Here is a 230,686-nt window from a genome sequence, read left to right on the forward strand (position 1 = left end):
CACCCCCATGACCTAACCTTTACCCGACCACATAAATGGTGCAATGACCAATCATGAAGGTATCATAAACGTTGATTTACGTCTATGCTACGTTCATGATACGTTCATGCTACGTTCATGAGGTTAGGAAAAGGTTAAGAATAGGCTGCCCAACCATAAAATAAGTATAGATATTCCGTATCTCTCATTTTTGTGTTACTTTTGTAAAAAATGCAACCGATGTCCAATTAATGAACAAAGAATATGTGCGGAATAGCCGGAATATTTGAACGCGACAAGGATAACAAAGAATTGATGTCGGAAATGCTGACCGCCATAAAACACCGCGGTCCGGATGACCAAGCCGTCTATGTCCACCGGGATTTTACTCTCGGGCATCGGCGCTTGTCCATTATCGACGTGACAACTTGCGGGAATCAACCCATATTCAACGAGGATAAAACGGTTTGCGTTATTTTCAACGGGGAAATATACAATTACGAGGAGATACGGGAAGAATTAAAAAATAAAGGACACGTGTTTTACACGGCTACCGACACGGAGGTGCTGGTTCACTTGTACGAGGAACACGGTACCGGGTTCTTCAACAAACTGAACGGTATTTTCGCTTTTGCCCTGCTGGACATGAAGAACGAGCGCTTGATTCTCGCACGGGATCATTTCGGGGTGAAACCGCTTCACTATTTTTTGAAAGACGGCGTACTGGTATTCGGCTCGGAGCAAAAATCCATTATCCTTCATCCCAAGTACGAGCGACAACTCAACCTGAAGGCCTTACACGTTCACTTGAACTTGCGGTACACGCAAGGCAACGAAACCCTGTTCGAGGGAATCAAACGTATCCCGCCGGCACATTATGCCGTGTTCGAGAAAGGGTTGTTCACGGTAAAACGTTACTGGCAATTGTCTGTCGATGTCGATCGCTCCATCACGGAAGACGAAGCAAAGGAGCGGATGAACGCGTTGATCAAACAGGCCGTGAAACGCCAGCTGGTGAGTGACGTCCCCGTGGGAGTATATCTTTCGGGAGGGTTGGATTCTTCCGCTATCGTGCAAAAGATGCATGAATTGGGAGTACCGGAAATCAACACGTTTACCATGGGATTCAACGAACCCACGGACGAGTTTCCCGACGCACAACAGCTAGCGGATTACTTTCACACGAATCATCACACGCTGAGTCTGTCGATGAACCCGATGCGACAAATGCCGCAAGTTATATGGCACGCGGAAGAACCGAAAATCAATTTGTTGCAGGGATTCAACATGTCGGCGTTCGTCCACCCCACGGTGAAAGTTGTACTGGGGGGATTAGGCGGGGACGAGCTATTTGCCGGGTACGATATTCACAAGTTCGTTTACCCGTTCAACCAATGGCACCGCCATATGCCGCGATGGATGCAACGCTTCGGACGTTGGAAGTCGGATTTTATTTTCAAACTACAAAATAATTCCAAGTCTTTGCGGTATGACGAGTACCGACGGGGAGTGCAAATGCTTCTCTCGATTGGGGACGTGGAGCGCTTTTATCTTATCCTCCGTAACGCGTGGGACTACGACACGCCATTCTACAAGAATATTTACTCGGAGAAGTTTTTGCATCAACACCAAGCGGAACTTATTCCGGTTCACAAGGAGTTCGATAAAATTTTCAACGACGTGAAGAACGAGAACGCACTAAATCAAGTGCTATACACGGAATTCCAGTCCAAAATGGTGAATGATTACCTGCTCACGGACGACCGGATGTCAATGGCTCATTCCGTGGAAGAACGGGTGCCTTTCCTCGACCGGGAGCTGGTGGATTTCGGGTTCTCTCTGCCCGTGGAACTTAAAATCAAGAATAACCAGACGAAGTATCTGTTCCGGGAAGCCATGAAACCCTATCTGCCGCCCAAGATCATCACCAAGAAGAAATGGGGATTCACGGTGAACCCGTATCTCCAGTTCAAGAAGGATTTGAAAGATACCGCCGAAAAGATTCTGACGAAGGAATACATCGAAAAACAAGGCATATTCAATTACGAATATATCCGGTATATCTTGGATTATCCGGCTCACCCGAAACTCCGGTGGCACTATAATTTCATTTGGATTATCCTAGGACTCGCGATTTGGGAACAGCAATTTATCTATAAACGGGTAGAAGATAATATTGAGGCTTATTATTAAAGGGAAAATGTATGAAATATTCTATTATCATAGCCGTTTACAACCGATTGGATGAAGTGAAAGAACTTCTCGATAGTGCCGAAAGAATAGAAGGTGATCGGGAACTTTTTGAATTTCTTTTCGTGGATGACGGTTCGAAAGACGGTTTTCGGGAATTTATAGAGCAATACCGTTCAGCAAGCGGTTTGCAGATTCGTGCCGTCTACCAAAAGAATCAAGGCCCGGGAGCCGCGAGAAATCACGGGATGCGGGAAGCCAAAGGAGATTATTTTATCTTCGTGGATTCGGATTGCATGTTTCCCCCGCATTGGCTACGTGAAATAGAGAAAGTACAAAACGAACACCATTACGACGCTTTCGGCGGACCCGACACGTGTCATCCCTCTTTCTCCCCTCTGTTAAAAGCGATCAATTATTCCATGACTTCTTTTATCGGCACGGGCGGCACGCGAGGAAATAAAAAACATGTCGGACGTTTCTATCCCCGGAGTTTTAACATGGGCATATCCCGCGAAGTCCATGACACGATTGGAGAGATGGGAGGTCTTCGCCACGGGCAAGACATGGATTACTCGATGCGTATATACAATGCCGGATTCAAAGTAGGACTTATTCCTGATGCTTACGTTTACCACAAGCGACGGACAAGCATCCCGAAATTCTTCCGCCAGATATTCAACTGGGGAGTGGCACGTATCAACCTCTCCCGTCGTCACCCGCACACGTTGAAAGTGGTGCATTTGTTACCCGCAATCCTTATCCTCGGTCTGTTCGGGTTAGCCATTGTGACCTGTTTCACGGGGCTAATATTCCCGATGCGTGTCCTGTGGAGCATTGTCGGTTGCGGACTGCTGGCGGTTTGCCTGCTGGCTTTCCTTCAATCTTTGGGAAAGTATCACAGTCTCGCGGTTGCCTTCTTGTCAATCATCACGCTGTTGATTCAAGTGTTCGCATACGGATTCGGGCTTCTGTGGGGAGGGTGGAATGCCTTGTTGGGCAAAGAAGTGAGGGGATTTTCAAAGAATTATTACGGAAATAAAAAATAAGACATGAAAATAGGTGTCATATTAGATAAAGAGATCACGAGAGATCAACGGGTACTGAACGAGATCAAGGTTTTGGAAAATCACGGACACGAGATACACGTTCTCTGCCCGGATTTGCTGAATATCGGACTATCGGGGACTATCGGTAAAACTAAAATCACACGCTTCAAGATGTCAAACAGGCAAAGAGAAATCCTGTTCGGAATCGTGAACCGTTTCCCGCTATACAACTGGATATGGCAAAAACAAATCCGCCGTTTCATAAAAAATACCGGGGTAGAAGCCTTACACACGCATGATTTGTACATGGCAAAACCCGTGTACACGGGCAGCCGCGAATACCGGCTCCCGATCACTCTCGACTTGCACGAGAACTTCCCGGCAGCGATACAATCCTACACGTGGGCAACGACTTTCCCGAAGAGTTTGCTCGTGGTTCCCAAACGCTGGGAAAAACTGGAAAAAAGATACCTTGAATATGCCGACAACATCGTCGTGTTGTGTCATAGCTTTCAAGAAGAGTTAAAACAAAAATACCCGTCACTCGCGAGAAAACGCTTCGTTATTTATCCCAACGTGCCGGACACGGAGGAACTTTTAAAACACGATACCGCTCCCGAAACAGTTGCCAAACAAGATTTTATCATGTTCTATTTCGGGGCTATCGGTGTACGCCGCGGATTGATTACCTGTTTTAAAGCGTTAAAGGAACTTGCCCCGAAATACCCGGATATAAAACTATTGCTTATCGGCCCTATTGACAAAGGGGATAAAGAAGTATTCAAGACCTATATGAATGATCCTCAAATAAAAGAGCAAATCATTTACCACAAATGGAAGGATCTGTCCGAGTTTCCCGTTTTTGCCCGCCAATCCGCTATCGGGTTATCCCCTTTAATCAAGAATCCGCAACATGATTCCGGTATTGCCAACAAGGTTTACCAATACATGCTGTTTGAAACTCCCGTACTGGTGTCGGATTGTACCCCCCAGTTGGAATTAATCGAAGAAACCGGAGGCGGAATGGTATTCCGGAACGAGGACGTGGGCGACCTCACGGAAAAAATCATCTATCTCTATCAACACCCGGAAGAACGGAAACGCATGGGAGAGAACGGGAAGAAAGCCGTGTTGGAAAAATACAACTCGGTAGTGGCAGGCAACACGTTGAATACGATATACTAACGATCTAAGAAAGACAACCAAAGTTTGCGCACATTCGAGAGAAAATGATGATTCCAATGCTCAGGGTGAGTCAATAACAGGATCACGGAATCACCTTGCTCGATAGCCTCGACAGGGGATTTACCGTATCGCCAGACAGAAGCGTCGGTCACCGAGGCATCCGATATGTAGGTCGTGATTCTTTCCCTCAAAGCTTCGTCGTAAGCCTCGAAAAGGATATCATGTTCTTTTTTGAACGTATCGTCCACGAGAATATGATTCGGGACACCCAGTTTCCTGTTCCAAGCCGCACCGTGGGAACAGAGAGAGGTCATGGAACCGAAACTCTTTCTAAATTCTTGGATTTCCCCGGCTAATTGTTGTTGACAGGAGAGAAGGATTTCGGAAGAAATCTCTTTTTTGTCTTTCAATTGCAAGTATCTCATCTTCAAGGCTAAGGTTTCGTAATGCAGTCCGACCTCGAATCCTTCACGAAGCATTCGTTTCACGAGAGAGGATTTCATGGTTAAATGCCGGAAATAATAAGAGGCATGAACTCCTAAACGCCTTTCCACCTCGAACATCCTTTCCGCCCCGCGGGAATCTATATCCACATCGTGACGAAGCAAGAGAACATGCCCCGACGGATAATCTTCCCGCACCCATTCAAGTAACGACATTACCCGATAGCCGTTCTCCAAAGCCCGTTTCAAAAGAGCTTCATACTCCCCTATCCGGTCTTTCTGCCGAAATAACTTGCGATATATTCTTTTCCAGCGGTTCATCGGTTTATCCATGTCACTTTAGTCGGTTCAAAATGGAAACGTTTTTTAAATAAAGCTAACCCTCGGGAATTTCCCCAATAAGAGTCATAAATGATATACCTTACATCGTCCCGCTCAAAGCAACGCTGCACGACTTCCAAAAGCAAGAAATACACAACCCCTGCTTTCAGATAAGCGCCATGCCCCAATATATTATTTATAAATATCGTTTCGCCCAAATGCAATGTACGGATATACCCGACCAGTTTATCATCCATAAACACCCCGTACACGTCCATCCCCTCGCCCCGGGTAATATTTCCCCGCTGCAAATATTCTTGTTTTATCTCTTTTCCCTGCCGTACTTCCAATGAAGTGTTCACTTCAAAAATCTCATTCTCGAATAACTCCGGTTCAATAGACCGAAATTCAGCCCCTTTCTTGTGCGCCTGCTGATGAAAATACTTGACCGAGTTCTTGCCTTTCACCGTTTCGTAATACGCGGCGAAATCGTTATGATATTTACTTTTATCCAACAAGGCTATAGCTATTCTCTTACGAGGCACTAAAAATAAAAATTTAGCCTTTCGTTTACTAAATTCCCTACTCAATCGCCCGGCAACAACAGTCTTTCCCAGATTAACTGTTTTACGGGGCATAGAGGTCAAAGAAGACCAATAATATCCCAACATCAATTTCCAATTATCCCACATCCCCGTGATTCTTTGAAGTTCCACGTCATCGTAAAATTTCCATGCATAGAGCATAAAAGGATACGCGACCAACAACCCGATCTTGATAATGAAAGCAATCCATATATTCAACGGAGCCGTCAAAACGCTCAGAAGATAGATTGCCGTACCAACCGCAAGAACTTTTCCCAACTTACCCAACTCGTAGGGTATCGGATAAGCCTTTTGCGCGAAATAGTAGGGTATGCCCCAAGAAATTATTTGCGCCACCAAGGTTGCCAATGCAGCCCCGTACATTCCCATCGCGGGGATCAAAAGTATATTCAATCCCAGATTTATAAACGTGATCAAGATGATCGAGGAACTGATAATTTTTGTCCGTTTCGTGATTTGTAAACCGATAACGGAAGCATCCCGCAACATACCGAAGAATATCCCGAAAGTGATAAAAGGAACGATATACACGGAAGCATAATACGCAGGATTAGACGCCACCAAGGCAATCAATTCTCTGGATAATAAACTTAACCCCAAAACACAATACATTCCTCCGAAAGAGAGATAAGTAAATATCTTTGAATAAAAACGTCGATTGTTCGGGTCGTTTATTTTTTTCATCATCAAGGGCGTCAGTGCCAATTGAACGGAAGCAACGATGAATATTTTCAACGTGTTACCGATTTTATAACCGAATGCATAAAAGGCAACATCATCCATCCCTTTCATGTAATTCAGCATATATTTATCGAAAACGGTCAATAAACCGCCCACGATAGCGGGGAACATCAACGGGTAGCTATACGAAAGAATTTGCTTAATAGCCGCAAATTCCAATTTCAAGGCTGAATTTTTTATAATAAAAGGCAACAGGAGTAATATTTGGAATATAGCCCCGATCACTTGCGCCTCGTACACCCCGGTAATTCCCTTTTGCCGCCCCACGATAAAATAAACAGTTACACCCAAGGTAACGACCAATTTCAAAATATTGACTACCGAGAACTGCACGGAACGGCTTTTCAACCGCAACAGATCCAACACCGGTGCCACTATCGCGGATAAAACGGAATACACCAACAGCAAATTGAACACGTAAGGCAATTGTTCAAACGACTCCATTTTCTCCCCTGCCAACAACAACCCCTCTATAGAATCCCGGAATCCCCACAGGATCATACCCATCCCCACAGCTGCCACCGTGGTCATCAGCATTATCGTGAAGAACAGACTTTTCTGACGTTCCGCATACTCCTTATCCCAATACCAACGCACGAGCCCGGCATAAAAAGCCAATCCCATGGCGGCAACCAATACTTGGGACGTTACGTCCAGAAGGCTCAGCATCCCGTAATCGGCGGGAGAAAAGAATTTTTCGTTCGTGTACAACGGAATCAGAATAAAACCGACCAACTTGGAAGCAAAGTTTCCAACGCCATACACGACGGTATGCTTCATGGTCTGTTTTATATCTCCGAACATCTTTTACGCTAAAATATAAACTTATCTATACACGAAATATTTCTCAAACGGGAACAAAGATACTCATACCTGCTGATATAAAGCAATCATGGTGTCAACATTTTTCTGCCAATCATACATTTTCTCCACTCGTTCCCGACCGCTTGTTCCTAAAGCAAGTCGCAACCTGTCGTCCAGAAAAAGACGTTCCATGGCTTCCGCTGCAGCGGCGACATTCTCCCTAGGCACAATCAACCCGTTTATTCCGTCTTCCACAATTTCCACGAATCCCGGGGCATCGGACACGAGCACGGGACATTGGCATGCCATGGCTTCCACTATCGCGACTCCAAAACTCTCACTTCTCGAAAGAGCTACAAATACATCAAAATCATTCAATATCGCCGGCAATTCATGATTCGGTACACGCCCCTCAAAAATGATATCATCTCCTACTCCCGAATCTTCTGCCTGTTTTTCAAGTTTTCCTCTCAAACTTCCATCCCCGACAACACGCAACTTCATGCTTGTTTTAGCATATTTCTTCCGGAACAAAGCGAAAGCATCGATAAGTACATCAATCCCGTAACCATACTCCAACGTCTTCACAATCCCCACGGTGAATACCCCGTCGGGCTTTTTCTCCAACTGCCGGAATAAACTGACGTCCACTCCAAAAGGAGTGATCTCTATCTTCCGGGATGTATATTTCCGGGTTTCTTTTGCCATCACGTGACTCGTTGACAAAATGTGATCCGTCCGTTTCAATATAAAACGGATTATTCGTTTCCGAATATCGCTTTTCGAGGGGTAGACAAAAATATCCGTTCCCCAAACAGACACCAAGAGAGGATGAAATCCGGACAAAACCCCGAACAAACCGTTATCACTGATGCAATGGGAATGTACCAAATCCGGTTTGTAAGCACGAATCTGTCGCTTGATATCCCAAACCAAAGGGATATAGTACCAGAATAGCTTAAACAAGAAAAACGATTTTATCCCCCGTGCATTTCTTTCCTTGGTAAAGCCACGCACCTCCGCGTTCTCCATGTTTTTATAAAACCCCTCTTCCTTGTAAGGCCTAAAACTATATAGCAATATATTTATTCCTCTCTCGGATAACGACTTCACCCATTTTTGGGTATGCACGGCAACCGGATTAGCCAACATAAAAACTTTCATAACTCTCTTGCATTTTTAGAGAAAAAATAAAAATCTAAAAATACAAATAATTTGTCTACCGCCTAATCCAAGGCATACATTTTTCAAGAAATACGAATGCCATCGTCCCACCAAGACCATCCCCTTCTCACAATTTTTAAATACATTCCTCTATTTTGATAATTATATTTTTTACTTTCGCGAGAAATCGAATACATTAAAACACAAAAACATGAAGATGCCGAAGCTCAAATCGTTTTATCCTTATCTTGTAGCTTTTATCCTATTTGTCGTTATTGCCTACGCTTACTTTCCGGCTTTATTCGAGGGCAAAATAGTAATGCAATCGGATATTTCCTCGTGGCGAGGGGCGGCGAACGAGATTATACAGTTTCGGGAACAAACAGGAGAAGAGCCATTGTGGACAAACTCCATGTTCAGCGGAATGCCAACCACAATGATCTCCACGGAATATAAAGGCAATTACTTGAAAAACGTGTATGACGGTCTGTTCGTGGGACCTCGCCCTGCCAGCTATCTGATTTTAGGGCTTGTCAGTTTCTACCTGTTATTACTGGCTTTCGGGGTAAACCCGTGGTTATCTATCGTGGGTGCTCTCGCTTTTGGTTTCTGCTCGTACAATTTCCAGATTCTTCAAGTAGGACATAACGCAAAGATGGTGGCAATATCATTAATGCCAATGGTCTTGGCTTCTGTCGTTTTCGCCTTCCGCAAGAATCGGTGGCTGGGGGCGGTATTCTTCGGGATAACGCTTGCTTTCCAAATCATGGCGAATCACCCGCAAATCACGTATTATCTCGCTTTTATCGTTTTATTCTACGGAATAGCACAATTATACAAAGCCGTCAAGGCAAAAGCACTTCCCGCCTTTTTTAAAACTGCCACGTTACTCGTGGTAGCGGTTCTATTCGCGGCAGCCACAAATATAAATCACTTGTGGCCGACGTGGGAATATAGCAAGTACACGATGCGAGGCGGGTCGGAATTGACCTTGAACCAAAATAGCCAAACCAAAGGCGGGTTGGATAAAGAATACGCCACCGCGTGGAGTTACGGGATTGACGAAACCCTCAATCTGATGATACCGAACTTCAAGGGTGGAGCCTCCGGCGGAGCGTTAGACAAAAATTCGGAAACATACAAATTCCTGAATAGCCAAGGAGCGTCGAATGCCGATCAAATCATTCAACAATTACCCTTGTACTGGGGCGAACAGGCATTCACGGCGGGACCTATGTACATGGGAGCTATCGCCATTTTCCTTTTCGTGTTGGGACTCGTGTTAATCAAAGGACCCATGAAGTGGTGGATAGTGGGAATTTCTTTACTGGCTCTATTCTTGGGCTGGGGACGAAATTTTATGTTCCTGTCGAGTTTCTTCTATGATTACATCCCGCTATACAACAAATTCCGGGTGCCGTCCATGATATTGATCGTGTTACAGTTGACCATTCCTTTGCTAGGGATATATACCCTGAACAAAATTCTTAACGGGGAATACGAGAAAAAGACTCTGCTCAAAGGATTGAAAATAGCCGTAGGAGTTACCGGTGGTATTTGCGCCTTGTTCGCGTTATTACCCGGTTTAGCCGGAAGTTTCGTTTCACCGGCAGACAGTCAATACCCGGATTGGCTCAGACAATATTTACCCCAAGACCGGGAATCCCTGCTTCGCTCGGACGCATTCCGTTCTTTGGTATTTATCTTATTGGCGGGCATCGTTATTTGGGCATGGATGATTCAGAAAATCAAAAGTACACATGTCGTGATCGTCATGGGACTATTGATTCTTGCCGATATGTGGACCGTGGATAAACGTTACCTCAATAACGACCACTTTGTAAAACAACGGGAGTTTAACAATCAATACCAACCTCGTCCCGTGGATCAAGCCATCCTCGCAGATAAAGACCCGAATTATCGGGTACTGGATATATCCGTGAACACGTTCAATGATTCGCATACCAGTTATCATCACAAGACGATCGGGGGATACAGTGCCGCCAAGTTACAGCGTTACCAAGATATTATTGATTATTTCATCTATCCCGAGATGCAAAGTATCGGTAAAACGCTGGAAAGTTCTCCAACACTCTCTGCCATGGAAGAAAGTCTTTCCAAACAAACCGTGTTGAATATGTTGAACACGAAATATGTCATCGTGCATGCCAATTCCGCCCCCGTCAACAACAAATACGCTTACGGAAACGCGTGGTTTGTCAAGGATTATGAACTCGTGAACACGCCGGATGAAGAATTACTCGGGCTGAAACAAATAGACCCGAGAGAATCTGCCGTCATCAGCAAAGAGTTTGAATCCGTCATTCAAGATAAAGGTTTCAATTTTGACGAGAACGCCACAATACAATTGACCTCTTATGCCCCGAACAAATTGGAATACAAGACTTCCGCAGCAAACGAACAATTGGCCGTATTCAGTGAAATATATTATCCCAAAGGCTGGAATGTTTATATTGACGGTAACAAAACCGATCTTCTCAGGGCTGATTATATCTTACGTGCCGTCATAGTCCCCGCGGGAGAACATACCGTTACATTCGAATACAAACCGGAGTCTTATTACATGGGAGCCCGAATTTCGGCTATAAGTTCAAGTCTTCTTTTGTTAGCTTTGTTGGGTGGTATTGTATTCTATATCATGCGGTATATGAAGAAAAAAGAATAACGCAAGAGCATATCAATCATGGACCATCTTCAATTAATACAGAGTAAGATATACGAAATCCGAGGACAGAAAGTGATGTTGGATTTCGATTTGGCGGAATTGTATCAAGTGGAAACAAAACGTTTGAAAGAACAAGTAAAACGTAATATTGAACGTTTTCCCGAAGATTTTATGTTTGTTTTATCCACTCAAGAATGGAAAGAACTGGTCGCAAATTGCGACCAGTTGCCCGCAACAATGAAACACAGCTATGTCGCACCTTTTGCTTTTACCCAAGAAGGTGTTGCTATGTTATCTGGAATATTACGTTCCGGAATCGCTGTCCAAGTAAATATATCTATCATGAGAGCATTTGTAAAAATGCGTCAAATAGTATTAGAGGCACCTTTAGATAAAATTAGTCTTTTGCAAAAAGAAATGAGAAATTTGAAAGACTATATCGAAGATATTTTTGCAGACCAAAATACTATTAATGAAGATACAAGTATACAGCTCGAATTGATAAATCAAACACTGGCAGAATTACAAGCCCAAAATCGACAACCCAAAGAAAGAAGACGCATAGGATACGAATTACCGGGAAATAATAACGATAAATAATAAACAAATAAGTACCAAACCAATAACTTTGTACCCTCATTTCCGTATTTATACGGATGGCATAAAAATTGCTGAGTATTACGAAAATTAAATTTATATGAGAAAATATTACGGGATTCTTTTACTAGCACTTGGATTATTCAGTTCATGTGAGAAAGTAAGCAAGTTAAGTGACGATGCGGAGATTGTTTCTTTCTCAATTACTGATCAAACAGAAGGGATCGTATTAAATAAAGAAGGCATTACCGTTAGTAATAACGTGGTAAGTATTCCATTGGATTACGGAAGGAAATTATTTCCACTCACGATAAAGGCTAATATCAAATTTTCTTCAACTACAGATAAGGCCATTAGCGTGGATGAAAATCCATTAAACCTTAAAGAGCTTACATTCAAGGATGTATATACTCCACAATCTTTTTACCTTATTTCAGAGAGCGGTGTACCCCACTTGGGGCAAATCGTATTAAAGGATAAGCCTAACGCAGACATTACTAACTTTCATATTACGAATCATGCTGAAAAGGATGTAAATGTTTCCATTCATGATAATAATATCCGAATTAACTTCAAGAAAGATTTCAGCTGGCCAGTAACTATTGAGGCTGACATTACTCATAACGGAGAAATCAAAGCCGGTTCTGCAATATCTCCTTTCACGTTTTCCGGTCCCTACGATAAAAAACAAATCATTTTAATCGCAAAAGACAATCAAGACGAACGTGTTTGGAATATACAAGTTGTTCCGACAATTGAAAATTCCAATTTTGAATTATGGATTAACGAAAATACTTCTAAAGTAAACATAGATCCGACACCGGGCAAGGGGCTTGGATGGGCAACGGCAAATAATTCATTCGTACAAGGGACTACTCCGGTTCCTTATCAAAACGGGTACGCCGCTCAACTCCAGACAGGCATCCAAAATTTAAGCGGTTTGGGTATCGGAGAGTTAATAACGGCCGGAACAATATTTACCGGGTACTTCCAAATAAATATTTCTGCTTTAAGCAATCCCCCGTTAATGACCTATTTCGGAATACCATTTATCATGCGTCCGGAATCCATTTCTGTTGATGCCAAATACGAAGCTGGTGTAAAATTCCAACGCTCAGAAAAAGTGGGACTAAATTCTTACAAATTAAAAGATACGACAGGAGTTGACCAAGGACGTATCTGGGTTGAACTACTTCGCTGGGAAGGTAACGGAGAATTAGAATATCACGGGGATCCCGTTGACGGCCTAAAGGTTTTAGGAAAAGGGGAAATCATTTTTGATGGAGCGAATACAGCATTACGCAACTGGAACAATTACACGATCCCGATTAAATACGATAGCAAGTACAAAGATCTGGAACCGACACATATATCTATTGTAATGACTTCCAGTAGACAAGGAGATCTGTTTATCGGAGCTAAAGGTAGTACCTTAACCGTTGATAACGTTGTTGTAAACTTTTAACCTGAAAAGAAAATGAAACTGATATACCTTTTACTTGCACCATTATTTTGTACTTTAAATACCGTTGCCCAAGACAACAATCAATCAAAGCCTAACACGACTTCAGTAGATACTGATGATCAAGTAGAATATCGATTCGCTCTTGGAGTTCAGCTGGGAACTGATATTGGCGGGGCTATCCCGTTTCCGTTCAGTAATGTTCCGGACGTGTTCAACCCCTATCCTAAACTTTCGCCATCATTGGGAGCAAAACTAACTTTCCCTGTAACAAAGAAATGGACATTAGGCGCAGAACTCACGTACAAAAAAGTGGCTATTGATGCTGACGCCCGTATTGATGACCAGAGATTTCATGACGATAAAAACAATATTATTTCCCGTTTTTGCGGCTCTGCCGAAATGTCAATGGATTTTACCATGCTGGAAGTTCCTCTTTATTTCAAATACACGTTTAGCAATCAAAAAGACCGTATTCTGGTTGGACTCTACGGGGCATGGATCATTAATGCCAAATTTCGAAATACGGTGACCAAAGGATACATGATGACCGATGATAAAGTCTATAACGGTTCTATTGACCCGAGTAATCCTTTGCATATTAACTTTAGCAATATTTTGGATAGCTGGGATATGGGGTTCATTGCCGGATACGAACGCCAACTATTTCCCCGTATCGAACTCGGGTTACGGTTTAGTTGCGGATTCAAAGATATATTCAAACCCAGCAATCAATATTTCGATTATAAAATGCTGCACATGAGAGGAAGTTTGGTCTTGAGTTACAATCTATTTAACATCAAGCCACCCAAATTGAATCCATTCAAATAACCATAAAATAAAAGGCCGCAACTCATCATTGCAGCCTTTTGTTTTATAAATTATCCACCAACTTATACAGTTTATCCGAACGCCTTAATTTCATCTCGCAAGGCATAGAGAATACGGCGCCTTTCTCTACCCGCTCCACGGGATCTAATTCAAGACGAAGTTCCGGAACGGTCATTTGTACCACTCCCGTACTTGGACCGACAATCATCACCTCATCACCTACTTTCAAGTCGTATGATTCCAGTTTAAATTCTCCGACCTGCAATTTCGTGAAATAGTTCGTGACTTTACCGATACATATTTTTTTCTTGGTGGCTTTCGAACCATATACTTCACTCCATTCTCCCAAACGTTGTCCAAGATAATAGCCATCCCAAAAACCGCGGTTAAACACCGAAGCCAGCCGTTCTTTCCACGCGGCTATCTTCTTCGCATCGTAACTTCCGTCCGTGTAGGCATCCAATGCTTCGCTATAGCACTCGCAAACCGTCTTCACGTACTCGGCAGAACGGGCACGTCCTTCAATTTTAAACACCCGCACACCCGCGTCAATCATCTTATTCACGAACCCGATAGTACATAAATCTTTCGGGGACATGATATACTTGCCATCCACCTCCAACTCGATATCGCTTTCGGTATCTTTCACCGTGTAGGAACGCCGGCAAATCTGGTAACAAGCCCCCCGGTTGGCGGAGGCGTTCATTTCATGAAGACTCAAGTAACATTTCCCGGAAACAGCCATACACAAGGCTCCATGAGCGAACATCTCGATTTGGATTAATTCTCCCTTGGGACCCCGCAAATCATTCTGCACGATTTGACGATGAATCGTCATCACTTGATCCATGTCCAACTCCCTAGCCAGCACGACAACATCGGCGAACTGCGCATAAAACTTCACCGCCTCGTAATTCGTGATATTACATTGCGTGCTGATATGCACCTCTACCCCGACAGAACGAGCGTACAGAATAGCCGCTATATCCGACGCGATAATGGCAGTTAATCCCGCCTCTTTCACGCAATCGATAATACGGTGCATCTTATCCAGTTCATTATTATATATAATCGTGTTCACCGTGAGATAAGTCTTCACCCCTCTCTCGCTACAACGTTCCGCTATATTTCGCAAATCATCCAACGTGAAGTTAGCCGACGAACGGGAACGCATATTCAATCCCTCGACGCCGAAATAGACGGAATCAGCCCCCGCCTGTAATGCAGCTTCCAGTGATTCGTAGGAACCAACCGGTGCCATCACCTCAAAATCTTTCCTTTTCATATCGTTTCTTTAAGAAGACAAAAGTAATCCGCTTCATCGAGAATCTACCCATTTTAGATTTAAAATTTACAAAACACTTAATATTCATTGCAAATACCAAAAATTCACTCTATATTTAGCTGTGAGAAAAGAAAGTAATCTATCACGCTAAGACACGAACCATGATATTCAAGCCATACACCCTTAATCGACAACTTGTCACCAAGTTACAAGTATTATTCGCGAGTATGTTCCTTCTGGCAGGAACGCTTCCGACCATCGCGCAACACCATCACGAACAGACTAAAGACAGTACCGAAGATAATAAAGTCTACATGTTCGTCGAAGAAATGCCCGTTTTTCCCGGTAATCTGAATGCTTGGATATATAGCCACGTGCAATACCCGGAAGCCGCTAAAACCAAAGGTATAGAAGGCAAAGTGTACGTTCGTTTCATTATAGAGAAAGACGGAACGGTGAATGACGTGAAAATCATCCGGGGCGTATCCACCGAACTGGATAACGAGGCAAAAGAAGTGATTGCTTCCATGCCGAAATGGTATCCCGGCAAACAAAACAACACGCCCGTCCGAGTATATTATACCGTACCCGTCTATTTCGCCTTGAAAAGTACCGCTCCTAACGTGGAAAGACGCACTTTCGACAGGTATCTGAAAGCCCTTGAGGCAAACGAGGCGAAATTAAAACAAGGCACGGACACGGTGGCTTCCTCCTCCGCCGAAATGTACCGCCTGTACTTGAAAAAGCGTTACGGTTCGGACAAAGCCGCCTACAAAGGATTGGTTACTTCTGCCCGGGAACAACAACAATCTTCGGAAATCATGCTGAGCATCGTGATGCCTTCCCTCGCGCTGCCCGCGGAAGATAAAAACATGATTCTGAAATATTACAAGGAAGAGTGGGACGAGCAAATCAGACTGATAGACAGCCTCCCCGAGGAGAATTTTATCACACGATACGTGAATATCACCCCTCGTTTCCAAGAAAACAAAGTCATCCGGGAAATCAAAATACGGGATTACTTGGGATTAAAGAAATTCAAAAAGTACGTGGAAGAATGTATCTTCAGCCCCGGCAAGTTATTCCGAACGATTGTGGCTAACCCGCTTGCCGGCAAATGGGAAAAAATATCCGAGAATGGAGTTGAAGTTAAACACCCGATACAGAAGGAGTTCTATGACGATTTCTCGTTCCTGACGTCCGACGGCACAAAAGGCACCTACAAGATTACGGCAGGGCAACTCATTGAATCCTCCCAATCCGTGAAGGTAAAAGATATCATAGAATATACCGCCACGTACCAGTTCGAGGCAAACAACCAGATTCTCGTACTCACGGGAGAAGCGAAATTAAAATTGGCAAACGGAACGTTGAAAAACGTACAGGTAAAGGAAACGTGGCGTAGGATAGAGTAAAAATACAGATTTTTTTATACCTTTGCTTGGTTCGTAATGAATATTAAATCAAACTAAAAAATATATGAACGAGGAAGTACAATTTTATCTCGACGAAGCAAAAGAGAGAATGGAATCCGCTCTGAATCACCTTGAATCCGAACTCAGTAAAATCAGAGCGGGAAGAGCCAACCCCAAAATCCTACAAGACGTGCTGGTTGACTATTATGGTAGTCCTACCCCGTTATCACAAGTAGCCAATATTTCGGCTCCCGACCCGAGAACCATTGCCGTTCAACCGTGGGAGAAAAGCATGATAGCCCCGATTGAAAAAGCTATTATGACCGCTAACCTCGGATTAAACCCGGATAACAACGGAGAAATGATCCGCATCAATATCCCGCAACTTACCGAGGAACGCAGACGCGACCTCGTGAAACAAAGCAAAGGTGAAGCCGAAACTGCCAAAGTAAGCGTTCGTAACGCCCGCCGGGACGTGATTGAGCAAGTAAAGAAAATGGTAAAAGACGGGCTTCCCGAAGATATGTCCAAAGATGCCGAAGCCATGGCTCAAAAGATGACCGATGAATACGGCAAAAAAATCGATGAATATCTCGCCAAGAAAGAGAAAGACATTATGACAATTTGATGCTGGCATCAAAGATAAAAGTTAAAAGCTAAAAGTTTGATATACGAATCGTAACTTTTAGCTTTTAATTTATATTTTTTCCAAGTCTTCTGGAGTATCTATCCCGACCGATTCATGATCGGTAATACTTATTGCTATCGTGTACCCGTTCTCCAACCAACGCAATTGTTCCAACGACTCCGCTTGTTCAAGAACTCCTTGGGGGATAGAAGTTATCGCCTTCAAAATCTCCGGACGATAAGCATACATTCCGACATGCTTGTAATAAGGAGTCCGGGCAAGCCACCCGTCCCGTTCCACACCCCGGCAATAAGGAATCGGGTTCCGGCTAAAATAAAGAGCCGTATTCTTCACGGAGAACACCACCTTTACTTTATTCGGGTCAAAAACATCATCATTCCGTTCAAAAGGCTTCGCCAGAGTAGCAATCTGCACCGCCGGCTCTTCAAAACGGGAAATCAAAGACTCTATCTGTCGCGGGATAATAAACGGTTCATCCCCCTGCACGTTGACAACAACCCCGAAATTCCGGTTCAAAGCCTCATGCACCTTCACGTATGCCTCGTAACACCGGTCTGTTCCGCTACGATGCTCGGTAGAAGTCATCACCGCGCGTCCCCCGAAGGCCGTCACGGCATCATAAATCCGTGCATCATCAGTCGCCACGTAAACATAGTCGGATACCGCTGCCGCTTTCTCGTAAACATGCTGCACCATGGGCTTTCCGGCAATCTCAACCAACGGCTTCCCCGGGAAACGGGTAGAAGCGTAACGAGCCGGAATCAATATCAATGAGTTTTCTCGAACATTCATAATCTAATCTATAAACATTATCGTTCACGTTCCTCCGCGTGAAGGCGTCGTAAATGGTCTGAATTGGATAATATCTTTAATTTCAAATTCTTCGGGTAATTCGGGTGCTTTTCCAAGAAAGCATTCACCATAGAATACGCGTTCTTGCTGGTATGCCCGGAGAGTCCCGCGCTCAACCATGCCGACGGGAAAAATATATCGCCTGTTTCTTGAACTTCTTTCAATTTATCCAGCATTCGCGGAATGTATTCTTCTGCCTCCATTCTCCGGCGGGGATGATTCAACCAACGCAAACTCTCCTCCACCCAAACCTCGTTCACCCGGTTTTCATTCTTCAACAAAGCACTGAACACACTGTCCCGCACTTGTTTGTTACCGGAAACCGAGGGCAACACGTAAGCGAAATGATTCAACAAATCCTTATTCTTTATCGCCCCGTTAATATGCTTCTCCATTCCCCCGTAAAGATTGGAATCCCGCAACACGAGATTAAACGCTATCTTGATTTTATCGTCATCACTGACCGTCAAACCTGCCAACTCCCTCTCACCATTTAATACCTCTTTAAAAAACTCCCCGATCTTGGGTGAGGAATAAAGCGTCAGTAAAGTATTGAAATAGGATTTTTTATTCCCCGCACCATTATCAATCATGTTCACGCAGAAACGTTCCAACTCCTCCTGCAACAACTGTCTTCCCCCCTCATCCAGATAAGTCGAATAAACAGTCCTCAAGAAACTTAAGGTTCGATTCACTAGCAGATTATTCTTTTCATGAGGCAAATGTTTCATACAAAGTTTCACGAAGAACTCTCCTTTCACCTTCTTGTTCAACACGCCCTCGTACAACAACTGCCAAGCGACTGCACGATAAAGCGGATTTCCTATCTGGTTCAACTCTTTAGAGAGAAATTGTACACTGTACTCCGTCGGCAGGAAACAACCGTATCCCGACACATCGCAATCCGGCAATATCACGCCCGGGTTCCTGAAAGGAGTCAACGTATCCTTCAACACCCGCGCTTGACGATACAGCCGCCCTCCGGCACTCATCCAATAAATCGAAATCGCTTGCGGCCAAACCCGTTTTTTGCCACTTTCATCTATCATGGCAATAGCATCCTTGCCAAACTCAATCACGGGAGCACCGCTCTCCTTTATCCAGATTTCATTCCACGTTTCCAGATCACGTCCCGTTGAACTCGCCAGCAGATGAATCAAATCATCCCAATCCGCGTTGGAATACGACCAGCGACGCAAGTACTTCCGTAAACCCATTTGCAGCTGATACTCGGAAATCTCCCGCTCCAGCATACGCATCACGATAGGAGCCTTGTGATAAATAATATCCCCGTATAATGTGCCTGCATCCTTCAAGTTATTCAATTCCTGCAAGATCGGATGTGTCCCTCTCGTGCGGTCTGTCCGTAATGCCGGTTCATAATGATTCAAGAAAAAGTTCAACTGATGATTCACCTCCGGGTACAACTGTGCGATAATCTTGTCTGCCATGAATCCGGCAAACACCTCTTTGAGCCACACGTCGTTAAACCACTTCATCGTGACGTAATCACCGAACCACATGTGTGCCGTCTCATGCGCAATCAATTCACTCCGTTTCATCTGTGCCGTCAAATCCGCATCCCGGTCAAGGAAAAGAGTCGATGACTTGTAAAAAGTCGCTCCCGGGTGTTCCATACCCCCGTACTGGAAAGCCGGAATCGCCACCACATTGTACACCTCAAACGGGTAGCGGATTCCCGTGTAGCGTTCCATCCATTCCAGCGAATGGCTCACTTGCCTCGCAATCTCCGGAATACTGGCATTGATTTTCGCCGTATCCATTTCCCGGTGATAAATCCCGATCCAACGGTTATCCATGAATCGTTCCGTGTACGAGAACCGCCCTACCGAGAATGCAAATAAATACGTGCTCAAAGGTTTCGTTTCCCCGAACTCGTAAAGTTTATAATCATTAAAATATTCCACCCGAATACGTTCCCCGTTCGCTATTGCCTGCCACCCGGCGGGAATTTTAAGCGTCAACTTGAAACGCGCTTTTATATCCGGCTGGTCGAAACAAGGCATTAATGTCCGGCAACGATCCGGCACCAGCAAGGTGTACATCAAATCCTCGCTTCTGTTCAGAGAGGACTCTCCCGCTATAAACTGGATATTCAACTCGTTCCGTCCCTCTTTCAAATGTTCCGGCTGAATAATGATATGTTCGTTCTTGAACGTGTAAGGAACCCTCTTTCCCCCGGAAGTAACAGCCAGAATTTTATCTTCCGTTTCCTTGAAATCAAGAACAACCGGGGTTAATTCCGACAACTCGAAGAAGATTTCCGACTCTGCCATGATAGGCTCCTCACTCTCCTTGGGAACAGAGAAATATAACCGGTAAGATACGCCCCCGATATTGGATTTACGTTCCTTCGCCAGTTCAAGGGAAACACCCTTGTCTACCTTTTCCTGTGCCTTCTCACAAGCGACCAGCGATAGCAGTATAGACACTACAACGGATACACGACACGCCACGTTATTAATTATTTCTGTTTTACATCACGTTGGATATGGCATTCACCATTAAATACAGCACCCGACTCGATAGCGATATAAGCCGCTTTAATCGTTCCCGTGAACACGGATTTTGCTCTCAATGAAACCGAACCGTCCGAAACGATACTCCCCTCCATCGTACCCAGAATATCCACGCTCGGGGAAGTCACTTCGCCCTCTACCCTCGCCGTCTGCCCGATAATCAGACGTCCCGTCGTGATAATCTTTCCTTTTATAGTACCGTCGACACGTATATCATTCGTTGCATGAAGATCTCCGGTTATTTGAGTTCCTTCACTTAATAAATTTAACGCTACTTGTTGTTGTACTTCTTTTCCCATGATTTTGCATTTACTTTATTTTCTTACCAGACGTAACCACTTCATATCATATATCTCCCCCTCGATCCGCAACTTTCCCGTTTCCACTTTCCCACGCAAAACTGCGTTCTCGCCTATTATCAAAGAATGAGTATCCACGTCACCTTCAAGCACTCCCTCCACGTATAACTCCCGGCAAAGCACCTTGCCCGTCACGAGCGCTCCTTTTCTCACTTCCACTCGTCCCCCCGCTGTAATATTACCCAAAATTTTACCGAATAAGCATAAATCCCCGGGCAGACTCATATCTCCCCCCACCACGGAATCTTCCAAAACAACCGTTTGTCTTTTTCCTTGACAGTCCGGATTCACACTTTTTTCCATCTTAGTTGAGTAATAAACGACCAAATATACAACAAGTAATTTAAAATCGAAAATATTTTTTCCAGTCTATAAAATACTAAATTACAAGCATCTTATTCTAAAAGAGATAAATCAAATCTAAAACAGCCCAAACACTATAAATTCTATTTCTATAAAAATACATCAAATTCGAGGAGATTACAAATATTTACCAAAAATGACTCCAGTAGCATTTTTCTATTTATAATAAAAACAAATTACATTTTGCCAATTATTTATTTGTATGTATTAATCAATATTAATCACATACATCCTTTAATCCAAATATTATAACACACCAAAGGTTTAGTATACTTGTTTTATATAAAATAATTACACTTCGCAAATTGGAATCAATTTCACAACAACAAGAAACATAATAAATATATATATAATCAAATAATTCATCTATGCAGCTAAAAAAAACTTCATATCCATTCTGTTTAATTTTTTTATTCAAATTTTAATTGCTACCTTTGGTTTAGTATCAATATACATAAATCATCAATATTATGAAAACAGAAATTATTTTTACTTCCATTCTTATTATTCTTATTGGGCTAGCAGCCTGTCAAGATAAAGATTTATCCACGGAGCAAATGCCACCTATTATTGACAATACTTTACAATTATCACGATCGATACTAGAAAGAAGAATCGTACTAGATTCTATATCTGTGAATACCGAAGGCACCTTGGTTTTTGATACAGAAACAGCTTATTTGGCAATAACTGATACATTATTACATTTTACAGACGACGAACTAGATCGCTGGGAAGAATCTATAGGTTTTAATTCCTTAAGGAAAAAACTCAACGAAATTTATAACCAAGTTTATGCCATAAATAATATAGATTCATTCCCAAATTTAGTGAAAAAAAATGCTGACTATATTGAGTTAGAACACGGATTTATAACCCCTATTGTAAAAGCAAAATTTTACAGGAATATCCTCAATGAGAAAAATTATTTTTACATTGGCAATGATAAATATGAAGTTTTAGATGGAACTTCTGTTCGAATTACTACAATTGAAGGAAAAAACTCAAACATTCCACAACCTATTACTTTTTCCTATTGCAAACCAAACAGATCGTCTAATGTATCTACTTTATCATCTTCTAAATTCCCTCGTCCTCCTTATTATTATCCAGAGGGACTTGAATCGGATTACGAAGCCACAGGCAATAAAGGAGCTGCAATGTGTAGTTATGGCTCTGTCCAGTATCATCTAGCTCCATATTGGCTAGACAACTATCTTATTATAAAGTATAACGTAACAAGAAACATAACAAAAAAAGAAGAGCATCTTTGGGTAATTTGCTATTATCTTGATCTCGACATGTTTTCATACTGTATCCGTGATGACAAATGGATGTATTATATAAACAAAGATCAGCACCTAGAATGTAAAGAAATAAATGCACTCCTTGTACAAAATCCAGGAGGAATGGTTGGTTTGAGATGTGGATATGAAATTAGGAATGAAAGTGGTTACGCATGGGGAAGTCCAAATACCGAATATCATTTTTCACATTCGTATCCTTTCATATATTATAGCTCAACCTCTCATATTGATTGGTGTTCATATCCAAGTATTCCTCCTCTACATAGCATGACTAATTTCTCAATGAAAGGAAGAATATACCCCAATACTTATTGTATTGCATTCGGGTATAACACAACTATGCCAAGTACTACTTATTGAGGTTTAAATTTTCAAACATAACTGTACTAACATGAAATTCACTATATTTATCATTTTTATTACCATTATTTTTTCTTGTGGTAAAAATGAGAATAACTCCGATTGCTTCAAAAGTAAAGATGTAAATATCAAGATAAACACAATTCCTTTTTTCACAGCCTATATTGGAGAGAAATGTCTAATTATAGGAGAGGTAAATAAACCTCTAACTATGCAAATATTTGTCGATTCTATAAAAATCGGAAAAATATTCCAAAAAGACACACTTACATGGATTCCAGAAGAAAATAAATTTAAACTTGGAGAAGAACATTATATTCATGCATTAGTTTATGTCTGCGCTCACGACAAAAAGGGAGAAACAGAAATGATACATACTCAACAAATTACCATTTCAAAACGCAATGAGAATTGAAAAAATTAATTAATTGTTACTAGAAAAGTTTATAGTCGGGATATTTATCCTAGCCATAAACTTTTCTTCCCCTTTTGATTCTCCCTCACTAGTATCCCCACTTCACGAGCATAGCTCCCCACGTGAACCCGGCACCGAAAGCGGCTAGAATTAGATTATCTCCTTTTTTCAACTGGTCTTCCCACTCGTACAGGCACAACGGGATTGTCGCGGATGTCGTGTTACCGTATTTATGGATATTTACCATCACCTTGGAAGCATCCAATCCCATTCTCTCGCCGGTAGCCTTGATAATTCGCAGGTTCGCCTGATGCGGCACCAACCAAGCAACATCTTCCGATGTGAGATTATTGCGTTTCATGATCTCGACAGAAACGTCCGCCATATTCGATACGGCATGCTTGAACACGGGTTGCCCCTCCTGATAAATATAATGTTCTCTTGCCGTCACGGTTTCAATGGATGGCGGCTTCAAAGAACCACCCGCTTTCATGTGCAGGTGAACCCGCCCCATACCGTCGGAACGAAGAATATGATCGATCACCCCCACGTCCTCGTGCGTCGGTTCAAGCAGTATCGCGGCGGCGGCATCACCGAAAATCGGACAAGTCGCCCGATCCGTGTAGTCCGTGATTGCCGACATCTTCTCGGCTCCCACGACAACGACTTTTTTATAACGCCCACTTTCCACGTACTGCGTGGCAGTCGTCAAACCATATAGAAATCCGGAACACCCGGCATTCAAATCAAAACTAAACGCGTTCTTGATTCCCACCATATCGGAAATCACATTCCCGTTTGCCGGGAAATGCATATCTGCCGTTACCGTGCAGCAGATCAAGAGGTCGACTTCTTCCGGTTTCAACCCTGTTTTACGAAACAGATCCTCTACCGCTTTGGCTCCGAGGTAAGCACTGCCTTTATCCGTATCCCGTAATATACGCCGCTCTTTGATCCCGATACGTGTCATGATCCACTCGTCCGTGGTATCCACCATCCGGCTCAACTCCTCGTTGTCTAAAATGTAATCGGGATAAAACGCTCCTACCCCGGTGATTACCGCTCTTGGCCTTTCCATAAAAATATCTTTTCAAAATTAAACAGAGAACCGCCACCTATAAACAATCATAGCCCCCTTTTTACAGGGGGCTCTGTATTATTCAAGGCAATTCCCGTCATTGCACAAAATTATGCAACGACAGCTTTCTCGATAGCTAATTTACCCCTGTAATACCCGCACTCAGGGCATACAGTATGATACTGTACCGCAGCACCACAATTTGAACACTTTGCTATTGCAGGAACAGTTGCCTTATCGTGAGTTCTTCTCTTATTCCTTCTCTGTTTAGAGACCCGGTGTTTAGGATGTGCCATTTCTCTCTAGTTTTATTTAGTTATTATTAATTAATTTCTTCAATTCATCCCAACGGGGATCAATCTCATCACTCTCTTCCACTGTCATATCCTCAAGCACTCGCTCCATCTCCTCGTTACATTCGCCCTCGGGATGAACCACTCGAATAGGATAATTCAGCATATATATTTCGTATAGCGGCTCACTCAAATCCAGATAATCCTCATCTTGCGCCAAGATAATAAAATCATCATCATTCCCCTCTTCCCTTCCCCCGTACGTCGCGTACAAGTTCAGTTCTCCGCTAATTGATAAATCCATCTCCTCCAAGCAGCGATCACAAATAGCTTTCACCGCCCCGTCGATCTTCATCCGAACCTCCATCAGCAAGGATGATTTCACGATCTCCACTCTCGCGTTTACTTTCCCTTTCGTCCCTTTTGTCGCATCAAAACAATCGAAAAAATTGTCATCCATGACAAACTCGAAAGAGTGAACGCCCTCCCCTAAGCCCCTGTAGGCTATCTTATATTCTTTCAATCTGTCCACGATTCTTCAAGTAAAACGGCGCAAATGTACAAAAAAAATAATACGTTACACCATATACTATGTTTTTTCTCGGGAAAAACGCTTAGCCTTTTGAGTTAAAAGTTTATAAAATTTAAATATTCCTGTTAACTGTCTCTGGAAAAGAATATATTTACTTGGCTCGTCATATATAAAATCATTTACTGTAAACCTGCCCATATCCAGCATATTGAATTTATTCTCATCTAAGAGCCTGTTTAAATTTTCTGTATTAATAATTTTATATCGGCAATTTTTACCATATCGAATGTAAGTTCATAATTTCGGGATAGTCTTCTATCGTGATCAAACCACACGAATGTTCTTTCCACGATCCATCTTTTGTGTATAGGTCTGAATCCTTGTTGCTTGTATGCACTAATGACGATCTAGGATACCCAATATTTACACCCCCTAACGAAATTTAAACAGGCTCTTAATTAGCTTAATTTTTATCCCAAATCTTACAATCCCTTTGATAAAAACACCTCCGCCTTCACCTCATACACCTTCCCCTCCACATCCCGAACCGTCACAGTCTTCACCCCACGCTCATGGAGCAATTCGTCAATATTGGGAGTATCCAATGTCACTTTCTCCAGCGGTTTGCCATCCAAAGCAACTACCGTCCATTGCGGAGCCAATTTCTTTCTTGCCTCTTTTCCCCACACGGCAGCAATCTTCAATTCCCCATTATCAGCCCCCGTCATCACGGGACGACGATCTCCTTCCCACACCCCAGCATCTGCGTAAGGTTCAAAATGATAACGCCCGTTAGGATAGTCAAGAACGAATTTGCCCAAATCCGTCGTCTGAAAACAAAGCAACAAATACCCTATTCCCCCGGTAATAATCGGCACCTTCTCGAAAACAGCATCTCCCAAATGAAGACCCGTCATCCGTCCCCGGTAAAGCTTATCGGTCTTCACCATACCGCCCACCATCGTTCCTATAAAACCGTTCCCTTCCTCCACGTCGCCAATAATCCCAGCTTGCGTCCATTGTTCAAACCCTTCTACAGAAGGTAATCCAATAGCACCCGTTCCATTTCCCGTGTCGAACAATGCCGGTACATCATGAACCCCGCCTTTCCCCCTTACCTTGATAGAAAGTAATGGTACATTATTCCAAAGCCTCAATGTATCCCAACGAGAAGCAGAAGCATCCGCCTGATCTGAAAAAGTGATTATCTTCGCACGAGAGTCAACAGTCACCACGTAATCATTGATAATATTCGCTCCAATCGTTCCGTCTACACCCAAATGTTGAAAAACAAGATTATGCACACTCATTACTACCGCCTGTTTATTCTTCACCGCCAATTCTCCTAACAATAATTCTGGAATTTCAGCCATAACAACTTGCCCGTCAATTCCCTGCATGGAATTACCTGTCTGTTGATAAGCCAACTTCTCTGCATTTACCAATTTATCGGATACGCAAGTAATTCCAGCACACGTGTCAAACAGGAAGTAATACGTATGCCCGTTGATCACCACCTTCACCACCGGAACTCCTTGACGGAACTCGTAATTCAACGTTACGCCACGCTCCAACCGAATATTATTTCCGGAAGCCACTGCCGTCGCGGGCATTCCTCCTTGCGCCGGGGTTTGTATTCTAGCCATCTCTTTCAGTAAATTGACATACTTTTCCATCTCCTCCTGCGCCTTCTTCACTTCACCGGAATCAGCATAACAATCCACGAAAAGCAATTTCCTTTCGTCCAACGCCTTCTCCACGGTCTTCTTCCACGAACGGGCAGATTCAAACAAAATCCCTTTTGATTGACTTCCTCCATTTTCTTGCTGTGCCTGAATTCCAGCAGAAAGCAAAATACCAACTAACAATACAAATAATGATTTCATGATTCTATTTTTTAATTTGTCATTATGATAGAAATAACTATGGATATAATCGCTTTATAAGGCTATATTCTGCCCACGGGGTATAAACGGCATAATCATACTTTCTAAAATTAGCAGCTAAAAAGTCAAGTTCAGCTTTAATACTAACAGTATTCCCCTGCAATGTATTATTAATCGCATTGATATACCTTTCTTTCTCTTCCTGAGTATAAATTACAGGATTATTCAGATCATATTTCAAATACAATAACACTTGTTCTGCTCCTAAATCCGCGTATCGATGAGCATACTGTATCATTGCAACATCCAACAAAAAAGTCACTTCGAATTCAAAGTTTTTTTCATATTGTGCTTGCATATAACTTTCACCGAACAACAAATACTGCCAATGGTGCATCAATTCATGAATCAATGTGGCCAATTCAGTACCTTGTATCCCTCCTATTACACCAACCTGTAAATCCCTAAATATAATTGTTTTCGTCCCTTGATCATAACGAGCCCAAAGCCTAGGATCAGCTTGCAATTTCGAATCTTTTTCATCAAGCTTTATAAAAGCCTTACTTTCTCTCTTCCCTCCAACAGTTTGGTATATTTCATACATGATCCGTCGATAACAAGGATTATTTAAAAGAAAGGATTCAAGTTCTTTTGCTAATAACCGAATTTTGTCCTCTCGAAAACTTAAAGTCCCTCTAAATAAATCTTGTAACTGATTCATGGTAAGACAATATCGATCTGGAGCATCCCAAATATAATCACAAACCACTATATCGCCATCGTCCATGTTCGCCATCATAGTACCAATTTCATTTTCTTGTAAACAACCGGAAAAACTTATTACAAACAAAATAACAGAAATAAATAATATTAATTTCTTCATATCTTATTTCCTTCTTTTCTCCAACGTATCAAAATGTTTCAACACTTTAGCCCACGATTTTGGATTGTACTCTTGACATTCCTTTGCCCATCGTAAATCAGAATTAGGACATAGCACTAACACGTATGTTGCTGCCGGCGCAAATTCTTTTGCCTCCACACCTTCATGCGGCAAACGATAAATACCTTCAATCATGCGGCAATATTTCACAATCCCACTGCAAATTACTTTCAATTGCTCCTCGGTTACAGACTCGTATAAATCCAAATTACGAAAAGCAAAATCAACTTGAACTATTCTCCCGCCTCTATCAAAACAAACCATGATTTCGAATTCACGATTAACAAATATGTAACTAGCCTCTCTATCTTCATCTCCTTTTTTGCAAGAAAGATCTAATTTACGTTTCACCTCTTCAGGTATAATTCGAGTACATAACCATGCCTCCCATGCTTCAGAAGTATGAGTTTTAGGATTATTCTTGGGGTCTCTATCTTTATAGTAATTTTCATCATCTCCATCTTTCATATCCCAATAAGCTGACGGACTGAGCTCCCCCGCTTGCTTTCCGAAATAGGATAAATTAAAATTATAAGGAAGTTCTTCCCTCACGATAGTCACACTATCACTTTGACCATTTTCAAATTTAAATCTTACCGTATGGTAATTCCTCGTGTATCGTTGTCCGTAAAGTTGAACAATCGTACAAGCGCACGTCAATAATAGAATCCATTTTTTCATCATATCTATTTTTAATCGGTAAAAAAGCCCTCCAGGGGGCTGGGCGGTTAACCCGGCCTCCCAAAAGAGGGCTGTATAACAAAGATCTATGAAGTTCGTTTAATTGCCTTCGATCACCATGAAAGAAGATAATACAACAGTATAGAAATCCACGTAAGCATAAGAGGCGTTATATCCTTTCTTATGGAATTTATCGGCAACCGTTACGCGAATCTTTTGTGCCGTTTTCACGCTATGAGATTTATCCAAATAGATAATCGTGGTCTCACCCTTACCAGTGCCGACCGTCACGCTCCTGCTAAATGCCGCCGACTCCCAAGCTCCGGAGCCTGTTTCAAACTCAATATCCAACACATCGGGAGTTTGTACATCAGCCGGGGGTGTCATGGCCTGACCGACTTTGAAGCCAAGAATACGCTTGCTCTCCTTCATATCAATCTCGATAATATGTTTTCGGAGAATCTCACTCGCTTGGGGACTCCAGTATGCGTCACTTTCCTGCAACAAATTCGCCAAACCGGAATTATATCCCATGGCATCCATCGGATTGACCGTGATATCCCATCCCACTGTGTTCAATAATGAAAATTCCGGCAACTCGGCCACCTGATTCTTTGCGGTGAAGAAATCAGGAACCGTGTTGAAATAATGGTTCCCGTAATGATAAATCTTCACGCCCAATTCACCGGCAATAACCTCCAAAGCAGCCACACTCTCCTCTTGATTTGTCAACACGGACTTCACCGCATTTTCCGTTCCGGCAGCCAGCAAACGATTGCGTCCCAAGTGAAGCTCCTTCAAGTTCGGGAAATGCAACACGTCGACCAACGACAATTGATCGTAGTCGATATCCAACACCTCCACATCATTGATATCGCTTTGCTTAATCTCTCCTATCAAATCCAAACGACTTCTCACCTCGGCAGCAAAAGCCGCATCAAACATCGGTGTCTCGAAATACAACGGCACGGGTTGCAGCTCCAACTCCATGTTATCGATAGAAGCGATTCTCCCCTTACGATAGACGTTAATCGGCTTCGTGAAATCGACATTCTCTCCGATCATCGCGTACACCTTCCCGTCCGGCAAATTATTCACTTTTTCCACTGTCCAGAATTTTTCCGTGGCATTCCCTTTCTCGAAATACCCCACCTGGAAAGAAATCAAATTATCCGCCCAAGGCTCAAACAATACAAACAATTTCTTGCCTGCCACTTGATACGCCTTTCTCACCACTTGCGAGAACAGCGTCAATTCTTCCGAAGCATACGTGAAAGGACGCACGTACACCGGATCTCCGATCGACTTGCCGATAACCTCACCGTCTTTTTGCTCGATAGCTTTCACGCTACACGCGTACTCGTAGTTTTTCAAACCCGTAATCATGAAGTCCCTCGCGTCTTTATCGATCACCTGGGAATAGGTCGTCGAATCATCCGTCCATTCCACCAAGATCGCCGTCCGCCCCGGGTCTAGTTTCAACTCCCAAGTCAACAACACGCTCAACCATTTTGGCTCTCCTTGCAGGTCATAAATCTTGGTCAGGTACTGCACCGGTCCATCACCGGTATAATCTGAATAGGTATCCTCCAAATCCTCGCAAGCCGGCAACAATCCAAGTACGGCCACAAACACCCATACATATTTCAAAAAACTTGTTCTCATACCTCTCGTTATTTTTGACCGTAAACCTCCAATTCTTGGACAGTCACGTTATTGTTATTATTATGGTTATACGAATAATTCTTGTTTACATCCAAGAATGTCTCGTTAAACTGTATCTTGAAGAAACGGCACTCCCGCTCTTCAAAAGGGAACGGTATAGACAAATACACCGGCTTGCGCGCCTCGACATCTGCTTTAGTTCCTTGCCATGGTAACGGATTCAAAAGTGCTTCATTGTACCACCGGTCGACATTTTCAGCCGTCTGTTCCTGTTTGAAGCGACCTACCTCTTCCCAATCCTCTGCCGTTCCTGGATTCGTATCCTTATTATAATCACCTTCTCCTACCCAAGCAAAGACCTGCATATCGCAAGGCAATTTAGTATAATAATCATTATCGAAATCTTTATTTGCTGCATACCCATCAACATATTTCATATAAAACCGCATCTCTCCGACAATCATCGGTTTCTGCAAATCCAACACGAAATAGACATCATTGTCCGGACGCCATAAAGCATTAGGACCTGCCAAGAACGCAAATGGCGGAGTAGCTTTCCCCGATTTATAATATTCCGCCCCCGTCGTTCCTTTTGTATCGCCATCGAAAAGATAAGCCTTACCCAACGCACCCGGATTATAGTTATTTGATGAATTATACTCCATTTCTTTCGACTTATTGAACGGATCGATTAACTCGAAATCTTTACTCGGAATCAACAAGCGATCCACGCCTTCCACTCCGTTCCATACTTGTTTTCGGACAATCCGCTGCCGATCATCCTCTGTAGTAATCACCACAGTATAAGCATCCTGTAATTGCGAATCATCAATGGAATAAGCCTTCACGTTACGTCCCTCTTCCAACAGGAAGTTTTCCAAAAAGAGCGTATCCTGCACTTTCGTCGTCGGATTAATTCCCACGAAAAATACGGACGCCGATCCTTCCGTTCTTCCCTTTAAATCATAGATCACCTGGAAGCCATTCCAGTAAGAATTCACCTTCACTACATCAAAAAAAGTATAAAGATTGGAAGCCCGAGTATTAAACGCAAAGTGTAACACGTCGGATTCCTTTTCATTTTTATCCAGGAATGAAACCCGAACCGGCACATCCTCGTGTACCTGGTTGAATCCATTCAACACGATGGAATCCACGGCATAATCCGCGGTTTTATACACTTTCAACCCGTACTCGTCCGTGTATTCCACTTTCACTTTATTCACCCGCCGGTCAGTCAGTTTGTAGTGCATCACGGCACCACCCTCCACCGGGGTAAAAGAAAACATATCCTCGCTGATGGCCGTACCGAATGCTCCCTCCTTATCATCGGAACAAGCAACCCAGCAAAAACACCCTAAAAGGAGTAGACATACAAATATCTTTTTCATATTCAGTCGATTTTAGTCATTACCATCCCGGATTTTGCACGATACCGGAAATCATCACTTCTTCACTCTTGATAGGGAACAGGTAATCCCGTGCCGGGATAAACTGCGCCTGATCCCACACCACCATCGGACCTTGCCCGTTATTATAAAAGGCTTGCCAATTCTTTCCAAGTACATTCCAGCCCATCGGTTTGTCGTTCCAGCCTTCAGTAATTGCAGTTCCCCAACGACGTACATCCCAGAAACGATGTCCCTCGAACATCAACTCGATTGTCCGTTCGCGTTGGATAATACTCCGTAATCCCGCCTGCTCGTTAAATTTATTCGCATTCACGCCATATCTTCCCCAGCTATCCTGCACGGTCGGGATACCTGCCCGCTCGCGCACGGCATTCAAACGATCGAAAATCTGATCCCGATGCGCTCCATTCGGACCTTCATACTCGTTCCAGGCTTCTGCCACTGCCAAATAAAGCTCTGCCAATCGCATCGTCACGGAAACATTCACGGCGAAAGACATGATATCTTGCGAGTAAGTTTTCAAATTAAAATCACTACGCGTACCTTTCTTCACGAAATAGCCGGTAATATTTTGCGCGTAATTGGGATAAAGCCGATCTTGCTTTAATCCGAACAAACCGCCTTGATAAGAATCCACGATCAAATTATAGTTCACGGACTTCCCAAGCTGCCAGTACAGCCCAGGAGCAGCAATCATTGCGTAAAAACGAGGTTCTCGCTTCAAGTGCAATGCCAACACATCCGTTCCCATCGGCACCACGCTCGTGTACATGACATCCCGCTCTTGCGCCATACCGTAGCCATCTCCATACGTCCACGTCCGATCCTCCTCGATGGGCAATCCGTTCGCCGTGTAGAATTTCCGTACCATCCGGATATTCGTACCGATACTACCATCTAACACGGAACTATAGTGTGGATCCGTAGTTTTAGTTCCCAATTGCGGCAGAATTCTCTGGAATAGATCCGAGAATCCACTCACCATCATCACCGCCTCCGTGGAATTTTGGAAATTCGGTGCCCACAGCGAACACTCCAAATCCCGCATGGTATTCAACAATGGGGTGGATTTCTCTTGGGTACCGGCAATCAATTTATAACCGTGTCCCTCCAAAAACTGGATAGTTTCATCCAAATATTCAGCCGCCACGCGCCACTTCTCTTTATCCTCCACGGGGAAAAGTAACTCGCCATTCTTATTCTTCAGATCTTTGTACACACTTATGCCCCCGTTAAACAACGGAGAAGCGGCATAGAGCAATACGCGGCATTTCAAACCCATCGCTCCCTCTTTCGAGAAAAACATTCGACGAGTGGCATCTTTTTCGGCAAATACCTGCAAATAAGGGATTGCCTCATCCAACAACTGATTGATCGCTTTAAAACAACTATCCAGCGGACTTCTCGGTTGACGTTGTTCCTCCATCGGGGCATACACGTCGATGTTCTGAGGCACCAACACGATTGGACCATAGCGTTTAACCAACTCAAAATAGTAAAAAGCTTTCAACGCTTTGATCTCTGCCGTCCAAGTTTCCAGCTCGCCTTCATTCAGATTATAGACATCACCGATATGCTTCAAGAAAGTATTGCAATACCGAATATAATAATAGACACCATTATAGGTCCACATATCATTAATCGGTGCTAAAGCCGTCTGCAAGCCATCGGCGATCAAGAAAGAGGTCATTCCGCGATTCTCCCGCGCATAACGGTTGGAAATGTATTCGTCCGCACCACAAAAAGCCGGATTCGTGGTCGTATACACTTGCAAAGGAACAAATCCCTGGTTTGCATCAATCATCCATTGTTCCGCTCCGGTGCGTGTCTCAAATATTTTGGGAATCGTCAGAATATCATCCTCGGGAACTAAATTGAGGTACTCGTTACACCCCGTCCATAACCAGGCGGAACAAATCAAAATGAATATACTTTTAAATTTCATATACATGATTTTTAGAAACTAAAATTAACACCTACTGAATATGTCCTTTGGATCGGATAATTAAATCCATTGCTTCCCAATTCCACATCCCATAAATCAAAATCACTGATCAAAAACGGATTGTTCACCCGGATATAAGGTTTGATCCGTTGCATACCGAGCTTCTCTGCCCATTGGATCGGCAAATTCCAAGCCAACTCTAACGACTGGCAACGCAAAAATTTCACCTCCCGCATAAAATAAGTGGAAGCGCGCAAAGTTTCTTGACCCAACAAAGCCTCCTCCATATTGTGAGCCGTGATACTCTTGGTAGACAAACGCGGCCACAGGGGTCTGCTTTTCATATTCTCGGGAGTCCAGTGGTCTTTCCAAATAGCACTCAACAAGGCACGGTCGCCCACGAACGGCGTAACGGCACTCGGGTTGATAAAGAGTGAACGTTGACCTGCTCCCTGGAATGCGAAATTAAATTCCACGCGCTTGTAGCTGATCGTTCCATTGAAACCGTATACCAAACGAGGCTCCGTGGGAAATCCGATATGTACAGCGTCATCAATGCTGATCTTGCCGTCGCCATTCACGTCACGATAGCGAATATCTCCCGGCATCACGTCGCCCGATTGTTTCGGCGAACGGTCGATCTCCTCCTGACTCTGAAACAATCCTTCTGCCACGTAACCCACCACTTGCGAAATATCATGCCCCACTTTTCCTTGCCAAGACGGTTTGTCGGCAGCCTCTTCGATGGATTTGTACACCGATTTGTTGTAGGTGGCAGTCCCGTTCAAGATAAACCACAAATCATTGGAAAATGCATGTTGTACTTTAACAGCCAAATCGAAACCGCGAGAACGCACCTTGCCCACGTTATCATACGGGTATAGCCCCAATCCCATGCTGGCGGGCACAATCGTGCGTTGAGCCAAAATATTATGACGGATCTCCTCGTATACATCCAATGTAAAATCGAGCAACCCTTTCCACAAAGTCATCTCCAAACCAAAGTTGGTCATTTCTGCAATCTCCCACTGAATCGTCGGGTTGGCATAAGAATGAACCAGATAATGGTCCTGGGAATCCTGTCCCATGTTTTCCAAATAAATGTATCTGCCGGTATTGCCATAAGCGGAAGACCCGGTACCGATGCCGTCATTACCCACTTTCCCGTAAGAAGCACGAATCTTCATAAAAGTTAACCAGTTGTTAAAACGTTGCATAAACGGCTCTTTCGAAATCACGTAAGAGATCCCGGCCGCGGGAAAAAAACCGAAACGATTATGTTCCGCGAAACGTTCGGAACCATTGTACCCGAAACTACCCTCCAAATAGAAACGTTCCTTGAAACCGTATGAAAGACGCATGGAAAGTCCCATATTCCGGTTCTTGATGGCAGAAAACAAATCCCGTCCTGCAGAAGAGGTCACCTGCGACATATTCACCAGTCCCGTGTAACTGACCGTATGATCGCCCCAGAACTGGTTGTAATACACCCGGAACTCTCCGGTCAACTGCGTTTCTCCCTCTGCTACTTTAGAGTTAGGATCCACTTTCAGCGTCTTATCTCCCTCTGCCAATTGTTCCAACACATGTTTACCCGTTTGGTGATTATAGTCAGCCAACCGATATTTATAAAGTTCCGTCAGAAACGGCGTACTGTAATAAGCCTGCTTGTATAGCGACACGTTGGTTCGGATTTCCAAACCTCTTAAGAACGCAGATAAGTTCTGAATATATTCCACCCGATTGGAGGTAGCGAAACGACTCCGTTCCACGTATCCCTGTTGAATGGAAGCATAAGGGTTCTGGGAAGTTATCGTTTCATAACCGAAACGAAGGTGCGGAAATTTATAGGTATCATCCGCCGGATAGACCGCCGCGTAATCCACCGGACTCGCGTTAAACGCCATACCATAAGCGGTAGTCACGTTAGCCAAAGGACCATGATAACTGTCCAACGAAGAGGTGGAGGTCAATAACAATTTCGCAGTGGGAGTCATATCAATATTCAAATTGATACGCAAAGAGGTAGTATTATTCCGAATATTAACATTAAACGAATTCAACTTATCCGTTTTCAACATACCTTCATCGAAATTGTGACTGACGGAGGCATAATACTGCATAATCTTGGTTCCGCCTCGCACGCTCAATCCCAAGTGATGATTGAAAGACATATCCTTAAACAACAATTTATACCAATCGTTGGCAGGGTATACCCAAGAGGGAAAACGGTCGCTGCCCGTGTTAGCAATCCGTTCTGCCGTGTATTTCGGTTGTGCCAACGGGTCGCGTGTCTGTAACGCCTCGTTATAAGCCTTCATGTAGGTGATCGGATCTACCACGTCGATTTTCCGCGTCGGTTGTGAAGCAATTGCCTCGTAGCGGAAAGAAGTGTACACCGAACCCTCGACTCCCTTTTTCGTCGACACGAGAATCACACCGTTTGCCCCACGAGCTCCATACATGGCGGTAGCCGAAGCATCTTTCAACACGCTGAATGAATCAATATCCTCCGGGTCAATACGCGACAAGTCCAACACGCTAACCTCTACCCCGTCCAACAAAATCAAGGGAGCCGTGTTCGCGTTGTTACCGAAAGACGTGATACCGCGCACCGTGAACTGCGTGTTCATTTCGGCCTCGGTCAAGGCTCCCGGTTTACCACCCTTCAAATAACCGATCATACCTGGAATACGTCCCACGAAACTGGCAGTAAGGTCGCTATTAGAAGATTTCAACGAACTGACATTTACCACAGAAATAGAACCGGTCACGGATTCGCGTTTTTGTTCCCCGTATGCGACCACTGTAACCTCTTCCAACGCCTCTTCCGTGGGCTTTAGTGATACATTCAACTCATCTTTCCCTTCTATCGGTACCGTTTGGTCTTTGTACCCGATAAACGAGAACTTCAACACGTCGTCTGCCCGTACCAAAATATCATATTTCCCGTCTTTATCAGTAGCCACTCCCCGTGAGGTCTGATTGATAACGACACTTACCCCCGGCATGGGATTTCCCTTCTCGTCCGTCACGCGTCCCTTGACCGTGATAATGTTCCGTACCTCAGGTTCTTTGGTTTTCGGTTTTTTCTTGACAACGATCACTTTACCCTCGATCGAATAATCATAACCATGAGCCACGAGCACCTTTCCCAGCACCTCGTCCAGCGTCGCATTCGTGAAAGTCTCCGTGATTTTCACCTCATTGGATATATCATTTTGCTTGTAAACAAAAGTATATCCCGTCTTTGCTTTCAAATCCTCAAGTACTTCCAAGATGGTATTATTGCGGTACTTGACAGTTATTCTCTGTTGCCGCAAAGTATCATCCTGCGCATACACGGAGGCACACGACAACAGAGTCAAAATAAAATTAACCAAAACGATCTTACTCCATTTTCGAATTTCCACCCGAAAAATGGTGTGACTAGATTTTTTTTTCATACATTTGTTTTTGAATTAATAAGATATCGTCTGCCACCAACAGACGTTACACACCGTAAGCGGGAGAATTCCTTGAATTCTCTCTCTTTTTTTACTTTAACTTTTGAACTTCTATTTTTCCATCGGCATTTATTTTAAATTTCACATCTGCCACTTTACTCAACACGGCAAGAAACACCTCCAGCGTCTCGTCACTCGAAATACTTCCCTGCAGGATAATGTCTTCCCCGGGCAAAGATTCCGTCACGAAATCCACGTCGTAAGCACGCGAAACGACTTTCAGGATTTCGCTCAACGCCATATTCTCGATACTGATCATTCCGTCTTTCCACGACACCACGTCACTCACTTTCACCTGGCATACACGCAAGCTATCGACACCAACGCCCAGGACAGACTGCTCCCCCGGGGAAAGTACCACCGCCTCCGCCCCGTGGACAGGAATCACTTTCACCTTCCCGGAGGCAAGCGTCGTCAACTCCGGCTCTGACGGATAGGCAGACACGTTAAACTTCGTCCCCAGCACCGTCACCAACTGGCGCACGGTTTCCACGACAAACGGTCGCACCGTATCCCGTGTCACGTCAAAAAACGCCTCTCCCGTGACACGCACCCTCCGTTCCCCCTTCGCGAACTTTTCCGGGTATTCCAGCCTGCTGTCCGAATTCAGCCACACCACGCTACCGTCATTAAGCGAGATCCGGTACAACCCAGCTCCCCGGGGAATCGTGATCTTGTTATAAACAAGCACATCTTCTTTTTCTTCCTCCGCATACTCCTCCAATTTTTTATCGTACACGACCTTACCGTTGCTGATCGCCACTTGTGCTCCATCCCGCTCCTCAAACTTGATCCCACTGCCCCCCAAGTAATGTTGTCCGCCATCAGCCATCTCCAGTATCGCCTTACGAGCGGGCGGACCGATATAAGCCATCGTTCTACTCTCGTCAACGGAAGAAGCATCCCGCCATAACACGACCGAAGAAATAACCGCAACAACCACCGCGGCTGCCGCCACCCCGTACCACAACTTGAATGTCCGACGCCTCCTCCCCCCGATACGCCCGCGTATCGAAGAATAGTCCCCCTTGATCAACCGTGCACGCACAACCTCCCGCATAACGAGATTCTGCTTTCGCACCGTATCAAACAACTTACGGTTCTCGTCACAGGCTTCTTTCCATTCCAGAATCTCCCTTTCTTCCCCGGTAGAAAGTTTGCCATTAAAGAAGTCCAATAACTCGGATTCGGTAATTTGAGATTTTCTTTCCATTCTATCATATCAATTTCTTGCCCCATAGACCGGAAAAATGATAAAACGGTTGATTCAAATCAGGAAAAAAATCGGGGAAAATTAGAAAAAACTTTTCGAAGTCGTTTTAAAGCATTTACCAACAATGTTTTAACTGTTGCTATAGAAATAACAAATTTTTCAGCCGTCTCCCGGTAACTCAACCCGTCAATATACACCGCCCTCAAAACCTCTCTCATGCGCGGGGGTAACTTCTCGATCTCTGCCTCTACCGCCTGCAAAATCTCCTCCGTGAGCCAATCCGTATCACTCTCGTCCACCAACACGGGCAACACTCCACCTGCTTCCCGCAAGACATCCCGCTTCTCCAGTAACTTCAACGCCCGATTCCTCACTGCCGCGAAAAGGTATCCCCGGATACTACCCGACGTGATCCTCTCGTAAGCCCGCTTCTCCCAGAAATCCACGAGAAAATCCTGCACCACGTCCTCCGCCGCCGGAATATCACTCAAAAACGTGTCTGCCCACAGCACCAACGGTCGATAATAGTATTCGAACAAGACCTCCATTCCCCGGTGATCATGTTCTCCCAAAAAACGACATATCAACTTATCATCAACCTGCATAAATTCAAAAGCTCACACGCGTGTATAAATTATTGACTTCTCAAAGTTACACAAAAGCTTCTAATTTTATACTGGCATAACAAAAAAATACAAAAGAATATCTTCCGAATCACTTGTACCCCATCTCAAAATAGTAAAACATTTCCAAGGAAAACAATAAGAAAACCTACCTGAATTCATGTGAAATCCCGTATCACTTCCGGTTCAATTCCGTGTAAAACGCTATTAGTTCCCTATTAAAACGCTATTAAAACCCTATACTATAATAGCGTTTTAATAGCTTACTAAAAGGATACAAATAATGTTTCAAGTACTACTGCACCGGAATTGATACGGGATTCATCTTGAATTCAGGTAGGTTTTCACCTTATTTACGGTACTTCTCCTCCCCTTCCTCGAACATGCTCGTGTAACTGAAATAACGGCTTTCGCTGATTTCCCCGTCCTCTACCGCCTGAATAACAGCGCATCCCGGCTCATGAATATGAGTACAATTGTAGAAACGGCAATCTTTTGCCCGCTTGAATATCTCCGGAAAATAGTGTGATATCTCCGCTTTCTCCATGTGTATCAGCCCGAACGCCCGGATGCCGGGAGTATCCACGATATACCCCCCGAAACTCAACGGGAACATCTCCGCGAAGGTGGTCGTGTGCTTGCCCGTGTCGTGGGACTCGGAGATTTCGGCAACTTTCAATTGCAAACCCGGCTCCACCCGGTTGATCAAAGAAGATTTCCCCACGCCCGACAAACCGGAAAACACGGTCACTTTATCTTTCAACGCCGCCACGACATCCTCTATCCCTTCCCCTGTCAATGAAGACACATGCAAACACTCGTACCCGATCTCCATATATATTTGTGTCAGGGCACCCAACAGCATCAAATCATCCTCGTCATATAAATCGATTTTATTGAATACAAGTATGGCGGGAATCCGGTATGCCTCCACGGAAGCTAAAAAACGATCGATAAAAACCGTTGAGGTCACGGGATGATTCACCGTTACGACCAGCATCGCCTGATCGACATTCGCGGCTATGATATGCGCTTCTTTCGAGAGATTCGTTGATTTTCGAATAATATAATTTTTCCGTTCCTCTATCCGGTGAATCACCGCACCATCGGGATTTATCTCTACTTCCACGACATCACCGACCGCCACGGGATTCGTGGTCTTAATCCCTTTCATCCTGAATTTTCCCTTTATCCGGCATTCCAAGACTTCACCCGATTCCATCCGTACCGCGTACCAGCTACCGGTAGATTTTACGACAATTCCTCTCATTGTTCTTTGATTTACAATTCATGCTTCATACCCGACCTTGTTCCATAATAAACACTGTCGAAACACGTTAAGCGGGTACAAATATAGCGTTTCGCGTTTGCAAAGACAATCTATTTCGTTAATTTCGCGATACACGAATTTTGATAGATTATGAAATTAGTTTTCGCGACCAACAACACGCACAAGTTGGGAGAAATCAAGGAAATGCTGGACGGTCGGCATGAGATCGTTTCCCTGAAAGACATCGGATGCCACGAGGATATTCCCGAGGAACAGGACACGCTGGAGGGGAATGCCCTGCAGAAAGCGAGGTATATACACGAGAAGTTCGGCTACGATTGTTTCGCGGATGATACCGGACTGGAAATAGAAGCACTTGATAATGCTCCGGGAGTCTATTCCGCCCGTTACGCCGGAACTGCCCACGACTCGGAAGCGAACATGCGGAAAGTGCTTCGGGAGATGGAGGGTGTCAGTAATCGTAAAGCACGGTTCAGAACGGTGATCGCCCTTATCCTCGGTGATCGGGAGTATCTTTTCGAGGGTATCGTGAACGGGGAGATTCTCACGGGGAAACACGGGCACGAGGGTTTCGGTTACGACCCGATATTCCGCCCCGACGGTTACGCGGAAAGTTTCGCGGAGATGCCCCTGCACGCTAAAAACGAGATCAGCCACCGGGGGCGAGCCGTACGGAAACTGTACGAGTTTCTAAATGCCCGGTAACACGCTTCCATGCAGACGATCAAAGGCATCATATTGAAAAGTCTACCCTATTCCGAGCAGCAGCAAATCATGCACGTGTACTCGGCAGAACGGGGGTACATGCAATTTATCACCCCCATGACGCTTTATAAACGGAAGAACAACCACGCCGTGCAATGTATGCAGATCGTCGAACTCGAATATTATCCCAATGAACGAGGGGGGCTTCACAAGTTAAAATCCGTGTCTTCACTGGTGAACACGTCATCTATTTATTTCGACGTGTACAAGATGAATATCGCCTTGTTATGGGGGGAGCTTCTGGACTTGGTACTACGACATTCTGACCCGAACGAGAACATGTACGAGTATATCAGGTACTCCGTGGAATATCTCAACACGAGCCGGGAGGATATCGCGAACTTCAACTTGCTGTTCCTGTTCCGGCTTAGCAAGCTCATGGGATTCGGCATTGACGACAGCACCTATCACCCGGATTATGTTTTTAACATTAACGACGGGTGTTTCTATCCCGCGGGCGCTCCCGAGAATTATTGCACGGGACCGCGTTCCGCCCGAATCATACACCAACTCTGTTCCTGCCCGATGGAATCGCTCAAAGACATCCCTCTCAATCAACAAAGCCGGAAAATCCTTCTCGATATCGCCCTGCTCTTTCTCGGTTTTCATTTAAACGTGGACTTCAACACGAAAAGCATCCGGGTAATCCGGGAAATATTCTCTTAGGCAAGTTTTAAAATCAAGACATATTTTTACCCGAAATAGCGCAAACAGGGCATAAGGAGAGGTTTTTGTTAATGTTTTGTTAAAAAAATAAACCTTTTTAAGCGAAACAGGTCTTATATAGACAATCAGTTTTCACATTTTATTAACATACATTTCTACTTATTATGCATAGATTTATACCAACCTAAAATACCAATGTTATGCGTATCAAAATTGTAAATCTAAACAAAGTTTACCCGGGAGGTAAAAAAGCCTTAAAAGACTTGAATCTTGAAATCGAACCGGGAATGTTTGGTCTGTTGGGACCGAATGGAGCAGGAAAAACCACCTTGATGCGAATCATGACTCTCTTGCAGAGCTGCACATCCGGAACGATCTACTTCGATGACTATGACATCGCGAAAGACAGGAAGGCTATTCGCTCCATGTTGGGCTACCTGCCGCAGGACTTCCGCTTTTTCGAGAAGTTGAAAACGTGGGAATTCCTTGATTACGGGGCAGGTCTTGCCGGAATCAAGGGCAAACAGCACCGGGGCGAAGTGGTAGACGAGATGCTGCGTAAAGTTGGATTATTTGAAGTCCGTGACCGCTGGGCAAATAAATTATCCGGTGGTATGAAAAGAAGGTTGGGTATAGCACAAGCCATTATCGGCAATCCTAAAGTAATCATTGTCGACGAGCCGACGACAGGACTCGACCCGGAAGAAAGAATCCGGTTCCGCAATATCCTGTCGGACATCAGTGACAAAGATTCCATCATCATCCTTTCCACCCATATCGTGGGAGATATTTCCAGTACCTGTAAGAAGCTGGCTCTCCTGAACCGGGGCGAATTGAAATTCGAAGGCTCTCCGGATGAAATGGTCAATCTGGCAAGAGGGAAAGTATGGGAGATTTTCGTGACCGATCAGGAATACGAGGAGATCAAGGAAAAATACCCGATTATCTCGACAATTCCTACAGACGGGGGACTCGAGATTCAAGTCGTGGCGGAGAACATCGAGGAATACTCGCATAAAGCCATTGAACCGAATCTGGAACATGCCTACGTTTACTACATGGACTACTTGCTGAAAGATAAAATGAACATGCAGGTGGAAGCCATTCAAGAAAACGAATTGTTCAAGTAAACCTATACTAAAATCAGCGATGAATATTCACAATATCAATACAATATCAAGATACGAAACCAAGTTATTACGCCGGAGCTGGTTATTCCGGATATTCGCCGTTTTATCCCTTTTAATCATTGTCTTTTTCCAGATCAGCCTTCAATCAAATATTTTCGGCTGGTACCGTTGGGGCATGGTAGCCATGCCTTCGTCTATCCCGTTTGTCAACATTTATCTTTTCAATATCGCTCAATCTATCATAGCCATATTTCTGGCGGGCAATTTTTTGAAGAGAGATAAGAAACTGGACACGGCGGAGGTGATCTATGTACGCCCGATGAGCAACGCCGATTATATTGTTGGCAAGACATGGGGGATTATCAAGGCTTTCGTGTCGTTGAACATTATTGCATTAATCATCGCTGGTTTTATACACGTTTTCGCGAGCGATTCCCCGTTCGCGTTCCTCCCTTATATTTTTTATTTACTTACCCTGTCTATCCCGTCACTGGTATTCGTGCTCGGTCTTTCATTCGTGGTCATGAGCTTTGTCCGCAACCAAGCGGTGACATTTATCATCATGCTGGGATTCATAAGCGGTACATTGTTGTACTTGGGCGGAGTGGAGCAAGGAACGTTTGACTTTTTCGCGCTTACCGTCCCGAACATGTTTTCCGAAGTGCTGGGACACACGAATCTCGTTCCCTATCTGACACAACGCTTCACGTTCCTGTTCTTGGGTATGGGATTACTTTCTTTCACTATCGCGCTGGTAAACCGTCTTCCTTTGCATCCCAAGAAAAATATCTTACTCAACTTTATCGGTTGCGTTATCATGATTCTGGGATTAGGTTGCGGGTACTCTTACTATTCCACCTACCATCACATCGATAATCAACGCCACCTGTATTCCGAGAAATACCAAAAATACAACATCGCGGATAAAGTTAATTTATTGAGTCAGGATATCACTTATTCACAAAACAAAAAAGAAATCTCGGTTACGGCAAACCTGCAAGTACAGAACCGGAATCACAAAACGATCAATAACGTATTACTATATTTGAACCCGTCGTTGAAGGTCGAGAAATTAACCGCCAAGGGACAGGATATTCCTTTCGAGAGGGACGCTCAAGTTGTTGTGGCGGATTACAAACTCCGTCCTTATGAAACGGCTGAACTTCAAATCAGTTACCAAGGTACGATAGACGAGAATATTTGCTATCTGGATATCACGGACGAGGAATATTATGACACTCAAAACGGGAATAGCATTCTCCGATTCGGGAAGAACTACGCTTACGTGCAGGACAAATTTACCCTGTTAACCCCGGAATGTCTCTGGTACCCGACCACGTTGCCTCCTGTAAACCCAGAAGCACCTTATAATATAAGGAAGAATTTCGCCACGTTCTCTTTAAAAGTGTATAACCCGACGGAACGCGTGGTTTTATCTCAAGGTACTTCCTCCCGAAGCGGCGACACGACGTTATTCACCAATGCAGCTCCCTTACTGGGGGTAAGTCTGGCAATCGGGGATTACGAGAAAAAAAGCGTTACGGTAGATTCCGTGGAAATCGAACTATACAATTTTAAAGGTCACGATTACTTCTCGAAAGAATTTCCGAACATGGCGGATACCCTAGCCGGTTTCCTTTCAGATGTCAAAACGGAATACGAGATGCGCAAGGGACGCAAATACCCGTTCCCCAAGCTGGTCTTGGCGGAAACGCCCATCTCTTATGCCGGATACGTGCGCAACTGGAAAGGCAATAGCGAACAGATGCAACCGGAAATGGTGTTCTTGCCCGAACTGGCAGCCACTCTGCCGCGCAGCGATTTCAAAGCCTCCAAGAAAAGGATGAAAATGTGGGCTCAAAATGATCCGCGGGGAGGTTCATCGGAAGATATTGATCTTGAAATGAACACGATACGTGATTTTATCCGCAGCGTGTTCCAATCGGAAGAAACCTATCAAGAAGAGGGTAATTCTTTTGTCAATATGTTTACCAGCGGTTGGTCCGGTACATCCAAATTAAATAAATACGACATCTCGTCCATGTACTTTAACTACGCGACATCTATCTATTCGCAGGACTTCCCGATTATTGACATCGTGATGAACACCATGTTGAAGCAGGAAGAATCAAATCCCGGAAGAAGGTGGTTCCGTATGTTCTCGGGCATGGGGGACAGTCAACGGGCTTCGGCCTATTTGAACGGCAAGAGTTTTGAACAAGCCGTTCTAGACAACACGCTTTCCACGGAAGTGTTCTACGAGATGATGAAATTAAAAGGGATATACCTGCGAAATTATATCACTTCACGAGTTCCCTCTGAAGACTTCAAGAAATTCATGACCGACTTCTCTCAGAAATATAAATTCCAAGAAGTCAACTTCACACGTTTGAATAATGAATTTATCCGTAAATTCCATTTCAACTTGATGGATTTCATTCCCGGGTGGTACTCGATAAACGCCACGCCATTATTTATTGTAAAAGGGATAGACGCGGACGAGGTTGCCATAGGTGAATACACGAAATACATGGTACACTTCCAAGTTTATAACCCGACAAATATTGACGGAATCATCTCTGTCAGTGTTGAACAGGGCGGTTTCATGCGAGGTGGTCCCGGCAGACGGGGAAGAGCAGCCCAAATGGAAGAGAATCCGCCAAAAAATTTTATTATCGACGCGAGAAGTTATAAAGAGATTAGAATCCTTTGCGACGATCGCCCCAGCAACTTGACGATCAACACGAATATTGCCCAGAATCTTCCGAGCGATATCATGCACAATTTCGCGAAAGTGACCACAACCTCGACCGACACGGTAAGCGGTATCTTCGCGGGTAATCCTACCGTTTTCGCCTTTAACCCGAAAGAAATCACGGTCGACAACGAGGACAAAGGTTTCCGTGTAATCGAGTCGAACCAGAAGAATACGTTACAATCTCTTTTCAAAAAGGAGGAAGAAGACAAGTATAAAAACTTGAATTTCTGGATGCCCCCAAGTAAATGGACGGCAACCGTCGGTATAAATTATTACGGTGACTATATTAATAGTGCCATGTACAAGAAATCAGGAAGCGGGAACAATCAAGCGGAATGGAACACGCGAATCCAAATCCCCGGTTTCTATGAAGTTTTCGTTTACAGCTCGCCCGGCATGGACAGGATGATGTGGGGCCGTGGAGAACAACCCAAAAGATACCAATATTATACAGTAAAACATGACGACGGCGAAGAGGAAGTGTCTGTCGAAACGGGAGGCAGGAATACCACCGGTTGGGTTTCCCTCGGAAGTTTCTATTTCTCGGAGGGTAACGCCAAAGTTACCTTGAGCGACAGAGGTTCCGAACCGGGACAAATCATCATTGCCGACGCGGTAAAATGGGTTTACACGAGTAATAATAAATAATAACAATAACAGTTTATGAAAACACGTACGTCATTATCGTTGATCATTTCCGGGCTACTGATCATATTCTCCCCGGGAACAACGTCCGCTCAAGAGATTTTGACGCTAGAAAAGGCTTTGGAGATCGCTTATCAACAAAGCCCGTCGTTAATACAAAGTAAAATGTCACTTGAACAGAGTGAACTGTCTTTACTTCAACGAAAAGCATCCTTAAAATCTTTATTCCAATTCGATTTGAGCCCTTTTAACTATTCCAGAAGCAGTAGTTTCGAGGAAATAAGTTCAACATGGAATACCTACCGTACCATGAGTGCCGGAGGTAATTTCAGTATCACTCAACCTTTGAAATGGACCGACGGTACATTGACGCTAAGTAATGATTTCAACTGGCAAGATGCACAGAATCAATCCAACAATCTAACAAACACTTCTTTTTCCAATCGCCTGTCATTACGATTGAATCAACCTATTTTTACCTATAATCGAACCAAAATCGATTTGAAACAATTGGAATTCGATTTGGAAAATGCCAAGATAAGCTACGCAATGGCACAACTAAACATTGAAAAGACGGTAACTTCAGGATTTTACAATGTTTACCAAAGTTTCAAAAGCCTGACAGACGCACGGGAAGCATTCGAAAGTGCAAAGCAAAACTATGAAATAACCAAGAATAAGGTTGAACAAGGCCTACTTCCAAAAGAAGAGTTATTCCAATCGGAAGTAACTCTGGCAAATAATGAAACAAGCCTGTATAGTGCTGAAACAAATTACGAGTCTACCAAAGACCAATTCAAGCAAACCTTGGGTTTACCTTTGGAAATGGACATCAGTGTACTCACGAATACAGATATTACACCGGTAGAGGTTGACCAAAACTTGGCTATCAAATATGCTTTGGAACAAAGAATGGAGATCCGGCAAAAACAGATCAGTGTCGAGCAAGGTCTCTTTGATTTGATCGCGGCAAAAGCAACAAATGAATTCAAGGGAAATATTTCCGCCCAAGTCGGTTTATTCGGTAATGGAGATAAGGTAAAAGGTGCTTTCACCAAACCGGAAGATAACGAATCCGTGGGAGTCACTCTTACCATCCCGGTTTGGGATTGGGGGACTCGCAAAGCTGCTATACGCAAGGCACAGATTGCAAATGAAAATAAAGATATCGATTTAGCCGAATACAAAAAAAGCGTTGTACTCGAAATTCGCCAAATATGCCGGGAACTTCCCAGCCTCGTTAAAAAAATAGAGATCGCACGCAAAAACGTGGAAAACGCCGAACGCACGTATGATATCAGCGTGGAAAAATACCGCAGCGGTTCTCTATCGGGTTTAGATTTAAAGAATCAACAAGATCAGCTAACCAGTGCCAAAACTGAATACACGAACACGATCATCAGCTATAAACTGAAATTACTTGATCTGAAAATCCAGACATTGTGGGATTTCCAAACGAACACTTCTTATTTACCCGTGGACTTGCTAAAATAAAAACAACAAAATATAACAACTATGGCTACAAATAAATCAATAAAATATATCGGGTTCATTCTACTCGCATTTTCTCTGAACGCCTGTAACGAGCAACGTTCGAGCTCTTCTTCCGAAACAACAACTCCCGTCTGGCTCACGGAAGTCGGCAAACGGAATATTCGTGAATTGACCACCACCACGGGTACGGCAAAAGCCTCCAAAACCGCCGAGATAAAATCAGAGATTACCGGTAAATACGAACTGATGAATAATCCCAAAACCGGACGCCCTTATAAATTAGGTGACATCGTGGAAGCGGGAGCCGTCATTGTGAAACTGAACAATAAGGAACACGAGAACAGCGTATCGCTGCAAACCAAGAAAATGCAAGTTGATATCGCCAAAAAAGAATGGGACGGGCAAAAGGTCGTGTATGATAAAGGAGGGGCAACCGAAAAAGACGTGTTGAACGCCGAGAGCAGTTATATCCAAGCACAAACCGCACTGGAAACGGCAAATACCGAGTTGGAAAAAATAAATATCAGAGCCCCGTTTAAAGGGGTAATCGTCACTTTACCCTATTTCACTCCGGGAATAGACGTTGCTTCCGGCGAAATCATCGTGGGTATGATGGACTACAGCCAGATGTACATGGAAATCGCACTTCCGGAAAATGCCATCGAAAAAGTGAAAGTGGGACAAAAAGTATTAGTTACCAACTATAATATAAAATCAGATACTTTATCCGGAACCGTATCCCAGTTATCCCCGGCAATTAACGAGGAAACCCGTACATTCTCCGGATACATCGCTATTAACAACCCGGAATTGAAATTACGTCCCGGAATGTTCGCCAAAGGCGAGATTATTACTTTGCAAAGAGACTCCGTGTTATTTATCCCGAAAGAAATCGTCAATGCCCGCCGGGGAATGCGTAACGTATTCACGGTGGAACAGAATCGTGCCGTGGAGAAATACATCAAAACAGGCATCAGCGACGACCGCTACACGGAAGTCACGGAAGGCTTGAACGAGGGTGACAAGATCGTTATCAAAGGTTACGAGTTCTTGAGAAACAGAGGCAAAGTAAAAATCATGAAATAAAACGATATGAACAGTATCACCAAATTTGCAGTAAAATACCCGGTGAGCGTGCTTATGCTCACGCTGGCGGTATGTTTACTGGGTACGATATCTTATAATAAACTGGGAACAGACCTTTTCCCCGACTTGAAAAATCCCGCCCTTTACGTGGAAGTAAAAAGCGGACAAAGACCACCGGAAGAGGTTGAAAGACAAATCACTCAAAAAGTCGAGGGTACTGCCGCACGACAGGAAGGTGTACAAAGCGTTTACAGCATCAGCAGGGTAGGATATTCCAAAATCACGGTTGAATACGGCTGGGATCAGGATATGGATGCCGCTTTTTTAGATCTGCAACGTGCAGTTTCCACCTATGCCCAACAGGACAACGTGGACGAGATTAACGTCACCCGTTATGACGCGAACGCCAGTCCGATTATGACTATCGCACTCACGCACAACGAGATCAAAGACATGAACGAGTTACGTAAGGTCGCGGAGAATTATATGCGCAACGAACTTGTCCGCGTGGGTGGAATAGCAGATATTCAATTAAGCGGTCAGGAGCAAGCTATCGTGGAAATCTCCACGGACGCCTACATGCTGGAAGCTTTCGGGTTGACGGCAAACACTATCGCTTCCCAGATTACCGGCATGAGTCAGAACGTGTCCGGGGGAACGATCACCGACAACGACATCCGGTACATGGTAAAGGGGGCGAATCTGATCAATACCATTGAAGATATTGAAAACATCATTGTCGCTTTCAAGGAAAATACCTCTTCCACCTCCAACGCATCATCACAAGCGTCAACAGGATCGAGTAAACCGAAAGCCCCAATCTACTTGAAAGATGTCGCCACGGTAAGTATCCGCAATCAAGAACCCGAGAATATCGCCCGTTACAACGGTGAACGTTGCTTGGGTATCAGTATATACAAGGAGAACAAGTACAACACGGTAAATGCCGTCGATAACCTGCTCGTGAAACTCGATGAATTCCAAAAAAGTTTACCGGGATACGAGTTCCACGTGATCAGCAACCAAGGTGATTTTATCGGAAGTTCTATCAATGAAGTGAAGGACTCCGCTTTGATAGGTATTCTGCTCGCGGTTATCATTCTTTATTTATTCCTGCGACGGGTGAACATGACGCTTATCGTGAGTGTATCCATTCCGATATCTATTATCGCCACGTTCAACCTGATGTATTTCAACGGGCTATCCATCAATATCATGACATTGGGGGGACTTGCCTTAGGGGCGGGTATGCTCGTGGACAACGCTATCGTGGTCATGGAGAATATCTTCCGAAACATGGAAGAGAATCACCTCTCTCCCACCGAAGCAGCGGTGCGAGGCACATCGGAAGTGGCAGGAGCAATCACGGCATCCACCTTAACCACCATTGTCGTGTTCCTCCCGATTGTTTACCTGCAAGGTGCGGCAGGTGAACTGTTTAAAGAACAGGCATGGACGGTCAGCTTCTCGCTGCTATCCTCTCTGTTCGTGTCCATCTTGTTCATTCCCATGCTCGTGTCAAAATTTCTGGGTAAAAAAGACGGAAGAAAAGGTCATGCCATCACGATAAAAGGTTTCGGTAACTTCGTGGGACGCGTATTAAAAGTAAAATATGCCGTTATTCTGGCGGCTCTCGTCCTGATGGTAATATCTTACTTGATGCTGCCTTTTATCGGGATGGAGTTCATGCCGAAAGCGGAATCCAAAGAGCTTGCCATACTCATCAATATGGAACCCGGTACCCGACTGCAAAACACGGACAATGCCGTGGCGACCATTGAAGATGCCGCACGCACACTGGGCGGCGATGATATCGAATGGATATACACGCAAGTCGGTCCCTCCAATCTGGAAAGCACAAGCGGCGGCAAACTGGAAGAAGACAACCAAGCACAAGTAACCGTGAAAATTAAAAAAGATTCCAAACTGGACGCTGATTATTTTATCACGAATATAAACGCGAACTACCAACTCCCCGAAGGTGTTGAAATCTCCTACGAAAAAGGAGAGTCCGCCTTACAAAGTATTCTCGGCACGGAAGGAGCTCCTCTCGTGATCGAAGTGAAGGGAGAAGAGCTGGATATATTAAACGAATTGTGTTCCTCCATAAAAGAAAAGATATCGGGCATCCCCGGACTCTATGATATCAAGACCTCTATGGAACAGGGCGCTCCCGAGGTAAACATCAAGATCGACCGGTTGAAAAGCGGTATCTACGGAATCAATGTCAAAGAAGTAAGTGATCAGGTAAGTGAAAAACTGAACGGTAAAGAAGCGGGTTCCTTCGAGAACAAGGGCGAAACTATCGATATCAGTATCAAAGTACCCGAAGTTTCTCTTTCAGAGATGGAACAAATCGAAATCACGCAAGGGGACAAAAAATATCGCCTCGCTGAAATAGCGGATATCGAAATCACTTCCGCTCCGCGGGAAATCGGCAGAGTAAACCAAAGCCGCACGGGTACGGTTACAGCGATGATCGACAAAGGATACACGTTAAGCCACATCACTCCTTCCATACGCGAAAAACTATCGGAAGTAGAGTTCCCGGCAAAATACACGGCAAAGATTACCGGAGAGGAAGAAAAAAGACAAGAATCATTCGGCGGACTGGGCTTCGCCTTAGGTCTGTCCATACTGTTAGTGTATATGGTTATGGCTGCTCAATTCGAATCTTTACGCCACCCGTTCACTATTCTGCTGACTATCCCGTTAGCCGGGGTAGGTTGCGTGTGGGCATTCCTGATTACCGGACAAACACTCAACATGATGGCATTTATCGGTATCATCATGCTTGCCGGTATTGCCGTGAACAGTTCTATTATACTCGTGGATGCAATCAACCGCCTGAAAGCGGACGGTCACCCGTTGGACGATGCTATCAAAATGGCTGCCCAACACCGCGTACGCCCGATCATCATGACCAGTGCCACCACTATTCTGGCATTGCTCCCCATGTGTTTCGGTTTCGGGGAAGGAGCTTCGCTCCGATCTCCCATGGCATTAGCGGTTATCGGAGGGCTTCTGACCTCTACCGTCATGACCTTGATCGTCATTCCATGTGTGTATTACGTTATTGATAAAAAGAAGTCATGAAGACCATTATAAAAAGACGAGTTCTCATCTCGATGTTATTCATCGGGTTGGTACTTATGGGAATCTTTTCCCAGAAGCACCTGCCCATGGAAATATTTCCCAATGCCGAATTACCGGTATTGAGTGTCAACATCAGAGCCACTTCGAATTTGGAACTCGACCCCACGTACGTTGAAAATCACGCCGCTATCCCGGTAGAAGGCGCTATCAGTTCGCTCGACGGAGTGGAAAAAATAGAAACGTACATCAGTTCGTCAGGTGTTTCAATCCGAGTTGCATTGAAACAAAATGTAGACTTGAAATACGCGTTCCTGCAACTGGAACAAAATATAAAGAGCATATCCAAGAACATTCCCGAAGAATTTACTTGTACTGTCAACAAATCCTCTGCCGGTTCGGCAAGTGACAACTTCATGCAGTTGCAAATCCTCGGGGAAGACGATATCGACTATGTCCGCAACATCGTGGATAAAGATATCACCCCCTATCTCGAAAGCGTGGACGGTATCGCAGAAGTCCGAATCGTGGGTGGCCGACAAAAAAGTATCGAAGTCATTATCGATTTGGAACGATGCAAAGCACTAAATCTCACGCCATCTATCATCAGTAGCAAGATATCTGCAAATCTGGCGGAAAAAACATTTGCCGGCTCCGTGTACGAGAACAATAAACGTTATTTCGTCAACGTGACGGCAGAATACCTTGCCACCGAAGACCTTGGAAGTATCGTTGTAGCCGAAGGACCAATTCTGCTAAAAGATATCGCGGAAATCCACTTCGGGGTGAAGGAAGAAGACTCCTATTCCCGTGTAAACGGTAAGGAGGTCGTAACCTGTAGATTATACAAATCCCCTTTGACCAACGTGATTGATTTGTCTGAAAAAGTACGGGCAGAAATCGACCGACTGAATGAAGAGATAGCCTCCAAAGGGATCAGTATCGACATTCAGGAAGATCAGGCTGAAATCATGAGTGATAATATCAACGAAATTATCAACCTTGCCATATCGGGAGCTTTTCTAGCTATTTTCGTCCTCTTCCTATTCTTGCGCAAAATACATATCGTGTCTATTGTCGCTTTCGCTATACCGATATCCGTGTTCTCGTCCTTCTACTTCTTCTACTTGTTCGGCATCTCGATCAACACGCTTACCCTCACCGGTATTGCGCTCGCGGTGGGAATGTTACTGGACAATTCCATCGTGGTCATGGAAAATATCTATCGCCTGAAGGCCACAGGTATGCCCACGGATGAAGCCTGCGTGCAAGGAACCGAGGAAGTATGGAAAGCAGTCCTTGCCGCCACGATCACCACGATTATGGTATTCCTGCCTTTCCTTTTTGCCGACCGTTACGAGATTAAACTTATCGGAGAACATATCGGGGTGTCCATCGTCGCCACGCTGACCATATCGCTGGTCGTGGCGTTACTGCTGATACCCATGGCAGTCAATGCTATTTTGAAGAGGAAACCGAACGACGTTAATTTCAGCAAATTGTCACTGCACAACCGCCTCGTGCAAATCTACATGGCAATACTGAAAATGTCCCTCCGCCGCCCGGCACAGGTTATCATCTCCGCACTCGTGGTGCTTCTCGTCACGGTAGTGCTATCCACTTCCCTGACGCTAAATACTCTTAGAGAAATTCAAACAAACACGTTCAACGTGTACATTACTCCGCCAACCGGATACACGTTACAAAAGACTGACGATATGATTCGCCTGTTCGAGGATGAATTGCTCGAGGTCAAAGAGATCAAAACATTTACGTCCGACATCAGCGAAGATAACGTGGATATTACCATCCGACTGAAAGACGATTTTGAAAAAATCAACAATAAATCTATCCCACAGTTGAAAGACGAAGTACTGAAACTGGCAGATAAAGTAAACATATCCCAAATCAGCCTTCAAGCAACAGAAACCGCCGAGAGAGGTGGCGGCGGCATGTTGGGCAACGCCTCACTGCTTCGCCTGATGAATATCGGGAGCCAAAGCGAGAAAGTCGTTATCAAAGGACAGGATTTCGAGGCTATGACAAATTTTGCCGAATACTTGAAATACCAATTCGAAGACCTTGACAATATTTCTTATTCCAATGTCAGCAGTCAATCGGGTAGTTCTGTGGCAAAAATGTTCTTTGACCAGTACTTGATGGGAGTCAACGACATCACTCCCGGCAACGTGGCAAATGAACTCAATAATTTCGGTCCTGAAAGCACGGCATCCACAAAATACAAAGCGGGTGACGAAGAATATGATATCATTATCCGGGACGCCACGTATGACGAAAAAGACAAGACTACACAAACCCGTACGCTTGAGGATCTGCGCAATATGCAGGTGACGAACTCCAAAAACGGACTGGTAGAATTACGTGATTTCGCCCGCATCAACCTCGGACGGGACAAAGGAAGCATCATTCGTATTAACCAAGAGAAGGAAGTCACTCTCTATTACGCTTTCAACTCGGATATCAACGAATCGAAACCTCTGCTTGAAGCGGCACGGGAAGAGATTGACGAGCTAGTGCAAGGCTTGGATGTCCCTGCCGGAATCGCCGTACAAGTCGTTCACGAGGAAAATGAAATGGATGATTTCACTTTCCTTATACTGGCCGCATTCGTCCTTATTTACATGATACTCGCTTCCGTGTTCGAATCGATATCAGCCCCTATCGTGCTGATGTTCACGATCCCGTTGGCAGCAATCGGCTCGTTATTGGCATTATTGTTCACGAGCAACCCGTTGATGAATGCCAATGTCTTTATCGGCTTTATCATCCTGATCGGTATCGTGGTAAACAACAGTATCATCCTTATAGATTATACCTCATTGCTACGCCGCACGGGCAACCGGAAGCAACGCGCTATCATAACCTCCGGCCTATCCCGCCTGCGACCTATCCTGATCACGGCAATCACGACCATCGTGGCTATGGTTCCGCTGGCTCTCGGCACGGGAGAATACGTGTCCGGACTAGGCGCCCCGTTCGCGATCACTGTAATAGGCGGATTGACTATGAGTACATTGTTGACTCTAGTTATTATCCCCACGCTCTACTCCGGTATGGAAGACGCCCTTGCCCGCCTGCACTCGCAAAGCTGGGTGATGAAAATCATACAAATCGCGGCATTCATCGTGGCACTCACTTGTGTCTATTTCTGGACATATACAGTGCTCGACCGAATACTTTACGTCATTCTGACCGTTATACTGGTACCGGGCATCACGTGGTTCCTTGAGGACAGTCTTCGCCGTGCCCAAAGCAACATCATCCCTGCCGACGAAGAACTGGAAATCAAAGTATGCAATCTCGTGAAGATATATGGTCGCCCCTCCCGTTTCGAGCGGGAATGGACTTCCGGGCTGAAAATCAGGGAACGTCTGGGCTTGAAAGAGCAATACCGGGAGTGGAAAGACCTGCAACCCCTGCTATGGTCGCTACCCATCCTCGGCTTCATGTATTACTTCACGTTCAGTTATCAAGTATTATTCTTGTGGGCGGTCATCTTCGCTTTCATCACGTGGATCATGACCCTCGGCACCATGAATATCTTCCGGGAATTTTGTGAAAACCGGAACGGTAAGATGATTGCCAAAATCTTGCGCGTCATCGCTATCGCCATCTATTACGCGGGACCTTTCGTTATCCTCTACTGGTCGAGCAACAAGTTCGACAATAGCGGGGGAGCTATTTTCCTCGGTATGTTCTGGTATATCGGTATCGCGGCAAGATACTTGTCCAACAAGATTAACAAGGAGAACATTAATATTGATCTGATTGACGGTCGCTTCCGTATGTTGAAGAAAACCATATTCCGTATGGCTTCCAAGGCTCCGTTCATCGGCGTGAAGAAAAAACCGTTCAAGGCGTTAAGTTCCGTTTCCATGGAAATCCATACCGGAATGTTCGGACTCCTCGGTCCCAACGGAGCGGGTAAAACCACGCTGATGCGTATCATCTGCGGTATTTTCGAGCAAAGCTACGGCAAGATATTTATCAACGGTATCGACACCCAGAAGAAACGGGAAGAGTTGCAAGGCCTAATCGGTTACCTGCCGCAGGAATTCGGAACCTACGAGAACCTCACGGCTTGGGAATTTCTCGAATATCAGGCTCTGTTGAAAGGCATCTACAACAAGCGTGTACGCCAGAACCGGATCGCAGAAGTACTTTCCGCCGTTCACATGTACGAGAACAAGGATAAGAAAATCGGGGGATTCTCCGGTGGTATGAAACAGCGTATAGGTATTGCCCAGACGTTGCTCAACCTGCCGCGCATCCTCGTGGTAGATGAACCCACGGCGGGACTCGACCCGCGGGAAAGAATCCGCTTCCGGAACCTGCTTGTGGAATTGTCGCGTAACCGGATCGTGATTTTCTCCACCCACATTATCGAGGATATCGCCAGCTCCTGTAATCAAGTGGGCGTTATCAACAAAGGAGAACTGAAATATCACGGTACTCCTTCCGATATGGCCAACATAGCCAAGGATGTCACGTGGACATTCGAAGTACCGGTACGGGATTTTGCCAAACTCCCGTCCGACCTGCTCGTCGTTCACCACATCCGCCAAGGCGATATGATCAAAGTACGTTGCCTCAGCGAGCGCAAGCCCGCCGAGAACGCCGAACGGATACTCCCCGCGCTGGAAGACTCCTACTTGTGGCTGTTGAGAACCGTCAAAATAGAGAACAAAGAACAAATTATAACCCAATAAAACGCACCCCCAATTATGCTTCAATTTTGGATAGCGATACAGAAACTGGTACAATACAACATCAAGATCATCTTCGGGAACAAATTCCTGTACTTCATGTTGAGTGCCCTCGTGTTCTTTATCATCACCGTGGTGGTGTACCTGCTGGGTGATGACGAGATCACCCAAGCAACCGCCTACTCGATGCTGATGCTGCCGAGCATCCTGCTCGTCTTCTACCCCATGTGCTTCGGGTTACAAAATGACCAAGATGCCAAAATCGTCGAAATCATCTTCGGGATCCCTAACTACAGCTACAAAGTTTGGTTATTCCGGCTCTTGATCTCGTATGTCATCTGCTTCGTCATCACGTTGATCCTTGCATTGCTCACGGATCTCGCCATCGTGTCCATTCCCCCGATGAACCTCGCCCTGCAAGCTATGGTACCCGCCCTCTTTATCGGTACGCTCTCCTTCATGCTGAGCACCACCATCAAGAACGGCAACGGAACCTCCGTGGTCATTATCATCATCGGGTTGATCCTCTTTATGATGAAAGAAAGCCTCGGTGCCAGCCAATGGAACATCTTCCTCAATCCATACGATGTTCCCCTCGATAAAAACCCGCAGATATTCTTCAACGCCGTTTTCCATTGCCGGATAAACATGTTGATCGCTTCTGCCCTCTTTATCATCATCGGTCTGAACAACACCCGCCACCGGGAAAAATTCATATAATAGTAATGCCGCCTCATGGGCGGCATTACTATTATTACATATCCTCCATCGAGAGTCCCCTCAATTGAATCGTGTAACCCTCCAATTCCTTACCGACAACCCTACGGAACTGCACGCTCTTTTCATTCAATTGGTTCATGTTAATTTTGGTCGCGTTACGCTTTATCTCGATAATCTCTGCTGTATTCTCCAATTCATTGACCGCCACCAGATCAATCTCGTTTTCCCCCTTCCTGTCCCAATATCCACCTATTCGGGTAAACCTTTTCTGTTCAACCAACTTTGTCCGAAAATAACGTTCCAAAATCTTTCCGCTAAACACGGGATAATCCCGCTCGATCACCTCCCTCAACTGACCATAAGCACCGATTTCTATCATATAACTGTATTTATACACGAACCGGAACCAAAATGTCAAAAAGTTATCCTCCAGCGTATAGCGCACATTCTTGGTTTCCACTTTAGAAAAAATAGGAGTAACCTTAGATATCAACCCGTAATCCCCTTCCAACTTCGTCAAATATCCTCCCACCTCGCGGTTCACCACCGCTTCTATCTTCGCTCTCGTGTTTTCCCCTCTCGCAATAGCCGAAAGAATAGTAAAATAATTCGTGTACTCTTTCCCAAACTCCTCCACGAGCATATTTTTCCCTTCGGGTATAAAAGTCGAATCCTCCCTCACGATGTAATCAAGCATCGCCTCCATGGTACACGCACCGGCATCCATCAACAATTGCACATACTTCGCCACTCCACCCGTGAACGCGTACAAAGCCAATAAATCCTCCGCCGTGTACTCCGGATTATGTTCCGCGAGAATTTCCTTCAACACGGAAGTTTCAAAAGGACGCACCATCAACATCCCGGTAGAACGCCCGAAAAGAGGCTCTTTCGAATTCTCGAATATCTTATGCATCAAGGAATACACCGATCCACTCAATAACAAATTTATCTTGCTCTCGTCCTTATTCAAATCCCAATGCCGTTGCATATCACTATAAACCGAAGGGGCAATATTATAGAACTCTTGAAACTCATCAATGATAAGATTAAACGCCCGTTCCTTCGATAACTCCATCAGAAAACCGAACAACTTCCCAAAACTACTTATTTCCCCCAAAAGCGGAATCCCCAATTTGTCCTTAATTTCCTGTTGAAAATCCTGACACAAGTAATTCTCTGCCTTACGTGCCACGAAAAAATACAATGTCGGTTGCCCTTCCGTCGCCCTCAACAACAATTGTGTCTTACCGATACGCCTACGCCCCATAACTACCGTCATCCGCGCGTTCCGGGTTGAACGTTCCCGTATATCCCGCAATCTCTCGATCTCTTTTTCTCTATTATAGAATCTCATTTCAATTCGTGTTTAATTCGAAACCTTCAGTTCCGAAACAGCCATTTCGGAAACAGCCATTTCTATAATGCGAATATAGCATAAAAAACACTTCTCTCCAAAAATTGGAAAACACGTCCAAAATTTTTATATTTGCTTAAACACAAAACAGCGTTTGTTATGCGAGAATTTCGTCAACCCTTTTGGCAATCCGACACTTCAAGAACCATGCTCAAACCTTATATTTATATATCCATAGGTTTAGTAGGCCTTATCACGCATCAAGTTTACAGTGATTCTTTTGAATTCAATCCCCTCGTGTTAATCCCGATCTTCTTGTGGCTCTCTATATATCCGGCAATCTTCACCCAGTATTTCTACCTCACCTTCACGGACGACCAATTCCTCCTCCGAAACAGCATCTACACCCGCTGGCAGCGCATATACAACTACAACGACATCATCAAAGTCAAACTCTTCGGAGGTCGAGGTTATAACTGTGGTCCCTACATCCAAGTCTTCACGAAAAACAACCCCAACCATGCCTGGAGCTACGTCATCGAACTCGTAGCGGCAAAAGACTTTCCCGATCTACTCGACACCTTCAAAGAAAAGAATATCCCCGTGGAAACCGACCAAGGTTTCGATTACCTCGTGGACAGAAACTTCACCCGGTTCTAATCCATTTCTCCCAAATATTGCACAACAAATCTGCAAAATTCCCATAATTTTCAATACAAAATCAACGGATAGTTTTAATGGAAAACTAACCTCATCCAAATGGGGAAAGATTACTAAATGTTCTCCCGATACCGCATTGCGTGATATACAAGATTTGATAAATAAAAATGTATTACGCAAAACGGATGAAGGGGGACGAAGCACGAACTATGAACTCGTGTTATAATTTTAAAGTTGCTCGCGAGGCTTCATTACCATGGTGCGGAGATTAAACACCATATTTGCCGCAATATATGCGGCAAATATCTTTACAAATTGTGTATTCCCCGAATATGTACAATAACAAACGTAACTCGCAACCTTCACGCAACCTTTTTTCTCGAAATATTACCCTACAATTATTTACTTTGCGGTAAAACGATTTATACCATGAAACTAAAATATATCTACATCATTTTTCTAGCCACTCTCTCTTGCCAAACCCGCAACGAGGCATTAGAAACAGCCTTACAACTAGCAGGCGAAAATAGAAGCGAACTCGAGAAAGTCCTTGACCACTATTCACAAAAACCCGCTGACTCCTTGAAACTAAAAGCCGCCGAATTCCTCATCGCCAACATGCCCGGGCACTACACGCTGCAAGGTGACCTCATCAACGCATACCGGGCAAAGATAGACGCTGACACCATAGGATGCTACCTTCATCATAAATTGCTAGACATATCATTCAGTGAAATCAATTGGCTTAGAAAAAATTCCTACCACGAAGAAGACGTGGAACATATCAAGGCAGATTTCCTCATCCGCCACATCGACTTATCTTTCGAGAAATTACACCAGTACAGCTGGTTAAAAGACATCCCTTTTGACATATTCCTAGAATACATTCTTCCTTACCGCTTCGCAAATGAACGTCTCGATTTATGGCGTGATTCCTTGGATATCGCACCACAAGCATTAGAAGACCTATTTTTCCTAGACAATACAAAATACATCATGCCAAAAATCATTAATGACATTCCTTTATCAAAACCGATAACAAAGATCAACCCCCAAATACTCTCTGAACTACACCTTCAAAACATTTTAAGGGAATGTACTCATTGCGCCATAGCAGACAATCTTACACACCGTATTGCAAGCATTCCTTCCTGTATCGAATTCATCCCCCGCTATGCCAATCGCAACGGTTTTCACCAGTGGTGCAAAATAGTATCTTCCGAATCAAAAAACACGGCAGTCATGGGAGTAAACAACCAAGCAGCCAAAGTATATCAAAAAACCTATTCACGCGACCGAGTTGTCACCCCTGCGAAAGGCGAATACATCCCCGACTTCTTTCTTAATCCTTTCTATAAAGATGTTAGCGACCACTACGTGTACACTGCCGATGTCATTACCTCCGCGCAGAAAAAACTACCCGCATCCTCACGACACGCCTACCTGTGTGTCTTCAACAACCTCGAGTGGCAACCCGTTGACATCACGACCCATCAGCAATCAGCCGTCAAATTCAAGAATATCGGCAAAAACCACCTTTACCTGGTAACGTATTATCAAAAGAAAAAAATGCGCCCCATGCACTTTCCTTTCATCTTAAACTTGAAAGGAGAAATCAAGTATCTTGTACCGAACACTTGCACCCGACAAAAAATAACAATCAAAAGAAAATATCCTTTTAACGACTTGCTACACGCATTCAACAAATACCTACAACATCTCGTGATAGAAGCTTCCAACGATCCGAACTTCCTCACCCCCGACACGATAATATCCCAGTTTGACACCTCCCCTGTAACCTATGCACAAGGATATAACAAAACAGACAAGCGATTCAGATATTGGCGAGTATCGAATACCACCACTCACCCTGTATACATGGCAGAACTATCCTTTCTTGACAAAGCAGGCAAGCCATTAAAGGGAAAAACCTCCCCCTCGGATTCTTTGATTCTTGACAATGACCCTCTAACTAATATCACTCTCGACCCCATGAAAAAAATCATTATCGATTTTGACACTTCAGTCCATGCTGCAAAAATCGTGTGCCTTCCTAGAAGTGACGGCAACGGAATTTACCCGGGAAACGACTACGAGCTGTTCTATCATGACTTGAACGGTTGGCAATCACTAGGACGACAAATAGCCCCCGATTATTACCTCGAGTATCACGATGTCCCCCGGGGGGCTTTACTTTGGCTTCATAACCACACGACAGGCATTGAAGAAAGAATATTCACCCACGAAAACAAAGAAATTCGATTTTGGTAAACAAGGAAGTGAACAGCAAATACCGTACCCGATTTCTTGAAAGGACGACGAAATGTTTTCATAACCCAACTTCTATTTTACCCACTCATCAAGATGGACTGTTTCAACCAAAATTCCCTTACCCCGAACTATATTTACAATCTCTTGATAATCACTCGGGGCTACTAAATCGATAAAATAACGCCTAGATTTCCCTTTTTCCGTGAAAACCTGAATGTAATGATTTGACATCCCACCCAACCACACGAGCGTTACTTTCACAATATCTTCATAAAAATACTCGCCTTTCCAAAAAAAGAAGACTCCATTTTGAACAACTAGCCTATCATCATATAATATCACGTAAAAAAAAGAGTATGGATGAAAGCACAATAAAAATATCAACACGAAAATAACACCCATGTACATTTCCCATGGATAACCCATTGAACAAAAAATAGGAAAACCTAATAACAAAACAAAAACAAAACCCCATTTCGATGCTCGAATTTCTTCCGATTTCCAAAAAGAACGACGAAATATTTTCATACGACAAATTCTTTTCAAGATAAATACGCTTCAAGCCCTTCCGTTTCTACGGCAATCCCTTTAGCTTTAATCATCTCCACAAGTTCTCTGTAATCTTTAGGTGCAACAACATCTATACAATATCGTTTCACTTTTACCTCGTCCTTCTTAGTGAAAACTTGCATGTATATATTATTACCCCGTTTTATTTTGACCCGTGCAATATCCCCGTACAAGTATCCCTTTTGCATGAAAGAGTACACCCCGTTCTTGATAATCAATTTATCCGCTGATAATATCACGTAAAAATGTAGGGTAAAATAAATCGGGAATAACAAGTAAAAAAAACAAATACTTCCCAAACACGCCCAAACCGATTGCGTGGTAATAAAAACAAATGGAGCAAGGATCATTGTCACTATAAAAGTGAGCATAAAATTTACTTTAAATAAACTCGTGTTCCACAAAGATTGACGAAATGTTTTCATAATTCAATTTTTATCATTTAGATTTATCTTCATCATTAAAAATACTGGCATAGACATCTATTCCTTCGGTTTCCACCGTGACACCTTTAGCCTCGATATCCTTTACTATAGCCTCGTAATCTTGAGGATCAACGAGATCTATCGTGTAACGCCATGATATCCCGGAAGACTTTCTCGTGATTATTTTCATGTATGGATACGTTCGATCTTGCCACCACTTTATTTTCACTTTTACAATATCGACATATCGTACCTCTTTCTTCCAGAATGAATAAACTCCATTTTGCACTATCAACTTATCATCCCGCAAGACAACATAGTAAAGCCTTGAGATATAAAGTTGTACTAATATAAACACGAATACAATCGAGGCTAATATACCTCGAACATTAAATTCAACAGCACAAGCTGCAAATCCCCACAACAAAACAAATGTTATCAAGGCAAATTTAACATCAAATGCTGTACCCGATTTCTTGAAGGGACGACGAAATATCTTCATACTTAAAATGCATCTATACCTTTTGTCCTAACATCTATATCTTTTTCTCTCAAAAAAGCAACTAACTCTGGTAAATCTTTACGACTTACACGATCCAAATAATAACGCCAAGCCAGTTTGGCTTTACTGGTTATGATTTGTATATAAGGTATTGAATTTCCTCCATGATCAACAATATTTACTCTCGTTATATCCTTGAAATACACTTTCTTCTTCCAAAATGGGAAAATAGTATTTTTCACAAACAAAACATCATCAAGTAAAATAACATAGAATTCTAAAAACAAAACCATGCAAAAAGGAAATAAATAGACTATAAATAATATTTTCACCATTTCCAAATATGAAAGACCTTCTACAATACCTGACGAAACAACTAATAATGTTAAAAAAAACAATCCTATAACAACAGGAAGTCCAAAAGCAGTTTTCCAAAAAGAACAACGAAATTTTTCATAACAATTCATTCCTCATTTAGATTTATCTTCATCTTTAAAAATACGGGCATAGACATCTATCCCTTGGGTTTCCACCGTAATACCTTTTGCCTCGACATCCTTTACTATAGCCTCGTAATCTTGAGGATCAACGAGGTCTATCGTGTAGCGCCATGATATCCCAGAAGGCTTTCTTGTGATTATTTTCATGTATGGATACGATTTATCCCCGTGCCACTTTATTCTTACTTTTGCAATATCTATATATCGTACTTCTTTCCTCCAGAATAAATAAACTCTATTTTGAATAATTAATGTCGTATCGGTTAAAATAATATAGTATAATTGTGATATAAAAATATGCATCACGCAAAAGCAAACTACAACTAAAAACAGAAAGCCTAGTATTGTAAATTCAGTATTAGGCAGAACAACTAGTCCCAATAAAACAAAAATTACAGTAAAAAATTTAACTTCAAAAACGGTATTAGATTTGCTAAATGGACGACGAAATGTTTTCATGGTTCCGCAATATTAAAATAACCTCATATTTCACAGGTTTTTAGTTTACTTTTTTATTTACATTTTTAAACAAATTGATGTAATCTGTAAGTCCTTTGGTTTCAACAACTACACCTTCCGCTTTAATCGCCTCGATTAAAGCAGAATAACTTTGAAAATTGATTAAATTAATCACATAACGCCATGAACCCGTTTTATTCTTCTTGGTTACAATCTGCATATAAGGATATGATAGTTTCCCTGCATAAACAATCTTAACTTTTTTTATATCATTAAAAAAAACTTCTTTTTTCCAAAATGTATAAACACCATTTTTTATAATTAATTTCTCAGGTGTCAAAACAACATAAAAACATTGTACTATCAATAAATGCAAACAAACTATTATAAATACGAGCAAAAACCAAAAAGCAGGAGAGTTAAATTCACCTCCAAGAAGAGCTGGAACCATGAATATTATAAAGAATATTATGAAATACCTAAACTCACTTGCCGTAAGAGTTTTTCTAAATGGACTTCGAAATATTTTCATACGACAAATTCTTTTCAAGATAAATACGCTTCAAGCCCTTCCGTTTCTACGGCAATCCCTTTAGCTTTAATCATCTCCACAAGTTCTCTGTAATCTTTAGGTGCAACAACATCTATACAATATCGTTTCACTTTTACCTCGTCCTTCTTAGTGAAAACTTGCATGTATATATTATTACCCCGTTTTATTTTGACCCGTGCAATATCTCCATACAAGTATTCCTTTTGCATAGAAGAGTATACACCGTTCTTGATAATCAATTTGTCCGCTGATAATATCACGTAAAAATGTCGGGTAAAATAAATCGGGAATAACAAGTAAAACACCCAAATACTTCCCAAACACGCCCAAACCGATTGCGTGATAACAAGAACAAATGGAGCGAGTAATATCGTTATTATAACTGTACATGTAAGATTCTTTCTGATTAAACTCGTGTTCCACAAAGATTGACGAAATTTTTTCACATCTACATCTAGAACATTACATGTTTCTTCTATTTTATATTGATTCCTATTAGGATAAACTGTATCAAAACCAGCAGTTTCAACTACAATCCCTTTGGCTCTAATCATCTCTACAAGTTCATCAAAATCTTTAGGATCGACTAAATCTATAACATAATCCCACACGAATGTTTTTCGATCCTTTGTCAAAACTTTCATATAAAAATTAAGACTTGGCTTAATTTCAACCTTTTCTATCTCTTGGTAAAGATATATCTTCTGCCAAAAAGTATAAACACCATTTTTAAGTATCAATTGATCATCTGTTAAGGTCACGTAAAAATACTGCGTAAAAAATGCAGGAAAACACATTATACTCCATATTGATAGCATTAATAAACAACACCATAAAGAATTAGTTGCCCAATACATTAAAAGAACAAAAAATATCCCTGCTATTATAGCCATTCTTATAAAAACTCTAGAAGTATTTGCTTGCCAAAAAGGACGACGAAATATTTTCATAAAAAATCAGATTAATATTTAGATAAAACAAAAGTAACTTTTTAAACAATATCTCGAATAGAAATTAAAATATAACCTCTCTCGAGATATTGTATTTTAACACTTTAAGCTATAGATGGCATGCTCGCTGAAAAGTAAACATAAACATTACCTCCATTCTTCAAAGGTACTTGAATTAACGATGCATGACTATAATATTTCATACCAGAAACAATGCCTACAATAGAACTCAACACACCAATACCTGTCATAATTGGCATTAAACATGGAACAAAAGAACAGAAAAAACATGCAACCCCAACTGCTGTATTTATAACCTCCCAAACATCTGGATCAGGCACATCTGGATCAGCAAAAGCCACAATAGTTTGAAACGCCGAAATCCCTGCAGCTAATCCTCCCATTACTTTACCAAAATTTTTTGCATATAATTTCACATCGGGCTGATTCAGAAAACCCACCCAAGAGGTTAGCACCGAGGCAGTATTAATTCCAATAGAAAAACCGCTTGTTGCGTCATATATTGGCGTACTTCCCCGCCTTTTTACATATGTTGCTTCTATATTCCCTCTCTCTATATTTTCTGTCATTTCTTGAAAATATTGCTGTCCTAATTCATAATCTGGATCATACCCAGAACCTCCGCCACTAGTTCCTCCTCCAGTAGAACCGCCACCAGTTCCCCCACCACCAATGGAACCGCCACCAGTTCCTCCACCGCCCCAACCGGGATACCATCCGCCTCCACCACTTTCACTATTCGAATACGTTGCAGAACGTGAAGTTTGTCCCTCTTGAAAGGTTAAAGTAGAATAATCTAAAGGTGCCCCTTTTCGCGTATAAACAGCAAAACTAAGAGCCTTTCCTATCAACAAAGGTTCCTGCATCTGCCCCTCTTTATACCCAACAGCTTTCCTAAAATCCCCGTTCAATTCCGAGTAAAACACTCGCCCGGTAAAAGGAGTTCCCTCTCCACCCACAAAATCATCATCAGGAACCAATGTTGCAACAAACATATCGGTTTCTTCCGAATCTTTTTGGCGAGCAATTACTAAACGACGCTGACAAAGTATCTTTTTTTCACAAAGGAATTCAGCGTCTTTAATTACACGCTCCACACATATTGCATTGGACTGCGAGTGAAGAGGAACTTCCGTGATAAAATAATCCTCGTTTTCGGACTCTATTGCCTCATCCCACTCCGGAATCAACTCCGGCACAACAAAACTAGAAGCTCTCGAGAGAGGATTCTTGAAAGTAAGCGGGGCCAAATCCGTGGCGTTCTTCTCGAAATAAGCTCGTGCTTCCGACACGTCAATACCTTGAGGCGCTTGCTCCTTGACTCCGAAATCATCTGAACAGGAATAAATCAAAGCCAAGATTATTCCCAAAATCCAAAACTTCATTTTTCTCATAATCATTTTTTTTAATAGTTTCTAAACAAGTTAAAACTCTCTTTTATTTAGCGTCATGACTGCTCTCCATTTTCCTCCAAAAATGCTCTCGCTTCTCCTCGTGCCCGTATCACGGAGGAATTCACCACTTTCACGGGAATCGTCAACATCTGCCTCGCTTCCCGCCCTGCTTCCTCCGGCATCCCCTTCAATTGATACAACTTGAACAAGAGATGATGAGGCACTATATAATTAGGTATCATATTCGCCGCGAGACGGTATTTCTGCTCCGCCTCCTTCCATCGCCCCTGATAGAAATAACATTTCCCCAAATCACTCGCCAGTTCAGACGTGGGACGTAAGCTCAATCCCTTCTCAAGTACGGGCTGCGCGTTAAGCAAATCCCCTCTCGTGTACAAAGTCCTCCCGTAACGTAAAACAAAATCGGGATTACCCCCCAAGCGCTCGTAACACACCTTCAGTTCACTCGTCTTCATCCGGGAAGAAACCTCCCGGGCTTCTGTCAAAAGAATATCCGCTTTCTTCTCGTGATAATACTCGATAGACAAGACAAACAAGAATAAAACAACCGCTATTCTCAATATAAAAGCAAAACTCGTGTCCAAGTCAACAACCCATTCCCTGGCGTGACGGGCATCACGGGCAACAATTGCCAGCGAAATAATGGCAACAACACTCACGAGCTCGACAGAGAGAGGATAACTGAACAGCCCGAATCCCAAAATCACAACCAAAACACCCCCGGCAAAACGAGAAACCCGATTCCCTTTCGCGGCGAAATACAACCCCATCACGACCACCCCCACGAAAAGCAACAACCCCACGATCCCCGTTTCACAAACCACCCGCAAAAATTCATTAAAAGCGTACTCGTTGTTTCCCGCCACTGACACGAACGGGGAATCGGGACGCATCTCGAACCACGCTCCCTGCGCGGGCATGTAGGCGGCAGAAAAAGAACCGCAACCAAACCAAGGTGCATCACGAAATATCGTACCGGCAACCCGCCAAATCAAGAAACGCCCTTGCACCGACACCGGATGCACCAGATAAAGAACATATATTATACTCACGGGAACAACAATCGCGAGCAGCAAGAAAATATATTTCCCGATACGATACTTTTCACGGATATTTCCAAAGAACCGAGCAACACCCCATTCTCTCCCCGTCAACACGATCCATAAAATTCCAATACCCAATCCTACCCACGCCGCACGGGAACCCAAGAATCCCAAGGTAATCAATAGTAACACGATCCCTATTCCCCGCAAACAGCGCAAATAAAACTTTTCCCTTCGATAAAAACCGACCAAACCGGCTAAACAAGCGATTGCAAGAAAAACAGCCAATATAGCGGGATTCATAAACCCTCCCGTTCCCGGGTACAAATAATGATACGACGGCAGCCAGCCTCGCAATTGAGTCCAAAACCACATCGCCTGAAAAATTCCGGCAACAAACAACACGTCAAAATAATACACCCTCACTCCCGTGTTTCGAACATAAACATACAACATGATCGCCGCACCACCTAACAGCAACTTCCAGGCAAATATAGAAGAGCCAATCCCAACCGTTCGCCCCGTGTACCACGTCACGAACAACAAGAAAAACAAATCTAACAAATTGAAACGACACCTCCTGCTCCCGGGAAACACGACCAAACAGACGAGCAACAACAACATACCCGCGAACCCTGCAGTAATACCCGGCAAAGAACGGTCCACGTGGAATAGCACGGGAGCAAGTAGCAAGATAAAGTATAACGGTACATTTTTAAGCGCGAACATACATCCTCATTTTAGCGTTCAACAAACATTTCACAAACGATTTGTAACAAAAATATTACTTCCTGTCTATCAAAACGAAAAAAAAGGTTGCTTGAAGGTTGCGAGTTGCCTCCAGGTAATTTTTCTGTTTCCAGACTATTCCCCTTTCCCGTTTCGCGTGTTATAGTATTAAACTTGGATCACATGAACAAAAAAATAATATTTGGTATTTTCATTGCCACGGTAGCATTTTCATCCTGCCGCAATAACTTCAACACCACTACTAGCAACGAAAACGAGATCTATACATTTCCAAACGTATGCCTAGACACGCTTTATCCTAAAGGCATTATCCCCAAATGGCTCAAGGATACGTTATCTGAAGAACAATACAATTTCATTTACAAGCTTAGTCAAAAATACGAGATGAGTTATTATCCTATTTCTCCTAACAACCATGCTCTTCACGAAAAATCTAACCTCAAAGAAAAAATCGAAATAGGTGGAAATATCATAACCGGAGGCGGACACATAATTGAAGGTGGAAATTTGGGATATCAAAACAGCATCAAATTATACTGTCAAACTCACACAATTTATGAAACGCAATGGGACTCGAGCATGCTACTTGTAAATATGAACGTGATATACGAGCACCACCCCTCGCGAGAAATAGCGACTATCAGAACAATAAACGTAAACACCAAATGTCATAACTCAAATTTTAATGCCTATTGGCAAACACGTTCTCGTGAAGAAAAAATTGTCAATAATGGCAAGACCTTGGATTTACACATCAATGGTTACCTTAAAACCTCCCTCGAAATTGAAGGACTTATTGGTATTGATTTAATAATAACATCCATAAATAAAACATTCAACCTTCCCGTGGAACTAAAGTTTAACGATGACTAACGCAACACCTGTCGCGCCATATCTTTTATTCTATCCACCCGCATACCAACAAGCAACGCAACACCTAAAACCCCAGCTGTAACATGACGACTGATGAAACAACTTGGGATACAAAAAACACCCGCTACAAACAAGAAACAATAGAATACCTTCTCGAGTGAAGCACCTGTCAAATTTTTACGGGATATCACGTTCATTAACCGCATACACTCTATTTAAAGCGTAAAAAGCTTGTTTCAACTCTGCAAATACCGGGGAAAGTCCCTCGTTCAAAAGCCTAAAATCACAAAATATACTCGTGTCCGGTTCCGGTTCTTTAAGAGCCTCGATAAAACAAGGAGGTATCGGGGAATTTTCATCCAAAAACCGCTTTAACTCATTATATTCCTTTTCAAATCCCAAACTTTTAGCTTCCTTTTCCGAGAGCGTCAGCACGTATCTGTCGCCTTGGACTTTCACGCTAGACATCAAAACTCGTTTTTTAATCGTATTTGCCCGTATCAACCCCAAGGTCATGAACCTTAACCGCTCGGGCATTTCTTTCAAGCGAGCATTCATCAATTTCACGAAATCTCGCACGTACGCCGTGTAAATCGCCGGGCATTCTTCAACATTCATCGGCATCATCAAAGAATCGTTTTCCACCCGAGGACATAACATCTCCGCGTATTTTACCCGCACTTTTTGCTGGGAGAATGACACGCTCTTCACTGTATCTCGGATAACAAACAAATCTACCGGGTTATACACTTCATCCGTACATCGGCAAAATAAAAACAAAAAAAATAACAACAATACTTTCATACTTTTAAAATATAATCTAACACACCATTAGCGAATCTTAAATTGTGGCTTATCATACAAGAACTCAATGGGCACTATTGTAAAAAAGAAATCCTCTATAACCCTATTAGTTTCCCCATCTATAAAAACAAACAAGCGATATTTCTTCTTTATCCCTATGCTCCACGAATAAATTATAAACTTTTGTTCCGTAACGAATTTTTGTAGAAAACACCTCTTTTTTTAACGCATTCAATTCTGCCAAAGTACGAATCGCATTCTTACTTAAATTTTTCCTCTCACCGCCACGAAGCCATACACTACAATAACTATCCTTTTTATCTGAAGCTGTTTGCCTAAACAGCTGCGAAAAAGGATAACCTATTGCTTGCACCGAATCCAAAAACGCCAGCATTTGTGATTCTTTGAAAATTACCTGATTAAACTCGTAATTCAAAAGTTTAAATTCATCCGCGTTTTTCACGTTCTGGACATTCCAATTATGAAATAAATTCTCGAAATTATCTTCACTCGTCCGAATGGTCTTACCGACCTCATAAATAGACGTCGGCCACGAATATTGAGTTACCGATGTGTCACTTAAAATCAACGAAAAATACAATAACAAAAACATAGTTTAAATTATTAATGCGAATCAATAGTTGAAATATCAACTCTGATTCATGTTACAAAATATTACAATATATTTCTTTAGCAAACTAACTTCTTTCCTGTTATTAAATTCTTAATTTGCCTATAAGGCATGTAACAAATTATCTCATCATCATTCTCTACAATGATTCGAACATCTTTCCTGTCCTTAAACGAAAAACACGGGGCTGTATCAACTTTAGAAAAAGAAACCTTATATATATTCCAAAAATTCACCACAACAAAAGAACATATTAAAACAAAATGATGCCAATAAAAAATCCCATCACATACAGCATATGCCCATAACACCCAAACAATGAACGATAAAAATATTTTAATCAATAATATAACATAGAAATACATCCACTCGAAAACAAAAATATATTTACGCACACCACGAATCGCATCTTCTTTTACGAGAGAACGTATAAAATATACTCCTATTATACCTGATACTAAACTCATCGCAAAACCATAACGAATCCAATAAAGCATATTAATACCACTCAACCAAAAAACGAACATATAAACTAATGCATAAACACAAGTCGACTTCGCAAAAAGAACCATCATAATTAATAAATTATATTTAGAATATCCATTTTGTATTACAACATATAAATGGATATATCAAAATACCAGAATAATCAACAAAAAAACTCTATGTTTCAAAAATACATTCAAAAAATTTTTCATAAAACCTACTTATTAATTATTTCTATTTTTATTCCATTTTTCTCTCATTCCATCATTGCTTTATTCACATTTACATATTCACATCTCCTATCTTTTATATTACACATTCAAATTATAACATCACAAAAATCCAACTTTTTTCGAGAAAAAACGACGAAAAAGGTTGCGTAAAGGTTGCGAATTGTCTATTTTCGCAAATAAATGACGAAACCATGGATAAAAATCCAAAATTTATATTATACATTATTCCGAACATCATTTGCTTACTCCTGTGCAATCAAGCGTTTCATTTACATCATCTCTACCAACAAGAAAAACTACAATACCAATACTCACGAAACAAAGCTATCTCCAGTTGTATTTCTATATTCAATATAAAAATGCATAGCGACCATGCTAGATATTATTTTAACGCGAACACGAATGAACTAAAATTTTTCATCAACAATCAACATTTCTCTTACAACTTAGATTCAAAAAAAATCATTCAAGACATTACAATACAAGTTGATTATGATATTCGCGCTCCAAAACTCTGGACATTAAAAAACTTGTACTACTACTTCAAAGAAAACAACAATTCGTCCTCGGACACAACAAAATCCCTACAATTCGTTCTCACCGATAGCACGGGCAAAATCAAAGACACTTACCCACATCCCACGAGCGAAATTCCCTCCTCCCCCGAATACATCGACACACTGGGTTTCCTTACCCGTGACATACTATACGCCACGTACGACTACCCGCTAACCGCTTTCGTTCAAATAGCCGCTTGGCCCATCGCCACCACCCTCTTCATCTCCCTCCTGCTGGCATTCTGCGTCATTCATCTCTACATCAACTATCGTAACGAGAAACGGCAACGGGAAAACCAGAAAGAATACATCGACAGCATCGTCCACGATTTGAAACACCCCGTGGAGAACCAAAAACACCTGTGCTACCTGTTACCCCACCTGTCCAAAGAAGAGCAAATCGAACAAGCGGAAAAAAATCGGCAAGACCTGAACAACATGCTACACTCCATCGACCGGATGCTACTTCAATCCACCGATGCCCACGGCATCGTGCTAACCCCGAAAACGTTCAATTTACAAGAGATGCTCGCGCTCATCACCGCCCCCGACCGCTGGAACACACGTGAAGGCAAATCGTTCCACATTCGCCTCCGTTTCGAGGCTCCCGACCCGATGATTTCCGGCGACCCGCACTTCCTGCAAGCCGTGTTCCAGAACCTCATTGACAACGCGCTCAAGTACTCGGGCGAAGAAGTGGAAATAGACATCACCTGTACCGCCCCGAACAACAAACAAATGCTAATAACAATACAAGACAACGGACAAGGGATACCTCCCCGTGCACTACGACACGTTTTCGAGCGCTACCACAGGGCACACCATCAAGGCGACAAAAAGACCAAGGGCCACGGGTTGGGACTCTACCACTCCCGCCAGGTCATCCTCGCCCACGGGGGCAAAATCAATATAGACAGCAGCCCCGGCAACGGGACCACCTTCACCATCACCCTACCGAGAATTGCCAAAAAACAAAAATACTAACGCCATGGAAAACCAACCGAAAAACCATACCCGCGTACTTTACGCCGAAGACAACAAACGAACCGCCGAGCTACTTCAAAAAATACTCGAACTGCACGGCTACTCCGTCGAAATCGCCCCCGACGGGATAACCGCATGGAACGCATACCGTCGGGAACGCCCGAACATCCTGCTCTTGGACCTTGAACTACCCGAAATCGATGGAGTGGAACTCACCTGCCGCATACGGGAAAAAGATCACGCGACACACATCATCATCTACACCTCGCACGGCGAACGGGAACACGAGCTCGATGCCCTTGACGCGGGTGCCGACGAATTTTTCAGCAAAGACAAAGACGCCGAATTGCTGGCACACCATCTGAACAACCTCCGCACCCGCATCACCAAAGGGATAAAACGTCCTCACGTCTACCGGCTTTCGCCCATCACCTCTTACAACAGCGCCTCCCGCGTATTGACTATCGGGGAAAAAGAAATACAACTGGCAACAATCGACGCTCGCTTCCTGCAATTGCTCTGTGCCAAGAACAACGAAATCGCCTCCCGCGATTACCTCATCCAAGGCATCTGGGACAAAGCCTCCCTCCACAAGGAACCCGAACTGAAAAAATACGCCTGCCGGGTACGCAAAGCCCTCGAACCCGATCCCACCCTGCAAATCAAATCCCAAGACGGAGGATACATTCTCCTCCACTTGGAACGGTGATACATTCTATTTCCAAAACATTAGTGACTCGTGTTAAAATCAATATCACGAGAAAATAAGGTGTATAACTATCCCAGACATACACGAATTCAAATATACAAGCATATCACTTCCGGTATAATATCGTATAAAAAGTTATAGATTCGCTGTAAGTTCGCTGTTGCAACGCTGTACTATAACAGCGAATCTACAGCGAACTTACAGCGAATCTATAATATTTGCAACGGGAATAATACAGAAATCATTCGGAATTAAACCATGATTGATTATAGTAATCAGTAGATACTCTCCATTACGTCAAAGGGAAAACGACATCTACCCGTGTGATTATTATCCACGACAAGCACAAGCTAGAGTACTGACAATTAGTGGATACCCGTGCGCCCGAGTTTCTCGTTCAACTTGCGGCGAATGGTGTTGATGGCATTTTTGCGGCGGAGAAGTTCCATGATCTGTTGGGGATCGGGGTTATTTTGCGATTCGAGGATACGATTGTCGATGTCACGGGAGAGCATTTCCACTCGACGCATCTTGTAGTTATCCAGAATTTTCGGGAGAAGCTCGGCAAGCTTCATTTGCTCGGTTTCGACGTAATTATCCATCTTGTACCAGATTTTGCTCAACTCGTAGGGCTCGCTTAAAATGTTGGCAGCGACGGTGCTAATCTTGATATCCGGGTGGGCGATGAAATAGCGAGCCGGAATAAAGGAAGGCGACTCGTATTGCTGCTGGTACTCGGTCTGAATGACACGAAACAGGGGATTCAATAGTTCCAGATCATCTTCAGCCAACTCACGGACGATAAATTCTCCCACGGAAACACTACGCATGAAACCGTTGTGTTCCTCCTCGTATAATTCGTTGTTACCGAACAACAGCAAGTAACGCACGAGTACACTTTCTTCCAAATCACAAGGAGTGGCACCCCGCACGGGAGTAGTCGTAATCTGTATCTCGGGGACAGCTGAAGCGGAGTTTTTAACAGGTTGTTCCTCGTTTTTTAAACGTACTTTGGCGATCTCCGTGTAAAGCACCCGTTCCTCGACGTCCAACTGGTGGGCGGTTTCCCGCACGTAGACCGAACGCACGATGTTATCGGGTATCTTGGCAATACTTCGCACGATGTCGGTAATCAACCGTGCCCGCTCCACGGGATCGTCCCCGGCAGAACCTAAAAGCAGCTTCGTTTTGAAGTTGATAAAGTCCGTTTCGTTGTTAGCGATAAAATCCGCCAAGTCACGCGGCGTGTGACTCCGGGCAAATGAATCGGGGTCTTCGCCATCCGGGAGTAACAACACCCGCACGTTCAACCCTTCCTCGAGCACGAGGTCGATACCCCGGAGAGATGCCTTGATTCCGGCAGCATCCCCGTCGTAAATGATCGTGACGTTGGGTGTCAGACGGCGAATCAGACGTATCTGCTCGATCGTGAGCGAGGTACCGGAAGAAGCCACCACGTTCTCGATACCCTTGGCATGAAAGGAGATGACGTCAGTGTATCCCTCCACCAGAATACAACGGTCTTGTTGCACGATCGACTTCTTCGCGAAAAAGATACCGTAGAGGGTTTTACTCTTGTGGTATATCTCGGATTCGGGGGAATTGAGGTATTTCGATATCTTCTTGTCGGTGGTCATGGTACGCCCGCCGAAAGCGATAACCTTCCCCGCAAGGTCCTGCACGGGGAACATCACGCGGGCACGGAAACGGTCGAAAAGTCCCCGGTCGTTCTCGATAGTGAGCCCCGTTTTCACGAGAAATTCCTGCTTGTATCCTTTTTCCTGTGCCGCTTTGGTGAAAGCCCCCCACGCCTCGGGATTATACCCCAAACCGAATTTACGGATCATCTCGTCGCTGATACCCCGCTGGCGGAGATAACCCAAGCCGACGGAACGCCCCTCGTCGGTGTTCCAAAGCTGATACTGGAAATACTCGTTGGCATAAGCAGACACGATAAGCATACTTTCGCGCTCGGTCTGTTCCCGCCGCTGTTCGGGGGTAAGCTCTTTTTCCTCGACGGGAATATGATATTTCTCGGCCAAATATTTCAACGCCTCGACGTAAGACATCTGCTCGTGCTCCATGATGAAATTCACGGCATTCCCCCCTTTCCCGCAACCGAAGCATTTGTATATGCCTTTTGCCGGGGAAACGGTGAACGAACCCGTCTTCTCGTTGTGGAACGGACATAATCCCAAGTAATTGACTCCCCGCTTTTTCAAGCTCACGAAGTCGGAAACCACCTCGTATATATCCGCCGCGTCAAAGATTTTCTGTATTGTAGCCTGATCTATCATACGACAAAGATAGGTATTATGGAATTGAAAATTGAAAATTGAAAATTGAAAATGATGTATTAGTATTAAAATCTCTGAAAAGTTACGCCACTCAAGCGTTTTAACAATACTTTAACATGTTTGTAGTATTAGTGGAACGATATTTGTATACTTTTGCATGCGGAAACGTTTTGAGGTTATATCGTTTCCGCGTGCAACAATTAAATAGATCACCTATGGATGAAAATATGAATCAGAAAGAGGAGCTTTTAGCCGCCATCTCGGATCTTTTCCTAAGATTCGGGCTGAGAAGTACCTCCATGGATGATATAGCGAACCATTTGAAAATTTCGAAGAAGACGCTCTATCAACAATTTGCCAATAAAGACGACGTGGTGGAGCAAGTGATGCTATACAGAAGACGGGAAAGAATGAAATGTGTTGAGATAAAAGAGTTAGATCACTTGAACCCGATTGAAGTAATCTGCCGCATACGGGACTTCATCGAGAGTGACTTGGGTAGCCGATTGCCCGCCAATTATTTCGACATGAGAAAATATCACCCTGCCGTGTATCAAAGAATAGGGGAGCAGGAAGAAAACCTGACGAAACAATTTCTGGTTTCCCTGCTGGAGGACGGAATGAAAAAGAAATATCTCAGGGAGGATATAGACAAGGAGTTGCAATTGTATTTGCTGGGCAAACAGTTACACTTTTTGAGAGACCCGGATATTGTCGGCAAACTCGAATACCCTCTTTCGGTAATCATCACGACGATTTTTATCAATTTTGTTTACGCTATATCCACGGAAAAAGGTATAAAAGAGTATGAACGATTAAAAAATGAGTCAAAACAAGTGAAAGAGAAGTAAATTTATCATACCGAAGTTTTTTTGGTATGAGATTTGTATTGAGAGAAAAAACGCGTGAGAATTTCCCGGAAAATATAAATAATTTAATACTATAATCTATGAAAAAAGGAATGACACTCTTCCTACTAATGCTTATCGTGCCTTGGATGCTTCACGCACAAGAAGCCCCGCAAACGATCTCGCTGCAACAAGCAGTAGAGTTTGCCATCAAGCACAACAAAGAATTACAGGCCTCGCAGATGAACATCGAGCTGTACCGCCAAAAGGTTCGGGAGTCCGTATCAGCGGGATTGCCCCAGATTAACGGTACAATGACGTACACGACGAATTTCGGGTACAAGATGAACTTCGGCGGACAAACCATCAAAATGAAAGACCAGTCGAATGTCGGAGTCGGCCTGCAACAATTGTTGTTCAGTGGTGAATGGATACTGGGAATGCAGACCAGTAAGATTGCCGTGAGAATGACGGAACAAGAAGTTGAATCGTCGGAACTGGATATCGTCGAGAATATCTATAATTCGTATTACACGGTACTCGTGACGGAACGGATGTTGGAAATCCTGCGCCAGAACCTGGAGAATATGAACGAGATTTACAAGCACACGGAAAACATGTATAACGCCGGAACGGTTGAAATCACCGATGTAGACCAAATCCGTATCAACGTGGGACAACTGAAAAACAGCATGCTGTCGATGGAAAGAACGGTAGCGGTGAACTACAACCTGTTGCGCCTGCAACTCGGGTTGGAAGCCGGGGCCCCGGTTAAACTTTCGGACGGGTTGGAAGTGTTCCTCGATAACGACAAATCCAGCCGCCTGTACTTGGAAAAATTCGACATCAACAACAACGTGAGCTATCAATTGATGAACACGCAAACCGAGTTGAACAAGAAGTTGCTGGGCATCGAGAAATGGAGTTACGCTCCCACGATCTCCGGTTCGTACAATTTCAATTACAAGATTTTGAAACCGGCATTAGACATGAGCCCGAAGCACACGGCAGGCCTGACCATGAATATCCCGGTATTCTCGGGTATGAAACGCGACTCCAAAGTGAAACAGGCTAAAATCACGCTGGAGCAAACTTACTTGCAGAAGAGCCTGTTGGAAGACCAGTTGAACGTGCAGGACGAGCAATTGAAATTCAACTTGAAAAATGCCATGGAGAATTACAGTTTGCAAAAAGAGAATATCGACGTTGCCACGCGGGTACTGGATAACTACCGGAGGAAATACGAGTTGGGCGCCGTTTCCAGCTTGGATTTGACTCAGGCAAACAACAATTACCTACAGGCGGAAACAAATTACACGGAGGCCGTTCTCACGTTGTTGCAAGCACAGGTAAGCCTTGAAAAATTGTATAACCAACTCCCGCGATAAACAACTTTGAATAATAAAAACAAACAAAAAAATACAATGGTAAAGAATCTTATTCTATCGACAATAGCGTTAGCTATGCTTGCCGGTTGTTCCGGTAACAAAGATAAAGCGTCACAAAAAGACGTTGACGAAGCTATTCCCGTGAAGGTGCAAAAACTGGAAAGAACGGATATAGCCAAAACCTTGGATTACGCCGCCAACTTGGAAGCCGACAAACAGGTTTTCTATGCCCCGGCAGCCACGGGAAGAATTGAAAAGATTTACGTTGAAGTAGGCGACCGGATCAAGAAAGGACAACTGTTGGTCGAAATGGATAAAACAAACCTTATCCAAGCCGAAACTCAATTGAAAAACTTGGAAACGGAATACAATCGTGCCGTTCAGTTGAATAAAACGGGAAGTATTTCCAAACAGGCTTATGATGCAGCCGTAACCCAATACGAGGTGGCAAAATCAAACGTGGCATTCTTGAAAGAGAACACGCGCATGGAGGCTCCTTTTGACGGTATCGTTACCGGGAAATATTTCGAGGACAAGGAACTTTACACCGGCGGTTCGTTCGGTGGAGCGACGAAGCCTTCTGTCATCGCTATCGAGAAGATCAACCCGGTAAAGGCATACGTGAATTTGTCCGAGCAATATTACCTGACCGTGAAACCCGGAACGAAAGTTCAATTGAAGAGCAATATTTATCCCGACCGTGTATTCGAGGGTACGGTAAGCATTGTTTACCCGAGCATCGACCCGGCTTCCAGAACATTTACCGTTGAGGTCAAAATACCGAATAGTGACGAAGCGTTAAGACCGGGTATGTACGGAACGATCAATTTCTTCATCGGTAACACGGAAACCGTGGTTGCCCCGGCTATCGCCGTGTTGAAACTACAAGGTTCTAACGACCGCTACGTGTTCTTGAACAAGGACGGTAAGGCAAAACGCGTGGCTGTGAAACTCGGCAGACGTTTCGAGGATCAGGTAGAATTGATCAGTAACGACATTCACGAGGGTGACGAACTTGTTGTTGTCGGACAAGGTAGATTGGTGGACGGTTCTCCGATTTCTATCACGAAATAAATCATTTGGATCGCGGATTTACCCTCGATCTAAAATTTAAAATCTAAAATTTAAAATTCGAAATATGAGTATATACAATACAGCGGTCAATAAACCCATTTCTACCTTAATGGTTTTCCTTGCCATCATGGTATTGGGTATTGCCTCTTATATACAATTGCCGGTGGACCAGTACCCCAAAATGGACCCGCCTTACATCACGGTAATGGCTACCTACCCGGGTGCTAATGCCGCGGATATTGAAGAGAACGTTGCCAAAATCCTCGAGGACCAGTTGAACTCGGTGGACGACTTGAAAGAAATGACTTCCACTTCCTACGATAACCTGGCCGTTGTGTCACTGGAGTTCGAATGGGAAGTAAACCTTGACGAAGCATCTAATGACGTGCGGGATGCCGTGGATAAAGCGATGAACAACCTTCCGGATGACATCGACCGCCCCACGATCATGCGTTTCAACACGTCGATGATGCCTATTTTGATTTACGCGGTAACGGCAGAAGAGTCCTATCCCGGTATTGACAAGATATTGGACGATAAGTTAATCACCCGGTTGAACCGCGTGGACGGAGTAGCATCCGTTATCGTTGCCGGAGCCCCGGAACGTGTGGTTTACGTGGATCTTGACCCAAACAAACTGGACGCTTATAACTTGACGCTGGAACAGATCGGTAGTAAGATTCTCGCGGAGAACAAGGACATTTCTTCCGGTAACGTGAAGATGGGGGACATGGACTATACCCTACGCGTGGAAGGAGAATTCGAGGAAAGTGACCAGATCAAGAATATTGTACTGGGAACCCGAAACAACAAGATTATTTACTTGCGCGACGTGGCAAACGTTCGTGATACCTTGAAAGATATTACCCTTGAACAATCCATCAACAGAGGTCGGGGTGGTGTATTGATGGTAACAAAACAAACGGACGCGAATGCCGTTGCCGTGGCAAAACAAGCTAAAAAAGAGATCGAGCAAACCTTGAAAGAATTGCCGTCAGATATCAAATTCCAGATTATCTCGGACAACTCGGACTTTATCGTTAAGTCCATCAACAACTTGCAGGACTCTTTAATGTACGCTTTGATTTTCGTGGTTTTGGTCGTGTTCCTGTTCTTGGGACGCTGGCGTGCTACTTTTATCATCGCGCTGACAATCCCGATTTCTTTGATCGTTGCCTTTATCTACTTGTTCGCGACAGGAGAATCATTGAATATCATCTCTCTGTCATCCCTCTCTATTGCAATCGGTATGGTGGTGGACGACGCCATCGTGGTACTGGAAAACGTCACGAAACATATCGACCGCGGTAGCCGTCCGCGTGAAGCGGCAAAATACGGTACGAACGAGGTTTGGTTGTCTGTAATCGTGACCACGCTGGTGACCGTAGCCGTGTTCTTCCCGTTGACACTGGTAAGCGGTATGACAGGTATCCTGTTCAAGCAATTGGGTTGGATCGTTTGTATCACGGTATGTACTTCAACCGTAACAGCTATCTCGTTAACCCCGATGCTTTGTTCTCAATTGATGAAGATCCAGGAAAAGACGGACGGCAAGAAATTCAGTTTCTATCATTTCGTTTCCCGGATGCTGGAGAAATTAGATAACGTGTACGAACGTTTGATCCGTTGGGTACTTGTTCACAAATCGGTAACTATCATATCTATGTTCTTGTTATTCGGAGCCTCCCTGTTCCTGATGAAATTTATCAAGACGGACTTTATGCCCCAGAATGACCAAAATTACATGAACGTGTATGTAAAAATGCAATCCGGTCAACGCGTAGAGATAACGAAAAAAGTGGCGTTGGATATAGACTCGGTGATTCGCAATAGCATCCCGGAAGTCACGTTGATCAACCTTTCATACGGTAGCGAAGAGGAAGCTTCTTTCGCTTCGATGATGAACAGCACGGGTAATAACATCTTGAACATGCGTATTAGAACGGTAGATATCAAAGAACGTAAACGCAGCGTGTTCGAGATTGCCGACCAAGTACGCGGTATCTTGAAACAATTCCCTGACATCTTGCAATACACTGTAACCACATCAAGCGGCGGGTCGATGAGTAGCAACTCTGTCGATATCGAAATCATGGGACATGATTTTAACACGACGACCAATCTGGCTCACAAAATTGCCACTGAAGCCCGCTCCATCCCCGGTGCAGAAGATATCAAGGTCAGCCGCGACGAGGATAAATCGGAACTCCGCGTAGTACTGGATCAAGATAAACTGGCCCGCCACGGGTTGACAACTTCCGAGGTCGGTTCGTACTTGCGTAACCGCATCTACGGGTACCGGAATAGCAAATACAAAGAAAACGGTGAGGAATATGATATTATTGTACGTTTCGACGAAAAATATCGTTCAACCTTGTCCGAGATCGAGAATATCATTATTATTGACGGTAAAGGAGAAAAGGTTCGTTTACAAGAACTCGGAACGATTGAGGAGTTTTTCTCTCCACCAAACATCGAGCGCAAGAGTAAACAACGTATCCTGAAAGTATCTATCACCCCGGCAGCAGGAGTAGCATTGGGAGATATAGCGCAAGCGGCACAAACGCTTATCAATAACTTGGAAGACGTTCCGCAAGACGTAACCTTGTACATCGGAGGTAGTTTCGAGGACCAACAGGAATCGTTCGGCTCTTTGGTTATGTTGTTGTTACTGTCGTTGATGTTGGTATACATCGTGATGGCAGCACAGTTCGAGTCATTCAAGATGCCGTTTATCATCATGTTGGCTATCCCGTTCGCGTTTACCGGTGTGATCCTCGCCTTGTTGCTCACGAACACGACATTGAGTATCGTTGCCGCCTTGGGAGCCGTTATGTTGGTGGGTATCGTGACGAAGAACGGTATCGTGCTGATCGACTTTATCAACTTGATGCGTGAACGCGGCATCCGCTTGTACGATGCTATCGCCCAAGCTTGTCGTTCTCGTTTGCGTCCGGTATTGATGACGTCGTTGACGACTATTCTGGGTATGGTGCCGATGGCATTGAGCGTGGGTGAAGGTTCTGAAACATGGCGCCCGATGGGTGTTGCCGTGATCGGTGGTATGGTGTTCTCCACGATTATCACCATGATTATCGTGCCCGCCGTGTACGCCGCCATGGACAAGAGCGGAAGCCGTGACAAACAGAAAAACCTCAGGAAACAATTTAAGTTCATGAGTGATTTCGACGCGGAAAGAGATCTCCCGAAGAAAAAATAAATCACATTTATGATTTTAGATTTACGATTAGCAACCGGACGGGTCTTTTCAAAATCGTAAATCTAAAATCAAAAATTATAAACATAGTCAATATGAAAAAAGCAGTATTTATCACATATAATCAAGCCTTGACAGAGCGTGTCGCTTATATCCTTGACCAATTGCAAGTGCGGGGATTCACGCAATGGCCGTTAGTCAACGGGGCAGGGACCACGGATGGCGAGCCCAGAATGGGTAGCCATACATGGCCGGAAATGAACTCCGCCACTTTAACTATTGTTGAAGAAGAGATGGTTCCCTTGATTTTGAAATACGTCAAGAATCTGGACGAGGTAAACAAAGAAAACGGAATCCGGGCTTTCGTCTGGGATATCACGGATATGTATTAAAAAAAGAGCCTTTCGGCTCTTTTTTTTTAATCTGCATCTAACGATTTGAATCCTTTCCCCAATATCTCTTTAGAATCTATCACGTTGATAAAGGCTTCCGGATCGATTTCACGAATCTTGTGACGCAAAACCATCATCTCCCGGCGAGTCAGAATAGTGTAAATAACATCCCTTTGTTCACCCTTGTAAGCCCCGATGGCTGGTAATAAAGTCGCCCCCCGGTTGATGTCGTTCAAGATAACATTCTTCACGTTTTCGACTTCTTTCGTCACGATCATCAATGTCTTGTGAACGGAAGCTCCTTCCACTATCAAATCGATTACCTTACCCTCGATAAAGACAATAATCCAAGAGTACATCGGCAATCGCCAATCACCGAAAGCAACGACGGTTGAAAGCGTGATAGTACAATCCACGATGATAACCAAAGTACCCAAAGAAATATGGGTATACTTGTTCAAGATCATCGAGATAATATCCGATCCCCCGGACGTGGCTCGAGCCTTGAAAATCATACCGATACCGACACCATAAACAATACCCCCGAAAATGGCAGAAAGCAATTGCTCGTTCAGCATCGTACGATCCGCGATGCCCGGTTCCAAAAGAGCGTCATACCCGTAAACGTAGTGTATCAGACGCATGAATGCCGGAATGGCAAAGGTGCAAATGATGGTTTTTACCCCGAACATTCCTCCCAAGAAATAAATCCCCAAAAGCAACAAGGGTACATCCATGCATAAGGCCGCAATCTCGGTTTCCCATCCCCACAAGTGATGGAATACCATTGACAAACCGTAAGTTCCTCCCGGAGCAAAACCATAAGGCTCGGCAAACATCACCGCCCCTAACGCAAATACAAAACAACCACCTAACAACCAACCGTAGGTGATAAAGAAATCTTTAGAGAATAATTTCTCCTTAGTTACAAATCCCATACTAAATTTATTTATTATTCGACGTATTAATCGCACTCGTTAACGGCACAAAAGTACAACTTGTTTTCGACTTTTTACAACGTTTTCGTGGCTTGCAAAATTACCGTATCACACTATATATCAATGCAATAAAAATTAAACAACTCGCATAATTATACAATCCGCTTCATAATTATACAAAAACCAAAAAAAGTCCTTCAGAAATAATTTTCAATTCTCCATTTTCAATTTTCAATTATTTTCCCTACGTTTGTGAATGTATTGGAGAGTTAATGTTAGTCGTAACATTAGAAGGGAATCCCGTGAGAGTCGGGAACTGTACCCGCAGCTGTAAGCTTCATAACTTTAGTCTCTACTGCCACTGTCTGTACATAGATGGGAAGGCGACGAAAAGGAAGCAAGTCAGAAAACCTGCCAAGACGTAACTGTTTATGTGGCTTTCGGGAATTGAAGCTGGCAAGAGTTTTATTTCCAACAAGCATTGTTCTGTGAATAAGTGAGCCATGTAATTGGATGTAAAATATCTCTGCCAATTTGTTTTACGTTGAATTTACAAGCTCACTTATTTTTATAGACTACCCGTAAAATTCTTTCACCAGCGACAAAATCGCATCCGGAACCAAGCCAGTAATATCTTTCTTTTGAATAATCATTTCCCGGATTTCTGTCGCGGACAAGGGAAACAAAGGAGCATCTATCATCCGCATTCCCGGGAATTGCCCGACAGTCACGTCTATTCCTAACCGAGGATACACGAAAATAGGGCAATGTTGCACGATCCAACGATAGTCTTTCCACTTCGTAAAATTCTCGACATTATCCCCACCAATGACCAAAACGAATTCCCGCCCCGGGTATTTCTCGAACAATAAATGCAGTGTATCCACCGTGTAAGAGGGTTTAGGCATGGTGAACTCAATGTCACAGGCTCGTATCCGGGGATCGTCGGCAATAGCTGCCTCAACAATTCGCAGACGGTCTGCCTCCGGCAAAAGGAACCGATTGATTTTAAAAGGATTGCAGGGACTGATAACAAACCATACCTCGTCGCACAATTTATTATCCAATAAATAGCGGGCAATTCCCACGTGACCGTTATGGATCGGGTTGAACGAACCGAAAAAAAGAGCCGTCACGGGCTGCCTGTATCCCTTTTCATCCTGCACCGCCATAACTATTTCAAAAAATCTCTTACCGCTTTTTCCGCCTGCTCCAGAGCACTTTCCAGCTTATCGTTCACTACCACGATATCAAATTTATCGGCAAAGGTCATTTCATATTCCGCTTTCGCCACCCGCTCTTCGATCTTCTCCGCAGAATCGGTACCCCGGGACTCCAATCGCTGACGTAAAACCTCCACGGATGGCGCTTGCACAAAAATAGAAAGAGCCCGTTCCCCGAATATCTTCTTGATATTCACGCCCCCGACAACATCCACGTCGAATACGACCGTGTGCCCCTTCGCCCAAATCCTTTCCAACTCGCTCTTCAATGTCCCGTAATAACAACCCGGATAAACCTGTTCCCACTCCAAAAAATCATCCTTATCGATCTTCTGTCTAAATTCATCCGTCGAAAAGAAATAATATTCCTTCCCATGCCGCTCTTCCCCTCTCGGCGATCTGCACGTCGCTGAAATCGAAAATTCCAATCCCAAACCCCGGGAGAGCAGATAATTCACAATAGTACTTTTCCCTGAACCACTGGGAGCTGAGAAAATAATCACTTTACCCATCATTTAGTTTATAAAGTTTATAAGGTTTATAAAGTTCATAAAGTCACAGTTTCTTTATAAAGTTCGATAACATTTTAGATATAACTTCTGTTTCTGTCAAAAATTCAGAAAACATGTTTTCATCCAATAATAATATATCTTTAGCCAAATAAAGCATCGAACGTACTTCCCCGCACGATCCTTTAGCGATATAAAGAAATTGTTTGAATTCAAGATTAGACTTTCGTTCAAATCCTTCCGCAATATTATTCATAATCGACACAACAGCCCGTTGTATCTGATCTCTAAAACCGTAATCTTTACAATTGCCAAATTGACCATAAATCTTTTTTGCCAAATCACGAGCCTTCTGCCAAGCGAGAATATCTTCAAATCGTTCTACCTTCATTACTTTATGAACTTTATAAACCTTATGAACTTTATAAACTTATAACACATTAAGGCTCTGTTCTTTTATCTTTTCAAGTTCATCTTTCATGCGGACGACGAGCTTTTGAATGTCGTGATCGTTAGCCTTGGAACCCATGGTGTTGATTTCACGACCGATTTCTTGGGCTATAAATCCGAGTTTACGACCGGGAGCAACTTCTTTCTCGACAGTTTCGATAAAGTATTTACAATGGTTGGCAAGACGAACTTTCTCTTCCGTGATATCAAGTTTCTCAAGATAATAGATGATTTCCTGCTCTAAACGGTTCTCGTCGATATTTTTGATTTCGCCCCACTCTTTCATTTTGTCCTGCAAACGCTGTTTAATCGTCACCACGCGTTGTTTCTCGAAGCGGGGGACTTCGGCAGATAGACTCTTGATTAAATCTACACGTTTCAATATATCGGCAATCAATACCTTTCCCTCCTGTACGCGGAATTGATCCACGTCGGACAAGGCTTTCTCGATAGCACTTCTCAAAGCATTCCAAGCTTCCTCATCCAATTCATCCATCTTCACCTGCATGGTATCCGGGAAACGCATCACGGTTTGTAGTAATTCCCCTTTATCTATCTCAATACCCAAAGACGAAGCCACCTCGTTCATCTGGTTGTAATATTGTTTCACCACCGCCTGATTCACCGCGACTCCTTTTTCTTCCTCCGCGTTATCAAAATAGATATACATATCCACCTTACCGCGTTCCAACACATTTTTAATCATATTCCGGATCTCGATATCTTTCTCCTTGTAAAGACTCGGGGTTCTAAGATTAATATCCAATTGCTTTGAATTCAAGCTTTTTACTTCGACAATTACTTTCTTCGTTCCGTAGTCTGCTGTTGCTTTACCGAAACCGGTCATTGATTTTATCATACGTTCTTGTTTTTTATACAAACATTTAAGCACAAAAGTAAGGCTTTTTTTGAAAACCGACGTCGAATATTTACCTTTGTTGAGTTTTAAACACTACATAATGGAAACAAATCGTCTCTCTACCTTCCAAAAAGGAGTTGTCGGCGTACAATTTCTTTTCGTCGCTTTCGGTTCTACCGTACTCGTTCCTCTACTTGTCGGGCTTGACCCGTCCACCGCGCTTCTCACAGCAGGAATCGGGACATTGCTTTTCCACCTTGTGACCAAAGGTATCGTACCTATCTTCCTCGGCAGTAGTTTCGCTTTTATCGCTCCCATCATAAAAGCCGCGGAATTGTACGGCATGGCAGGAGCTCTCTCCGGCATGGTTGCCGTGGGTGCGGTATATGGAGTCATGAGTCTGCTCGTCAAATGGCGAGGCACGGACTTTATAAAAAGACTGTTTCCCCCGATTGTTATCGGTCCGGTCATTATTCTGATCGGGTTATCTCTCGCCGGAGCCGGCGTGAAAATGGCTAGCGAGAATTGGATTCTTGCCCTAACCGCTCTCGTCACCGCTGTCGTTGTTTCTTTGAAAGGAAGAGGACTTTTAAAACTAATCCCTATTTTTTGCGGGATTATCGTGGGCTATCTCGTGGCATTTTTCTTTTATGGCATAAACACGACTCCCGTAAAGGAAGCCCCGTGGTTTTCCTTGCCTCAATTTATAACCCCGGATTTCTCGTGGGAAGCCATTCTGTTTATGATACCCGTGGCCATCGCTCCCGTCATCGAGCATATCGGGGATGTCTACGCCGTGAATAGCGTCACGGGCAAAGATTTTATCAAGAATCCCGGGTTACACCGCACCTTGCTGGGTGACGGTATTGCCTGTGTATTTGCCGGACTCATCGGCGGTCCCCCGGTAACAACTTACTCGGAAGTAACAGGCGCCGTTTCCTTGACGAAAGTAACCAGCCCGGCAGTCATCCGGATTGCCGCTGTTACAGGTATTATTTTCTCTATTTTCGGTAAAATAAGCGCTTTCTTGAAATCCATCCCCGCCCCCGTGCTGGGTGGTATCATGTTACTCCTTTTCGGCACTATCGCTTCACTGGGCATGAGCAACCTGATCCAAAACAAAGTGGATCTCTCGAAAACCAGAAATATGATTGTCGTTTCCCTCATCCTGACTTTCGGTATCGGCGGTGCCGCCTTCCAATGGGGCAACTTTTCCATGTCGGGAATCGGACTTGCCGCTTTACTCGGAGTCGTACTTAACTTGATTTTACCACAAGAAACCACGAAATAGAGTTTATAAAGTTCATAAGGTTTGTAAAGTTCATAAAGTTACGGGAGTCCTTCGGACAATATTTATCGGTAGCTTATGCTGCCGTAGATAAAGCGCCCGCAGTGTCTATATACTTTATAAACCTTATGAACTTTATAAACCGATCTATTCTTAACAATTAAGTATCTGTGCTGTAACAAAAGATTCACAATATCAGCGGAAATTGCGGTCGTAAAAAGATAGAAAACAGATTACTTAAATGAATAGAAAATGAAAAACTTATTTCTAACAACAATTTTAATGTTAGCTGTTATTTTCAACAGCAACGCGACGAATGGGGAAACCACTCCCAACAAAAAAGTATCTATCTCGGGAGCCGGGGCTACCTTCCCTCTTCCGTTCTACAACCTAGCATTCAAGACCTATCAGGACAAAACCGGGAATTCCGTCACTTACGGGGGAATCGGCAGCGGTGGAGGTATCCGCAGCCTGAAAGATAAAATCGTGGATTTCGGAGGTTCGGATGCTTACCTTTCAGACAAAGAAATGAGCGAAATGCCCGCCGCGGTGATCCACATCCCGACTTGTATGGGAGCCGTGGTGTTAGCCTACAATCTTCCGGGAGTAGATAATCTGAAATTAACCGGAGAGATAGTGGCAGACATTTACATGGGTAAAATCACCAAATGGAACGACAGCCGCATTGCCGCTATCAACCCCGGAGTAAATTTACCCGACAAAGACATGAGTCCCGTGTATCGCTCAGACGGTAGTGGAACCACTTTCGTGTTCAGTGACTATATGACCAAAATCAGCCCGGAATGGGCAGAAAAAATCGGTACCGGAAAATCATTGAAATGGCCGGCAGGAATGGCAGCTAAAGGCAATCCGGGTGTTGCCGGGGTAATCAGCCAGACCGTGGGTTCTATCGGTTACGTGGGTTCCGAGTACGCCTTTGCCATGAAAATCCAATTCGCGCAAATGAAAAATGCAGCCGGAAAGTTCATCAACCCGAACACGGAAAGTATCTCCGCCGCCGCCAAAGGAGACATGCCCGCCGACACCCGCACGATGATTACCAATTCCACCGCACCGGATGCTTACCCGATCAGCTGCTTTACATGGATTCTCCTGTACAAGGAACAAGCCTATGCCAACAGGAGTCTGGCACAAGCAGAAGAAACGCTAAAACTTTTAGATTGGATGTTGGATTCGGAAGCACAATCCATGACCACGAAAGTAAACTACTCCCCGCTTCCTGCCAAAGCCGTGAAAAACGCGAAAGCATTACTGAAGTCGGTTACCTATAATGGAAAACCGATTTTATAATAAATCCACACGATACCATATCACAAAGAGAGTATCTCTGTCATCGAGATACTCTCTTTTTTTATAACAAGAAAATCACTATCTTTGCACCCTAATTTAGAGTTTTACACCCGAATGAAGAACATTAGAAATTTCTGTATCATAGCGCATATTGATCATGGCAAGAGTACTCTTGCCGACCGTTTGTTGGAAACGACAGGGACTGTCGTGGGGAAAGATTTGCAAGCACAAGTGCTTGACGATATGGACTTGGAGCGAGAACGGGGAATTACCATCAAGAGCCATGCTATACAGATGGACTACAATTATAAAGGCGAAAAATACGTCCTTAACTTGATTGATACCCCGGGACACGTGGACTTCTCGTACGAGGTTTCACGCTCGATAGCCGCTTGCGAAGGAGCTTTGCTGATCGTGGATGCCACTCAGGGGATTCAAGCACAGACGATATCGAACCTCTATCTCGCCATCGACAATAACCTGGAGATTATCCCGGTACTCAATAAAATGGATATGCCGAACGCCATGCCCGAAGAGGTAAAGGACCAGATCGAGGAATTGCTCGGTTGCGACCGGGAAGATATCCTTGAGGCTAGCGGAAAAACGGGATTGGGTGTGGACAAAATTCTGGAAGCCGTGGTCGAACGGATTCCGGCTCCCACGGGAGATCCGGACGCTCCCCTTCAAGCTCTGGTTTTCGACTCGGAATTCAATTCATTCCGGGGGATTATTACCTATTGCCGGATCATGAACGGCAGCTTGAAGAAAGGTGATAAAGTGAAATTTGTCAGTACAGCCAAAGAGTACGATGCTGACGAGATTGGAGTATTGCGTCTGGAACAGGAACCCCGTAACGAATTATGCACCGGGGACGTGGGATATATTATCTCGGGAATTAAAACTTCGTCCGAAGTAAAAGTCGGTGATACCATCACCCATGTCAGTCGCCCGTGTGAAACCGCGATCGAGGGATTCGAAGAGGTGAAACCCATGGTTTTTGCCGGAATTTATCCCATTGATTCGGAAGATTATGAAGACTTGCGTACTTCTATCGAGAAATTGCAATTAAACGATGCCTCGTTAACCTTTGAGCCGGAATCTTCTGCCGCCTTGGGCTTCGGGTTCCGTTGCGGATTCTTGGGCATGTTGCACATGGAAATCGTGCAGGAACGCCTCGACCGCGAGTTCGACATGAACGTTATCACCACGGTTCCCAACGTAATGTATATCGCCCACACCACAAAAGGCGAATCCTTCGAGATGCACAACCCCTCGGATATGCCGTCACCTACCGTACTGGATTATATCGAGGAACCTTATATCAAGGCACAAATCATCACCCCCACGGATTATATCGGACAAATCATGACGCTTTGTCTCGGTAAACGCGGGATACTGATAAAGCAACATTACCTGACCGGAAACCGTATCGAGTTGAATTACGAGATGCCACTGGCTGAAATCGTCTTCGACTTCTACGACAAACTGAAAAGTATCACGAAAGGATACGCCTCTTTCGACTATTTCCAGATCGGTTATCGCCGGGCAAATCTGGTGAAACTGGATATCCTGCTTAACGGAGAATCCGTGGACGCCCTGTCCGCCCTTATCCATTTCGACAATGCTTACTCCTTCGGGAAGCGCATTTGCGAGAAATTGAAAGAACTGATTCCCCGCCAACAATTCGATATCGCCATACAGGCTGCCATTGGAGCGAAGATCATATCTCGCGAAACAATCAAGGCTGTTCGCAAGGACGTGACGGCAAAATGCTACGGTGGTGATATCTCCCGTAAACGTAAACTATTGGAAAAACAGAAAAAAGGAAAGAAGCGAATGAAACAAATCGGTAACGTCGAAGTGCCGCAGAAAGCATTCCTTGCCGTACTGAAACTGGATTAGAAAATAAGAGGTGTGTTTGGACACACCTCTAGTCTGTAATGTCCATAAAGTCGAGCCTCCGGCTCCTAAAGTCCATAAAGTCCACAATTCAATAACAAAATGATATACAATATCATAAATTAGGACTCTCAATACATTTGACCTTACAACAATTATGGACTTTCAGACCTTATGGACGCAAGGGCGTGTTTTGACACGACCTCCTTTTATTTTCTAAACCAACCCTTTAGCATCCCGATAGCCCGGTGTTTCGTGTTATACACGGTACGAATACTCATCCGTAACTTCTCGGCTATCTCTTCCGCCTCGAAACCCGACAGATAAAGTTTCATCACTTTCCCCCCGGGATCAGGAATCCGCTCGACATATTCCAACAATGAAGCCCCCAGTTCACTTTCCACGATATCATTCTCAAAACCGCCATTCAATTCTGCCACATTTTTATATTTCCGCTCCACTTCCAAATGATTCACGTAATTCCTGTAACCATTTTTGATCGCAACAAACAGGAAAGCCTTTATTTTCAAAAAACTGTCAAAAGTAATATCCGTCCGCTCCCAGAGATTACAGAACACATCCTGCACCACATCATCCGGTTCCATTGAAGTAGTCGCGTAAAGACGCCTAGCGTAAGTATGAAGTTCCGTGAAATATTTCATATACACGGAAGTAAAAGCCGAAGTATCACGTCGATTAAAACGTGTTAACAAAACCGTAAGCTCATCATCATTCCTGCAAGGATCCATACACGACACTTTGATATTTTCCTCCTCAAAGTTAGAAAAAAATTACAAATCTCATAGTATCTATACAAGTTATTCCAAAATTATACTATTCTCGTTTCTTCCATCGTCGCTTCACCCAAGCCACTGCTATCGAACTCACGATTCCTCCCACGATACTAACCATGCCGGCAAACAAGTGATCTGCCACCTGCGACAACACCGAGTTAAAACTCAACGTTGTAAACATTCCTATCACAAAATAATCCATACAATTGAAAATTGAAAGTTAAAAACAAAAAGGCTCCAGCCGCCCCAAAACGAAGCCCCGTGCGGCTGGAATCACCCAATCTAAAATCAGAAATCAAGAAATCAGTAAGCTGTCCGACGCCCTTCTCCCGTTTTTCAACGTGGCAAAACAATACACCTTCACGTTCGTGTTGTCCCACTCTTCCGGGAGCGCACAACTCGTGCTGCCACTCTCGCCACGCTCTCTCAACGCCACTAATCTCGCCCGTCCCCGTGTCGTCTCGTACAATACACCATACACCTTGTCCTCCGCGGAAGCGTACCCGTCCTCCTCTTCCTGTACTTCCTGCGTGAACTGGTACTTCTTACTCTCCTCGTCGTACGTTACCGTTACCTTCGGCGGATTCACCAACCCGGTAGCTACCAGCAATTTCTCAAAATCTACTGTCGCCACGTTCTTCTCGTCCACCGTTACGGCTTTCTGATTCGACGCCACGAACGCATTCGACGTCGTCCCCTTCCCGATCCCCACGAAGCCTTTCTGCACGATCGGCAATAGACTCTGGGATAGCTGTACTAACGTTTTCATCCTCGCCCGCTGTGCCAAAGCCTCTGGCGTCGGGTTATCCTTCCGGGAGAATATCTTCGCCTTCGCGATGTTCTTCTTCCTCGTGTAACACAACGTGATGTTACCTACTGATTTTCTCGCTTTACCTAACAAATAAGAATTAAATTCTGCCATAAAATAATTGAAAATTGAAAGTTGAAAATTGAAAATGAACTCCTCCCTCAACTTCACGAACCAAATAATATAAGGTAATTCAGCTCTCCCTCTGTTTATAGAGGGAGTACGGCGAAGCCGGGAGGGAGTTCAATCTAAAATTTAAAATCTAAAATCATAAATCATTCCCTCAGCGCGGATTCCAACGCCGGTCCCGGGTCGATTTTCCTTGTCGTGATAGCCGAATGTCCCACCACGTCTTTGATCGGGTAATATTCTTCCAGCACTTCGCATACCTTCATCAATGCTTGTACCTGTACCCTCGTGTAACGATGCCAGTAAGTTAATTTCCCGTTCGAGTCATGGGTGTAAACCTCCTCCGGCGGAACACTCCGTCCACACTCGGCAATAAACAACCCTTCACGTAACCGCAATAACCCGAGATTATCCAGTTCGATCCCTATGGAATAACGATTCAGTCCCGAACGCCCCGCGTACCAACTCCGTCCGGCATGCCACGCCTCCGTGTCAAACGGCACCAGTTGAATAATCTTACCCTCCCGCCCGATCACCAGATGTGCCGAAGCGTTCACGTCAGGCCTTGTCAGATAGATTGCGGCAGCCTCGCTACCCGCCGCAGCCGTGTAATGCAATACAATCATATCCGGCCCTACAAGTTTACGCGTGTTTTTGGCGCACACCAGATGACTCACCCCGTCTCCCACCAAACGGTGGTTGACAATTGAAAATGGAGAATTGAAAATTGAAAATGAACTCATAAATCGTAAATCTAAAATCAAAAATTAGAAGCGTTTTTTTCCCGTGAAGGCTTGCACGATTTTCTCCCCGCTTCTCCCCATCACGTAGCCGCCTAACCCGATCTCCAACAAATCCCAGAATCGGGAGGTGTCATCAAGTATCGGCAAACTCACGAATGTTCCCACCAGCACGATCACCGCGAACGTTAACATCACCATCGGGCGCCACGATCGTTGCAACCACGTACCCCGGGCTTCCTCTACCAGAACTGCCGACCGGGCTTCCATCACCCGTTGTTCCCACTCCACGAAAACACGCGTCAAATCCGTTTCCAGTTGTTTCTTCTCCCTTGCCGGGAGTGTCAGGCGGTCGACCACCTCGCCAACCGCACTGACCACACCCTTTACTCCTTCCACCACCTGAATCCCGCGAGAATACTATTCTTTACCTCTGCCTCGAAGTAAAACTTCTTGTTTCCCATTCTCCGCACGGGGATAGCAAACAATTTCTCGTAACGGCGCAAAGTATTAGCAGAGATACCCATCGCCTTGCAAACTTCCGCCGCGGTCATCAACCTGTGCGACACGTTCGCCGCCGTTTCTATCGCCAACCGAACCTCTTGCCGGTACTCTTTCAGTTGCCGCAGCAACAATAGGGACATTTCTCCCCCTTTTTCATTTTTGTTAACTACTCTTGCCATGTTAATTGAAAATTGAAAGTTGAAAATTGAAAATGTAAATCACTAAATCAGAAATTACTGAATCAATAAATCATAAATCTTAAATTCGAATGTATTGGCTCGTCGAATACGCCTTCCCCTCTTTCTCCCGGAAAAAGCAATACACGTGTGCTGCCGTACCCCGTTTCCTTTCCAGCCGGAATGTTGCTTTCCCGTCACCTCTCGTTGCCCCGTCGATTTCAACAAACACGGGCGTGAAAGAACGATTCCCGTACAGCACGACCACCACCAGACTATCATCCACCCGTGCCGAGGGCAAGTTAGGACCATTCTCCCATGTCAACGTCACGGTATCATCATCCCCGACCATCGCCGACAAATGATCCACCTTTTGCATCATACCCACGGCCAATTGCAAGCGGGAGAAATCGCCAATCTTGCCATCCGGACGGAAAACCATCATGTTTACCTTCATAAAAAAATTGAAACCGTTCACTCCCGATTCTCCCACCGCCACTTTCCACGCATCCCGGAGGACAGTTTCCACCAAACATTGATAAAAACGGGTCGCCACTCTCAGACGAGAACGATTTTCCTGCTGTTGCAAAGTGTTCGCGTCAAGATACCCCGCGGGCATACTTCTCACCCGGCTCGTCCGCCCAACCCGATAAAAAATAGCGTTTCCCACTTTCCCTTGAATTGTACTGTTCGTTATTGCCATATTCGTTTATTTTTCATTTAACGATACAAAAATAACTCGCCATACAAGCGTCAACAACTCTATTTTCCCTTTGAACGAAACGTTCTTCCCCTTGTCACGAAACTTCTTCCCTTTTGATTACCTCGTGCCCACCGCCACACGAATAAAATAACACATTCTCATGAAATACCCTCCAACTAACACCGCAATCCCCTTTCACGCCCGCTTCACTCCCGGTACAAAGACGCCCGTGAGCGGCTTTGCACCGACTTTGTACCGGCTTTAAAGCGTCAATATTCCCTTTTCTCCACGGGATTTTTCCCCATTTACAACGGAATTCCCTATAATGAATATTTACTCTATCACCTTCCAATCATCCACGGTCCCCGTTTCGGAAGAGAAGCTAACCCCGACACGATGCAATAGACGACAGTCATTCAAGTAAGGCAAAGCGTATCCCTTCTCCTCTATCTGGTGCAAAGCTTCATCCGCCGTTCCATCCAACTTGAACTCGAAGATATAAACGTGAGCGTCCGTCTCCACGATGCAATCCACTCGCCCCTCGCTCTGCTGCTTCTCCGTGTACACCGTGTAGACACTCACTAAACGCATCAACAAATAGAAAGTATAATGAAAATAACGCTCCCGTTCCCGCTCGTTCTCCTTGCGGCGCATCGTGTAAGGAATGTCGCTCAAGAACGAGGTCAACAGCACCCGAAATTGTTCCGTGTCGCCTGCCTCCAGCGCATCCACCACGTTCAGTACCCAGTTGTTCACGCGCACTTTCGGTTTCAAGTAATCCGAGGCTATCATTGTCAGAAAACCACTTTTCACCTCGTTGTTCGGGAAGTCAAGCAAAAACGTGTTGCGACGCACGTTGTAATCCTTTATCGTGAGATAACCGCTTTGGTAGATCATCGGTAATGGCTTCTCCACGTCTGCCTTGTAATCCACGAACTCCCGCGGATCGTAATATTGACCAGTCAACTCATCAAGATTCTCTCGCGCATGATTCAACAAGCGAATCAAGTAAGTCGGCGTACCGCTCTGGAACCAGTAATCCTGTATTCTCATCGAATCGAAAGCGTTCAGCAAACTGAACGGGTTATAGACATCCACCAACTCTTCGCCAAAATGATAACCGTCATACTGACGTTTTAACAATTGTTTAATCTCCTCGACACCATACTTCCTTTTCGCTGCCATAGCAACGATCGCCTCCGCGAAATAGCTTTCCAACTCCTCTTGCGTGATCCCGCAAAGCGTTTCGTAACGCCCGTCCATGCTGATGTCTTTCGGTTGATTAAAACCGCTGAACACGCTTACTTGGGAAAATTTCGTCACCCCTGTCAAGAAAACAAATTGCAAGTGCTCATCGGCTGCCTTGAATACAGAGTAAAAACCTTTCAGGATTCCCCGGTTACGGTCTTCTAACAACATCCGGTTCCCGTCGACCTCCGTTTCTAACCGGGTATCAAGCACATCAAGGATCGGCTTGTCATACTCATCGATAAGCACCACCGCACGACGTCCCGTTCGCTCGTGTACTTCCGCCAACACTCGAATGAAACGTCGTCCTCTGTCGAGGGAATTGTCCGGCACTATCTCTAAATCACGCTCCCAACCAGAAATATATCCTTCAATCACATTTTCCAACGCACCTCCCTCAGTGAAATCACTTCCGTTAAAATCAATATGAAATACCGGATAAGTGAACCAATCTTTCTCCAGTTCGTCGATCGCCAACCCCTTGAAAAGTTCCTTTCGACCAAGAAAATAATTCTTCAAGGTCGATACCAACAAACTCTTCCCGAAACGACGGGGACGGCTCAAAAAATAAATTTTTCCCCCTTTCACGAGAGAATATATCATCTCTGTCTTATCCACGTAGACATAACCGTCCTCTATGATCTGGTCAAAGCTCTGCATTCCTATCGGGTACTTCATAGCCAAACTACTTTTAAGGTTATTATCACAAAGATAGTACAATATTTTCCTCGTCCCAACTCCTCAAAATATTTTAATCTTTGGTTGTAATCCACGACCGGGGTTCCCCGCCAGTGGACTCATTCCCCGGGCGGGTTTATACTAATAATTAAAAATTACTCTTTATCCTCTTTTTTATCCAATCGTTTGGACGTGTCCTCCAAAATATTAAACACTTCAGTCAACTCTTTCCGATAGGGTTTACTGACGGGTATCAGTTTTCCACCGACACGGACTACCGAAGTGCCGAAAAAAGCGTCAACGTGAAGCAAGTTTACAAGATAGCTCTGGTGTACCCGGGCGAAAAATTGCCACGGTAATTTACGTTCCAACGCTAACAAGGGACTTGTTACCGTGAGCCGGGTACCGTCTTTCAAATAAACATGACAATAACTCCTCGATGCCTCCACCAAAAGGATGTCGACATAAAGGTATCTCTGGCGACACTCGCCATTCAATATAAAAAGCCCGTTATTGATTCTACGGGCTGGCCTTACAGGTGCCGATACACCTCGTGCATTCTTTTCCATATATATAGATTTATGCCTTCGGAAAGAAGCACCGGCGGGTACCCGACTATCTTTTGTCCAATTTACCACTTTAGTTCACGCCACTCGTCTCGATTTTCTGGACGGATAAACGCTACTATTCACCAACTTGCCCAGTATTTGTTCCGGCTTATCCGTCAAATAATCTTATCACACGCTTATTATGTCATTCACTCCACTGTTTAAAAATGATGAACGAGGCCACCAATTCCAACTACCACGATCATTTATTTAAACTTAATCCTAGGGATCCTTTATCGGGTATTTTTCCCAAACTTCTTGCCCCCTGATCTTCCTGAAAAAAAAACTCTAACGGAAATACTAATACCACTATTTGCTTCGTCGGAGAGAGAAATATATACCCTCCCGGTTGAAAACTATTTTAGATACTTTTTTCAAGCTCTCACGACCGACAATCTACCCGATCACGAGCCAGTAATAAATCTCTTTCTTCTTCTCGTTGATCACTATTCCCCCGGGAATAACCATGTCCCCATTCCGGGGGTAATTCCCCTTTCTTGTTATATAGGTAACAGTCTTCTGCATACTTACTTGCACCGGCTACCAACACGTACAATTTCATGCCTTTATCCCAACCCGTGTAAGTTACATCTCCCCAAAATGGAATAATAGTGTTAACCACTAGTATTGGGTAATGACCTCGCTTGTTAAAAAAAATTCATAATAGAGTTATAATCTATCATCAAATCAATCCCTTCCGTTAGCATTCCTTCCGAAGGAGTTGGAACAAGTACAAACAAACTCGTGTCTTGCACATCACAAATCTCTATCGCATTTTGCTTAGCGAAATTCAAAAGCGTGTCATAAACACTTTCTGCTCCCATTTCTTTTGAGATAAAAAGATTATACGTGAAATCATCCTCATCATTTACTCTTGATGAATCATAAATCACTCTTTTATGCCCCGAGTCGAGAAATGGCTTACTACTTTCACCCATATAAAAATGGGAAAAAAGCGAATCATTCAATTTTACTCGAAGTTCTTCTGTCACCTTTATTCTTTCTTGCCCGTGATTAATACCTGTATATAAAAAATCCACATCAAATGATGAACGAAGCAATCTCTTCCTATTACCTCGATCATTTATTTAAAACACTTCCGAGGGGGATCTGTAGCCAGGCTTTATCTTGGTAGTGAACGTACCACATGGAGGATATATTCTCTTTGGCTTCGTTGGTTTTTCTATCAGTTCTTTTTGATCTCTGATTTTTCCGAGGAAAAAGTCTTTGACGGAAAATTTCATTCTCGCAAGTGCATCAGGCTTGGCAGAAGAGGTTTCCCAAATTTCAGTTATATTAATCTTTTCTTTCATCAAGAAATTGAATGTTTCTTTCACCCATTTTTCCGGCAACAGGTTATAGATATGTTTTTCAATCTCGAAAGTAACAGTAAAAACTTTCCCCTCCTTATCAAAATAAACATATATCCAAAATCTTTTATCAGCAAAAATGCTCGTGTCTTTCAAGCTGTGCTTAAGTTCCCTCGTGAGCACTTCATTTTTAATTTGCTTCAACCATTTCTTTCGAAACTCCTCGTGTTTAGAAAATAGCTTACCATCATCAGAAGACAAATACCGAAAAAGTAAAGTACGATCTTCTCTCATATTTCGATTCGAAATGTACATAATAACGGTAGAATCACTATACCCCCCTAGAGATTCTATTAAAAACTCTTGCGCTTGCATGATAAAGCCAAAACAGCAAAAGCTTATAAGTAATATTATTTTTTTCATAATTCAAAATATTTATAGTGAGTCTCCTACAAAAGATTTCAAAAAGCTTGGATTAAAGTCAGGATAAAAAGGAAGATTATAACGCTCATAAAGAGGATCATTCCATTTTTGTACGTACTCATTAAATTTTGGAACACCTAAAAAAAACAAGTTCCCGCAACTAAGACTAACAAGCCATGCATTATATTCTCCAAATTTTTCAAAAGCTCGAGGATACCATGTTGGTGAATGTTCTCTTTGAGCACGTCGTAATTCCCAAATATCCCGTAGAACTCGAGCTTCGAATTCTATGTTCTTTGTCGCATATCTCATCACCTCGTAACCGTAATTAATATCCTGTGCGACGTGCAGAATTTCTTCCAGTACCAGTTCATCTTCGATGAAGATATCACTTTGAAATTCAATACTAGAAAAATCATATGCAGCGTAACTACTTAATTTTGAATTCATTTTAAACATTAAAGCTCCCCTATTCTGCATAATATTTGATATAACAGCATCTAATTCAGGGTATTTCATTTCCAAACTATACAAACATTCTAATAAATATTGCTTTTGCATAGGTGTCAGTGGTGACGTGGGAGCGATAATGGCATAATATTTTGTACCCGATGGGCGAAGCAGATTTAACTCACTCTCCGTTGATACCTCCGATATAGAATCCTCTAATAGTGATTCCTGGCAACTTGTAAACCACAAAATGACCAAGAAAATTAATAGTATTCTTTTCATAAGCATTTCAATATTTTATTTCTCTTTAGCCGTATTTCATTGAATCTACATAACCATTAATTCATTTCCCTACCGCTCGTTTCATCAAATCAAAGCCGTCGACGGCGTAAGTTCGTTGGTTATTGAAATCGTAACAAGAGGGATCAAACTTTTCATTCATCGCCATGTTATACAATTCTTTCAATATTTTGGCGGGCAGTTTCACGTAAACCGTGGAGGACGCTACAAACTGCACGGTCAACACGTTGCCATTTGCATCGATGTAAAACGTTACCCACAGCCCGCCGCCTTCCGTCTCTCCAACTTCTTTCAGTATTTCTTTCAATTTATCCGTCATCAATCTTTTCGCGCACTTGTTACGCCATTCGGCACGTTGCTCGGTCTTCTTTTTTTCCTTCGACAACGAGGCTAGTTTCTCGGGTTCAAACATCTCCCCGAACAACTTGTTAAAGTTTTTAATCCTTATTTCAAACGAGTCCCCGTCGTCAATCGGTTTTGATTCAAACCGCTGGGCATACACTCCCGTGATACAGAAACAAATTCCCAGCAATAACATAATTTTCTTCATAGTCTTAAAATTTAAAGGATTATTGGAGCACGAAAGAGGGTGAATCCACCCTCTTCGTTTGCTCTCTTTAATTTATCACTTCCGTGTTAATAAAGACTTATTTCCGCGATCCCCGAGTAATAGAATTCCATGTAAGATCCCGCGCTAACTGTTAATCGTACATACCGGTATTCGGAGTCTTTCACTTCTTTCGAGAACGGGACATAATTGATCTCCCCGTTACTCCTTCCCAGCGGATTTTCCTCCACGTACGTGGCATTCACCCAATGAACTTTGTCTTTAGAAAGCTTAATGATGATCTTCTCTGGGGCAACGGAATTCTCTCCCGTCCGGGAAAATTCTCTCTGCACCAAACGAAGTCCATTTAACTTTTCCAACTTATTCAAATCAAGCGTAAATTCATACGTCGTGAACTGGGACAAATAAATAGGATTCCAACTCGTGGCATAATCACCGTCCGTCAAATTTTCCAATTCGGAAGAAAATCCCTCCTTATCTTCAGGAACCAGGGTAATCTTCAATCCGGTCAAATCGAGAGGGGTTACCTCCGGCTGGACATTCGTGTTTTCTTTCTCCACAATATAACTCTTGCTAACGGTACGGTAATGCTTATTGTACCGGTCCACGGTCAAACCATTTAACTCATGCAATACATCTAATGCAAATTTCGAAGCCGCTGCTTCAGCGACAGTACTTTGCCCGTACTTCACATTGGTCACGGCTTCGGGCAAAAGATAACGCCGACTTCCTAGTACCAACTTTTCCAAATTCGGCAAGTTCAAAATATCATCGAACGAACGAATTGACCAATCCAAATAGAGCGTTTTCACGGTATCTGCCCATTCCTCCGGAATCTCGTCATCAAAACCGTACTGGCGTTTCATTTCCTGTTTGAAGTCCGCCTCAAATATTCTAGCAGAAGAATATTCATACGGTTCAAAGTCAATCACGTCTTCGCAACCCGGCAACTTTCCCCTGCGAGTCAAAATGATTGGTTTCGAAGGATCAATCTCGTCCGGCAACAACAAATAAAGTTTATTGACAATTTGCTTGGTCAATTCAAAGTTTCCCAACGAACCGTCCTTTTTCGTGTAGCTCAATCCCGCCTTTTCCATATTACTCTGCCACTGGAGAAAATAAAGAATCAAACGATTTTTTATCACGTACGACTTGGAAATCACACGATTGAACCCTAATACCTCTTCATGGGCATACGTGTAAGGACGAGCGAAAAGGGAAGTCACGATAGAGGAATTGCCATTCACGTCCACCCCGCTCACGGAAACTTCATAATTACCATCTTCCAATTCTTTCCCGTTTATACTCCCAATACTATATTCCGTGGTCCCGCGCTCCAACAACACGGAGTCCGTCACTCCCCCTTGCGCCCATTTCACCTTTATATTCCGAATAATAGGATCAATATTATTCGCCCACGTTACAATCAAGCGTTTCCAACCCGGTTTTACCAGAAGATCAGTACATTTACCTATATAACGGATCTCCCCGTTGCCCGAATAATCCTTGTACGTGTCTTCCAAACTTTCATTCTGGCAGGCGGACACGCATACAAGTATTCCGAGTAAAATTCCTATATATCTATTTATTTTCATAATCAATTCGTCTTGTTTGTGTAAACTTCTAATTCATGAAATTGAACATAGTTGTCAACATTCTCATATTTCGCAAAACTAGTAGCATCGGCAGTAGCGAATACATCGTTAACAACAATCTTCAGATAGCGATATCCATTCTCTCCTTGAACGTACATCGGGACTAAAATTTCCATGAATTCCGCCTCCGCAGCTAATAATGCTTTTTCATCGAGTTCCTGATACTGCATCGTATTCCAACTATAATTACACCATCTATCAGTATATGGATACAATCTTTTTTCTTGCTTGAACGTTCCCAACTCTTCCCATCCTTCCAAGCGATTCATCTCTTCGTATGAAGCCGGTGCTTTACCGTCATCCTTTATCCCGTAAAGTGTTACTTCACAAGGCAATTCATTTTCATTGTAAACATTACAGAGACCTCCCATCCCGCCATTACCCGAATCATACCACGTCGGTCCCGCCACATTTTTGAGCATGGAGTAAAAACGGGTAGAAGCCACTATCATGTTCTGTTTCAAATCCAGATACATGGGGTGCGCATATTCTCCCGCTCCATAAGGTCCTGCCAAGAACGAACAACATTTATTCCGGTTCCCGGGTTGAAAGCAAACCAACCCTTTCGTGTCCCCGTCGAATAAATACTCCACGCCCAATTTATCTATCGGGTCTTCAATGGAATTGTCGCAATAGAAAGAAAAATCCTGGGGCATTAGTTTAGTCATCTCGTATTTTTCCACGTCCGTCCACGTCCGCTCGTCCACCATGGAACCGCGGAAATCTTCCACCCGGAGAATCACCGTGTACGTATCCACGTCCTGTTTAATCTGGTAATTAACCTCCTCAACTCCGGTCGTCTCTTGCAACAAGAAACTGGTCATCAAAATCGTATCGGGCAAATTCGTCACCGGGTCGTAACCGAGATAGAACACGTGAGCCATACCCGTGGTTTCCGGCGGATTATTGTACCGCAACGTGAAACCTCCCCAGTTCGAAAGCACTTTCACGTTTTTTATAAACGTCACGGGACCGGAATCAGCAGTACTGAACGTCACGTCAAACGGCTGGGATTCCCGATCGTCATAATAACAAAAACTTACCTGGGCGGGAATATTGCTTGTCGCTTTATTAAAACCGACCAGTTTCACGGAATCGCAAGTACTGCTGGCAGCCCGAAGCATATCTTTCCCGTATTCATCCTTGTAACGCACCCTAATCCCGACAATACCCGGATCCTCAGGAAGGATATAGTGCATGACGGCTCCCCCGGACATCGGTTTGAACGAGAAAGCGTTATCCGGCAATTCGGCAACAACAAATCCCGACTTATCATCATCACAAGCCCAAAGCCCTATAATCAACAACAATAATAATATATTTCTCATAATTGCCTGTTTATAAAATTTACAATTTAATATAGCAAATCCTACATTATCCGTTACCACCCCGGGTTTTGCACGATATCGGATATCTGAATGTCCTCCGAACGTATCGGTGTGAAATAATCCTTGGGAGCTTCAAATTTACGCTTCTTCCACACGATCATCGGTTGGTCGTAATCGCAATAAAAACCTCTCTCCGTGGAAGACAACACGTTCCACCCGTACTGCGGGGCGTTTAACTCCTCCGGGGCAGTCATCCAGCGGCGCAAGTTCCAGTAGCGGCGTCCCTCGAAAGCGAACTCGATATTCCACTCCTGTTGGATAATTTCGCGCATACCGGCTTTCGTGGTCACTTTATCGGGATTCTTCGCATAAGCCTGCCAGGCTTCGCGCACCTCAAGAATTCCTGCGCGGGTGCGCACCTTGTCCAACGGATCATAAACCCGGTCATCCGGCACGTCCAGGTATTCATTCCACGCCTCGGCGGCAGCCAGATAAAGTTCCGCCAAACGGAATATATATCTCGGATTTTTAAGACTGTTTTTCAAAGCTGTATGGTAATTTCTGAATGGTATGTCCGAACTCAACCATTTCTTGATCCAGTAACCAGTAATATTCTGGGGCGTAGATTCGTCATACCGTTTCAGTTTCGTACCCAACACCTCGTTCTGCCTTACCTTGATATCCACTCCCTTGTACGTCACCTCACCTCCGGTAGTGTAAGCACGATACCATTGCGAGCGATCCGCGGCAATCATGGCGTAGAAACGAGGTTCGCGGCGACGATGCAAGCTCAACACGTCAACACCTAAAGGCAACACGTCACGGTATTTCTCGTCCGCCTCTTTACTCATGCTATACTTGGAAGCTACCCATTGTTTATCCTCGGTAATGGGAACCCCGTGTTCGGTGTAAAACATCTCCACCATTTTCATCGGGGCTCCCAAACACCCGTAACTAGCCGCATCATAATACCCATCAGATTGGGAAGGCGAGTACACCAGCGTCATACTCGTCAGGTAATCATAGCTATCCGAGTTATTAACGGTAAGGATTGATTCTTTACTGGAATAACCGTCACCGATCCACGTGCGTTCGATATCCATCAGCTTGTTGAGCAACGGAGAGGGAGCGCTACCCGTCCCGGAGATTAACTCCTTGCCGGCAGCTTTACAAATAAGAAGTGCCGTATCGCACGCCAAGGCAGCCCTTTTCCATTTCTCCTTGTCGTAAGCCGGGAAAAGCTTTTCCCCGTTTCTATTCACGAAATTTTGCAGGGAAGCATTACCGTTAAACAAGGGAGAGGCCGCATAGAGCAACGTCAGGGCTTTCAGCGTGACAACAGCCTCCTTGTTGAAGTAAAGCGAATGATCTGTCGGTTTGGCACTCATATAAGGTAACTCGCCCATAGCCTCGTCACACAATTTCACGATGGCATCCACGCACTCGTCTATCGGGCGGCGGGATTGTATCATTTCCTCCATACTCACGTTAGCATCGATATTCTTATCCACCAGAACGATCGGACCGTAACGGCGCATCAGGTCAAAATAATAAAACGCCTTCACGGCTTTCACCTCAGCTTTCCACAAGGCTTTCTCATCGGCTTCCATATTATATACCCCATCGATATGTTCTAGGAAGATATTGCAATAACGAATAGCCGCGAAATACTGGTTCTTATGCCAGACATTACAATAGGGTGATTGTGCCATTTGTAAACCGTCACCGATAAACAAAGCAGGAACCAAGCCTGCATTCTTCGTCCTGACATACTCTGCCCCACAATACTCGTCCGCCCCCAAGTATGCCGGATTTCCCGCTGATTCCGCCACGTTTACAGTTAGAAAAACATAGCAGGATTTGAGCCACACTTCAGCGTTTTCACGTTTTTCAAAATCAGTTTCGATCGTTTCGATATCATTATCCGGAACAACATCAAGGAACCCGCTGCATCCGGTCAGAAAAACGAAACACGCGAACAATACATTATACCATAATTTTTTCATCATCATATCTGTTTTCAGTTTAGAAACTAACATTCAAACCCACTGAATAAGTTTTTTGAATCGGGTAATTGAACCCATTTTTCCCCAACTCCACGTCCCAGATTTTAAAATCCGTGATGCAGAACGGGTTGTTCGTGCTAATCGCCAATTTCACGTTCTGGAGTTTCAACTTGTCCAACCATCTCCTGGGTAAACTGTAAGCTAACGTGATCGCCGTGCAACGCAAGAATGAACATTCCCGCATGAAATAGGTACTCTTTCGAACCTCCACGTCACTGTCATTCCATCTTTCCTGGGGGTTATGCGCACTTATCGCTTGATTGGAAAGACGCGGCCAGAAAGGCTTCTTCGCCATATTATCGTCCGACCAGTGGTCGTCGGCAATCTCTTTGAGCATGGCGTGATTATTCACGAACGGGCTGAGAGCCATCGGGTCCATGAAGAACGTGCGCTTGCCCGATCCCTGGAACGAGAACGAGAACTCGATATTCTTGTAAGTCAAGTATCCGCTAAAACCGTAAATCAAACGAGGTTCTTCCGGGTAGCCGATAAACGTGACATCATTTATATCAATCTTGTTATCCCCGTTCAAATCCCGGTAACGGATATCACCCGGTTTCACGTCACCTTCCTGGCTGGGAGAATTATCAATTTCTGCCTGATCGCGGAAAAGCCCCTCGGCAATATACCCTATAGCCTGACTGATCTCGCGCCCCTTTTTACGTTGCCACGGCTGTGTACCGATAGCTTCTTCTATATCTCTATAAATAACTTTATTATACGTCAGGGTTCCGTTCAGGATAAACCCGAAATCCTTGTCGAACATATACTGGAGTTTCCCTGAAAAATCGACTCCACGGGAGCGGGTTGATCCGATATTATCCAGTTGCGGCACTTCAATACCCATGGATGCCGGAACGATCACACGCTGCGAAATGATATTATGGCGTATTTCCTGGTAGATATCCGCTTGAATTTCAATTAAATCCCGGAAGAATTTAGTTTCGATACCGAAGTTCATCGATTCTGCCACCTCCCATTGAATGTTATCATTGGCATACGTAACCACGGCTTTGCGTGAAAATCTTTGTGACGAATAGGGAGGCAAATCTATACGTTCCTGATTCATCGCTACCGCTGACATCCCTTTTGACTGGATCGTTCCCAGTTTCGGGATATACACGTAACGAGGCTCGTCGATAACCCCGTCATTCCCCACTTTACCGTAAGAGAAACGGAATTTCAAATAAGAAAGCACCTTCGCGACAGGTTCCATCCATTTTTCACTGGAAGCTACCCAGGCTCCGCCGACAGCGGGGAAGAACCCCATACGGTTCCCTTTGGCAAAACGTTCCGACCCGTTGTAAGCGCCACTGGCTTCAATAAAATATCGATTCTTGTATCCGTAGGAAGCACGAGCCGAATAATTCAAATTACGTTGCGGCATCCCGTTCAGCACTTCAGTAATCGGGTTGAACGTGCGCTCGTACAGCTGGCATACTCCCGTCAACGAGGTTTGGTGGTCACCCCACGCGGCAGTATGGTAAAGACGTCCCTCGAACGTCAACCTCGTATCGGTAGAAGAACCCGACGACCCGACACTCAACGTTCTCGAGGAACCCGCATTACGACCATCTGCTACCAGCGTATGTTCCCCCGTCTCGAAGTCATAATTTCCCTCGGGCAAAGAATAGTAATAAGGTGCTGTTGTATACCCCTGGTCGTACAAACCGCTTTGTACCAAAGAAGCACTTAAACGCAACTCCAAGCCTTTCACCAGCACAGACAGATTCTGTATATACTCGGCTTTGTTAATTGTCGAATACCGGATACGCTTTTTATACCCTTGTTGCAAAAGAGCGTACGGGTTTACATCTACCGTCGGACCGGCAGAGGTCGTACCGAAACGAAGATGCGGCCACCCGTATTTCATGTCTCCCGGGTAAGTCGGGGCAAAATCTACCGGCGAAGCGTTGAACGCCAAAGAATACGCGGATTGGGTATCGATCAACGGACCATTATACCTATCCAAGGTGGCTGAAGAATTGATCACGAGTTTGATTCCTGCATGAAGATCAATATTCAAATTGGTTCGAAAAGCAATCTGGTGATTCCGGATATTACAGTTGAACTGGTTCAACCGGTCGGTCTTCAACATACCCTGATCGTAATTGTAAGCAAGAGAAGAGTAATACTGCACCACCCGGGAGCCACCGCGGATAGTCGCCCCGGCATAGTGGTTCACGCTGAAATCTTTAAACAGGATATCATACCAATCGTTGGCAGGATAAACCCAAGAAGGATATTTGCCGGAAGCGGTACGATTAATCCGCTCCACGCTATATTTCGGGGTAGCCGAATTGGAACGACCGATCAATGCCTGGTTGTAATACCGCATATATTCTATCGGGTCTGCCACCTCTATTTCTTTCGTGGGTTGGGTCACTACCATCTCGTAACGAGCGGTAGTGTACACGCTGCCTTCCGCACCTTTCTTGGTGGTAACCAAAATGACACCGTTCGCCCCGCGGGCTCCGTACATCGCCGTGGCAGAAGCATCCTTCATCACGCTGAAACTTTCCATATCTTCCGGTGCGATACGGGACAAATCCAACATGGAACATTCCACCCCGTCCAACAAAATCAACGGGCTGGAATTAGCCCCTCTCTGGAAAGACGTGATCCCGCGAATGACAATCTTGTTATTTAGTTCCTCTTCCGTCAAAGCTACCGGTAAACCGCTTTGTTTATAACCGATCAGTCCTGAAACCCTCCCGACAAGCCCGGCGGTGAAGTCACTGCTGGAAGTCTTCAGATCCATCGGTCGCACGGTGGTGATCGACCCCACGACACTCTCCTTCTTCTGTTCCCCGAAAGCCACGACGGTTACCTCTTCCAGGTTTTCCTCCGTGGGATTCATCGTGATATTCGCCCTCGATCTTCCTTTAACGGGAAACACCTCATCCTCGTAACCGATAAAAGTAATTTTCAACACGTCATCCGGCTTCACGTTCAAGGTAAACCGCCCGTTTTCATCCGAAGCGGTACCCCGCGTGGTACCAAGAATAAGAACCGTCGCCCCGGCTATAGGATTTCCTTTCTCGTCAACGACCGCACCTTTTATACTGATCGTGCTTTGCTGATCGCTCTCGGTTTGTGATTTCTTGATCCCGATCAAGATTAATTCTCCCTCGATCTGGTAAGAATACTTTGATCCATTCAACAACACGGTCAACGCGGAATCCACGCTCACGTTTTTCACCTGGATCGAGAAATGTTCGTTTGAAATCGCATTCCGGTCATCCCGGAAGCCATAGGCAAATCCCGTTTGTCTTTTAATTTCCGACAGGATACTTACTAACGTCTTATCCTTCACGTTCAGAGTAACTTTCTTATCATTTTGCTGTTGCACCTCCGGAAAACCGGAAGCAAAGAGTTGTTTCGGGCAATATAGAATCGGCATAATCAACAAAAATATGCCTATAGCAATTTTATTCACCCCTGTTTTAATCGTTTCTACTTTCTTTTTCATAAATTTGTAAGAAATTATAGATATAACGTTCTACTTACGTTTTCTGTAATGACACCACCAAAGGTTTCAGACCTTCGAAATCGAACCTTGTGGTTATTTTTTCAAGGGAATCTTCTCTAAGAAGATTCTCTTTTTTGGTAAATACAATCTACTTTATATAATAGACACCTCCTTCTTTTTTTACCGGTTTGTTAATAATCAGTCCTAAAGCACGCACCACCCAGTCTATCGTCGACGATTTGTCAAACTCCAGGCTGAAAGTTTCTTTTTCCAATCCCGGGGCAAGGCGAATCTCCACCCCGTACCATTGGGATATATCAAATATTATTTTATCCAATCTCGCCCGGTTGTATTTAAAACTATTCCCCAACCACGCGGTATAATCTGCCGGATCTACTTTTTCCACCCGCACGGCACTATCTATCATCGAGTAACATACCCGCTGGTTGGGTAAAATCATGGTTTCCTTGCCTCCCGCCGTCATACCTATACTCCCTTTCACGAGTACCGCCTCGGCAAGAGCGAGTTTTTCACTGCTGAACAAGTTAAACTCCGTACCATACACCTTCACTTGTGTTTCTCCGGCTTTCACGACAAAAGGAATATCGGATTTCTCCACGCTAAAATAGCCTTCCCCCTTTAGTTCCACCCGCCGGACTGAATCACAGAACTCCTCCGGGAATCTTAATTCACTGCCGGCATTCAACATAACAGTGGAACCGTCTGCTAGTTGCACACTGTAGGTATATCCGGCAGGAATTACAACCCGAACGATTCGGACATTTTTTTTAACAGGGGTGAGATTCTTCTCAGATAATTCTTCTTGTTTCTTTTTCCCCACGACATAGACATTCCCTTTTTCTTTTACTTCCAGCGTATCTAATGAAAGGATCACATCGTTTTTCTCGGTAGTGATTAAGGTCGGCACTTTTATCTCGGCCATTTTTATCACGGGAGTTCTTTCTATCACTTGTTCCCTTTCAGGCAACATCGTTGTTACCATGAAAAACAACACGATCGCTGCCGCCACGGAACTCCCCGCATACAACCAATGACGGGATGCTCTTTTCTTCCGCTCCAGTCCCCGCAATCTTGCCTGCAATTTTTCCCCCATCTTCTCCTTGTCCATCCGTGCTATCTGATGTATCTCCTCTACCATCCGTTCCACGACATCCGTCCCCGTTTGCCTCCCTTCCTCTTCTTCGGTAAACTCCATCTCACGCAAGAGAATCTCCTTTTTCATCGACTCCGCCCGCTCGATCGCCTTCCCGGCAATTTCCAAATCTTTTCTCTCTTTATTATCCAATTTCTTCATATATTTTTGCCATGCTTTTATTATAAAACAGTTTTCTCCGCTCATTTTTACCTGAGGTGAGTTGTATTTAATATAGTTTAACATCTTGTGTAAAAAAGGTATGTTTGTTAAACGAAGGAATTCTCGCAAATTGCTCATTTATTGAGCAATTTTTCACAAAAAAACGATATAGAATTTGCATCCGGCAATATCATACCGCTCTGGCATTTCAGGTTCAATTATTAGACTTGCCTCCGATTTGAAACAAAAATAAGGATGACTTGCCTCCGATTTGAAACATTTTCGTATATTTGCAACTGATAATCAACACCAAAGCAATTATCACTTTAAAATAACAACCTCATTAATTTACCTCGTGGGACAATTACCAAATATCATTGAAAAAGAATCTCTTTCACAAAAATAAAACACCATGAAAAACACCATCATATTCAACGCCCGCATCCTCACCATGAACGAGAACATGGAGGTAATTAAAAACGGCTCTATTCTGATAGAAAAAAATTGTATCAAAGAAATTCGTGACGGTAAAATCGAGATGCCCGATGCCGAATATTTCGACGCGGAAGGCATGATCGTAATGCCCGGATTCGTGAACACGCACACGCACGTGCCGATGACCATGTTACGCGGGTACGCCGACGACCTTCCCCTTCACACGTGGCTAAACGACCATATCTTCCCGGCAGAGGCCCGTATGGTGACACCGGAGAATGTTGCCGTGGCTACCCGGCTGGCCTTTATTGAAATGATCAAATCGGGTACGACCTGTTTCAACGACATGTACTTCTTCGAGGATATTATCGCCGCAGAAGCCAAGAAAGCCGGAATCCGTGCCGTTATCGGCGAATCGCTCATAGACTTCCCGACTCCCAGTTTTCACACGCTCGACGAGGGTATTGCCCGCTGTGAATCCCTCGTGCAGCAATGGTACGGGAACGACCTGATCCACCCGACGGTTTGCGCCCACTCGCCATACACCTGTTCGAAACAAACCCTGAGAAAAGCAAAAGATATAACGGAAAAATACAATATTCCCCTTCACATCCATGTTGCTGAAACCCGCAAAGAAGTAGAGGACGTCACGGCACAAACAGGAGCCTCCCCTGCTGAGTATCTCTACTCGATCGGCTTACTTGACCGAAACGTGATTGCCGCTCATTCCGTTTGGCTCAACCCGAAAGAAATCGAATTATATGCCCGGACACACACCTCCGTGGCGCATTGCCCGAAAAGCAATCTAAAACTCGCCAGCGGAATCGCCGACACGGACACCTACCTGAAAGCGGGGGTAAACGTGAGCATCGGGACCGACGGCACGGCAAGCAACAACACGCTGGACATGGTCGAAGAAACACGCTTCGCCGCCCTTCTCCCCAAGGGAACACGTTACAACCCGGAAGCCGTCAGCGCCCGCACCGCCCTTCGCATGGCAACCATCAACGGGGCTAGAGCCTTGGGATTAGGTCATTTGACCGGAAGCCTCGAAACAGGTAAACGGGCAGACCTCATCGTGATTCACGCCGACGCCAGCAACATGATTCCCGTGTACGACGAGTACTCTGCTATCGTGTACGCGGCGAACAGCAAGAACATCCGTTCCTCCATGGTCAACGGCAAATGGATCATGCGAAACCGGGAAGTTCTGAACATCGACAAAGAAGCCACCATGCACGCCATGCAACACCTTGTGAATGAATCGAGAAAATGTAATCAATAATTTTCAATCTTCAACTTTCAATTTTCAATTAAATACGTTAGTTTTGCAGACCTTTTTATAAAGAAAGGAGTTTATAAACACTATAAACCCAAATAGATATGGAGAATAAAAATTATGGAGGACTCGACAGCGAGTTTACGGCATACGAAACAGCCGAGATTGTAGTATTACCAGTACCTTACGACGGGACAAGCACGTGGTTGAAGGGAGCGGACAAAGGTCCCGATGCGATTCTTGAAGCATCGGCAAACATGGAACTCTACGATATCGAAACGGATTCCGAAGTTTACACCCGCGGCATCGCGACATTAGACCCGGTAACGGAAGCCTCTTCTCCCGAAGCCATGTCTCAAGAAGTGGAAAAACAAGTTGATAAAATTCTGACAGATAAAAAATTCCCCGTGATACTGGGAGGGGAGCACTCCGTGAGTATCGGGGCATTCCGGGCTTTTGCAAAACACTATGACAAATTTTCTGTCCTGCAATTGGATGCACACTCCGATATGCGCAGCGAATACGAGGGTTCCACCCACAACCACGCCTGCGTGATGGCCCGTGCCAAAGAATTGGCTACCGTTGCACAAGTAGGCATCAGAAGTTCCGCTATCGAGGAAAAGGAAAACATCATGCCCGACCGTATTTTTTACGCTCACGACCTGCATGATGCCAAAGAGGGCAACAACTGGATGTACATGGTATCCCAGAAATTGCATGACAACGTTTATATCACGATCGACTTGGACGTTTTCGATCCCGCTATTCTTCCGGCCACGGGAACCCCGGAACCGGACGGATTGTATTACCGGGAAGTATTGAATTTCCTGAAACTGATTAACGAGCGCCACAACATCATCGGTTTGGACGTGGTAGAACTTTGCCCCAACGAAATCAATAAATCATCCGATTTCCTTGCAAGCAAACTGATCTACCAGATATTGAGCATGAGGTTTCAAAACCAATAATACAATTTTAGATTTATGACTTACGATTTATGATTCAAAAAAGCGTAAGCCTTGTGCGGTTGGAATCCAAAATCTAAAATCATAAATCACAAATAAAGAAATTGAGTCAATAAGGTCCTCATAATTGTACCTTATATTTTTAAATAAATAAAATGGAAAAGAAAGATTTATTAAAAGACACTATCAAACACATCGACATCAAATCGTATGACTCAACCCAATTGATCGACGCGATGCGCGATATGTCCTTCACCTCTCGCGATACTGCCAGAGCAACTGATATCCTGATGATGATGGTTGGAGAGAAAGAGTGTACTAATATTCTTACCATTGCCGGAAGTACAAGTGCTGCCGGATGTATGCAGGTATATGTGGATATGGTTCGCAACAAAATGGTTGACGTGGTAGTTTCTACCGGGGCATCTATCATCGACATGGACTTGTTCGAGGCTCTGGGTTTCAAACACTACAAGGGACACCAGGACGTGCCTGACATGCAATTGAGAGAACTTTACATTGACCGTATTTACGATACGTTCATCGACGAGGAGGAATTACAAGCTTGCGACCACACGACTTACGAGATCGCCAACAACTTGGAACCCCGTCCTTATTCATCACGTGAATTTATCTGGGAAATCGGGAAATGGTTACACGAGGGACACGCCGTGAAAAAAGACAGCTTGATCCAAACTTGCTATGAATGTGGTGTACCCATCTTCTGCCCGGCATTCTCAGACTGTAGCGCGGGATTCGGTATCGGTAAACACCAATGGGAACACCCCGACAAACACCTGTCGATTGACTCGGTAAAGGACTTCGTTGAACTGACCCAAATCAAGATCAAGGCTGGTACTACCGGACTGTTCATGGTCGGTGGCGGAACCCCGAAGAACTTCGCACAAGACACCGTAGTCTGTGCTGAAATCTTAGGTTTCGACGTGCCTATGCACAAATACGCCATCCAAATCACCGTGGCTGACGTTCGCGACGGAGCATGCTCTTCTTCAACCTTGAAAGAAGCCTGCTCTTGGGGTAAAGTCGACGTTACCTACGAGCAAATGGTTTACGCCGAAGGTACAACCGTTATTCCCGCTATCGCAAGTTACGTTTATCACAACGGACCTTGGAAAGAAAGAGAATATAAAAATTGGAATAAATTATTCCTGAAATAATGAAGAAAGAAAAGGCTGTCTATTTACTTTTTAGACAGCCTCTTCATTTATAACGCATTTTTGCGGAAAATCTCTACACCGTCAAGGGGTAAAATTCCCCACCCATTCTTCCGGGTATATTCTTTCAACTATCCAAGAAATTGCCTATATTTACTTTTCGAAAACGGGAGATGGAAAACAAGAAAATCATTCATATTGATATGGACGCGTTCTATGCTTCCATAGAGCAACGGGATCACCCGGAATACCGGGGAAAGCCTCTTGCCGTGGGAAGAGCGGAGAAAAGGGGAGTCGTGGCAGCTGCCAGTTATGAGGCTCGACGTTATGGCGTACGCTCTGCCATGTCGTCCATGAAAGCCAAACAACTTTGCCCGGATTTGATCTTTGTCTCTTCCGGCATGGAACATTATAAATCCGTTTCCCACCAAATACATGAAATATTCCGGGAATATACCGATATCATCGAACCGCTGGCGCTTGACGAGGCATTTCTCGATGTCACGGAGAACAAAAAAGGCATCACCCTTGCCGTGGATGTCGCCCGGGAAATAAAGCGGGAAATAAAAGAAAAGCTCGGTTTGATAGCCTCCGCGGGAGTATCCTACAATAAATTCCTTGCCAAGATCGCCTCCGATTACCGTAAGCCAGACGGGTTATACACGATACATCCCGAACGGGCTGCCGATTTTATAGCGAAATTACCCATAGAAGCTTTTTGGGGTATCGGGAAAGTTACCGCCCGAAAAATGCATTCGCTAGGAATACACACGGGGGCAGACCTTCGCAAATGTTCTGCGGCTTTTCTCGCTCGCAATTTCGGGAAAAACGGGGCTCTATACCACGATTTCGCGCATGGAATAGACCCTCGAATTGTTTCCCCCGAACGTATCCGCAAATCAGTGGGTTGCGAAAGTACCTTCGACAACGACTTGACAAACTATATCGCCGTTATCATCGAGTTGTACCACGTGGCAGTTGAACTTATACACAGGCTAGAAACATCCGGTTTCAAGGGACATACCCTCACGCTAAAAATAAAATTCCACGACTTTTCTCAAAAAACACGTAGTGCCAGCGTGGCATATGAACTGAAAACTTTAAAAGAAATTCTCCCTCTGGCAAAAAAATTACTCCGGGAATTAGAACTTACTCAATTTAGGATTAGACTCATAGGACTCTCTGTATCAAATCCTTTCGAGGCGACATCTATTGAAGGACCATTACAATTAAGGTTTGATTTTGATTAATTATGAAACCTTTACGTTTAATTGACGTATATAGGCATACAATTTGAATAAATTATCATGTAACCGAAACTTAACGGAAACGTCACTCGGTTACGATGAAAACCTGATACCTTTGTATCAGTATTCAAAGAGAGACTTCGATTTTTTTTCATAAATTTGTTATTGGTATTTTGGGTCCCCGCTGAGACAGCGCGGACCATTTTTATTTTACCCTGTACACATCCAAAGTACACGGGAGCGTTTTTTTTCCTAGGCAAACCGGGACTGTATTAACACCTAATTCCAACCGTATTCAAACTCTATTAATAAGGTAATAATTCACCTTTTCCAGAGCCCGCCCAGAACTCAAACAGACCAACCATACTCCGGGATAGCTGTGCCACGGCGAAGCAACAGTTCGGCTACGGCAGAATAGCAGGTTCTTCCCGAGAATACAATTGATTTTTTTAAGGGATTATTTCAGTACATAGTGAAACCTTTCGTCGAGAAATACGTTTACTACTATAGATTTCAATGATTAATCTATATAATGGAAATTTAACTATAAGAATTTTCATATATAAAGAAAAGCCGATACCTTTGTATCGGATTTCAAAAGAGACTTCGATTTTTTTTCATAAATTTGTTATTGGTTGCCTCCTGCTGTGACAGCACGAGGCTTTTTTTCTTTCACCGTTGCTAAACTATAAAATCTTTTTTTACCTACAAACGTTTGCACCACTTTTAATAGTGTTAAATATCAGAATAGCCACAACAATCTAGTTATCAATAGTGTTGTTTTTCGCTTTAACACTTCCAGAATTGCGTTTTCACAAAAAAAAAGATCGTGTCAACATCTACAATGAGATAACTAACACGACCTTCTATATTTCGAAAATTATATTCTGCTTATTCCAAATAGGTATACCCGTACAATCCGGAACGGTAATTTGACAAGAACTCACGTCCTTCTTCTGCCGAGATAATTCCTTTCTTCACGGAACTCGTTACCCATACCTCGACGGTTCTAGCCATTTTCTTCGGCATAAACTGCACGTATTCCAATACATCCGCGACGGTTTCCCCTTCGATTACCTTATCAATCACGTACTCATCACCTTTCACCTTAATATGAACGGCATTCGTGTCCCCGAACAAGTTGTGCAAATCTCCCAGAATCTCCTGGTAAGCCCCAACGAGGAATACCCCCAAATAATAAGGTTCCTTCCCGTTCAAGTCATGCACCGGAAGGTGGTACGAGAAATTACGCGTAGAGATAAAATTATCTATCTTCCCGTCGGAGTCGCAAGTGATATCCTGCAAAGTTGCCGATTTCGTCGGCTGTTCATTTAAACGGGAAATCGGTATAATCGGGAAAATCTGGTCTATCGCCCATGAATCAGGCAACGACTGGAACAACGAGAAATTACAGAAATATTTATCCGGCAATAACTTGGAGATTTTCTTTAATTCGTCCGGTGAATGTTTCGTGTTCACCGCCATATCATATACATCACGGGCTACCGACCAGAACAAACGTTCGATTTGGGCACGGGTATGCAAATCAATCAACCCGAGATTGAACAATCCCAAGCCATCCTCACGTATCTGCATGGCATCATGCCACGTTTCGATTAAGCGGGGCTGGTTCAAGTTCTCCCAAAGGTCATACAATTCTTTCACCAGTTCATGGGCATCCTCGGCAATCTCCTCGTTCTCGTCAAAAGCCGGCAGGCTCGTGCTTGCCAATGCCTCGAAAATCAACACGGAGTGATGCGCCGTCAAGGAGCGTCCCGACTCGGTAATGATATTCGGCTGTTCCAATTCATTCTTCTCGCAAGCATCCACCAGAGCGGAAACGGCATCGTTCACGTACTCCTGAATCGAGTAGTTCATGCTATTGCCACTTGTAGCGGAACGGGTCCCGTCATAATCGACACCCAGTCCGCCCCCGATGTCGACGAAACGTATATTGTACCCCATGTTTTTTAATTGCACGTAGAATTGGGATGCCTCTTTCAATGCCGTTTTGATACGGCGGATGTTCGTCACCTGACTTCCGATATGGAAATGAATCAGTTTCAAGCAATCGGTCATCTTGTTCTTTTGCAGGACATCGAGCGCTTCCAACAATTCACTAGAATTCAAACCGAACTTGCTGACGTCACCCCCGGACTCTTCCCACTTTCCGCTACCGGAACTTGCCAATTTAATCCGGATGCCGATGTTCGGGCGAATTTTCAGGCGCTTAGATATAGCGGCTATATTCCTCAACTCGTTCAACTTCTCAACCACGAGGTAGATATTCCGCCCCATCTTCTGTGCCAACAAGGCCAGCTCGATGTAGTTCTCGTCCTTGTACCCGTTACAGATAATCATGGCATCATCGTCAATATCGATGGATAGCACGGCGTGCAGTTCCGGTTTGGAACCAGCCTCAAGACCGATATTATATTTCGTCCCATGACTTACAATCTCCTCCACGACCGGACGCATCTGGTTCACCTTGATCGGGTAAATTATAAAATTTTTCCCCGTGTAACCATATTCCGTGGCAGCCGCCTGGAAACAACTTGAGATTTTTTCGATCCGGTTATCCAGAATATCCGGGAACCGTAATAACACGGGAGCGGACACATCTCTCACCTGAAGTTCCTCCATCAATTCTTTGATGTCAATCCTTGGTCCTCCTACTTTCGGTGTTACCGTCACGTGTCCTTTCTCGTTAATCGAAAAATAGTTCAGCCCCCAACCGTTGATATTGTACAGTTCTGCTGAATCGTCAATGCTCCATTTTCTCATTTCTATTCTAAAGATCTTTAAGGTTGATTGTCCCGCAAAGCTACAATATATTTTTATATATGAGTTTATAAAGTTCATAAAGTTTGTAAGGTTTATAAAGTAACGGGTGTCCTTCGGACTATACCTATCGGCAGCCATGCTGTCGTGGATAATAAACTTTATAAACTGATTGCTTCCTACAAGTTTTGAATTTCCCGTATCCCATCACGGGTAATCATCAGACGGAAACGCCTGTAATCGACGTTTCCCTCGTGTCGCAATTGAATCAGGAAATTGACGTAGTAAATTTTCTCTCCCTTGATTGCCGTGTAACCCGAATCCCCCTCCGGAACATAAAGTTCATAAGCGTGCTCATCCATCTTCCGGGCAAAATTTCCCAAATCAAAGCGGATAATCTCGTTTACTCCCGAAATGTCATATTGACTATATTCACCTAAAATTTCCGCATCCAACTGTATCCACTTGCGGTAGAGAATAATCTTCTCACCCGCGTACCGGTTGTCGGCAGCCAAGAGATCAGTACGTGCCCGTCGGTTAATAATTTCTTCCGGCACCTTATTTTCCGATATAAAATCTACCCCGTCTTTGATCTGACCGACCACCTTATCCCCCATACTGATCTTCGTTTTCCGGTCAAAATAATTCTTCCCCAAGCGGTGGGCAAAATAGAATCGCATCAATTCCTTGATCCTGTCTTTCAGCATATAACTCACGACCAAAGCCACGAACAAGGGCATGGTAAAATTGCCGTACTTCTTTTGAAAGGAGAACGCGATTACCGTGGCAAATATCATCGAGAGCCCGGCTGCCAGACTATAATATATCTGCTCGACCAATACCCCGTCCCGTTTTTTCGATGCCTTCAAGAAAAGATCACTTTCCGCGTATTTCTTCAATATCCCCCGCCGATAAATCACCGTCCGGTTCTGATCCCGACTATCTTTCTCCGCTACCAGATAACCATGCTTCTTCTTGTAGGCTATCTCTTCATGCACCAGTTCCAGCAATTTCTCCTTCTCTTGCTCGTAACACTTCACGTCAAACTCTTTCAACCCGTCCAATAAACGAAACGTGTGAAACTCGATCAAGTTGGAAAGATACTCGTCCCCGAAAGAAAAATAGTTCAACGCTTCTTTCGGCAAACCCTGTACATGAACAATCTTTTTCAACTCCCGATAACGACGGGCAATAATCCGAACACAAGCCACATAGTGCCCTACCATCAATTCCCGTTCATTCACTTCCACCTCGTGATGAATCGCCTTATTCACGCTCCCCCGCAAGGCGCTTTTGAATATCGAGGTGAACATCTTGATTTGGTATTCGTAAGTTTCGATAGACTCCCTCGTGCGTTCCTCTACCAGATGTTGAAACGCATCCTCCAGAAACACGAAAGGGGTCCACTCTCCCTCCGCGATTTCCTCCAACGAATAAATCGGGGTAATTAGCCTCACGTTAGAACGCACGTCCTTGTAAAAATCATCTTTCGAGTAAGTCGATGCACTGATACCAAGACTATGAGGCACGAAAAACCACGTGTCCATTCTGAACTCGTTCTCCTCCCGATCACGATCTACCACGTAACCGACCTTAAACTCCACGGAGTACCTGTCATGTAACTTTACCCGAATATCAATCATAACGAATCTACATCCTAAAATCGTTATGCAATGTACGTATTATTTTCGAGAATATAAAAAACAGAAAGAACGCCTTCACAAGCGTTCTTTCCTATTTGGTCGAGATGACTGGACTTGAACCAGCGGCCTCCACGTCCCGAACGTGGCGCGCTACCAACTGCGCTACATCTCGTTTCCGTTTTGCGAGGGCAAAGATAATAAAAGTATCAATTATAATCACTATATTTGTGGAAATTTTTTTAGCAAACAATTTTTTTCTTGATATGGATACTATAAGACAAAATAAAGTAGGGCGTTTGATACAACGAGATTTAAGCGAAATGTTTCAGAAAGAGTGTAAAGAATACACCGGAGGTGCAATGTTATCCGTTACTGCCGTGCGAGTTAGCCCTGACATGTCGTATGCCCGGGTATACTTGAGTATTTTCCCGTCCGAACTCGCGGAGAAAGTATTAGGTATTCTGGACGAGAAAAATAAAAACATCCGTTTTATCCTCGGGAAAAAAATCGGAAAGCAAACGCGTATCATCCCGGAATTACGTTTCTTCGTGGATGACAGTCTGGACTACATAGACAAAATAGACAATCTATTGAAGCAATAGAAGACCGCCACGATGAAACTGTCGATATTCATTGCCCGGAGGTACCTGTTCTCTAAAAAGAAACAGAACGCCATAAACATTATTTCTATCATCAGCATGATAGGAGTTATGATAGGCACGACCGCATTGATTGTCGTACTTTCCGTGTTCAATGGCATCGACACGTTACTCACCACGGTAACAGACAGCTTCACTCCCGACTTGACGGTTACTCCCGCGCAAGGAAAATTCGTCGCCACCGACTCCCTGCTGCTGGAACAGTTGAAAAAGATGCCCGGTATCGCGTCTTTCGATGCCGTCGTGGAAGAAAATTCACTGGTAAAATTCGGTGATAAACTTGTCCCCGTGATAGTGAAAGGAGTCGAGGAAGATTACGCCCGCCACGCGGGAATTGCCCCCACCATCATTAGTGGGAAATTCAGTCTTGAAGAAGAAGACAAACCGACCGTGGTACTCGGGTACGGTATTGCCGCCGCCTTGCGCACCCGCCTTGGCATGCAATCACCGGTAACATTCTATTACCCGGACAAAACCGCATCATCGGCATCCATGTCGGCATTAAACAGTCAAAGGATATACCCGATTGGAATATTCTCCGCGCAACAGGATATTGACGGGAAATACGTGATTACCGGAATAGAAACCGCAAGAAAATTATTCGGGGTTCCGGGTGAAATATCCAAAATAGAGATTAAACTGAAAAACCCTGACAACCTCGCGTCTTTTAAAACATCACTCGCGACGGAAGTGGGAACAAAATACAAGGTACTCGACAAGTATGACCTCAACCGTTCGTTTTATGCCATGATGAAATCCGAGAAACTCGCGGTATTCCTAATCTTGTTGTTTATCCTACTGATTGCCTCATTCAATATCGTGGGCTCCGTTTCAATGTTGATTATAGACAAGAAAGAAGATATTGGCGTCTATCAAGCCCTGGGAATGACAAAAGAGAAACTCGTTTCAATCTTTAAACTGGAGGGGAACCTAATCACGGGAGTCGGGGCTTTCGCCGGACTTATCATCGGAACCGGACTTTGCCTGCTGCAAGAATATTACGGTTTCATCACCCTCGGCAACGGCAGTTACATCATCAACGCTTACCCCGTGAAAGTCGTTGCCTCGGATATCTTGATTATCATGCTCACGGTCATTGCCATCGGGTACATCGCCTCGCATTTCCCGGTACGATACCTCGTGAATAAAATTGTCAAATCGTAAATGATATATATATGTATAAACTTCTGATACTCTCGTTCACGCTTGCCCTTTTCACGCTTCCATCCACGGGACAGGAAAAAGAGCGTATCGTGTTGATAGAAACCAGCATGGGCAATCTCAAAGCCAAATTATACAACGATACCCCGATTCACCGGGATAACTTTATCGAATTGGCGAAATCCGGTCAGTATGACGGGACACTATTTTACCGGGTAATCAAAGACTTCATCATACAAGGCGGTTCCGCAGACAGCCGTAACGCGGTTGCCGGTCAGGAACTAGGATACGGTAGAGAAATCACGATAGACGCCGAAATCAAACCGCACCACTACCATAAAAAAGGAGCTTTGGCTGCCCCCCGGCAACCGGACGAAACAAACCCGCTCAAGAAGTCGGATATCTCGCAATTCTATTTCACCGTCGGGAGAAAATACCCGCCGGAAGAACTGGAGCATATCGAAAAATCGGTAAACGTGCCCATCAAAAGGGCTATCCAGAATAAATACTATACCCCGAAGAAAAAAGCGATTCTGGATTCTTTAAAAGCACAGAAGAACGTACCGGAATTCCGGAAAATAGCCAACAAAATCAAGGCGGACATCGCCCGTGACTGGGAAAACAACACGGAAAAACTTTTCATGGACGAGGCTAAAAAACAAGCATACACGACAGAGGGCGGCGCACACAGCCTGGACGGCGAATACACGGTGTTCGGGGAATTGATTGAAGGTTTTGACATTCTTGACAAAATCGCCGCTTTGCAAACAGATAAAAAGAACCGTCCGTTAAAAGACGTGAGAATAATCCGAGTAAAAATAATTGAATAATGATAGCACACAAACACGTATTACTATGGTGTAATCTTCTATGGGCAGGCGTTATCTTTTTCTTATGCGCCATTCCCTCGAGTTCCATACCGGACCCCAAATTGAATATCCCACATTTGGACAAGGTCGTCCATTTCGGCATGTTCTTCATCATGTCCGTATTCCTGTGCGATGCCTTACGCCATAAACTATCCTCGCGTGCCTGCTACTTGATTGCCATCGGGTTCAGTTTCGCATATGGCGGCTTGATAGAGATACTTCAATACAAATATTTCCATCGAGGGGGTGACTGGTGGGATTTGCTCGCCGATGTACTCGGCGGAATCGCGGGATGTTTATTATATCCCACGGCAAAAAAAATAATGGACAAACTTGTAGCCCGTTTCTGCAAAAATACTCGAGATAAAAATTGAAGTTCTCGAATAATTGAAATGTATCAGACTTTTTTATTACATTTGCGGACCAAGGATTTCAAATTTTCGAGAAAATGTTAGATAAGATTAAACAACTCCGTGATGAAATAGCAAACTTCCAAGCCGGTAGCTTGGAAGAAGTAGAGCAATTTAGAATCAAGCATTTAAGCAAGAAAGGTTCTATCGCCGCTCTTTTTGACGATTTCAAAAGCGTTCCCGTGGACCAGAAAAAGGCTGTCGGACAGGAGTTGAACGTGTTGAAGAATACGGCTTTAGCGAAAGTAAACGAACTGAAAGAATTGTTGAGTAACGCCGAAGAGGGACTCAGCGGGATGGATTTAACCATGCCGGGCAATCCCATGAAACTCGGGACTCGCCATCCTCTGTCTATCGTTAAAAACGAAATTCTAGCCATCTTCAACAGACTTGGTTTTACCGTGTCCGAGGGACCCGAAATAGAAGACGACTGGCATAATTTCTCCGCGTTGAACTTCCCGGAAGAACATCCGGCACGCGATATGCAAGACACGTTCTTCATCCAGAAGAATCCCGATATCGTGCTTCACACGCATACCTCATCCGTGCAGGTACGCGACATGGAAGCGCATCAACCGCCCATTCGTTTGGTTACCCCGGGACGGGTGTTCCGCAACGAGGCGATTTCGGCACGGGCACACTGTATTTTCCACCAGATTGAGGCACTTTATATCGACGAGAACGTTTCCTTCGCCGACTTGAAGCAAACCCTCACCTACTTCGCGAAAGAACTGTTCGGTGCAGACACACAAATCCGTCTGCGTCCCTCGTTCTTCCCGTTCACCGAACCGTCGGCAGAAATGGACGTATCCTGTACATTGTGCCACGGGAAAGGCTGCAACGTGTGCAAAGGCACGGGCTGGTTAGAAATCTTAGGTTGTGGAATGGTTGACCCCAACGTACTCGAACTAAACGGTATCGACAAAGAAAAATATACCGGATTCGCGTTGGGAATGGGAATCGAACGTATCGCAATGTTGAAATACGGCATCAAAGACATACGCCTTTTCTTCGAGAACGACATCCGCTTCCTTGAACAATTTTCGGCCGCAGGCAAATAATATATAAACACAACACAAGAGAGATGAGGATGCCGTTCACGCGGCTCCTCATTTTTTATTCATCCAAAACGCTTTATATGAAAAAAACGATTCTCGCACTACTCGTCGCCCTTTTCCCGTTTATTTCGGGATGTAAAGCACAATCTCCCGTGTCGGAAGAAGATAAAGCAATCCTCTCCCGGTTTTTCGAGTATGCCTCGGAAAAAGAATTACATCGGCTTCCCGTGAACGAACGAATCGTTGCTATCGGTCAATTCTTTATCAATACCCCTTACAAAGGCGGCACCCTCGAAATCAACCCGAAAGAACAACTCGTCGTGAACCTGCGGGAATTCGACTGTGTAACATTCACGGATAACGTGCTTGCCTTGGCTCTATTGAAAGAATATACCCCTCGACAGACAGAGGTCTACTTGAAGTATTTACAAAAGATTCGCTACCGGGACGGCGAAATCACCGACTACACTGCCCGGCTTCATTACTCCACCGATTGGTTGCACGAGATGAGCCTGGACAGCATTGTAAAAGACGTCACCTTGGAAAACGGGGGCATCCCCTTCCCCAACAAAGTGGGTTTCATTTCCCGAAACTGGCAGAAATATCCTGCTCTCAAACAAGATTCCCTTCTCGCAAGAAAAATGCTCCGGATAGAAAACAACATAAATCTCCGGAAATACCATTATATCCCCAAGAACAAAGTATCCGCTGCGACCAGGCAAATCCAACCGGGGGATATCCTGCTCATCACGACAGACAAAAAAGGGCTCGACACCGCCCACGTGGGAATAGCCATAGAACAAAACGGGCAGATTCACCTGCTCCACGCGTCACTTTCCGCCAAGAAAGTGGTCATTTCAGAAGTACCTCTCCCCGAATACTTGCAAGGCATTCGCTCTCATTCCGGAATAATAATTGCCCGTCCCTATCAATTTTAAATGTAATTAACATCCAAAACGCCATCTAACACGTATATTTGGTCAAATAATTGTAACAAAATTTGATATTAACCGTGGAATTTGAATATAAACCTAAAATCAAAAGAATATGAGAAAAGTATTTATCGGAACACTTGTCGTGTTAACCATAGCGATATTAAACGGATGCGGTAGCCGGAAAATAGCACGGGTAGACCCTAGCGAAACAATAGACCTCAGCGGACGCTGGAATGATAGCGACTCCCGTATGGTATCGGACGAGATGATTGGCGACCTACTGACATCCGCGTGGATACCCCGCTACCTGAAAGCAAATGATAAACGCCCGGTAGTCGTGGTCGGATTAGTCGAAAACAAGAGCCACGAACACATCAACTCGGAAACCTTCATCAAGGATGTCGAGAAAGCCATTATCCGTGACGGCAACATCCGTCTGGTCGTGGCGGGAGAGAAACGAAACGAGCTACGAAAAGAACGTGCCGAACAACAAGACTACGCCTCCCCCGAAACCACCAAGAAATGGGGTAAAGAACTGGGCGCCGACTTTATCCTGCAAGGCACCATCAACAGCATCGTGGACTCGTACAAAAAGCAAAAAGTGGTAACCTATCAAATCGACTTGCAACTCACCAACATCGAAACCAATGAAGTGGTATGGATGGGCGACAAGAAGATAAAGAAACATATCACGGATAGAGTATTCTAATTAGTTCGTAAAGTTTATAAGGTTCATAAAGTTTATAAAGTAGTCCCATAATGATACACATTCATCATTCATGCTTCTGTAGAAATACAATAAGGATTCATAAACCTTATGAACCTTATAAACTTTATAAACCTTACAAACTCTTTGGACTCATTATCATCCTCTTCCTCTTTTCCGGGTGTGCCACGTGGTACCAACGCACGGCTGAATTCCAATCGGCCGTGACTGCCGGAAACTTCGAAAAGGCAAACAAGCTACTGGATAAAGATAAAAAACAAGCCACCGGGAAAAACCGGATTCTTTATTACTTGAACAAGGGATACGTGGAGTTCATGCTCGGGCAACCCGAGAATAGTAACAAGTACTTTGAAACCGCCGAAAACTTGATTGACGAGCAACACCGCAATCTCGGGGCAGAAGCGGCAGCCTTGGTAACGAATCCCGAAATGCGTCCCTACCAACCGGAAGACTTCGAGGTCATCATGATTAATTTCTACAAGGCATTGAATTACCTTGACCTGAATGACATGGAAGGTGCACTGGTAGAAGTCAGGAAAATAAACATTAAACTCAATCAACTGAACGACAAGTATCCCGACCACAAAAATCGTTATCAGCGGGACGCTTTCGCCCACTTGCTTATGGGATTGATTTACGATGCATCGGGCGACGCCAACAACGCTTTCATCGCCTACCGTAACGCTTACGAGGTATATCAATCCGACTACGTGAAGAACTTCGGCGTACAAGCCCCGGAACAATTAAAACAAGACTTGATGCGTTCCGCGTACAATTGCGGCTTCACGGCAGAATTGAAGCAATACGAGAAAGAGTTCAACACCACTTACAAACATACCCCATCCCCCGCAAACGGGCAACTCGTCTTCTTCTGGCTGAACGGGATGGGACCCGTGAAAGCGGAGTGGAGTATCAATTTCGCCAAACAGAAAAGAGGCGACGGGGCTATCGTGTTCCACAACGACGAATTCGGATTCGCCTTCCCTTTCTTTTTCGACTCCCGCGACTCGGATTCTGACCGCCAAAGCATTGCCGACCTGCAAATGTTAAGAGTCGCCTTCCCCAAATACATGGAACGTCCGCCCTTGTATGCCAAAGGCTCTCTCGTGCTTGATGCCAAAACCTACCCCCTCGAAATTGCCGAAAACATCAACGAGATTGCATTCAAAACCCTACGTGACCGTATGGTACGCGAATTTTCCACGTCACTCTTGCGTGTCGCAGCAAAAAAGGGACTCGAATACACGGCTCGAAAGCAAAACGAATGGCTCGGATTCGCCGTCGGCATCGCCAACTCTCTGACAGAAAAAGCGGATACCCGCAACTGGCAGACTCTCCCCTATTCCATCTCTTACACGCGTGTCCCCCTCGACGCCGGAACAAACAACATCTCCCTGCAACTCACCACCCGCAACGGCTCCCGCAACACGGACCAAATCACCATCGAGGGTGGCGGCAAGAAAACCCGCTTCCATGTATTCCAAACCATGGATTCCCGCCAATTCTAACCCGCCTGCGCGATATACCCGAGCAAATACCATTCCCTATATCTTGGGTGGGATTACGATAGGTCTTCAGTAGCAATAAGTCGGCTTTATTCAACGTTCGCAAGCCGAATACAGCAGGAATACTTACAGAATACTGCTTCACTTCGTGTTCAAATTGACTAATCGCAATCCCGTTGGACGTTTCGTCAATTCAAAAAAAGGGACTTGCGACAAAATTAAAACCACCCCGGAAGAAGCCCTACCCGCATAATTTTGATTAATATCATCTCTCGTCACGTACCCCTCTTTCAATATTTTATTTACCGCATATTTAAAAATTTCAATCCTGATTTTCCCTTCATTTCCGTTAGAAGTAATTCTTTTCACCTCTCCCCAATTTACCTCGAGTATTTTATTTTCCTCCCCGTTCTCCCGCTTCAACGTCTTACCACCCAAAGGGATAATGTATTCGCTCCAAATCGAATCGAAATCAAGCCCCCGAGAATCAATACTCTCGCCACGCTCGACCGGAGAGCACTTATTTTCCTCTTCTCCTAAATAAATAATCTTGATTCCCAATTTTTTAGCGACTTTTTCGGCATCATCCATCACGCTACCACTTGTTACCATTATCGCCCTCGTGCAATCAAAATATTCTTTCGCACCACATAACTCCATAACCATTTGTCGATTGATTTTTCTCGTCCCTCCCCCGTAATTCTTCACTTGAATGGCTATTTTCTCATCCCCTTCCCAAGCAAAAATATCGACTCCCCAATCTCCCGTTTCCGGGGTGATTTCAACTCTATATCCTTGCTGACGAAAATAATCGCCAACAAACAATTCATATTCTCTAGGTTTCATTAATCTCTCAAATTAGCAAAAGGTCGTTTACCAAAATATTCTTTCTTAAATGACTGTATCAATTCTCGTTCCATTTCTTCCGGCTCCTCTACCGGCTTCCAACATATTAACAAATCCCCGGCATTCTCTATTTGCCAAATAAATCGACCTCCCCAATGACCGATATTTTTTCCCTGCCCAAACTTCAAATATTGCGACAAACGGGAATGTAACGTTGCACTTCGCCCTCCCGCTTTCCCGATATAAATCACGGGAGTACCAACTACCCAGTTTTCATTCAATTCATGTAACGAAACATTAGGATTTTTCTCTTTAAAAAATCCCCCGCTTCCCTTTTCCAAGAAAGTCGGTTTCCCCTCCTTCACGTGTAACACGAGATAAACACCCTTCTCTTTAGAAATACAAGAAGCATCTTGCCATAACTCGTTTATTGACACAAAACCAATAAACCCTTCTCTTTTCAATTCTTCGATAGATTTAAATTTCATTCTATTAAACTATATCATTTCATTCTATTAAACTATATCTCGAAATCACTCAAATTTATTTACAAATCTATTAATATAATAAATTATCTAACACTCACTACATTTCCATGTTTATCTAAATAAAAAGTATGTGTTTCTACTACATATCCACCAAAACTATTTTTAGCTCTATACGTGTGAGTTACTTTAAAACCACTATCATATTCAGACACGCTTGACCAAGTAACCGACTCATAACTCTTAGGATCTTTCAAAAGATTATCTTTCAAATAATAAACGACATAATCTTTCACCTCCCATTCTTCGATTTCTCCTGAAGAAAAGAAACTACTTATTACTCCCACAAAAAAAAGAATAACAATTATCCCTGTCGCAATTGAACCTGTTTTCTTATTATCCATCATTAATTTTTATTAATACATTAAAACCTTTCCTCCCATTTCACCATATTATCGACGAGTAAACTCTCCTTGTTTTAATAATTCTAACGTACGAATAGCCCATTCATCTTGCAAATTTACCGCTTTCTGCAACCAATATTCAGCCTTCTTTAGATTCTCTTTCGTTGTATTCCATTTTTCAATTGTTCCATCCCCCAAACACTTATTATTCAAATATAGCGACACTAACCAACGTATCGCTTCGACATTTCCTTGTTCCGCACTTTTTTCTCCCCAATATATAGCATTCTTAATGTCAACATCTACAACGTCACCCCATCCATAATACATCAAACACAAATTAAATTGCGATGAAGAATGTCCACTTTTAGCTCCTTTTTCAAAATACTCCCGCGCTATTGAAAGATTTCTTTCCACTCCACAACCTGTCATATATAATCTCCCCAATAAATATTGTGAATCCAATTCTCCTTGAGACGCCGCTAACTTTGCCCAATAAAGTACCTTTTCATAATCTTGTTTTACACATTGTCCAAATAAATAGATATGGGCAAGAGCATTTTGAGCTCCGGCATGCTGTTGCAATGCGGCTTTCTGAAACCAACAAAGCGCCTTATCAAAATTGGCTTCTATTCCTTTGCCATCAAAATAACAAATAGCAAGCCAATATTGAGCCTCTACATTCTCTCTATTTGCAGCCCGCTCAAACCATAAAAAAGCTTGTTGATAATCTTGTTTTACTCCTTTCCCCAACCAATAAAAGTATCCAAGATTATATTGTCCAATACAATCTCCTCGCTCCGCAGCCTTTTGTACCCAACTAAAAGCCTGTTGATTATTTTTTTCACATCCTAAACCATTGGAATATAAATATCCTAATTGAACCTGTGCATCTGTACAATTCTGAATTGCAGCTTTTTCGTACCAATAAAAAGCTTCTTCATAATTTTTTCTGACACCTGTTCCTTCTTGATAGCACCGTCCTAAAACACACTGTGCAACAGAATCATTCAACAATGCTGCTTCTTGCCAACATTCCAAAGCTCTCAAAGTATCAAGTTTAAGGAAAAGACTATCTCCTTGTTTACGCCATTCAATACCACTTTTCGCATTTTCACTTGTAGCTTTTTTATCATCTTTTCTTATTCCAGTACATCCAATCACAAAAATTGAAATTACGCATATCACTATTTTCATAAATGTCTATTTTATAAATACCGCTTCACTTCGTGTTCTCTAGGTTTCATTAATCTCTCAAATTAGCAAAAGGTCATTTACCAAAATATTCTTTCTTAAATGACTGTATCAACTCTCGTTCCATTTCTTCCGGCTCCCCTACCAGCTTCTAACACATCAATATTTCATTCTAACGGAATTAATGCAAAATCTAAAAATATGCATATCCGACATAGCATCATATTCCTCGACCAAATTATCAAAATCACGTTTTAAGTCTTCAACAAAACTGTTGTATGAAAACCCCTCTTTTTCTTCTAAATCATATTTCTCCCAATATTCCCTGATTGTCATCGCATAGCAATGCTTATCTTTTCATATCATCTCTATCTAATATCTTTAACAATCTCTTTTCAACCTCATCAGCAACTAACATCACGAACTCTTGCATTCTTTCTTGTTGCCTTTCTTCCAATTGCTCAAAAAGTTCTTCTCCTGGAGTGATACCAACCTCTAATTCATCCTCGTCTTCCCAAGCTGGTTTTTGATATTTATATTGAAATACTTTATCATTATCCATCTTTTTAATTTCTTCTATATAAGGACTTTCTTTATATTTCGGACATACAACATCAATTACTTGAAATTTATTTTTATACGCCTCTATCAATTTATCTCTATCTACACGAAAATTATTTTCAGATATATCAAGCAACGCTTCACTCCCACAATGCCTAAACCAACATTCTGGCTCATCCTTACTATCGTATACTGGAATTTTCCCATTCAATCCTAAGGCTTTTATTATTCCTTTCCACCAATCATCACCTTGCACTAATTTACAATTTCCCCGACAATTTCTTTTGCATAAAAGAACTTCCTTTAGCAACCAAAAATCTTTTATTTCAATTTTTAACCCATTTATCTCGAATTCCGTACGCCTCCAATATATCACCAAATGCAGTAACTCTTGAACCTCTTTAGAAAATTCTTTACAATTCACAACCATAAAAGTCCCTTCTTGTTGTCCTTTCAGTTTCTCCGCAATCCGTATCGCATCAGGAACTCTCTCAGACCTCCCCCGCATATTAAAACTTATTTTTATTTCCATATCATCTCAATTTTATATATCCACCTTTCTTCTCAAACATAGCAACATAAGTTTTATTCCCCACCCTCGCTGAAACCTGACTAGCGGGAAGCGGTAATTTATCCCCACGTTCGTACAACCCTTGCTGATTAATCTTCTCTGCGATTTCTGTCGCTGTCATCGGCTTTTTTTCGTCTTTCAAGACTTTCTCGATAGCTTCATGTAACTTCATCATTTTTTCTCATTTTTATTCCTTCCGCCAGTCCCCGATGCGGAAAAATACATACACGAAAAAAGCGTGGGTACTGTATGCTTATCCGGTAAAGTGGCTCTGGTAAACCATTGGTACAAATAAACAACAACCCACGCTCAACCGGTATATATGAAATACATATACGGCAAGCATGAACGTCATTCGTTTGTGTTCCTGTACCTTGAAAATTTACCAGACTTTCTTTACCAAGAATCAAACAAAACGCTTCAATATAAAATATGTCCACCACGTGACATCTCCATGCCCGTGATGCAACAAATTTACAATTTTATCACGAAATAAACAACGTTCGTGGGTTGTTGCAAGAACTTTAATTTATGACAAAGAAAAACGGGAACAGGGACAGAATATGGCACGCACTCGAAAAAAATATTATCTTTAAACCGTTTTACACGACATATTATGGCAAAAAGCGACTACACCAAGCGATATTTATACATCATCCGCAATGTACAGGAACACCCTTACATCTCCGGTAAAGAATTAATCGAACACGTGTCACGGCAACTCGTTCTACACGACTCGGAAGCCACCTCCTTCTCTACCCGCACCCTGAAACGGGATTTACAAGAAATACGTGACAAACTCGGTTTTGCCATAGAATGGGACAACCGAAGAAAAGGATATTACATCCCTGACAATGACGAGGCAAACGACCCGGAGGGAATCGCCCGCTTCTTGGAGTCTTTCGAGATTCTAAACTCCCTGAACGCGGACAACGGGCTGTCCCGCTTTGTTTTCCCGGAACACCATCACCCTTCCGGTACACAACACCTCTACCCCCTTGTTCAAGCGATGAAAGAAAATCGGCTTATCACTTTCAATTACTACAAATTCCGGGAACAATTAATGACCTCCCGCAAAGTAGAACCATACGCCGTGAAAGAATGCAGGGGACGCTGGTACCTAATCGGGAAAGAATCCGGTTCGAACATATTTAAAACATTCAGCTTAAACTACATCACGAACTTAAATATCACCCCACGCGCTTTCAAGAGAAATAACACTATCGACATCAACCTCTCCTTCCGGGATTCTTTCGGGATTATAAACGACGAGAAATTTCCCGTCGAGGACATCACCCTATCGTTTGACGCCCTTGACGGGCAATACATAAAAACGAAACCCTTCCACCACTCGCAACAAATCATAAAGGACACTCCCGACGAGTTCTCCATCACCCTTCGCTTGCGCATCACGAACGATTTTGTCATGGAACTCCTTTCCAGAAGCCGCTCCCTGCGAGTTATTCAACCATTAAATCTCAAGGCAAGAATCAACGAAATCTATCGGCAAGCCTTACTACGCAACTCCTGAAAGCCCCTAGAAATTCACGACCTTTTACCTTGGATTATTGGAATCACCAAACAACCATACATCACGAACACATTAAATATAAAAGACAAAAAAATCGCCAAATCCGTTACTTGGGTTTGGCGATTTTCTTGTTAAATTAAAGTGCCTTACTTCTTCATCATCTCCCCGAAATACTTGTAGAATAACGGGATAGTCGTGATTCCGTTGTAGAACTGCTCCAACGGGTAGTTCTCGTTCGGCGAGTGGATAGCGTCAGAGCCTAAACCGAAGCCCATCAGCACAGACTTGATGTCTAACACTTCTTCGAAAGTGGCGATGATTGGGATACTTCCGCCGGAACGTACCGGAACGGGTTGCTTTCCGTACACTTCCTCGTATGCTTTTTCGGCAGCCGCGTAAGCCGGAAGGTCAATCGGGCACACGTAAGAAGGTCCCCCATGCAGGTATTCCACTTTTACCTTCACGTAATCGGGAGCGATAGACTCGAAATATTCCTTGAATAATTTCGCAATTTTCTCGTGCTTCTGGTTCGGAACCAAGCGGCAGCTAATCTTGGCGTAAGCTTTTGACGGCAAAACGGTTTTTGCACCTTCTCCAGTGTAACCGCCCCAGATACCGCAAACGTCAAACGTCGGGCGAATACCCGTGCGCTCGTTAGTGGTGAACCCTTCTTCGCCTTTTACTTCTTTGATATCGAGAGATTTCTTGTAATCTTCCAAATTAAACGGAGCCTTTGCCATTTTAGCACGTTCCTCGGCACTTACTTCCAGCACATCGTCGTAAAAACCGGGTATCGTGATATGTCCTTTCTCGTCCTGCATCTCGGCAATCATCTTGCACAGCACGTTGATCGGGTTTGCCACCGCACCACCGAAAATACCGGAATGCAAGTCAGCGTTCGGTCCGGTCACTTCTACCTGCCAGTACGCCAAACCTCTCAACCCGGTCGTGATAGAAGGTACATCGGGAGCAATCATACTCGTGTCGGAAACCAGAATCACGTCAGCTTTCAGCATATCTTTATGCTCTTTGCAGAACTTCGGCAGGTTAGGAGAACCAATCTCTTCCTCTCCCTCGATCATGAATTTCACGTTGCAATTCAACTTGCCGGACTTCACGAGATACTCGAAAGCCTTGGCATGCATGAAAGCCTGTCCCTTGTCATCGTCAGCCCCACGAGCCCAAATCCTACCGTCCTTGATAACGGGTTCGAAAGGCTTCGTATTCCACAAGTCGATCGGGTCAACCGGCATCACGTCCATGTGCCCGTAAACCAACACGGTCGGGAGAGCGGGATCTACGATCTTTTCCCCGTACGCCACGGGATTTCCGTCTGTTTCATACACTTCTGCCCGGTCAGCCCCGGCGGCTAACATGATCTTGGTCCATTGCTCGGCACAACGGTACATATCCGGCTTATACTCGGACAATGAAGAGATTGAAGGAATCCGGATTAACTCGAACAACTCGTTCAGGAAACGCTCCTTGTTCTCTTCCACGTACTTTTTGATTTCTTCCATTTACTTGAATATATATTGATTAATAAATAATAAACACGCTTTCGCCGTGTAAATATAATATATTCGTGTGAAGGAATCAAACGGTACGCGTAAAAACGCTGCCGTTTAATTCCTTCACCCGGTTGCAAGTTACAGGTTTACAAGTTATAAGTTCAATACCCGAAACCTGCAACTTGCTAAGTTGTAACTTGTAACTGTTTTGACAAACGTATTTATCGAAACTTTTCAACATTTCAACATGCTATCTAAGATTAATTTTCTATTTTTGCCAAGTGTTTCAACTAATGATTTAGATATGTCAAATTTGCCCGAAATTAAAGTTTTCGCCGGAGAAAACAGTCGATACATTGCGGAAAGCATCGCTAGTTCTCTTGGGCTTGAGCTCGGTAAAAAAACGTTTACAAGATTCAGTGACGGAGAATTCGTCACCTCTTTCGACGAAACGGTGAGAGGGGAACATGTGTTTATCGTTCAATCAACCTTCCCGCCAAGTGATAATCTCATGGAGTTACTCTTGATGATTGACGCGGCTAAAAGAGCGTCAGCCTATAAGGTAATCGCGGTAATTCCCTACTTCGGGTTTGCCCGTCAAGACCGGAAAGACAAGCCGCGTGTTGCCATCGGGGCAAAACTTGTAGCCAATATGTTGCAAGCTGCCGGGGTAGACCGTGTAATGACGATGGACTTGCATGCCGATCAAATCCAAGGATTTTTCGATATTCCGGTAGATCACTTGTACGGTTCCACGATATTGATTCCTTACATCAAATCGTTGGGATTAAAAGATTTCGCCATAGCTTCTCCCGACATCGGTGGTGCCAAGCGAGCCAATTCGTGGGCAAAATACTTCGATTCGGGCTTAATCATTTGCCACAAAACCCGTATCAGAGCCAACGAAGTAGCCGACATGAAAGTAATCGGAGATGTTGAAGGCAAAAACATTATCATCGTGGATGATATGATTGATACCGCGGGAACAATTTGCAAGGCTGCCGATATGCTCGTTGAGGCGGGAGCAGCCAGTGTACGTGCCGTGGCTACTCATGCCGTTCTCTCGGGCAAAGCATACGAGAACATCGAGAATTCAAAACTCACGGAAGTGATCTTCACGGATTCCATTCCGCAAAAACAAGAATGCTCGAAAATCAAGGTATTGCCTATCGCCCCGATGTTTGCAGACACTATCCGCAACATTTACGAGCACAAGTCCATTAGCGACCATTTCCTTATGTAACTTTTCTTCCTATTATAAAAGTTCAAAATCACAAGAGGCTGTCCAACACAAATGGATAGCCTCTTCGTCTTCACGAGAAAGATACCCCAACTTTTACACGCCGCTCACGTATAACATTTATACAACAAAAAAAATAAAGGTTATGAAAACAATATTACATAGAGCTGAAAGCCGGGGATTTTTCGACCACGGATGGTTAAAAACCCACCATACATTCAGTTTCGCGGATTACTACAACACGCAACGTATTAATTTCGGGGCTTTACGAGTTCTCAACGACGACCGGATTGAAGGCGGCACGGGATTTGACCTGCACCCGCACCAGAACATGGAAGTGATTTCCATCCCGTTAAAAGGGGATTTGGAACATCAAGACAGCCTCGGCCACAAGGATACCATTCAAGAGGGTGAAATACAAGTAATGAGTGCCGGAACGGGTATCATGCACAGCGAGTACAACCGGAACGACGACCGTCCCACCGAGTTCTTGCAGATATGGGTATTCCCGAACAAGAAAAACGTTCCGCCCCGATACGAGAACGCCGTTATTTCCGATCTGGTACAACGCAACGAGATCAGTGAAATTGTATCTCCCTACCCCGGGAACGCCAAAGGACTATGGATATATCAACAGGCTTGGTTCTCCATCGGCGATTTGGACAAAAACGTACTGCAAAGCTACAAGATGAAATCAAAAGACAGCCTTGGCGTCTACATTTTCATCATCGAGGGCGGCATCACGATAAAGGAGCTGGAATTGAAACGCCGTGACGGTGTAGGCGTGTATGACACGGAAGAAGTCGAATTCAAAGCCACAGAAAAATCACGGGTATTATTTATAGAAGTTCCACCCTATCAATAATATATAACACACGTGAAAAAACCGTATCCCCAAAGATACGGTTTTTTTCATGTCAACCCTGTATCAAGTTAACCTCCTCTAAAAAAAGAGGACTTTTACAAACCAAAACAAATCTATCCCGTAAGGAAAAACCAGTATTATCATTTTTCAAACAAAGAACACAAATGACACCGGAAGATATAAAACAACTTGTTGCCTTTCAAGTAAATGAAATCACGGAAAGTAAAATTTACAGCCGACTGGCAAACATACAAAAGGACACGCACAACAGCGAAGTATTGAAGGAGTTATCCGCCGAGGAACTCAAACACTACCATATCCTAAAAAAATACACGGGCAAAAGCCCTTCTCCCAAGCACTGGAAAATCACACTCTACGTGTTGATTGCCCGTTTTTTCGGTCTTACTTTCGGGATAAAGCTCATGGAGAAAGGAGAAGTTCACGCGCAAGACTCTTATCGTAAATGGGCAGACGAGAAAGATTTGCAGACCATGGCAGACGAGGAAGAAGTACACGAGAACAAACTCATCGGACTGCTTGATGAAGAAGGGCTCAATTACATGGGAGCAGTGGTACTGGGACTGAACGACGCTCTGGTAGAATTCACGGGAGCCTTGGCAGGTTACACTTTCGCCCTGCAAAATCCCAAACTGATAGCCTTGACCGGAAGTATCACGGGTATTGCCGCCGCCCTCTCCATGGCGGCTTCCGAATATCTTTCCTCCCGTGCGGACAATGACGGGAAGAACGCGATAAAAGCGGCAATATACACCGGGATAGCTTATATCATCACGGTAGTCGTGCTCATCATGCCTTTCGTTGTCATGTCGAACCCGTACTGGGCATTGGTCGTTTGCCTTACCGGGGTAATCACGATCATCGCAATATTCAACTATTACTATTCCATCGTGAAAGATGAAAGCTTCAGAAAACGCTTTCTCGAAATGGCGGCGATCAGCCTTGGCATAGCGGCAATCAGTTTCGGTATCGGTTACGCTTTAAGAGTCGTCACGGGCATAGACTTATGACGCTTTTCCCGGATAAGCAACAGTCCGAGGTAGCACAGCAACCCGTTGAGCAAAAGAATCTCGAAACCGAACTTATACCCGAAAAGCAGTTCTTCCGAGTAACAATTCACCACGTAAGACAGCACCGGGGAAATCAAGCACACGAGAGGAATATACTTTTCCCGCACTTGGCAGCGGGTAGTCAACCCGAAGGCAAAAAGCCCCAGCAACGGACCGTACGTGTACCCCACCGCTTTAAAAAGAGCCGAAATCACGCTCGAATTATTCAACTCCCGGAAAAGTACCACGACAAAAATCATCAACAAAGAGAAAACGACATGCACCCCCATACGCTTTCTCTTATCCCGCTTATTCCGAGGATCTATTTTCAAAAAATCAATACAGAAAGAGGTTGTCAACGAGGTCAGCGAAGAATCGACAGAAGAATAAGCCGCTGCCGTGATTCCCAGCAAAAAGAATATTCCCGCTACCGTACCGAAATAATTTAACGATAAAAACGGGAACACATCGTCCGACTTTCCCGGCAACACGATCCCCTCCCGTTCGGCATACATGTACAATAAGGCTCCCAGCATAAGAAACAACAAATTCGTCACCAGAAAGAGAAACGAAAACGTGAACATATTCGTCTTACAATCCCGCAGGGAACGGCAAGTCAGATTCTTCTGCATCATATTCTGATCCAACCCGTTCAAACTGACCGTGATCGCTATTCCCGCCAAGAACTGCTTCACCGTGTTCTGCCCCGAACGCCAGTCAAAATCGAACACTCGCGAGAGAGGACTCTCTTTCACCGCCGCCACTGCCGATGAAAAATCGAGATCCAACGCTTTATTCACCACGGCAATCGTCAGACCGACCGACACCAGAATACATATCGTCTGCAAGGCATCCGTCCACACGATCGTTTTTATACCTCCCCGCACGGTATAAATCCACACGAAAGCAATCGTGACAAACACCGTCACGGGAAACGGAATCCCCACCGCATCAAAAAAAGCCAACTGTAACACCCCCACGACCAAGAACAAGCGGAAGGAAGCCCCCACCAACTGCGACACGATAAAGAAAAAAGAACCCGTCAACCGGGCTTTCTCCCCGAATCGGGAACCCAGCCACGAGTAAATGGAAACCAGATTCTGTTTATAATACAAGGGCAAAAGCACGAGGGCAATCACGATATACCCCACGCAATTACCCGCAACCACTGCCAGATACGTCCAATGTGTATTGCCGACCTCCCCGGGAATGGAAATAAAAGTCACCCCGGAAAGCGTAGTCCCGATCATCCCGAAAGCCACCAGATACCAAGGCGAATTTCGGTTTGCGGTAAAAAACATCTCGCTATTCGCCTTTCTGGTTGTCACGAAGCCAACCAGAATCAACAACAGAAAATAAGACAGCAATATCGCTAAAACTACACTCGTGGACACAGACAATTGTTTTAAATTCCACGACAAATATAGTCACTTTACGCTCCTTTTCTATTCCGGGACATAAATAATTTCACCATTCTCAAGTTCATAGGCAATCCCCACCTTCTTTCCCCGCTTACCCGATTTGTCTTGATTTTCCGAGGGAGTGTAACGATTGATCTTCTCACCTTCCTTGGTAATGATCTCCATATTTTCCTTTCCCGGGTTCTTCACCATGGTGAAATCCTCTGTCGAAAGCATTTCCGTCATATTATAGCGAGTCACCAGCGCAACCATTAACGCCACGGCAAACACCATTGCCACGTCGAAAAGATTGGATACCGCACTAATCGGATCATTATCCTCCTCCTTCTTCAACAAATTGCGTTTCATTTTCGTTCATTCTTTTCGTTCAACACCTCGACCAGACATTCCAGATTAGTCATATCCTGCAAATACCAACGTTGTTTCACTTGCTGCGTCAGGAAACCGATAGCTCCCGCCACCAGACCGATCACCGTCGTGGCAAAAGCCACCTGCATATTATAAGCCATAGAAGCGATATCACCCGTCGACAACCCTACCAACGCCGGTCCCATGGGAATCAAGGTTCCCATCAACCCGAGAATGGGTCCCAGTTTCGTCAACGTCTTGGAAGTTGCCAAATCCTTATCGGCGGCAATCTCGAAATTCGCCAACAACCGCTGCACTTGGGCTTTATTTCCCTGTTCCGCCAATATCCGTTTCATAAACATCACCACCAATGAACTACTCTTCTCCGGCAACTTGGAACCGAAATGATCGATATTATCCACATACAGCGTTTCCATCTGCTCCCGGATCAACTTGTCCGTCTTGCGAATAGAAACATACTGACCGAAGAAACTGCCCACCAGCAAAAGGGAGCGGAAAAACAATAAAATCAACAATACAATAACAGGCACCAACAATCCTGTTGATATCCAAAACATGATATCAGAAATCGCGTTCATTATCTTTTCAATTTAAAAGTTAGTTTTCTTTTTATTACATACACGATCCACCCCACGACAGCCCCCACCGCGAAAAGTCCGATACAACCGGACATTGCCGACCAATCGACTCGCATCGTCCCGTCCACGGCAGTACGCCCGTTCACGGTAGCGATAATCCCCAGAATGGCCGCCAAAGCATTGGTCAGGAAAAACAATTCCAACCGCAATTCCGCCTCCGGCAACAACCACTTGATAAACCAACGTCCCAAGGGAACAACTACTGCGATAAACAAGGCAAACAACCAAGCGATTAATTCAAACGACACACCCGGGAATGTAAATATCGTTTGCGTGAGCCCGAAAAACAATACCGGCAATATCAACACCCCCGGGAACCGGTACAACACCCGGTAAGCCCACATCATACGCCGCTTCACGGGAGAGAAATTCGCCACGTGAACCGACAACAGGCAAAAAGCCATTTGCAGGGACAATTCCAGTGTCAGAATCACCGATGTATCCAGCATCAACTGATTGTCGGACAGCCAATCCGCGATCTGCGTCTTCGATTGCTCGATAGCGTAAGGCCATACCAGCAACACGAAAACCGCGGCAATACCGGTAGCGACAAGCGTCGCTACCGGTTTCCAAAAGGTCTGCTTCAACAAAAAATTAAATGCCGTCAATAGAATCAGAATCCAAACTATCGTATCCATGATTACATACTGCTTTTACGTCTTTTCCTCATCAAGACCGCCAAACCGATCAACACCACAATCACCCCTGCCGCTATCCACGGCGTACTCACCCGATTCGTGCGCTTCTGTGTTTCCGAGGCTATCTCGTCTTTCTTCATCACCACCCCTTTGGACCGGTCTGCCGCAACCTCCCTCACCTGCTGAATACTGTTCCGGTACTCTTTCGCCGCTTCGGGAGTCGCTTTGGAAGCGATAAAATCACGCAATTTGGCATTATCACACACAAATCCGGAACATGCCGGTTTATACTTCTTAATCAAATCCGTGTGTAACTCCGACAAATCCGCCAACTGCTGCCCGGTAGCCTTCCACATCCCCTTACGCGCGGTTTCCATCATAATGGCAGTGATCTCCTGCAACGCGGCAGGACTCACTTTCTCGAAGAAATCCTGCACCCCGAGGTCAAATTTATCCTTCACGTACACGTCATAAATCTCGTCCCACATCTCGTTGTCAATCACCGAAGGTTTCATCACGTTCCACCCGTAAGTATTACGGATAATTTCAGTAAAACCGGACGCAGAGGTTGCCTCTCCTTTCATTTTTTCTTTAATATACGAGGGATTGAATATCGTCGTTCTGGATTCCACCCCGATCGCCTCCTTCACCTCCTGCATCTTGTTATTATTCCGGTTCCGGTAATCACTCAGGTAAGCATCCGGGTCTTTCCCCGTCACGTTACGCACGGCAAGATTCATTCCGCCCATGAACTCGTACACGTGATCAAGGCTCAACGCTCCCCACGTGTTACTCTGCCGGGGTTGTACCACCACGTCCGTGCGGGTTAGCGCTGCCTCGAAAGCGAATTGCCTGAATTTCTCCCAATTCTTCTCGCTACCGTAGTAAGCCCCCATGTTATTCAAGTAAGTCGCCGCGATTTCCGATTCACTCTCCCAGCGATCTCCCGCCTCTACCATCCCCGTGATTCCGGTTCCGTAACCGCCATTCGCACCCCCGAACACCCGGAATGTCGAAATCTCACGGGCATCCTTCGGGGAAATCCCCTTATCAATCAATGTCCTCTCCGCTTCCAGCACTCCGGCAGCCACTTGATTCTCGTATTTATCATCTTTGGCAGCCGCTGCCATTTCCACGGCTCTATTCACGAGGAAAAGACAGGAAGCCGCAATATCCCGCAACTGCCCGGAAGTCTGTACCACCACGTCTACCCGGGGACGTCCCAACTCGGCAGAAGGAATCAGCTTCAAATCGCTCACCCGCCCGAAAGCATCCCGCACGGGCTCCACGCCGAGCATATACAACACTTGGGCTATCGTGGCTCCTCCCGTTTCGATAAACTCGCCGGACCAAAGCGTGTAGCTCACCTTCTTCGGGAACTCCCCGTCATGCCGTTTCCGGTACATCTCGATAGTACTCTTTGCCAACTGCATCCCTTTCTCCCAAGCGGACTCCGTGGGAGTTTCCTCCGCGTTAATGGCAAAAAGATTGCGCCCCGTCGGCAAGGTGTTCGGGTTCACGATAGGATCTCCGCCGGGCGAAGGAGCCGTGTACCCGCCATTCAAAGCGTTCATCAACGACTCCAATTCGACTGCCGGACTTTCCGCCAATGCCCGTTTATAATTATTCACGTTCTTCAATGTCCGCTCCACTTCCATGATCGCCAAAGCCTTGTTCACCTCCTCTTTCGAGTACTCTTTCGCTTTCTTGCCCATCATCGCTTTCATCATGGCACTCATATCGGGCTTATCCTCTTTCGGCTTCGTCATTGCCGCCTTCATCTTCTCCATCGCCTCTTTCGGCGCTCCCATCTTCTCCGCCATAGCCAATCGATCCTCGGGCGTCTTGCCCTTGCCCGTCTGTTTCATCATCTCCTTCATCATCCCGGACATCCCCTCTTCCTTCTTTTCATCTTTCACGGTCGGTTGCTTTGCCGCCGCCGCCATCATCATCGCCATCATCCCCTTGGGCGCATTCCGGTCCGCGTCAATCTCCCGGGCTTGAGTCAACTCCCCGCTCGTGATTCCTGCCACGCGGCAAATAAAGTCGTCGTTCACGTTCTCTCTCCCGTTCAACAACCTCCCGACCAACTTCTTCGCCGGCTCCAGATAACGTTCGGTAAAAATAGCCTTCCGCTTCAATACTCCGGCATCCGCCTTTCCCCGCAACTTATCCAACGCGTACAACCCGTAAGCAATCGGGTCGGTCGCCATAGAATAAACGGAAGACTCTATCCGGGCAGCCTCGTAAGGCACTCCCATAGAGTACAACTGTCCGGTCACCTTCTCCGCCGCCAGTTCATCCGCGAAGTTTTCAATCTTCAAAACCTCTTCCTCGGTATAGGGAACCGTCAACACGCTATCCAACCCCAACTCCCGGTGCATACCCAAGGAAACCACCAACTCTTTCACCGCCAAGGAAGCCTGCTCCACGTCCTTCGCGTTGGCGATACCCTTCTCCGGGTACAATTTCTGGTTGTATATCTTTATCTTTTCCGTCAGACTCCGGTAAATACCCCGCACGTTACTCTCCATAAACGGGGGAGTCAGATAGGATTGCAACACCCCGTATCCCCGACGTTTGGCAATCATCCCCTCGCCCACGTCGCCAATGGAATAAATATACAAGTGAGGCACACTGCCCACGAGTCTGTCCGGCCAATCCAAATCGCACAGGGCTGCCTGCTTCTTGGGCGTAAACTCCAGACTGCCATGCGTCCCGAAATGTACCATGGCATCCGCCTTGAACCCGTATTGCATCCACAAGTAAGCCGCAATATAAGAATGAGGGGGAGCCGCATCCGTCCCATGCACGATCTGGAAAGCGTTATCCCCGCCCCCGGCAGCGGGTTGCGGCATTATCACCACGTTCCCGAACTGTATCCGGGATATTCCCAGTATCCCGTCAGCGGGACTCATGTATTCCCCGGGAAATTCCCCGAAAGCGGCAACCACCTCGGCATATTTCTCCGGGCGCAGGGCTTGTTTCACCCAACTCTCGTACTCCTCCCTCGAAATCAACAAAGGGTGACTCTCTTTCAAGAAACGATCTACCACGCCGTCGGCATAAGTCCCGAACACGGCACCTTCCGCCATGATCATTTTCTCCAGTTCCTTGTGATTTGCCGGAAGGCCGTCCACCCAGTAGCCCTCCTCTCTCATCTTCTTCAAAAGATTGTACAACGAGGGAACCACTTCCATTCCCGCCGCGCTCATGGCACTCTGTCCCGGTCCTTTATAGTAATAAATCACCACCCGTTTCTCGCTATTCGGCTTATCCCTCAAGGCTAGCGTTTTCTGTATATTCTCCACGTATGTTCTCAAACGGGAAGGCTCCGCATAGGAATGGCGTAATCCCTCCTTGTCCTTATACTGGGCGAACAAAGCCGACGTGCGGATAGCCCCGTCTATTTCGGGCGTAACAATACTCTGGGACATAAACCCGCCGGACATTCCCATGGGATCGCGTTCCCATTCCTCCACCAGATTATTCACCGTCAGCGGCGCGAACAACAGAATATTACGTTCTTTCAAATAATGTACCATGTCATCGCCCAAACGGCCGTGTGCCATATTGATTATCGCGTCCGGGGCAATCTCCCGGATAAAATCAAGCAAACGCCGCAACGACAACACCGGGTAAACATTATACCCGACCCGTTCCAGCGTGTCGATTAACCCCGTGGCATCGGCCATCTGTCCCGTCACCACGATTTTTTTCGCCCCATCCCTGTATAATTTCTTATCTTTCAAATATTTCTCGTACTCCCCGACAGACAGAAAGTCCAGTTCCTCCCCCGGCTTGTCCAAATCCGCATGGTACAGGATATCCGATGCCCGCTCGATCGGCTCCCCCGGTTCCTCGACAGCAATCATCACCTTCCTGTCAATATTCTTCCGCACGTAATTCAGCAAATTCTTGTAATTCCGCCTGCCCCCGCTACCGAGATAAGCCCGCAAGGCAGCCTGATCGACCGAATCTATCGTGCATATATTATTCGCCGGGTTCGTCGCCATCGTCGTGAACACCGGTACACCCTTGTCCGCCGCGTTTTGTATCTGCTGCCGCTGTTCTTCCACGACACGCAACCCCATCCCGTTCACGAACACCATATCGAAGCCGGACAAACGCCCCAACTCCTCGACGGGAACCTCCTGCAATTGAATAAATGAATTGTCATTCGCCTTCGCGATACTCCCCATCGTCATCGTCTGGAAATTCACGAAAGCAATCCTCGTGGTCCCGAACCATACACGATACCCCCACACTCCCAACAAGATCACGACCAAAAGACATCCCCATTTAAGCCATTTCTTTTTCATCCGTTTTCTTTTTATCTGATTATAATTTAAACAAATCCGCCAAATTCACGGACAACGTCCCGAGCACCCCTATTCCTCGTTGCGGGGTAACCGATTGATCGGCAGTCACGTTTTTATCCTTGAAATTAAACAGGTTATCCAGTCCCGCCGTAAAACGGAACCCTCGCGGGAAACGCCCGCTAAGATTCAACGCGCAAAACGTCCGGCTGTCATATTCATTCTGCACGTAACCGCCCGCGCTATTCTTGTACCACGTTTCCACCGAGGACATCCAACGCCCGTTCAGTGCCACCGACAGCGTCACCTTCCCGAACGTCTTGGAATAATTCGCCGTGAACGTCACGCTATGCGGACGATCACTCGCCATATTATACCCGTCAACCTCGGAATGTGCGTCAATATAGGCGTACGCGCCGCGCAACGTCAACCCGTTCCTGAAACGGAATTGCGCCATCACATCCACCCCCGTCCTTGTCGCGTTATCCGCGTTATAATATTGCTGGTTCTTCCCGTCCGAAGACAACCCCAAACCGATCTCGTCGAAATACCTCGTGTAGTACCCGGATACCGAACCGTTAAAAATCCCCCTCGTCACCTCCGCCGACAACGTCCCTTGGTGACTGATCTCCGGTTCCAAATCCTCGTTACCGTAAATCATAAAGAAACCTTGTCCGCCCATATCATACTCGCTGTGCAACTCTTTCAACGAAGGTATACGGAATCCCATCCCGTAACCGCCACGCAAAGCCAACACCCCGTACCTGTACATCAACGATATTTTCGGACTCGCGTGGAAACCGTATTCCGAATGGCAATCCGACCGCACACCCGCCAGAATACTAAACGAATCACTCACTTTCCAATCCTCCTGCAAATACAACACGTAAGTCTGCACGTCAAACTTTTTTCCCGACCCGTTATCAAACCAGTAATGCTGCAACCGCTGCGTGTTCATCTCGATCCCCGCAGTCAGCGTGTGTCTGTCATGGAGATATCCCGTGTAATTCAACCGCATGTTATGGGTCATATCCCCAAGCCTCTTTTCCGCAGGAGATTTTTTATACTCTATTTTCTTCTCGTAATTCTCGAACACGTACGACAAATCCAGAATATGCCTATCATTTATCGCGTAAAACATCTTCGGGTTGAGCTTGTAAGTCGAAAACACATCCTGTTCCTTTTCCTGTATATATTCCAGAATATGATTGTTATAATACGTTCCGTCCAACGATACACGGAAGCGATCGTTAAACGTGAAACTCAATTTCTGGTTCACTTGCCAAATCTCGAACCCCTTAACGCTCGTCATCCCTTTGGTCGAAGTATCCGCGACGACCGAATCCCGGTCATACATATCCTTGTAGTGCGTGTATTGAATTTGCCCGACCTCGTCTTTCAGCGCGTAAGCATCCCGCGTGCGATAAGAAAGCGACGTCAACGCGGAGAATCGCCCTTGCTTCGTACCCAATGACAGCGAATACTTACTCTCGTCGTTATTACCGTAACGGACGGAAGCGTTTCCCGTGAAGGGACGATCGGCATCCTTCGTGATAATATTCACCACGCCCCCCATCGCCTGCGAACCGTACAACGTCGACATAGGTCCTTTCACCACCTCTATCCGCTCGATATTATCAACATCAATCAAACTATAATCTATATTATTACTGGAACCTTCCCCCGATACGCGTTCCCCGTCAATCAAGAACAACACGTATCCCCCCGCCGAGCCTTGGAATTTCAATTCCGGCAAACCCGAACCGTGAGCCAACCCGAACTGCAATCCCGGCATCTCGTACTCCAACAGACTCTGCAAATCCAAAGGATTGATTTGTGCTATATCCTCTCGTGAGATGACACGGGTCAGCACGGGTACATCCTTCAACGGTTTCATCGTGCGGGTTCCCGTGATCACCACCTCGTTCAGCGCGTTATCACCCGGAGCCAGCGCGAAGTGAAACAAACTATCCAGACCGGGAACTACTTCCCGTTCCTTCGGGGCATAACCCGTGAAACTAACTCTTAACACACATTTCTCCCTCGACGTCAGTTTTACCGTGAACTCCCCCTTCGCGTTCGTTCCCGCACCGACAACAGTCCCTTTCACCCACACGGAAGCCCCTGCCAGCGGTTCCCCTTTCTCGTCCACGACTACTCCTTTTACCTTAAAAGAGGGAGCCTCATTCTCGTGTTCATCCGCCATTAAACACGGGGACAAAAATATCAAAAACAATATCAACAATCCGTTTCTCATCTGCTTCTCCATTGAACCAAGCACGGCTTCCGCGCGTTACTTTAGAGGATATTCGTAATCAAACGCGGCATATACCTTCTCGTTCTTATCATTGGAATAATCCGTGAATCTTATTTTAGCATACTCCCCGGCTGCCGTTTTCAACACGAATACATTCTTATTGATCTCGTAAGTATAAGGCGGCATCGAACCTGTCGGGGTTGCCGTCACCCAACCACACAATACTTCATTCAATTTCGTGGACTGATACCCCACGAAACCTTCCATCATGTTCGTCATATCCACCATTACTTGGTGATCGTCCGTGTCAGCCGTGAAATTCTCCCCGGTTACGGAAGACAAGGTTACCGCATCAAGGTCGAACGTGTTCAATTTCACCGCACCCCCGCCGTTCGTCTTGACATCATACTTGTGGAAAGCAATATCCCAGTCAAAAGAGGTTTCGTCCCCATTCAACATATAGACCTTGTTATCCCTCTCTTTCACGGTATAAGTCCCAGTGATCGCCATAGGCATAGCGCCCGGCTTAAAAGTCACCTTTATACTTGCCGCACTTCCGGCTGCCGCACCTATTCTTCCGCTGAAAGTTACTTCCTTGTACACCGTGGTTGTTTCTCCGTTGACCACATCGACACTTGTCGGTACTCCCGTCAACACCCACTCTTCCCCGTCCCGCGCTATTGCCGCTTTCGCCGATAAAGAATAAGGCTCCACATCACCACTCATGCTGAGCATCAAACTATCCAGAGAAAGCAATACCGAATCCTCGGCAATTGTAGAAATAATCAACTTCACGCCCTCTTGATTCCCGTAAGAACTCCCCATAACGGAGATATCTAAATCACCCTTGTATATCCCGGTGATACCACCTTCTTGGGATTTCACGCTAAGCGTCTTCACGGTACCCGTCTTAAAATCAAAATACGTCCACGCGTCATAATCGGCGGCAGCAACCACGGTGGATTCACCATCCCAACCACTACCGTTATCGTCATCAGAACAAGCTGTAAAACAGGCAACACACAACATCAGCCCCCACGCAATAAACTGATTCATCTTTTTCATTATATAAAAATTTTAATTTAACAGACTATTTATCGCTACAAAAGTATATCCCCGAACATCCCCTCACAATCCCCAAAAATGAGGAAAAACAGACTCCATTTCATCTATATTAGGGATTCTTCCTTAAATTTCACCACGGTACAAATAAGATATCACGTCAGTCACTAAACATCTGGATTACAATAATAAAATACATATCAATTCCATATAAATTCCGCATCACTTCCGTGTAAAACGCTATTAGTTCCCTATTAAAACCCTATTAAAACCCTATATAGTAATAGCGTTTTAATAGCTTACTAAAAGCTTAGTAAAAACTTTATAAGCGGAATTGAACCGGAAATCATACGGAATTCATACCGGATTTATATAGGAAAAGAGTACATCCTCTTACAATATTAGGTAATCACCCCTATGACATAAAATAATAAAAGAGTTTCCGACTTCTGTATTTTTATTACCTTTGTCATTCATTACGAGAACTAAAAAAAGAATAACATGGAATACAATTTCAAGGAAGTCGAGAAAAAGTGGCAAAGCTACTGGCAAGAGAACAAAACTTACCGGGTTGAAATGGATCCTTCCAAACCCAAATATTACGTGCTGGACATGTTCCCTTATCCCTCCGGGGCAGGGCTACACGTCGGACACCCGCTAGGCTACATCGCTTCCGATATCTATTCCCGTTACAAGCATTTGAAAGGTTTTAACGTGTTGCATCCCATGGGGTATGATGCCTACGGACTACCGGCAGAGCAATACGCCATCCAGACAGGGCAACACCCGGCTATCACGACGGAGAAAAATATCAACCGCTACCGGGAACAAATGGACAAGATCGGCTTCTCGTACGATTGGGACAGAGAAATCCGTACCTGCGACCCGGGATATTACAAATGGACACAATGGACTTTCATCCGGATGTTCAACAGCTATTTCTGTTACGACGAGCAAAAAGCCATGCCGATCAGCGATCTGGTAAAAGCTTTTGAAACGGTGGGTACGGAAGGACTGAACGCGGCATGCGGCGAAGAATTGCATTTCACTGCCGAAGAATGGAAAGCCAAATCGGAGAAGGAAAAACAAGAGATATTATTGAATTACCGTATCGCTTACCTTGCCGACACGATGGTGAACTGGTGCCCGGAACTGGGAACCGTGCTTGCCAACGACGAGGTGAAAGACGGGCTGTCCGAACGAGGCGGTTATCCCGTGGTACAAAAGAAAATGCGCCAATGGTCGCTCCGCGTATCCGCATATGCCCAACGGTTACTGGACGGGTTGGATAAAGTGGAATGGTCGGATTCGCTGAAGGATATTCAACGCAACTGGATAGGTCGCTCGCAAGGTGCCGACGTGATTTTCGACGTGAAAGATTCGGACGTGAAACTGGAAATCTTCACCACCCGCCCGGACACGATATTCGGGGTGTCATTCATGGTGCTGGCTCCCGAATCGGATTACGTGAAACAGCTGACCACCCCGGAACAGGCGGACGCCGTTGCCGAGTACTTGGACTACGTGTCGAAACGCACGGAACGGGAGCGCCAGACGGAAGTGAAAAAAGTGACCGGAGTATTTACCGGTTCATATGCTATTAACCCATTCACGAACGAGGCGATACCCGTGTGGATCAGCGAATACGTGCTTTCCGGCTACGGAACCGGAGCAATCATGGCAGTACCGGGACACGACAGCCGCGACTACGCTTTCGCGCGTCATTTCAATCTCCCGATCGTTCCCGTGATTGACGACGGGGAAGGACACGATATGTCCGAAGGATCATACGACACGAAAGTCGGCAAGATGATTAACAGCGGTATTATCAACGGCATGGAAGTGAAAGATGCCATCGCGTATATCTCGCAAGAAGTCGAGAAAAGAGGAATCGGTAAAAGCAAGATCAATTACCGCCTGCGGGATGCCATTTTTAGTCGTCAACGATACTGGGGCGAACCGTTCCCGGTGTATTACAAAGACGGTATGCCATATATGCTCGACGAGTCAAAATTGCCGCTGGAGTTGCCGGAGGTAGATAAATACTTGCCGACAGAAACAGGAGAACCGCCTCTAGGTCGTGTACAAGACTGGAAAACGGAAGAGGGTTATCCTCTGGAATTAAACACGATGCCCGGCTTCGCGGGTTCCTCGGCGTATTTTTTACGCTACATGGACCCGCACAATGACAAGGCTCTGGTAGATAAGGACGTCTGCAATTACTGGAAAAACGTGGATCTTTACTTGGGCGGGACAGAACACGCCACGGGACATTTGATTTATTCCCGTTTCTGGAACATGTTCTTGCATGATATCGGTGTTGCCACCGAAGAAGAGCCTTTCAAGAAACTAATCAACCAAGGTATGATTCAAGGACGTTCGAATTTCGTGTACCGGATACAAGGCACGAATACGTTTGTTTCCCTCGGGTTGAAGGATCAGCATAAGACCACGGAGTTACACGTGGACGTGAATATCGTGAAGAATGACGTGTTAGACGTGGACGCGTTCCGTGCATGGCGACCGGAATTCGCCAATGCCGAGTTTATCCTCGAAAACGGGAAATACATCTGTGGCTGGGCTATCGAGAAGATGTCCAAGTCCATGTTCAACGTGGTGAACCCCGACACGATTATCGAAGAATACGGGGCTGACACGTTGCGCCTGTACGAGATGTTCCTCGGACCACTGGAATTCAGCAAACCGTGGGACACGCAAGGTATCGACGGGGTGTACAAATTCCTGCGTAAATTCTGGCGCCTGTTCCAAAACGGCGAAGAATTCAGCGTGAGCGACGAGATGCCGACCAAAGAAGAATTGAAAGTACTGCATAAAACGATCAAGAAGGTGGAATACGATATCGAGAATTTCTCGTTCAACACGTCCATTCCCGCTTTCATGATCTGCACGAACGAACTGACAGCCTTGAAATGCAATAAACGGGCTATCCTCGAACCTCTCGTGATCACCCTCGCTCCTTTTGCCCCACACATGGCGGAAGAACTGTGGAGCCTGCTAGGCCACACGAGAAACATCACGAAAGAAGCCTTCCCGAAATGGGAAGAAAAATACCTCGTGGAAGACGAGTTCGAATACCCGGTTTCCTTCAACGGCAAGATACGTTTCAAACTCGCCATGCCCACGACAGCAACCAACGCGGAGATTGAAACAGCCGTAAAAGCCACTCCGGACTTCACGAAATGGATGGACGGGAAGGAAATCAAGAAAATGATTATCGTACCGAAAAAAATCGTGAACGTGGTGATAGGATAATAATAAAAGAGAGCGTCGCTCTCTTTTATTTCTTTTTGGGATTCGGTACGATAAACAGCACGCTGCATGTCCCAACCACACCCAATATCAATAATAATATCCTCACATGCAAATTCTCGATAATCCCGAAAGCGGAAATACTGATCATCGTCCACATACAAATAATGGATACCGCTTTTGTCTTCCAACCCACTCCTTTTTTCTCTTGAAAACGCCGGATATAAGGCCCCAACCACTTGGAACGATGCAAGGCATCATGCAATCGCTTGGAACTATTGTAAAAAAGCCATGAACTCAATAAAAGAAAAGGTGTCGTCGGCAAACCGGGCACGAAAATACCGATTATACCCAACACCACGGAAATACAGCCTATAATGATATATATCGCTTTCTTCATCCGCAATCACCCTTCTTCCTGTCCCGGCACGAAGGCACGCGCAAGCGCTTCGTTATACTGGGATAGTTTGTTACTCTTGTGAATCTTCTTCAATATTTTCCGGTCGGTCATCGGCATGAAATATTCCCAGAAAGTTTTCATTTTCATCACTAATTGATGCTCACCCTGCAAACGTTCGGCATAAGCGGCCAGAAGTTCGGCATGAAAGAGTTTGAATTTCCTGTACTTCTCCTCCGAGGTCAATTCTTTACCATCCAAGTATTCCATTGCCAACGCGGGGTTCGCTAACAATCCCCGGCCGATCATGACGCCTTCCAAACGGGGAAAGCGTGCCGTCACCCGTTGAATATCCTCTAGGGTCAACACATCCCCGTTGTAATACAAGGGATGTTTACATTGATTATAAAATGCCTCAAACGCATCCGGGTTAACCTCTCCCTTGTATTCCTGCGTACCGACACGAGCGTGCAGGATAACGGCAGCTAAAGGAGTGTCATTCAAAACAGGAAGCAATGACAGACATTCTTCAGGATTCTCCCATCCCAAACGCATTTTCACGGAACACTGCATCCCCGGGTATTCCTTCACAACTTCCATCAGCTCCCGTACCCGCTTCGGGTCGGACAATACGCCCGCTCCTTTCCCCCGCCTCGCAATCATCGGGAAAGGACATCCCATGTTGATATCCACCCCCGTGAAGCCTCTCTCTTCCAACATCTCCAGAGATACATCCAATTCCATCGGGTCGCCCCCCAACACCTGCGGGATCAATCTCTGCACGGTATTTAATTCGGGATCACAATCCTTCATATCTCTCGACCGGAAACTATCCCCTTTTTCAACCCGGATAAACGGGGTATAATAGGCGTCCACTCCCCCGAAGTATTTCTCGTGCAAGTTCCGGTATGTCCAATCGGTATGCCCCTGCACAGGTGCAAAATGTATTTTATATTTCTTCTGTTCTTCCATATCAAAACCCACTAACTACTATCATCTTGTTGCGACAAATATACAGTCTTTCTTCCCGTATATGAAAAGAATCTGATAAAAGTAACAATTTTTCCCTCGTACCCCGTACAACTATCGATAATAATCAGTAACTATGTCTCAAATTTTAGAATATGCGATTTTTACTTTGTCCACAATGCGGCATACGCCGTTTTCACGTGAAAGACGCACAAGGCAATCCATGTCTGGTGCAAGTGACAACCGATTACGAGGTTGTTCCGGTAAATGAAAATGACTCTCTGGAGGGATTCGACACGACAATTCTCTATTGCTTGGGATGCTCGTGGAGCGGTAGCCCGAAAAGTCTGAAACGATATTAATCAAACATGATCCAATATGAAACACCTGACTCTAATTTTATTATTATTCATGACCTGCGCTTGGGTTCAAGCCCCGGAAGACGATAGAGGATACATCGTGAAAGTAGGCGACAAAGCACCTGATATCGAATTAATCTTTCCTGACGGCACAAAGAAACAATTGAAAGACCTGAAAGGGAAAATTGTTATGCTTCAATTCACTGCCAGCTGGTGTGGCGTATGCCGAAAAGAAATGCCCTTTATCGAAAAAGATATTTGGCTGAAACACAAGGATAATCCCGACTTCGTTTTATACGGCATTGATCTTAAGGAATCGAAAGAAGTGGTCAAAAAATTTGCCAAAGAAACAGGTATCACTTACCCTCTCCTGCTCGATCCGGAAGGTAAAGCCTTTTATTCTTTTGCCGCGAAAGGCGCAGGCGTTACCCGGAACGTTATCATAGACAAAGAGGGGAAGATTGTCTATCTCACCCGCCTGTACGAACCGAAAGAGTTCGAGGAAATGACAAAAGTGATTGATGATTTATTGAAAAAGAAATAAGCCCGAAAGGCTTATTTCTTTTTCTTGAGAGGTTTCTTGGCTTTTTTCTTTTTCTTCTTTTTCCCACCCCGGTGTTTGATCAGGAAATACACGAGCAAGAACAAGAGCACGGCTCCCGCCACGGCGATAATTTGTTCTTTCCGGGTCGGGGGATATGATTTACCGGGTTGCTTGGGCATATGTTCCAGATGCGAAAGGGTATCCGCTTCCAACAACTTTTCCAGATCATCCGGTAGTTGCGGGAAGAAATCAATACCGGTCATTTTCTCCACTTTCGACACGGGTACCGCAAAACTGTTTATCGGGCGCCGACTCTCCTCGTTCGGCAACACGTAAGCTATCATCTGCTGCTTCGACGGGGAGTAAAATAATTTGTAATAGTAACCGGGAACGGTCACTTTTCCTTTGCCTATCTTCCCCTTGTTACTCTTGAAAATCGGTCCGGTTACCACGTACAGTTTTTCCCGCTTTGCCCGTTCCCGAACGTGTTCCTCCAACTTCTTCCAGATACCCCGGTTAAACATCGGTACTTGCGGCGACATATTCGACATGTAAAACGTTTCGCTCATCGCTTTCGCGTTAAACGACATATCAGCGGCAGGACACAAATGCCCCCGATCATACCCGCTTCCCTTGTAATCGGCTAACGTGGCACTCCATGTATCTAGTTTCGGGTCTACCCGAAAATTATCTTTCCGGCTCGCCTTCCCCGTGAGATTCTTGGCTTCCAACTCGTAATACACCCAATTCGCCTGTTTATGCTCTTTGTCAAAACCCAAACAATAATAGGTATATTCAACCAACATTCCCTCCCCCGAGGGAATATAACGGTTTTGCGCAAAACCACCCAGCGTGCAAAACAGAAACAGGAGGCCTATCAGCCTCCCGTGTAAAATATTCATCATTGTCTATTGTTTAATCGCTTCCTGTAAGGTATTATCAATCTGACCGATTATCGGGTAGAAACCGATATCATCCAAAGCGTGACGACCGATATAAGCCTCTATCCGTGTTCTCAAAATCTGGTAAGACTCTTTTATCTCCTTGTCATTCCGCTTCAATCCGCGGCGGGCAGCATAATTCGCCATTTCGTTTACCAGATCGAACTGCTTCAAGTATCGCTGGATAGCCTTGTAATCTTTTAAATCCTTCATCTCATTCCGGTGTCTATCCATGAAATCAAAAGTATAATCATACAAGAACTGAGTTCTCGTCACCGCTGCCAGATAACGGGTAGCCCCGGTCGTGTCAGCCGGCACAAAGACATCCGGCATAATTCCGCCACCGCCATACACGGTACGTCCGCCAACAGTCTGATATTTCAAATTCTCGTCAAACGTGATGCTATCCCTTTGAGAAAACTCCCCGTGCATCATACGGTTGTAAATATCGCTGTAATATTTCTCTTTCCCTTGGTCATAAGGTTTCTGAATAGAACGTCCCGAAGGCGTATAATAACGGGCTACCGTCAACCGTACGGCAGAACCGTCGGATAGCGGGCGTTGTTCCTGTACCAATCCCTTGCCGAAAGAACGACGTCCGATAATTAATCCCCGGTCGTTATCCTGTATTGCACCCGCGAAAATCTCACTGGCGGACGCACTAAACTCACTAATCAATACATCCACACGGATATCCTTGTAACGTCCCTGACCGTTGGACGTGAAATCCATACGGGCTCTGGCGTTTCCCTGCGTGTACAAAATCAGCTTGTCCGCATCCAGAAATTCATTTATCATCTTGATTGCCGTTTCCAGCACACCGCCCTCGTTCTCCCGCAAGTCGATGATTATCTTTTTCATCCCCGCCTGCTTCAAGCTCTCCATGGCATTCATAAACTCCATATAGGTAACCATACCGAATGTATTGGTTTTCAAATAACCCGTTGTATCATTGAGCATATACGCCACATCAACACTTTTTACCGGGATACTGCCGCGGGTAACCGTCTTCTTGATCGGCTTCGGTTCACCCCTTCTCACGATGGTCAAATCTACTTTCGAACCGAACTCTCCCCTCATCATTGCCATAATCTGGTCGGTGTTCTTGTTTACCCCGGCTACCACAGAATCGCCTACCCGGATAATCCGGTCACCATCCAATATCCCCGCTTTCTCGGAAGGTCCGCCGGGAACGACTTTCACGACCGTAACCGTGTCCAGATATTTATAGAACTGCACGCCTACACCCCCGAAATTACCGATAATTCCTTCATTTGCCCGCTGCATATCTTTCGCGGGAATATATATCGTGTGAGGATCCAAATCATTCAATATGATCGGGATTGAATTCTCTATCAACTCTGTCATGTTCACCGTATCCACGTACGAGTGTTGTATCATTCCCAAAATCACATCCAATTTATTGCCCATCTGCGGGTACACTCCCGCGGCAACAGACATTTGTCCGCGATCCGGCAAAAACCTGTTTATCATCATACCGAGCACGATAGCCAAAGCCAACACGATCGGTGTCAATAACGCTCTTAAATTACTCTTGTTCATATTTAATCTTTTATCTCTTTATCATCCGCAAACCCTATATACTCCACTTCTATTCCCGCTTTTTGCAGTAATTCGATTCCATCCGCGCTCCTGTAATGTTCCGAATATACCACCCGTCGGATGCCCGCCTGAATAATCAGCTTCGAGCATTCGATACAAGGAGAAGCCGTCACGTACAACGTTGCCCCGAAACTACTGTTATTCGATTTCGCCACTTTCGTGATAGCGTTCGCCTCGGCATGCAACACGTAGGGCTTTGTTTTATTGTCCTCGTCTTCACAGATATTCTCGAACCCGGAAGGAGTCCCGTTATACCCATCCGAAATAATGGCATCGCCCCTCACGATCAGGGCTCCAACCTGACGACGTATGCAATACGAATTTTCCGCCCATATCCGGGCCATTCTCAAATAACGCTCGTCTAACAATCGCTGTTTAGATTTCTCCATTTAATGCACTATTTTATTTCTTCCGACTTCCAATCTCGTCCAACATCTCGTAGAAATCGACTTTTCGTTCTGCCGGAACTTCAATCTTATCCAATATCTCCCGACTCTTTTCCAAATATTTATCTATTGCCGCGAAAGCGACTTCTTTTATCCCTAAACGATCATATATCCGTGTAACGGCTTCCACTTTCTCCTTGTGATCAAAATCCTTCTTCTCTATCCATCCCCACAACTCCTCCTTTGTCGCCGGATCAGCCAACTCCAACGCCTTGATAAGCATATAAGTTTTCTTGTTTGCCACGATATCTCCACCTATGTTTTTCCCGAATTCGGCAACATCCCCGTACACGTCAAGGTAATCATCCTGTAACTGGAAAGCTAACCCAAGATATCCCCCGAAATCATACAACGCTTTGTACTCGTGTTCCGGAGCCCCGGCAAGCAACGCCCCGTGCCGCAAACTACCGGCAAGCAAAACGGCTGTCTTCAAATAAATCATGTGGATATATTCTTCCTCGGTCACGTCATTTCTCGTTTCGAACACCATATCATACTGCTGTCCCTTGCACACGTCCAGCGCCACCTGATTGAAAAAGTCAATTGCCCGACGCAAGTATTTATCCTCGCAATGCTCTATACTCTTGTAAGCCATAATAGCAGCCGCATCACCACTTAATATCGCCACGTTACTGTTCCACTTCTTGTGAACCGTCGGACGTCCTCTTCTCAATTCGGCATCATCCATCACGTCATCGTGCAAAAGCGTGTAATTGTGAAAGATTTCTATCCCGATAGCGGATTTCAACACCTTCTCGATGTCCTCCCGGTAGAGATTATAAGCCATTAAAGTAAGCATCGGACGTAACCGTTTTCCACCGTCTTCCAGTATATACTGTATCGGCTCAAACAACGAATACGGCTCTTGCATATACTCTTTTTTCTCTAACTCTTTCGTTATAATCTCCCTTAAGTCATTTAGTGTGTACATCTCTTTCACGTTTTACAAATTTGTTCCGCTAAAGTATAAAAAAAGAGCAAACAACGCATCATTAACAAGCAGAAATATCTTTTTAACAGAAATATCCCGGCTTCCGACAAGGAAAACCGGGATACACGAAAAACGATTTCGAGAGCATCTTCTTAATGTCCGCCGCCTTCCAATTGCATTAATTGCTGGGCAACAAACATAATCATTGTCGCGTCCATTTCCATGAATAACCGACGCACGAATTTCGCCGCACGCTTTTTCACGACCTCATCCCCGTTCACAAACAAAGCCGCAAAATTATACATGATATACGCTTTATAGTCATCATTCAACTGAGCATACTCCTTCTCACACAGAGTCATAAAAGCATTCAAATCACCTTTCCCGTGGCATTCTATGAAACGAAATGCTTCCGTGTAATAATTATCCTTATTCAATCCCAAATCAATAATCTCCCTTTTCACTACATCATATTGCTGTTGTTCAAAAGGTATTTGAGCTATCAGATATTTTTGCATTTCCACTTTATACAAATTCCCGATTTGTTCCGAGATTTTATCCTTCACGGCAGGAGCAAATTTATCCCGACAAGTTATCATATAGCGGGCGATTGCATCCATAGGACTTTCGGTAAAAGAAATATACACAAACAAGTTTTCATCGGCCAGCTTTTGTTTATCATTCAACCCGCTAAAATAATCTTGCACGATTTTAAAAGCCTCTTCTTTTTTAGACATATCCGGACGACGATTCCGGTATACTTGTTCCAATTTCATTCCCGCGTAGGCAGAAATCAACTCGGCTGTACGCTCGCCGCTTTCATAACGTTGTTGCATTCGTTCGGGAGTTTTATCGGGGTCTATTTGACGGTCAATACTCGTGATAAAAGCAGTTCCATCCACCGAACCTCCCTCTTTAATCATTAATACTCTCTCAACCACATCTATGGCTACAAAAGTAGGATACGCTTTTACCTTGTACTTTTTTGCCAATTCCGGTCCCTCTCCTTTTTCAGCATCAATCTTAATACACACGAACTTATCATTCAAATAATCCCCGACCTCTTTCAACGGGAAGATATTTTTCATCATCATTTTACACGGACCACACCAAGAGGTATAAAAATCAATAAATACCAGTTTTTTCTCGTCTTTCGCGGCAGCGAGGGCTTCTTTATAAGTAATATCCCGGAAATTCGTTTGCGCCGTTGCAGAAATGACCAACAAAGAAACAAACAACAACAAAACAATCTTTTTCATTATATTCGTCTTTTTATTTACACGTTATTATCAATAAGGGAAACATGGACCAAATCCATACATAGGTCCCAGCATGGCAGTCATATCCACAGCCGCCTGACAAACATACCGCACACTTCTCAGTTTGCCTTCGCCGGAGAAAACTGTTATAGGTCCCCCGTAAGGTTGTCCTCCGCGTATATTATACAAATACACGGTATAATTATCACCTTCCTGTGTCCCGACCACTATGTTGTCAAAATTCAACGATGTATCCCCGAATAACCCCATGTTCCAATATTGATTGGAGAAATAAGAAATTGTAGCTCCTTCCGGGATGCCGGTTATCGGAATCTCCATTTCACTCTCGGCATCAAAATTATAACCGTATAATTTATTATCATGCACACAATAAATCAATGTTCCCGTCAAACCGTTGCCCGCAATAATATCCCCTTGAGCCAAATGCAAATTAGATTTTAAAGACCTAATCTCCACGATATTTCCCCCGGAAAGCAAATACAAATACCGGACTCCCGAAGTTTTATCCTGACACAGGAAATAGATCATCTCACTTCCTCCCACGTAATTAAGTCCACTCGACAGGCATTCCAAATTATCTTGATTCACTTCCGTATTGAACTCAACTTCCGATACACCGGAACAATTATAATCCACCGTCATGACACGATGTTTACTATTATTCCAGTATACATGACCTCCGAATCCCCCGTTCACTATTTGCACATGCTTACTGCTTTCACTATCCAAGGGGAAGCCCATTTTACCGCTATTTTCATCGGTAGAAGCAGAACGGATGCCTTTACTGGAAAAATAAAATATTCTCGAAAGACTTCTAACCATACAATAAGGGGACTCATCGGCCTCCATTTCCTCGAAAAGTAAATTCGAATTATCAAAAACTTTCAACATATCCACCGTACGGAAACAGGCAAATTTATTCTGTTCCGTGGTAACACATACCGTGTTGCCCGTTGCCATTACGTTCTCTTCCGTATCAATAAAAGCCTGCCCGAAACACACGGACAAATTACGAGGAGCCCCAATCAACGGTTCCCCTTGCGAGTTCGTCAAAAGATCTGAAACAAGACCGTCTTGTGTATATACGTCCAATTCCGAGTTCCCTTCCGCCGTTTCTTTCAAGATGTAAAAACCTTGAGAAAAAGTCGTGGAAACAGCTAATTTCATCTCTTCCGCAACTGAATAACCGTTCTCTTTAGCCGTCACTTCAAACACAACCGTGTAATTCCCGGCCGCCAAATTTATCTCGTACGATAAATTCTTCACGGAATCGATTTTATTCGTCCGGAATCCCTCTTGTTGATCCTCTTTATAAATATACCACGCGTAAGCTAACTGCTTTTCCGAATATTTCGTCTCGATTTTCGGTTCCCGTTCCAATTTATTTCCACTATAAGAGATAATTGAAGCATCTTTCAATGTATCAATCGCAATATCGCCAATCTCTCTGGTTGCCAAACTACTATCATCATCGTAACAGGCAACTAGCCCGAACAATGTAAACAATACGGCTAATAAAATATATTTTTTCATACTATCATCCATTAAATTATCAATTCCAAGATTTCGGTTCAAAACTTACCGGGGTACCGTCTTCTTCTTTGTAAGGTTCCTTATTTTCCGCTATCCTTTTGGCATTCTCTTCCTCTAACTTCCGAGCAAACCATCCTGCCAGATAATCGACATAAGCACTGTCACCCTCCATCAGTTCCTTGATATACTCGTCATCCCATTTCTTGTCTGTCCATTCTATCATCAAACGATGTTTTTCTGTTCCGTAAAGGCCAAATGAATAATCACAATAATATTCCTCCCATACCGAAGGTTTCGTCAATTTTGCAGAGATTGACAGCACACGGACAGTCAATCCCGCATATCCCGGTTTAAAATAACCGTTATCCTTGAATGTAAATTGTAACGTGACATCTCCATTCTCCAATGAAGGATCCTTTTTTACAACCACCGGAATTTCCGTTATCGTTTTACGAGCAGGGATGATGTAGTATTTCGCTTTCAACTCTTCATTCGTGAAGGCGACATAATGTACATCCGCTTTCGCATCATTCTGCCCGGTAAGAACCTGCTCCAACTCCAACGGTCGATCTTCATCCGACACGAAACCCATCGTTGATATTTTGAACCAAACCGTATCAACGTCCACATCTTCCCCGGCATACACGAATGAATACGAGGCGTATCTCATCTCGTCCGTAACCTTTTCCGTTTCCACGATAGTTCCGTCATAATTGTAATAAACGAAATTTAACCAGCAATCCGACGTACTATACACCGGCAAATCTTTTTCGCAAGAACTCATCCCCAAAAGTAGGATACAACCGATCATTATATTTATCAACTGTTTCATAATCATTTACTTTATTTGAGAATTAGGATTATATTCGGTTTCCGGCAAAGGAAGAATATATACTTTCTCGTCAGCCGTCCCATTACCCCAAAGCATACTTGCCGTTCCGGTTCTCTTGTAGGTATAGAACATCTGCCCCTCTCCATAAAACTCCCGGCGATACTCGTTCACGAGCTCCTTGGGAACATCGTTCAAGGAAGAAAATCCCGCTTCATTCAACACCACGTTATGAGCCAACATGTAATCCGTATACCACCCGTTTATCTCATCCAAATCGGAAGATGTTTCCATAGCAATCAAATAAACTTCGGACATACGCAACATCGGAATAATCTGATAATACAGCATTTGATTTTCAGCATCATCCGCGAAATAATACTTCGTGATCGCCGCATATAGGCTAGCCGACGCATCTTTCACGTTCCGGTTCCAGCAATTCAAATATCTATTATGCGAACCTGTATTCTGTCCCGCGTACAAATCTGTCAACATCGAATGGGAGACAACCAAATGTCCCGAACCAACCTGCACGTCTGTCTGATTTCCAAGCAAAAATTCCGTCGAGTAGGTTTTCACGTTATATTTACTGAGATACAACAGGCATTCGGACGGACAAGTCTTATACCCTTTTGCGATATCCGTTTCGCCACTCATTGTCATGACAGGTTTTCCATCCACACCTTTGGCGTCTATAATTCCTTTCGCCAACGCGTAAGCCTTTTCTTTTTTTCCCAAATAAAGGTACATTCTGGCTTGAATTGCTTTCACCGCCCAATAGTTCATTCTAGCTTGACGATAATACATATAACTGTTATTCAATTCATTCCCGCTTACAGAATTCAAGTTGGAGAAAGTATATTGAAACACCGGATCACTATCTTTCAAGAAAGATTCCGCTTTAACCAAATCGCTTTCTAGTTTTGCCACGTAAGCATCGAAACCATAGTAAGCAGGCATTTCGTCAATAGAGGTAGTTTCAGAATAGGGTAATTCAACTTGTTGGCTTGCTCCTTGCGGCATCTGCCCGAACAAGCGAAGCACATCCAACTGACAAAAAGCACGGATGGCGTAAGCCTCTCCCGTAATCACGGCACGAGCCGCCGGATCTTCGATGACATCACCATTTTTCTCAGCGTACTTAATAATCATATTAGCCTGAGCAATCACGTTAAACAACCCGGCATATATCGTTTTGATCGCGGCCTTAGAATAATCACTCGTGTAATTATGTTCCATCAAATCATTATCCTCGTAACGAGTCGAATTACGGAATTGATACCAAAGATTTGCCAATGATTCGATATTAGACATTGTCAATCTCTCCCCGTAAATATCTTGACCGGCTAAACTCATGTAACAACCCGTGAGAGCATCCTGAAATCCCTTGTACGTGGTAAACAAGTCTTTGTCTTTCTGTTCCGTGTCCGGCCGCACATCCAACCAATCATTACAGGAAACGGAAAACAAAGCCATGACTACCGTTATGATATATAATCTTTTCATAAATACAGTTTTTAATATTACATGTTAGAATAAGAACTTAATATATCCTTGAATATTACGAGCATACGGGTAACTGGTTCCGCGCTCCATTTTAATGGATGACAAATGCAGAATATCAGACATATTCACGCCAAAAGTGATAGAACCGGCACGAGTATATTTCTGAACCCAAGGAGAATCCCAACGATATTGTATCCCGACAGAAGATATCTCGAACACGTTATCATTCATCACGAAACGGGATGTCGCACGAGTTTGGGTATTACTCAGTTGCTTGAAGAACGTCACGTCACCCGCTTGAAACCACCGGGCTTTTAGCACACGGGCGTCCACATTTTGGCTAGTCAAGGTATTTTTTGTCACCTCCACCTTGTTCAACAAAGTTTCATTATACGCTTTACCTCCCCAGTAATAAGAACAGGCAACATTCACCGTCAACCCTTTCCACATAAACAGGATACTACCGTTCCCCCGGTATTTCTGCTCTTTCGCACCCAAATACACCTTATCCGACGGCTTCCAAGTATCCGTGATATTTCCGTCCTTATCAAGAAAAATCTCGTTACCCGTACTTGGGTCAATCCCCAAAGAACGAACAGCATAAATAGCGTTTTGCGGGCGTCCCTCGTAGAACAAGTTGCTCACGTCCACGTCCTCTTGTAAATACAATTCATTCTGCGCCTTAATCGCCTCCGAAAGTTTCGTGATACGATTCTTATTATATACCAATTGCCCGCTAAACATCAAAGTAACCTCCCGCTCATAATCACGAATAGCATACCCGCTCAAAGCCAACTCCCAACCATTATTCTTCACCTCCCCGACATTCGCGATATAAGAAGAGTAACCCATGGACAATGGCAAATCCATACTGGAAAGAAGATTTGCAGTCTTTTTCGTGTACACGTTCAATTCACCTTTCAAACGCCCTGCCCACAAACCAACTTCCATGCCTACATTCAACTCGTTCGTTTTTTGCCACGTTAACCTCGGATTTCCCCATCCTTGCAGAATCGCCCCGTTCCAATTCATATACTTGTTATCCGTGGAATACTTGTAAGTTGTCGATGCCCCGGTAGATGACCCCTGCTGCGAACCTGTTTCACCGTAAGACCCCTTCAACCTCAGCATGGTTATTACCGGATGACCTTGCAAGAAAGACTCGTTATGCAAATTCCATCCGATACCGGAACTCCAGAACGGGGCATACTTCTTGTCACTCCCGAACGTGGAACTACCGTCAACCCGGTAAGCCAAATCCACGTAATAACGACCGTCATAAATATAATTCACGTTCCCGGTCAACCCGAAACGGCGGGTACTTGTTTTCAATCCGTTAGGAATCCCGTCTTTCATATATTGTCGGGCATTCCCCAGAAAACTCATATCTTCACTCGAGAATCCTTCCAACTCAAAACTATACGAACGAGATTGAGTCTCCGCCAATGACCAATCAATACCCACGGACAAAAGATGTTTTTCCGCAAAAGTTCTATTATACGTCATCGTGACATTTCCGCTGTAACTATACTCTTTCCCGGTTCCGTAGCGATATAACCCTCTACGAAAAAAACCTTCATCCGTGGCATATTCCGCTTTTTTATCCCCGGTTGTGAAATAAGAATGCTCTGCCGGTAAGAAATAATCACTACTATTATCCGTGCTGGAAATACCTAATTGCCCCCTCAGCATCAATCCTTCCATAATATTCCACTCGATCGAGAAATTATTAGTCAATGATTGATATCCCGTTTTATCAAAAGAATTTAACGAGGCATCATACAACGGATTCTGCCTATCCAGATCACTATAACGAAAACCGTCAAAATAACGCACGAGATTACCGTTCTCATCATACGGCGCATCATACGGCTGTTGTTCTGCATAAGTACTGAACGAACCATACCTGCTTTCGCATCCCCGATTCATCCCGTAAGACGTGTAATTCTTGAAAATCAAATTATCAATCGTATACATCAACGTGATCGAACCGTTGAAATTACGCCGGGAAGAACCTTTCATCGCCCCGACTACATTTTTATACGCCAAAGAACCGCTCCACCGAAATTGTTCACTTCCCCCTTCCATTCGCAAATTATAATGAGATCCCACGCCCGTGTGTAAAGGCTTACTCAACCAATCCGTGTCAACCCCTGCAAGTACAGCCTTCAAACGCTTGTTATATCTTTCCGTGTATCTCACGTCATTTCCCGGTAAAGAAGACTCGTACAACCCGGACATCTTTTCCAACTGAAGCTTCTCTGCAGCATTTAACAGGTCATAAGAACTCAAATCCGGCGCCTCGATATCCATCCCAATCTCCGCGTTAATCCTCAATTTACCTGCCTCCGGTTGTTTGGTAATTACCACTATCACACCGTTCGATCCCCTTGAACCGTAAATAGCCGTGGCCGCCGCATCCTTCAATATGTTGATCGATTCAATCTCATCATCATTATAGTCCATCAATTTCTCCAGCGTGATCTCGAAACCATCCATGATAATCAAGGGAGTATTAACAGCATTAGATGCACTCTCGTTATACTCCTGCACGCTCATGGGCAATGAAGAATTACCCCGGATATTGATTTGAGGAATAGCGTTCGGGTTACTTCCGACCGCATTATTCACCATAAAATTCAACGATGCATCAATATTTTTCAATGTCTGCAACACGTTTTGTCCCTTGTACATTTTCAATTGCTCTGAAGTAATGCTTGAAACTGCCCCCGTATAACTTTCTTTCGCTTTCTTGAAGATACCGGTAACCACGACCTCATCAATCTCTGAGGTCTCATCTTCCAATGTCACGTTAATTACATCCTTGTCTGCATATACGACCTCTTTCGAAGTCATGCCGACAAACGAAAAGACCAGCACCGGTTTCTCCTGTCCGGCCGTCAACGTGATAGAATAATTTCCATCAACATCCGTGGCAACACCCAACGTCGTACCCTTGATACGCACGGTCACTCCCGGAAGCGGATTATTCTGCACGTCGACCACCTTCCCGGTAATCGTCAACTTCTTCACCTCTTCTTTTTTCGTTTCTCGTTTTATAACATAAACTCCGTCAAGCACCTCGCAAAAGAAACCCTTCCCTTTCAACACAGCATCAATAGCCTCTTTTACCGAAACATCTTTCAATGACACAGGACCGCACATCACTTTTTCCAATTGATTCTCGTTAAAAATAATCTGTACTCCCGTCGCATCCTTAATATAAATCAGAACATCACTCAGCGGTTCCGATTTCACGTTCAACGTTACTGTTTTCGATTGCGCCAAAATGGCACTCGAAACAGTAAACGTTAATAACAGAATGAAAACAACGCGTAATTTCATGCCCGAAAACATTTTTCTTAAATTAACAGGAATACCTTGCCTGTCAAACCGATTTTTTTTCATACTTTTGATTGTTTACATGTTAACATTAATGTGAAACTTGTTAGAGGTACGAGTTTAGGTCGCCAAACTTACGACTCGTACTTTTTTATCTTTTCATAACCACAATACTCCGGCCTTTTATCTCAAACTTAATATCACACCCTTCTTCAAAAAAGCGTAATAAAGTTTCAATTTTGGCATAACGATTCAATGTCCCCGTGAAATACAACTTTTTCAACGTCTCATCACTAAACGAGATATCCACGTTGTACCAACGCATGACATCATTCATGATCTCATTCAAAGGACAACGTTCGAAACGGAATTGTTTACTTTTCCAAGCAATCTCGTTATCAACCTTCACTTCCTGAACAACCGGATTCCCGCCATTTTCATAACTGATCTGGAACCCCGGTTTGATTTTTATATAATTCTCCTTGTCGTCTTTCTTGCAAAATCCCACGCTTCCCTCCACCAAAGTAGTTTTTATCTCCTTCTCCCCCATGTACCTCTTCACATTGAATTCCGTCCCGTAAACCCTTACATTTCCCAAATCTGTTTCCACCACAAACGGACGTTCCGTATCATGCGCCACCTTAAAATACGCTTCTCCCGAAAGAATCACCCGACGTTCCCGTCCCTTAAGACTCACGGGGAATTTTAATTCCGAATCCGCATTCAGCCAAATCTCACTCTTGTCACTCAATACCACATGATACTCACCCCCCTTGGGAATAATAACCGTGTTGTACGCCAACTCACCTGCCTCCCCATCCCCCGTGAAAGTGATTTTTCCCTCGTTTCGTATAATTTCCGCCACCCCTATCGCCAATCGAGCCGTGTCTGTCGTTTTATCCAAGTTTACATTCGTCCCGTCAGCCAGTACTAGAATTGCTTTGCTCTCCCCCGGGGTAATCTCTGCAACCGTTACATTTTCCTCCTCTATTGCCCGATTCTCTATCATAAATATTCCCCCGATACCCAGTAATAACACAGCCGCGGCACTCCAACCCAACCATTTCCGACGTAAAGTCAAACGCCGTTGTCGTTTCTGCTCTTTCAACATGCTATCCAATCGCAACATGACTCTCGGCATATTCGTTTCGTGTACCACATCCTCATTCCATTCGGCAACCATCCGTTCATAATACTCCCGATGCTTCCAGTCTGTCATCCATTCTTCAAAAGATGCTTTTTCCTCTTCTGACAGCTCCCCGTTCATGCTCCGCACGAGTAAACTCCAATCTATGTATTCATCCTGTTTCATATATCCGTGTTTCAATTTTCAAGTATAATATCCACACAACTCCAAAACGGGGGACAATATTTTTATCTTTTTTGTCAAAGAATCGAGAATATAAATAAATTTGTAATCAAAATCCATTTCACATGAACGAAGAAATAAATATCAATGAACTTGGAAAAAGAATCAAAAGGCGAGATGAAGAAGCCTTTCGTGTCATGTACTTGGAATATTTCTCAAAATTCCAACATTACGCCATGCGTTACCTTTACGACTGGGATGAAGCGGAAAATCTTGTACAGGAAGCCTTCTTCACGTTATGGTGCAACTTGGACAAATACAATGAAAACCGTAATATCATCGCTTACTTGCTCACGATTGTCAAAAACGCTTGTCTGAAATATATCCGTGATCTTAAAATTCACGACAATAACCAAGACAAGATGATCGAAGCCATTCTCTTTTCTAACCTCCCGGACGAAGAACCGGACGAAAATCTGCATCGCCGTTTGAATCAAATCCTCACCCAATTACCGGAAAAACAAAAAGAGGTGCTATTAAAACACGCAGTAGAACACAAGACTCTCCCTTCTATCGCCAAAGAGCTGGATATCGCCGAATCAACCGCAAAAACACATTATAAACGGGCTATCGCAATCCTGCGCAAAAACTTACAATTTATCATCTTTGGATTTTAAAAAGAAAGACTTGACAGCAAAACACCATCAAGTCTAACCGTACCCCCGGGCAGAATCGAACTGCCATTTAAAGTTTAGGAAACTTCCGTTCTATCCGTTGAACTACAGGGGCGCTCGTTTGAACTGCAAAACTAATCGAAAAAAACGTTAGTTCCAAATAATATTTTTCAATTCACAAATCCGCAGATTCAACTCTCCAATACAACTTTTCAAGTCATTTTTTTCGAAAAGCCTCAAATACATATATAAATCCGTTCAAGTATAAAAAAAGCTACCAGCCAAATTGCCGATAGCTTTGCTATGAAAAAAGATCCTCACCAAGTTCTCCATCATCGTGTAATCATTTTCCGACAAATCTCCCCTAATTCTGCCGTCCGTTGTTCAATACACCGGAATCATCTTCTATCACGTACACTCCCAGTTCATTAGCATTAAAAGCACCTTCCGGACAAATCTCTCGTCCGTTTTCATAAATCTTCCCGTCAAATTCACCCTTCCCGTTCATCCATTCCCAAATTTCGGGATACACGTCTTTTATATGTTTCATCTCTTGCGGGTAATTAAACCAATCTTTACCACACACTTGATTGTTTTTGTCTTTATATTGCATTCCCGTTTCGGTAATCACCAAACCGTAAGGCAATTTATCCTTATCCAAAGATTCTTTCAAGTGATTCACGGATAAAGCGTATATTCGAGTCCCACCGTCCACTTCAATAAACCATTCTACTCTCATAGCCCCTTCCCCGTTAATCTTGGATATATCCCAACTTCTTATCGTGGAACCGAGAAAGGTTCTATTCCGGTCAAAATTTACTTCATTGAACATGACATTGAGAAACCCCTCATACTCTTTGTCATCCTGCTCTTTCCCGTAATTGAACATTTGTTTTCGGCAAGTCTTGTCTTTCGTGATCAGGCCACTGAAGATTTGCTTACTTCCTTTATAAACGTCACATCCCAACTTTATCTCTTTTGTAGAACCTAACGCAACCGGTTGTACCCCGAAGCCAAAGATGTTTCCCGATTGCTGGTATTTCACGTGAATCACGAGATCATTATAATCATAGTCACCCACCCAAGAATCCTCGAAACAAATCACTTGAAACAATCGGAATTGATTTTCTCCTACAATATTCGGGAATTTATCATCAAAACCTCTGGACAAACTTCTTCCCCCAAGATCTTCATTCTTATCCGCGTAAGAAACTTTTGCCTGCACGCCTTTAGGAACAAGTATCGGAAACTCCGAATACCCAATGGCTACCGTATCTTCTCCCACGGTTACTATAGTTACTTTCCCGTCCTTCACCGGAACATTAAATTCTTCCGTTGTAATAAAACGAGAAACATCCTCCTTTGTAAGGTCACTTTTTAAGCCGTCGGAACAGGCTCCGAACATTACTCCGGCTACCAAAACAGATAAAACTTTTCTCATACACACCTTTTTAATTAATTACCTGAGACAAAGGTATGAATTTTATTTCTTTACCGGAGTCACTTTTAAGATATAATTGTCGAAAAGTATACTATTTTGTTACATCTTAAAACACACAACTGACACAAATAACCTTTATTCCCGTGTGTATCACTCGTTATCTCCGCTTGTCTAAAAATTAAATTATTACTAAAACAGCCTTAAAACATCGAAATTGAAAGTTTTGCAATCGATTTTATTAAAAAATTGATATGAAAAATTTTATTTCAAAAACTTATTATTAACTTCGCAACACAAATACATAACAGCGTATATTCACTTTAAAACAGATAAACATGGTTAGCGACTACAAAGAAATTCTATCAGACAGCGCCAAAGGAATGAAGCGCTCTGCTATCAGGGAGTTATTAAAGTTAACTCAAAAACCGGAAATCATTTCTTTCGCCGGGGGACTTCCCGCCAAAGAATCTTTCCCGTTAGAACAATTACAGGAGATTTCCGCGGAAGTAATCGCCACGGATGGTGCTGCCGCTTGTCAATACGGTTCAACCGAAGGTGTTCCGGAATTATTGGAAATTCTGGCTCAACGTTATCGTGACCAAGGATTAAGTTTCGTTACCAAAGAAAATATCACGATGACCACTTCTTCTCAACAAGGATTGGACTCTGTTGGTAAACTTTTCTTGAATCGCGGAGATAAATATATTTGCGAATTGCCCTCTTATCTTGGTGCTTTAGGTGCATTCAACTCTTACGGCGGCGTTGGCGTAGGAATCCCTCAAGATGAACAAGGTATGAGTGCCGTGGAATTGGAAAAAACTTTGGCTGAAATGAAGGCTAAAGGTGAAAAACCGAAATTTATTTATCTGATTCCGGACTTCCAGAATCCCGCCGGTATGACTATGCCGGAGGCCAGAAGAATGGAAATCCTGAGCATTGCCAAGAAATACGACATCTTGATTATCGAGGATAGCCCTTACCGCGAATTACGCTTCACGGGTAAACCGCAACGTATGTTGTATGATCTGGACAAGGGTGAAGGTAACGTGATCACGTTGGGAACTTTCTCTAAAATTTTCTTACCGGGATTCCGTATGGGTTGGGTTCTCGCTCACCCGATGGTAATCGACAACTTCGTGAAAGCAAAACAAAATACAGACCTTTGTACTTCCGCGTTCTTGCAAAAAATCACGGTGAAATTCTTCCAGAAGAACTACTTCGATGCCAACGTGAAGAATATCGTTGAAATGTATCGCAAGAAACTGGAGGCCATGTTAGGTGCTTTCGAAAAATACATGCCGGAAGGTGTTACATGGACTCGTCCGGAAGGTGGTTTGTTCTTGTTCTTGAACTTGCCGGAAGGATACGACGCAGAAGAATTGTTCCAGATCGCCATCGAGAAAAACGTGGCATTCGTTCTCGGAACCGTGTTCTTCGTGAACGGTAAAGGCAAAAACACCATGCGTATCAACTTCTCGTACATGAGCGAGGAAATGAACATCGAAGGTGTGAGAAGACTTGCCGAATCTATCAAAGAATTGTACGCAAGACATAAATAATTTAGAATTTAAAATTTAAAGTTTAGAGTGGAGTATATGAACAAAATTCATATATTTCACTCTAAATTTTAAAACTCAAATTTAAATGAAAATAGTTATTCAAAGAGTTACACGTGCCAGCGTCACGATCGAGCAACAATTGTTTTCTTCCATAGGAAAAGGGATGCTTATATTGGTGGGCATTCAAGCTGACGACACGGATGAAGACATCGCGTGGCTCTCTTCCAAAATAGTGAACCTTCGTATTTTCGATGACGAAAACGGAGTAATGAACAAATCCATCTTAGAAACGAGTGGTGAAATCCTTGCCGTCAGCCAATTCACACTGATGGCTCGCACGAAAAAAGGCAATCGTCCATCGTATATTGACGCCGCTCCACCGGCAATCTCGATTCCCTTGTACGAAAAATTTGTCTCCGTATTAAGCCAAGAACTTCATAAACCGGTGCAAACCGGTCAATTCGGTGCAGATATGAAAGTAGAACTCGTCAATGATGGCCCGGTGACTATTATTATTGATAGTAAAACCAAGATTTAAAAATGAAATGACTATTTTTGGGACTTTCAAATTAATTCACTTTTAAAATTATAACACTTTGGATATCGCGGAATTACAAACAGCAATAGACGCATGGATCAAGACGCATGGAGTCAGATACTTCAGCGAGTTGACAAACATGACGATTCTCGTGGAAGAAGTCGGGGAATTAGCCCGGGTGATAGCAAGGAAGTACGGGGAACAATCCTATAAAGAAGGAGAAGTAGATAATTTGGCCGAAGAACTAAGCGATGTATTGTGGGTTTTGGTGTGTTTGGCAAATCAAACAGGGGTGGATTTGAACGAGGCCATAAACAATAATTTTGCAAAAAAAACGGCAAGAGATGCTAATCGGCACAAAAAAAATCCCAAACTCTTTAAAGATTAACCACATTTATCCTACTTTTGCCTGTGAATGCGTAATCAATAAAAAATATCATGTGGACTAAGATAGCAGGGATTCTTCTTCGTAACCGGATTGCCTTTATTACAGGGATCTTGATCATAACCATCTTCATGGGATTCCAAATTCCAAAAGTGGAAATGTCGTACGAATATGCCAACTTGTTACCAGCCACAGATAGCGCCTATCTGGATTACGTTGATTTTCACGAGAAATTCGGTCAAGAAGGCAATGTTATGGTTTTTGCCGTTCAAGATTCGAACTTCTACCAGTTGGATAAGTTGAATGACTGGATTGCCATGTGTGATAGTTTAAAGGCTTTGCATGGAGTCATTGCCCTCGTGGATATCACGCATTCATATAACTTGCAAAAGGACACTCTCAACAAAAAATTCGAGATTCATCCCATTTTTCCGAATCGTATCAAAGATCAGAAAGAACTGGACAGCCTTGTCAATATTATTGAAAACTTACCCTTCTACGACGGGACGCTTTTTAACAAGGCGAAAGATATTTACGGGATGATGATTTCAGTTTCCGCCGATGTGATGAATTCTCCGGCACGGGTAGGACTGGTAAAGGATGTGTTGGAAATCACGGAAGAGTATTCAAAGAAATATAACATACAGATGCATTATTCGGGGATGCCTTACATCCGGGTAATCAATGCCGAGAATATCAAGGGGGAAATGTACATGTTCATTTTCTTGTCTTTGCTGATTACCACGTGTATCTTGTACCTGTTTTTCCGTTCTTTCCGAATTATTGGCTTCTGCTTGTTGATTGTTCTGATTTGCGTGAGTTGGACGGTCGGCGTCATGGCTATGCTGGGGATTAAAATCACTCTGTTGACCGCCATGCTCCCGCCTTTATTGATAGTGATTTGTATACCGAATCTAGTGTTCATGATTAACAAATTCCACGCGGAATACGACCGACACGGCAACAAAATTAAGGCGTTGCAACGCATGATTCAAAGAATCGGGAACGCTTCTTTCTTGAGTAACTTGACAACGGCTGCCGGATTTGCCACGTTTATCGTGACTTCCAGCCAAATTCTGGTAGAGTTCGGAATCACGGCATCTATCGGTATCGCCTTTGTTTACTTCGTGTGCCTCATCATGATTCCCTGTGGATTCAGTTTTATGCCTGACCCGGATAGCAAACAAATCAAACATCTGCATAACAAACTAGTAAATAATACAATAGATCATGTCATCCAGCTTATTCTAAATCGCCGGAATGTAGTTTACGCCATAGCTATCGTGATAGTCATTCTAGGTGGAATAGGGATATCCATGATAAAATCTACCGGCTATATGGTGGATGATTTGAAAGAAACAGATCCTATTCGTCAAGACCTTTCCTTTTTTGAAAAGAATTTTGACGGACTGATGCCGTTGGAAGTAACTGTCGATTTCAAAAAACCAAAGCAGGTTTTAAATTTACCTAATCTCGAAAAACTGGATAGACTCTCCAAAGAATTAGCCGAAGATGAAGATGTATCCAAGCCTATTTCTATCGTGGAAGTAATCAAGTTTGCCAATCAAGCCTTTTATAACGGCAAACCGACTTACTACAAGCTTCCGACCAATATGACGAAGAATTTCATCCTGAAATACGCTTCACAATCCACGGGAGAACTTGGTAACCAAGCCAATTCATTTATTGACTCCACTCTCCAGCGAACGCGGTTAAGTTTCCGGATTAAAGACATCGGCACCAAGAAAATGCAGGAAAAAGAAATTAAACTGTATGAAATCGCAGAGAAGTATTTTCCAAGTGATCGTTACACGGTGAAAGTGACAGGTTCAAGTATCATTTTCTTTAAAGGAACCCAATATCTTGTATTCAACCTTTTTACCTCACTTGCCTTGGCCATTCTTCTGATTGCCCTCTTTATGGCGTGGATGTTCAAGAGCAAACGTATGGTACTCGTGGCATTGCTCCCCAATATTATCCCGCAAATCATCACGGCTGCCATCATGGGGTATTTCGGAATCCCCATCAAAGCATCCACGATACTGGTATTCAGTATTGCCTTTGGAATCTCGGTAGACGGAACCATTCACTATCTGGCCAAATACCGTCAGGAATTGCAGGGAACGAACTGGAGTATCCGTTCCTCCGCAGTGTTGGCCTTGAAAGAAGCGGGACAAAGTATGATATACAACGCAATCATCCTGTTCTTCGGCTTCGGTATCTTCGCCCTTTCCGATTTCGGGGGAACCGTCGCACTGGGAATCCTAGTATCGATCACCTTGCTCGCCGCCATGCTTTCCAACTTGATCCTCCTCCCGTCACTCTTGCTGACGCTGGATAAACACACCACGAACAAAACATTCCAAGACCCCAAAATTGATATCTTCTCGGAAGAGGAAACGAAAGAAAAATAGAGAACGCGGAAGCATCATATCAGCTTCCGCTCCTTCAAATCCAAATAACTATTGATACTGTTCACGGTGAGGGCTTCCGGTTTGGAAAGGATCACCCGGATACCCATTTGGCTCAATTCCCGCACCATTTGTCGTTTCTCCATGGCAAATCCGGCGGCAATGGTTTCGAAATAGACATCTTTGACACCACGTACAGGACGTTCCAAAGCTTTATTCAGCTCCGAGTTTTCAAATAAAACAATCAATACCAAATGTCGGCTCGCCAGTCGTCGCAAAGCCGAAAGATGACGCTGCATTCCGGTTACGGTGTCGAAATTGGTAAAAAGGATTAACAGACTACGTGTCGGGATTTGTCGGACAACCGAAATATATAATTTCTCGAAATCCGACTCTTGATAATGTGTTTCCAACCGATAGAGGAATTCACTGATTCTATTCAATTGTCCCACCCGATTATCCGCTTTCACACAATTCCGGGAAGTATTGGAAAACGTGATTAATCCTGCCCGATCACCTTTTTTCAATATCACGTTGGACAATGTCAGTATGGTATTGATTGCATGATCCAGCATCGTCATCCCGTTAAAGGGGGATTGCATGGTACGACCTTTATCCACGAGGCAATAAATCTGTTGCGAGCGTTCCTCCGTGTAAGTATTTACCATTAAATGGTTATGCTTTGCCGTGGCTTTCCAGTTCACGGTACGGGGATCATCCCCCACCACGTAAGGCTTGATCTGTTCGAACGCCATATTCCCCCCCAACGCACGGGTACGCATTGCACCGTTCTCCGGGTGATAATTCCCGTAAGCCATTAACTCGTACCGGTGCATCATCATAAACGACGGGTAAACGGCAACCTCCCGTTCCAAATCAAAAGAGTAACGCCTTTCCACCAGCGACAAACGGGTAGATATAAATGCCCGAACCTTGCCGAACCCGTATGCTCCCCGTTTGGTTGGGCGCAAAGTATAATTTATTCTCTGCTGTTCGCCGGGCATCATATTTAAAGAGAAAGAAATATGCCGATTCTGGAACTCCACAGGAATCTCGTCTATCAAACGGCAATGCACCCCCACGGGATAACGATTCCGAACCTCGACACGAACGGGATTTTCCTCCCCGTTGGAAAGCTTGTCCGAAACAACACGGGAAGCCTCGAATCCTTGTTTATAACGGTACAAGGCTATCAACTCCAATAACACCATCACCGCATACATGAGCAAAGCCCCCGCCACCCATATCAATAGTAAAGGAAAGACATAAGCCATCACGAGGGCAAAAATGCCCAACAGCAAACAGGTGAAAAAACGCCCGGTCAGATATGTATCTTTAAATACTCGCACTATCTTGGTACTTCTATTTTAGAAACGATTTGTTGTATAACCTGATCGACTGTCACACCTTCCAACTCTTTCTCGGAAGACAGCTGCACCCTGTGCCGCAACACGGGAGCCACCAGTTGCAACACGTCATCCGGGGTCACAAAATCTCTTCCTTGGATGGCCGCGAAAGCCTTTGCTCCATTCATCAAAGCAATAGAAGCACGCGGAGAAGCCCCCAAATACAACCAGCCACTCTTGCGGGTAGCGTAAACGATATTCACGATAAACGTTTTGATCTTCGGATCAACCACCACTTGAGACACGGATTCCCTCAACTCCCGCAACATATTGACATTCAGCACGGGTTCCAACGTGTTCCAATCCTTGATTGCTCCACGGTCATGCAATTCAAGCACCTCAACCTCTTCCTCCGCAGACGGGTAAGTCACGTTTATCTTGAACAGGAAACGGTCTAATTGTGCTTCCGGCAACCGATAGGTCCCCTCGTGCTCGATCGGATTCTGGGTACCGACCACGATAAACGGGTAGTCCATCTTGTATTCTACCCCGTCATTCGTGATCTGCCGCTCTTCCATCACCTCGAACAAAGCCGCTTGAGTCTTTGCCGGGGCACGGTTAATCTCGTCCACGAGAACAAGATTGGTAAATATCGGTCCTTTCCGGTACTCGAAACGTCCTGTCGCGGGAATAAATACCGAGGTCCCCAAAATATCGCTCGGCATCAAATCCGGCGTAAACTGTATCCGGTTAAACTTCACGTCCAGCATCCGGGACATGACCTTCGCCATGAATGTTTTGGCGATACCGGGTACCCCCTCGATCAGAATATGTCCGTCAGCCAACATCGCCGTCAACAACAAATCCGCCACTTCCCGCTGTCCGACAATCACTTTGCCCATTTGTTCCCGAATCCGGGCAACCTTCTCGTGCAGACTCGTGAAGTCAATTCTGGACTCAAAATTTATCTGGTCTTCCATGCTTCTATCTTTTAGTTTTAAACAACTCTATATATTTCACTAATTCTCGTAACTTCTCTTCGTTCACGTGTTCTGTCTTCCGGATCAACAGAATCAAGTTCACCAACTTCTCCGTTTCCTCTTTCGGTACTCCCGAACGTTCCGCCAATAATACCGCAAACTCGGCGTTTAATTCATCTGTCCGTAACTTATAGTAATACCGGATTTCTTCCAAGAAACAATCTATCCGTTTATTAGCTATCGCCACGTGATCCCGATGTTTATAATACAGGGAACTCACCACCCCGACAAATTCCAACGTTCTGTTCTCCGGGGGACGAATGACAGGAATGTACCGTTGCTCCCGTTTTGAACGGAACAACACGTACAAAATGCCACCCAGCAACAATAATATATACGCCCATTTCAATGCCGGATACTGAAGAAGTACCCGGAAAGGAGTAGCCTGTCCCTTGCGCTCGTTTTTCTGGTACTCGTCCCAAACCGCGTTCAGATCGGCAGGGAGAAAAGACAGTGCCTTCTGGTAATAATCGCCCGCCAAAGAATCCAACAAATAAAAATTCGTGAAAGCGATCGGATTCGTGTGCAGGTAAAGAACCCCTTCACCGTAAGGCAGACGGATAAAATTCGGCATCGTTACCGTATCCACGTATCCCAGTATTTCCCCGGCAAATGATTTTTCCAATTTAAAATACCGGTGTTTTACCCGGAAAGGATATGCCTTTCCAAACCCGCGGATATAATCATTCCCTTCCCGAAAATCCTGTACTTCTTTTACTCCCGCAACAGATAACAACGTGTCCGGTATATATTCTGCCGAAAGAAAAAGCGTGTTTCCCCCTCCCACGTAATCCAACAGGATATCAGCCTCTCCATTCGCGTTTTTAAAATATCGGTTCACGAAGAAATATACTTCCGGTTCATCACTATCTTTCAGACGCAATCTCTCTCGCGGGGAAACCCGTGAAACCGTTGTCTTTCCTTCTGGGAACATATACGGCAAAGCGTCTTTCATGATATAAGTCCCGAAAGGTCCTTTCTTATCCACCGAGAAATTCATACTCCAATCCACGGGTTGCGGCTTATTTGCCTCGTAAATCGTGTAGATCGTCATTAGCGCTACCACGAGAAGGATGATCCACAAATTCTGCCCACGCTTCATTTCTCCACCTCCTTTCTGAAGTCTATAAAATATTGCCGGATATTCCGGTATGCCTCTTCGTCGACCGGAAATTCCCCGTAACAAACGTGATCGAATATACGGCTTAGATCTTCAAAAGTCCGGCTCCATTCCCGGTCACGTATCTCGTAAACATAGTCCCGATTGGTTTTGGAAGCTTCCCAACGAATCACCTGCTTCTCATCTAAAATTTGAAGCAACCCGGAATAACTTACCCGGACAGCGAGCGTGTAATCTTTTTCCTGCTCTGCCTTTACCAACATCCGGGAAAAAGTATCCCCGTCCTGCTCCCCGTTATAATCTCCCGTATCCGCGGCAAAAAGTCCCTCTCCCCTCTTTCTGAAAACCAAACTCTTCCGATATTTTATAAGTAAAATGATCAAACCGCCCGCCAAAAGAATCAAGATAATATATAACACGATATCCATGACCTGTGAAGAAGAATCAGACCATTTCATCCGGAACAACCGTTCCAAAATCCAACGTTTAATCCAATCCCACAACCCGGGAGCGGCAGACATATCCCTCTCGTAATCGAAATTAGCGTCATTTCTATATTTTTCCAGAAAATCGGCACCGGGGGAACGCGTCACCTCTTCCGCCAACATCGTTCCCCGGCAGCAAACCAGTACAAACAGAATAATATATCTAGTCAGCCATCTCATCCGTTTTATTTTCAGGTCGAGTTCCCAATTCATCTATCCGGCTCAACAATGTCGTGTGTTCCATCTCTTCCGACCGGGAGAAGAAGAACATCCCCAGCCCGATAAACACAATCGTGTGTAGCGTGTATTTTCCCAAGTAAGAAAGTAACAGCGTGAACGTCACCTCGTAAATTCCCGGCATTTCCCCCGTAAACGCTGAAGTTACGGTCAATGCCATATAAGGTATACTGAATACATAAGCAACAACTCCCACCAATAACTGCAAAACCACGGCATAACCGACAGTTCGCCACCAGTTCCCCTTCGTGATCGCCATAGCCCTAGACATCAAGGCATCAAAGCCGTTGTCCTTGATAATAATCAAATAAGTCCCGAAAGTCAAAGCCACCCCAAAATAAATCCCCGGTACAATCAGAAAAAGACATCCCACAACCACGATAATCATATAAAAAAGCGACCATACGATAAAGATTCCTAGTTTTCTCATCATCATGGCAAATACCTCGCTAATCGTGATCCGTTCCTCCACCCCTCCCCGGTAATGATCCCAATATACCCGAAGATAACAAATGGAGAACAGCTGCACCCACGCCACCATAATCATGGCAAAAAGTCCCGTCATCATGGAATTAATCATCACATTCCCGAAAGCATCCGTCGTTCCCAGATATTGTTGCGGGTTATAAGTCATATCAAGCGCACCCAATAACAAATCCTTCATTAAAAACACAACCAACAGAATTACCGGAAACCCGATCACCGCGAAAGCCCGAATAAAAGGCACGAACTCCTGTTTCATAAAATTTATAGTTGCTGTTATCAAGTCCGAAAAAGAACGTTCCACGCTCAAATTAATCTTTTCCATACAATTCGTTTTTATGTAAGTAATAAGGATAAACAATAAAATAACCGATCACGCCACCCAGCGAAAGGATAATCGCCGCGGCTCCCACGACAGGATAACTATCGGCATATCTCGTGATAAAACTTTCAATCCATCCGGCAATCACGAAGAAAGGAATCAATCCCGTGACAATCTTTATACCCCGCAACGCACCCTCTTTAAATGAATACATCCGGCGGTAAGTGCCCGGAAACAAGAAACTATTCCCCATAACCAACCCGGCTCCCCCGGCTATAATAATAGAGGTGATTTCGAATGTCCCGTGTGCCCAGACCGAAAGAACCGAATGTAACAGCAATCCCTGTTGGAAGAAAAAATACTGGAAAGCCCCGACCATCAAACCATTCGTGAAAAGAATCCACAAAGTCCCCGCCGAGAAAAGAATACCGAAAACAAAGGCGACAAACGACACTTTTATATTGTTCGTGGTAATCATCACGAACATATCCAACTCGTCCCCGGAAGCATAAATACCCATTGGCGTCCCGTTCTCAATATTACTGATCGTTCTTTCCACGTAAGCATCCCCCAGAATAGAACGCACGAAACTCTCGTCATGTGCCGTGGAAAACACCCCGATTAATGCCGAGAACAAGAAGAGAAGCAACGCGAACAATAAAGTCCGTCGTTCCCGGTAAAGCAACAAGGGAAACTCGTGTCCCCAGAATGTCAACATCCCTCTCCTCTCGGACTGCTCACCCTTGCCGTATATATTAATCTGGTAAACAGATATTAACTGATTCAGATACTTCTCCACGTCGCTTCCCGGGTAAAAAGTTTTGGCATAAGAAAGATCATCAGACAAAATCACGTAATTAGAGGCAAGCGTATCCGTGTTCAAACGTCCCACGTTCTCCATTTCCGCCCATTTTGATTTATTCCTATTTACAAACCGCGATTCTTTCATAATCCGTTTTCCACACGTTTTTTACTGTGCTAAAATTAATGCATTTCGAGAGAAAAACTGTATTTTTGTGAAAATATTTCCATAAAACATGAACATCTCTATCAATACCGCCCATAATGTAGCTATCAATTACACTCCCGCGGGAGTTATAGACCGTGTTTTAGCCACCATTATAGACTTTGCATTCCTATTCGGGTTGCTATTCATGAGCGCTATCGTGTTAGGCGCATTGAGTACTTTCATAGACATGGACTGGTTAATGTTCATTCTTGTATTTCTATTATCTCTCTATCATTTAATTTGTGAATACGCGTTCAACGGGCGTAGCCTCGGAAAATTTACCATGCGTCTTCAAGTAGTCAAACTAAACGGTAAAAAACTCACATTCTGGGATTGTATGCTCCGTTGGATATTCCGTTTGATTGACATCACCATTTCCAGCGGAGCCGTTGCCCTTATATCCATCATTGTTTCCAAACACACGCAACGTCTTGGAGATCTGGCAGCGGGGACAACCGTAATCCGTCACGAGAGAAGCGTCACGTTAAAACAGATGAGCCAGTACGATGCCCCGGAAGAATACGAGGTCGTGTTTCAACAAGCCGCTCTCCTTTCCGACAAAGATATCAAAATCATCAAAGACGTACTCCGTGAAGTAAACAGAAACAAAAATTACAACCTACTTGCCCCTTTGGCAAAAAAAATTAAAGAGGTAACAGGTATTGAAACCGATATGGTACCTCTCGACTTTGTAAAAACCATTTTAAAAGATTACACGCGCTTGGCAAATGGCAATGACTAAAGACTCGCATCTTTAGCCGCTACCGTCTTTATCTCTTTCAGTACGTCTTCCAATAATTGTGACGTTCCTATTCTGAAATACTTCGGACTAATCCATGCTTCACCCAGCACGTGTTTCACGATTGTCAAATAACGAATAGCGTTTTGCACTTTCGTGATACCCCCGGCTACCTTTATTCCGACCATTTTCCCTGTTTGAACATGGAATTGGCGCAAAGCCTCACAGATCACGTAAACCGCCTCCGGGGTAGCATTCATGGGCACCTTTCCCGTTGACGTCTTGATAAAATCCGCCCCGGCGTATGCCCCGAGCAGAGAAGCATTGAATATACTTTCTATCGTCTTTAATTCTCCTGTTTCGAGAATCACTTTCAGCACGACTCCGGCACACGCTTCCCGAATAGCAACCAGCTCTTTATAAACTTGTTCGTAATTGCGTTCCAACACTTCCCCCACGGAAATAACCACGTCAATCTCGTCTGCCCCGGCGGCAATAGCCTCCTTACATTCGGCCAACTTCACATCGAGAAATGTCTGTGCGGCAGGAAAACAAGCCCCTACCACGGTCGTTTTGATCGGCGTACCCGCCAACCCTGCTTTCACGACTGGAGCGAAACGGGGAAAAACGCAAACAGAAGCCACGTCCGGCAACGTATTCTTCTTGATTTTCTTTAAAAGTTCTGTCACAAAAGCAGTCACGGACTTTTCGGAGTCAGTCACTTTCAACGTCGTGTAATCCATACAAGAAACGCACAATTCGAAATTCTCGTTGCAATAAGCCGGAGCGATTTCTTTTTCAATCACGCCGTCCAACTCAAATTCGATACGATCTTCCAAATTTGAATACCCGTAAGCCGCCAATGTTTCCACTATATTCTCCATATACTTTAATTTATTACTTAGGCTCCTCCCCCCATCTCTGTCTTCCTTCATACGAAAAAAATCACCACCGGGTTATGGCAATAACCCTTGTTCGTTTCCTTAAGCCAAGGCAAATTTACACAATGTTTGTGAGGTTTTAAAGTAAATCTCGCCCAAAATAATTAATTTTGGAAGGTGAAATTCAACCGAAATCTATAAGCTAAAGATAATAAAATATATGGCAAGCAAAACAGAAGAACAAACGACCCCGTTAATGCAGCAATATTATTCGGCAAAGGCAAAATATCCCGACGCGATCCTGTTATATCGTATGGGTGACTTTTACGAAACCTTCGGCGAAGACGCCAAGCTCACCGCTAAAATTCTAGGCATCACCCTGACGAAACGTTCCCACGGCTCTCCCGGTGACGTCGAACTGGCAGGCTTCCCGTATCACGCCATAGACAACTACCTCCCGAAACTCGTGCGTGCGGGGCAACGTGTAGCCATTTGCGAACAATTGGAAGATCCCAAGAAAACCAAGAAACTCGTGAAAAGAGGCGTTATCGAATTGGTAACACCCGGTGTTTCCTACAACGAGAACACCATTGACAACAAAAATAACGTTTTTCTCGCTGCCGTTTATTTTACCAAGACCAAAGCCGGCCTCTCCCTTCTGGATCTTTCCACGGGAGAATTTCTCACGACGGAAGGCACCCCGGCAACCATGGACAAGATACTAAACAGTTTCCAGCCCAAGGAAGTTCTTTACCCCAAAGGCTCGGAAGCCCGTTTCAACGAAATCTTCGGTTCTAAATATTACACGTACCCCATAGAAGAATGGTTCTTTGAAACCGAATCTTCAGCCGACCGATTGAAAAAACATTTCGAGGTCACCACCCTGAAAGGATTCGGGATCGACAAAATGGATTGCGGTATCTCTGCCGCCGGAGCCGTACTTTACTATCTTGATGCAACCAAACACGAACTTGTCGGACATATCACCTCGATCTCCCGTATCGACGAATCGACCTGCGTATTGCTCGACCGGTTCACGTTGCGCAATCTCGAAATTCTGGACACGCTTCACGAGGGCGGACGCTCCTTGGCAGACATTATCGACAGAACCATCACCCCCATGGGCGGACGTACATTACGCCGCTGGCTCTGTATGCCCTTGAAAAATCCGGCAGAGATCAACGAACGTCTTGACATCGTGGAATGTTTCGTGAACCACGAGAACGAACGCTTGGAACTGGAACAAATACTTCGCACCATCGGCGATCTGGAACGTCTTGCTTCTAAAATTGCCGTCGGACGTATCTCCCCCCGGGAAATAGTTCAACTAAAAGTTGCATTACAAGCGATTAAACCGTTAAAAGGACAAGCCTTGGCTACGGGCAACGAGATTCTATGCAAATGGGTGGAACGACTCGATGACTGCGAAGAATTATACCAAAGAATAGAAAAAGACATCCGGGAAGACGCCCCCGCTTTGCTTAGCAAAGGCAACGTGATCGCCGAAGGCGTGAACGCGGAACTGGACGAATTGCGGAATATCTCTTCCCACGGGAAAGAACTCTTGTTGAAAATGCAGCAACGGGAAATCGAAAATACCGGAATCCCCACGCTGAAAATCAGCTTCAACAACGTGTTCGGGTACTATATCGAGGTCACCAGAATCCACACGCACAAAGTTCCCGAAACATGGATCCGCAAACAGACGCTCGTCAATGCCGAACGTTACATCACCCCGGAATTAAAAGAATACGAGGAAAAGATACTGGGCGCCGAAGAACGGATTCAAACACTGGAAAGCGACATCTACAACGAACTCATGGCAAAGGCAACGACATATATCCGCCCTATCCAACAGGATGCCCGGATCATATCGCATATCGATGCTTTAATCTCGTTTGCCAACGTTGCCATAACCAACGACTACCATCGCCCGGAAATCAACGAATCATTCGTTATCGACATCAAAGCCGGACGCCACCCCGTGATCGAGAAACAATTGCCCCCGGGAGAAAATTACATCGACAACGATCTTTATCTGGATAACGAGAAACAACAAATCATTATCATCACCGGACCCAACATGGCAGGTAAATCCGCCCTCTTGCGGCAAACGGCACTCATCGTCATCATGGCACAAGCCGGATGTTTCGTCCCCGCCGCATCTGCCAAAATCGGGTATGTCGACAAGATTTTCACCCGTGTAGGAGCCTCTGACAATATTTCCCTCGGGGAATCCACCTTCATGGTCGAGATGAACGAGGCGGCAAACATACTAAACAACATCTCCGACCGCAGTCTTGTCCTCTTCGACGAGCTGGGACGGGGTACCTCTACTTACGACGGAATTTCCATCGCTTGGGCTATCGTGGAATTCCTGCACGAGAATCCCAAAAATAGAGCTAAAACACTATTTGCCACCCACTATCACGAACTGAACGAAATGGAAAGTTCCTTCCCCAAGATCAAGAACTTCAACGTGTCGGTGAAAGAAATCAGCAACAAGATCGTATTTCTCCGCAAGTTAGTCAAGGGCGGCTCCAACCACTCCTTCGGAATCCAAGTCGGTAAAATGGCAGGACTGCCCCAATCCGTCATCAAACGCTCGTCCGAGATACTGAAACAACTTGAAAATGACCGTAATTCCAACGGAAACATACAAAAAAATGTAGCCAACATCGGCAACGAACGGGAAGGTATTCAATTAAGTTTCTTCCAGTTGGAAGACCCGGTGTTACTCCAAATCCGTGACGAAATCGCGGGACTCGACATCAACAGCTTAACCCCCTTGGAAGCCTTGAACAAACTGAACGAAATCAAAAAAATTACGGGTATCTAAGAGATAAAAGCCCTAAAAGTCAAATGCTTTTAGGGCTTCTTTATATTATTTTACCTTTACCCATTTCACGGCATCGGCTACTACCATTTGAAAATACGTACTACGATATTTCTTAACCTCAATGGGAGCTACTCCCCGGTCGTCCAACACGACACGGGATTCCCCTTCCGGTAGAGTAAATCTGCCCAATGATACCCAAGCTTCTTCTTCCGGTAGGGTAAATTTGGTCGGCAACCAATCTCCTTCTTGAACTTCGAGAACAATTTCCTCTTTTCCTTCTGCTGTATAGACGGTATAGTAGTTTTTCATCCCGGGGTGATCCGTTGCATAAATCTGTCCCTCAACGACTTCACTAAGATGAGGTCTATAGATAAATATCTCATATTTTCCTGCTTCCGGAAGATTTGCCACCCATTCCGCTTTAAACTTTCCCGAGCCGGCTTTTTTTACAAAAGCACCGCGAATATGATCACCGCAAAATTCTTGTGTTATAGCAAGACTCCACTCGTTAGCTTTAACAGAACTGAAGCGCAAATATTCCCTCTCGTCCCCTTTTTTGAGCAGATCGGTCAATCGTTTTCGATTATCCGCCGAGTCAATCAAATGAAAATTTTCGTCCCCGTTATCAACAATGATCTCTCCCGGGCGGTAAAATTGATTTCTCTCGAGCAAGGTGACTTCTTCACTGGGTACAGATCCTGACAATGGAGAGTCTCCATGATTAAATGAAATATCTTTTGGGAAATTCCCCGAAAAATTAGTGCTCAATCGCAACTCATCTTCTATATCTTCATGCATGATAATTCGCTTGCATTCCCTAGGTTTAATCAGGTAACTTCTACGGTAGCAGATTGTTGCACCACCGATTCGACTTTCACGGGTAATGAGCGAAACAACACCATCCGTTTCTCCGAAATTACCCACTTTAAAATCAATGATTTGCGTATCTTCCGTCGTTTTGCGGGTTTCATCCTTTATCGTCAACAATGGAATCCGGCGCCCCGTGTACCACTCGTCCATGTATGCTTTAATATTCTGACCGAAACGCTGTTCAAAGCCTTCGATAAACGAATCGAAATTGACTTCCCGGAAACGAGTACTTGCATTAAATTCCTGCATGAACCGGGTTAAAGAATCCCATGTGGTTATTGTTGTAAGATAGCCTAATAAATAAGAAACCTTTAAAGAAATAACGGAACTTTGTTCCCTGCTGTATCCTTCCGTGATAATTCCTTCTAATCCCTTCTCGGCAATACGATTTATCATTTTCGGAGTCACGTCACCTCTAATTTCTTTTGGATTCATCATTTGCCTGAATATTTGGTCTATACCCTGATACGTGTCAGACGTGAGGCTGCTACTATAATCCGAAAAAATATGTCCTATGCCTATCCGGTCTAAAATGAAAGGTATCTTATAGGTCAACAGGAAATCTTGCACGCTTATGCCTCTGTCTGGCTGACCGGTAAAAGTACTGAGACACGTGGTCTCAACCTTGTATAATCTTTCACCGAAAAGTGCTATTTCCGGTTGAACATTATCTCTGAATGAATATGAGCCTGAAAGGTACAAGGATGCAGGAACTTCGACCAATTTCAAATACTTAAAGGGGTAAGGATTGGGTTTGCCCTCCTCGATAATATCCTTGCATTGCTTTGATATTTCCGTTAACTTTTTCTCTCGGTTCGGATTATCTTTTTTCAGTGCTTCCCACTCATCGAAATAATTCATGTAGAAATCATTTCCCGGGTACGTGTAAAACTCCACGGCAATCGAATCGATGGCGATCGCCCTTTTCTCGTATTTCCCCATGCAAAGAGTCAACTCGGTCAAATCTTGTAAATTATTGAACGTAACGTTATCTCCTTCTTTCATGGGTTCTCCTTGTGATAAAACGGTCATTCCTCCCGAATTCTCAACATGAAGGGTGTAACTTGTGAAATTAATCTCTTTAGACGCTTGAAATTCGACGGGAGGAACTGTCGTCGGGTACCACATCACTTCCGGTACAAGTAACGTGAATCCGTTGGAAACAAAAGCCCTGCGTTTGCCATAATTTTCATGGTATGAATAAGGAATGTCGAAAGAGAAGAAATTCTCGTCGGAAACATTTATCTGGTAAACATCCTCATCAATGCCTCCCTCGTAGTCCATCGCTAATTCGATACATTCACCGGGAACCAAGGGACGTTCGATGATAATGATCTGGTGCTCCCTGCGAAAAGGAATATTTTGTCCGTCGGATTCAATCTTGTTAATTTTCAGTCCCGGGTTCAAAAAGAGTAAAAACTGATCCATTTTTACTTTTTTCTGGTTTTGGATACTCATCCGGCTTGTTACCGAGAACTGATCTCCCCCGGGACGATACACGAGGTCATGCGTGAGCACGCGTGCCGTGGGATATTCGTTGTATGCAAGAAACGCTTCGCGATACGCGATTCTGTTGTTCAAGCGGGTTTGAAACTTATTAATATAAATATACCCTAACCCGAAGGAAAACACCAAAAGCAGAGTCGCGGAAATGATAAAATAAGGTTTCCGACGAGGGGCTTCGGGCAACCTCTTCATAAGAGAAACGGAGAAATAAAACAAACTGATTCCCAATAGTAAAAAAGCGCCTCGCTGGAGCAAGTAATCCCCTGTACCCGTGAACCCGATCATGGTGGAAAAAACATCCGTCTGCAAACTCCCCCGGAAATCCAGCACCCCGTGAAGAGGGGTTATCAAAAAACTGTACGAGAAATAGAGAAAACCGATTAGGATAAACCAACTGATAAACGAGAGTTTGACCAACCTGTTTACAAACAAAGATAATCCGGTGATAAAAACGAGCGAGGGTAACACGCGCGTGAGGAGATAAAAAAGATATACCCAGAGATTAACAGGCGAGTCGGGAATGGCTATATTGATAAGTACACAAGCAATCATGAAAATCACATCTACAACCAAAAACGGTATAAGAACACCTAAAAATCCCCCGAGAAGAGATTGTTCATTACCGATAGGTCGAGCAGAAAGTACCTCCCGGGTTTCCGCTTTCCTTTGCTTCCTTGTGATATCACAGATAATAAAAGTAACGATTAATGATTGAAATAGATTCAAAAAGTAAATTCCACGTAAAGGCATAGAAGATGCAAATACAACGTCCTTCCACAAAAGCCAATCCCGTTCCCACGGGACGAGAATACCTAATATACACAAAACCCCGAGAATGAAGAAATAAAATAACCAATTTCTTCTTACCAGCTTGCTCTCGTAAGAGATAGCTGCTTTTAAAGCTGTTGTTTCCATTATTGTAAGATTTATTTTTAGTACGAAACAAATATATAAACAAAATAGTGTTATACAACAGATAATAGTGTAAAAAACGAAGAACCCACCCCATAAATTAAGCCCCACAAGTTTCATGAAACTTGTGGGGCTTAATCCATTATATTATATAATCTATTCTTACTCCTTCCTCACGCTATAAATCACCACATCTTTCTCCGGGCGATCGGCACTTCCCGTTTTCACGGCTGCAATTTTATCTACCACGTCCAATCCCTCGATCACCTCCCCGAAAACCGTGTATTGCCCGTCCAAATGCGGCGTACCGCCAACCGTCGTGTAAGCCTTTTTCTGTTCTTCGGACAATACCAATTCCTCGTCGGCAAACAGACTGTCACACTCTTGCGTCAATTTCTCCGACAAGGTAGCAAGACCGGCAGTGTCGTTCGCTTCCTGCAAACGCTCCAATTCGCTTACATATTTCATCTTTAATTGGTTATACAATGCCAGTTTACGTCTTCCGTTAATACTTTGCACCATGGTTTCCAACTCTTCCGGTTCATAAACCCGCCCTTGAACGATATAGAATTGTGCCCCGCTGGAACCGCGTTCCGGGTTTACTTGATCGCCTTCACGAGCCGCGGCAAGCGCTCCCTTCTTGTGAAAATATTCCGGCACACGGAATTCCGCGTCCACCCGATAGCCGACATCCCCCTCGCCCAACATCACGTCCGGCGCTGCATTCTTGGACGTGGGGTCACCACCTTGAATCATAAAGTGGTTTATCACCCTGTGAAACAACAAACTGTCATAGAAATTCTCTTTCACCAACTTCAAAAAATTATCCCGGTGTTTGGGAGTATTCTCGTACAAACGAATCCGGATATCACCATAATTCGTGGAAATTTTCACGACAGGTTCAGCCTCCTCCTTACAGGAAGAAACCATCACCAAAAGCAACAAAACGCCAATAATCTTATTCATAATCGGTAGTTAAATTAGAAATTCTTACTTTCCACGCAAAAATAGAGGAAAATACTTTATTAACAATAAATTTGTTCGTATCTTGGCATGATAAATTATAAATTTCACGAAGTATGAAAGCGTATTTATTTCTCACGATTGCTGTTCTAGCCGCTTTTTTCTCCTCATGCACGGAGAAAACCACTAAAAAAGAAACCGTTCAGACTGTTCAGAAAGAAACGGTTATCATCCGGGACACTGTTTACATAAACAAGGAAGAGCCAAAAACGACCTCCGTAAAAGAAGCTCCCGCTTATTTCCTTATTGCCGGATGTTTTGAATACAAAAGCAACGCGGACCGCCTACGCGAGAAACTTCAAAAAGAAGGATACCCAAACGCATTAGTCATGCCCTATTTTGAAAACCTGTATCTGGTCGCTTACGAGGGATACGCCACTCACAAAGAGGCCGTTGCCGCTGCCCGGCAACTCCACAAGATTCCCGGCAATGAAGAAGCATGGATACATCCTGTCAAATAATTGAACGACTATGAAATTCGTGTTATTCCTGTCATTTATCGCGTTGCTCACCCTCGTCGGTTGTCAACGCGATAAAATGAATCCTAAAAACCTGACAACCGTTAATGTCAAGCGAGAACTGAGCGTGACTCCCGCCAAGGCAACAGCCGCCGCCAAGAGTACGGAAGAAACACCCGTGCCGCCGACGGAAGCACAACCTTCCGCGACACCTCAAACGACAACAACGGAAAAACCTGCAACACCGACAAAAAGCTACCACATCATCGTGGCAAGCCATCCCCGCGAAAGCCTCGCGCAGGAAGATGTCGCACGGTTAAAAGCACAGGGATACACCGACGTGCGAATCATCACGAAAGACCAACGCTACCGGGTAAGTATAGCGAACAATCCCGACAAACAGGAAGCCACAAGGCAAAGGGACGAACTGGCTCGCCGCTTGAAACAGGATGATATCTGGATTACCCTTTATTAAACAGTACGCTCACCACGATTACGCCATAAAAGAACCCGGCATAAATCTGGGCGGGAGTGTGTCGTTTCAAGTACAGCCTTGAAAAAGCCAGAACCCCGGCAATCAGAATCAGAAAAGGCAACAGGTTTACCACCTCCCCGAAATACTTCGTCCCCAACGTAAAGACAAAAGCACACAAAGCCCCTATCGCGGTCATATGCATACTCATCTTCCAGCGCATCGTCACGATCATAAACCCGGAAAGCAGAATCACCATAATCAAGTACAACTCCCGCACGATATTGGAAAACGGCAGATTCCGGGACAGATAAAACACCAAAAAAGCCCCCACGACAGTAGCCAGCACGGGAAACACCCTGTCTTGCTTATGTATTAACCGATAATTACCTATTAACCCAAGCCATTTCAACAACGGAAGGCTCAACAACGGCAGCATCGTCACTCCCAGTAAAGTCAACATATAAGACATACGTTGCGTGTAAACCGGAATCCCCGAGAAAATCGTGTCCGAATTAAACGTGATAAATAACATATACATCGGCAACAACAACGGGTGAAAAAGTACCGACACACACCATGCAAAAATTCTCATATTAAAAAAACATTCATTTTAAACTTCTCGACGAAGTCGAGCAACCGGAATATCCAGCAATTGGCGGTACTTGGCGATCGTCCTCCGGGCGATCTGGTATCCCTTGTCTTTCATCATATCCACCAATTCGTCATCCGTGTACGGCTTACGCTTATCCTCACTTTCTACAATATCCTTAAGCACATTTTTAATTTCCCCTGTACTCACTTCCTCTCCGCTACTCGTCGGCATACTCCCTGAAAAGAACTGTTTCAAAGAATATATACCGAACCATGTCTGTATATATTTTGAATTGGAAACACGCGATATCGTCGAAACATCCAATCCCGTGATATCAGCAATATCCCGCAAGATCATCGGTTTCAACTTACTCTCGTCCCCCGTCATGAAAAATTGTTTCTGGAACTGCACGATAGCCGTCATCGTCAGCATCAACGTGTTATTCCGCTGCTGCACGGCATCGATAAACGAACGGGCTGAACTCAACTTGTATTTCACGAAAGAAACCACATCTTTTTTCTCCCGTGAATTGGAATGCTTCTGGTAATCCTCCAGCATATTAACGTAAGACTTATTCAACCGCAACTCGGGAATATCTCCCGTGTTCAAACTAAGTTGTAACTCCCCGTCCACGATATCCAGATTAAAATCCGGTATAATCTTTTCCGCACCCGGCACGGACGAATCGGAAATCTGTCCACCCGGTTTCGGGTTCAATTTCAATATCTCGTCCACCGCCTCTTTCAACTCGGCATCCGAAATCTTCATCCGCTTGGAAATCTTCTCGTAATGCTTCTTGGAAAATTCCTCGAAATAATCCTCTAGAATAATACGGGCATCCACCAACGCGGGGGAAGCCCCTTCCGACAAACGACGTTTCACCTGCAACAACAGACACTCGCGCAAATCCCTCGCCCCTACACCCGGCGGGTCAAATTGCTGCACGACCTTCAACAGGGATTCGATCTTCGCGTCGTCCACCTCGATACCCGCGCCGAAAGCCAAATCATCCACGATATTCTCCACGTCCCGGCGCAAATAACCGTCGTCGTCAATATTACCGATAATATACTCGCAAATTTTTCGATCCAGCTCACGCAAATGCTGCGTGCCCAACTGTTGCACCAGATTCTCGCGGAACGAAATCCCACCCGAAAGCACGAACTCGCGGGCATCATCATCCTTGGATGCATTCGAGGAACTCAGCCTGTAATCCGGAATATCATCATCGTCACTAATATAATCATCCAAAGAAAATTCATCATCCGCGGAATTATATTCCTCTTCTTCATGCGCATTCTCTTCGTAATCCACCTCATCATCCCCCTCTTTGAAATCCACCTCCGGTTCCGGCTTCTCTTCTCCCTCTTCCAAAAGAGGATTCGACTCCAACTCCTCCTTTATCCGTTGTTCCAATTGATACGTGGGAAGCTCAAGCAGCTTTATCAGCTGGATTTGCAACGGATTGATTTTCAACCCCAACTTCTGTTGTAAACTCTGCTTGAGCATCCCTTTATCCTAAAAATTAAAATTCAGCATTCTTCGGCGCACGCGGGAACGGGATCACGTCACGGATATTTCCCATTCCGGTCACGAACAGCAACAATCGCTCGAATCCAAGCCCGAAACCACTATGCTCCGCCGAACCGAAACGTCTTGTATCCAAATACCACCACATGCTGGACACCGGAATCCCGACTTCCTGCATACGGGTAACCAACTTATCGTAATTCTCCTCGCGTTGCGACCCACCGATAATCTCCCCAATCTGCGGGAAAAGCACGTCCATCGCCGCCACGGTCTTGCCGTCCGGGTTTTGCTTCATGTAGAAAGCCTTGATCTCCTTCGGGTATCCCGTCAAAATCACCGGCTTCTTGAAGTGCTTCTCCACCAGATAGCGCTCGTGCTCACTTTGCAAATCCACGCCCCAGCCCGTCACCGGATACTGGAACTTACCGTTCTTATTCGGCTTGCTGTTCATCAATATATCGATAGCTTCCGTGTAGGTCACCCGCTCGAAATCATGAGTCAGCACGAATTGCAACTTCTCTATCAACTCCATGGAACGCTCTTCCGCTTTCTTGTCCTTCTCTTCCTCTTGCAAACGCTTGCTCAAGAATTGCAGGTCATCCATACAGTTATCCAAAGCGTAACGGATCAAGTATTTCAAGAAATCCTCCGCCAAATCCATGTTATCGTTAATATCATAGAAAGCCACTTCCGGCTCGATCATCCAGAACTCCGACAAATGCCGCGTAGTATTGGAATTTTCAGCCCGGAAAGTAGGTCCGAACGTGTAAATACGTCCCAAGGACATAGCCCCCAACTCCCCTTCCAACTGTCCGCTCACTGTCAAGTTCGTGGCTTTCCCGAAGAAATCCTGCTTAAAATCAACACTCCCGTCTTCCATCAATGGCGGGTTAACCGGATCAAGCGTTGTTACCCGGAACATCTCTCCCGCCCCCTCGCAATCGGAAGCCGTGATCAACGGCGTATGCAAATAATAAAAACCATGATCGTTAAAATACTTGTGGATAGCGTAAGCCATCGCGTGGCGGATACGGAACACCGCACCGAAAATATTCGTGCGGAAACGCAAATGCGCCACCTCCCGCAAGAACTCCAAGCTATGCTTTTTCGGTTGAATCGGGTACTTATCTGGATCGGCCTCTCCCATCACGATCACCTCCGAAGCCTGAATCTCACGAGCCTGTCCACTTCCGGCACTCTCCACGAGCAACCCCTTCACGTGAACAGCCGCACCCGTTGTCACCTTCTTCATCACCTCTTCCGGGGTCTTCTCCATGTCAACCACCACCTGTATATTATTTATCGTAGAGCCGTCATTCAACGCGATAAAATTCACTTGTTTATTACCGCGTTTGGTTCTTACCCATCCTTTAACCTCAACCTCAATACCGCAATCCGTTGATTGCAACAGTTCTTTGACTGACATTCTACTTGTTTTCATCTGAAAAACATTTAAATATTAAACTTACACTGCAAAAATAGTATTTTTTCCACTACGGCACAGTCAAAACCCTTAAAAAATAACTTATAGACCCTTTCGGTGCTGTACAAATTGCTTGCCAAACTTAGAATTCTCTCTTAGATTCTTCCATCACAGAACCCGAAATCTCCCGTTCGCCCCATCACTAGGCTATAAACAAATCACTCAAAATAGCATCCGATATCACCCAACCGGATTCCGTAATCCGGATTTTCCCATCCCGCTCTACCAAATCGCCGGAGTCCAAATACTTTTGTAACGACATCCCGACTTCCCTCCAAAACTTCCCGAACTTCTTATCCGCATCCAACTTATCTATCCCCCACATCGTCCGCAAATTCGTCATCACGTACTCGTTATACAAATCAACATCCGTTAATTCCTCTTTTTCAAAAGATAACAATCCATTATTTAAACTCTCTATATAGGTTTTCAAATTCGCCGTGTTCCATTGTCTGGAATGCAAATCATACGAGTGAGCCGAAGGACCGAAACCGATATAAGGCTTTTGCTGCCAATAGGACGTGTTATGAATCGAATATCTCCCCTCCCGTGCGAAATTAGATATTTCATAATGCTCGAAACCAATACTTTTCAAACGCTTGCACACCCTGTCATAACGACAAGCCATCACCTCCTCATCCTCCGGCTTAAACTTCCCCTGCCTCACCATCACCTCGAAAACAGTATTTGAATCAACACTTAACATGTAAACCGACAAATGCTTTACAGGCAAACTATTTACAATATCAACATCATGCATCAACTCCTCGTCCGTCTGTCCGGGCAACCCGATAATTAAATCCACACTGATATTATCAAACCCCAAAGATGCCGCCAATCGCACCCCCTCGATTGCCTGCCGCCCCGTGTGCGTCCGGTTTATTCGCTTCAAATGAACGTCAGAAAACGACTGTACACCAATGCTTAAACGATTAAAACCCATCTCCCGGATACCCGCCAACCGCTCCCTTGTCAAATCCTCCGGGTTCAACTCGATAGTCCGTTCCGCTCCCGGCAAAATATCATAATGCATTTCCAACGCATCCACTATCCGTTGCAACTCCCCCCGCTCCAGATAGGACGGAGTTCCCCCGCCGAAATAAACCGTACTCACATCCTTACCCGGCAAATACCCCCGCCGCAACGCTATCTCCCGCTCAATCGCGTCCAGATAAGCCTCTTTCAATTTCAGAGAAGCCACCGAATAAAAACCGCAATAAAAACACTTACTCCGGCAAAAAGGCACGTGTACATATATTCCCATGACATGAGTTTTACTGTTAATCTGCAAAATAACAACATTTATTCACACGCTCAACCATGATCCTGTTAATTTGTTTACTACATTTGTAATGTTTCGGAAATACAAATGGTTGCATGTATGGCTAGATGGTTCATTATCCTGTTCACCCTTATCTCTTTTTCCCTTGACGCGCAAACGCTTGTCATGGGAAAAGTCATCGCGAACTCGGGAGAACCCGTGAGTGGGGTAAATATCTATTGCATGGAGAATAAAAACGGCACCACCACCGACTCGCTAGGCTTTTTCCAACTGGAATGCACGATCCCCTGTACCTTGGAATTTTCGCATGTCAACTACAAGAGCGAAACTTACAAACTAACGAAAAGCGATGCCCCTTTCGTCGTCACGTTACGAAACAAACAAAACAACCTGAAAGAAGTAGTGGTAAGAGCCGTACCGGCAAGCGGGCGTATCCTCTCGTCCATAAAAAATATTGAACGGATACCCGCGATACTGGGAGAACAGGACGTTTTGAAATACCTTGCCACGATGCCGGGCATCGTGACCACCAACGCACTGAACTCCGGCATTTACGTCCGCGGGGGAAACAGTAACGAGAACGGCTTTTTAATCAACAACATGGTGATAGCCTACCCGGATCACCTTACCGGGGTACTTTCCACTTTCGACCCTTACATTCTGGGAAATTCCACCCTTTTCAAAAGCGGCTTCCCCGCCCGCTACAACAGCTTTCTCTCCTCTTATATAAACATGCGTCCCGATCCGGGCAACAAATACAAACACGAGGAGGAAGTCACCATAGGACTCGTGTCATCCGCTCTTAAAGCCAAAGGACCGATCATAAAGAATCACACCTCGTTTGCCGTTTCCGCCCGTACCTCTTATTTGCAGCATATCTCCAAACTCTACAACCGGTCAATGGACAACGAACAAAATCCTAACTATATGCCGGAGTACTCTTTCAGTGATATTACCGCGAGTATAGATTCACGTCTTTCGGACAAGTGGAAAGCCTCCGCTTTCGGGCTCTTCTCCATCGACCACATGAAAATGAAGATCAGCGAACACGTGCAATACATATTCGACTGGCACACGTTTTCCGGCAACATCAACGCTTCCTATACCCCCACTTCCAAAGAACAATGGGATTTCCAATTCGGTGGTAAAAACACGTACAGCGAGGGCGACGCCTTCGGCAGCATCCCCATGGGCGGCGGCAACCGCCATTACGCTTTACTGGGACAAATTTCCTACAACCGTAAACTCTCCGACAAAATAAATATAAACACAGGGAGCAAATTCGAGTATTCGCGTTTTGAAACGGCGAACAAATCAAACGAACGTGAAAACCTTCTGATAAAAAGTTCCGACAGGGATTTTAATCTATACGAGATTTACATGGATATAAACTACCGGTTAAATCACAACTTCACGTTAAATATCGGGGGCAATTACCAGTATTACCACGGGGATACCCGAGCTCACACGTTCTCCCCCCGGGCAAAGATCAGCTATACAAATAACAAAACCACCCTGTGGGCTGACTACGCGAAAACGGTGCAGTATCTGAGCCTGTACCCTTATTTCACGGTAAAAACCCCTATCGACATCTGGTACCCGCTGGCAAAAAACACGAAACCCGCGATCTGCCACCAGTACTCGATCGGCGTAAACCAAGAGATCGGGCAAACTCTTTCTTTTTATGCCGGACTGTTTTACAAAGACATGCGTAACGTGAAAGACTTCGCCTCGGATATTCAGACGGAATACTCCGCCTTGACCGACAACCTGATTCAAGGCAAGGGATATGCCAAAGGCATGGAGTTTGACCTCACGTTAAACCACCATGCCCTGTATGCACGTGCCAACTACACGCTCTCGGAATCCAAACGCAAGTTTGCCGAAATCAACAACGGGCGATCCTTTTTTCCCCCGTATGACGTGAAACACAACGTCGTACTGAACCTGTCTTATGAAATTTCACCCCGTTTCCTGCTGAACACACTATGGACATTCTCGTCGGGCGTGTACACGACATTCCCGAAAGGGATGGTCGTGGCACAAAACATCACGGAAATCCAGACAGGGGAAAATCCGGTTCTGATTCCCGTGTACACGGACCGTTATAATTACAAATTACCGGACAACCACAGGCTGGACGCCAGTCTGGATTACAAATTCAGCGGCAAGAAAACCTTTTACAAATTAAGCATCGGGGCATACAACGTGTACAACCAATCCAACCCCTCGTTTGTTTATTTTCAAGCGGAAACCACCCGTAACTTAACAAAAATTATCCCGAAATCCAAGGTAATGTTACCATTTATTCCTTATCTTTCACTGCGCATTAATTGGTAAAAACGAATGAGGAAAATCATCTCCATATTCATATTGACAGGTCTGTTCTCCTGTATGCCCGAAGAGGAACTCCCGATCAAAGACATGGGAGCCATCTCCGGATATTTTATCGAATGTTATTGCATTCCCGGAGAACCTTATATTCTAAACGCAGCAAAGATTTTACCTCTTACCGAAATGATTGACCCGGGAGCCGTCGTCGACTTGGATGTATCTATCAAAGCCGACAGCGTCATTCAACTGGTGCCCGTGCCGGGAGCCCCTTCCTTTCTAGGCAATTACCAACACATGACCCGCATGGAGAATTACGGGATAGACTCTCTCTTCCTGAGCATCCTTACACCCGAGAACGAACACATTACAGCTAAAACAGCCGTTCCTGAGGCTATTGAAATTTCTTCTTACACGGTTTCCCAAACAACCAATTCCGTGTCAATTACGTTCCCGACATCCCGGAACCCGAGGCAAAACTACTATATTTTCAGTATGCAAGCCCGAAAGAGCGATCAGGATGACCCGATATTGAAAAAAGAAACCATCTACATGGATCTGTCCGACCATACCCCGGGAACATCCATCGAAAAAACGATAAAATGCCCGCAGATAGAGCAAGCCGATGCTGTTTTTATCACGTTGATGCGCATCACCGAGGCATGCTATAATTACCAGATTTCCCTTTACGAGGCGAACAGCGCCAACCAAGGAAGTATCACCACTCCCGTTCCCCTCGTCGGTAACATACAAGGAGCTTTGGGCATCTTCACGTGCTACACGAAATCCAACAAATACATTCCAAAAGAGAAATTCAATTAACGACTGAAGACTTCAGTACCAATAAGACTGATAAACAGTAATAAATCCTACCCGAATACTGTATCATTCCCGTATGAATTCCGGTTCACTCCCATGTAAAACGCTATTAGTTCCCTATTAAAACGCTATTAAAACCCTATACTATAATAGCGTTTTAATAGCTTACTAAAAGCTTAGTAAAAACTTTATAACCAGAATTGAACCGGAATTGATACGGGATTCAAACCGAATTTATATAGTTTTTGGGGAGAACCTCATCCCGTTCTCGACATAAAGTACTTCTCCGGATTCCCTTCCCGCCCTATGATATTACATCCAAAATTTTCAAAATGTTTGGATTACTCTCTATTCATCATCTGTTGAAAAAATCAAATTTCAACTTGACATATTCTAAAATATTTTTCATATTCAACAGAAAAATCACACAACAAAGGGATATATTCAAAGAAATATTATTTATCTTTGCCAAGAGTTCTTAAAAATAAATTGTCATAAAAATATAGCAATTTATTAATATCATAGGAAAGAGGTTCTTTTATCTTAGATAAAGATTAAAAGGGAATACCGTGTAATTCGGTAACTGTTCCCGCAGCTGTAAGTCCTAACTTCAATTTGAAGTTGACTTCCTAGAACTACGTCACTGTTCATTCATGAATGGGAAGACTCTAGGAAAGGATAAGTCAGAAGACCTGCCTCCAACAATATAGATTTATCTCCTGCGGAGAACGGGGTGGTACAATAAGTTTTTATCTTATTGATAAAGCATCAAGATTTCCTAGAAATAAAGTTTATATTGTTAAACACAAACGACACTGTCGTATTACCTACCTATATATTAATAAGTTATACTTTATTATGGCTAAATAAAAGTAAGTTTAATAAAGAAAAGACGTTGCCAAACACCCCTCGAAATGGCATAGGCAACGTCCGCTCTTTCTAAGATAAGAAAGGAGGCACGAATGTAAAAAGAAATACTTAAAGTTTATTTGTGAAAAACAATCATTATTATAAATAAACAAGTCGTACAATATAAAAACTAATGATATGAAATCTATAAATATTTTATTGGCATCCATTACGATGCTTACTTTCATAATTTCTTGTTCAAAAGACGATAAGCTTATTTTAGAAAAGAAAAAAAATACTCATGCACTAATAAAATATCCACAAACCCCTATCGACATAGTGGCGGGTAATACAGACCAATACAACTCAAACTCAAGGGCATTATCCTTCCTTAAAGATAGTTTATGGCCTGAAGCAACTGGCCATACTTTAATATATGAAACAGATGAAATCACATCACTACAAGGGTTAGAAAGATATATTTATTTAGGAGCACTATTAAAAGGAGAGTCTTTAGAAACCCAAAAGTATCAGGCATTAACCAATAAAGTGGAACCTATTACTATTTCATACTCGTTTCCAGCTAAATTTGTAATTGATGAGATAGAAAGACCTTCTCTTTCTGCAATGAGACAATCTATTGTTAACACTATGAATAATAATGGTATGTCCGGGAAACAAATAGTGTCTTTCAGTTATGATATGAATCAATTCACCTATTACGACGAATTGAAGTTAAATTTTGCATCTAATATTAATGTTGCCAGCATTCTCAATATAACTGTAGATGCGGCAAAAGGGAAAATATCTCAAAGAACAGGCTTAATTGCTAAATTTATTCAGAAAAATTTCACAATGGACATGGATATTCCATACGATGGAAATTTACTTTTGAACAACGATGATATAAATTCTCTAACAGGCTATTCCCCTGTTTATATTAGTTCGATAACTTATGGGCGAATGGGAATTATAACTATGGAATCAAATTATAGTTATAATGAAGTTAGGTTAGCAGTAAAAGCTGCATTTGATGCCAAAATAATTAATGGAGATATTAGTATTTCCAGTAATTATAAAAAAATCATAGATGAATCTAATATAAAAATTTATATGGTTGGAGGAGATGGAAGTGGTGTTGCAGAATCTGTTGAAGGATTCGCCGCTTTTAAGAAATATATAATTAATGGAGGTTATTATTCTCCTGAGGTTCCAGGCGTTCCTATTGCTTTTACCGCAAGTTATTTAATTGATAATTCTCCTGTTTACACAAAATTTAGGATTAATATTCCAAAATAGAATTTTCAAGAATGAATTTATACACAAAATCGAAAAGATATGAAAAATATACTATTTATATCCATTATATCACTATTATTTTTTAGTGCTTGTGAAAAACACTCGTTGGAGATTAATGATAATAATCCTGCATTTAATCTTCCTAAATTCCCCGAGGAAATAATTAATGTTAATACTCATAACTATATGCCAGAAATGGCAATAGAAAAGTGGGAAAATGGTAATATAAAACCCTTTGGACAAAATAATCTTTCTCGTGCAACAGAGATTCTCAAAGATAGCTTGTGGAAAAATGACTTCGGAAGGACTATTTATGCTCAAGCAGACGAATCAATAATCTTGCCAAATCTTCAAAGATATATTTTCCCGGGTTCTTTGTTAAAGGGGAATACAATTTCTGATTGTAACTACACTCCAATTAGCACAACGATTAATCCAATAACTGTCTCTGTGTCATTTCCTGCTAAAAAAGTTGTGGGAACTATTGAAAAACCCTCACTATCTGCTACGAGAAGTTTTGTAAATGATGTTTTGCAACAAGAAGGAATTGGCTCCCAGAATTCATCACTAAATTTTAATATCGATCAATTTACTTCTTACGACGAGTTAAGGATGGCATTTGGCTCCAATGCAAAAACTAGTGCATTATTTTTTAGCAACACTTCATCTTCTTCAGAGAAAGTACAAAAGATATCTAAAAAAACAGGTTTATATGTAAGATTTGTTCAGCGCAATTTTACTATAGACATGGATATTCCGTCATCAGGAAGTTTAATTAACGGTCATTTAACTTCGGAGCAGACAGGTGGGTATTCTCCCGTGTATGCGGCATCTATTACTTATGGGAGAATGGGGATATTGGCAATAGAAACGGATTATACATATACAGAAGCACACAAGATTATCGAGCAAGCCTTTAAAACAATTTTCTACAAGAAATCAAGTACATTAACGGACGAAGCGAAGCGCATGTTGAGTTCAGCTACTATGCGAGTTTATCTAATAGGAGGGGACGGACAATCAGGCGCACAGACAGTAAACGGATATCAAGATTTTATTCGCCATATATCCGAAGGAGGTACATTTAATTCTATGACTCCAGGAGTTCCGATTTATTGTAGCTTTGCTTATTTAAGTGATAACGCACCTGTAAAGATTAAATTTAAAATTAATGTTTCGTCTGATCCTGTTTATGCAAGGATCGAGTACCGAAACATGGATGGAAAACCTTGGAGTAATTATAGACAAGGTTGGAAAAATGGAGATGTATATATTGCTTTCTATTCAGATTTAGCAGCAACAACTCGAACCGAACCCGCTTCTTTTATTAAATTTAAATACAGACAAGTTTATCGCTACCAACGTTGTCAAGATGCTAAATGGGATGATCTAATTGATGATGAATTTAAAGTTGAAGAAGAAGGTTTTATACAAAATACATATAAAGAGAATTCCATATTATTATTCAAACAAATGTGTTTACAACTTGAAGAAAACTATGACCCAGATGTTCTATTTGGTCAATATACTTGGTTCAAAGAATGGGGATGTCAATTAACTGAAGGGGATTATTACAAAATATTAAAACCTATCGCTTTGGATTCAAGATACAAATATGATGTTTGGCCAGAAGAAAACTATTAGTAATTAAATTTGTTCAATGAAAAGCTGTTTCCCATAATGGAAACAGCTTCTTAAACTAAAAGATATGAATAGATTATTCTTTGTTATAATTTTAATAAAAATAGGACTAAGCGCTTGTCACAACAATCTTGAGCACGAAGACCCTATAATAAAGATTGACTCCACGAATTTATCTGAAATAGTTTGGAGTGATTATCTTCCCTCCTCGCTGCTGCTAATGCACGATAGCCTTTGGCCAGATCAAAAAGGACATAGTTTTTTTGTACAAAGTGAAAAATTATTTGTAATCCCAAATAACGAAGTAAATATCTATATCGGAGCAATTATTGATAGCAATTTAAAACAATTTCCAAATGTGAAAGTAGTGGATAATGTAGATTGCAATTCAATTTCTTTATCATTTAGTACCAACAAAAAATGCTATCATTACTCTCAAATACCATCAAAAGAAAACATGAACTTGATAATAAAGGATTATCAACGAGAAAATGATAGTCAACAAATTGTATCATTCAAATATGATAATGGTTTTAGATATAATTCTTATAAAGAACTTTTTTTGCAATTTTCCTATTTGGGAATACACCTAGATAGTATATTAACAGGAGAAAGGTACGATAAAATTTCCATGAGCAAAAAGAATGGGATCGCCATCGTTTTAGAACGCAAATTGTTTAGTCTTGACATGGACATCCCTTCAACTCCTTTGAATTTTGCAGAAGAGAACAAGGATGAACATGTATATATATCATCAATAATGTTTGGAGATCTTAAAATAATGTTGATTGAAGCTGATTTATCTCTTAGTGAGATGAACACTTTTATTGGTTCAATAAAAAATAAAAACAATTTAACTGTTAAGGAACAGAATGTTATAAAAGATTGGAATATATCCATAATAGATATAAATTCAAAGGAAATAAAAAAAACAGGAGATCTGAATAATCCAATATATTGGTTTTATAATAAACTTTTAAATACGAATATTCACGCAGTCCCTATTTATGCAACTTTTGCTAATTGTAATGATCATAGCCCTTGCAATGTATCTTTTAGCATAGCATTGCCATAAATTCACTAGAATAACAAGATAAAAGGCAAAAACTTTATTCATTATTGGAGACTTAATTTACTTATTGATCAAGATATCTTTTCTTTGTAGAATATAAAAAATGGATTAAATCTTCCCGCTCTCGAATTTTCACGGAATGTTTTGGAGTTCAAAGTTTTTTGTGTAATTTTGCCCCTCATTTTGGAGTGGAATGCTCGAAAATTCGCGAGGAATACCTTAGCCATGCTCCCCGTGAAGCTTCGGATTCCGTTGAAAACTAAAAGTTTGCCCGATAAACCTCGTTATTTTCAACCGGAAAAAAGAACGCCAGAGCGTCCATGAAGAAATACAAACAGAAGTTTAATTAATAATTTAAAAAGAAGTGGATCAGATTAGTTACAAAACAACTTTCGTCAACAAAGCCACCGCGCAAAAAGAGTGGATTGTGATTGACGCTGAGAATCAAGTTGTGGGTCGTCTTGCCGCTAAAGTTGCGAAACTATTGAGAGGCAAATACAAACCCAGCTACACCCCGCACGTGGATTGCGGTGACAATGTTATCATTGTAAACGTGGAGAAAGTAATCTTCACCGGAAAGAAAATGACCGATAAAGAATATCGGAGACACACGCAGTATCCCGGAGGACAACGTATTTCAACTCCCGCACAAGAGATGGTTCGTTTCCCCGAGAGAATACTCGAGCATGCGGTAAGAGGTATGCTCCCCAAAAACCGCCTTGGTAGAGCTGTATTCAAGAACATGCACCTGTTCGTGGGACCGGAGCACAATCATGAGTCACAACAGCCTAAAGTAATTGATATAAATACACTTAAATAACAAGGTATGGAAGTAGTAAATGCAGTAGGTAGAAGAAAAACAGCGGTAGCCCGCGTCTATCTTAACGAAGGAAAAGGCAATATTACAATCAACAAAAAGAGCTTGGAAGAGTATTTCACGTTGCCTACCCTCCAGTATGTAGTGAAACAACCGCTTGAATTATTAGGCGTTGCCGGACAATACGATATCAAAGTAAACCTTGTTGGAGGCGGTTTTAACGGACAGGCAGAAGCTTTACGCTTGGGTATTGCCAGAGCATTGGTGAAAATCAACGCGGAAGACAAATCCAAATTGAGAGCGGCAGGCTTCATGACCAGAGACCCGCGCGAAGTTGAGCGTAAGAAACCGGGACGTCCGGGCGCACGTAAGAGATTCCAGTTCTCTAAACGTTAATCAGAGTTTAGTATCTAAATTGGCGGGACTTCTCGAGAGAACTACCCGGCGATTGATAAAATTTAAGAATGTAAACTTTAAAAATGACACAAATGTCAAATACGAATTTCGACGAATTATTAAATGCAGGTTGTCACTTCGGACACCTTACCCGTAAATGGAATCCTAAAATGGCTCCGTATATCTTCATGGAGCGTAATGATATCCACATTATTGACCTGAACAAAACCGCTATCATGTTGGACAAGGCAAGTGCAGCCTTGAAACAAATAGCCAAGTCAGGCAGAAGAATTCTGTTTGTTGCAACAAAGAAACAGGCTAAGGACATTGTTGCTGAAAAAATTTCAAATATCAATATGCCGTTCGTGACTGAAAGATGGCCGGGCGGAATGTTGACCAACTTCCCGACTATCCGTAAGGCAGTGAAGAAAATGACCACCATTGACAAAATGGAAAAAGACGGTACTTTCTCTCACCTTTCAAAACGGGAAAGACTCCAGATATCTCGTCAAAGAGCAAAATTGGAAAAGAACTTGGGCAGCATCGCTGACCTGACCCGTCTTCCGGCCGCTCTTTTCGTGGTTGACGTGATGAAGGAATATATCGCAGTAAAAGAAGCCAACACGCTTGGTATTCCGGTATTCGCTATCGTGGACACGAACTCAAGCCCCGAGGGAATTGATTTCGTAATCCCGGCAAATGACGACGCTTCTACTTCTATCTCTTTGATTATCGACAAAGTAGCGGGAGCCATCAAAGAAGGCTTGAGCGAAAGAAAAGCGGAGCGAGAGAAAGAAGGTGACAAGAAAGGCGCCGACAGAGCGGAAGCTCAAGAGGAAGTGGTAGAGGAAAAGGCCGCTACTGAAGAATAAATTAATTTTAGATTTTAGATTTTGGATTTTAGATTGAAATCATTCCAAGTTTTTGATTCAAACTCCATAATCTAAAATCTTCAACGAACAATTGAAATTTATAAGAATATGGAAATAAAAGCAGCAGACGTGATGAAGTTGCGTAAAGCAACAAATGCCGGAATGATGGACTGCAAGCACGCGCTCCAAGAGGCCGAAGGTGATTTCGACAAAGCCGTTGATATCATCCGCAAGAAAGGTCTTGTTGTGGCAAGCAAACGTGCAGACAGAGATGCAAAAGAAGGTTGCGTTTTAGCCAAAACCGACGGGAAGAATGCAGTTATGGTTTCATTAAACTGCGAAACCGACTTCGTTGCCAAAAATGAAGGATTTATCGGTTTCACGACTCGCATCCTTGACGCCGCTTTAGCCAATATGCCCGCCACTACCGAGGACTTGTTAGCTATCCAACTGGACGGTAGAAGCATCGCTGACCAGATTGCTGAACAAACCGGAGTTATCGGCGAGAAACTGGAATTAAGCTACTACGGTTGCTTGAAAGCAGAAGATTGCGTTGTTTACATTCACCCGGGAAACATGTTGGCTACCGTTGTCGGTTTCAACAAAACGGCTGACGCCCAAGTGATGAAAAACATCGCCATGCAAGTAGCGGCTATGGCTCCTGTTGCTGTAGACAAAGACGGTATCCCACAGAATATCATTGACCATGAATTCGAAATCGGTCGCGAGAAAGCTCGTGAAGAGGGTAAACCGGAAAACATGTTGGAGAAAATCGCTCAAGGTCGCTTGAACAAATTCTTCCAAGAGTCTACTTTGCTGAACCAAGTTTTCGAGCAAGACGGTAAAATGTCTGTAAGAGATTACTTGAAGAGTGTTGACAAAGATTTGACCGTTACTTCATTCTTGCGTTACACGCTGAATGTTTGATAAGCGACAAATCACTCGAAATAGGAAACAGGCTTAGCGATAGGCCTGTTTTTTTATCCTTAACGCGACTGATATGCTGAAAGAATACAAGTATATACTTTTAGACCTTGACGGAACGGTTACCGATTCCATGGAAGGTATTACCAAATCCATTCAATACGCCCTGAAGTATTTCGATATCGAGGTGAAAGACTTGAACCAACTCCGGAAATTTGTAGGTCCCCCCTTGAAGGAATCGCTCATGGAATTCTACCACTTCAGCGAAACGCAAGCCGAAGCAGGAATCAATAAATACAGGGAAAGATTCGCCGAAACCGGTATATACGAGAATGCCGTTTATCCCGGGATAGAGCCTCTCTTGCGACAATTGAACGCGGCAGGCAAAGAAGTGATGCTGGCTACCGGAAAACCTGCCTATTATGCCCAAAAGATATTGGATTATTTTCATCTGAGCCCTTATTTCAAGTTTGTCGGCGGCAGCGGACTCGACGGTTCGTTATCCCACAAGGATGAAGTCATCCAGCACGTGCTGGAAAACAACAACATTCAAGACTTGAGCCAAGTCGTTATGGTCGGTGACCGGAAACATGACATCAAAGGGGCTCAAAAAGTAGGAATCGACAATATCGGTGTCCTTTACGGTTACGGGGACGAAGAAGAATTAACCCGTGCCGGAGCCGACCGTATCGTGGCATCGGTGGAGGAGTTAGGACAAATACTACTAGTCTAATCCGCTTTCTTTTCCAGAATCGTCACGTAGCGCACGAATTTCGGGGAATAACGTTTCTTGTCCGATTTGGGGCGGGTGTTGTTGTCGTACATGTCGATAAAATGCAGGTTTACCCGTTCTGCCATGCCGGGAGGTAATATTTCCGCGGCGGGTTTGCCGGAAACCAACACGATAGGGAGAGAGTCCAGCAGGGTGGTGTCGTTCTCGATGTCCCAAGGTAAGATGCGACGTCCCGCCTCGTACACCAATTCAATCCGTAATTCCTCGTCCGACGGGTAATAAAAAGGGATATGATTCACTTCCTCGATTTCCCGCACTGCCGAGATGCTCTTGATTTCGGTGTTATTGAACATATTGGCGACACGAGGCATAAGCAGTGTTTCCACTAAAATCAGCAATAAGACGACTCCCGTGAAGACTTTCATCGATTTCATCCTTACCCCTCCCGCAAAAATAGAATAAGCGGCAACAAGGAAAAGGAGGGTAACAATGATAAAGAGTGCCAGTCCCATCTGCCCTTTGACGTAAAACAAAAAGTATATCGCCACGGGCATCCCGAGGGCTATCAATGCCGGAAGGAACGCGTTTACCCGGAAGACAACACGGTCGCCGGCGGTAAGCTTTTTCTCTTTCGTGGCTACAAATATATACACCACGTAATGCGCCACGACCATGGAGGCAGGGATAAGTATCGGCAGGAGATAACGGGTTTTCTTCTCCGGGAAAAGGGAGAGCAATACCAAGGTCACTAAGGTCCATACCACGGCAAAGGCGTATTCCTTTTTCATTGTCACTTTCCGTTTCAGCCAAGGCCAACACAATCCGGTCAACAGGAATAACGACCATATACCGGATTCCGCGAAGAATTGCCAATAATAATACCACGAGCGGACATTTCTCTCCATCCACGCCGTCGATTCTTTTGCCCACACGAACATGGTCATGTCCTTGTGGAATATAATCAGATACAAGTACCACCAGAAGCTAACCGCGACAAAGACCAGCAGCATGACCACTATCGGCAATCCCTTTCTCTTGAACGACGGACGGTACACGGCAATATAACTGAGCAGGAAAGGAAGCAATAAGGCGTAAAAGGCTACCGGACCTTTCCCGAGGAAGGACAACCCGAGAAATGTTCCCGCCCATATAAACATACCCCAGCTTGTTCGCCGACTGACAATTCCTTTATAAAAGAAGAGTATCGCTCCCAGCATAAAACTATGGCAATAGATGTCCCATGTCGCCACGCGTCCCGCCATGATGACATTGAAGCACGTCGCCAATACCACCGCAGAGAGTAATCCCAACATCCGATTGCCGCTTAACGCGGAAGCGAAGAAATAAAGGAAAAATACCATCAAAGTTGCCATGATTCCGGCAGCAGCACGTTGCATAGAGATGTTGTCCGGCTGAAGATATTCTATTCCCGCGGCCACCCAAGTGGGCAGAGGCGGTTTCTCTAAACGCAATTCCCCGTTCATGGTGGGTACCAACCAATTGTCGTACTCTATCATCTCGTGAGCCGTAACCAAGTTACGGGACTCCATAATATCTTCATAAACAGCCCCATTATTCACGAAAAAAGCGAAACAACAAACGATAAGAATAAAGAGGTAATGTATATAGTTTCTCTGCATAATCTTTTTGAATTACACTTGCGTTTAAGACGCAAATTTATAACAATAAAATTATTTTATATTGTATCCTACCTAAATTATCAAACAAAGGGGGCAAAACGCTTTTTGCACAGATAATTCAAAATCTAATATTGCTTTTACGATAAAGTTGATTTATCTTTGCCGCCTAAAATCAATTTAGTTTATGAAAAAAATATTTGTATTCTTTTTACTCTCTGTATCAGGTATATTGAGTGTGTGTGCTCAAGAAAAAAACACGATTAATTTATCGGGAGAAGCACGAGTTGATTATCACCATAACTTGGGTTCCGCCCCTGCATCCGAGAACGGTTTCCGGGGAAGTATGGTTAATTTGAAAATAAACGGCTCGTTCGGCGAGGGATTTTCCTACGCTTACCGCCAACGATTGAACAAGGCTAACACGGAAAGTTCTTTTTTTAATTCTATCGATTACGTTTATCTCAATTACGCGATTAATAAAAACTGGAGTCTTTCCGCGGGAAAACAAATCGTGGGTATCGGCGGATACGAGTATGACCTTGCCCCTATCGATATTTATACTTTATCCGAGTTCTGTAACAATATTTCCTGTTATCAATTCGGGGCGAGTGCATCCTACGCGCTTGACAATAACAAGGATTTGTTCACGCTTCAATTGTGCCAATCTCCATTCCAGATTGAAGGGAACCGGGATATTTACGCTTTAAATTTCGTGTGGTACGGGAACCGGGATTGCTGGAACACGATTTATTCCGCGAACTTGGTCGAGTATTTACCCCACAAGTTTATCGGTTATCTCGCTCTAGGAAACCAATTCAAATCGGGCAAAACCACTTTCAATATCGATTTGATGGGTCGCACCACGGGCGCACAAGTGAAAGACGGTGATTTATTCAAGGATTTCTCTATTATAGGGAGTATCACGCAAGAGATTGGGGAACACGTGATTTTACGGGTAAATGCCTCTCACGATGTGAACAAGAACAAGAGTGCAGGTGATTTGTGCGTGCTTCCCGGTACGGAAATCACGAACGTGGGCGGCGGTATCGAGGTATTTCCCGCACGTACCCGCGATGTACGGTTGCACGCTTATTATTCCTATTACGCGGGCCGTAACGCTTCCGGGACTTTACAACCCGATGACATGCAGCTTAGCGTGGGTTTAACTTGGAGAATTAATTTCATTAAAAAATAACTCAACCCTCTATTTATTAATCCTGTAAAAACATGAAGAAATTTATTCCCACCGGGATTCCATGCCTAATTATCGTGGTTGGAATTTTTTATTACATCGCGTCCGTGATGGAAATCCCGCACATGCTCAACACAATCATGAATACCGCTCATGATTTATTATTGAATACGGTCTTCTATTTAATGGGAATCTGTGTCATCACGGGTGCCCTAGGACGTATTTTCGTGGAGTTCGGTGTCGTGAAACTTTTGGAAAAAATCTTGCGTCCTTTGATGAAGCCTTTGTTCAATTTACCGGGAACTGCCTCATTGGGAGCCGTGTTGACATTCTTGTCGGATAATCCCGCTATTATTTCTCTGGCGAAAGATGTTCGTTTCGGCAGTTATTTCAAGAAATACCAATTGATATCTCTTACCAATTTCGGAACCGCTTTCGGCATGGGATTGCTTGTTATCGTTTTCATGATTGGTCAAGGGTATTACTCCGCACCTTTCATCGGTTTGTTCGGGGCGTTTTGCGGCTGTATCGTTTCCACCCGCCTTATGCAACGTTTCATCCTGAAATCGCATCCCCATTTCAAAGATGAAAGCGCGATAACTGAAATCGTGGAAGTGGAAGAAAATACGGATAATTCGAATAAAACTCTTTTCTTGCGTATTTTGGACGCCTTGCTTGACGGGGGACGCTCGGGAGTAGATATCGGTATCGCCATCATCCCGGGGGTATTGGTTATCTCCACGTTCGTGATGATATTAACTTTCGGACCGTCCGCAGAAGGATACACCGGAGCCGCTTATCAAGGAACGGAACTTCTTCCCTATCTGGCGGGTAAAGTAAATATTCTTTTCGAGTGGCTTTTCGGTTTCGAGGACCCCCACCTTGTAGCATTCCCCATTACAGCCCTTGGAGCGGTGGGCGCAGCCCTAGGTCTTGTACCTAATTTCGCGGCTCAAGGTTGGATTGACGGTAACGCTATTGCCGTGTTTACCGCTATCGGTATGTGCTGGAGCGGTTATTTAAGTACCCATACCGCTATGCTGGATTCTCTGGGATTCCGCCAGCTAACATCAAAGGCCATCGTCGCACACACTGTCGGCGGACTTGTTGCCGGTGTTATCGCGCATTGGGTTTATGTACTTTTCCAATTATTGTAATATGAAAAGCTAACGAAAAGGTTGTGAGAACCTTTTCGTTAGCTTTCCCGTAACACGTATATTACTTACGCGAACAGACATGAAAAATATAAAGCCGTATCCATATTTTTTGTTATTCGCCTTGGTTTTACCCGTGTTGTTGTTTCGGGATTTTACGCCCAACAACGAGTTAAAATACTTGAGCATCGCGGACGAGGCTTTACGAGAGGGGCATTTCTTCACTTTCTATAACCAAGGAGAAGTATACGCGGATAAACCACCCTTGTATTTCTGGTTTATCATGCTGTGTAAATGGATTTTCGGCGAATATCACATGCTAGTGCTTTCCCTGTTTTCAATCATCCCGGCACTGGTTTCCATTCACGTGATGAACAAATGGGTGGAAGAGGATACCACTCCCCGGTCAAGGTGGAACGCTTCATTGATGCTTTACACGAGCGCATTCTTTATCGGCTCCGGGCTTGTGTTGCGCATGGATATGCTGATGTGCATGTTTATCCTGCTGGCTTTGTACACGTTCTATAAACAATATTCCGGCAAAGGACGACCACTTGACCGTTTTTTGCTACCAGTTTATATCTTCTTGGCTATTTTCTCGAAAGGACCTGTCGGTTTTATCGTTCCTGTCGTTTCAATCACGGTATTCCTAATCGTGAAAAAAGAAATCCGGCAGTTCGGGCGTTATCTGGGATGGAGCGCGTGGGGTATTCTTCTGGGGTTATGTGCCATATGGTTCGGGTGCGTGTATATAGAAGGCGGAAACGCCTATCTCAATAACCTGCTTTTTAACCAGACCGTCAACCGGGCTATTGATTCATTCCACCATAAAGAGGCATTTTGGTATTACGGAATCACCATTTGGTACTCCATTGCCCCTTGGTCACTTTTATATATAGCGACCATCATTATTGCCCTCCGTAAAAAACTGCTCACCACGGACAAGGAGAAGTTTTTCCTGACCGTAATCGTTTCGTCTTTCGTGCTTTTATCCATGTTCAGCGCGAAGCTCGATATTTATATGTTACCCCTGTTCCCGTTTTTCACTTATCTGACTGTATTGTTGCTCCCTAAAATAAAAGAAAAACGGATTGCTTTCGCGGTATATATCCCGGTCGTCGCATTCATGATTGCCCCCGTTGTCGCTTTGGCAATCCATAACAAGTTTGAGTACCCGCACTCCATATTTATTTTCATGGCGATAGGTGTACTGTTCGTCTTCAGTCTATTCGCTTTCTCGCTGCTACTGAAGAAAAAATTATACCAAGCGATAAACACTGCCGCCTTAGGGATATTGGGAACATTGTTTGTCGGGGGCTTTGCCCTGCCGCGGCTCAATTCAAATATAGGATTATCCGAAATGGCTGAAAAAGCTCATGAAATTTGCGAAGAGGAAGATATCGACCACTATTATTACTACCGTTTCCGTAGCGGGGAAAACATGGATGTTTATCTACATGAAGACCCGATAAAGATATCGGACGAGGATTCTTTGTTCAAGGTGTACGAGCAAGGGGATTGCATGATTTTCCTAAAAGAACGGGATGTGGCTCGTTCAGAAGCTATAATGACATGGCTTGAAACCGTACATTACGAGAAAATAGGAATCTTTTATCTGGTACACCCGTCACAAGGCGAACAATTAGCAACTACCCTTGCGGGAGAGCCAAATGTTGCGACCGTAAGCCAGTAAACCCGTGGATTGCCCAAGTATCAAGACCGGGTCGTGCCGATAAATGGCGTATGAAACAATAATCAATGAACCGAATAAGCTGATTACCCAGAAACCAAGCGGGAGAAGGGATTCGTCTTTGCGCTTGGAATAAATCCACTGGTAAACGAAACGGAGGGTAAATATAATCTGCCCCATCGAACCGTAGATCAATAACCACAAAGGAATTTTCTCGTTCCGGAAGAACTGGTCGACAAACGCGCTTGCGTCTTCTATCATGTAAATGATTGCCGCAACGGGCGTAAGCAAAAGCACGGTACGCAAAACCAAAGGCAACCATTTCCACTGGTGCTTTTTGTTCAGGTTCCAGATATAAATATAATAGGATATGATCTGTCCGAAAATAATAGCGAAGTCATCCCTCAACCAACCATAAATGAATAACAGGTAGGATCCCAATATGCTCAATTGCCAGAATATCGCCGGGGAGATTACTTTTTTAGCTCGCTCGGACAATATCCATTGCAGTAATATCCGGGCGGAAAAGAAAATCTGAGCGAGAAATCCGATAACGTAAATCATAGATTGTTTTCAGCCACTTGATAGTTAATATAACGTTTCCTCATCCAACGGTAAGCAAAACAATCTTTGAAAGGACCGACCAAGCGGTTAGCCAAGTTATATTTTGATTTTCCGGCGATACGCGGAAAATGGCGCACGGGAACTTGTTTTACCCGCCCATGCTGCAACTGTATCAATGCCGGCAGGAAACGATGCATCCCGGTAAAGAAAGGAATCCGTTTCGCGTAATCGGTGCGCAACACTTTCAACGGGCATCCGGTATCCTCCACCCCGTCATGCGTCATCATTCGGCGGAACCCGTTGGCGATACGGGAAGACATATTTTTGACGAAACTGTCTTTCCGTCCGGTACGGATGCCCATCACCATCTCGAACTCGTCCGCGTGTTCCAACAGGCTATTAAAATCCTCGGGTGTCGTTTGCAAATCGGCATCGATGTATCCCACCCACTTGGAAAAAGAATTGTCTATCCCCGCTTTCATGGCAGCACTTAATCCCCCGTTTTTAGCGAGATTCAAAAAGAAAAATCCCTCGTTTCTACCGCAAACCTCCCGGATAAGGCGTTCACTATCATCTTTCGAGCCATCGTTTACAAACAATACGCAAGAAGTAACCTTGGCTGTCTTTAAAAACTCCCCCAACTCTTTCTCTAATCTTAGGATGTTCCCCTCCTCGTTATACACTGGCACTATGACTGTTAGATCGTAATTAGCGGTTCTGTTCATCTGCGGTGAAATTTATATTCTCAAATTAAATTATAGTTATAACAAAAATTCATTAGTTTTGTTGTTGCGTTTTAGCGAAGAAACTAAGTTTTTTGTTATAAAATTTAAACAAACAAAGATATGCAATATAACCGAATTTTGTTAAAACTCAGCGGAGAATCTTTAATGGGCGGTCAAAAATATGGTATCGACACCACGTGTTTGGAGAGTTACGCCCGTCAAATACATGAAATTGCAAAAATGGGAGTCCAAGTGGGGATTGTTATCGGTGGCGGCAATATTTTCAGGGGACTGAGTGGTACAAATAAGGGGTTCGACCGGGTAAAAGGCGACAGCATGGGTATGTTGGCAACCGTTATCAACAGTCTGGCTTTAAGTTCGGCTTTAGACAACGAAGGATGTAAAAACAAAGTACTCACGGCTATCCGCATGGAACCTATCGGGGAATTCTACTCGAAAGCAAAAGCCATGGAATATTTGAAAGAAGGGTATGTCACTATCATGAGTGCCGGAACGGGTAACCCGTATTTCACGACCGACACGGCGAGCAGCCTGCGTGCCATCGAGATAGAGGCGGATGCCATGTTCAAAGGTACCCGCGTGGACGGTATTTATACTGCCGACCCGGAGAAAGACCCGACAGCAACCAAATTCGATAAAATTACCTATGACGAGATATACAACCGGGGACTAAAGGTGATGGACCTGACGGCAACGACCATGTGCAAAGAAAATCATTTACCGATTATCGTTTTCAACATGGACCAACCGGGTAACTTGAAAAAAGTCATTTCAGGGGAAAATATCGGAACAATCGTGTATTAATAATTGAAAATTGAAAATTGAAAAATTGGAAATGAAGGGAGAAAACCTTCAGACTTTTTTCAATGGTTAATTATGAACGAAGAAAAAAGAATATTAGATACGATAAACTCTCCCGATGATTTGAAGAAGGTGCCGGAAGACGACCTGATTCAATTGTGTCGGGAATTACGCGAGAAAATCATTGACGAGTGTTCGGAACACCCCGGACATTTCGGGGCCGGATTGGGGGTTGTCGAGCTTACCGTGGCATTGCACTACGTGTTCGATACCCCGTACGATAATATCGTGTGGGACGTGGGACATCAAGCTTACCCCCACAAGATACTTACCGGGCGAAGGGACAACTTCTGCACGAACCGGCAGTACAAGGGACTCAGCGGGTTTCCCAAAAGAAGCGAAAGCGAATATGACGCTTTCGGGACGGGACACTCCTCGACCTCGATTTCCGCCGCGCTGGGAATGGCCGTGGCGGCAAAAATGAACGGGGAGGAAGACCGCCTATCGGTGGCAATTATCGGGGACGGGGCGATGACCGGGGGACTGGCTTTCGAGGGATTGAATAACGCGGGTATTAATAATGCCAACCTGTTGGTTATCCTCAACGACAACAACATGGCAATTGACCCCAACGTGGGCGGAATGAATGAATACCTTCTCGATATCACGACTTCCAAAACATATAACAAACTGAAAGAAGATATCTGGAATATTCTCGGGCGCATCAATAAAATCAGCCCGGGAGCCCGAAACTTCATCCAGAAAATAGATAATAGCGTCAAATCATTGATGCTACGCCAGAGCAACTTGTTCGAGGCTCTGGGATTCCGGTATTTCGGCCCCGTGGACGGGCATGATGTCAACCACTTGGTCAAGGTTCTCCGTGATCTGAAACAAATCAAAGGCCCTAAACTTCTCCACTGTATCACAGTCAAGGGGAAAGGGTTCAAACAAGCCGAGATAGACCAAACGACTTGGCACGCACCGGGGAAATTCAATAAAGAAACCGGGGAAATCATCAAAGAATGCAAGGAAAATACCCCGCCCAAATTTCAGGATGTTTTCGGTCATACCATACTGGAATTGGCTCATACCAATCCCAAAATCGTGGGAATTACTCCCGCCATGCCATCGGGTTGCTCGTTAAATATCATGATGAAAGAGATGCCCGATCGCTGTTTTGATGTCGGCATCGCCGAACAACACGCCGTTACGTTCTCGGCAGGATTGGCGGCACAGGGGTACGTGCCTTTCTGTAATATCTATTCTTCTTTCATGCAACGAGCATACGATCAAGTAATACACGACGTGGCATTGCAAAAACTCAACGTCGTTTTCTGTCTTGACCGGGGAGGATTGGTCGGGGCTGACGGGGCTACACACCACGGCGTTTTTGACCTTGCCAGCTTCCGTTGCATCCCGAACCTGACAATAGCCTCTCCCCTCAACGAGGAAGAATTACGCGATATGATGTACACGGCTCAATTGCCGGACAAAGGACCTTTCTCCATTCGCTACCCGCGAGGTAACGGGACAATGGTCAAGTGGCGTACCCCGTTCAAGGAATTGCCTATCGGGCAAGGACGTTGTATTATTGAAGGCGAGGATGTTGCCATCGTATCCATCGGAGCTATCGGGAACGAGGCTCTCAAAGCTATTGAAAAGGGAACGGGGCGTTCGGTTGCCTTCTATGATATGCGATTCCTCAAACCTCTGGATGAAAAATTACTCCATTCAATATTTCATAAATTCAAAAAAATCATTACCTTAGAGGACGGAACAATCATGGGCGGACTGGGTAGTGCCGTGCTTGAATTTATGTCTGATCACGGGTATTCCGCCAAGGTTGTGCGCTTGGGTGTTCCGGATCAGTTCGTGGAACACGGTACACAACAACAGTTATACCGTGAATGTGGTTATGATTGCGAATCTATATTCCGGGCAATTTGTTCGATATAAAAGGAAAGCATGAAAGAAGAGGCTCCAATACCAAAATTATCGGAATGTATTAGCAAATTCAAGCTAACATTTAAAGGTGTGCCTGACGAGTACCTCGAAACATTATTCACGGATGACACGGTAAAATTCTATAAAAAAGGCGAATACATCTATAAAGAAGGTTCTCGCATTAAAGGATGTTATTTTCTTTTTTCAGGTGTCGTGAAAATCTTCCAAACCGGAATTACCGGAAAAGAGCAAATTATTCGTTTCGGGAAAGAGAGCGAAATGTTCGGATTTCGTTCTGTCATCCGTAATGAATTAGCTTGTACCTCGGTGGAAACTTTATCCGACTGTATATTGTGTTATATCTCTTATACATCGTTGACACACATGATGAAACACAGTTCGGATTTCGCTTATGAAATGATGCAAATCGCCTGCAAGGAACTGGAAGAAGCCAATCGTCATATCCGTGATATCGCTCAAAAATCGGTAAAAGCCCGGCTGGCAGAAATACTCTTGCTTATTGCTTCCGATTTCGGTGTTGAAGAAGACGGGACTTTGCGACTGAATATCACCCGCGAAGACTTGAGTAATTTCGTGGGAACCGCTACCGAAACACTGATCCGACTGCTCTCCGATTTGAAGAACGAGGGACTGGTAGAAGCTAAAGGAAGGAAAATAAAATTATTAGATCATGATAAATTAAAAAGATTGGCTGATTGATTTAAAATCATTCAATATGTCTATCTTTGTGCAAGATAAATTTAAACTCGAATAACTTATGCCACAGATTTCAGAAAAAGGGATGGCGATGCCTTCTTCGCCGATTCGCAAATTGGTTCCGTTCGCGGATAAAGCAAAAGAAAGAGGGATTAAAGTGTACCACTTGAACATCGGACAACCGGATATTCAAACCCCGGAGGTCGCTTTGGAAGCTTTAAAACACTGTAACGAGAAGGTGATTGAATATACCCATTCTGCCGGAAATCTTTCCTACAGAAAAAAATTAGCCAAATATTACCAGAATATTGGTATCAATATCGACGAAACGAATATCATGATAACTACCGGAGGTTCCGAAGCTATCACGATAGCTTTCATGTCCACGTTGAACCCGGGTGACGAGGTGATTATCCCCGAACCGTTCTACGCCAATTATAACGCTTTTGCTCTTATGTGCGGCGTAAAGGTGAAGACGGTTACCTCTTCTATCGAAACAAACTTCGCTTTGCCCCCGATTGCAGAGATCGAGAAAGTAATTACTCCCCGCACGAAAGGTATCGTGATAGTGAACCCGAATAACCCGACGGGATACTTGTATTCCAAGGAAGAACTGGAACAACTTGCTACCATCGTGAAGAAACATGATCTTTACCTGTACGCTGACGAGGTGTATCGTGAATTCTGCTATGACGGATACAAACATTTCTCCACGATGCAATTGCAAGGCATCGAACAGAACGTGATCCTGTTGGATTCTGTTTCCAAGAGATACAGCGAGTGCGGTCTTCGCGTGGGTGCTTTGGTTACCCGCAACAAAGAGGTTATGACGGCTGCCTTGAAATTCGGTATGGCTCGTTTGTGCGCCCCGGCAATCGGTCAGATTGTTGCCGAAGCATCACTTGATACCCCCGCCGAATATTTTGAAAGCGTGTATAACGAATACATCGAAAGACGTGATTTCATGGTTGAAGCCCTCAATAAAATGCCGGGAGTTATTTGCCCGAAACCGAGAGGAGCTTTCTATGCCGTGGTAAAATTACCCGTTGACGATGCAGACAAATTCGCACAATGGTTGCTCGAGGATTTCGAGTACAACAAGCAAACCGTTATGGTAGCTCCCGCAAGCGGATTCTACTCTACCCCGGGACTCGGTAAAGACGAGGTAAGAATTGCTTACGTGTTGAAGATTGAAGACCTCAAGGGTGCCATGGAAACATTGGCAAAGGCTCTTGAAGTTTATCCCGGTAGAAAATAAGCAAGGCGTGCTTTGGCACACCTTCTAGTTCATAAGGTCTGTAAAGTCTATAAAGTCAAAGGTCCTTAGACCCTTGTTCTGTGACCTTACAGACCTTATAGACTTTATGGACCTTACAGACTTCATAAACTGCATCCGGCAAAACGACTTTAAAGACTCATTTTTCGACCATAACTTTACAGAAAATAAGGCGTTTCACTCATTTAGACCGAATATAAGCTTATCAGACACACTTTTATAAAACATTTTATCTATATTTGCCACGTGATTTCTAATTTTAAAATTACGACATGACATCGGATTCCCAATTTAATAGTATCAGACCCTACATGGGGGAAGAGATTCCAGCCGCCGTGGAGCGACTGAGCCAAGCAGAAGAGTTTTTGGCACTTTTTTCCCAAATGACAAGGATTGATAAGACTAAAATACAAGAGCAACTGAAAGGTATCACTACCAGAAAAGAGTTTCAGGAACGTTTTTTCGGTCCCACGATGAAGCGTTTGATAGCAGGAACGACCGACGGGGTGACAGCAACGGGGTTAGAATATATCGAACCGGGTAAAAGTTATCTCTTCGTTTCAAATCATCGGGATATTATCCTCGACTCGGCAATACTCAACGTGTTGCTATCAGAGCGGGGGTGCCACTATTGCGAAGCGGCTATCGGCAGCAACTTGTTAATCAACAAATGGGTGACCGATCTCGTGAAGCTGGATGCCTGCTTTATCATAGAGCGGGGACTTCCCGTGCGTGACATGATTACCAGTGCGAATATGCGTTCTCATTATTTGCGTGACGTCATTCACGAGAATGAGGATTCCGTGTGGATTGCTCAAAAAGAAGGAAGAACCAAAAACGGGGATGACCGCACGCAACACAGTTTGCTGAAAATGTTCCGCATGAGTGGTCCGAAAGGTTTCGTGGAGAATTTCCGTGAATTACGGGTTGTGCCTGTATCCATCTCCTACGAGTGGGAACCTTGTGATGATCTGAAAACCGACGAATTATATCAAAAGACTGTCGGTGAATATATCAAGACTCCTGCCGCGGATATGAGAAGTATGCAACAAGGTCTGTCCGGATACAAGGGACGGGTGCATTTTGCCATCACCCCCCCGATTGACCATGAACTGGAAGAAATTGACGCCAAGGACAATAACGGCGACCGTATCGCTGAACTGGCAACGCTTATTGATTCCAGAATACAAGGTAACTTCAAATTGTGGGAGAATAATTACGTCGCTTACGACTTACTTCACGGCACGAACAAGTTCACCTCCAAATACAGCGAGAAGGAAAAAGATAATTTCATCCGCGTGATGACTGAAAAGTTGGATAAACTCGAGGGAAACCGTTCCGTGCTGAACAACATTTTCCTTGAAATCTACGCTAACCCGGTTAAAAACGCTTTAGAAAGACATATATGCGAATAGCCAGATATTTGCTGATACTAGCAGCATTCCTTATTATGATATCCAGTACGATTAGTCTTTTTGCCCCGCAAAATAGTCGTACTGCCGTGTACGTGAACGTGGGCGCCATGGCAGCACTCGCTGTTGCCGTCGGAGTCATCAATTTCAAGAATACCCCGAGAAATAACATGTAATGTACAAGTTCAAACGCAATATACATCTCAAAGACCGCTCGGTGGAAATGTGGTTCGGGTTGACCAGTAAAAGCCGCAATCAACATAGTAATTTTACTCTTTACGTTCTCACGGAAGGTCCTGATAAGCCTTTTAGCTATGCAGAGCCTATCAAGAGCGGCATCCCATCCAAAAAGGAAGCCGAACGTTACGCGATTACCTATGCCAAAAACCTTCTGACACAACTCATCGAACGGGAAAAAGAAGAAAAAAAAGAACAAGAAGGAGAAAACGAGCTATTATAATATTAAAGATATGATTTCCGATAGAAAAGTCAGAGTAAGATTTGCTCCCAGCCCCACCGGAGCCCTTCACTTGGGTGGTGTAAGAACAGCCCTCTTTAATTACCTTTTTGCCCGCCATAACGGGGGTGATTTCCTGTTAAGAATCGAGGATACTGACCAAACCCGCTACGTACCGGGAGCCGAAGAATACATCATCGAATCATTGAAATGGTGCGGATTGACCGTGGACGAGGGTGTAGGTGCAGGGGGAGAATATGGACCTTATCGCCAAAGCGAGCGTAAACCGCTTTACAAACAATATGCCCTCCAACTCGTGGAGTCGGGCAACGCATACTATTCGTTCGACAGTGCCGACGAGTTGAACGCGCAACGTGCAGCACATGAGGCAAAAGGGGAAACATTCATGTATAATGCCGCCACCCGCAAGCACATGAAGAATTCACTCAACATGAGCGCGGACGAAGTAAAAACCCTTTTGGATAGCGGTGCAAATTACGTGATTCGCTTCAAGATGCCGGAAAACGAAGATTTGCTATTACACGATATTATCCGGGGAGAAGTACATTTCAATACCTCTCTTCTGGACGACAAAGTACTGTTTAAAGCAGACGGAATGCCCACGTACCATTTGGCAAACATCGTGGACGATCATCTGATGAAGATTTCGCACGTGATCCGCGGTGAAGAATGGTTACCCTCCCTCCCGCTACACGTACTCCTGTACCGGGCTTTCGGTTGGGAAGATACCATGCCGGAGTTTGCGCATCTGCCGTTGATACTGAAACCCGTCGGCAACGGGAAACTCAGCAAACGTGACGGTAACAAAATGGGCTTCCCTGTGTTCCCCATGGAATTTACCGATCCGGAAACCGGTGAAAAATGGCACGGCTACAAGGAAGACGGTTATCTGCCCGATGCCTTTATCAATATGCTTGCCCTATTGGGCTGGAATCCCGGCACGGAGCAAGAGATATTTTCTCTGTCCGAATTGTGCGAGCAGTTCACGCTGGAACGCGTAAATAAATCAGGCGCCCGCTTCAACCCGGATAAGGCAAAATGGTTTAATCACAAGTACCTCGTGGAAAAGAGCGATGCCGATTTGGCTGTCATATTAAATGAATTACTTGCAAAGGACGGTATTTCTTACGATATGAAGAAACTGGAGAAGATTTGCCATTTACTGAAAGAAAGAGCAAACTTCGTGGCAGATATTTACAATTCGTCACAGTATTTCTACAAAGCCCCGCAAAGTTATGACGAAAAAGGGGTGAAAAAATTCTGGAAAGAAGGAACACCCGCGCTGATGCAAGAGCTAGTCGGAGTACTGGAAAACGTACAAGACTTTACCTCCCCCAACACGGAAGAAGCCGTGAGGGAATGGGTTACGGCAAAAGAAATGGGTTTCGGTAAGGTTATGAGTCCGTTCCGATTGGCTATTATCGGTGCCGCTGATGGTCCTCATTTATTTGACATTATTGAAATTTTAGGGAAAGAAGAAACTTTAACACGACTTCACCGTATTATAGATATATTGCGATAACTCTATTAAACAAAAACCAAAAACTAAAAGTTGGAAAAGATCACACTGACCCTTTCTAACTTTTAGTTTTTAATACCGAAACGCATGGATATCTCTTGGAATAACGTGTTGCTGGCTTTCACGCTAACTTTATTTGCCGGACTATCGACCGGAATTGGTAGTGCCATTGCTTTTCTGACGAAAAAAACGAACAAAAAATTCCTGTCCCTCTCGCTGGGATTCAGCGCAGGAGTGATGATATACGTCTCTTTCGTGGAGTTGTTTCCTACCGCTAAAGAATCCATCGAGGAAGTGTACGACGGCAAGATTGCCGATATTATCACGGCTATCGCTTTCTTTTGCGGCATGGGACTTATTGCCGTTATCGACAAATTGATTCCTTCCTACGAGAACCCGCACGAGGTAAAATCCGTCGAGAGCATGGCGCAACAACCTCATGACAAGAAATTAATGCGCATGGGGATATTCTCGGCTCTCGCCATCAGTATCCACAACTTCCCGGAAGGTCTGGCTACTTTTATTGCCGGACTGTCTAACCCGGAAATAGCATACCCGATCGCATTCGCTATCGCCATTCACAATATCCCGGAAGGGATTGCCGTATCGGTTCCCATATTCTTTGCCACGGGCAACCGAAAAAAAGCATTCAAACTGTCTTTTCTTTCCGGCTTGTCCGAGCCCCTCGGAGCTATTATCGGCTTCGTTCTAATCTATTTCTTCATCGGGATTAATGCCGTTGTCCTTGGCGTTCTGTTTGCCCTTGTAGCAGGCATCATGGTATTCATCTCTCTTGACGAACTTCTCCCTACCGCCAAAGAATACGGCGCACATCATTTGTCTATTTACGGACTCGTTGCCGGAATGGGGCTTATGGCTTTTAGCCTGTTACTGTTCTAAAGATAAAGGCTCGATTTAACCGAGCCTTTATCTTTAGAATTTATTCCGATGAATTTTACTTTCATCGTATTTATCTTTCGCTTTTTGCAGACCATCGGGATAACCGACAGGAATGATACAAAGCGGCACAAATTGTTCGGGCATAGCCGTGTATTTCCGGACAACCCCGATGCGATCCTCGTAAGGATAAGCCGCCGTCCATACGGCTCCCAACCCGAGAGCCTCAGCAGCCAAGAGAATATTCTGCGTTACAGCCGAACAGTCCACGTACCAATAAGAAGAACGGGTAGAATCACCACAAACGACAATAGCCATCGGTGCTTGTGCCAACATTTTGGCATAAGGCAGACTTGCAGCCATCGAATCAAGCGCTGCCCGATCGGTTACCACGACAAATTCCCACGGACGTCTGTCCATCCCGGAAGGTGCAGCCATTCCCGCCTTCAACATAGCGGTAATCTTCTCTTCCTCTACTTCTTTCTTTAAATACTTGCGTACACTCTTGCGTGCCGCGATATTTTCCAAAACAGCCTTGGTCTTCAAAACCGGATCATCTTGTTGTTTCGCATCTCCCATACATGATGTTTTTAAAAATACAATCACCAATACTACGGCAAGCAGAACGTAAAAGGTATTAAATTTCTTCATTTTTTTCTTCATTTATTTTTTCAATAACGCTTCTATCCGCTGACGATAAGCCTTTGCACCTTCTTTCACGTTCCCGGCTCCGGCAGGTGTCGCCACGCCATAAACCACGTGAGGCGTTTGCCAGACCATACCCGAATGATTAGCCGTCAACTGGTAAGGACGCAATAACTCGTCCATCGTAAAATGATTCCTGCCTCCGGAACGATACGCCTCGTATTCCGAACCCGTTGTCGTGGCCACCATTAACGGTTTCCCTTTCACCACCTCGGTTTGTGCCAAGGGCGTGAAAATCTCATCCAACCACTTTTTCAACTGTGAAGGCGCACTCGCCCAATAAAACGGGAATTGAAACACAACCGCTTTCGCCTCCGATAAAATTTTCTTGTGCGCCTCGGCGTCAAAAGGCTTGGCGTACAAATCCAGAATTACCACTCCCGGAATATCTTTCACGGCATCAATCAATGCCTTATTCGCCTGTGACTCCTTGAAATTCGGGTGAGCCAACAAGATCACTACATTTCCTGAATTCTTTGCTTTTTCCATTTTCTCTGCATTTAAAGCACCCGCGGAAAAAATAACCGCAAGTATTAATACAATTGTTTTCATAAGCTTAATTTTCAGTTTGCAACTTCGAATATACGAAAAAAACGGTTTCCCCCCTTAAACTTCTTACAAAATAAAAGATACTTGCAAATCCATATTTAAATTCAATATCGGGAATGTTTCCGGTTAAACGACTATTCATTTTTATAAATGTAACCGAATTTTAAAAATTACGTAAGAAATATAGCATTTATTGTCACAACAAATGAAAAACATATAATATTACATTATCATGAAGACAGCGAAATACGTACTTGCACTAGACCAAGGGACAACCTCCTCCCGCGCCGTGCTTTTCAACCATGACGGAAATATTGTTGCCATGTCACAGAAACCAATCGAACAACACTTCCCTCACCCGGGTTGGGTGGAACACGATCCTAGCGAAATCTGGTACACGCAATCCTCCGTGGCCGCCGAAGTTATCGCCAAAGCAGACCTCACGGGACTGGACGTGGCTTGTATAGGTATCACAAACCAACGTGAAACCACGATCATTTGGGACAGGGAAACCTCTATGCCCGTCTATCGCGCCATCGTATGGCAAGACAGGCGTACTGCCGATATCTGCCGGGAATTGCAAGAAAACGGATATACTGAAATGATCCGGGAGAAAACGGGATTACTGATTGATGCTTATTTCTCCGCCACAAAAATCAAATGGATTCTCGATAATGTCGAAGGTGTACGTGAACGGGCTGAAAAAGGAAAGTTGTGTTTCGGTACGGTAGACAGTTGGCTCGTGTGGAAGTTCACGCACGGACGGGTACACGTGACGGATGTCAGCAATGCTTCCCGCACGATGCTGTTCAATATTCACACGTTGCAATGGGATAAAGAGTTACTGGAACTTTTCGACATTCCCGAAGCTATACTTCCGGAAGTAAAAAGCAGCAGCGAAGTCTATTCGGAAACCAGTACAACTTTGTTCTCGACGAAAATCCCGATCTCCGGAATAGCCGGCGACCAACAGTCCGCCCTCTTCGGGCAACTCTGCCTTGAACCGGGAATGACGAAAACGACATACGGTACCGGATGTTTTATGGTCATGAATACCGGAAGCGAAGTCGTAAAATCGGAAAACAATCTGTTAAGCACCATCGCGTGGAAAATCGGTGACTCCGTTACTTACGCCTTGGAAGGAAGTGTATTCGTGGGGGGAGCAGCCATCCAATGGCTACGGGACGGGATGCAACTGCTCAGGACTGCCTCGGAAAGTGAGGCTCTCGCAACATCCGTTCAAGATAACGGGGGAGTTTATTTTGTTCCCGCTCTCACGGGAATGGGTGCCCCTTACTGGGATCAATACGCCAGAGGTGCCATTCTCGGAATCACACGAGGAACAACTCCCGCACATATTGCCCGGGCAACACTGGAAGGAATTGCATTCCAAGTGTACGATATTTTAAAAGCCATGGAGCATGACACTCACCGCCAATCTCTCGAATTACGGGTAGACGGAGGTGCTGTTGCCAACAATTTCCTGATGCAATTCCAAAGTGACATTAACAGAACACACGTGGTTCGCCCCCAGATACTGGAAACAACAGCTCTCGGTGCGGCTTATCTCGCTGGATTGGCTATCGGGTTCTGGCGTGACACTGAAGAGCTGCGCAAACAATGGAACATCAACAAGGAGTTCTCCCCTGTTGCGACAGAAGAAGAGGTCGACAAACTCCTTCACATGTGGCATAAAGCTATCGAAAGAGCCCGTAACTGGGAAGAACTGTAAAACGATAATCATGAATCTAAAATCATAAATTCTCCATGTCACCATTTATAGCAGAGCTACTCGGAACAATGACGATGATCCTCTTGGGTGACGGCGTAGTAGCCAACGTCGTGCTAAAAAAGACCAAAGGATTTCAAGGTGGTTGGATTACCATCACCACGGCATGGGCACTTGCTGTTTTTGCAGGAGTCGTCATCGCCGGTCCATATAGCGGGGCCCACTTGAATCCCGCCATTACAATAGGTTTCGCCATCGCGGAAAAATTCCCGTGGGCAAGTGTACCTTCTTACGTGATCGCTCAAATGCTGGGTGCCGCCATGGGTGCGTTCCTCGTCTGGATTGTCTACCATGACCACTTTAAGGTCACGGACGACCCCGGGGCAAAACTCGGTGTATTCTGCACGGCTCCCGAAATCCGACATAACGTGGTAAACTTCGGGGGTGAGCTTATCGCCACCTTCGTATTGATGTTCTCGGTATTCTATATTACCGGGGCTGAACTGATAGCCGATGTCGATACAACTACCCCTATCGGATTGGGTTCGGTCGGTGCAATTCCCGTATCCTTCATCGTATGGGTAATCGGACTTTCTTTAGGCGGAGTCACCGGATATGCCATCAATCCCGCCCGAGATTTCGCACCCCGTGTAATGCATGCCATCCTCCCGATTCCGGGAAAAGGAAGCAGTCACTGGGATTACGCGTGGATTCCTATCTTAGGGCCATTAGCCGGCTCACTTGTGGCAGCGGTGATTTATATGATTGTATAGAAGTTTGTAAAGTTGTAAGGTTTATAAAGTTTGTAAAGTGACAGGCGTTACGCGAGGCGCAAAGAGCTTTACAGACTTTACAAACTGCCCTCCTCGCTATCCGTTTCCCCGTTCTCCCCACTTTGGAGTCCTAACACGTCTTTTGCATTCAAAGGAGATATTGCAGACGTACTTGTTTCCTCTTCCAATTTTAACCGGGCTTCCTGAGCCACGCTTCCCCCTCTACGGGCAACTTCCAAATGCTCGTTAAATGATTCCGGATTACGTACTTCCGATATTTTCGTGGTAGACAATTCTGCAAGCATACTTAATACCAATTCGGTATTCGTCATATTATCCCGTAGATTTTCTTTCCTCAATCCTTTAAATGACTTGTATTCCTTTGCAGTCATTCCCGCCCACGTTTTGTAGATAATATCAGTCAGAGAAGCAAATTGCACTCCCTCTTGCAATCCCCTACGTTTCCATTCGTCCGTCAGGTCTTTACGGATTTCTATACTTTTAAGCCGTTGGTTTATCCAATTATCGGAATAACCCAAACGTTTATAATCCAACATCGCCTGCTCAATAGACAACTCCGGATCTTGCATTTGATCTAAACGCTCTTTAGCAACCTGTGCCATCCATAACTTGAATGGCTCTGCTTTAGGGGAAGGAATGGATTGTATTAATCGGAATAGTTGTTCTGTATTAGCGACATCCGTCAATCGCATTTTACCGTCTTCGGCAAGTAATTTCAACTGGCTACAATTTGTAGCCGTTTCACTTCCCTCCTTTTTCAAACGGTTTTTTAGCACACTCCAATACTTTCTTGGATTATCACTTTCCGTCAAAATCGCGATAACGTCAATAATAGAGAAATACCATTCTTCCTTATCGCTATCCCATACCGTACGAACTTTCTTTTCCTCGAAAACCTTTATTGCATTCTGTTTTGTCATATTCACCGAATTTATCCTTTATTCCCCCTTGTATCGCTCCTCAATCTTATCAAACACTTCCCACAACGTTTCTATGGTCGGGGCTTGCAGCATTTGAATCCGCAAATCACGGAAATGGGGCAATCCTTTGAACATACAAGCCATGTGCCGACGCATGTGGAATAATCCCCGCACTTCATCCAACCATTCTTGGGATAACAGTATTTGTTCCTTGATAATCTCTATTTGTTCGTGCAGGGGCAATTCGGGTAGAATCTCCCCCGTTTTCATATAATGTTTGATCTGTTGAAATATCCACGGCTTACCGATCGTGGCACGCCCGATCATTACCCCGTCCACACCGTAACGCTCGAAAGCTTCTTTTACCTTTTCCGGGGTGTCGATATCACCGTTTCCGATGATCGGGATCTTTATCCGGGGATTTCGCTTCACTCCGGCGATAGGCTCCCAATCTGCCTCACCCTTGTACATCTGGGAACGGGTGCGCCCGTGAATAGCCAAAGCACTAATCCCGACATCCTGCAATCGTTCTGCCACATCGTCAATGATAATATTCTCGCAATCCCAACCCAAACGAGTCTTTGCCGTAACGGGGATCTTCACGGCCTGCACGATCTGCTTTGCCATTTCCACCATTAAAGGTACATCCCGAAGCATTCCTGCTCCCGCCCCTTTCGCGGCAACCCTTTTCACGGGACACCCAAAATTTATATCTATAAAATCAGGCTGCACTTCTTCAACAATCTTTGCCGCCTCGACCATCGAATCAATAAAGCGACCGTATATCTGAATGGTTACCGGACGTTCGGACTCCTCTATCGTCAACTTCTTCACGGTCTTGTTTATGGAACGCACCAACGCATCCGCCGATACAAATTCCGAGTAGAGCCAATCCGCCCCGTATCGCTTACAGAATTTCCGGAAAGGGGGATTTGTAACCTCTTCCATCGGCGCCAAAATCAACGGCCGCTCACCTACGTCTTTTCCTCCGACTATCATCTTCAATCAAATAAGTTTTGCCACAAAAATAATAATTTCTATCTTTAACACACGAAATAAACAGCACGGATATGGCTATAATAAAATTTATTCTTATCGGATTACTTGCAACTTTCGCCCCACAGAAAGAGGAATGGGTAAAAATAAGAGGCGACTACCAAATCACGTTCCTTTTCCCTAGCCGGGGCGAACGTCTGAAAAAAGACGTGAATGACATCCGTTCATGGATATACCAAACGAAAAACGTAACCTGTGTTTTCGGGGTTGTATGCACGCAATTGACGAAAGAAAAAGGCATCCTCGATGCTTACACGGTCAACCAGCTATATCTCGCCATGAAGAAAGAATCAGTTTCAATGCCGACCGCTAAACTCACCAGCGAAAAGCGTATACCATCAAAAAATGTCGAGATATGGGAGATTACCTACACGATAATGAAAGAGCTTGAAGAGATGACGTACTATAAAAGATTTATTTTCAGAGATAATTGTATGTATCAAGTATCTATAGGTGCGAATACGAAAGACTTGGAAGAACTCATCCCGCAGAAAAATAAATTCTTCAATTCTATTACTTTTTTGGACAACTCCAATAAATAAGAAACACAACCAACAAAAAATAAATCACCATGAAAAGTATTATCATTCCCTTGGCATTATTGCTGTCGATTCCCGTTATGGCGCGGGACAACGGGACAGGCACGAGCGACACTCTAAGACGTGACGTCAAAGAAATACACTTGCAGGATAGAGAAACAAGCAGACAAGTCAAGAAATCGGAAATATTAAGCGATCCCATCCACCGACACATATACCAACGGAGCCAAAATCCACGGTTCCGGGGACACTGGAGCGGATTTAATCTTGGATTTGCCGATTTCGGGGATTATGATATTGTTCCGGGCGGCTCTCCATTCATGGACTTGCAACGCAAGAATTCACTGGTAATGCAATTCAACATGTTCCAATACAGTATGCGTCTG

At 44.2% G+C, this 230,686-nt stretch carries 196 protein-coding genes, 2 tRNA genes, 1 pseudogene and 2 riboswitches (1 of these 201 cut by a window edge); of the genes and pseudogenes, 88 read left to right on the plus strand and 111 right to left on the minus strand.

Annotated features, from left to right (window positions below):
- Window positions 1-243: 243 nt before the first annotated feature.
- The 3 genes from asnB to CS948_RS07985 are packed head-to-tail and all read left to right on the plus strand — an operon-like array spanning window position 244 to window position 4,403.
- On the plus strand, window positions 244-2,172 hold the full coding sequence (asnB, locus tag CS948_RS07975; protein ID WP_099291165.1) for an asparagine synthase (glutamine-hydrolyzing): 1,929 nt from the start codon (window positions 244-246) through the stop codon (window positions 2,170-2,172).
- Between the two features lie 11 nt (window positions 2,173-2,183).
- Complete coding sequence (locus CS948_RS07980; protein ID WP_099291166.1) at window positions 2,184-3,218, plus strand: glycosyltransferase family 2 protein; 1,035 nt, start codon at window positions 2,184-2,186, stop codon at window positions 3,216-3,218.
- A 3-nt stretch (window positions 3,219-3,221) separates the two neighbouring features.
- Window positions 3,222-4,403: a glycosyltransferase family 4 protein gene (locus CS948_RS07985; RefSeq protein ID WP_099291167.1), complete on the plus strand. Its 1,182-nt coding sequence runs from the start codon at window positions 3,222-3,224 to the stop codon at window positions 4,401-4,403.
- Here the strand turns inward: CS948_RS07985 and CS948_RS07990 are convergent.
- The 3 genes from CS948_RS07990 to CS948_RS08000 all read right to left on the minus strand — a co-directional run bounded on the left by CS948_RS07990 (window position 4,400) and on the right by CS948_RS08000 (window position 8,481).
- Window positions 4,400-5,179: a hypothetical protein gene (locus CS948_RS07990; RefSeq protein WP_099291168.1), complete on the minus strand. Its 780-nt coding sequence runs from the start codon at window positions 5,177-5,179 to the stop codon at window positions 4,400-4,402. The two genes, CS948_RS07985 and CS948_RS07990, sit on opposite strands and share 4 nt — an antisense overlap.
- Window positions 5,164-7,317 (minus strand): lipopolysaccharide biosynthesis protein, encoded by a 2,154-nt coding sequence (locus tag CS948_RS07995; RefSeq protein ID WP_099291169.1) that lies wholly within the window; start codon window positions 7,315-7,317, stop codon window positions 5,164-5,166. Before CS948_RS07995 ends, CS948_RS07990 begins: the two co-directional genes overlap by 16 nt.
- 63 nt (window positions 7,318-7,380) lie before the next feature.
- Entirely contained in the window at window positions 7,381-8,481 is a 1,101-nt protein-coding gene (locus CS948_RS08000; RefSeq protein ID WP_099291170.1) for a glycosyltransferase, read from the minus strand.
- Window positions 8,482-8,692: 211 nt separating this feature from the next.
- On the opposite strand from CS948_RS08000, the gene CS948_RS08005 reads away from it, so the two are divergent.
- The 4 genes from CS948_RS08005 (at window position 8,693) to CS948_RS08020 (ending at window position 14,057) form a co-directional block, all read left to right on the plus strand.
- Window positions 8,693-11,167, plus strand: coding sequence for a YfhO family protein (locus CS948_RS08005; protein WP_099291171.1), 2,475 nt, complete (start codon window positions 8,693-8,695; stop codon window positions 11,165-11,167).
- An 18-nt stretch (window positions 11,168-11,185) separates the two neighbouring features.
- A complete protein-coding gene (locus CS948_RS08010) occupies window positions 11,186-11,767 on the plus strand; it encodes an ORF6N domain-containing protein (protein WP_099291172.1) in 582 nt (193 codons plus the stop codon).
- 97 nt (window positions 11,768-11,864) lie between these two features.
- On the plus strand, window positions 11,865-13,229 hold the full coding sequence (locus CS948_RS08015; RefSeq protein WP_099291173.1) for a PCMD domain-containing protein: 1,365 nt from the start codon (window positions 11,865-11,867) through the stop codon (window positions 13,227-13,229).
- A 12-nt stretch (window positions 13,230-13,241) separates the two neighbouring features.
- A complete protein-coding gene (locus CS948_RS08020) occupies window positions 13,242-14,057 on the plus strand; it encodes an outer membrane beta-barrel protein (RefSeq protein ID WP_099291174.1) in 816 nt (271 codons plus the stop codon).
- A 43-nt stretch (window positions 14,058-14,100) separates the two neighbouring features.
- On the opposite strand, the gene CS948_RS08025 is transcribed toward CS948_RS08020, so the two are convergent.
- Window positions 14,101-15,342, minus strand: coding sequence for a peptidase U32 family protein (locus CS948_RS08025; RefSeq protein ID WP_099291175.1), 1,242 nt, complete (start codon window positions 15,340-15,342; stop codon window positions 14,101-14,103).
- Window positions 15,343-15,503: 161 nt separating this feature from the next.
- Between CS948_RS08025 and CS948_RS08030 the strand changes: the two genes are divergently transcribed.
- Together CS948_RS08030 and frr are read left to right on the plus strand one after the other, a co-directional pair.
- Window positions 15,504-16,757 carry an energy transducer TonB gene (locus CS948_RS08030; RefSeq protein ID WP_099291176.1) on the plus strand — a complete coding sequence of 418 codons (1,254 nt, stop codon included), beginning with the start codon at window positions 15,504-15,506 and terminating at the stop codon, window positions 16,755-16,757.
- Between the two features lie 64 nt (window positions 16,758-16,821).
- Complete coding sequence (gene frr / locus CS948_RS08035; RefSeq protein WP_099291177.1) at window positions 16,822-17,385, plus strand: ribosome recycling factor; 564 nt, start codon at window positions 16,822-16,824, stop codon at window positions 17,383-17,385.
- A 69-nt stretch (window positions 17,386-17,454) separates the two neighbouring features.
- On the opposite strand, the gene kdsB is transcribed toward frr, so the two are convergent.
- From kdsB to CS948_RS08055, 4 genes are read right to left on the minus strand one after another with little or no spacing between them, the layout of a single operon-like run.
- Complete coding sequence (gene kdsB, locus CS948_RS08040; protein WP_099291178.1) at window positions 17,455-18,198, minus strand: 3-deoxy-manno-octulosonate cytidylyltransferase; 744 nt, start codon at window positions 18,196-18,198, stop codon at window positions 17,455-17,457.
- Window positions 18,199-18,215: 17 nt separating this feature from the next.
- Window positions 18,216-20,735: a M1 family aminopeptidase gene (locus tag CS948_RS08045; protein ID WP_099291179.1), complete on the minus strand. Its 2,520-nt coding sequence runs from the start codon at window positions 20,733-20,735 to the stop codon at window positions 18,216-18,218.
- An 8-nt stretch (window positions 20,736-20,743) separates the two neighbouring features.
- A complete protein-coding gene (locus tag CS948_RS08050) occupies window positions 20,744-21,097 on the minus strand; it encodes a polymer-forming cytoskeletal protein (RefSeq protein ID WP_099291180.1) in 354 nt (117 codons plus the stop codon).
- A gap of 15 nt (window positions 21,098-21,112) precedes the next feature.
- Window positions 21,113-21,460 (minus strand): polymer-forming cytoskeletal protein, encoded by a 348-nt coding sequence (locus tag CS948_RS08055; RefSeq protein WP_099291181.1) that lies wholly within the window; start codon window positions 21,458-21,460, stop codon window positions 21,113-21,115.
- Between the two features lie 530 nt (window positions 21,461-21,990).
- Between CS948_RS08055 and CS948_RS08060 the strand changes: the two genes are divergently transcribed.
- Together CS948_RS08060 and CS948_RS08065 are read left to right on the plus strand one after the other, a co-directional pair.
- Window positions 21,991-23,187: a hypothetical protein gene (locus CS948_RS08060; protein ID WP_099291182.1), complete on the plus strand. Its 1,197-nt coding sequence runs from the start codon at window positions 21,991-21,993 to the stop codon at window positions 23,185-23,187.
- Between the two features lie 31 nt (window positions 23,188-23,218).
- A complete protein-coding gene (locus CS948_RS08065; protein WP_099291183.1) occupies window positions 23,219-23,602 on the plus strand; it encodes a hypothetical protein in 384 nt (127 codons plus the stop codon).
- A gap of 88 nt (window positions 23,603-23,690) precedes the next feature.
- On the opposite strand, the gene CS948_RS08070 is transcribed toward CS948_RS08065, so the two are convergent.
- The 13 genes from CS948_RS08070 to rsgA all read right to left on the minus strand — a co-directional run bounded on the left by CS948_RS08070 (window position 23,691) and on the right by rsgA (window position 40,649).
- The gene (locus CS948_RS08070) at window positions 23,691-24,680 is read right to left on the minus strand and encodes a beta-ketoacyl-ACP synthase III (RefSeq protein ID WP_099291184.1); all 990 of its coding nucleotides are present in this window, start codon (window positions 24,678-24,680) and stop codon (window positions 23,691-23,693) included.
- 110 nt (window positions 24,681-24,790) lie between these two features.
- Window positions 24,791-24,976: a 50S ribosomal protein L32 gene (gene rpmF / locus CS948_RS08075; RefSeq protein WP_099291185.1), complete on the minus strand. Its 186-nt coding sequence runs from the start codon at window positions 24,974-24,976 to the stop codon at window positions 24,791-24,793.
- Window positions 24,977-24,992: 16 nt separating this feature from the next.
- The gene (locus tag CS948_RS08080; protein WP_255301915.1) at window positions 24,993-25,505 is read right to left on the minus strand and encodes a DUF177 domain-containing protein; all 513 of its coding nucleotides are present in this window, start codon (window positions 25,503-25,505) and stop codon (window positions 24,993-24,995) included.
- Between the two features lie 482 nt (window positions 25,506-25,987).
- Window positions 25,988-27,391: a retropepsin-like aspartic protease gene (locus CS948_RS08090; RefSeq protein WP_099291187.1), complete on the minus strand. Its 1,404-nt coding sequence runs from the start codon at window positions 27,389-27,391 to the stop codon at window positions 25,988-25,990.
- 37 nt (window positions 27,392-27,428) lie between these two features.
- Window positions 27,429-28,274 (minus strand): hypothetical protein, encoded by an 846-nt coding sequence (locus CS948_RS08095; protein ID WP_099291188.1) that lies wholly within the window; start codon window positions 28,272-28,274, stop codon window positions 27,429-27,431.
- Between the two features lie 3 nt (window positions 28,275-28,277).
- Window positions 28,278-29,015 carry a hypothetical protein gene (locus CS948_RS08100; RefSeq protein ID WP_099291189.1) on the minus strand — a complete coding sequence of 246 codons (738 nt, stop codon included), beginning with the start codon at window positions 29,013-29,015 and terminating at the stop codon, window positions 28,278-28,280.
- A gap of 99 nt (window positions 29,016-29,114) precedes the next feature.
- Window positions 29,115-30,680, minus strand: a complete 1,566-nt coding sequence (locus tag CS948_RS08105; RefSeq protein ID WP_099291190.1) for a DUF4998 domain-containing protein — start codon at window positions 30,678-30,680, stop codon at window positions 29,115-29,117.
- Window positions 30,681-30,688: 8 nt separating this feature from the next.
- Window positions 30,689-32,071: a DUF4959 domain-containing protein gene (locus CS948_RS08110; protein WP_255301917.1), complete on the minus strand. Its 1,383-nt coding sequence runs from the start codon at window positions 32,069-32,071 to the stop codon at window positions 30,689-30,691.
- Between the two features lie 19 nt (window positions 32,072-32,090).
- The gene (locus CS948_RS08115; RefSeq protein ID WP_099291851.1) at window positions 32,091-34,037 is read right to left on the minus strand and encodes a RagB/SusD family nutrient uptake outer membrane protein; all 1,947 of its coding nucleotides are present in this window, start codon (window positions 34,035-34,037) and stop codon (window positions 32,091-32,093) included.
- An 11-nt stretch (window positions 34,038-34,048) separates the two neighbouring features.
- Window positions 34,049-37,483, minus strand: a complete 3,435-nt coding sequence (locus tag CS948_RS08120) for a TonB-dependent receptor (protein WP_099291191.1) — start codon at window positions 37,481-37,483, stop codon at window positions 34,049-34,051.
- 91 nt (window positions 37,484-37,574) lie between these two features.
- Window positions 37,575-38,756 carry a FecR family protein gene (locus CS948_RS08125; RefSeq protein ID WP_099291192.1) on the minus strand — a complete coding sequence of 394 codons (1,182 nt, stop codon included), beginning with the start codon at window positions 38,754-38,756 and terminating at the stop codon, window positions 37,575-37,577.
- Window positions 38,757-38,815: 59 nt separating this feature from the next.
- Window positions 38,816-39,361, minus strand: a complete 546-nt coding sequence (locus CS948_RS08130; RefSeq protein WP_099291193.1) for an RNA polymerase sigma factor — start codon at window positions 39,359-39,361, stop codon at window positions 38,816-38,818.
- Between the two features lie 367 nt (window positions 39,362-39,728).
- The gene (gene rsgA, locus CS948_RS08135; protein WP_099291194.1) at window positions 39,729-40,649 is read right to left on the minus strand and encodes a ribosome small subunit-dependent GTPase A; all 921 of its coding nucleotides are present in this window, start codon (window positions 40,647-40,649) and stop codon (window positions 39,729-39,731) included.
- A gap of 150 nt (window positions 40,650-40,799) precedes the next feature.
- On the opposite strand from rsgA, the gene CS948_RS08140 reads away from it, so the two are divergent.
- The 9 genes from CS948_RS08140 (at window position 40,800) to CS948_RS08180 (ending at window position 57,754) form a co-directional block, all read left to right on the plus strand.
- Window positions 40,800-41,375, plus strand: a complete 576-nt coding sequence (locus tag CS948_RS08140) for a non-canonical purine NTP diphosphatase (RefSeq protein WP_099291195.1) — start codon at window positions 40,800-40,802, stop codon at window positions 41,373-41,375.
- Window positions 41,376-41,384: 9 nt separating this feature from the next.
- On the plus strand, window positions 41,385-42,101 hold the full coding sequence (gene recO, locus CS948_RS08145) for a DNA repair protein RecO (RefSeq protein ID WP_099291196.1): 717 nt from the start codon (window positions 41,385-41,387) through the stop codon (window positions 42,099-42,101).
- A gap of 200 nt (window positions 42,102-42,301) precedes the next feature.
- The gene (locus CS948_RS08150; protein ID WP_099291197.1) at window positions 42,302-43,231 is read left to right on the plus strand and encodes an ABC transporter ATP-binding protein; all 930 of its coding nucleotides are present in this window, start codon (window positions 42,302-42,304) and stop codon (window positions 43,229-43,231) included.
- Window positions 43,232-43,250: 19 nt separating this feature from the next.
- Complete coding sequence (locus tag CS948_RS08155; RefSeq protein WP_099291198.1) at window positions 43,251-46,637, plus strand: hypothetical protein; 3,387 nt, start codon at window positions 43,251-43,253, stop codon at window positions 46,635-46,637.
- Between the two features lie 15 nt (window positions 46,638-46,652).
- Window positions 46,653-48,128: a TolC family protein gene (locus tag CS948_RS08160; RefSeq protein WP_176554974.1), complete on the plus strand. Its 1,476-nt coding sequence runs from the start codon at window positions 46,653-46,655 to the stop codon at window positions 48,126-48,128.
- A gap of 21 nt (window positions 48,129-48,149) precedes the next feature.
- Entirely contained in the window at window positions 48,150-49,214 is a 1,065-nt protein-coding gene (locus tag CS948_RS08165; RefSeq protein WP_099291199.1) for an efflux RND transporter periplasmic adaptor subunit, read from the plus strand.
- Window positions 49,215-49,220: 6 nt separating this feature from the next.
- Window positions 49,221-52,310, plus strand: a complete 3,090-nt coding sequence (locus tag CS948_RS08170) for an efflux RND transporter permease subunit (protein WP_099291200.1) — start codon at window positions 49,221-49,223, stop codon at window positions 52,308-52,310.
- Window positions 52,307-57,037 carry an efflux RND transporter permease subunit gene (locus CS948_RS08175; RefSeq protein ID WP_099291201.1) on the plus strand — a complete coding sequence of 1,577 codons (4,731 nt, stop codon included), beginning with the start codon at window positions 52,307-52,309 and terminating at the stop codon, window positions 57,035-57,037. The genes CS948_RS08170 and CS948_RS08175 overlap by 4 nt, the downstream gene beginning before the upstream one ends.
- Window positions 57,038-57,052: 15 nt before the next feature.
- The gene (locus CS948_RS08180) at window positions 57,053-57,754 is read left to right on the plus strand and encodes a hypothetical protein (protein WP_099291202.1); all 702 of its coding nucleotides are present in this window, start codon (window positions 57,053-57,055) and stop codon (window positions 57,752-57,754) included.
- Window positions 57,755-57,788: 34 nt separating this feature from the next.
- Here the strand turns inward: CS948_RS08180 and CS948_RS08185 are convergent, their stop codons facing one another.
- A complete protein-coding gene (locus CS948_RS08185; RefSeq protein WP_099291203.1) occupies window positions 57,789-59,111 on the minus strand; it encodes an ATP-binding protein in 1,323 nt (440 codons plus the stop codon).
- Window positions 59,112-59,270: 159 nt separating this feature from the next.
- Between CS948_RS08185 and CS948_RS08190 the strand changes: the two genes are divergently transcribed.
- From CS948_RS08190 to CS948_RS08200, 3 genes and pseudogenes are all read left to right on the plus strand, one after another.
- Window positions 59,271-59,771 carry a hypothetical protein gene (locus tag CS948_RS08190; RefSeq protein ID WP_099291204.1) on the plus strand — a complete coding sequence of 167 codons (501 nt, stop codon included), beginning with the start codon at window positions 59,271-59,273 and terminating at the stop codon, window positions 59,769-59,771.
- A gap of 73 nt (window positions 59,772-59,844) precedes the next feature.
- Window positions 59,845-59,997, plus strand: a pseudogene (locus CS948_RS21970) (DUF4172 domain-containing protein); the annotation flags it as partial.
- Between the two features lie 203 nt (window positions 59,998-60,200).
- Window positions 60,201-62,042, plus strand: a complete 1,842-nt coding sequence (locus tag CS948_RS08200) for a hypothetical protein (protein WP_099291205.1) — start codon at window positions 60,201-60,203, stop codon at window positions 62,040-62,042.
- A 72-nt stretch (window positions 62,043-62,114) separates the two neighbouring features.
- Here CS948_RS08200 and CS948_RS08205 read toward each other — a convergent pair whose 3' ends face one another.
- The 9 genes from CS948_RS08205 to CS948_RS08250 form a co-directional block, all read right to left on the minus strand.
- Entirely contained in the window at window positions 62,115-62,570 is a 456-nt protein-coding gene (locus tag CS948_RS08205) for a hypothetical protein (RefSeq protein ID WP_099291206.1), read from the minus strand.
- 14 nt (window positions 62,571-62,584) lie between these two features.
- Entirely contained in the window at window positions 62,585-63,037 is a 453-nt protein-coding gene (locus CS948_RS08210) for a hypothetical protein (RefSeq protein WP_099291207.1), read from the minus strand.
- Between the two features lie 13 nt (window positions 63,038-63,050).
- Window positions 63,051-63,539 carry a hypothetical protein gene (locus tag CS948_RS08215; RefSeq protein WP_099291208.1) on the minus strand — a complete coding sequence of 163 codons (489 nt, stop codon included), beginning with the start codon at window positions 63,537-63,539 and terminating at the stop codon, window positions 63,051-63,053.
- Between the two features lie 2 nt (window positions 63,540-63,541).
- Window positions 63,542-64,006, minus strand: coding sequence for a hypothetical protein (locus tag CS948_RS08220; protein ID WP_099291209.1), 465 nt, complete (start codon window positions 64,004-64,006; stop codon window positions 63,542-63,544).
- Window positions 64,007-64,009: 3 nt separating this feature from the next.
- Entirely contained in the window at window positions 64,010-64,186 is a 177-nt protein-coding gene (locus tag CS948_RS21640) for a hypothetical protein (protein WP_176554975.1), read from the minus strand.
- Window positions 64,187-64,538: 352 nt separating this feature from the next.
- The gene (locus tag CS948_RS08230; RefSeq protein ID WP_099291211.1) at window positions 64,539-65,030 is read right to left on the minus strand and encodes a hypothetical protein; all 492 of its coding nucleotides are present in this window, start codon (window positions 65,028-65,030) and stop codon (window positions 64,539-64,541) included.
- A 14-nt stretch (window positions 65,031-65,044) separates the two neighbouring features.
- Window positions 65,045-66,001 carry a hypothetical protein gene (locus tag CS948_RS08235; protein ID WP_099291212.1) on the minus strand — a complete coding sequence of 319 codons (957 nt, stop codon included), beginning with the start codon at window positions 65,999-66,001 and terminating at the stop codon, window positions 65,045-65,047.
- A gap of 104 nt (window positions 66,002-66,105) precedes the next feature.
- Window positions 66,106-67,416: a hypothetical protein gene (locus CS948_RS21455; RefSeq protein WP_141560908.1), complete on the minus strand. Its 1,311-nt coding sequence runs from the start codon at window positions 67,414-67,416 to the stop codon at window positions 66,106-66,108.
- A gap of 53 nt (window positions 67,417-67,469) precedes the next feature.
- Entirely contained in the window at window positions 67,470-69,209 is a 1,740-nt protein-coding gene (locus tag CS948_RS08250) for an O-antigen ligase family protein (RefSeq protein WP_099291214.1), read from the minus strand.
- A 183-nt stretch (window positions 69,210-69,392) separates the two neighbouring features.
- On the opposite strand from CS948_RS08250, the gene CS948_RS08255 reads away from it, so the two are divergent.
- Entirely contained in the window at window positions 69,393-70,103 is a 711-nt protein-coding gene (locus CS948_RS08255; RefSeq protein ID WP_099291215.1) for a hypothetical protein, read from the plus strand.
- Here the strand turns inward: CS948_RS08255 and CS948_RS21460 are convergent.
- From CS948_RS21460 to CS948_RS08270, 4 genes are all read right to left on the minus strand, one after another.
- The gene (locus CS948_RS21460) at window positions 70,100-70,309 is read right to left on the minus strand and encodes a hypothetical protein (RefSeq protein WP_141560909.1); all 210 of its coding nucleotides are present in this window, start codon (window positions 70,307-70,309) and stop codon (window positions 70,100-70,102) included. The genes CS948_RS08255 and CS948_RS21460 overlap by 4 nt on opposite strands.
- Window positions 70,281-70,907, minus strand: coding sequence for a hypothetical protein (locus CS948_RS08260; protein ID WP_099291216.1), 627 nt, complete (start codon window positions 70,905-70,907; stop codon window positions 70,281-70,283). Before CS948_RS08260 ends, CS948_RS21460 begins: the two co-directional genes overlap by 29 nt.
- A 106-nt stretch (window positions 70,908-71,013) precedes the next feature.
- A complete protein-coding gene (locus CS948_RS08265; RefSeq protein ID WP_176554976.1) occupies window positions 71,014-71,370 on the minus strand; it encodes a hypothetical protein in 357 nt (118 codons plus the stop codon).
- Between the two features lie 227 nt (window positions 71,371-71,597).
- Window positions 71,598-72,113 carry a hypothetical protein gene (locus tag CS948_RS08270; protein ID WP_099291218.1) on the minus strand — a complete coding sequence of 172 codons (516 nt, stop codon included), beginning with the start codon at window positions 72,111-72,113 and terminating at the stop codon, window positions 71,598-71,600.
- A 503-nt stretch (window positions 72,114-72,616) separates the two neighbouring features.
- On the opposite strand from CS948_RS08270, the gene CS948_RS08275 reads away from it, so the two are divergent.
- Both CS948_RS08275 and CS948_RS08280 read left to right on the plus strand, forming a co-directional pair.
- A complete protein-coding gene (locus CS948_RS08275; protein ID WP_176554977.1) occupies window positions 72,617-73,798 on the plus strand; it encodes a sensor histidine kinase KdpD in 1,182 nt (393 codons plus the stop codon).
- A 4-nt stretch (window positions 73,799-73,802) separates the two neighbouring features.
- Window positions 73,803-74,507, plus strand: a complete 705-nt coding sequence (locus CS948_RS08280; protein ID WP_099291220.1) for a response regulator transcription factor — start codon at window positions 73,803-73,805, stop codon at window positions 74,505-74,507.
- Window positions 74,508-74,872: 365 nt separating this feature from the next.
- On the opposite strand, the gene dnaG is transcribed toward CS948_RS08280, so the two are convergent.
- Window positions 74,873-76,804, minus strand: a complete 1,932-nt coding sequence (gene dnaG, locus CS948_RS08285) for a DNA primase (RefSeq protein ID WP_099291221.1) — start codon at window positions 76,802-76,804, stop codon at window positions 74,873-74,875.
- Between the two features lie 215 nt (window positions 76,805-77,019).
- Between dnaG and CS948_RS08290 the strand changes: the two genes are divergently transcribed.
- The 5 genes from CS948_RS08290 (at window position 77,020) to CS948_RS08310 (ending at window position 83,723) form a co-directional block, all read left to right on the plus strand.
- Window positions 77,020-77,655, plus strand: coding sequence for a TetR/AcrR family transcriptional regulator (locus CS948_RS08290; protein WP_176554978.1), 636 nt, complete (start codon window positions 77,020-77,022; stop codon window positions 77,653-77,655).
- Window positions 77,656-77,753: 98 nt separating this feature from the next.
- A complete protein-coding gene (locus CS948_RS08295; protein ID WP_255301918.1) occupies window positions 77,754-79,040 on the plus strand; it encodes a TolC family protein in 1,287 nt (428 codons plus the stop codon).
- A 36-nt stretch (window positions 79,041-79,076) separates the two neighbouring features.
- The gene (locus tag CS948_RS08300) at window positions 79,077-80,114 is read left to right on the plus strand and encodes an efflux RND transporter periplasmic adaptor subunit (protein WP_099291224.1); all 1,038 of its coding nucleotides are present in this window, start codon (window positions 79,077-79,079) and stop codon (window positions 80,112-80,114) included.
- 64 nt (window positions 80,115-80,178) lie between these two features.
- Window positions 80,179-83,334: an efflux RND transporter permease subunit gene (locus CS948_RS08305; protein WP_099291225.1), complete on the plus strand. Its 3,156-nt coding sequence runs from the start codon at window positions 80,179-80,181 to the stop codon at window positions 83,332-83,334.
- Window positions 83,335-83,426: 92 nt separating this feature from the next.
- Window positions 83,427-83,723 (plus strand): PG0541 family transporter-associated protein, encoded by a 297-nt coding sequence (locus CS948_RS08310; protein WP_099291226.1) that lies wholly within the window; start codon window positions 83,427-83,429, stop codon window positions 83,721-83,723.
- A 26-nt stretch (window positions 83,724-83,749) separates the two neighbouring features.
- Here the strand turns inward: CS948_RS08310 and CS948_RS08315 are convergent, their stop codons facing one another.
- The 5 genes from CS948_RS08315 to CS948_RS08335 all read right to left on the minus strand — a co-directional run bounded on the left by CS948_RS08315 (window position 83,750) and on the right by CS948_RS08335 (window position 87,702).
- The gene (locus CS948_RS08315) at window positions 83,750-84,661 is read right to left on the minus strand and encodes a YitT family protein (protein WP_099291227.1); all 912 of its coding nucleotides are present in this window, start codon (window positions 84,659-84,661) and stop codon (window positions 83,750-83,752) included.
- A gap of 245 nt (window positions 84,662-84,906) precedes the next feature.
- Window positions 84,907-85,095: riboswitch (cobalamin riboswitch) on the plus strand.
- Between the two features lie 141 nt (window positions 85,096-85,236).
- Window positions 85,237-85,833 carry a nicotinate (nicotinamide) nucleotide adenylyltransferase gene (gene nadD / locus CS948_RS08320; RefSeq protein ID WP_099291228.1) on the minus strand — a complete coding sequence of 199 codons (597 nt, stop codon included), beginning with the start codon at window positions 85,831-85,833 and terminating at the stop codon, window positions 85,237-85,239.
- Window positions 85,834-85,835: 2 nt separating this feature from the next.
- Window positions 85,836-86,399, minus strand: a complete 564-nt coding sequence (gmk, locus tag CS948_RS08325) for a guanylate kinase (RefSeq protein WP_099291229.1) — start codon at window positions 86,397-86,399, stop codon at window positions 85,836-85,838.
- A gap of 40 nt (window positions 86,400-86,439) precedes the next feature.
- On the minus strand, window positions 86,440-86,784 hold the full coding sequence (locus tag CS948_RS08330; protein WP_099291230.1) for a four helix bundle protein: 345 nt from the start codon (window positions 86,782-86,784) through the stop codon (window positions 86,440-86,442).
- Window positions 86,785-86,823: 39 nt separating this feature from the next.
- Window positions 86,824-87,702, minus strand: a complete 879-nt coding sequence (locus CS948_RS08335) for a YicC/YloC family endoribonuclease (RefSeq protein WP_099291231.1) — start codon at window positions 87,700-87,702, stop codon at window positions 86,824-86,826.
- Window positions 87,703-87,802: 100 nt separating this feature from the next.
- Between CS948_RS08335 and CS948_RS08340 the strand changes: the two genes are divergently transcribed.
- From CS948_RS08340 to lepA, 3 genes are all read left to right on the plus strand, one after another.
- Window positions 87,803-88,993, plus strand: coding sequence for a uracil-xanthine permease family protein (locus CS948_RS08340; RefSeq protein ID WP_099291232.1), 1,191 nt, complete (start codon window positions 87,803-87,805; stop codon window positions 88,991-88,993).
- A gap of 249 nt (window positions 88,994-89,242) precedes the next feature.
- The gene (pstS, locus tag CS948_RS08345; RefSeq protein ID WP_227217037.1) at window positions 89,243-90,301 is read left to right on the plus strand and encodes a phosphate ABC transporter substrate-binding protein PstS; all 1,059 of its coding nucleotides are present in this window, start codon (window positions 89,243-89,245) and stop codon (window positions 90,299-90,301) included.
- A 114-nt stretch (window positions 90,302-90,415) separates the two neighbouring features.
- Entirely contained in the window at window positions 90,416-92,203 is a 1,788-nt protein-coding gene (lepA, locus tag CS948_RS08350) for a translation elongation factor 4 (RefSeq protein ID WP_099291853.1), read from the plus strand.
- A 206-nt stretch (window positions 92,204-92,409) separates the two neighbouring features.
- Here lepA and CS948_RS08355 read toward each other — a convergent pair whose 3' ends face one another.
- From CS948_RS08355 to CS948_RS08440, 19 genes are all read right to left on the minus strand, one after another.
- Entirely contained in the window at window positions 92,410-92,949 is a 540-nt protein-coding gene (locus tag CS948_RS08355; protein WP_099291234.1) for an RNA polymerase sigma factor, read from the minus strand.
- Window positions 92,950-93,034: 85 nt separating this feature from the next.
- Complete coding sequence (locus tag CS948_RS21645; RefSeq protein WP_176554979.1) at window positions 93,035-93,196, minus strand: hypothetical protein; 162 nt, start codon at window positions 93,194-93,196, stop codon at window positions 93,035-93,037.
- A 93-nt stretch (window positions 93,197-93,289) separates the two neighbouring features.
- Window positions 93,290-93,916: a DUF6266 family protein gene (locus CS948_RS08360; RefSeq protein WP_099291854.1), complete on the minus strand. Its 627-nt coding sequence runs from the start codon at window positions 93,914-93,916 to the stop codon at window positions 93,290-93,292.
- Between the two features lie 161 nt (window positions 93,917-94,077).
- Window positions 94,078-94,674: an N-acetylmuramoyl-L-alanine amidase gene (locus CS948_RS08365; RefSeq protein WP_099291235.1), complete on the minus strand. Its 597-nt coding sequence runs from the start codon at window positions 94,672-94,674 to the stop codon at window positions 94,078-94,080.
- A gap of 24 nt (window positions 94,675-94,698) precedes the next feature.
- Window positions 94,699-95,073 carry a 3TM-type holin gene (locus tag CS948_RS08370; RefSeq protein ID WP_099291236.1) on the minus strand — a complete coding sequence of 125 codons (375 nt, stop codon included), beginning with the start codon at window positions 95,071-95,073 and terminating at the stop codon, window positions 94,699-94,701.
- Window positions 95,058-95,354, minus strand: coding sequence for a MerR family transcriptional regulator (locus CS948_RS08375; protein ID WP_141560910.1), 297 nt, complete (start codon window positions 95,352-95,354; stop codon window positions 95,058-95,060). The genes CS948_RS08370 and CS948_RS08375 overlap by 16 nt, the downstream gene beginning before the upstream one ends.
- A gap of 79 nt (window positions 95,355-95,433) precedes the next feature.
- Window positions 95,434-96,054 (minus strand): DUF6266 family protein, encoded by a 621-nt coding sequence (locus CS948_RS08380; RefSeq protein WP_099291238.1) that lies wholly within the window; start codon window positions 96,052-96,054, stop codon window positions 95,434-95,436.
- 333 nt (window positions 96,055-96,387) lie between these two features.
- Window positions 96,388-97,980 carry an ATP-binding protein gene (locus tag CS948_RS08390; protein ID WP_099291240.1) on the minus strand — a complete coding sequence of 531 codons (1,593 nt, stop codon included), beginning with the start codon at window positions 97,978-97,980 and terminating at the stop codon, window positions 96,388-96,390.
- A gap of 155 nt (window positions 97,981-98,135) precedes the next feature.
- Window positions 98,136-98,549 carry a LytTR family DNA-binding domain-containing protein gene (locus CS948_RS08395; RefSeq protein ID WP_099291241.1) on the minus strand — a complete coding sequence of 138 codons (414 nt, stop codon included), beginning with the start codon at window positions 98,547-98,549 and terminating at the stop codon, window positions 98,136-98,138.
- Window positions 98,550-98,970: 421 nt separating this feature from the next.
- Window positions 98,971-99,210, minus strand: a complete 240-nt coding sequence (locus CS948_RS21465; protein ID WP_141560911.1) for a hypothetical protein — start codon at window positions 99,208-99,210, stop codon at window positions 98,971-98,973.
- A 25-nt stretch (window positions 99,211-99,235) separates the two neighbouring features.
- A complete protein-coding gene (locus CS948_RS08400) occupies window positions 99,236-99,628 on the minus strand; it encodes a hypothetical protein (protein ID WP_141560912.1) in 393 nt (130 codons plus the stop codon).
- Between the two features lie 48 nt (window positions 99,629-99,676).
- A complete protein-coding gene (locus CS948_RS08405; RefSeq protein ID WP_099291243.1) occupies window positions 99,677-100,321 on the minus strand; it encodes a hypothetical protein in 645 nt (214 codons plus the stop codon).
- A gap of 12 nt (window positions 100,322-100,333) precedes the next feature.
- On the minus strand, window positions 100,334-101,053 hold the full coding sequence (locus CS948_RS08410) for a hypothetical protein (RefSeq protein ID WP_141560913.1): 720 nt from the start codon (window positions 101,051-101,053) through the stop codon (window positions 100,334-100,336).
- 61 nt (window positions 101,054-101,114) lie between these two features.
- Window positions 101,115-101,621, minus strand: coding sequence for a hypothetical protein (locus tag CS948_RS08415; RefSeq protein ID WP_099291245.1), 507 nt, complete (start codon window positions 101,619-101,621; stop codon window positions 101,115-101,117).
- 86 nt (window positions 101,622-101,707) lie between these two features.
- Window positions 101,708-103,234: a DUF4998 domain-containing protein gene (locus CS948_RS08420; protein ID WP_099291246.1), complete on the minus strand. Its 1,527-nt coding sequence runs from the start codon at window positions 103,232-103,234 to the stop codon at window positions 101,708-101,710.
- Window positions 103,235-103,236: 2 nt separating this feature from the next.
- Window positions 103,237-104,622 (minus strand): DUF4959 domain-containing protein, encoded by a 1,386-nt coding sequence (locus CS948_RS08425; RefSeq protein ID WP_099291247.1) that lies wholly within the window; start codon window positions 104,620-104,622, stop codon window positions 103,237-103,239.
- A 53-nt stretch (window positions 104,623-104,675) separates the two neighbouring features.
- Window positions 104,676-106,631, minus strand: coding sequence for a RagB/SusD family nutrient uptake outer membrane protein (locus CS948_RS08430; RefSeq protein ID WP_255301920.1), 1,956 nt, complete (start codon window positions 106,629-106,631; stop codon window positions 104,676-104,678).
- Between the two features lie 16 nt (window positions 106,632-106,647).
- The gene (locus CS948_RS08435; protein WP_099291248.1) at window positions 106,648-110,160 is read right to left on the minus strand and encodes a TonB-dependent receptor; all 3,513 of its coding nucleotides are present in this window, start codon (window positions 110,158-110,160) and stop codon (window positions 106,648-106,650) included.
- Window positions 110,161-110,308: 148 nt separating this feature from the next.
- Entirely contained in the window at window positions 110,309-111,475 is a 1,167-nt protein-coding gene (locus tag CS948_RS08440) for a FecR family protein (RefSeq protein WP_176554980.1), read from the minus strand.
- Window positions 111,476-111,887: 412 nt separating this feature from the next.
- Here CS948_RS08440 and CS948_RS08445 point away from each other — a divergent pair, with 412 nt between their 5' ends.
- From CS948_RS08445 to dinB, 4 genes are all read left to right on the plus strand, one after another.
- Window positions 111,888-113,195: an amidohydrolase family protein gene (locus CS948_RS08445; RefSeq protein WP_255301922.1), complete on the plus strand. Its 1,308-nt coding sequence runs from the start codon at window positions 111,888-111,890 to the stop codon at window positions 113,193-113,195.
- A gap of 98 nt (window positions 113,196-113,293) precedes the next feature.
- On the plus strand, window positions 113,294-114,157 hold the full coding sequence (gene speB, locus CS948_RS08450) for an agmatinase (RefSeq protein WP_099291250.1): 864 nt from the start codon (window positions 113,294-113,296) through the stop codon (window positions 114,155-114,157).
- Between the two features lie 152 nt (window positions 114,158-114,309).
- A complete protein-coding gene (locus CS948_RS08455) occupies window positions 114,310-115,332 on the plus strand; it encodes a deoxyhypusine synthase (RefSeq protein WP_099291251.1) in 1,023 nt (340 codons plus the stop codon).
- A 170-nt stretch (window positions 115,333-115,502) separates the two neighbouring features.
- Complete coding sequence (gene dinB / locus CS948_RS08460) at window positions 115,503-116,579, plus strand: DNA polymerase IV (protein ID WP_099291252.1); 1,077 nt, start codon at window positions 115,503-115,505, stop codon at window positions 116,577-116,579.
- An 888-nt stretch (window positions 116,580-117,467) separates the two neighbouring features.
- On the opposite strand, the gene speA is transcribed toward dinB, so the two are convergent.
- The 3 genes from speA to CS948_RS08475 all read right to left on the minus strand — a co-directional run bounded on the left by speA (window position 117,468) and on the right by CS948_RS08475 (window position 121,172).
- Window positions 117,468-119,360: a biosynthetic arginine decarboxylase gene (gene speA, locus CS948_RS08465; protein ID WP_099291253.1), complete on the minus strand. Its 1,893-nt coding sequence runs from the start codon at window positions 119,358-119,360 to the stop codon at window positions 117,468-117,470.
- A gap of 176 nt (window positions 119,361-119,536) precedes the next feature.
- Window positions 119,537-121,000, minus strand: a complete 1,464-nt coding sequence (locus CS948_RS08470; RefSeq protein ID WP_099291254.1) for a hypothetical protein — start codon at window positions 120,998-121,000, stop codon at window positions 119,537-119,539.
- Window positions 121,001-121,096: 96 nt separating this feature from the next.
- A tRNA-Pro gene (locus CS948_RS08475) sits at window positions 121,097-121,172 on the minus strand.
- Window positions 121,173-121,263: 91 nt separating this feature from the next.
- On the opposite strand from CS948_RS08475, the gene rbfA reads away from it, so the two are divergent.
- The 8 genes from rbfA (at window position 121,264) to CS948_RS08515 (ending at window position 128,327) form a co-directional block, all read left to right on the plus strand.
- Window positions 121,264-121,602, plus strand: a complete 339-nt coding sequence (gene rbfA, locus CS948_RS08480) for a 30S ribosome-binding factor RbfA (protein ID WP_099291857.1) — start codon at window positions 121,264-121,266, stop codon at window positions 121,600-121,602.
- A gap of 12 nt (window positions 121,603-121,614) precedes the next feature.
- Complete coding sequence (locus tag CS948_RS08485; RefSeq protein ID WP_099291255.1) at window positions 121,615-122,823, plus strand: ABC transporter permease; 1,209 nt, start codon at window positions 121,615-121,617, stop codon at window positions 122,821-122,823.
- A gap of 11 nt (window positions 122,824-122,834) precedes the next feature.
- On the plus strand, window positions 122,835-123,650 hold the full coding sequence (locus CS948_RS08490; RefSeq protein ID WP_099291256.1) for a peptidylprolyl isomerase: 816 nt from the start codon (window positions 122,835-122,837) through the stop codon (window positions 123,648-123,650).
- On the plus strand, window positions 123,650-124,063 hold the full coding sequence (locus tag CS948_RS08495; RefSeq protein WP_099291257.1) for a VanZ family protein: 414 nt from the start codon (window positions 123,650-123,652) through the stop codon (window positions 124,061-124,063). Before CS948_RS08490 ends, CS948_RS08495 begins: the two co-directional genes overlap by 1 nt.
- A gap of 74 nt (window positions 124,064-124,137) precedes the next feature.
- The gene (gene pheS / locus CS948_RS08500) at window positions 124,138-125,160 is read left to right on the plus strand and encodes a phenylalanine--tRNA ligase subunit alpha (protein ID WP_099291258.1); all 1,023 of its coding nucleotides are present in this window, start codon (window positions 124,138-124,140) and stop codon (window positions 125,158-125,160) included.
- A 77-nt stretch (window positions 125,161-125,237) separates the two neighbouring features.
- A complete protein-coding gene (locus CS948_RS08505; RefSeq protein WP_099291858.1) occupies window positions 125,238-126,095 on the plus strand; it encodes an N-acetylmuramoyl-L-alanine amidase-like domain-containing protein in 858 nt (285 codons plus the stop codon).
- Window positions 126,096-126,204: 109 nt separating this feature from the next.
- Window positions 126,205-126,801, plus strand: a complete 597-nt coding sequence (locus tag CS948_RS08510) for a penicillin-binding protein activator LpoB (protein ID WP_099291259.1) — start codon at window positions 126,205-126,207, stop codon at window positions 126,799-126,801.
- 50 nt (window positions 126,802-126,851) lie between these two features.
- Entirely contained in the window at window positions 126,852-128,327 is a 1,476-nt protein-coding gene (locus CS948_RS08515) for a COG3014 family protein (RefSeq protein WP_099291260.1), read from the plus strand.
- A 138-nt stretch (window positions 128,328-128,465) separates the two neighbouring features.
- Here the strand turns inward: CS948_RS08515 and CS948_RS08520 are convergent, their stop codons facing one another.
- The 6 genes from CS948_RS08520 to CS948_RS08545 form a co-directional block, all read right to left on the minus strand.
- Window positions 128,466-129,170, minus strand: coding sequence for a restriction endonuclease (locus CS948_RS08520; protein WP_099291261.1), 705 nt, complete (start codon window positions 129,168-129,170; stop codon window positions 128,466-128,468).
- Window positions 129,170-129,658, minus strand: a complete 489-nt coding sequence (locus CS948_RS08525; RefSeq protein WP_099291262.1) for a hypothetical protein — start codon at window positions 129,656-129,658, stop codon at window positions 129,170-129,172. The genes CS948_RS08520 and CS948_RS08525 overlap by 1 nt, the downstream gene beginning before the upstream one ends.
- A gap of 83 nt (window positions 129,659-129,741) precedes the next feature.
- Window positions 129,742-130,059, minus strand: coding sequence for a hypothetical protein (locus tag CS948_RS08530; protein WP_141560914.1), 318 nt, complete (start codon window positions 130,057-130,059; stop codon window positions 129,742-129,744).
- Window positions 130,060-130,107: 48 nt separating this feature from the next.
- Window positions 130,108-131,256, minus strand: coding sequence for a tetratricopeptide repeat protein (locus tag CS948_RS08535; protein WP_099291264.1), 1,149 nt, complete (start codon window positions 131,254-131,256; stop codon window positions 130,108-130,110).
- A 346-nt stretch (window positions 131,257-131,602) separates the two neighbouring features.
- Window positions 131,603-132,346, minus strand: coding sequence for a hypothetical protein (locus CS948_RS08540; RefSeq protein WP_099291265.1), 744 nt, complete (start codon window positions 132,344-132,346; stop codon window positions 131,603-131,605).
- 1 nt (window position 132,347) lies between these two features.
- A complete protein-coding gene (locus tag CS948_RS08545) occupies window positions 132,348-132,560 on the minus strand; it encodes a winged helix-turn-helix domain-containing protein (RefSeq protein ID WP_099291266.1) in 213 nt (70 codons plus the stop codon).
- Between the two features lie 441 nt (window positions 132,561-133,001).
- Between CS948_RS08545 and CS948_RS08550 the strand changes: the two genes are divergently transcribed.
- Window positions 133,002-133,916 (plus strand): YafY family protein, encoded by a 915-nt coding sequence (locus CS948_RS08550; RefSeq protein ID WP_099291267.1) that lies wholly within the window; start codon window positions 133,002-133,004, stop codon window positions 133,914-133,916.
- A gap of 146 nt (window positions 133,917-134,062) precedes the next feature.
- Here the strand turns inward: CS948_RS08550 and CS948_RS08555 are convergent, their stop codons facing one another.
- Complete coding sequence (locus tag CS948_RS08555) at window positions 134,063-135,436, minus strand: dipeptidase (protein ID WP_099291268.1); 1,374 nt, start codon at window positions 135,434-135,436, stop codon at window positions 134,063-134,065.
- A 295-nt stretch (window positions 135,437-135,731) separates the two neighbouring features.
- On the opposite strand from CS948_RS08555, the gene CS948_RS08560 reads away from it, so the two are divergent.
- The 3 genes from CS948_RS08560 (at window position 135,732) to CS948_RS08570 (ending at window position 138,560) form a co-directional block, all read left to right on the plus strand.
- Window positions 135,732-136,670: a ribose-phosphate pyrophosphokinase gene (locus CS948_RS08560; protein WP_099291269.1), complete on the plus strand. Its 939-nt coding sequence runs from the start codon at window positions 135,732-135,734 to the stop codon at window positions 136,668-136,670.
- Between the two features lie 142 nt (window positions 136,671-136,812).
- A complete protein-coding gene (locus tag CS948_RS08565) occupies window positions 136,813-137,532 on the plus strand; it encodes a pirin family protein (protein ID WP_099291270.1) in 720 nt (239 codons plus the stop codon).
- Between the two features lie 164 nt (window positions 137,533-137,696).
- Window positions 137,697-138,560, plus strand: a complete 864-nt coding sequence (locus tag CS948_RS08570) for a VIT1/CCC1 transporter family protein (protein ID WP_099291271.1) — start codon at window positions 137,697-137,699, stop codon at window positions 138,558-138,560.
- On the opposite strand, the gene CS948_RS08575 is transcribed toward CS948_RS08570, so the two are convergent.
- The 7 genes from CS948_RS08575 to CS948_RS08605 are packed head-to-tail and all read right to left on the minus strand — an operon-like array spanning window position 138,524 to window position 149,306.
- Window positions 138,524-140,020: a sodium:solute symporter gene (locus CS948_RS08575; protein ID WP_255301924.1), complete on the minus strand. Its 1,497-nt coding sequence runs from the start codon at window positions 140,018-140,020 to the stop codon at window positions 138,524-138,526. The genes CS948_RS08570 and CS948_RS08575 overlap by 37 nt on opposite strands.
- Before the next feature lie 24 nt (window positions 140,021-140,044).
- Complete coding sequence (locus CS948_RS08580) at window positions 140,045-140,368, minus strand: DUF2149 domain-containing protein (protein WP_099291273.1); 324 nt, start codon at window positions 140,366-140,368, stop codon at window positions 140,045-140,047.
- Window positions 140,365-140,967 carry a MotA/TolQ/ExbB proton channel family protein gene (locus CS948_RS08585; protein WP_099291274.1) on the minus strand — a complete coding sequence of 201 codons (603 nt, stop codon included), beginning with the start codon at window positions 140,965-140,967 and terminating at the stop codon, window positions 140,365-140,367. Before CS948_RS08585 ends, CS948_RS08580 begins: the two co-directional genes overlap by 4 nt.
- Window positions 140,967-141,665: a hypothetical protein gene (locus tag CS948_RS08590; RefSeq protein WP_099291275.1), complete on the minus strand. Its 699-nt coding sequence runs from the start codon at window positions 141,663-141,665 to the stop codon at window positions 140,967-140,969. Before CS948_RS08590 ends, CS948_RS08585 begins: the two co-directional genes overlap by 1 nt.
- 2 nt (window positions 141,666-141,667) lie before the next feature.
- On the minus strand, window positions 141,668-145,987 hold the full coding sequence (locus tag CS948_RS08595; RefSeq protein WP_099291276.1) for a cobaltochelatase subunit CobN: 4,320 nt from the start codon (window positions 145,985-145,987) through the stop codon (window positions 141,668-141,670).
- Between the two features lie 19 nt (window positions 145,988-146,006).
- Entirely contained in the window at window positions 146,007-148,241 is a 2,235-nt protein-coding gene (locus CS948_RS08600) for a TonB-dependent receptor (protein ID WP_176554981.1), read from the minus strand.
- Between the two features lie 36 nt (window positions 148,242-148,277).
- Window positions 148,278-149,306, minus strand: a complete 1,029-nt coding sequence (locus CS948_RS08605) for an HmuY family protein (RefSeq protein WP_099291278.1) — start codon at window positions 149,304-149,306, stop codon at window positions 148,278-148,280.
- 498 nt (window positions 149,307-149,804) lie between these two features.
- Here CS948_RS08605 and leuS point away from each other — a divergent pair, with 498 nt between their 5' ends.
- Window positions 149,805-152,576, plus strand: coding sequence for a leucine--tRNA ligase (leuS, locus tag CS948_RS08610; RefSeq protein WP_099291279.1), 2,772 nt, complete (start codon window positions 149,805-149,807; stop codon window positions 152,574-152,576).
- A 25-nt stretch (window positions 152,577-152,601) separates the two neighbouring features.
- Here the strand turns inward: leuS and CS948_RS08615 are convergent, their stop codons facing one another.
- Complete coding sequence (locus CS948_RS08615; protein WP_099291280.1) at window positions 152,602-152,973, minus strand: YbaN family protein; 372 nt, start codon at window positions 152,971-152,973, stop codon at window positions 152,602-152,604.
- Between the two features lie 6 nt (window positions 152,974-152,979).
- On the minus strand, window positions 152,980-153,942 hold the full coding sequence (locus CS948_RS08620) for a tRNA-dihydrouridine synthase family protein (protein ID WP_099291281.1): 963 nt from the start codon (window positions 153,940-153,942) through the stop codon (window positions 152,980-152,982).
- 152 nt (window positions 153,943-154,094) lie between these two features.
- Between CS948_RS08620 and CS948_RS08625 the strand changes: the two genes are divergently transcribed.
- Both CS948_RS08625 and CS948_RS08630 read left to right on the plus strand, forming a co-directional pair.
- Window positions 154,095-154,301, plus strand: a complete 207-nt coding sequence (locus CS948_RS08625) for a hypothetical protein (RefSeq protein ID WP_099291282.1) — start codon at window positions 154,095-154,097, stop codon at window positions 154,299-154,301.
- 49 nt (window positions 154,302-154,350) lie between these two features.
- Window positions 154,351-154,842 carry a TlpA disulfide reductase family protein gene (locus CS948_RS08630; protein WP_099291283.1) on the plus strand — a complete coding sequence of 164 codons (492 nt, stop codon included), beginning with the start codon at window positions 154,351-154,353 and terminating at the stop codon, window positions 154,840-154,842.
- A gap of 11 nt (window positions 154,843-154,853) precedes the next feature.
- Here CS948_RS08630 and CS948_RS08635 read toward each other — a convergent pair whose 3' ends face one another.
- From CS948_RS08635 to CS948_RS08680, 10 genes are all read right to left on the minus strand, one after another.
- The gene (locus CS948_RS08635) at window positions 154,854-155,747 is read right to left on the minus strand and encodes a DNA/RNA non-specific endonuclease (RefSeq protein ID WP_099291284.1); all 894 of its coding nucleotides are present in this window, start codon (window positions 155,745-155,747) and stop codon (window positions 154,854-154,856) included.
- A gap of 3 nt (window positions 155,748-155,750) precedes the next feature.
- Entirely contained in the window at window positions 155,751-157,346 is a 1,596-nt protein-coding gene (locus CS948_RS08640) for a S41 family peptidase (RefSeq protein ID WP_099291285.1), read from the minus strand.
- A gap of 2 nt (window positions 157,347-157,348) precedes the next feature.
- Complete coding sequence (locus tag CS948_RS08645) at window positions 157,349-157,795, minus strand: dCMP deaminase family protein (protein ID WP_099291286.1); 447 nt, start codon at window positions 157,793-157,795, stop codon at window positions 157,349-157,351.
- Window positions 157,796-157,808: 13 nt separating this feature from the next.
- The gene (locus CS948_RS08650) at window positions 157,809-158,783 is read right to left on the minus strand and encodes a polyprenyl synthetase family protein (protein WP_099291287.1); all 975 of its coding nucleotides are present in this window, start codon (window positions 158,781-158,783) and stop codon (window positions 157,809-157,811) included.
- A 152-nt stretch (window positions 158,784-158,935) separates the two neighbouring features.
- Window positions 158,936-160,042, minus strand: coding sequence for a thioredoxin domain-containing protein (locus CS948_RS08655; RefSeq protein ID WP_099291288.1), 1,107 nt, complete (start codon window positions 160,040-160,042; stop codon window positions 158,936-158,938).
- Window positions 160,043-160,072: 30 nt separating this feature from the next.
- On the minus strand, window positions 160,073-161,596 hold the full coding sequence (locus tag CS948_RS08660) for a PKD-like family lipoprotein (protein WP_176554982.1): 1,524 nt from the start codon (window positions 161,594-161,596) through the stop codon (window positions 160,073-160,075).
- A gap of 19 nt (window positions 161,597-161,615) precedes the next feature.
- Window positions 161,616-162,428 (minus strand): DUF4843 domain-containing protein, encoded by an 813-nt coding sequence (locus CS948_RS08665; RefSeq protein ID WP_176554983.1) that lies wholly within the window; start codon window positions 162,426-162,428, stop codon window positions 161,616-161,618.
- A 6-nt stretch (window positions 162,429-162,434) separates the two neighbouring features.
- A complete protein-coding gene (locus tag CS948_RS08670) occupies window positions 162,435-163,931 on the minus strand; it encodes a RagB/SusD family nutrient uptake outer membrane protein (RefSeq protein ID WP_099291291.1) in 1,497 nt (498 codons plus the stop codon).
- A 24-nt stretch (window positions 163,932-163,955) separates the two neighbouring features.
- Window positions 163,956-167,339, minus strand: a complete 3,384-nt coding sequence (locus CS948_RS08675; protein ID WP_099291292.1) for a SusC/RagA family TonB-linked outer membrane protein — start codon at window positions 167,337-167,339, stop codon at window positions 163,956-163,958.
- Between the two features lie 85 nt (window positions 167,340-167,424).
- The gene (locus CS948_RS08680) at window positions 167,425-168,585 is read right to left on the minus strand and encodes a FecR family protein (RefSeq protein WP_099291293.1); all 1,161 of its coding nucleotides are present in this window, start codon (window positions 168,583-168,585) and stop codon (window positions 167,425-167,427) included.
- 122 nt (window positions 168,586-168,707) lie between these two features.
- On the opposite strand from CS948_RS08680, the gene CS948_RS08685 reads away from it, so the two are divergent.
- A complete protein-coding gene (locus CS948_RS08685; RefSeq protein WP_099291294.1) occupies window positions 168,708-169,259 on the plus strand; it encodes an RNA polymerase sigma factor in 552 nt (183 codons plus the stop codon).
- A 40-nt stretch (window positions 169,260-169,299) separates the two neighbouring features.
- Here CS948_RS08685 and CS948_RS08690 read toward each other — a convergent pair.
- Both CS948_RS08690 and CS948_RS08695 read right to left on the minus strand, forming a co-directional pair.
- Window positions 169,300-169,371 (minus strand) — tRNA-Arg (locus CS948_RS08690).
- Window positions 169,372-169,620: 249 nt separating this feature from the next.
- Window positions 169,621-170,697, minus strand: coding sequence for a hypothetical protein (locus CS948_RS08695; protein WP_099291295.1), 1,077 nt, complete (start codon window positions 170,695-170,697; stop codon window positions 169,621-169,623).
- Between the two features lie 335 nt (window positions 170,698-171,032).
- On the opposite strand from CS948_RS08695, the gene CS948_RS08700 reads away from it, so the two are divergent.
- The 4 genes from CS948_RS08700 (at window position 171,033) to CS948_RS08715 (ending at window position 175,593) form a co-directional block, all read left to right on the plus strand.
- Window positions 171,033-172,256, plus strand: a complete 1,224-nt coding sequence (locus CS948_RS08700) for a PLP-dependent aminotransferase family protein (RefSeq protein ID WP_099291296.1) — start codon at window positions 171,033-171,035, stop codon at window positions 172,254-172,256.
- Window positions 172,257-172,341: 85 nt separating this feature from the next.
- The gene (gene dtd, locus CS948_RS08705) at window positions 172,342-172,794 is read left to right on the plus strand and encodes a D-aminoacyl-tRNA deacylase (RefSeq protein WP_099291297.1); all 453 of its coding nucleotides are present in this window, start codon (window positions 172,342-172,344) and stop codon (window positions 172,792-172,794) included.
- Between the two features lie 58 nt (window positions 172,795-172,852).
- Window positions 172,853-173,182, plus strand: coding sequence for a nucleotide pyrophosphohydrolase (locus CS948_RS08710; protein ID WP_099291298.1), 330 nt, complete (start codon window positions 172,853-172,855; stop codon window positions 173,180-173,182).
- A gap of 50 nt (window positions 173,183-173,232) precedes the next feature.
- On the plus strand, window positions 173,233-175,593 hold the full coding sequence (locus CS948_RS08715) for an RND family transporter (RefSeq protein ID WP_099291299.1): 2,361 nt from the start codon (window positions 173,233-173,235) through the stop codon (window positions 175,591-175,593).
- Window positions 175,594-175,607: 14 nt separating this feature from the next.
- Here the strand turns inward: CS948_RS08715 and CS948_RS08720 are convergent, their stop codons facing one another.
- Genes CS948_RS08720 through CS948_RS08745 form a run of 6 tightly spaced genes read right to left on the minus strand, consistent with a single transcriptional unit; the run spans window position 175,608 to window position 181,572 of the window.
- Window positions 175,608-176,939 carry a DUF58 domain-containing protein gene (locus tag CS948_RS08720; RefSeq protein WP_099291300.1) on the minus strand — a complete coding sequence of 444 codons (1,332 nt, stop codon included), beginning with the start codon at window positions 176,937-176,939 and terminating at the stop codon, window positions 175,608-175,610.
- Complete coding sequence (locus tag CS948_RS08725) at window positions 176,939-177,916, minus strand: MoxR family ATPase (protein WP_099291301.1); 978 nt, start codon at window positions 177,914-177,916, stop codon at window positions 176,939-176,941. The genes CS948_RS08720 and CS948_RS08725 overlap by 1 nt, the downstream gene beginning before the upstream one ends.
- A 4-nt stretch (window positions 177,917-177,920) precedes the next feature.
- Complete coding sequence (locus tag CS948_RS08730; RefSeq protein WP_099291302.1) at window positions 177,921-179,078, minus strand: DUF4350 domain-containing protein; 1,158 nt, start codon at window positions 179,076-179,078, stop codon at window positions 177,921-177,923.
- Window positions 179,075-179,761: a DUF4129 domain-containing protein gene (locus CS948_RS08735; RefSeq protein ID WP_176554984.1), complete on the minus strand. Its 687-nt coding sequence runs from the start codon at window positions 179,759-179,761 to the stop codon at window positions 179,075-179,077. The genes CS948_RS08730 and CS948_RS08735 overlap by 4 nt, the downstream gene beginning before the upstream one ends.
- A complete protein-coding gene (locus tag CS948_RS08740; protein ID WP_099291304.1) occupies window positions 179,745-180,626 on the minus strand; it encodes a hypothetical protein in 882 nt (293 codons plus the stop codon). Before CS948_RS08740 ends, CS948_RS08735 begins: the two co-directional genes overlap by 17 nt.
- Entirely contained in the window at window positions 180,613-181,572 is a 960-nt protein-coding gene (locus CS948_RS08745) for a stage II sporulation protein M (RefSeq protein ID WP_099291305.1), read from the minus strand. The genes CS948_RS08740 and CS948_RS08745 overlap by 14 nt, the downstream gene beginning before the upstream one ends.
- An 88-nt stretch (window positions 181,573-181,660) precedes the next feature.
- On the opposite strand from CS948_RS08745, the gene CS948_RS08750 reads away from it, so the two are divergent.
- Entirely contained in the window at window positions 181,661-182,374 is a 714-nt protein-coding gene (locus tag CS948_RS08750; RefSeq protein ID WP_099291306.1) for an RDD family protein, read from the plus strand.
- Here CS948_RS08750 and deoC read toward each other — a convergent pair.
- Window positions 182,371-183,255 carry a deoxyribose-phosphate aldolase gene (gene deoC / locus CS948_RS08755; protein ID WP_099291307.1) on the minus strand — a complete coding sequence of 295 codons (885 nt, stop codon included), beginning with the start codon at window positions 183,253-183,255 and terminating at the stop codon, window positions 182,371-182,373. The two genes, CS948_RS08750 and deoC, sit on opposite strands and share 4 nt — an antisense overlap.
- A gap of 217 nt (window positions 183,256-183,472) precedes the next feature.
- Between deoC and mutS the strand changes: the two genes are divergently transcribed.
- A complete protein-coding gene (mutS, locus tag CS948_RS08760) occupies window positions 183,473-186,091 on the plus strand; it encodes a DNA mismatch repair protein MutS (protein WP_099291308.1) in 2,619 nt (872 codons plus the stop codon).
- A 45-nt stretch (window positions 186,092-186,136) separates the two neighbouring features.
- Here mutS and CS948_RS08765 read toward each other — a convergent pair whose 3' ends face one another.
- Window positions 186,137-189,382 carry a hypothetical protein gene (locus CS948_RS08765; protein ID WP_099291309.1) on the minus strand — a complete coding sequence of 1,082 codons (3,246 nt, stop codon included), beginning with the start codon at window positions 189,380-189,382 and terminating at the stop codon, window positions 186,137-186,139.
- A gap of 159 nt (window positions 189,383-189,541) precedes the next feature.
- A complete protein-coding gene (locus CS948_RS08770; protein ID WP_099291310.1) occupies window positions 189,542-190,345 on the minus strand; it encodes a peptidylprolyl isomerase in 804 nt (267 codons plus the stop codon).
- A 113-nt stretch (window positions 190,346-190,458) separates the two neighbouring features.
- Here CS948_RS08770 and CS948_RS08775 point away from each other — a divergent pair, with 113 nt between their 5' ends.
- On the plus strand, window positions 190,459-190,863 hold the full coding sequence (locus CS948_RS08775; RefSeq protein WP_099291311.1) for an SPOR domain-containing protein: 405 nt from the start codon (window positions 190,459-190,461) through the stop codon (window positions 190,861-190,863).
- Window positions 190,864-190,873: 10 nt separating this feature from the next.
- The gene (locus CS948_RS08780) at window positions 190,874-191,335 is read left to right on the plus strand and encodes an SPOR domain-containing protein (RefSeq protein ID WP_099291312.1); all 462 of its coding nucleotides are present in this window, start codon (window positions 190,874-190,876) and stop codon (window positions 191,333-191,335) included.
- Here the strand turns inward: CS948_RS08780 and CS948_RS08785 are convergent.
- The 4 genes from CS948_RS08785 to hemW form a co-directional block, all read right to left on the minus strand.
- A complete protein-coding gene (locus CS948_RS08785; RefSeq protein ID WP_222621127.1) occupies window positions 191,322-191,927 on the minus strand; it encodes a phosphatase PAP2 family protein in 606 nt (201 codons plus the stop codon). The genes CS948_RS08780 and CS948_RS08785 overlap by 14 nt on opposite strands.
- An 18-nt stretch (window positions 191,928-191,945) precedes the next feature.
- The gene (gene rpoN / locus CS948_RS08790) at window positions 191,946-193,436 is read right to left on the minus strand and encodes an RNA polymerase factor sigma-54 (protein WP_099291313.1); all 1,491 of its coding nucleotides are present in this window, start codon (window positions 193,434-193,436) and stop codon (window positions 191,946-191,948) included.
- A gap of 16 nt (window positions 193,437-193,452) precedes the next feature.
- Window positions 193,453-194,898 carry an asparagine--tRNA ligase gene (gene asnS / locus CS948_RS08795; RefSeq protein WP_218014299.1) on the minus strand — a complete coding sequence of 482 codons (1,446 nt, stop codon included), beginning with the start codon at window positions 194,896-194,898 and terminating at the stop codon, window positions 193,453-193,455.
- Window positions 194,899-195,082: 184 nt separating this feature from the next.
- Complete coding sequence (gene hemW / locus CS948_RS08800; RefSeq protein ID WP_099291315.1) at window positions 195,083-196,204, minus strand: radical SAM family heme chaperone HemW; 1,122 nt, start codon at window positions 196,202-196,204, stop codon at window positions 195,083-195,085.
- Window positions 196,205-196,321: 117 nt separating this feature from the next.
- Between hemW and CS948_RS08805 the strand changes: the two genes are divergently transcribed.
- From CS948_RS08805 to CS948_RS08850, 10 genes are all read left to right on the plus strand, one after another.
- Entirely contained in the window at window positions 196,322-198,562 is a 2,241-nt protein-coding gene (locus CS948_RS08805) for a TonB-dependent receptor domain-containing protein (protein ID WP_255301925.1), read from the plus strand.
- A gap of 6 nt (window positions 198,563-198,568) precedes the next feature.
- Entirely contained in the window at window positions 198,569-199,375 is an 807-nt protein-coding gene (locus CS948_RS08810; RefSeq protein ID WP_099291317.1) for a DUF4249 family protein, read from the plus strand.
- Window positions 199,376-199,885: 510 nt separating this feature from the next.
- Window positions 199,886-200,087: riboswitch (cobalamin riboswitch) on the plus strand.
- Between the two features lie 332 nt (window positions 200,088-200,419).
- A complete protein-coding gene (locus tag CS948_RS08815; protein ID WP_255301926.1) occupies window positions 200,420-201,520 on the plus strand; it encodes a thiol-activated cytolysin family protein in 1,101 nt (366 codons plus the stop codon).
- Window positions 201,521-201,559: 39 nt separating this feature from the next.
- A complete protein-coding gene (locus tag CS948_RS08820; RefSeq protein ID WP_099291318.1) occupies window positions 201,560-203,164 on the plus strand; it encodes a thiol-activated cytolysin family protein in 1,605 nt (534 codons plus the stop codon).
- 64 nt (window positions 203,165-203,228) lie between these two features.
- On the plus strand, window positions 203,229-204,236 hold the full coding sequence (locus CS948_RS08825; protein WP_099291319.1) for a hypothetical protein: 1,008 nt from the start codon (window positions 203,229-203,231) through the stop codon (window positions 204,234-204,236).
- Window positions 204,237-204,597: 361 nt separating this feature from the next.
- On the plus strand, window positions 204,598-205,053 hold the full coding sequence (gene rplM / locus CS948_RS08830; RefSeq protein WP_099291320.1) for a 50S ribosomal protein L13: 456 nt from the start codon (window positions 204,598-204,600) through the stop codon (window positions 205,051-205,053).
- A 6-nt stretch (window positions 205,054-205,059) separates the two neighbouring features.
- On the plus strand, window positions 205,060-205,446 hold the full coding sequence (rpsI, locus tag CS948_RS08835) for a 30S ribosomal protein S9 (protein WP_099291321.1): 387 nt from the start codon (window positions 205,060-205,062) through the stop codon (window positions 205,444-205,446).
- Between the two features lie 92 nt (window positions 205,447-205,538).
- Window positions 205,539-206,318 carry a 30S ribosomal protein S2 gene (gene rpsB, locus CS948_RS08840; protein ID WP_099291322.1) on the plus strand — a complete coding sequence of 260 codons (780 nt, stop codon included), beginning with the start codon at window positions 205,539-205,541 and terminating at the stop codon, window positions 206,316-206,318.
- 108 nt (window positions 206,319-206,426) lie between these two features.
- Entirely contained in the window at window positions 206,427-207,245 is an 819-nt protein-coding gene (gene tsf / locus CS948_RS08845) for a translation elongation factor Ts (protein ID WP_099291323.1), read from the plus strand.
- Window positions 207,246-207,318: 73 nt separating this feature from the next.
- The gene (locus CS948_RS08850) at window positions 207,319-207,975 is read left to right on the plus strand and encodes an HAD-IA family hydrolase (protein WP_099291324.1); all 657 of its coding nucleotides are present in this window, start codon (window positions 207,319-207,321) and stop codon (window positions 207,973-207,975) included.
- On the opposite strand, the gene CS948_RS08855 is transcribed toward CS948_RS08850, so the two are convergent.
- Window positions 207,972-209,615 carry a glycosyltransferase family 39 protein gene (locus CS948_RS08855; RefSeq protein WP_099291325.1) on the minus strand — a complete coding sequence of 548 codons (1,644 nt, stop codon included), beginning with the start codon at window positions 209,613-209,615 and terminating at the stop codon, window positions 207,972-207,974. The two genes, CS948_RS08850 and CS948_RS08855, sit on opposite strands and share 4 nt — an antisense overlap.
- 184 nt (window positions 209,616-209,799) lie before the next feature.
- Between CS948_RS08855 and CS948_RS08860 the strand changes: the two genes are divergently transcribed.
- The 3 genes from CS948_RS08860 (at window position 209,800) to CS948_RS08870 (ending at window position 213,654) form a co-directional block, all read left to right on the plus strand.
- Window positions 209,800-210,810: a porin gene (locus tag CS948_RS08860; RefSeq protein ID WP_099291326.1), complete on the plus strand. Its 1,011-nt coding sequence runs from the start codon at window positions 209,800-209,802 to the stop codon at window positions 210,808-210,810.
- Between the two features lie 32 nt (window positions 210,811-210,842).
- Entirely contained in the window at window positions 210,843-211,964 is a 1,122-nt protein-coding gene (locus CS948_RS08865; RefSeq protein ID WP_099291327.1) for a nucleoside recognition domain-containing protein, read from the plus strand.
- A gap of 79 nt (window positions 211,965-212,043) precedes the next feature.
- Window positions 212,044-213,654 carry a glycosyltransferase family 39 protein gene (locus CS948_RS08870; RefSeq protein WP_099291328.1) on the plus strand — a complete coding sequence of 537 codons (1,611 nt, stop codon included), beginning with the start codon at window positions 212,044-212,046 and terminating at the stop codon, window positions 213,652-213,654.
- Here the strand turns inward: CS948_RS08870 and CS948_RS08875 are convergent.
- Both CS948_RS08875 and CS948_RS08880 read right to left on the minus strand, forming a co-directional pair.
- A complete protein-coding gene (locus CS948_RS08875; RefSeq protein WP_099291329.1) occupies window positions 213,604-214,215 on the minus strand; it encodes a lipid-A-disaccharide synthase N-terminal domain-containing protein in 612 nt (203 codons plus the stop codon). The two genes, CS948_RS08870 and CS948_RS08875, sit on opposite strands and share 51 nt — an antisense overlap.
- Window positions 214,212-214,940 (minus strand): glycosyltransferase, encoded by a 729-nt coding sequence (locus CS948_RS08880; protein WP_099291330.1) that lies wholly within the window; start codon window positions 214,938-214,940, stop codon window positions 214,212-214,214. Before CS948_RS08880 ends, CS948_RS08875 begins: the two co-directional genes overlap by 4 nt.
- Window positions 214,941-215,060: 120 nt before the next feature.
- Between CS948_RS08880 and pyrH the strand changes: the two genes are divergently transcribed.
- From pyrH to zupT, 9 genes are all read left to right on the plus strand, one after another.
- Window positions 215,061-215,765, plus strand: a complete 705-nt coding sequence (pyrH, locus tag CS948_RS08885) for a UMP kinase (protein WP_099291331.1) — start codon at window positions 215,061-215,063, stop codon at window positions 215,763-215,765.
- 72 nt (window positions 215,766-215,837) lie between these two features.
- Complete coding sequence (gene dxs, locus CS948_RS08890) at window positions 215,838-217,721, plus strand: 1-deoxy-D-xylulose-5-phosphate synthase (RefSeq protein WP_099291332.1); 1,884 nt, start codon at window positions 215,838-215,840, stop codon at window positions 217,719-217,721.
- 9 nt (window positions 217,722-217,730) lie between these two features.
- The gene (locus tag CS948_RS08895; RefSeq protein WP_099291333.1) at window positions 217,731-218,429 is read left to right on the plus strand and encodes a Crp/Fnr family transcriptional regulator; all 699 of its coding nucleotides are present in this window, start codon (window positions 217,731-217,733) and stop codon (window positions 218,427-218,429) included.
- Between the two features lie 58 nt (window positions 218,430-218,487).
- Entirely contained in the window at window positions 218,488-219,684 is a 1,197-nt protein-coding gene (locus CS948_RS08900; protein ID WP_099291334.1) for a pyridoxal phosphate-dependent aminotransferase, read from the plus strand.
- A gap of 290 nt (window positions 219,685-219,974) precedes the next feature.
- Window positions 219,975-221,117 (plus strand): 1-acyl-sn-glycerol-3-phosphate acyltransferase, encoded by a 1,143-nt coding sequence (locus CS948_RS08905; RefSeq protein WP_099291335.1) that lies wholly within the window; start codon window positions 219,975-219,977, stop codon window positions 221,115-221,117.
- Window positions 221,108-221,290 carry a hypothetical protein gene (locus CS948_RS08910; RefSeq protein WP_099291336.1) on the plus strand — a complete coding sequence of 61 codons (183 nt, stop codon included), beginning with the start codon at window positions 221,108-221,110 and terminating at the stop codon, window positions 221,288-221,290. Before CS948_RS08905 ends, CS948_RS08910 begins: the two co-directional genes overlap by 10 nt.
- Complete coding sequence (locus CS948_RS08915; RefSeq protein WP_099291337.1) at window positions 221,290-221,574, plus strand: hypothetical protein; 285 nt, start codon at window positions 221,290-221,292, stop codon at window positions 221,572-221,574. The genes CS948_RS08910 and CS948_RS08915 overlap by 1 nt, the downstream gene beginning before the upstream one ends.
- Window positions 221,575-221,584: 10 nt before the next feature.
- Window positions 221,585-223,114: a glutamate--tRNA ligase gene (gene gltX, locus CS948_RS08920; protein WP_099291338.1), complete on the plus strand. Its 1,530-nt coding sequence runs from the start codon at window positions 221,585-221,587 to the stop codon at window positions 223,112-223,114.
- Between the two features lie 84 nt (window positions 223,115-223,198).
- The gene (zupT, locus tag CS948_RS08925) at window positions 223,199-224,011 is read left to right on the plus strand and encodes a zinc transporter ZupT (RefSeq protein WP_099291339.1); all 813 of its coding nucleotides are present in this window, start codon (window positions 223,199-223,201) and stop codon (window positions 224,009-224,011) included.
- Between the two features lie 33 nt (window positions 224,012-224,044).
- Here zupT and CS948_RS08930 read toward each other — a convergent pair whose 3' ends face one another.
- On the minus strand, window positions 224,045-224,659 hold the full coding sequence (locus CS948_RS08930; RefSeq protein ID WP_099291861.1) for a nitroreductase family protein: 615 nt from the start codon (window positions 224,657-224,659) through the stop codon (window positions 224,045-224,047).
- Between the two features lie 12 nt (window positions 224,660-224,671).
- Window positions 224,672-225,202 (minus strand): NAD(P)H-dependent oxidoreductase, encoded by a 531-nt coding sequence (locus CS948_RS08935; RefSeq protein WP_099291862.1) that lies wholly within the window; start codon window positions 225,200-225,202, stop codon window positions 224,672-224,674.
- A 292-nt stretch (window positions 225,203-225,494) separates the two neighbouring features.
- Between CS948_RS08935 and glpK the strand changes: the two genes are divergently transcribed.
- Both glpK and CS948_RS08945 read left to right on the plus strand, forming a co-directional pair.
- Window positions 225,495-226,994 carry a glycerol kinase GlpK gene (gene glpK / locus CS948_RS08940; protein WP_099291340.1) on the plus strand — a complete coding sequence of 500 codons (1,500 nt, stop codon included), beginning with the start codon at window positions 225,495-225,497 and terminating at the stop codon, window positions 226,992-226,994.
- Window positions 226,995-227,029: 35 nt separating this feature from the next.
- Window positions 227,030-227,764, plus strand: a complete 735-nt coding sequence (locus CS948_RS08945) for an MIP/aquaporin family protein (RefSeq protein WP_099291341.1) — start codon at window positions 227,030-227,032, stop codon at window positions 227,762-227,764.
- 77 nt (window positions 227,765-227,841) lie between these two features.
- Here CS948_RS08945 and CS948_RS08950 read toward each other — a convergent pair whose 3' ends face one another.
- Window positions 227,842-228,705 (minus strand): Bro-N domain-containing protein, encoded by an 864-nt coding sequence (locus CS948_RS08950; protein WP_099291342.1) that lies wholly within the window; start codon window positions 228,703-228,705, stop codon window positions 227,842-227,844.
- A gap of 18 nt (window positions 228,706-228,723) precedes the next feature.
- On the minus strand, window positions 228,724-229,704 hold the full coding sequence (gene dusB / locus CS948_RS08955; RefSeq protein WP_099291343.1) for a tRNA dihydrouridine synthase DusB: 981 nt from the start codon (window positions 229,702-229,704) through the stop codon (window positions 228,724-228,726).
- Between the two features lie 71 nt (window positions 229,705-229,775).
- Here dusB and CS948_RS08960 point away from each other — a divergent pair, with 71 nt between their 5' ends.
- Both CS948_RS08960 and CS948_RS08965 read left to right on the plus strand, forming a co-directional pair.
- Window positions 229,776-230,303, plus strand: coding sequence for a hypothetical protein (locus CS948_RS08960; RefSeq protein WP_099291344.1), 528 nt, complete (start codon window positions 229,776-229,778; stop codon window positions 230,301-230,303).
- 29 nt (window positions 230,304-230,332) lie between these two features.
- Window positions 230,333-230,686: the 5' end (the start) of an outer membrane beta-barrel protein gene (locus CS948_RS08965; RefSeq protein ID WP_099291345.1), read on the plus strand. The gene runs 471 nt beyond the window's last position; only the first 354 of its 825 coding nucleotides appear in the window; its start codon is at window positions 230,333-230,335; the stop codon falls past the right edge of the window.

The organism is Butyricimonas sp. Marseille-P3923 (genome assembly GCF_900184685.1).
Classification (GTDB): Bacteria; Bacteroidota; Bacteroidia; order Bacteroidales; family Marinifilaceae; genus Butyricimonas; species Butyricimonas muris.

What these genes read in the sequence shown, in the direction of transcription:
- CS948_RS08340 (WP_099291232.1), top strand. Translation starts at nt 87,803, where the DNA reads ATGGAAACAAATCGTCTCTCTACCTTCCAAAAAGGAGTTGTCGGCGTA.
- deoC (WP_099291307.1), bottom strand. Translation starts at nt 183,255, where the DNA reads ATGGAGAATATAGTGGAAACATTGGCGGCTTACGGGTATTCAAATTTG.
- CS948_RS08410 (WP_141560913.1), bottom strand. Translation starts at nt 101,053, where the DNA reads ATGAAAAGAATACTATTAATTTTCTTGGTCATTTTGTGGTTTACAAGT.
- CS948_RS08660 (WP_176554982.1), bottom strand. Translation starts at nt 161,596, where the DNA reads ATGAAAAAATATATTTTATTAGCCGTATTGTTTACATTGTTCGGGCTA.
- CS948_RS08190 (WP_099291204.1), top strand. Translation starts at nt 59,271, where the DNA reads ATGCGAGAATTTCGTCAACCCTTTTGGCAATCCGACACTTCAAGAACC.
- CS948_RS08030 (WP_099291176.1), top strand. Translation starts at nt 15,504, where the DNA reads ATGATATTCAAGCCATACACCCTTAATCGACAACTTGTCACCAAGTTA.
- CS948_RS08000 (WP_099291170.1), bottom strand. Translation starts at nt 8,481, where the DNA reads ATGAAAGTTTTTATGTTGGCTAATCCGGTTGCCGTGCATACCCAAAAA.
- CS948_RS08620 (WP_099291281.1), bottom strand. Translation starts at nt 153,942, where the DNA reads ATGGAAGAACAGAAGAAATATAAAATACATTTTGCACCTGTGCAGGGG.
- dinB (WP_099291252.1), top strand. Translation starts at nt 115,503, where the DNA reads ATGGAAAACAAGAAAATCATTCATATTGATATGGACGCGTTCTATGCT.
- CS948_RS08140 (WP_099291195.1), top strand. Translation starts at nt 40,800, where the DNA reads ATGAAATTAGTTTTCGCGACCAACAACACGCACAAGTTGGGAGAAATC.
- rpsI (WP_099291321.1), top strand. Translation starts at nt 205,060, where the DNA reads ATGGAAGTAGTAAATGCAGTAGGTAGAAGAAAAACAGCGGTAGCCCGC.
- CS948_RS08900 (WP_099291334.1), top strand. Translation starts at nt 218,488, where the DNA reads ATGCCACAGATTTCAGAAAAAGGGATGGCGATGCCTTCTTCGCCGATT.
- CS948_RS08585 (WP_099291274.1), bottom strand. Translation starts at nt 140,967, where the DNA reads ATGAACGCGATTTCTGATATCATGTTTTGGATATCAACAGGATTGTTG.
- CS948_RS08235 (WP_099291212.1), bottom strand. Translation starts at nt 66,001, where the DNA reads ATGAAAATATTTCGTCGTCCTTTTTGGCAAGCAAATACTTCTAGAGTT.
- CS948_RS08360 (WP_099291854.1), bottom strand. Translation starts at nt 93,916, where the DNA reads ATGGCAGAATTTAATTCTTATTTGTTAGGTAAAGCGAGAAAATCAGTA.
- dtd (WP_099291297.1), top strand. Translation starts at nt 172,342, where the DNA reads ATGAAAATAGTTATTCAAAGAGTTACACGTGCCAGCGTCACGATCGAG.
- CS948_RS08675 (WP_099291292.1), bottom strand. Translation starts at nt 167,339, where the DNA reads ATGAAAAAAAATCGGTTTGACAGGCAAGGTATTCCTGTTAATTTAAGA.
- CS948_RS08025 (WP_099291175.1), bottom strand. Translation starts at nt 15,342, where the DNA reads ATGAAAAGGAAAGATTTTGAGGTGATGGCACCGGTTGGTTCCTACGAA.
- CS948_RS08375 (WP_141560910.1), bottom strand. Translation starts at nt 95,354, where the DNA reads ATGGCAAGAGTAGTTAACAAAAATGAAAAAGGGGGAGAAATGTCCCTA.
- CS948_RS08895 (WP_099291333.1), top strand. Translation starts at nt 217,731, where the DNA reads ATGAAAGAAGAGGCTCCAATACCAAAATTATCGGAATGTATTAGCAAA.
- CS948_RS08455 (WP_099291251.1), top strand. Translation starts at nt 114,310, where the DNA reads ATGGAAAAGAAAGATTTATTAAAAGACACTATCAAACACATCGACATC.
- CS948_RS08630 (WP_099291283.1), top strand. Translation starts at nt 154,351, where the DNA reads ATGACCTGCGCTTGGGTTCAAGCCCCGGAAGACGATAGAGGATACATC.
- CS948_RS08645 (WP_099291286.1), bottom strand. Translation starts at nt 157,795, where the DNA reads ATGGAGAAATCTAAACAGCGATTGTTAGACGAGCGTTATTTGAGAATG.
- CS948_RS08910 (WP_099291336.1), top strand. Translation starts at nt 221,108, where the DNA reads ATGCGAATAGCCAGATATTTGCTGATACTAGCAGCATTCCTTATTATG.
- CS948_RS08210 (WP_099291207.1), bottom strand. Translation starts at nt 63,037, where the DNA reads ATGAAAACATTTCGTCAATCTTTGTGGAACACGAGTTTATTTAAAGTA.
- CS948_RS08330 (WP_099291230.1), bottom strand. Translation starts at nt 86,784, where the DNA reads ATGAAGGTAGAACGATTTGAAGATATTCTCGCTTGGCAGAAGGCTCGT.
- CS948_RS21640 (WP_176554975.1), bottom strand. Translation starts at nt 64,186, where the DNA reads ATGAAAATAATCACAAGAAAGCCTTCTGGGATATCATGGCGCTACACG.
- rpmF (WP_099291185.1), bottom strand. Translation starts at nt 24,976, where the DNA reads ATGGCACATCCTAAACACCGGGTCTCTAAACAGAGAAGGAATAAGAGA.
- CS948_RS08640 (WP_099291285.1), bottom strand. Translation starts at nt 157,346, where the DNA reads ATGAACAAGAGTAATTTAAGAGCGTTATTGACACCGATCGTGTTGGCT.
- CS948_RS08825 (WP_099291319.1), top strand. Translation starts at nt 203,229, where the DNA reads ATGAATAGATTATTCTTTGTTATAATTTTAATAAAAATAGGACTAAGC.
- CS948_RS08355 (WP_099291234.1), bottom strand. Translation starts at nt 92,949, where the DNA reads ATGGATCCTTGCAGGAATGATGATGAGCTTACGGTTTTGTTAACACGT.
- CS948_RS08440 (WP_176554980.1), bottom strand. Translation starts at nt 111,475, where the DNA reads ATGAAGAAATTGGATAATAAAGAGAGAAAAGATTTGGAAATTGCCGGG.
- CS948_RS08880 (WP_099291330.1), bottom strand. Translation starts at nt 214,940, where the DNA reads ATGAACAGAACCGCTAATTACGATCTAACAGTCATAGTGCCAGTGTAT.
- dusB (WP_099291343.1), bottom strand. Translation starts at nt 229,704, where the DNA reads ATGATAGTCGGAGGAAAAGACGTAGGTGAGCGGCCGTTGATTTTGGCG.
- gltX (WP_099291338.1), top strand. Translation starts at nt 221,585, where the DNA reads ATGATTTCCGATAGAAAAGTCAGAGTAAGATTTGCTCCCAGCCCCACC.
- CS948_RS08550 (WP_099291267.1), top strand. Translation starts at nt 133,002, where the DNA reads ATGGCAAAAAGCGACTACACCAAGCGATATTTATACATCATCCGCAAT.
- CS948_RS08580 (WP_099291273.1), bottom strand. Translation starts at nt 140,368, where the DNA reads ATGAAACGCAATTTGTTGAAGAAGGAGGAGGATAATGATCCGATTAGT.
- CS948_RS08555 (WP_099291268.1), bottom strand. Translation starts at nt 135,436, where the DNA reads ATGGAAGAAATCAAAAAGTACGTGGAAGAGAACAAGGAGCGTTTCCTG.
- CS948_RS08165 (WP_099291199.1), top strand. Translation starts at nt 48,150, where the DNA reads ATGGCTACAAATAAATCAATAAAATATATCGGGTTCATTCTACTCGCA.
- CS948_RS08105 (WP_099291190.1), bottom strand. Translation starts at nt 30,680, where the DNA reads ATGAGAACAAGTTTTTTGAAATATGTATGGGTGTTTGTGGCCGTACTT.
- CS948_RS08625 (WP_099291282.1), top strand. Translation starts at nt 154,095, where the DNA reads ATGCGATTTTTACTTTGTCCACAATGCGGCATACGCCGTTTTCACGTG.
- CS948_RS08615 (WP_099291280.1), bottom strand. Translation starts at nt 152,973, where the DNA reads ATGAAGAAAGCGATATATATCATTATAGGCTGTATTTCCGTGGTGTTG.
- CS948_RS08540 (WP_099291265.1), bottom strand. Translation starts at nt 132,346, where the DNA reads ATGGAAATAAAAATAAGTTTTAATATGCGGGGGAGGTCTGAGAGAGTT.
- CS948_RS08775 (WP_099291311.1), top strand. Translation starts at nt 190,459, where the DNA reads ATGAAAGCGTATTTATTTCTCACGATTGCTGTTCTAGCCGCTTTTTTC.
- CS948_RS08510 (WP_099291259.1), top strand. Translation starts at nt 126,205, where the DNA reads ATGAGAAAAGTATTTATCGGAACACTTGTCGTGTTAACCATAGCGATA.
- CS948_RS08750 (WP_099291306.1), top strand. Translation starts at nt 181,661, where the DNA reads ATGAACATCTCTATCAATACCGCCCATAATGTAGCTATCAATTACACT.
- rpsB (WP_099291322.1), top strand. Translation starts at nt 205,539, where the DNA reads ATGTCAAATACGAATTTCGACGAATTATTAAATGCAGGTTGTCACTTC.
- pheS (WP_099291258.1), top strand. Translation starts at nt 124,138, where the DNA reads ATGTTAGATAAGATTAAACAACTCCGTGATGAAATAGCAAACTTCCAA.
- CS948_RS08150 (WP_099291197.1), top strand. Translation starts at nt 42,302, where the DNA reads ATGCGTATCAAAATTGTAAATCTAAACAAAGTTTACCCGGGAGGTAAA.
- CS948_RS08180 (WP_099291202.1), top strand. Translation starts at nt 57,053, where the DNA reads ATGCTTCAATTTTGGATAGCGATACAGAAACTGGTACAATACAACATC.
- dxs (WP_099291332.1), top strand. Translation starts at nt 215,838, where the DNA reads ATGAACGAAGAAAAAAGAATATTAGATACGATAAACTCTCCCGATGAT.
- CS948_RS08745 (WP_099291305.1), bottom strand. Translation starts at nt 181,572, where the DNA reads ATGAAAGAATCGCGGTTTGTAAATAGGAATAAATCAAAATGGGCGGAA.
- CS948_RS08565 (WP_099291270.1), top strand. Translation starts at nt 136,813, where the DNA reads ATGAAAACAATATTACATAGAGCTGAAAGCCGGGGATTTTTCGACCAC.
- CS948_RS08215 (WP_099291208.1), bottom strand. Translation starts at nt 63,539, where the DNA reads ATGAAGATATTTCGTCGTCCCTTCAAGAAATCGGGTACAGCATTTGAT.
- CS948_RS08170 (WP_099291200.1), top strand. Translation starts at nt 49,221, where the DNA reads ATGAACAGTATCACCAAATTTGCAGTAAAATACCCGGTGAGCGTGCTT.
- zupT (WP_099291339.1), top strand. Translation starts at nt 223,199, where the DNA reads ATGGATATCTCTTGGAATAACGTGTTGCTGGCTTTCACGCTAACTTTA.
- CS948_RS08865 (WP_099291327.1), top strand. Translation starts at nt 210,843, where the DNA reads ATGAAGAAATTTATTCCCACCGGGATTCCATGCCTAATTATCGTGGTT.
- CS948_RS08860 (WP_099291326.1), top strand. Translation starts at nt 209,800, where the DNA reads ATGAAAAAAATATTTGTATTCTTTTTACTCTCTGTATCAGGTATATTG.
- CS948_RS08505 (WP_099291858.1), top strand. Translation starts at nt 125,238, where the DNA reads ATGAAAAAAACGATTCTCGCACTACTCGTCGCCCTTTTCCCGTTTATT.
- CS948_RS08305 (WP_099291225.1), top strand. Translation starts at nt 80,179, where the DNA reads ATGAGTATATACAATACAGCGGTCAATAAACCCATTTCTACCTTAATG.
- CS948_RS08295 (WP_255301918.1), top strand. Translation starts at nt 77,754, where the DNA reads ATGAAAAAAGGAATGACACTCTTCCTACTAATGCTTATCGTGCCTTGG.
- CS948_RS08665 (WP_176554983.1), bottom strand. Translation starts at nt 162,428, where the DNA reads ATGAAACAGTTGATAAATATAATGATCGGTTGTATCCTACTTTTGGGG.
- CS948_RS08785 (WP_222621127.1), bottom strand. Translation starts at nt 191,927, where the DNA reads ATGAGAATTTTTGCATGGTGTGTGTCGGTACTTTTTCACCCGTTGTTG.
- CS948_RS08115 (WP_099291851.1), bottom strand. Translation starts at nt 34,037, where the DNA reads ATGAAATTTAAAAGTATATTCATTTTGATTTGTTCCGCCTGGTTATGG.
- CS948_RS08930 (WP_099291861.1), bottom strand. Translation starts at nt 224,659, where the DNA reads ATGAAGAAATTTAATACCTTTTACGTTCTGCTTGCCGTAGTATTGGTG.
- CS948_RS07995 (WP_099291169.1), bottom strand. Translation starts at nt 7,317, where the DNA reads ATGTTCGGAGATATAAAACAGACCATGAAGCATACCGTCGTGTATGGC.
- CS948_RS08120 (WP_099291191.1), bottom strand. Translation starts at nt 37,483, where the DNA reads ATGAAAAAAAAATCTAGTCACACCATTTTTCGGGTGGAAATTCGAAAA.
- CS948_RS08220 (WP_099291209.1), bottom strand. Translation starts at nt 64,006, where the DNA reads ATGAATTGTTATGAAAAATTTCGTTGTTCTTTTTGGAAAACTGCTTTT.
- dnaG (WP_099291221.1), bottom strand. Translation starts at nt 76,804, where the DNA reads ATGATAGATCAGGCTACAATACAGAAAATCTTTGACGCGGCGGATATA.
- nadD (WP_099291228.1), bottom strand. Translation starts at nt 85,833, where the DNA reads ATGGCGGTGCAGGATGAAAAGGGATACAGGCAGCCCGTGACGGCTCTT.
- CS948_RS08770 (WP_099291310.1), bottom strand. Translation starts at nt 190,345, where the DNA reads ATGAATAAGATTATTGGCGTTTTGTTGCTTTTGGTGATGGTTTCTTCC.
- CS948_RS08445 (WP_255301922.1), top strand. Translation starts at nt 111,888, where the DNA reads ATGAAAAACACCATCATATTCAACGCCCGCATCCTCACCATGAACGAG.
- CS948_RS07990 (WP_099291168.1), bottom strand. Translation starts at nt 5,179, where the DNA reads ATGGATAAACCGATGAACCGCTGGAAAAGAATATATCGCAAGTTATTT.
- CS948_RS08005 (WP_099291171.1), top strand. Translation starts at nt 8,693, where the DNA reads ATGAAGATGCCGAAGCTCAAATCGTTTTATCCTTATCTTGTAGCTTTT.
- CS948_RS08130 (WP_099291193.1), bottom strand. Translation starts at nt 39,361, where the DNA reads ATGCAGGTTGATGATAAGTTGATATGTCGTTTTTTGGGAGAACATGAT.
- CS948_RS07985 (WP_099291167.1), top strand. Translation starts at nt 3,222, where the DNA reads ATGAAAATAGGTGTCATATTAGATAAAGAGATCACGAGAGATCAACGG.
- CS948_RS08280 (WP_099291220.1), top strand. Translation starts at nt 73,803, where the DNA reads ATGGAAAACCAACCGAAAAACCATACCCGCGTACTTTACGCCGAAGAC.
- CS948_RS08680 (WP_099291293.1), bottom strand. Translation starts at nt 168,585, where the DNA reads ATGAAACAGGATGAATACATAGATTGGAGTTTACTCGTGCGGAGCATG.
- CS948_RS08420 (WP_099291246.1), bottom strand. Translation starts at nt 103,234, where the DNA reads ATGAAAATAAATAGATATATAGGAATTTTACTCGGAATACTTGTATGC.
- CS948_RS08315 (WP_099291227.1), bottom strand. Translation starts at nt 84,661, where the DNA reads ATGGGATTTGTAACTAAGGAGAAATTATTCTCTAAAGATTTCTTTATC.
- CS948_RS08820 (WP_099291318.1), top strand. Translation starts at nt 201,560, where the DNA reads ATGAAAAATATACTATTTATATCCATTATATCACTATTATTTTTTAGT.
- tsf (WP_099291323.1), top strand. Translation starts at nt 206,427, where the DNA reads ATGGAAATAAAAGCAGCAGACGTGATGAAGTTGCGTAAAGCAACAAAT.
- gmk (WP_099291229.1), bottom strand. Translation starts at nt 86,399, where the DNA reads ATGATGGGTAAAGTGATTATTTTCTCAGCTCCCAGTGGTTCAGGGAAA.
- leuS (WP_099291279.1), top strand. Translation starts at nt 149,805, where the DNA reads ATGGAATACAATTTCAAGGAAGTCGAGAAAAAGTGGCAAAGCTACTGG.
- CS948_RS21645 (WP_176554979.1), bottom strand. Translation starts at nt 93,196, where the DNA reads ATGGATTATTTTGTGATAGGAATGTTTACAACGTTGAGTTTTAACTCG.
- CS948_RS08050 (WP_099291180.1), bottom strand. Translation starts at nt 21,097, where the DNA reads ATGGGAAAAGAAGTACAACAACAAGTAGCGTTAAATTTATTAAGTGAA.
- mutS (WP_099291308.1), top strand. Translation starts at nt 183,473, where the DNA reads ATGGCAAGCAAAACAGAAGAACAAACGACCCCGTTAATGCAGCAATAT.
- CS948_RS08430 (WP_255301920.1), bottom strand. Translation starts at nt 106,631, where the DNA reads ATGATGAAAAAATTATGGTATAATGTATTGTTCGCGTGTTTCGTTTTT.
- CS948_RS08125 (WP_099291192.1), bottom strand. Translation starts at nt 38,756, where the DNA reads ATGGAAAGAAAATCTCAAATTACCGAATCCGAGTTATTGGACTTCTTT.
- CS948_RS08160 (WP_176554974.1), top strand. Translation starts at nt 46,653, where the DNA reads ATGAAAACACGTACGTCATTATCGTTGATCATTTCCGGGCTACTGATC.
- CS948_RS08560 (WP_099291269.1), top strand. Translation starts at nt 135,732, where the DNA reads ATGTCAAATTTGCCCGAAATTAAAGTTTTCGCCGGAGAAAACAGTCGA.
- CS948_RS08485 (WP_099291255.1), top strand. Translation starts at nt 121,615, where the DNA reads ATGAAACTGTCGATATTCATTGCCCGGAGGTACCTGTTCTCTAAAAAG.
- CS948_RS08725 (WP_099291301.1), bottom strand. Translation starts at nt 177,916, where the DNA reads ATGGAAGACCAGATAAATTTTGAGTCCAGAATTGACTTCACGAGTCTG.
- CS948_RS08175 (WP_099291201.1), top strand. Translation starts at nt 52,307, where the DNA reads ATGAAGACCATTATAAAAAGACGAGTTCTCATCTCGATGTTATTCATC.
- CS948_RS08470 (WP_099291254.1), bottom strand. Translation starts at nt 121,000, where the DNA reads ATGATTGATATTCGGGTAAAGTTACATGACAGGTACTCCGTGGAGTTT.
- pyrH (WP_099291331.1), top strand. Translation starts at nt 215,061, where the DNA reads ATGCAATATAACCGAATTTTGTTAAAACTCAGCGGAGAATCTTTAATG.
- CS948_RS08715 (WP_099291299.1), top strand. Translation starts at nt 173,233, where the DNA reads ATGTGGACTAAGATAGCAGGGATTCTTCTTCGTAACCGGATTGCCTTT.
- rbfA (WP_099291857.1), top strand. Translation starts at nt 121,264, where the DNA reads ATGGATACTATAAGACAAAATAAAGTAGGGCGTTTGATACAACGAGAT.
- CS948_RS08435 (WP_099291248.1), bottom strand. Translation starts at nt 110,160, where the DNA reads ATGAAAAAGAAAGTAGAAACGATTAAAACAGGGGTGAATAAAATTGCT.
- CS948_RS08530 (WP_141560914.1), bottom strand. Translation starts at nt 130,059, where the DNA reads ATGGATAATAAGAAAACAGGTTCAATTGCGACAGGGATAATTGTTATT.
- CS948_RS08335 (WP_099291231.1), bottom strand. Translation starts at nt 87,702, where the DNA reads ATGATAAAATCAATGACCGGTTTCGGTAAAGCAACAGCAGACTACGGA.
- CS948_RS08960 (WP_099291344.1), top strand. Translation starts at nt 229,776, where the DNA reads ATGGCTATAATAAAATTTATTCTTATCGGATTACTTGCAACTTTCGCC.
- CS948_RS08670 (WP_099291291.1), bottom strand. Translation starts at nt 163,931, where the DNA reads ATGAAAAGATTATATATCATAACGGTAGTCATGGCTTTGTTTTCCGTT.
- CS948_RS08425 (WP_099291247.1), bottom strand. Translation starts at nt 104,622, where the DNA reads ATGAGAAATATATTATTATTGTTGTTGATTATAGGGCTTTGGGCTTGT.
- CS948_RS08310 (WP_099291226.1), top strand. Translation starts at nt 83,427, where the DNA reads ATGAAAAAAGCAGTATTTATCACATATAATCAAGCCTTGACAGAGCGT.
- lepA (WP_099291853.1), top strand. Translation starts at nt 90,416, where the DNA reads ATGAAGAACATTAGAAATTTCTGTATCATAGCGCATATTGATCATGGC.
- asnB (WP_099291165.1), top strand. Translation starts at nt 244, where the DNA reads ATGTGCGGAATAGCCGGAATATTTGAACGCGACAAGGATAACAAAGAA.
- CS948_RS08495 (WP_099291257.1), top strand. Translation starts at nt 123,650, where the DNA reads ATGATAGCACACAAACACGTATTACTATGGTGTAATCTTCTATGGGCA.
- CS948_RS08390 (WP_099291240.1), bottom strand. Translation starts at nt 97,980, where the DNA reads ATGAAGTACCCGATAGGAATGCAGAGCTTTGACCAGATCATAGAGGAC.
- CS948_RS08635 (WP_099291284.1), bottom strand. Translation starts at nt 155,747, where the DNA reads ATGATGAATATTTTACACGGGAGGCTGATAGGCCTCCTGTTTCTGTTT.
- CS948_RS08270 (WP_099291218.1), bottom strand. Translation starts at nt 72,113, where the DNA reads ATGATGGTTCTTTTTGCGAAGTCGACTTGTGTTTATGCATTAGTTTAT.
- speA (WP_099291253.1), bottom strand. Translation starts at nt 119,360, where the DNA reads ATGAGAAAATGGAGCATTGACGATTCAGCAGAACTGTACAATATCAAC.
- CS948_RS08590 (WP_099291275.1), bottom strand. Translation starts at nt 141,665, where the DNA reads ATGGATACGATAGTTTGGATTCTGATTCTATTGACGGCATTTAATTTT.
- CS948_RS08945 (WP_099291341.1), top strand. Translation starts at nt 227,030, where the DNA reads ATGTCACCATTTATAGCAGAGCTACTCGGAACAATGACGATGATCCTC.
- frr (WP_099291177.1), top strand. Translation starts at nt 16,822, where the DNA reads ATGAACGAGGAAGTACAATTTTATCTCGACGAAGCAAAAGAGAGAATG.
- CS948_RS08520 (WP_099291261.1), bottom strand. Translation starts at nt 129,170, where the DNA reads ATGAAACCTAGAGAATATGAATTGTTTGTTGGCGATTATTTTCGTCAG.
- CS948_RS08405 (WP_099291243.1), bottom strand. Translation starts at nt 100,321, where the DNA reads ATGAAAAAAATAATATTACTTATAAGCTTTTGCTGTTTTGGCTTTATC.
- CS948_RS08185 (WP_099291203.1), bottom strand. Translation starts at nt 59,111, where the DNA reads ATGAGATTCTATAATAGAGAAAAAGAGATCGAGAGATTGCGGGATATA.
- CS948_RS21455 (WP_141560908.1), bottom strand. Translation starts at nt 67,416, where the DNA reads ATGAGAAAAATGAAGTTTTGGATTTTGGGAATAATCTTGGCTTTGATT.
- CS948_RS08415 (WP_099291245.1), bottom strand. Translation starts at nt 101,621, where the DNA reads ATGAAGAAAATTATGTTATTGCTGGGAATTTGTTTCTGTATCACGGGA.
- CS948_RS08935 (WP_099291862.1), bottom strand. Translation starts at nt 225,202, where the DNA reads ATGGAAAAAGCAAAGAATTCAGGAAATGTAGTGATCTTGTTGGCTCAC.
- rpoN (WP_099291313.1), bottom strand. Translation starts at nt 193,436, where the DNA reads ATGCTCAAGCAGAGTTTACAACAGAAGTTGGGGTTGAAAATCAATCCG.
- CS948_RS08380 (WP_099291238.1), bottom strand. Translation starts at nt 96,054, where the DNA reads ATGGCAATAACGAACAGTACAATTCAAGGGAAAGTGGGAAACGCTATT.
- CS948_RS08065 (WP_099291183.1), top strand. Translation starts at nt 23,219, where the DNA reads ATGAAATTCACTATATTTATCATTTTTATTACCATTATTTTTTCTTGT.
- CS948_RS08260 (WP_099291216.1), bottom strand. Translation starts at nt 70,907, where the DNA reads ATGAAAGTATTGTTGTTATTTTTTTTGTTTTTATTTTGCCGATGTACG.
- CS948_RS08490 (WP_099291256.1), top strand. Translation starts at nt 122,835, where the DNA reads ATGTATAAACTTCTGATACTCTCGTTCACGCTTGCCCTTTTCACGCTT.
- recO (WP_099291196.1), top strand. Translation starts at nt 41,385, where the DNA reads ATGCAGACGATCAAAGGCATCATATTGAAAAGTCTACCCTATTCCGAG.
- pstS (WP_227217037.1), top strand. Translation starts at nt 89,243, where the DNA reads ATGAAAAACTTATTTCTAACAACAATTTTAATGTTAGCTGTTATTTTC.
- rsgA (WP_099291194.1), bottom strand. Translation starts at nt 40,649, where the DNA reads ATGAGAGGAATTGTCGTAAAATCTACCGGTAGCTGGTACGCGGTACGG.
- CS948_RS08100 (WP_099291189.1), bottom strand. Translation starts at nt 29,015, where the DNA reads ATGAAAAAATGGATTCTATTATTGACGTGCGCTTGTACGATTGTTCAA.
- CS948_RS08545 (WP_099291266.1), bottom strand. Translation starts at nt 132,560, where the DNA reads ATGATGAAGTTACATGAAGCTATCGAGAAAGTCTTGAAAGACGAAAAA.
- CS948_RS08875 (WP_099291329.1), bottom strand. Translation starts at nt 214,215, where the DNA reads ATGATTTACGTTATCGGATTTCTCGCTCAGATTTTCTTTTCCGCCCGG.
- glpK (WP_099291340.1), top strand. Translation starts at nt 225,495, where the DNA reads ATGAAGACAGCGAAATACGTACTTGCACTAGACCAAGGGACAACCTCC.
- CS948_RS08905 (WP_099291335.1), top strand. Translation starts at nt 219,975, where the DNA reads ATGACATCGGATTCCCAATTTAATAGTATCAGACCCTACATGGGGGAA.
- CS948_RS08870 (WP_099291328.1), top strand. Translation starts at nt 212,044, where the DNA reads ATGAAAAATATAAAGCCGTATCCATATTTTTTGTTATTCGCCTTGGTT.
- speB (WP_099291250.1), top strand. Translation starts at nt 113,294, where the DNA reads ATGGAGAATAAAAATTATGGAGGACTCGACAGCGAGTTTACGGCATAC.
- CS948_RS08780 (WP_099291312.1), top strand. Translation starts at nt 190,874, where the DNA reads ATGAAATTCGTGTTATTCCTGTCATTTATCGCGTTGCTCACCCTCGTC.
- CS948_RS08060 (WP_099291182.1), top strand. Translation starts at nt 21,991, where the DNA reads ATGAAAACAGAAATTATTTTTACTTCCATTCTTATTATTCTTATTGGG.
- CS948_RS08695 (WP_099291295.1), bottom strand. Translation starts at nt 170,697, where the DNA reads ATGAGAAAAGTTTTATCTGTTTTGGTAGCCGGAGTAATGTTCGGAGCC.
- CS948_RS08605 (WP_099291278.1), bottom strand. Translation starts at nt 149,306, where the DNA reads ATGAAAAAGATGAATCAGTTTATTGCGTGGGGGCTGATGTTGTGTGTT.
- CS948_RS08020 (WP_099291174.1), top strand. Translation starts at nt 13,242, where the DNA reads ATGAAACTGATATACCTTTTACTTGCACCATTATTTTGTACTTTAAAT.
- CS948_RS08250 (WP_099291214.1), bottom strand. Translation starts at nt 69,209, where the DNA reads ATGTTCGCGCTTAAAAATGTACCGTTATACTTTATCTTGCTACTTGCT.
- CS948_RS08205 (WP_099291206.1), bottom strand. Translation starts at nt 62,570, where the DNA reads ATGAAAATATTTCGTCGTTCTTTTTGGAAATCGGAAGAAATTCGAGCA.
- CS948_RS08600 (WP_176554981.1), bottom strand. Translation starts at nt 148,241, where the DNA reads ATGAGAAACGGATTGTTGATATTGTTTTTGATATTTTTGTCCCCGTGT.
- CS948_RS08950 (WP_099291342.1), bottom strand. Translation starts at nt 228,705, where the DNA reads ATGACAAAACAGAATGCAATAAAGGTTTTCGAGGAAAAGAAAGTTCGT.
- CS948_RS08805 (WP_255301925.1), top strand. Translation starts at nt 196,322, where the DNA reads ATGGCTAGATGGTTCATTATCCTGTTCACCCTTATCTCTTTTTCCCTT.
- CS948_RS08810 (WP_099291317.1), top strand. Translation starts at nt 198,569, where the DNA reads ATGAGGAAAATCATCTCCATATTCATATTGACAGGTCTGTTCTCCTGT.
- CS948_RS08915 (WP_099291337.1), top strand. Translation starts at nt 221,290, where the DNA reads ATGTACAAGTTCAAACGCAATATACATCTCAAAGACCGCTCGGTGGAA.
- CS948_RS08655 (WP_099291288.1), bottom strand. Translation starts at nt 160,042, where the DNA reads ATGAAAAAGATTGTTTTGTTGTTGTTTGTTTCTTTGTTGGTCATTTCT.
- CS948_RS08290 (WP_176554978.1), top strand. Translation starts at nt 77,020, where the DNA reads ATGGATGAAAATATGAATCAGAAAGAGGAGCTTTTAGCCGCCATCTCG.
- CS948_RS08850 (WP_099291324.1), top strand. Translation starts at nt 207,319, where the DNA reads ATGCTGAAAGAATACAAGTATATACTTTTAGACCTTGACGGAACGGTT.
- CS948_RS08525 (WP_099291262.1), bottom strand. Translation starts at nt 129,658, where the DNA reads ATGAAATTTAAATCTATCGAAGAATTGAAAAGAGAAGGGTTTATTGGT.
- CS948_RS08110 (WP_255301917.1), bottom strand. Translation starts at nt 32,071, where the DNA reads ATGAAAAAGATATTTGTATGTCTACTCCTTTTAGGGTGTTTTTGCTGG.
- CS948_RS21460 (WP_141560909.1), bottom strand. Translation starts at nt 70,309, where the DNA reads ATGCGGTTAATGAACGTGATATCCCGTAAAAATTTGACAGGTGCTTCA.
- CS948_RS08535 (WP_099291264.1), bottom strand. Translation starts at nt 131,256, where the DNA reads ATGAAAATAGTGATATGCGTAATTTCAATTTTTGTGATTGGATGTACT.
- CS948_RS08815 (WP_255301926.1), top strand. Translation starts at nt 200,420, where the DNA reads ATGAAATCTATAAATATTTTATTGGCATCCATTACGATGCTTACTTTC.
- hemW (WP_099291315.1), bottom strand. Translation starts at nt 196,204, where the DNA reads ATGGGAATATATGTACACGTGCCTTTTTGCCGGAGTAAGTGTTTTTAT.
- CS948_RS08200 (WP_099291205.1), top strand. Translation starts at nt 60,201, where the DNA reads ATGAAACTAAAATATATCTACATCATTTTTCTAGCCACTCTCTCTTGC.
- CS948_RS08700 (WP_099291296.1), top strand. Translation starts at nt 171,033, where the DNA reads ATGGTTAGCGACTACAAAGAAATTCTATCAGACAGCGCCAAAGGAATG.
- CS948_RS08765 (WP_099291309.1), bottom strand. Translation starts at nt 189,382, where the DNA reads ATGGAAACAACAGCTTTAAAAGCAGCTATCTCTTACGAGAGCAAGCTG.
- CS948_RS08010 (WP_099291172.1), top strand. Translation starts at nt 11,186, where the DNA reads ATGGACCATCTTCAATTAATACAGAGTAAGATATACGAAATCCGAGGA.
- CS948_RS08090 (WP_099291187.1), bottom strand. Translation starts at nt 27,391, where the DNA reads ATGAAATCATTATTTGTATTGTTAGTTGGTATTTTGCTTTCTGCTGGA.
- CS948_RS08650 (WP_099291287.1), bottom strand. Translation starts at nt 158,783, where the DNA reads ATGTACACACTAAATGACTTAAGGGAGATTATAACGAAAGAGTTAGAG.
- CS948_RS08740 (WP_099291304.1), bottom strand. Translation starts at nt 180,626, where the DNA reads ATGGAAAAGATTAATTTGAGCGTGGAACGTTCTTTTTCGGACTTGATA.
- CS948_RS07980 (WP_099291166.1), top strand. Translation starts at nt 2,184, where the DNA reads ATGAAATATTCTATTATCATAGCCGTTTACAACCGATTGGATGAAGTG.
- asnS (WP_218014299.1), bottom strand. Translation starts at nt 194,898, where the DNA reads ATGAAAACAAGTAGAATGTCAGTCAAAGAACTGTTGCAATCAACGGAT.
- kdsB (WP_099291178.1), bottom strand. Translation starts at nt 18,198, where the DNA reads ATGAATGTTCGAGAAAACTCATTGATATTGATTCCGGCTCGTTACGCT.
- CS948_RS08685 (WP_099291294.1), top strand. Translation starts at nt 168,708, where the DNA reads ATGAACGAAGAAATAAATATCAATGAACTTGGAAAAAGAATCAAAAGG.
- CS948_RS08255 (WP_099291215.1), top strand. Translation starts at nt 69,393, where the DNA reads ATGAACAAAAAAATAATATTTGGTATTTTCATTGCCACGGTAGCATTT.
- CS948_RS08395 (WP_099291241.1), bottom strand. Translation starts at nt 98,549, where the DNA reads ATGGAAAAGAATGCACGAGGTGTATCGGCACCTGTAAGGCCAGCCCGT.
- CS948_RS08155 (WP_099291198.1), top strand. Translation starts at nt 43,251, where the DNA reads ATGAATATTCACAATATCAATACAATATCAAGATACGAAACCAAGTTA.
- CS948_RS08595 (WP_099291276.1), bottom strand. Translation starts at nt 145,987, where the DNA reads ATGAAAAAGAAATGGCTTAAATGGGGATGTCTTTTGGTCGTGATCTTG.
- CS948_RS08095 (WP_099291188.1), bottom strand. Translation starts at nt 28,274, where the DNA reads ATGAAGAAATTAATATTATTTATTTCTGTTATTTTGTTTGTAATAAGT.
- CS948_RS08300 (WP_099291224.1), top strand. Translation starts at nt 79,077, where the DNA reads ATGGTAAAGAATCTTATTCTATCGACAATAGCGTTAGCTATGCTTGCC.
- CS948_RS08735 (WP_176554984.1), bottom strand. Translation starts at nt 179,761, where the DNA reads ATGAGATGGCTGACTAGATATATTATTCTGTTTGTACTGGTTTGCTGC.
- CS948_RS08570 (WP_099291271.1), top strand. Translation starts at nt 137,697, where the DNA reads ATGACACCGGAAGATATAAAACAACTTGTTGCCTTTCAAGTAAATGAA.
- CS948_RS08515 (WP_099291260.1), top strand. Translation starts at nt 126,852, where the DNA reads ATGATACACATTCATCATTCATGCTTCTGTAGAAATACAATAAGGATT.
- CS948_RS08230 (WP_099291211.1), bottom strand. Translation starts at nt 65,030, where the DNA reads ATGAAAATATTTCGAAGTCCATTTAGAAAAACTCTTACGGCAAGTGAG.
- CS948_RS08015 (WP_099291173.1), top strand. Translation starts at nt 11,865, where the DNA reads ATGAGAAAATATTACGGGATTCTTTTACTAGCACTTGGATTATTCAGT.
- CS948_RS08275 (WP_176554977.1), top strand. Translation starts at nt 72,617, where the DNA reads ATGCATAGCGACCATGCTAGATATTATTTTAACGCGAACACGAATGAA.
- CS948_RS08365 (WP_099291235.1), bottom strand. Translation starts at nt 94,674, where the DNA reads ATGAGTTCATTTTCAATTTTCAATTCTCCATTTTCAATTGTCAACCAC.
- CS948_RS08730 (WP_099291302.1), bottom strand. Translation starts at nt 179,078, where the DNA reads ATGAAGCGTGGGCAGAATTTGTGGATCATCCTTCTCGTGGTAGCGCTA.
- CS948_RS08070 (WP_099291184.1), bottom strand. Translation starts at nt 24,680, where the DNA reads ATGGAAAGGCCAAGAGCGGTAATCACCGGGGTAGGAGCGTTTTATCCC.
- CS948_RS08855 (WP_099291325.1), bottom strand. Translation starts at nt 209,615, where the DNA reads ATGCAGAGAAACTATATACATTACCTCTTTATTCTTATCGTTTGTTGT.
- CS948_RS08055 (WP_099291181.1), bottom strand. Translation starts at nt 21,460, where the DNA reads ATGGAAAAAAGTGTGAATCCGGACTGTCAAGGAAAAAGACAAACGGTT.